Source organism: Streptomyces sp. NBC_01352 (assembly GCF_036237295.1).
GTDB lineage: Bacteria > Actinomycetota > Actinomycetes > Streptomycetales > Streptomycetaceae > Streptomyces > Streptomyces plumbiresistens.
This window is the reverse complement of the sequence record NZ_CP108354.1, coordinates 9,649,476-9,880,161: the sequence shown is the minus strand read 5'-3', so window position 1 is coordinate 9,880,161 and position 230,686 is coordinate 9,649,476. Positions and strand designations below refer to the sequence as shown.

The following is a 230,686-nucleotide window of genomic DNA, read 5'->3' as shown; positions in this document are numbered from 1 at the left end:
CCCTCCCTGAGTTTGTGCCGCAGGCCGCCGCGGTGCCCGTGGGCGACCGAGCACAGAAAGCCGGAAAGGGGCGGAGCCGATGAGCGACGAAGCGATCCGCATCACCCGCGGCCTGGGCGGCGAAGTCGAAGTCGATGGCCCGGTCGATGCCTTCGCCGCGAGCGTCCTGGCCCGTGCCGGATTCGACACCTATCCCACGCTGCGCGGCGTGTGGATCCGGTTGCCGTTCGACCTGGGCCGCACCTGGGAGAACGAGCACGCCGCCTGGGCTGCGGAGATGCTCACCGCAGCCCGCTACAGCGTCGACCTCGACCCTGACCTGTGCCCCACTCCGGCCGCAACCTCCGCACCGCCGACGCTGCGCCGCACGAAGACCGCCATGACCGCGCAGCCCTCGCCCACCGGCAACCCGCGGCAGCCACGGCGCTGACCCAGCGTCCCAAGACGAAAGCCCGCTGCCCTGACGCCCTCCGCCGAGATCACCCTGCACCTCGCCGCCTGCAACACGATCGTCGCGCTCCCCAGCGGGGAGCGTCACGTGGGCCACCACCGCCCTGGAACTGGCGGGATTCACCCGGCACCAGGACGAGGCCCACCGGCTGGGCCTCGACAACCACTCCCAAGCACGCGAGGCGCTCACCCAGCTCCACCAGACGGCCCGCGACTGCCAGACCAAGGTCATCACCAGTGAGCGTCCCTATCTCGGCAACATCGCTCACGTCGTCGCCGAGGGCCTTCCCGGCCAGTGGAGGTGGACATCGAGCACTACCCGGACGGCAACACCCCCACCCACCTGCTGGACTGGGTGTGGGAGGCCGGCCCCGTGCTGTCCCCCCGCTGGTGAAGTACCGCAACTCAGGTGCGGCGATCCTCCGCGACGGCAGCGGCACCGAACTCCTCCTGGCCGAACGCCCGTGGGACGGCCAGTACCTGGTCGCCACCATGTTTCCTTCCCCTGACCACCTCCACGTGATCGGCGCAGGGCAGGCCCTGGGCGCGGTGGTCCGCACCACCTCGGTCGCTTCGTCCCAGGGACCCTCCCGCCCCACCGTCTCCACCAGCACGCCGCCGAAACCGCCGACGGCTGCTGCCGCCACCGGGCGGACCCGCTGACCGTCCACCACTGCCGCCTTGCCGAGGCCACTGCCCGGGGTGCTAGCACCCCGCCCAGGTCACGCCGAACGCCCGGAACACACCGAACCACCCCTGATAGTAAGGAGATTCGCCCTCATATGGCCGTCCGAACGACGTGGAACATCGTCCACAGATGTGGACACGAAATCTCGCATGATCTTTCCAGCCGCCCCGCCGACCGGCGGGCCGGATTCGCCCGCTGGCTGGAGGGGCGCGACTGCACCGACTGCTGGAAGGCCACCCGCGACGAGGACGGCGCCGGCAAGGAAGAGTGGCTGGCCGCCAGGCGCGCGGAGGAACAGCAGGCCGCCACCGAGTGGGCCGAGAGGTTCGACATGCCGCCGCTCGAAGGACCCGAGAAGGCTCTCGCCTGGGGTGAGCGCTCCCGCCACCAGCTCGTCACGACTGCGTACAGCGCGCTGGTGACCGAAGGCAGCTGGGACGAGGCCGACTGGGCTGCCCTGGAGGACACGATCCGCACCGTCACCCGCGTTGGGTGGTGGATCGATCAGCGCGACGCCGAGGGCACTGACCTGCCCGAACTCCTGGATGCCGCCACCAGCGACGACACCGGAACCGAGAATCCGTTCCGGTAGACACGGCGTCTTATACCCGACGATCACCGGTTACCGAAACCGGGGATCGTCCGGATTCTTGTTCCTCCCACCGCCTCCCCTGCGCGTGATAGTGGAAGGAACCCCTGCTGTGCCCGATGCCGTTTTCCGCCATCTGCATGCCCCAGGTGACGTCGTCACCCCCGAACGGGACATCACCCACCAGCACTTCCGGCCCGGCGACCAGGTCGTCATCCTCAAGGGCACCTCCGGCAGCGAGCTGTGGGGAGACGCCTACAAGGTCGTCACGCCCTCGTGGCATACGCCGACCGACGAGGATGGGTGGCGGCTGTACGACCCGGCAGGCGGCGAGCGCACGTACCTCACCGCTCACCCGCGCTACCTCGTCCATCTCTCCAGCCGCTGCCCGGACTGCCTCATCTACCAGCAGGCGCTGCGCACTTACCTGGTCCCTCGCCTGGCCGGCGCCGACGGGGATGTCGACTGCGGCTGGTACTCGGTCGACCACCTCAATCAGGTGGTGCACGTCGCCGACGCCCGAGGCGGGCGATGACCCCCAGCCCCGAGCGCAACGCGGCCCTGGCCTGCGCGGCTTCGATCGCCATCGAGACGGTCGCCGGTACCCAGTGGCCAATGCGCCTGGCCGAGGCCCTGCGTGATCTGGACGCGATGTGGCAGGAGTCAGCAGCCCGGCCGCCTCGACCTGCTCGCCAACCTCATCCGCCCGGACGACACATGGACCATGCAGCCCCACCGGTTGCTTCCGCTCCTGGCAGCCGAGTGCCGACGTATCGAGGCCGAGCTGGACCTCCGTTCTCGCCTCCTCGGCCCTGATCCTGGGCAGACCGCCCGCTTCTCGGAGCGCTCCACCGCGGCGGGCAACGGCACTTCACCAGGTGCTGCCGACGCCACCACTCAACTCGCCGGACTGCTCCGCCAGCTCGCCGACGAGAACACCGGTCCGCTCGCGACCGTGCTGCGGCCTCGTTGAGCACGCAGCCCACCGTCTCGATCGCCTCCCGCACGCCTACGGCCCGGCCGCAGGACACCAACTGGAGCTGATCGCCCGCCGCTTGTACGGCGTCCAGCAGGACCTCGACGCGACCGCCGCCGCCCTGCCCCCTACCGCACGGCTGGTGCCCCTCTCGACCCGGATGACCGCCGCACCTCCCACGCCCGGCACCCGGCTGACCCACTGACCCGACAGAAAGAACAGCTTCTTGGCCTTTGCCGATCGCTTCCTGACCCTGGGGCGCGACGCGCACTCCGGAGAAGTCCTCGCCCGCGGCCGCGATCCGGAAGCCCACAGCCTCCTCCAACGCACCGGCTTTGTCCCCGTCGTCCACCTCCACGAGACCTATCACCGCCTGCCCATCGGTCTCGACATAGCCGAGGAGGAACGTCTCGCCACTCGCGCCGTGGCCCGGCTGCGCGCTGTGCGCTACCACGTCGACGCCGATGACGCCTTCGACACCGAGACGCGCGAGGCGCACTACCAGCCACTCGGCTCGCTGGTCGCCGACCTCGCCGAGCGGATCCGTGAAGCCACCACGAGCGGCGAGGTCGCCGACGCGCTGACCGAACTGACCGCCTCCCACGACGGAGTGCTCATCGCGCTGGGCGAAGTCCTCTCCGCGACCGCCGCCTTCTACCAGGGCCTGGGCCAGGCCCCGGATCCGCACACCGCGAAGCGGCTGCAGTACCTCGGCGAGCACCGGCTCGGTGTCATCCGGTCCGACCTCACCCACATGCGCAACGACCTCGCCGACCGGCACCAGAACCACCCCCAGCGCCGCGCGTGCACCGCCGACGTCGGGCCGGACGAACACGAAACCTCCGCCATCTGCGCCTGTCCTGCACCCCCGCCACGCCTGACCACCAGCCCCGCCGCCGCACCCACCGCAGCAGTCCCGGCAAACAGGCGGCGCTGACCCCCGCCCCCTATTCCCTTCGAGGAGACCATGCACGACCCCACCCCCGACACCCGTCTCGGCCCGTTCGCTGCCGTCCTCGCCGGCGAACTGCCCGGCGCCTGGACCAGCACGTACCACCCGGACCGCCGCGGCAACAACGACCACGACGCCCTCACCGACCACGTGTGGGACATGAACAACGTCGCCGACACCCTGGCCAAGCACACCGTGCACCACTGCGCCGTGCTGACCCGCGACGACGGCAGCCGACTGTTCGTCGCGGACCCGCTCGGGCACGGCGAGGGCTACCTGATCGCCGCTATGGCCCCCACCGACGCACCGGCCGAAGCGTTCCGTGGCGTCCGCGAGCCCGACGGAATCGCAGTGGACGCCGATCCGTTCAGCGCCGCCGAGGACATCCATTACGACCTGCTGCCCCGGTACGACAAGGCCCTCGCCCAGGTCCGCACCAACGCCGCCCGCCTCACGACGCCGCCGGCCGCCGAGCCGGAACACGTGGTGATGACCTGGTCCGGCGACGCCCTCATCGTCGACAAGCCCGACCGCGACGACATCGTCCAGGCCCTGACCGACTACGGCTTCGCCCTCGACGCGGAAAACGACGTCTTCGTCCTGTCCGGTGACGACTCCGCGCACCAGGCCGCGTCCGTACGAGCCGCCGGCCACCGCTTGTCCGAGCTGGGCGTCGGCGTCGTCCTACGTAATCCGCCCGCCCGGCCCGCCCTCGGCACCACCGCGGTAGCGCCTCCGAGCCCGCCGGTCACCTCTCCGCACCGGGGCCGGTGACTCTCGCACACGGGGACGAGCCGACGTTCCTCGTCCTGGATTACGTGACCATCACCCGGGACCCGAAGACCGCGCTGGTCGTTGCCATCGGGGGCGACCAGCGCGCGGCCGGCCTCCTGCAGACCGCCGGCGGCTTCCGTTCCGCCCCAGGCCCACGAGGCGACTACCACCGCCTGCCGCACGCCCTGCCCGTCGGGGAGCAGCGTCAGGGTGCCACCGCCGCAGCCCTTGCCCTGCTTCTGGCTGGGTACAGCGTCCATCTCGACCCCACGCTCAACACCCTGGCCACCCAGGGCAGCGACCGGCAAGCCGCCCACCGCCATCTCGAACAGCTCACCTCACTCGGCCGGGATGCCGACAATGACCGGCAGGTCGCGGCGGTCCTGACCGAGTCCGCGGCACCCGACGACGGCCTGCTACCCCGCCTTGCGCAGTCGCTGCTTGCGACCTGGGCTTCGTGGGGCCGGCGTCTCAAGAACACCGGCCGTGACCCGCAGGTGACGATGCAGCTGGGGGCCATCGTCAACAAACTGTCCACCCTCACCTGGCAGATCGAGCAGGTCCGCAACGACGTCGACCGGACCGGCCCCGCACCACAGCCCCACCACCGCCCAGTGTCCACAGCGCCCTCGCCACTGGCTGCGCCCGCCGTTCGACAGCGCTGACCCGATCCCAGAACAGGAGCATGCCGTACGTGGGAAACCGCGCCGACGACGAAGGCACCGACATCGAGATCTACATCAGACCGCTGACCGACACGGTCCACACCGACACCCCCACCGATGCGCCCGAGGAACTCCTGGCCCTGCTCGACAGCCTCGGCTTCGAACGCAAGACGGCGGCGACGGCCGGGCCCGTCTATGTCTGGCACGAGGTCCCCGACCGCCTCACCGAGGCTGCGAAGAAGAGGCTCGCCACCAGCGCGTTTCCTCGCTGCTCGTGGCCGGATACCTGGTCAACATCACCAACGCCGTCTGGGACGCCGCCGCCTATCAGGAGGCCGCAGAGGCAGTGCGCCGCCAGCCCGGCGCCGCAGCCGCGCCGCACACCGCGACCGCCTCCGTCGTCCGGGCCCACGGCAGTCCGGCGACACCTCGTCGGCGGTGAGCCACGCTCGAAGGGAGTCCCGCTCGTGAGCCTGGCGGACGAGCACGATGTCGACGTTGAGTTCTATCACCGCGACGGAACGATCTACGTCGATACCCGCACCAGCGCCCCGGAGCAGCTGCTCGTCCTGCTCGACGGCCTCGGGCTCGAACGCCACGGCGGCGAGGGCGAGATCTGGCATCAAGTCCCCGACCAGATGGACGAGATCGCCATGAAGGACATGGCCGATCGGGCTACGTGGCTGCTGGCCCGCCACGGCTTCCAGGTCTCCATTGATACGGGCCTCTTCGGCGGCACCGCCTACCGCGCCGCCCTCGCCGCATCCTCAGCACACCGGCCGGCACCCGCGCCCGCAGCGCCTGCCCCGAGCGCGTCGCGCCCTCGTCGTACGCGCTGACCACCCACCGCGCCGACCCCGCACGGGGGGCGGCCCAGCCCTCACCTGGAGTACCTGTCACCCGCGAAACCGACCGCATCCCACCGCCCATCGCAGCCGACCGCAAGCCGCGCCTGGTCACCGCCCTCTTCCGCCGCTACCTGCATGGCGTCGCCGCCGGCAGTCGCACACGGACCAACCTGCTGGCTGGCGGGCACCCCGAAGCGGCCCTCGACGAAGCCCGTCGCCGGGACATGTTCCCTCTCGTCGACAGCCACCAGATCCGCCAACACAACTAGCAGCCCGACCTGGCCCGTTCAGGAGGCCCATGACCAACCCCCCGCCGCCCCTCACCTCGGTACGGCTCGCTGACGACATCGCACGCCAGCTCAGCCAGCTCACGCAGCTCTTGGCCCAGTCGCCGCCGCACGAGGCCGCCCAGATTCTCGGCAAGGTCCTCGACTACGACGAGGGTCTGCTCGGACGAGTCACCGACCTGGTCGCCACCGGATCACGCTTCGCCCAGGACCACTCCCAGCGCGGCATCCTGCACCCCGAGGTGTGGCTGGCCCTGGGCCGCGCGGCCAACGAACTCGACAGCGTGGGCGAGGATCTCAACGAGCACACCGGCACGATCGAACAGCTCGCCACGCCCGCCACCCCGTCCACCAGCCCTGCTGCGCGGCCCGCCGGATCGGCGATGGTCGTCAGGCGGCACCGGTGAGACAGAACAAGCAGTGGTCCGGCTGGGGCGCCGCCGGTCAGCAGGCCCAGCAGCACTACCTCGTCGAGCCCCGCTATCTCGCCGGCGGCGGCGACCTGCGCCACGTCACCGAGTACCTGCGCGCCTCCGGGTGGAAGGACAAGTCCAAGAGCGGAGGCCCCCTCGTCTTCGACAGCCCGGACAAGTCCGTGCGCATCGGATACGACCCGTTCACTCAGCCCGGCGGCTGGACCATCAGCGGGAAGCAGACCGCGCACCAGGAGGCATGGCACGCCACCTTCGGCCGGCAGACGCCCGTCGAAATCGTCGCCGGTATTACCGACGCCCTGTTCAAGGAGCGCAAGGCGCACGCCCCCAACGTTTGGGAGCCCCTGCAGCAACAGGGCTGGGAGACCGAGCGAGGCCAGCACTTCACCGCCCGCAGCCCGGACGGCGATGCCTTCGTCCGCTTCCACCAGTCCGGCCCCGGCCAGGCACACTGGTGGGCCGGTGCTCGCAACGAACACGGCCGTGTGTGGGAGGCGATGTTCACGCCGACCACGCCGATGCATCTGGTGCAGGCATTCAGCACGGCGCTCGCGGACCCGAAGCCCGTGCTGCGGCTCCTCGGCCACGTTCCGCCCTCCCAGCGGATCCGCACCACCTCCGTGTCCGTCCTGCCGTCCCAGCTCAGCGCCTGGCAGCAGGCCCGGATCACCGCCGCCGGAGCGGCCACACGGGCCCGCAACTCCTTCGCCACCAACCGGGCCCCCACCTCTCCCGGCGCCCGCCCGTACACCGGGCAGTCGGGCTGGGCCCGGTGAGTCACAAACGCTTCTGCTCCCGCGTCAACGGTCCCACCATCACCAGGTCAACCGCACCCGGTGGCTGGACGAGGTCATGCCACGGCACATGACCGAGTACCTGCTCGCCGCCGGCTGGAGCAACCGCTCGGTGCCCGGGTATCCCCACGTCTTGTTGGAGATCCCCGACCAGCAACGCCGTCTCACCCTGGAGCTGCGTCTCGCCGGAGCAGCTTCAGCTGATGCACCGGCAGCGGCTCGATGATGCCCCGCGCACCATGCCGCCTCAGTCGTCCCCGGCCGGCCGATCCTCGTCCCCCGGGGCCGGCACATCGAAGGAAGCGCCGCCTGCCGGGCAACGACCCGGCCCGACCACCTCACCACCCGTTTCACGCAAGGACGTTGATGCCCAACCCCTCGCCCCCCAGCTCCGACCAGATCGCGCAGGCGACAGCAACCCTGACCCAGCTCAAGGACTATCTGCGCACCAACCCGCCAGTACCCGACGTACTGCCGCTACTTGCTCGCCTCCTCGACGAGGACACCGGCGTCCCCATCCTGCTCGGCGACGTCCTGCGCACCGCCACGCGCCTCGTCTCCCACCAGGCCACCATCCCCAAGACGGACGAGATCCGCCTGATCATCGACGGGCTCCGGGACGCCGCCCAGGAGGCCACGGACTGGCACACCCTGCACTGGGACATGCAGCGCCTGAGCGGCCACGCGTTCGCGCCCGCAGGTCCGCCGACGACGCCGTGACCCGCCCCTCCACCTTCAGCAAGGCCGACGACCCCTGGTCTCGTATCTGGTTCGACACCAGTCCCCGTCACCTCGCCGGGCCAGGCGACCCGCGCCATGTCACCCAGGCGCTGCGGGCCGGCGGCTGGAAGAACTACGCCGACCCTGACTATCCCCATATCGTCCTGGCCAGCCCCGACTTCCGGCACACGCTCGTGCTCGAGCCCGCTGCGGACACGTACTCCGCCTGGTGGCGGATCTCCTCACAGCGCTGGCACGCGTCTTTCGGCGGCAACACGCCCGCCGAGATCATCGCCGGGTTCACCGACGCCCTCCTGCTGCCCGCGCCGGTCGCGGAGCCGGACGTGTGGCCGACGCTGCAAGCAGCGGGCTGGACCTACGAGCGCGACGAGCGGGGCAATGAGAGCGCGCGTCATCCGGACGGCATCACCACCATGGAGCGGCGGGCAACGCTGACGAGCGACTACTTCAGCTGGAGCGCCGAAGTCGCGCTCCCCACCGGTCTCGGCGGCCACCAGCGGCTGTGGCACGCGTACTTCGACGACCGCACGCCCCGCCACCTGCTCGCCGCCTTCGCTACCGCCCTCACCGACCCCGCGCCCGTGCCGCGCGGCCACTACGACGTCCCGCTCTCCCACCTGGTCACCCAGGTGGAACGCGGCGCCCAGGGCGAGCAGCTGGCCGCCGCCCACGACGCGCGCCTGAAAGCCATCCGGGCCGCCGCCCGCAAGGCCCGCCGCAGCAGTGCGCCGACCACGCACCCCGCGCCGGCACCCCCCACCGAGACGGCTGCTGCTGCGGCCCGGGGCCGCTGAACCACGCGGCGCGGCCCCGGCCGCACCGCACCCCCATCAGAACCGCATGCCCAAAGGCCCCTCTTGACCATGTCACTCGAACCCGCGAGCCCGACGCATTGCCTCTATCTAAGCCAACTCGCCATCTACCTGCGGGAAAGCAGGCAGATCCTCGCCGCCTGGGACGCCTACTCCGACCAGCACTCCGACCCCGACACGCACCAGCCCTACGACGAGGACGCCTACGGCCTGCGCCAGCGCCAGCGCCAGCGCGACTCCGACACTTGGGTCTCCTTCGGCCGGGTATATGACCACGCCGACGAACTGGTGCACGTCGCCGAACAGCAGCTCGCCCAGCTGCCCGCCTCCGCCCTGACCCGGCGCTACGCCTGGCAGGTGCGAGAACTGCGCGACAGCACCAAGGGGCTGTACGCCGTCCACGACGACTGGCTCGCCGTGCGCCGCGCACTGCCCGCGAGTGCCCGGCCCGGGACCGAGGCGTTCGATGAACCGCTCGCCGAAAGCTACGCGGAAGCCTGGCACTACCTCGACCATTGGGCGATCCACGGCCAGGCGCTCTTCGCCATCAACGCGCTGGCGCAGAAGCGAGCGAAGGCATCCGCGCCAGCACTGGTCACGGCGCCGCCCGTGCCCAAGGCCGCCGCAGCGTCGTCTGCGGCCCGGCGGTGGTGCGTGTGAGCGACACCGTCGAGCAGGCGCTCATCACCCCGCGCTATCTCGCGGCCGGGGTGGATCACCGTGCCGCTGCATCGCGCCGCTGGCTGGAGCTACGGACACGACCCGCTGATGCCGCGCGTCCTGCTCGCCAGCCCGGACCAGCTCATCCAGCTGCGTCTGGACCCCGACCCGGACGATCCGGGCTGGTGGACCATTCGGCACGCGTGTACCGCGGATCACCCCGGCTGGACGGCCACCTTCGAAGCCCGCGCCCCCCGTGGAGATCATCGCCGCCTTCACCGACGCCCTGACCGATCCATCCGGCCCGCCCACCGCAGCGCCCGATCCCTGCGCCCCGCTGCGGGACGCCGGCTGGCACACGCCCCCCCACCTCGGCAGCCTCGTCTCACCCGACAACATCGTGCACGTCTGGCGGATCGGTGCCCCTGGCCGGGATCTGTGGAGCATCGAGACCGCGGTGATCCAGGACCCGACGATCTGGCGGGCCGTGTTCACCAACACCACCCCCTTGCATCTGATCGCCGCCGTGACGCAGTCGCTCGCCGACCGGACGCCCATCCTCCGCGATCCGAGCCGGATCCCGGGCTTGGCCCGCGACCGCATGACCGTGCACACCCATCACCTCCCCGCGCCGGACATCGCCTTCGCCCTGGAGCGACGCGTCAGCACCCTCGCCGCCCGGCACCGCCCATCGACCACTCCCCCACCCCCGCCACACGGCCCTTCGCCGCGCCACACCCGCTGACCGGACCCGCCCGCGCCGCGCTCCTCACCCACGTACCTGGAACAGCCCTTGCCTCAGCCCTCCTCCACCTCGTCCACCGACGGCTACGACATAGCCTTCCGCGTCCTGGGCGTCGTCCTCGCCATCGCCGTCCCCCTGTCGAACCTGGCGTGGCTGGGCGGCAACCTCACCTCCTGGGCCACCGACACCGGTCCCCATGCGCCCTATCAGCCAGTACAGGCCCTGCTCCATCCCGACCAGCTGTGGCCCCGCCTCGGCGACATGTCCCTGCTGCTGGGCACCCGCATCCTGCCCGGCGCCGTGCTACTCGCACTCGGGATCGCGGCCGCCGTGCTGTACAAGCGGCACAAGGACGGCAAAGGCGGACGCAGGAAGCGCGTCGCCGGGATGGCCAAGCAGCGGGACATCGAGCCGCTGCTGTCCAAGGCCATCACCGCCAAGGCAAGATCATTGCGCCCAAGTCTGAAGGACGCCAAGCGCCTCGAACCGGCCGACACCGGCATCCTGCTCGGCAATCTCCAGGGCACGAAGCACGAAGTGCGCATGGGATACGAGGACGTCGCCGTCGCGATCATGGCGCCGCGGTCCGGCAAGACCACGTCGCTGGCGATCCCCTCCATCCTCAACGCGCCCGGCCCGGTCCTGCTCACCTCCAACAAGGCCGCGGGCGACGCCTACACGGCCACGCTCGACGCGCGGGCTGCCGTCGGCCGGACCTGGTCGATGGACCCGCAGCAGATCGCCCACGCCGAACGGGCCATGTGGTGGAACCCCCTGTCCGACGCCAAGACCCTCGACGGCGCCGGCCGCCTCGCCGGCCACTTCCTCGCCGCCTCGGTGGACGCCTCCCAGCAGGGCGACTTCTGGTCCAAGGCGGGATCCAACATCCTCTCGCAGCTGTTCCTGGCCGCCGCGCTCGCCGAGCGGCCGATCACCGACGTGATGCAGTGGCTGGCCTTCCCCGCCGACCGGACCCCGCTGGACATCCTGCGCGACCACGGGTTCGCCGCCGTCGCCGCGCAGTTGAAGGGCACCGTGGAGGGCCCGCCGGAGACCCGCGACGGGATCTACGAGACCGCCCGCCAGTACGCCGCCGCCCTCCTCAACAGCGAGATCGCCGCATGGGTGACACCGCAGAAGGACGTGGCGGAGTTCAAGCCGAGAGAGTTCGTTACCTCGAAGGACACGCTCTATCTTCTGTCGAAGGACGGCGGTGGCGGCGCCTCTGCCCTCATCGCCGCATGCGCGGACTCAGTCATGCGGGCCGCGACCGCCCAGGCCGAACGCGCCGGCGGACGCCTCGACCCACCCATGCTGGCGATCCTCGACGAGGCCGCCAACGTCTGCAAGATCAGCGATTTGCCGGACCTGTACTCCCACCTCGGCAGCCGCGGGATCATCCCCATCACGATCCTGCAGAGCTACCGCCAGGGCCAGAAAGTCTGGGGCGACGCCGGCATGGACGCAATGTGGTCCGCCTCCACGATCAAGGTCATCGGGTCCGGAATCGACGACCCGGACTTCGCCGACAAGCTGTCCCGCCTGATCGGTGACCACGACGTCGAGACCACTTCCACCTCGACCTCCGGATCCGGTAAGTCCACGTCCGTCAGCATGCGACAGGAACGAATCCTGGCCGCCGACGCCATCCGCGCCCTGCCCAAGGGCACCGCGCTCGCGTTCGCCACCGGCATGCGCGCGGCCATGCTCGACCTGCGCCCTTGGTATCTCGAGCCCGGCGCCGGCGAACTCTCGGCCGCCTCCGCCCGCGCGTCCAAGGGCATCACCGAACGCGCCGTCGCCAAGGCCGCCCCGAAGCAGACCGCCTTCGGCACCGCCGCCTAGTCCACGCCCCGCCTCTCCCACTCAACTCGCCCACGGAGGCGCCCATTCACACCTACGAGCCCGCCGACCTGGACAACATGGAGCCGCACGAAGCCGTGGATGCCGTGCTCGCCGACCTCCGCGACCACCGCGACCACCGGATCACTGGTGATGGAAGTTGCCTGTTCGCCGCCACCCGGCACATCGGCCTGCTCTGCTTCGGGTTGGCTTCTTGAGGCGGATCATCCTCGACTTGTTCGCCGGTCCCGGCGGCTGGAGCCACGCGCTCACCGTCCTCGGCGCGCGGGATGTGGGCCTGGAGTGGGATGAGTGGGCCTGCAAAACCCGTGCCCGGGCAGGTCAGTTGACGATCCGGACCGATGTCGCCGTCTATCCGGCTTGGATCTTCTCCGGCCGGATCCTCGGGCTGATCGCCTCCCCTCCCTGTCAGGCATGGAGCATGGCGGGCAAGCGTCTCGGCCTGGTTGACCAGCCCCTCGTTCACCAGGCCGTCGCCGACCTTGCCGCCGGACGCGACGCCCGCGAGCAGTTGCTCGGCGCGTGCGCGGACCAGCGCTCCCTTCTCGCTGCCGAGCCCATGCGCTACCTGCACGCCCTCAACAGCGTCGGCGAGCCGGAGTGGGTGCTCATGGAGGAAGTCCCCGACGTCCTGCCCCTGTGGCGGCAGTACGCGGCGATCCTGCGGGGCTGGGGATTCTCCGTATGGACCGGCATCCTCAACGCCGCCGACTACGGCGTCCCTCAGACGAGGAAGCGGGCGATCCTGCTCGCCTCCCGCACGCGCACCGCCGAACCTCCGCCGCCCACCCACGCGCAGTTGGCCGAACCGGAGTCGCTGTTCGGGCCCGGCCGCGCCCGCTGGGTATCCATGGCCGAAGCCCTGGGCTGGGGCGCCACCGACCGTCCTGTGCCCACCGTGTGCGCCGGCGGCGGGCCGGGAGGCGGCCCCGAACCCTTCCCCTCCGGCTCACGCAAGACCCTGACCGACGCCCGCGACCGCGGCACCTGGACACCACACCCCGACGCCGAACTCGTCCTGGCCTCACGCAGGGAAGGCTCCGACTGGGCCTCCCGGCCCGGTGAGAACCGCACCGCAGATGCTCCGGCATCCACGTTCACCGCCGAGGCGCACCGCTGGTCGTGGTCACTGCGCAGCAACAACCAGACCAACGCCACCGTGCGCCGGGCCGACGAGCCCGCCGACACCCTGTTCTTCGGCCACCAGGTCAACGAGTGCACCTGGGTCGCCGACACCGCCTCCGGCCTTCCGGACGACGAGCAGCGAGCGGCGCCGACCCCGATCAAGATCACCGCCCGGGAAGCGGGCGTGTTGCAAAGCTTCCCCGCCGACTACCCGTGGCAGGGCAACAAGGGTCAGACCTTCTCGCAGATCGGCAACGCCGTCCCCCCGCGTCTGGCAGCCCACCTGCTCGCCCCGCACCTGAACAAGCCCTTCAACCCCGACGACTTCACTCTCGCCGCCTGATGCCCCACACCCCCGAACCCGACGAGGACGACGACCTCGACCGCACACCGGCGCCGAAGCCGGTCCACTACGCCGAGCAGGCCCTGCTCGGCGCTCTCCTCCTGGAACCTGCGCGTCTAGCCGACACCGAGCCGCTGATCGCTCACCACTTCGACAGCCACACCCACGCCGCCCTGTTCACCGCGATCCGCACACTCCCGCCGCCCAACCCGGCCGACCACGCCAAGGACGCCGCCTGGCTCAACGCAGTTCTGGACCATGCGCGTCCGCACGCTCCCGGCCTGAACGCCTCCTACCTTCACACCCTCATCCAGTTCTGCCCGCTGCCCAAGCACGCGGCGGCGTACGCCCGGATGATCCGCGCCGACAATGCCCGCAGAGTTCTGCGCGCCCACGCCGAGCGTCTCGCGTCCACCGCAACGGACCCTGGCGTGCCCCACCCGGCTGCCTCGACACTCGGCATGGCCGACGACATCGGCCGCGTCCTGGACGCCCTCGCCGCACAATTCGCCCCGCACCCCGGCTCCTTCCCCCGCACTCCACTCCCTGCGGATGTCCCACAGCCGGCGGGCGAGGAGGACCTCGACGAAGAACGCCTCCTCCTGGCGACCGCCACCGCCTACCCGGCGGAGGTGCAGCACATGCGGTGGCTGACCGAGGCGGACTTCCTGCTGCCGCTGCACGCCGTGCTCTGGCAGTCCATCACCTCGCTGGTCCACCGCGGCGACATGGTCGACCCCATCACCGTCCTCGGCGAGGCCCAGCACCGCGGCCTGCTCACCGGCACCCTGACACCCGAGGACCTGATGGCCCTGGTCTCCACGCCCGCCGGCTCCCCCGAGTACTGGGGCGAGAAGATCCTCCAACGCGCTCTCCTCGCCCGCGCCCAGACGGTCGCCGCACGGATCACCGCCTACACCGACGACCTGGCCAACACCCCCCACCAGCTCGTCACCGGCAGCCGCCGCGCCCTGGCCGACCTCAACTCCCTGCGTACCCGCTGGATGCGCGCCACAGCACCCTCGCCCGCTCCCGCCGAAAGCCAGCCGGCACGCCGCGGGCAACCACCCCACGCAACCGGCCCTCCGCCCCAGCCCGCACTACTCAGCCCGCGCGCCCACCGATGACCACGATCGGGCCCGGCCGTCCGCCGGCCAGGCCCGGACCCGAAACGAGACCGTCTTCCATGCCCGGCATTCCTCCCGACGCCACCGTCCGCCTCGACGCCCACGTCTTCCTCAATGTCCATCCCGCCCCACCGCCGTCGTCGCACGCTTGACCGACAGGCACAGCCGCACCGCCCAGGCCCTCCTGTCCGCCCGCGGCTTCGACTCTCTCGACGAGCGCACCATGGTCCTGGCCCGGATCGATCGCGAGGAGCCGAACTGGGCCGGGAAGGCCACCCACGCTCTGCACGCCGAAGGCATCACCGCAGAGATCAGGCCCGGCTTGCGGGAAGCCATCGACGAGGAATGGACATGGGTCAACCACCCCACGTCCGGCCTCAGTCGTGGCGAGATCCACGAGTGTTCCAACCAAGCGCAGAAGATCCCCGATGCCATCCGCGACGGTCGGCTGGTCCCGCATGCCCACGCCCACGCAGAGACCGGCTGGGACACCGTGGCCGTCGGCACCTGCCGTGACACCGGCAAGAGCGTCCACCTGCACGGCGAGAACCACTTGCGTCACGTCACCGGTGCCTTCGCCCCACCGGCCCAAGTCCTCATCGCCCACGCCCGCACCAGCCTCACCCCGCCCGACACGGCCCCGACCGACACCGGTGCGCCGTTGGTCGAGCAGGTAGCGACTACGCCGCCGACCCGGCGACCACGAAGCCGTCTTCAACATCTTCCTCAACCACAACGGCGACTGGGAGAAGTACCGGACTCGGTCGGACGAGACGACCCACGCCATCCACGAGTCCCAGATCCTGCGCATCGAGAGCGTCCACGAAACCCACGCCACCGAAACAGCGTGGACCGTAGCCGCCTACGAGACACCCGCGTCCGACCGCATGTGGGTCTCACCGCGACCGGCGCCACCCCCCGCCCAAATGTTGGAGGAACTGCTGAATCACATCGCCGAGGCGACGGCTGGGACGCGGCCATCGGCGCCCCGGTGGACGAGAAGATGGTCACCGCAGCCACACAGCCCCTCTCCGACGCCGGGTGGAAGCACAACGTGGACGGGCGATGGATCCGCTGGACGTCCCCCACCGGGGACGCGGACCTCCAGTTCGACGCCTTCACCACCCAGCACCCGAGCCAGAACCTGGCCACCTGGACCGCCTGGGCTGGCCCGCCCCGGACAGGCCCACGACCCTCAGCGGGTCCCCCCACACCCCGAGTTCGCTGCTGGCAGACCTTCTCTCAGACCCTCGCCCACCGGAACTCGCCGGCCGCAGACCGCGGACGCCGCACGTAGGACGAATCTCGTCGCCAGTCCGTCAGCCGCTCCGGCGGGAACGGCCGGCCCCGCTGCCAGCCGTTCCCGCTGATCAACGGCAAGCGGGACAACATAGCGCGGGATCGCCGGCTAGCCACACCGGCGATCCGGCGCAGCATTGATAGTCCACCGCCACGCCCTACTCGCACGTCGAAAGGCACCACTTCACGGCCACAGAGCAGCCAGACGTTCACGCCGCCGCGTAGCCGGCCCGGAACTGATCCTGCGCCCGCTCCACGTCTCGCGGCGTACGAAGCTGCACCTCCAGATCACCCGTCCCGTGGGGTGTCGTCTTGAGCGCCCAAGTGGTGGGGGTCCTTCTGACGGAACCCGATGACGACTTTGTGCCGTCGTCCAGCGCCGCGTCGAAGGACCACACCTCGTTGGGGTCGGGGTTACCGCCGTCGCAGCGGCCTTCCTCCCGCACTTCGACCTGGTGCGGGTTGGTCCCGAGTTTCTCGAAGTCCTCGGGCTGGTCCATGAGTCGTGCTCGTGTCTTCTTCCGTCTTTCCATTTCCGTTCGGTTGGCGGACAGCAGGCGCCGACCGCATCTTCGGTATCTCTGAAGTTCGCTGTGACGGGGGCGGGCCTGCAGGTCACCCGCTCGCCCTGGTGAAAGGGCGCGAGGTCGTGGACCGTGAGCCGCGTCAGCTGCTGGGCAACAACGGAGTTCTCCAGAGCGGTCAAGGCACTCGCAGGGAGACGACGCGTCGTCGAATGCCACCGCAAACCGATGACCTCCCGCGACGCCCATTTTGACATCTGGTTCAACGATACACTTATGAATGTGTCAAACGTCAGTGATCATTCACCACGATCGATACCCGAGGACCTGGTGCAGGCAGCGCTGCGCGCGTCGCGCGCCCGGGGCATCCCGGTCGCCGAAGTTCCCCTGATCGCCGTGGCAGAGGAGGCGCACATGTCACGTAGCACGTTGCTGCGCCACTTGGGGGGAACCCGCCACGCCCTGGATGAGGCAGTGCGTGCCGCTGGAGTGAACCCCGGAGGGCGAAAGCCGGTCCGCGAGCGCGCGGTGGAGGCTGCAGCCGACCTCATCAGCGAGCGCGGGCTCGCGTCGGTCACGCTGGAGCGGGTGGCGTACGGCGCCCTGTGCTCCGTGCCCAGCCTGTACGTGGCGTTCGGCGGTCGAGATGGGTTGCTGCAGGCCGTCTACGAGCGCTACAGCCTGGTCCTGGACGACGTCGAAGCCTTCCTCGCGGGTCCGCGCGAGGGCCTGCCTCAAACGGTTCGCAAGATCTACCGCCTGCTGATCGACACCCTCAACCGCGAGCCGCGGGTTCTGCCGGCCATGCTCGCCGATGTCCTGTCACGTCCCGACGACCCGGTTGTCCAATCGATCTATCAGCACGCCTTCGCCCGCATGATCAACGGCGTGGGGCAGTGGCTCACCAGCGAAATCGCCACTGGTCGCATCCGCGACCTTCCCCCGCTGCTCCTCGCCCAGCAGATGACCGGCCCCGTTCTCACTCACTTCCTCATGCGCCCTGCTGCCGCGAACCTGACCGACGCGGCCCTGCCCACATCCACGGAGGCCATCGAGGTCTTCACACAGAGCTTCCTGCACGCCGTAGCCCCGGTCCCCGGTCATGACGGGACCTGATGCTCACGTCGCATGGAGACAGGCTGTCGTACTGCCGCGAGCCTTGTCGGCGGGGCCCTCGGGCGCGTTTCGGGTCTCGCCGGGGCATGAAGTCGGCGGCATCGCGCCACCAGTTCCCCGCATCCCCCGCGTCCGGTAGCTCGCTCGGCGACCAGCCGGGACGGGTGCCCGAAGGGTCCGTCGTCACTCTGCACGCTGCACGATGCGGACGGTGCTGTCTGAATGTGGTGATGACTACCGGGCCGACGACCTGGGCTGTTGTCCCACAACGGCCGTCGATTCAGCGGCGTATGAGGCAGGGGTACGCCCAGCGCCAACGATTCGAGGAGACCGGATCGCCTGCGCACCCCGCCGGCAGCGGCTGCGCTGCTCGCCGGGACGTTTGGGTAGTCTCGATAGTTCTTGCCCCTGCGCCAGTGAGCAGGTGGGAGTTATCCGTTCAGCAGCGCGATGGTGACGTCTGCGCGCTGTCCAGCGGTGAGTTGCGCGCGGGAATGCCCAGGGACTGGGAAGCGGTCGCACCACCGCGACTCGTCGGTGTCGGCTCGCGGCTTCGGCACTCGATCCGGCCCAGGAGGCTGGCGTAGGGATGCCGTCCGCGATGGCCGAAGCCTCCTTCGACCTGAACGGTTCCTCTGCACAGCACTGGCTGCACCGGGCGTGCGCCGCGCCGGAGTCGTCCGACGCGTGGTCGTCCACGATGTACACCTGCCGACGGCAGCATGCCGCTGTCGGGTTGACGCAGCTCCTGGCTCGTACCTCGGACGCCGTCGTCGTACTGACCAGCAACCCCGTCCGGGTTCTTGCCGGTGTTCACCGGGGCTTCCGCGGCGCGCTGCCCCCGTCACGTCGAGCTGGCCCCGCTGCACCGCCGCGAGGGCTTCGCCCGTGCTCTCGCGGGCGGCCATCGGTCGCGCTCGGCGGCGAAATCGGCGATGGCCTGGGATGGTTTGTTCCGGTCACCCTCGTCGACAACCCGACTGAGGATTGCCGGTTCGTCGTGGAGGAGCCCTCCGCCCCATTTCTTCTGCCGTCGACGTGGAGGGACGGGGAAGACAGCATCCAGCGCCAACGACACCCCCGTACGGCCTCGGCGCCTCCCTCTGGGTAAGGAGTCCGGCATCGGCGCTGAGAATTCTTCCGACGACTCCCGAAAGCTCAGGGACGGCCGGTGACTGCGCACGTAGGTCGGCAGCGGCTGGGCTGGCACGCAAGACGGAGATCGGCATCGTCACCGTGACCACGGTGTGGATCGCCCGCGTGTACCACCTGTTCTGCACACATCCCCAACACCTGCCCACCGCTTCGCGTGCGAGCCGCTTCGACCCGGCCTTGAGCTCCAAGGCACAGCTGGCCGCCGCCCTCGGGGCGCGACTTGAAGCTTCCTCAATCAGCCTGCGTGGTCACCGCCGTCTCCGTCGGGCCGCGGTCCTGGGCCGCCCGGGGCGGGAAGGGCGACGGCGCGCAGGAAGGCTTCAGCGAAGGTGTCGCACACCTCCTCGATGGGCGGGGCCGGCAGGTCGGGGACCTGTTGCGTGGCCGGCCGGAGGAGGAGGTGCATGACCAGGGGGCTCGACATCTGCTGGATGAGCAGCAGTGGTGGCAGGTCGCGGATGCGGCCTGCCGCGATTTCGGCGGTGAGCCACTTTCCGACGCCCGCGAACAGGCGGGGGAAGATGTACTGGACGAGGGGCTGGAGTGACTCATCCTGCGGGCGCGCCAGGAGTTCGGCGAGGATGGCCGGCATGACGCGGGGTTCGCGGCTGACAGCCGCTGCCATGAGCGCGTAGATCTGCCGGACCGTGCTTTCCAGGTCCGCCGGCTGTGATGCCACGACCGCCTCGACGTCCACGATCGGGCTGTAGCGCAGGAAGATGGCCTGGAGCATCTCGTCCCGGCCGCCGAACGCGGCGTAGAGGCTATGGACCGAGCACTGGGCCGCGGCGGCGACGCGTTCCAGGGACAGAGACGCCAGTCCCTGGCTGCTGATCAGTGCCGCTCCGGCTTCGATGGCGCGTTCGCGCACGGGCTTCTGCCCGCCCGGGTCGACGCCGACAGCTCGTACCGCTTCATCGAGAGCCTGTCGGCCGCCGCCGAGGCGGCGCAGCAGCGTGCTGCGGGAGATGCCTGCTTCCCCCGCGATGGCCTGGAGTGGCACATCAGCGACGGCCGATTTGCGGGCCTGGGCCACGCGCAGCGCGGCCTGCACCAGCTCGGAAGGAACAGAGGAGAGACGCTCACCATTTGACACACCATTCAATCTACCCTGTAATCGTGTATCAAGCCAGTGAATCGGAGACTGCCACGGCCGTGACACAGCCGCATCCCCGGCACACCACCGTGGTCTAAGGGACGTGTCAGCAAACCCCGCCGCGTTCAAACGTCGGCATCCGAGCCCAGACCCACTCACCATACCTGCAAGGAATCACCTCATGACGCAATCCGCCGCACCACCCGACCACACCGGACAGGGCCGCAAGCTCGCGGTCGTCGTGGTGGGCCTGGCTGCCGTCGTCGTCGCCATGCTGTGCGCGTTCGCCCTCCCCTCGATCCACAGTGGCCCGCATAACGTCCCCATCGGCGTCACAGGTCCTCAGACTGCCACCGCGGCCGTGAGTAAGGCCCTGTCCGGCGAGGAATGGGACGTCACCACGTACGACGACGAGCAGGCCCTCAAAGCGGCGATAGAGGATCGCGACGTCATGGGCGGCATGGTCCTCGACTCGGGCCACATCACCGCGTACACCGCCACCGCCGGAGGGGCCCAGTCCACGGCCGCCCTGACCAACGCGGTCACCGCCCTCGCCAAGCAGCAACAGGCCGACGTCACCGTCACCGACCTCAGGCCATTCACCGCCGACGACCCGAGGGGCGCGGGCCTGTCCTCCGCCGCCCTCCCCATGATCTTCGGCGGCATGATCCCCGCCATGCTCCTCTCGCGCCTCTTCCCCGGCCACGCCGGACGGTGGCTGCGCCTGACAGGAACCATCGCCTTCGCTGCGGTGGCGGGCTTCGCCGTCGCGGCCCTGCTCCAGTACGGCACGGGATCGCTGAGCGGCAACTACTGGATCACCAGCCTCGGCCTGTCGCTGGGCATGGCGGCGCTTGCCCTCACCCTCCTGGGCCTGCAGTCCCTGATGGGAATGACCGGCTACGGTCTCGGCGCGGCCGTCATCATGCTGCTGGGCAACCCGCTCTCCGGCCTCGCCAGCGGACCGCACTGGCTGCCCAACGGCTGGGCCACTGTCGGCCAGCTCCTCCCACCCGGCGCCTCCGGCAGCCTCCTGCGCGCCAACGCGTTCTTCGACGGAACCGGCGCCGGCGGCCCCGCCCTCACCCTTGGCTGCTGGATCCTACTCGGCCTCGCCCTGATCCTGATCGCCGACCAGCGCGGCTCCCGCCAGAGCGCCACAGACCAGCCGGCCCCCCAAGCCCAGCTCGTCTGACAAAAGAACGAGGCACGAGGGCGGCGCCGCAGAGCGCCGCCCGAAGCCCTTCCCTGCAACCCCCACTGCATCGGACCGACGAGCAACCACGGCCACCACACCACGCAGATGTCCGCGGCTGCCGTCCCGCCTCCGGACGAAGGTCGCCGCACCGATGGCACACGTATGGCTCCACGGGCACGAGCCCGAAACCGTCGGAAGCGATGACCCCGCCCTGGTCCTTGTCCGCGCCGACACCCTCCTCGCCCTCAGCAGCACATCGCTCCGGGTCACAGGACGCCTCCATGCCTGCGCCGACATCGTCCTGGCGCAGGCACAGCCAGGCAGTCCCCTGCCCGGCGACTTCCACCTGGGTCTGGTGGCCCTCCTCGGCCGCGCCCGGCAGATGGCGTCCTGCACGGGCGACGACATCGTCCTCACCGTCACCCAGCGCGACGGCGTCCCCGAATGGACCCTGATGCGAGCGGAGGATCTGTGGTGACCCCGACATCAGCGCATCGGCCACCGGCTGTGACACGCCACAAGGCCGGGCTGCGCGAACGTAAGAAGGCCAAGACCAGGACAGTCATCCAGACCGAGGCCGTACGGCTGTTCACCGAACATGGCTACGCTCCCATCACGGTCGAGCACGTCGCCGCAGCCGCCGACGTCTCCCCCAGCACCGTGTTCCGCTACTTCCCCACCAAGGCCGACCTGGTCCTCGCATCCGACGGTGGTTCTCTGTCCGCCCTGGACGCCTTGCGACACCTGGCAGCGGCACCGGCAAGCGGCCGCACCGACGGCGGGCCCGGACGTCCGGCGGCGTCCGAATCCGGGCGGGACGCTCTGACAGCGCGCAGCCGCTGGCGACTGATCCTCACCGTGCCTGACCTCCGCACCGCTCTGCTCAGTACCTTTGAGGACGACGTCCAACACCTGGCCCACCGTTTGGCGCACCGCACCGGGCAGCAGGCCGACCCCTGCGTCCGCGCGGATGCCGGCGCCATGCTGGGCGCCCTGCTCGCCGTCGCCCTGAACTGGGCGGAAAGCGCCGACGCAGCTCCGACCCCGGTCCTGGACACAGCTCTCCAGCGCATCGCCCACGGAGTACCCTCCGCCGGACTCGGACTCTCGGCCCTGCTCGAGCTCGAAAGCACTGAGGCCCCCGCACCGCCGAGCATCTCGGAACCGCATCGCGGGGACGCCGGCAGAAGGAAGCCACTGTGACCGGAGCGACGAGAACGAAACCGATTGCGGACTGGCTTCGCGAACCGCTCGCCCACTGGGACCTCGACTCTCTGATCGAGCGCATCGCGGCCAGAGGCACGGAGGGGGCATTCCCGGGCCGCCGCGAAGACGCCCCCTTCGTCGAGCTGCTCCGGAGCAGTGTCTCCGAGAACCTGCGGCATCTGCGGCATTACATGCTCGGCACGGTCGACTTGGAGTCTCTGGAGCTCAGGGAACCGCTGCGGTTCGCGCGCAAGCAGGCCGAGATCGGCAGTTCGCAGAACGCACTGCAGCACTCCTACCGGCTGGGGATCCAGGCCGCGGTCGAGGACTGGGGCTCCGTCGTGGCCGAGGAGGGGACCGGCCGGGGACTGCCGACCGCCACCGTCGCCGCTGATCTGGTGGCGAGCGTCGCGCGTATGCTGGAGTATTCGGATGCCGTGCAGGGAATGGTCGCCGCCGAGTTCGCGGATCAGGAGGCCGAACTCCGCCGAACCGGGCAGCAGATACGTCGGCAGATCATCCTGGACCTGCTGAATCGGACGGATCCGGTAGACACCTCGGATCTTCTGTCCGTGCTCGGATACGACCTGACACACGTGCATCTGGCGATACAGATCAGCGACATCGCGCCTTCCGAGGCGACGCGCATCGCCCAAGATCTGAGGCACCTCTCCGGGGCCGGCGGACTGTTGCCGATGCCTATCGGGGTTGCGGAGACGGTGTTCTGGCTGGGCCGTCCACGCTCGTGGCCCCTAGCCTCGGTCGAAGTGATCCTCTCCGAAGGGTGGCTGCGGGAACTGACGATGTCAGTGACGCGCCCCGCGGCGGGCGTTCCGGGCCTGAAGCAGACCCACCGCGAACTCGCGGAAATGGCGAAGCTCCGCACCGTCGGCCCCATGATCGGTCGGGTGCTTCACTACCCGGACGTGCAGCTCGACGTGTTGCTGCTCCAGGCGCCTGAGGCCGCACGGCGCTTTGTCGAGGACGAACTGGGACCACTGGCCGAGGACTCCTCGTCGGCCGAGCGGCTCCGGCAGACCGTGGAAGCGTCGTACGCGTATGGAAGCCACGTGCAGACCGCTGTGGCCCTGGGAGTGCATGAGCACACCGTCCGCAACCGGCTGCGACGTGCCGAGGAACTCCTCGGCCACTCCTTGGCGGAGCGCCGGACGGAACTCCAGATCGCTCTGCGGTTGCGCGCGACGATGGGCCTGCCGTCGAAGGACAGCTCGGACACGACGGGCTTGGCCTCCGGGCTCTGACGAGGAACGCCGGTCGCGGCCTACGGCTTCGGCGCAACCGTGCTGCGACCGGCGAAGGCGGCCACCGCGTCCGCGAAGACGTCGGGTTGGTCGATACTGACGAAATGCCCGGCGCCCGGCACGACTTGGACCCGCCCGCGGATGCCCAGCGCCTCGGTCACGGCGGCGGAGTACGCCACAGTCGGACTTGCGTCGCCGAAGAGTGCGTCCACGGGCACAGTGGCTCCTTCGAGGGCGGCGCGGATGTCGTACCGCCGGATGGCCCACATGACGCCCATCATCGACCGTGCGCCGGCCTTGTTGCGGTCGATGTTCCACCGGTGGGCGACTCCCTCTGCGGCCGGTTGCACAAGCCGGGCCTGCACCTGGTCAGGCGTCATGGTGGGGACGGCGAAGAGCGTCTCCACGGTCGCCCAGTTCCGGGCGAACCACTGCTCCCCGCCGAACTGGAACTCCACGAGGAACGCGCCAGCCAGCTGCTCGCCTCGTCGTGCCGCGAGGGACGCGGCGATGAAACCGCCCACGGAGCAGCCCGCCACGAACGGTCGGTCAAGTCCCAGGTCATCGATCACCTCCGATGCGGCGTCTGCGTATCCGTCGATCGGTGTGTCCCACGGCACGGGATCGGAGTCGCCCTGCCCGGGCATGTCCCACGCGACGACGTGAAACCTTCTCGCCAGGTGCTCCATGGACGCCTCGAACTCTCGCCACGACAGCCCGTTGCTGTGCAGCAGCATCAGCGGTGGCCCGTCACCACCCCGTCGGACGTGCACTGTTCCCAGGGATGTCTCGACGAAGGGACTCGTGAACTCCGTGGCCGCGCGGGCTGCGGTGCTCTCCATGCTCATGGGCTCTCCACCTTCCGGGTGTGTGGATCACATATGGGTGACGGACGAACGCGGGCTCCGTCAGCGGTCGGGGGAGCGTCGTCGGAGGGTGGTGAATCGCTCGAGAGCGGCCCAGTCGTCGACGGCCTCGCGACTGACCACGTCCTCTGGGCGGGCGCCCTGGAGGATCCTCTTGATCGGGATCTCGATCTTCTTTCCCGTGCGCGTGTGCGGCAGGGAGTCGACCGGCACGACGTCGTCAGGCACGTGCCGGCGGGACAGCGTTGATCGGATCTCCTCCACCAGACGCGTGCGCAAGCCGTCGGTGAGCACCTCGCCGGGGCTCAGGACGACGAACAGGGGCATCCAGTACCCGCCGTCCGAGTCCTCGATCCCCAGAGTCATCGCCTCGACGATCTCTGGCAGCCGCTCCGCGGCATGGTTGATCTCCGCGCTGCCCAGCCGCACCCCACCGCGGTTGAGGGTCGCGTCCGACCTGCCGTGCACCGTCAGCGTGAGATCGTCGGACCAGAAGGTGACCCAGTCGCCGTGCCGCCAGACGCCGGGGTAGGCGGCGAAGTAACTCTCCCGGTATCGCTGATCGCCGGGATCGTCCCAGAACCGCAGCGGCATCGACGGTACCGGCCGGGTGATCACCAGCTCACCGACGGTGTCCCGGACGGGGCGGCCGTCCTCGGACCATGCGTCGAGTGCGACGCCCAGGACCGGTCCGGGGATTCGCCCCACCCGGACGGGGAGGGTCGGGGCGCCCCCGGCGAACGCGCCGACGACTTCCGTGCCACCGGTGACGGAGACGAGCGGCACGTGATCGCCGACGGCCTGCCGCGCCCAGTGGTAGACCGAGTCGGCCAGCGGCGCGCCGGTCGATCCGACGGTCTTCAGCGCTGCCAGGCCGTACGTGGCGCGCGGGGTCAGCCGCTGCTTCTCGCTGATCGCCAGATAACCGGCGCTCGCCCCGAACAGCGTCGCGCTCGTCTCCTCCGCGAGCTGCCACAGCCGGCCGGTCTCGGGATGGGTCGCGTCGCCGGCGTAGGTCACGAGGCAGGCCCCGAGCAGGAGCACCGAGACGTTGAGGTTCCACAGCATCCAGGTGGGCGTCGTATACCAGAACCACCGGTCGGACGGGCCGATGTCGAACTGGAGCCCGAGCTGGGCGAGGTGAGAGAGGAGCACCCCGCCGTGTCCGTGGACGATGCCTTTGGGCTTGCCCGTGGTGCCGGAGGTGAAAACCACCCACAGGGGATGGTCGAAGGCGACCTGCGCCGTGTCCAGCTCCGGGTCACCTGCTGTGGCATCGGCCCAGGAGACCGCGTCGGGGCCCCGGAACCGGGGCGTCGGCAGTCCTAGGGAGGGCACTGTCACGACGGCTCGCACCGTGGGGAGGAGCTCCGCCAGCGCCGAGACCTCCGCGCGCCGGTCGAACCGCTTGCCTCGGTGCTCGTAGCCGTCCACGGTGACCAGGACGGCCGGGTCGAGCTGCGCGAGGCGGTCGGCCGCTCCGCTCGCCGCGAAGTCCTGCCCGCACACGGCCCAGGTGGCACCGACCGCGGCGGCGGCCAGGAACGCCACGACAGCGTGCGGGGTGTTGGGCAGGTAGCCGACCACCCGGTCTCCCTCGCCGATGCCGAGGCCGCGCAACGTGCGGGCCAGGGCGGCGACCTGGCGGCGGAGTTCGGGCCAGGAGATCTCGCTGCGCTCACCGGACTCGGTGACATGGACCAGCGCCGGCCCATCGGCCTCCTGATGGCGAAGGACGTGGTCGGTGTAGTTGAGCCGGCTGCCCGGGAACCATCGTGCGCCGGGCATCCGCTCCTCTGCGAGGACTTGGTCGTAGGCTGCGGAGAAGCGGACGTCGTAGAAGTCCGCGACCGCCTGCCAGTATCCAGCAAGGTCACTGACCGACCATCTCCACAGGTCGTGATAGCCGGCGAGCCCGAGCCGGAGGCGATCGTTGACAGCCCGCCGGAATTTCTCGACCTGCGAGTTCCGGGCGAGGGCGGGGTCGGGTGACCAGACAAGTTCCGGCTCCGAGCCGGGGCCTGACCCTACGGCGGTGTGCTCGGTCACGCCGACGCCTCCTCGCGCTGGTGCACCGGGCACACACTGCCCCCGGCGAGCTCTCGCGCGCGGGCCTTCGCGAGCGCGGTGTACTCCAGGACCGCCGCGGCCGCGGCGTCCGCGTCGCGTCGCTGCAGCGCCTCAAGCAGCCGACGTTGTACGTCGATGAACCGGTGGGACGACTGCGCGGTCACCCCCTGCAGGCGCGCCATGATCTGCGCGAGGTGCAGGCGCTCGAACCCGGTGAGGAGCGCCGTGTTGTGGGCCAGTGCGATCACCGACCGGTGAAACTGGAAGTTCGCCTCCATGAACGCCTGCGTGTCGGTGAACATGTCGTCCACCATGAGTGCGGCCATGTCCTCGAACCGGTCGGACAGCCGGGCCAGTTCGTCGTCCCCGGCGCGGTCCAGGCCGGCCCGGATGACGCCCAGTTCGATGACCGAGCGCGCTTCGTACGCCTCCTCGGCCGCGCGGACGTCGAAGGCGGTGATGCCGTACCCCTCGCCCGGTAGCCATTCGACGATGCCCTCGGTGCTGAGCCGGGTCAGCGCGTAGAAGGCGGCAGACTCCTCGATGCCGATCTCCTTGGCGACAGCGCTGCCCTCGCGGAATCCCTGCACCCACCCGCCACTGAGGATGAGGGCGCGGACGGCGTCGTACGCCTTCTCGTCGTCGACGTGCTGGAACCGACCGAAGCCGCCCCGGTAGTAGGTCAGCGGCTGCCCGGCCAAGGCCCGGGCGCGGACAACGCGACCGATGACGATTCGGTGCGTGGCGACGTCGATGGTCTCGGCCACCTGGCACTCGATCTGGGCGTGCGCGTCCCGTAGCAGAGGAACTCTCTCCGGAGTGGTGACGACTGCCACGCCCCGGAACTTGTCGTCGCTGGGCACGGCGAACTGGCTCGCCATCGCTTCCTGTCCCGTTCCCAGGACGTTGATGCCGAACATCCCGGCCGTCAGGACGGCCTCCGCAGTGGGGGTGCTGCGGTTCAGGCACGCCAGCATGGTCGGCGGGTCGAGGGACAGGGACGTCACCGAACTCGCCGTCATGCCGTAGGACCGGCCGTCGACGCTGGTCGTGATCACGGTGACACCACTGGCGAGATGACCGGCGATGCGCCGGAACGAATCGCGGTCCGTGCCGTCGCAGTCGATCGTTGTTCTCGGCATACGAAGAGCTCCTTCCTGATCGGGGCGGTGCTCAGCCGACGACTTCGGCGGGCGCTGTGGGCACTGTCCTGTCCAACTCCGCGTTCACCGCGGGCAGTACCTCGTTCGCCATCAGTTCCATGGACCGCCGGCCCAGGCGTTCGTCGACCCAGTCCATGCCGGCGTAGACGATCTCCCCGAAGCCACCGAGGTCGTGGTCGAGGACGAGGAGCTGCTCCGTCACGGATTCGGGGGTGCCGGTGATGACGAGCGCGTCAAGCACGCTTTCGAGTGTGACCTCGCTGTCGGGCCGGTCCTGATCCGCCTTGAAGAGATTGAGCCGCCCAACCGTGCCCATCTTGCGCACCATCTTGTCGTAGTAGAGCCGGTAGGGGCTTTGCGGGTCGTCGCGCCCGTACGCGGCAGCCGTCGCCGCGTCGTCCGCGACGAAGATGGTGCGGGCCACCCGCCAGTCCGCCCGGTCGGCGGTCCTGCCCACGGACTCCGCGCCCTGGACGTAGTTCGGCCAGTGCGTGGCCACCCATTGCGGCAGCAGGAAGTTCGCCGAGAGCGGGTGGAAGTCGCGGGCGCCCATCGCCACGACACCCTTCGAGTAGGGCGCGACCACTGTGCCCACGATCTCCGGGCGGGGCTGTTGCAGCGGGCCGCGCACCGCTCCGAACCCGAGCTCCGGTGCGAGGGTCCGCCGGGTGGTGACGTGATAGCGGTTGCCCGGCGCACCGATGTCGTACGGCGGCTCTCCCTGCCACAGCTCGGTGATCACGTCGATCGCCTCGGCGAACATGGCGTTGCGGTCCTCGTCCAGGATGCCGAGCAGTTCCGCGTCCGAGGGCAGGGCGCCCGGGCTCACTCCCAGGATGAAACGCCCGCCGGCGAGGTGGTCGAACATGGCCGCGTTCGCGGCGATCAGCGCCGGGTGGCTGTGCGACAGGTTGCTCGTCCCCGTCGCGAGCCGGATCTGGGTCGTGTGGTGGATGAGCGTCGCCAGGTACAACATGGAGTTGGTGACGCTCTCCGAACGGTCCGTCAGGTGCTCGCCGATGAAGGCGTCATGGAATCCCAGGCGGTCCGCCAGGATGATCGCCTGCCGGTCCTCCTCAAGGGTCTCGCGCCAGTCCCGGTCCTGTGGGTGGAAGGGCATGGCGAAATAGCCGAGCCTCATGCGTTCTTCTCCTCGCGTTGCTACGGGCCGGACCGTTCGCCCACGTCCCCGGCGAACCGGCCGCCGGCTTGCGCGCGGTTCGCCGCGAGATGCCCGATGAGTGGTGGATGGAGCGGGCTGCCGAGTGGCGCCGGACAGCAGTCAGGGATCGTGTGGCTGTCGGCTTGTCTGCTCGATGGGCCAGCCACGATCGAGAGGGAGTCTCAGTCGCGGCTGGTGTCGGATCAACTGTGGTCTCTGGTCAAGCCGTTGCCGCTCGGACATGACCTGCTGTCGGCGCCTGGCCGTTTGGGACGAGGCCGGAACGAGTTCCCCCGGTCGCCGACCTGATCACCCATCCGAACTCTCAGGGACGGTGGGTGAGTGCCGGCAGCCCCGGGGTGTCGAAGAGCAGCTTGCCCTCTCCGGTGAGGTGTCCCAACTCGGAGCGGGTCCGGGACCACATCGGCTCCGGGAGGGTGGCGCGCACGGCGGCCTGTCGTTCCTCCCGCTCCCGCAGCATGCGTCGGATGAACTGGTCGGCGGCGATCTGGAGTTCGACGCCGTATGCCTCGGTCAGGTCGAAGCCGTGCGGGGCCTCGCCGACGATGTGGAGGTCGACCGTCACCCCGGCGTCACGCAGAGTCCGGTACATCGCGAAGCTGCCCTCGGCGGGGGTGTACCCGTCGTCGCCGCCGAGCCAGAACATCGTCGGCGGGTATCCGGGTCCCGCGTACGACAACGGGCTGGCCCGTCGCACGGTTTCCTCGTCCTCCCCGTCCTCGAACAGGAGGTAGGCGGGCATGCTGCCGTCGACGGCGGGCAGCGGATAGGTCATCCTCGGCTGATCGGGGTCCGTCAGGTAGAACTGGCAGACCGGATACGCCGTGACGACCGCGGCAACGCCGGTGGAGACACCGGGCGTTCCGCTCTCGCCCTCCCATTCGGGGTCGTCCTGTGTGCCGGCGCATATCAGGGAGAGATGGGCGCCCGCACTGTGTCCCTGGAGCACGATCTGGTCGGGGTCGATCCCGAACTCCTCGGCCTTGCTCCGGGTCCAGCGGATCGCGGCCTTGACGTCGTGCAGGCTCGCCGGCCACGGTGCCTCTTCGAGGAAGCGGTACTCGGGGGCGACGACCGTGTACCCGAGAGCGCTCATCCGCTCGCACATGTGGCGCAGCATCTGGCGGCTTCCCCGCCGCCAGGCACCGCCGTGGACCTGGATCACGGCGATGCCGATGTCGTTGTCGGGGTCAGGCCGGTAGACATCGGCCAGCAGATCGCGCCCGGCGTAGCCGTAGGGCACGTCCTCCTTGATGGGTGGCTGCATGGATCATCCTTGTGTTCAGAAGGGGGGCTAGTGGACGGCCGTGGTCACGCCTTATCGGTGACCGGTGTCAGGGTGTGCCGGAGCCGGCGCCGCTGAATCCGCCAGCCCTTGTCGGTGAGCCGGTACTCGTCGGCGAACGAGGCGAACCGCACGGGCGCCCGCTCGGAGCCGAAGATCTCGGCAATCAGGACGTGTCCACGACTCGTGGCGGACTGCTCGTCGAGGACGTCCACGATCACGTCCGAGGACATGTGGACCATTCCCCGGTCCGATGGGCCCGCGGCGAGGGCCGACCGCAGAGCGGCCGTCCCCCTGAACTCCTTGCCCGCGAAGTCGTACAGGCAGTCCTCGGTGAAGAGGGCGAGGATTCCGTCGTGGTCGCGTTCGTCGGCCCGGTGGTTGAACGCATGGACCAGGCGCAGGCAGGCCCGCTCGATCGCGGCGATCGCCGACTCCTCAAGGGGTACGTCCGGGGCGCTGGTCATGACGACTCCCCCTCGACCTCGATGGCCCCCGTGGGGCAGTTGGCGATCGCCTGACCGACCGCGGCTTCGTTCTGCGGGGTCAGCTTCGGGTCGATAAGCACGACCGCTCCGTCGTCGCCGAGGTCGAACACCTCTGGTGCGATCGCGAAGCACATGCCGTTGCCGCAGCATGCCTCCCGGTCCACTCGGATGGTTGCCACCACGGGGTCCTCCTCTGGTGTCTCTGCCGTCGTGCGGGGTGTGTCGGTGACGCCGTGTGAGGTGGTGATCCGTGCCGTCATGCGGCGTTCAGCCGGATCACGCAGCGCCGGACCCTCGAGGCGAACGGGCCGTAGGAGTTCCTCAGCGGCTCGGCGAGCTCGGCGTCCGGGAACGCCGCGGGGAACTGGGTGAGGAACTCCTGCATCTCCAGGCGGGCCAGATGTTGACCGAGGCAGGTGTGGGCACCCGAGCCGAAGTTGATCGGGCCAGGGCGCATCGTGCGGTCCGGCCGGAACTCCATGGGTTCCTCGAACACCCGCGGATCGAGGTTCGCCGACCGCACATGCAGGAAGACCGGCCGGCCTGCCGGGATGGTCAGGCCCTTGTACTCGAACGTCTCCACCGGAAAGCGCATGATCGAACTGACGATCGTGGCGTGACGCAGGGACTCCTCGGCGATCTGGGCCGGCGCGTAGGTGCCGGCCGCGGCCGCGGCCCACTGCCCCGGCTCCCCGAGCAGGGCGCCGAGAGCCCAAGTGAGCTGGTGGGCGGTGTTGTCGATGCTGGCCGCCAGGAGCATGCCGGCCTGGTCGAGGAGGTCCTGCTCGGTCAGCTTGCCGTCGCGATTCATCTCGATCAGATCCGACAGCACATCCTCCCCCGGCGTGCGCCGCCGCTCCGCCAGAAGCTCGCCGAGCAGGTCCATCAGCTCGTGGTAGGCCGCCACGTGTTCCGCCGTGCGGTCCGTCCCGCGCTCGATCAACGGCGTCAGCATGCTGTCGGCCAGCCTCGCCGCCGTCGGCCCGAGCTCCGGCGGAGCCGAGACAAGGTGGCAGAACATCTCCGCCGGGATGATCTCACCGAGTTCGTCCAGAACGTCGATGACCGGACGGTCGGCGACCCTGGCGATGGCACGCTCCACGATCGACCGGGCCGCCTCCCGGTGCCTCTCCGCCCGGCGGGGAGCGAAGAAGGCGGACAGCGGCAGCCGGGCCTGGACGTGCGGATCGCCGTCCAGCGTCAGGATCGAACGCTCGTGGTAATCATGCACGGGCCCCTCGGTGATCCCCATCTCGTGGACGCGGTTCATGATCCGGTGAGGCTGCTTCTGCAGGTTGCGGTCACGGAGCAGACGTGACACGTCCTCGTACCGGAACACCTCGAGTCCACGGTCGCTGGCGGCGATCCACGTCCGCTCCCGGAGCTCGTTCAGCAGCGGGGTCGGATCGCTCTCCTCGTTCGCGATCCAGTCCCACTCCATGCGCGGCAGTTCGTTCAGATCCAGCTCGGCGGTGGCTGATCCCACAACATCCTCCTTGATGCTCGTGCGGGTTCGTGGTCCGTGTGCCCGCGGGTCGGCGGGCCGGTATGGGGGGCGAGACGGCGCGGAGGCCGGGACGGCGATCACCGTTCCCATCGGATGACGGCGCTCCGCAGCTTCAGGGCGAGCCCGTACAGGACCAGGCCCACGACCGCCAGGATGACGACCACCGCGAACATCAGGTCCGCGTTCACGTTCACGGTCGCGCTCTGCAGCAGCGTGCCCATGCCGGGGATGCCGGCGAGGAGCTCGGTGAAGACCGCCGAGAGCAGCCCGAAGCTGATGGCGTTGGGGACGACGGCGAACGTCCAGATGACGACCATGGGCAGTCGCACGGTCCGCATGACCGCGGCCTTCTTGGCGCCGAGCAGTTTGGCGTTGTCCAGCATGGCCTGCTGGATGGTCAGCCCGCCCTCGTAGGCGTTGAAGAAGCCCAGGAAGAACACGGTCATCGCCACGGAGATCACCGAGGCCCCTCGCGACGGCCCGACCAGAATCACGATGACGGGGATCAGCGCGACCCGGGGGACGGAGTTGAGAATGACGATGAACGGCCGCAGGACGTCACTGAGCTTGGGGCTGTTGCTCAGTATCAGCCCGGCCAGCGCGCCGAGCACCAGACCGATCGTCGCGCCCACGATGGTCCCGAAGAGTGTGGTGTACAGATAGGACCACAACGACGCGCCCGGGACGTTCCCCGCGACGAGGTCCCAGACCGACTCCGCCACCCGTGACGGCGCACTGATGAAGAACGGGTCGAGCCACTTCACGTCCCCGGCGATGCCCGGGATCCGCGGCACGTACTCCCACGCCAGCAGGAACCCGGCGACACACGCCAGCTGGATCACGAGCCGGGTGACCGCCCACGACACCCTGATGCGGCGCCGATCCCGTGTCGTGACCTTCCCCGGAGCAGCGAGGGGCGCGTCGAGTTGCGTCGTCATGCTCCCACCTCCGTCTCGGCGGACTGCTGCCGGAAGTCGTGCCAGATCTGGCCGTACATCTCCAGGAACCGTGGATCGGAGCGGACGTCGAGCAGGTCGCGATCGGTGCCGAACGGCGTGCGGTACTCCTGGACGATCGTCGACGGTCCCTTGCTGAGCAGCAGGATCCGGTCCGACAGGCTGACCGCCTCCCCCAGATCGTGGGTGACCAGCACGGCGGTGATGCCGAACCTGCGGACCAGCTGGTAGACGTCCTGGTGGACGGAGATCCTCGTCGGCTCGTCGAGCGCCGAGAACGGCTCGTCGAGGAGCAGCAGGGCCGGCAGCGGCGCGACCGCCGTGAGCACCGCGACCCGCCGCCGCATTCCGCCGGACAGCTGCGAGGGGTACGAGTCGGCGAACCGCTCCAGACCCACCATCGCCAGCAGCTCCGTGATGCGCTGCCGACTCCGCGAGGCACGCTCGCCCTGGAACCGATGGAAGAGACGGACGTTCTCCGCGACCTTCAGCCAGGGCAGCAGGGTGTCCTCCTGGAACACCATCGTGCACGTGTGGCGCCCGGCCTCTGGCTCGGCACGGACCAGAGCACCACCCGAAGGGTCGCGCAGACCGGCCAGGATCCGGAGCAGAGTCGACTTCCCGCAACCGCTCGGTCCGACGATGCTCACGATCTCGCCCTGCTCTATGTCGGTCGTGAAGTCTCCGAGGGCCTGCAGGCCGTTCGGGTAGCGGTAGCTCAGCCGCGTCGCCGTCAGGGCACTGCCCAGCCCCTCAGGCCGTACCGCGTCCCCGGAGGCCTGTCCCAGAGTGTTCGTGACCACGTGGCTTCTCCTTCTACGACGGGGCGGGGCAAGGGCCCCGCCTGCGGGTGCGTCGGACACGCGGGTCAGCTCGCGTCGAGGTAGGACATGTCGACCGCAGCGGAGTAGGCGAGCTTGGGGTCGTCGGGCGAGAAGTCCGACAGCCCCCAGTGCTGCATGCTGGTCAGAGAGGTCCGCCAGCCTTCCTCGGTGATCCGGCCGGCGTTCGCACCGTACGGAGTCCGCGCCTTGAGGTCAGTCCAGCCGATCGCCAGGCTCTCGACCGGGTTCTGCGCGAAGTCCGGATCCTTCTTGACGATCTCGGCGAGCTCTTGCGGGGTTGAGCTGTGTACGACGGCTGACGCCTCCTTCAGCGCACGGACGTATCGGGTGACGGCCTCACTCTTGGCCGAGAGGTTCTTCTTCATCCCCAGCATCGCGCCGGAGGGATACGCAGTGCCCGGGACTGCGGCGGCGCGCTGCTTGGCTGTCATGGCGAGCGGGTCGATCAGCATGCCCGCGTTTCCCGCCTTCGACAGAGCCGCGGCCTGCTCGGGCAGGACCACAGCCGCGTCCGCGGCACCGCTGGCGACGGCGGCGGTCAGGCCCTGCAGGCTGTCCTGGGTGGCGTTCTCACACTCGAGGCCGTAGGCCTTGGACACGTCGAGGAGCCAGCCGTAGAGGATCGTTCCGGCGCCGGTGACGGCGATCCGGCAATCCGATCCCTTGGCTCGCAGTTCCTTGAGGGTCAGGCCTTTCTGCCCGACCAGCGAGGCAAACGTCAGGCCGTAGTCGCTGTTGTTGAACACCACCGACACGTCCTTGCCCTGCGTCGCCAGGGGAACCGCGAACAACGTGCCCCCGACCAGCATGTCGGCTTTTCCTGAAACCAGCAGGGCAGCGGCGTTGCTGACACCTCCGGAGACCTGCTCCACCGTCAGGCCGTTCTTCTCGAACAGGCCCTTCTGCTTCGCGACGTAGTAGAGGCCGTGCGCGACGCCGGGCGATCCCACGACCGTCTTGAGCGTCTGGGGCGCGGCGTTGTCACCGCTTCCGCTCCCGTCATTGGTGGACGAACCGCACCCTGCGGCGAACAGCGTCACAGCGAGACCGGCCGCGACAAGCGCGAGTCGGGGAGCGGTCCGCAGACGTGCCCGGCCTTCTCGGGTCCGTCGTGACCGAGCGGAGTCGGTGGCCTTCTCAGGTCTGCGGAGTGCAGCGGAACGTGGGCTGATCATGGCGAGTCGGCCTCCATCGGCAGTCGCTCGTCGTTGAGCGGAGGTGTCACCGTGGCATGGCCGCCCGTTCACCACCATGACGGGATACGGCATCTTTCGGACACACAAGTTCACGGCAACCGTTAATGAGTCCTGCCTTCGTCAGCGGCACACTGACGTATCCCGGCACTCGTGGTGGAGCCTCACCCGTTCCAGCGCCCGCAGGTCTTGCCGGCGGCCTCTGTCCGCCGCGGACGCATCCGGAAAAGACCGCCGCGGATCGGGCAGCAACGCGCACTCCGAAGAGCGCACGTGAGAGGAGCACCAGCTTGGGAACGTCACTCAAGGGCCGGACGATGGTCATGTCCGGCGGAAGTCGGGGCATCGGCCTCGCCATTCTCGTGGCCGCGGCCAAGGAGGGCGCCAACGCCGTCATCCTGGCCAAGACGGACGCTCCTGATCCACGGCTGCCGGGTACCGTGCACACGGCGGTCGCGGCGATCGAGCGGGCAGGCGGCTCCGCCGTAGCGGTGGTCGGGGACGTCCGGCGTGCAGAGGACGTCGAGCGGGCGGTATCGACCGCGGCCGAACGGTTCGGCGGCGTCGACGTCTGCGTCAACAACGCCAGTGCCATCTCTCTGCTGGGCACCGAGGAGCTGCCGGTCAAACAGTTCGACCTGATGCAGTCGATCAACAGCCGGGGCACATTTCTGCTGACGCGCGCCTGCCTGCCCTTCCTCAAAAAGTCCGACCACGGGCACATATTGAGCCTGTCGCCCCCGCTCAACCTGTCGCCGCGGTGGCTGGGCGCCCACCCGGCCTACACGCTGTCGAAGTACGGAATGACCCTGCTGACCCTCGGATTCGCCGCCGAGTACGCCCACGCCGGGATCGCCGCGAACTGCCTGTGGCCGCGGACGACCATCGCTACCGCTGCTGTGGTCAACGTGCTCGGCGGCGAGGCCCTGGCGTCCCAGTCCCGGAACCCCGAGATCATGGCCGACGCAGCCGTCGCGGTGTTGGCTCGCCCACCTCGGGAACGCACCGGCCAGACGCTGATCGACACCGATGTCCTCGCGGAAGCCGGCATCGCCGACCTCGCCCGCTACGGCGGCGGAGACGAACCCGAACTCGACATCTTCGTGGACCCGCCGCAGTGACCACCGCACCCGAGGACCTGTCCATGACCCAGATTCACCACCGCCCGCACGGTGAGTGCGACACCGCCCCCACCACCGTCACCCTGGCCGCGGGCGAGTTCGAGGCCGATGTCCGGGTCGAGGAGAAGAAGGTGGTCTCCGACGGCGTGGTGACCCTCACCCTGCGAGAGGCAGCCGGCCATCCGCTGCCACCCTGGGATCCGGGTGCCCACGTCGACTTGATCCTGAAGGACGCGCCGACCCGGCAGTACTCGCTGTGCGGCGACGTCACCGACCACCACACGTGGCGGCTCGGCATCCTTCACGATCCCGACGGCCGCGGCGGCTCCCGCTACGTTCACGACCATCTTCAGGTCGGCGACACCGTCCGGGTCCGGGGACCGCGGAACAACTTCCCGCTGGTCGAATCACCGCGCTACCTGTTCATCGCCGGGGGGATCGGCATCACCCCCGTCCTCCCCATGATCGCGGCCGCGGAGGCAGCGGGGGCGGAGTGGCAGCTTGTCTACGGTGGCCGCCGGCGTGCGTCCATGGCCTTCCTCGACGAACTCGCCCACTACGGCGACAAGGTCTCGGTCCACCCGCAGGACGAGGCAGGTCTGCTCGACCTCGACGCCCTGCTCGGCACGCCCCAGCCCGACACGAAGGTCTACTGCTGCGGCCCCGAGCCCCTTCTGCGGGCGGTCGAACAACGCTGCGTCGGCTGGCCGCCACGCTCCCTGCACACCGAGCGCTTCACTGCCAAGCCGCTCACCGCACCGGTCCGGACGGAAGCGTTCGAGGTGTACCTCGCGCAGAGCGAGCTGACCCTTCCCATCCCACCCGACCGCTCGATCCTCGACGTCGTCGAAGAGGCTGGGGTCGGGGTGCTCTCGGCCTGCGGTGAGGGCACCTGCGGCACCTGTGAGACACCCGTGCTGGAGGGCGAGCCCGACCACCGTGACTCAGTGCTCGACGAGGGCGATCGGCAGGCCAACGACTGCATGATGATCTGCGTCTCGCGTTCGCGCACACCCCGGCTGGTCCTCGATCTGTGAGCAACTCGGGGTGAACGCGCAGATGAGCGCTGGCCAACGGGGGAGGCGAGCCAGCCCGCGCAGTCCCGGCCAAGCGGACGGCACAACCGCCACATCAGGTGACATGACACGCACGGCGAGCGTCCAGCGTGCCGTCGCTGCCCCTACGGGCGGTCGGGTGGTGGTTGTCGACGATGCCGACCGGGCGAACGAGGGAGACCCGGTCGTCGCGCCGGGTTCGTCACGCCGGGACAGGTGGCGTTCTTCGTGCGGTACGAGAGGAATCGGGGGCGCTCCGCTGCCGAGCGCTCGCGCCGCCATTGTCCAACCGCCGCCCATGGTCGCCGAGAACTCAGAAATGACCGGGGAGACCCTCCAATCACCGCGCTGCGACTGCGGCGTGGCCGCCGAGGGCTCGAACTCGCCGGTCGTTTCGTGCTCGCGACCGCCCCGGCTGCGCACAGCGTCCGCTGTCCGCGCACCAAGCGCGATCGGACGGGCACCACCTCGCGCTTGGCCGGAAGCCCACTCCCCTTCCCCTGGCCCCCTTTCCACAACTGCCCTCTACCGACGACCGTCCGAACACGGGGCGGTGCAGGGCCGAACACAACGACCCAAGAAATACAGCCGGGCTGACGAACAGCCGGCAAGAAGAAGGAGCACCCGATGCACGTGACCGACGCCTATCGTGCCGCCCGGGACCAATTGTTGGCACTGCGCGAGGACCACGCGCGAGCCGTGGCGGAGTTCCGCTGGCCCGAGCTGAGTGAGCGCTTCAACTGGGCGGTGGACTGGTTCGACGCGATCGCCAGGGACAACGACCGTCCCGCGCTGGTCCTGGTCGAGGAGGACGGCTCCTCCACCGAGAGAACGTTCGCACAGATGTCACAGGACTCCGACCGCCTGGCGGCATGGCTGGCCGGCCAAGGCGTCGGCAAGGGCGATCCGGTGCTGCTGATGCTCGGCAACCAGGTCGAACTCTGGCAGTCGATGCTCGCGATCATGAAGCTCGGCGCGGTGATCCTGCCGACGACCAGCGCGGTCGGTGCCGCTGACCTTGCCGACCGGATCGCCCGCAGCGAAGCCCGGCATGTCATCTGCAACGCGGTGGACGCGGGCCGATTCGCCGGGGTGCCCGGAGACTACAGCCGCTTCAGTGTCGGGCAGGCGCCCGGCTGGGCGGACCTTCGTGCTGCGGCGGAGCTGGACCACGTGCCTGTCACGCACCCGGGAACGGCGCCGAGTGACCCGCTGCTGCTGTACTTCACCTCCGGCACGACGTCGCGTCCGAAGCTGGTGGAGCACACCCAGGCCTCGTACCCGGTGGGCCACCTGTCGACGCTGTACTTCCTCGGGCTGCGGCCCGGCGACGTCCACCTCAACATCTCCTCACCGGGGTGGGCGAAGCACGCCTGGTCGTGCTTCTTCGCGCCGTGGATCGCCGAGGCCACCGTCTTCGTCTACAACTACAAGCGTTTCGACGCCGCCGCGCTCCTGAGCCAGCTGCGCGAACGGAAGGTCAGCACGTTCTGTGCGCCGCCGACGGTCTGGCGCATGCTGATCAACGCTGATCTCGGGCAACGCCCGCCCGCACTGCGGGAGGCCATCGGGGCGGGCGAGCCGCTCAATCCGGAAGTCATCGGGCAGGTCCGCCGGGCGTGGGGGCTGACGATCCGCGACGGGTTCGGGCAGACCGAGACCACCGCGCAGGTCGGTAACACCCCCGGCTCCGAGGTACGGGCCGGCTCGATGGGCCGCCCGCTGCCGGGGGTGCCGGTGATCCTCGTGGACCCGGAGAGCGGCCGGCCGCTCGACGGCCCCGGCGAGGGCGAGATCTGCCTCGATCTGTCCCGGCGACCGCTGTCGCTGATGCGCGGCTACCAGGGGGACGCCGAGCGCACTGCCGAGGCGATGTCCGGCGGCTACTACCACACAGGCGACGTGGCGGTCGCTGACCTGGACGGATACATCACCTACGTCGGCCGGACCGACGACGTGTTCAAGGCCAGCGACTACAAGATCAGCCCGTTCGAGCTGGAGTCCGTGCTCATCGAACACCCGGCAGTCGCCGAGGCCGCGGTCGTCCCGGCGCCGGACCCGGTGAGGCTGGCAGTGCCCAAGGCCTACATCGCGCTCGCGCCCGGCCACGAGCCGACGAAGGACACCGCGCAATCGATCCTGCAGCACGCACGGAACAACCTCGCGCCGTATCAGCGGGTCCGGCGGATCGAGTTCTTCGAGCTTCCCAAGACCATCTCCGGGAAGATCCGCCGCGTCGAACTGCGCGCCCGTGAGAACGACCCGGCACGGACCGGCTCCGCCGGGGAGTGGCGCGACGACCAGTTCCCCGACCTCAAGAGCTGAACCAACAGCGTGGCGAGCGGCCTGCGGGATGCTCGCCACGCCGCACCCCAGGGTGGTCAAGAACAGAGAGTCGCTGGCGAACGGGCACCATCAAGGCGCGCTCGCCCCGCAGCTCGGCCGCGGTCGGCTCTCGTCGTTAAAAGGCCCGCGGGAGTCCGGTTACCGACCCTGGGCCGACGCTGTCGGTTGCCGCTAGTTTGGCAGGTGCACGGGTTCAAGGGCGTGGACGGAGACCACTGCACTCGCGGAACACGGGCAGGCACACCCGGTCGACGATTTCCGCCGCTTCATTGCCTGTGGTCCTGCCGAAGAGAACGCGGTCGCGCAACATGATGGCGGGGAGTGCGAGGACGTCCGCAGGGAGGGGATTGGGCCCGAGCTCGCCGCGCGCGCGGGCCGGAGCAATGATGTCGCGCTCCAGATCGGCGGTGGCCCCCTCGATGAGCGCGGCCAGAGCGTCCAGGAGCTCAGCGTCGGCTTCGCCGAGCAAGGCACGGTACGTCTCCTCGCCGACCTGGGCGGCGCGTGCCTGCGCGGCTTCCAGGCAGGCGATCAAGTCGGTGCGCAGGGTTCCGGTGCACGGTGCCGGCGCTGTGTCTGTGAAGTAGGCGCGCAGGGCGGCGAGGACGAGCGTGGCGCGGGTGCTGTAGCGCCGGTATACGACGGGCTTGCTCGTTCCGGCCCGGCGTGCCACCCCCTCGAAGGTGACCCGCGCATAGCCATGCTTCCGCAACTCGTCGAAGGCTGCATCGAGAACCGCCCGTTCGACGGCGGCTGCCGTGCGGCGCGGACGTCTCTCACCCAAGACTCCTCCTAGATACGTTGCGTTTCTTGGAGAGCGAGTTCGATTTTAGAAACTCATAGTATCTAAAAAAGGAGATTGTCATGTCCGACCTCGCCACTCCGTCATCCGTCAGCATGAACGAAGCCGCGCTCGCCCGCCTGGACGCGTCGATCCAGGCCGACATCGACGCCGGACGCCACTACGGCGCCGCGGTCCTGGTCGCCCGCGGCGGGAAGATCGTGCACCGTACGGCACTGGGCACGATCGCCCCCGACCGCGACGCCGACGTCGACGACCGCTATGTGCTGATGTCGATGTCCAAGTCCTACACCGCCGCGCTCGTCCTGGCCGCCATCGACCAGGGCCGGTTCACCCTGGACACCTACATCGCCGACCTCGTGCCCGGCTACGGCGCCGCGGGCAAGGCCCACGGCACCGTCCGCCAGCTCCTGTCCCACACGGCCGGCCTCCCCTTCGCCTTGGTGCCCCCGCCGCTGGGCCTGGACAAGGTCGGCGACCTGCCCGCCAAGGTCGCCGCGATCAACGCCATGCCGCTCGCCTACACCCCCGGCACCCGCTGCGTGTACACCTCCGGTGTCGGCTACGACCTGCTCGGCCAGATCCTCGTCAACACCGACCCCAAGGGCCGCGGCTTCGGCCAAATCGCCGAGGAGGACCTGTTCGCCCCCCTCGGCATGGACAGCACCAGCTTCGGCTCGCCCCTTGGACGAGAACGCGGAGATGCCCTGCGGCAACGCCTACTCCTCCATCGACGACGTCTTCCGCTTCACCGAGGTCCTGCGCGGCCGCGGCACCGCCCACGGACAGCGCGTCCTGTCCCCCGCGCTGTTCGACTACGCCCGCAAGAACCACACGGGCGACCTCCTCAACGATGCCGTGGTCTCCGAAACCGAGGCCCGCCACCTGGACTCCGTGCCCGCCAAGTACACCCTCCTCGGCGGCTACACCCGCGGCACCGGCCACCACCTCACCCCGATCGGGCAGACCGCCTCCCCCGACACCTTCGGGGCCGTCGGCGGCGCCTCCACCGGCTGGATCATCGACCCACAGCGGGACCTGACCGTCATCTTCCTCTCTGCGGGATTCATCGAGGGACTCGACCACATGATCCGCCTCCAGCGCATCAACGACCTCGCCCTGGCAGCCGTCGAGGACTGAGCTCCAGCCTGTCCTCTTTGGCCGACGTACCGGGAGCCGTCCTGTCCGGGAATCAGGTGCGCACGCTCATACACAGCGTGCTCCGACGGACCTTCTGGCAGGAGTCGGACGACCGCGGAGGCGGGCGTCCCCGCTCCCGCCACGACCGAATTCCATTCCCCCGATCAGCGCACTGAGCCGTCACTACCTTCGAGTCGCTGGTCAGGGTGCTGGTGTGACGTCTTCGGCGTTGTGCCCACCCTACTGGCGGGCGGCAGCCCAGCAGGATCATCTGCCAGCGGTTGACGTCGAGGTCAGCCCGAGGCCACGGTCTGCGGGTCCATCCGATCGCCCGTGCGGCGAGCGGTCGGCGCGGCGCTCGCCGATGAACCCGTTCCGCCTACTTCGCCGCACACCTCTTCGACGAAAAGCCCAGTGATGATCGTCTACCAGCCCACCCCCGCAGACCGTGCCCCGATGCCCGCCAATTACGCCACCGAGCCCCGCTATCTGGGCTACCGGGACGACGATGAGGCAAAGCCCCACGCCAAGTACTTCCAAGCCCAGACGCTCCCGATCCAGGACCACGTCCGCGAATCCCTCCTGTCCGGCATAGCCCCCACCGAACACGCCTACGACATACGTGACGCCGCCCGCATCATGTCCCGCCCCGGCCACCAGGCCAGGGAAACCGGCTGGACCCACCTCCCCGGCGGCACATGATCTCCTGTCTGACCCACATGCCCGACCTGACAGCCGACATGTGGGACTGGTGGTTCGGCTGGGCCAGGAACTCCGCCCGGTACAAGCTCTGGCACCCCGACGCCCACCAGTTCTGCACGGTCGGGGAAGATCGCAGCGCCGACCGTTCACTCACCCACCGCCAGCGGTACATCGACAACGTCGGCTACGTCGACGAGTACGTCGGGGGCGAGATCAGCCGACTGGCGGTCCGCTTCGTCAATCCCACACGCCTCGGCTTCGACGAACCCGCACCCGGCCGCACGGCCATCTGCGGCCGGGTCACCCTGAGCCAGTACCCTCTCGCGTTGGGCTGGCTGATCCACCAGATCTGACCCACCGCCCACGGCTGCGAAATGCGCAGCCGATTCTTCATCAACCAGCAGCGCTTGCTTGATCTGCCCGGCCGTTCAGTACCGGGCCGCGGCGCCGCGCTCATCACCACCAAGCCCGCCCGAGCACTCGGCAACACCCTCGCGCCTCGCCTCGCCTCGCCGGGCGGATGCTGGGACCCGATTTCGGCCGCGACCTGCTGCACCACTGCGCCGCAGAGATGAACCACCTCGCCTCCTTCCTCCCCGCCCTGCACGAAGAGTTCGCGGCAGCCACGACTCCCACCCGCTCATCCCGGTGGTGCGGCAACAGGTCACTTCATGACCGCACCCACCGGCCTACTTGTCGAGCACGACCGGGCGCTGGGTCTCGGCAAGCGAAAGCCGCGGCTGTCCTGGCTGCTGCCCTCGGACGCGACCGGCCGCCCGGTTCAACGGCAGGCGAGCAGTACGTCCGCGACGGCGTTGCCGAAATTCTGTCCGCCGCTCCAACCGACGAGGACACCGGCAACCTCGTCCCTCCAGCGGCAGGAGCACCGGCGCGTCGGCGGCAGTTGACCTCCTGCGATCAATCACCCCGCAGTCAATCCACGCTGACTCCGGCACTCGCCAATTACGCTGCCTACCCTTTGGACGGAGTGTCGTCCTCGATCAGCATGAGCTGCTTCATGATCGCCTGAGGGTTGCTGTCTCCCGCGACCTTCTGGAAGAAGGGCGTGTGGTCGAGCACAGCGTCGCGGAGAGGACGCAGCGGTCTCGGCATGTGATGGAAGAACTTGCCGAGCGCGAACGCGAACTGCACCTGACGTGCGGTGTGCGGCTTACGGGGGTCCTCGTACGACTGGAGCGCCGCCCGCACGGCGGCGAAGTCACGGAGGTCGACGCCGCGCAGAGCACGGCCGACGAAGTACCCGTCCTCGATGGACATACCCGCGCCGTAGGCCGCGTAGGGGGACGTCGGGTGGGCGGCGTCGCCGACGAGGGTGGCCCGGCCCTTCGACCACTGCTTGATCGGCACACGGTCCCGGAGGACCCAGCGCTGGACGTTCTGCGGCTCGGTCGCGGCGATGAGGTCGGGCAGTGGCGGGACGAACTCAGCGGCGAGCTCGGCCGCGGCGGCCTTCAGGTCCGCGGGGGCCGGTGCCAGAGGATCGGTGGCGGTCAGGGTCCACCACTGGTATCCGTCGCGACCCTTGTGACGAATCGCCGTCCAGCTGCCTTGCACCACCCGGCCGTGCCCGATCACCGCCAACCCTGGACGGGCACTCGCCGGGAGGGCGAAGGTGAATCCACCGAAGATGTGGAGCCGGTGCTCGCGCTTCGGGGAGTCACCCCACAGGGTTTTACGGACCAGGGAGTCGATCCCGTCGGCACCGATCAGGACGTCGTGCTCGGCGGTGGTGCCGTCCGCGAAGCGCAGGCGTACTGATCGTTGGTCCTGGTCGATGCTTTCGACCGCCTGATTGAACCGTAGGACATCCGGCGGCATCACCGCGAGAAGACGCTCGTAAAGCTCGGGTCTCAGCAGGCCGATGAACCCACCGCCGAACTCCTCAACGATCCGAGGGTCCAGCCGGACGTCGGCACGTTGCTGGCCCCGGCTGTTCTGAAAGACATTGCGTGTCGGGGCGCCGAGGTCGTACGTGTCCACGCCGAGCGCCTTGAGCGCCTTCATGGGAGGCGGCCACAGGTTGAGGATGTTCCCGGCCGGCCGGGCCTCGCGATAGCGCTCGTAGACCACGACCTCGTGGCCGGCCTGCGCGACGGCGAGTGCCGTCGCCATCCCGGCCGGGCCCGCACCGACGACGGCGACCCGTCCGCGGTTTGATACATGAGGAGAAGACGACATGCAGACCTCACTTCGAAACGATACGAAATCTCGCTACAGACGCATCAACTGCTCCCCCGCTGCAGCCACGCCGGAAAATCGGGTAACGGTCCGGGGAGCCTGGTACCGGGCCGGCAAGAAGTCCCCCGGCCGGTAAGCCAGCAGGTCACATCCGCGGACGGGACCTTCCACCCGGTCACCGCAGACTTCGGTGACCCACTGTCGTAGAGGCCAAGAAAGTCTCGGAGAACACGGCGAACGACATGGGGCAGGCGAGCGGTTCAGCGCCAATTTCGGTGATGTGGCCGCGGTGGTTACGCCCCAGACGGAAGTGACCTAAGCAACCCTCGTGCTGTCAGGAGGTCCTGTTGTCCTACGCCCGCCCGACCGAGCTACCCGACCAGGCAACTCTCCGACCATAACGGCCTCACGCCGTCAGCCTGAGCCCACGGCGTGAGGAGTGTGGCCGTGCAGGCTATGCGGCGAGGCTGTCGGCGAGTTCCTTCGCCCTGGCGGTGGCGTCCTCCAGGGCCTGGGCTCGGGACTTCTCGCCGACCGGGATCAGGTGTTCCATGCCGGGCATGTTCGCGGCCATCGTCAGGTCGGCGACGATGAAGTGGGGTTCTACCTCGAGCAGCCCGGTGAGGACGGACTCCAGGTAGTTCAGCACGTGCTCGTTCGGTGCCATCGGGGTGCCCGGTGCGTACGAGCCGCCGCGGCTGGAGACCACCGTGACGGGCGTGCCCTTGATCTTCGAGTTGTCAGCGCGCACCGTGCGGCCGAGGTAAATCACGTGGTCCAGCCATGCCTTCAGGCTGGAAGGAATGCTGAAGTTGTACATGGGAACACCGATCAGGACCGCATCGGCACTCTCCAACTCCTCGACGAGCTTCAGCCGCGCGGCGAAAGCGGCAGCCTGCCCGGGAGTGTGCGTAGCCGGGTCGGTCATGGCGGCCAGATAGGCGTCGGCAGTGATGTGCGGCACGGGGTGCGCGGCAAGGTCGCGGTAGATCACGGCGCCGGTGGGGTGCTGCGCCTCCCACGCCTTGCGGAAAACGTCCGTCACCGTGCGTGACGTAGACGCCTCAGCGGGGAATGCGGACGAGTCGATGTGCAGCAGCGTGGCCATGTTCATCTCCCGGAAAGCGTGGGGAATTGCGCTGAGGTTCGGTTGGCGAGAGCTGGGATTCCGAAGTCCCACTGGGGCCTCACCGCGGTCCGAGCCGGGTGGACACGACCGCCGCAGCATGTGCGTACGTGGTTCTTCGTACTCGTGCCTGCCCTTGCGGCCAACACTGCTGACGACGCTACTGTGACCAGGCCAGTAGGTACCCACAGGAAAGTATTGGCGAAAGGGGCTCGTGTGATGCACAACACAGCACAGGCCGGAACCAGCCTCTCCCCCGAGCACGCCTGCCCGATCGACCCGGTCGTGGACATGGTCTTCAGTCGCTGGACCACTCCGATCCTGTGGGCGCTCAACGAGTTCGGACTTCAGCGCTTCGTGGAACTGGAGCGCCGCATTCCCACAATCACTCCGAAGGTGCTGACTCAGCGACTGCGCCAACTGGAGCGTGATGGCCTGGTCATCCGCACCTACCACGCCGAAGTCCCGCCACGCGTCGAGTACGAGATCAGCCCACTCGGTCGCAGTCTGGAACCTGTCTTCGCAACCCTGCAGAACTGGGCCGACGCGAACATGCCCGAGGTCGAGCAGGCTCGCCTCCGCCACGATGCGACGCCCGTGAAGCCCCGCCGAACGGGCTCGTAAACTCGCGGGTCGCCGGAGGAGGTGCGCGCCGCAGCGGTTCGGTCCCGTATTCGGTGGCAGCAGAGCAGGTCCGACGCTCACTTTCCCGGAATGTGCGCAGTCTCCTCGCGTTCTTCGAGGTGCCCAGGTGCCGGGCGGTCGCCCTGATCGGCACCTACTCGGCCCGGTGCAGCCTGCGGACCTCGGCCCAGTCCGCCACGCGGATCAGAGCGTCGGCAGCGGGCGCGGTCCGGGCACGGCAAACGTCGTCCGGATCCGACAGGAGTTCAGGGCCGACTCGCCGGTTCCTCCTCGGCCAGCGTGAGCAGGCACTGACGGAACCAGCGGTGTCCGGGATCGCGGTCGGTCCGCTTCGTCCAGGCCATGATCTCGGTGATGGGCTGGAGCTGTGGGATGGGCGGCTCGAGCAGGCGGATCCCCGCGGCCTTTCCGATCTTGCGCGCGAGCCGTTCGTGGACCAGCGTGATCAGCCGGGTGCCACTCAACAGGAAGGGTGCCATGCCGAACCCGGCGGTGATCTCGACGTTGCGTGGCACGCCCAGGAAGTCGAGCTGCATCTCCGACAGACCCCGCAGATGTCCCGAGGAGGCGGCCAAGTACGGAAGGCTCGTGAACTGCTCCATGGTGATCTCGTCGCCCACCTCGGGATGATCCTTGTCGACGGCGACCAGATAGCGGTCATGGAACAGCACCCGGTGCGGGAACTGGCCGTGTTCCTCAAAGGCTTCCCGCGGCATCACCAGCAAGTCAGCCCGGTGCCCACGGAGTTGGTCGGCGAAGTCATCGCCGGTCGGGAAGATGTTCAGCCGGATACCGGGCGCCTCGACGGACAGTCGCGCGATGAGCGGCTGGAGAAACGTCATCGTCAGGTAGTCGTTGGCTATCACCGAGAACGTTCGCCGGGCCGTGGACGGGTCGAACGCCTCGCGCTGCGCGAGCACGATCTCGATTCCGGTGAGGAGCTCGCGCACCGGCCCCGCGAGTGACTCGGCCAGTGGCGTGGCGACGAGACCACGCCCCTCCCTGGTCAGGAGCGGGTCGTTGAAGAGCTTCCGCAGCCTGGACAGCGTCGACGACATGGCCGACTGCCCGATCGAGAGCCGGTCCGCCGCACGGGTCACGCTCCGCTCAGTCATGAGCATGTCGAAGGCGACGAGCAGATTGAGGTCGACGCGCCGGAGATCCATGACGCCATATTAATTGATTTCATCAATGCCGAGCATTGCGAGGAATTGTTTGTGCGTGGTGATTGGCGTCATTACCTTCCCATTAACGACGCGTGAACGCGCAGATCGTCACCGCTGTCGTCGCCACTCAATGAGGAGAGAACGTGACGAAGCCACTGATCACCCACCTGCGCCACGTGGCGATCGCGGCGCCCGACCTCGACCGCCAGCTGGCGTTCTACCGCGACCTGTGGGGCCTGACCCCCGTCGAGTCCGACACCGGTGCGCACTTCCTGGCCGCTGAGGGATCCCCCGAGCAGTACGTCGTGCGCCTGCGGAAGGACGACCAGAAGCGACTCGACCTGGTCTCGTTCGGGGCCGCTTCCGCGACGGACGTCGACACTCTCGCGGAGCAACTGGCCCAGCAGGGCGTCCGGATCGTCCACGAGCCGAGGAAACTCGACACCCCCGGCGGCGGCTACGGCTTCCGGTTCTTCGACGGCGACGGGCGCGTGGTCGAGGTCTCCTCGGACGTCGCCTCCCGGAACTTCCGGGCGATCGAGGCCCGGGAGTCGATTCCCGTCCGCCTCTCGCACTTCGTGGTCAACTCCGACCACCCCGAGGCGACCGTCGAGTGGTACGTCAAGCATCTCGGTTTCCGGCTCTCCGACACCCTGTGCCTCGGCGCCCGCGGGGACTTCATGTGGTTCCTGCGGTGCAACGACTGGCACCACTCCTTCGCCGTCGCCCGCGGTCCGCACGTCGCGGTCCACCACATCTCCTTCGAGATGCGCGGCATCGACGAGTTCATGCGCGGCACCGGCCGCATGCTGCGTGAGGGCGTCCAGCAGATCTGGGGTCCCGGCCGTCACAAGGCCGGCGACAACACCTACGCCTACTTCCTGGACCGGGTCGGCAACAACGTCGAGTACACCACCGAACTCGAGACCGTCGAGTGGGACCGGCACCACCCATCCGTTTACGACGTCACCAAGCCCGAGTTCATCGACCAGTGGGGCACCGCGAACCAGATGAACGAGTTCGTGGCCAAGCAGCAGTTCAACGACCCCGACCGCGGCGTGTTCGTCGCACCCCCGCTCTGACCATCTCGTGAACAGGAAGTCAACGATGACTCTCACGAACGAACCCCCGTCCTCGGCGCCCTTCTCGACCCCGCTGAACGTGCTGCTCGACCGCGTCGAGAAGGACATGCAGGAGGATCTCGTCCCTGCCGAGATCTTCCACAACGAGGACGTCTTCCGGGCCGAGATGGAGCGGATCTTCACCAACACCTGGGTCTTCGTCGCCCACGAGAGCGAGATTCCCAAGGCCGGTGACTTCGTCCAGCGCAAGATCGGACTCGACCCGGTCATCGTGACCCGCGACGGCAAGGGCGGCATCAACGTGCTGTCCAACTACTGCCGTCACCGCGGCACCCAGGTGTGCCAGACCGACGCGGGCAACTCGCGCTTCTTCACGTGTCCTTACCACGGCTGGACCTACGCCAACGACGGAAAGCTCGTCGGTACGCCGCTGATGAACCGCGCGTACGGCGAACCGCTCGACCCGAAGCTGTGGAGCCTCAAGCGCGCCCCGAGAGTCGAGAACCGCAAAGGCTTCATCTTCGCCTCGTTGTCCGAGGAGGTGCCTGAGCTGGAGGAGTGGCTCGGCGGCGGTGCCTGGATGCTCGACCTGATCACCCAGCTCCACCCCGACGGCATGCGCGTGGCGGGTCCGCCCGAGCGGTACACCGTCAACGGCGACTGGAAGACGGCCGGTGAGAACTTCGCCGGCGATGTCTACCACCTGCCGACCCTGCACTTCAGCATCCAGGAAGTCGACATGCTCCAAGGTGTCCAGGGCACCTGCGAGATCGCTCGGACCTACGAGTTCGAGAACGGGCACACCTTCATCGGCCACGCCTGGACCCAGGCGATCCACCCGGGCTTCACGCTGTGGGGCTACCCGGACGAGTACAAGTCGCAGTTCGACCTCAGTGGCCTGGACGAGACACAGCGCTTCGTGGTCGACCACGAACCTCCCACCGTGGGGACCATCTTCCCAAACCTCAGCTTCATCCGGATCTTCTCCCCGCTCCCGGACGGCCCGCCGGCCGTCATGACCAGCTTCCGCCAGTGGCAGCCCGTCGCCCCGGGCAAACTCGAGCTGTGGAACTGGCAGTTCGTGTGGAACTTCCAGGACGAGGAGTCCGCACAGCGCGACTTCGTCGCCGGCCAGTACTGCTTCGGGTCGGCCGGGCTCTACGAGCAGGACGACACCGTCGCCTGGGAGGGCATCCAGCGTGCGGCCGCCAGCCCGTGGATGCGTAAGGAAGCCCTGAAGTTCCACTACCAGCAGGGCAACAACTCACCGGTCGACGACGCTCCGGACCCGGACTGGAGGGGCCCCGGCGTCCACCGCACCACCGGCTACGGCGAGCACGCGCAGTTCAACTTCCTTCGCCAGTGGCTGCGCACGATGAAGGGCGAGACCACCACCGGCAACGGGACCACCGAAGGGACGCACTCATGACCGCAGCCACCGAAGCTCCGGACATCCTCGCGGTGGACCCAGCGACGTACACCCTGGTGGCGCAGTTCCTCGCGTACGAGGCGCGTCTGCTGGACGAGGGCCGCGAGGAGGAGTGGTTCGCACTGCTCGACGACGACCTTCTCTACACTGTGCCGTCGCGCCAGTCGACGCAACCGCGCAGTGACGAGGTCAACCGCGCCGCGTGGCGTATCCGCGACACCAAGGCCCACGTGCGGACGCGGCTGGACCGGCTGAACACCGGTCACGCCTACTCCGAGGTGCCCCCGTCCCGCACCATGCGGCTCGTCGGCAGCGTCGAGGTGAGGACGACCTCCGAGGTCGACGTCGTCGAGGCGTACAGCTCCCTGCTGCTCTACCGACAGCGCGGGATCGACGTCCACTTCGACCTGATCCCGTGCCGCCGCAACGACCGCGTCCGCCTCTCGGCCGCCGGTCCGCGGCTCCTCGCCCGCGAAGTGATCCTGACCGAGACCAGTCTCAAGACCGCTAACCTGGGGGTGCTGCTGTGACCACCGTGACCGTCGACCCCGGGCGTTGCACCGCCTATGGAATCTGCGTCGGCATCCACCCCGAAGTCTTCGCCGTTCCGCCCGGCAGCCCGGTCGCGGTCGTCACCAGCGACGTACTGTCCGAGGATGACCTGGAGGACGTCCAGGAGGCCGTCCGGTCCTGCCCGGCGCAGGCTCTGCACCTGGTCGAGGGCTGATCCGTGAGCCGAGCCAACGACGGCCTCGTGATCGTCGGCGCGTCGGCGGCGGGACTCTCCGCGGCCGACGGCCTGCGCGAGGGCGGGTACACCGGCCCCCTCACCGTGCTCGACGAGGAGGCCGAGCCAGGGTACGACCGGCCGATGCTCTCCAAGAGCCTGCTGGCCGCCAAGGAGCACGCCACGCCGACTCCACTGCGGACCCGCGAGCAACTGACCGCCAAGGGAATCGATCTTCTCGCCGGCCACGGAGCCATGGGCCTGGACATCGACCGCCGCCTCGTGGTGACCAGTTGGGGCGAAGCGATCGGATGGCAGCACGTCGTCGTCGCGAGCGGCGTCACTGCTCGCCCGATCGTGACGGCCGGCGGAACCGCCCTGCCGACCCTGCGCAGCCGTGCCGATCTGACCACCGCCAGGCAGCTCGCGACGAGCGGGCGTCCGGTGACGCTGATCGGAGGAGGGTTCATCGGCCTGGAGGTGGCCGCCGCGCTCCGCTCGCACGGCGTCGACGTGACCCTCCTGAGCGCGGCCGAACGCCCCCTTGCCCACCTCGTCGGAGACGAGGTCGCCGGCTGGCTGCACGGCCTGCACCTGACGAACGGGGTCCTTTTCGACCTCGGCACCGCCACGACCTCCGTCGAGGAGGCACCGCACGGCTACGACATCCATCTCACCGACGGGCGGATACGACAGGCCGTGAGCGTGCTCGCGGGAGTCGGAACGGAGCCAGCCACCGGCTGGCTGATCGGTTCGGGTGTCGAACTCGACCACGGTGTCGTCACCGACGCGGCCGGGCGGACGAACGTCCCGGGGGTGTGGGCCGCCGGTGACGTCGCCGGCCGCTGGGACCCGCTCCACGGCCGCCACCGGCGCTTCGAGCACTGGACCAACGCCATCGAGCAGGGCCGTCGGGTCGGCCTCAACATCGCTCGGGGTGAAGCCGTCGACCACGACTCCGTGCCCTATGTCTGGACCGAACAGTACGGCCTGACCCTCCACATGCTCGGCGAACGCCGACCCGACGACACCGACATCGTCGTCGAAGGGTCCATCGCCACCGGCGACTTCGTCGTCGCCCACGGCGCCGACGACGAGCTGCACGCCGCCACCGTCTGCGGCCGCGTCCGCGCCCTGCGGACGTATCGGAAGCTGCTGCGTGCTCGCGCGTCGCTCAACGACGCGCTGAACGCGGCGTCGTCCGCCTGATCTCCCTCTCGTCGACTCCCCCAGCAAGGAACCACCATGCAGATGCTCGACAACCATGTCGTCCTCATCACCGGCGGCGGCTCCGGCCTCGGCCTCGGGATCGCCCGCCACTTCATCGGCGAGGGCGCGCAGGTCGCCGTCATGGAGATCTCCGCGGACAAACTCATCGACCTCAAGGCCGAGTTCGGCGACGACGTGCTGCTCGTCCGGGGCGACGTCACCCGCACCGAGGACCTGGTCGCCTGCCGGCAGGCGGTGCTCGACCGCTTCGGCCGCATCGACGCCCTCGTCGGCGCCCACGGCATCTTCGACGGCAACATCCCGCTGCGCGACGTACCCCTCGACAAGGTCGAGTCGCTGTTCGACGAGGTGTTCCACGTCGACACCCTCGGCTACATCCTCGCCGCCAAGGTCTTCGTCGACGATCTGGAGAAGACAGCCGGCTCCATCGTGCTGACCTCCTCCACCGCTGCCTACGCGGCCGACGGCGGCGGGCTCTTCTACACCGCTGCCAAGGGCGCGGTGCGCAGCGTGGTCAACCAGCTCGCGTACGAGTTCGCACCGAGGGTCCGGGTCAACGGCGTCGCCCCGTCGGGCATCGCCAACAGCCAGCTCCGCGGGCCCCGTGCGCTCGGCTTGGAGAACAACAAGCAGTCCGACATACCCAAGGAGGATTTCGAGTTGCAGTTCCTCTCCCTCGCCCTCCTGCCCACCCTGCCGACCCCGGAGGACTACGCGCCGATCTACGCCTACCTCGCCTCACGCAGCAACACCACCATGACCGGCCAGACCATCGTCGCCGACCAGGGCCTGTTCAACCGCGCCGTGATCAGCAACGGTGCCGCCGACCGCGTCGGGAAGTGACCATGTTCCGTTACTTCCCCACCAACTACGTCTGGAGCCTGTCGGTCAGCATCGCCATGAACTGCGGTGGCCAGATCGGCGAGGTCGAGCAGATCTGCGCCCCGCTGGTCGACGCGGCCAAGGACGGCGACGACGCCGGCACCGAGAAGTTCTTCCAGTCGTGGTGCGATTTCGCCGACGGACTTGTCCAAAGTGCCGAGCAGGATCTCGCCGAGGGGCATCCGCTGTCGGCCGGTGCGCGCTACGCCCGCGCCTCGGTCTACTACCTGGTCGCCGAGCGCATGCAGAGCCGTCACTACGCGCCCCGCGAGGTGGCCTACCGCAAGTCCGTGGAGGCGTTCCGGCTCGCGATCGAACACGGCAGAGAACGCGCCGAGTTCGTCGAGGTCCCCTACGAGGGCACCTCGTACCCCGCGCTGTTCCTCCCCGCCGACGGCGAGCCCCCGGCGGGGGGCTATCCGGTGATGGTCTTCTGCAACGGCCTGGACTCGATGAAGGAGATGCTGTTCCGGCTGGGCCTCCCGCGGGAACTGGCGCGTCGCGGCATCGCGACGCTCTGCGTCGACCAGCCGGGCACCGGCGCCTCGCTCCGTGAGCGCGGACTGACGGCGGTCCACGACAGCGAGCGCTGGGCGAGCGCCGCGGTCGACTACCTGGAGACCCGACCGGATGTCGACGGCACGCGCATCGGCATGAGCGGTGTCTCGCTCGGCGGTTACTACGCCCCCCGCGCGGCCGCGTTCGAAGAGCGCTTCAAGCTCTGCGCGGTCTGGGGAGCCAACCACAACTGGGGTGAACTGCAGAAGCGCCGGCTTCAGCGGGAGGGCGAAAACCCCGTGCCGCACTACTGGGACCACGTCCAGTGGGTGTTCGGCAAGGACAGCCTCGAGGACTTCATGGCCTTCGCACCGCGGATGACGCTGGAGGGCGTGGTCGAGCGGATCGCCGTCCCCTTCCTCGTCACCCATGGCGAGGACGACCGGCAGATCCCGATGGAGTTCGCCGTGCCCGAGTACGAGAACGCCGTCAACAGTCCTGACCGCCACTTCAAGGTGTTCAGCCGCGCCGGGGGCGGTGCGTCGCACGCCGGCGCCGACAACGAGTCCGTTCCCTCGCACTACATCGCCGACTGGGTCGCCGACCGACTCTGAAAGGGAGCCATGACCACTCCATCCCCCGCCACCGGCTGGGAGATCGGCACCGACGTCGGTGGCACGTTCACCGACCTGTGGCTCCGGTCCCCGGACGGCGAGTCCTGGGTGTGCAAGTCCCCGACGACGTCCGACGTGGTGACGGGCGTGATCAACGCCGTGCACCTGGCTGCCGAGACCGTAGGCCTCGACACCGGCGAGCTGTGCTCCCTGGTGACCCGGTTCGGGCACGGCACCACCGTCGGCCTGAACGCGCTGCTGACCGGACGCACGGCGAAAACCGGGCTCATCACGACCGCCGGCTTCGGCGACGTCCTGGAGATAGGAAGACTGCGCCGCGGAACAGCCGGCCTGCAGGGCCTGGATCTGGGCGACTACCATCTGCGCGGCCAGGTCCCGCCGTTGGTGCCCCGCACCCAGGTCGTCGAGATCGCCGAACGCATCGACTCGGACGGTGTCGTACGCACGCCGCTAGACGAGAGCAGCGTGCTCGACGCGATCGGCAGGCTGCGGGACATCGGTGCGGAGGCTGTCGCCGTCTGCCTGCTGTGGGCGACCGAGAATCCGGCCCACGAACTCGCCGTCGCCCGGCTCGTCGAGCAGAAGCTGCCCGGTGTCTTCCTCTCCCTCTCCCACGAGATCGCGCCCTCGGTGGGTGAGTACGCCCGCGCCTCGACCACGGTGGCGAACGCGGCACTCGGGCCGGTCCAGGGGCATTACCTCACCCTCCTGGAGGAGCGGCTGGCCGCCCTCGGCATGACCGCGCCCATCATGATGACGACGAGCGCCGGAGGCGTGGTCCCGGCGCGGACGGTCACCGAGCGGCCCGTGTCGAACCTGCTCTCCGGTCCGGCGTCCTGCGTCGTGGCGGGCCAGAAACTCGGGGCGGAACTCGGCACCCCGCACGTCCTGACCATGGATGTCGGTGGCACCAGCTTCGACGTCGGCGTCATCGCGGGCGGCGTCGCGCTGATGAGCGACGAGGTCACCTTCGGCGGCGCCGACATGCGCGTGCCGAGCATTGACATCGCCTCGATCGGCGCCGGCGGCGGCTCGATCGCGTCGGTCGAAGGCGGCGTCCTCAACGTCGGACCACGCAGCGCCGGTGCCGAGCCCGGCCCGGTCTGCTACGGCAAGGGCGGCACCGAGCCGACGACCACCGACGCCGATCTTGTCCTCGGGGTACTCGACCCGGAGCAGTTCGGCAGCGGAGGCATCGTCCTCGACCGCGAAGCCGCGCAGCGGGCCATCGCGGACCGGGTCGGCACGCCCCTCGGGTTGAGCACCGTCGAAGCGGCTCGGGCGATCCGTGTCGTCTTCGACAACGCAATGGCCGACCTGCTGCGCGCCGTCACCATCGAACGCGGCCACGACCCTCGGGAGTTCACCCTGGTCGCCGGAGGCGGATCGGGACCGTCTCACGCGTGGGCCCTGTGCCGAGAGGCGGGCCTGGCCGGTTTCATCGTGCCACCGACTGCGACGGCCCAGTCGGCCTACGGCGCCGGCACCTCTGACCTCAGGACCACGGCCTCCCGCACCTGCTACCGGCGCGTGCTCGCCGAGGTCGGCCCGACCGCCCAGGACGCGCAGGCCATCGCCGACGCACTCAGTGACACCCGTGCGCGCGCACTCGCGGCCCTTCCCGACCCCGACCGCGGCACGGTCGCCCACACGGCCTCCATCCGCTACTTCGGCCAGGCCCACCACGTCGACGTCACCGTGGCCGGCCCGCCCGACAACGATGCCGTCGACGAGCTCCTGCTCGGCTTCGAGAAGGAGTACGAGCAGCTGTGGGGCAAGGGATCCGGCTTCCGGGAAGCCGGATTCGAGATTCTTTCGGTCCGCTCGGTGGCGGCACTGCCCGCAGCCGGGACGCCGGGCAACGGCACGGGCGAGCCCTTCACCCGGCTCGGGACACGTCCGGTCGTGTTCGACGACGCCGGCCGGCCCGACGAGACCGCCGTGTACGCCGTCCGCCGGCCGGCGCCCGGTCAGGAGATCACCGGTCCCGCGCTCGTCCAGCTCCCCGGGTGCGTCGTGGTGGTTCCCCCGGGCGGGGTCGCCACCACCGACGCACTCGGCCTCATCCACGTGAAGGTGAACTGACATGACCGCCGCAATCGACGTCGCCCCCGTCTCGTTGGACGGCGCCGACACGGACCCGGTGATCCGCCAGGTCGTACGCAGCCGCCTCGTCGCCATCACCGACCAGATGCGGCTCGCGCTGCAGTCGGTCAGCGGCAGCCCGACGGTGACCGAGGCGAGCGACTTCTTCACCGGCATCTACCTGCCGGACGGCGAGTTCGTCACGATGGGGCATCAGGTGACCTTCGAGGCGCCCCCCGTGGGATCGCTGATCCGGCATCTGCTGGGCAACGGCACCAGGCTCAAGGACGGCGACCGGATCATCGGCAACGACCCGTTCATCGGCGCACTGCACCAGAACGACGTTCAGATGTGCGCACCACTGATCGTGGACGGCGAACTTCTCGGGTGGGCAGGCGTGATGGCGCACGAGACCGATGTCGGCGGCATGGACTTCGCCTCGTGGTCGCCCAAGGCCACCGAGGTGTGGCAGGAGGGTCTGCGCATCCCGGCCGTCAAGTTGGTGGACGGCGGTGAACTGCGGGAGGACGTACTCGCGATGATCCTCACCGCGTCGCGCCTTCCAGACCAGCTGGGCCTCGACATCCGGGCCTTCATCGCCACCCTGAACGTCGCAGGCGAGCGGCTCACCGAACTCTCCCACCGGTACGGCAAGTCCACCGTGCTCTCGGTGATGCACACGATGGTCGACGATGCCGAGACACTTCTGCGCGCGCGCCTGCGCGAACTGCCGGACGGAGTCGTGCACACACGCGACTTCCTCGAGCACGACGGCAAGCAGAACCTCCTCTTCACCATCGACTGTGTGCTGACCAAGCGCGGCGAGAGTCTGCACTTCGACTTCTCCGGTTCGTCGCCCCAGGCCAACGGCTTCGTGAACTCCTCACGCGCCGGCCTGGTCGGCGGCGTCGCGGGTGCGGTGATTCCTACCCTGGGCTTCGGCATCCCGTGGAACGAAGGGCTGTTGCGGCCGGTGGAGATCTCGGCGCCGGACGGGTTGGTGTGCACCGCAGTACCACCGGCACCGGTCGGTTCCGCCACCGTCGAGGCCGTCTGGACGGTCAGCAACGTCGTCTCCGCGGCACTGAACCGGTTGCTGCTCGCCTCGCCGAAGTACGCACACCGTGCCCAGGCCGTCAGCAGCGGCACGATGGCGACGTTCAACCTCTCCGGCCGCGATCGGCACGGAAAGGTGTTCGGCCTCCACCTGATGGACCCGCTGGCCGGGGGCTTCGGCGCCTTCGCCGACCACGACGGGCAGAACGCCGCCGGACCGATCAACGCCCCGTGTCCCTCGATCGCCGACGTGGAGGTCAACGAACAGAAGACCCCGCTCTTCTACCACTACCGGCGGATCGCCCACGGTACCGGTGGTGCCGGTCGCCGCCGTGGCGGTCTTGGGGCCGAGGTCGGCCTCACCGTTTCCGTGCCGGAGGCCGAGGCGCTGGTGATGACGCATGGCGCCGAGGTGCCGAACTCCGTCGGCCTCGGCGGTGGCCTGCCCGGCGCCATGATCAGCCAGCGCTTCCGGGCGGGCGCGGGACAGCCCCGGGACCTCGGGCCAAAGCCCGGCTCCTTCCCGATCACCCCGGCGGACCTGTTCGAGGTGACCTGGCAGGGCGGCGGCGGCATCGGCGACCCACTCGACCGCGACCCCGCCGACGTCCTGGGCGACATCCGCTACGGCCTGGTCACACAGGAGGAGGCCCGGGCGACCTACGGCGTGGTGCTCTCGGAAAACGGCGGGTCTGTCGACACGGCCGCCACCTCCGCCGCTCGCCGGGAACAGCGCGCTGCCCGGCTAGGCATCGAGCCGGCTGCCGTCGCGGACCCGGTGACGGTCACCGAGGCGGTTCCCAACGACGCGGTACGGCTGGGCGACCGGCTCCTCCTCGTCCGCGACGCGGCCACCGGACAGTTCCAGGTGCGCACCCCCGAGGGCGTCGTGCTCTCCTCCGGCTCCACCCGGTGGCGGGAAGGAGCCCATAGGTTCAACCTGACGCTGCCACCGTCCGTCGGCACGACCCTCCACACTGATCTGACCGTCACCGGCTGGGCCTGTCCGAGGACCGGTGCTCTGCTCGCGGTCGACGTGCACCTGCTTGACCAGGAGCCGTTCCACGATGTCGAACTCGACCTCGCCTTTCTCGAACATGTCGGCACAACGGCGGGAGACACCCGATGAGCCGCAAGATCATCCTGACCATCGCCCCGACCGGCGGCATGGCCACCAAGGAGCAGAGTCCGCACCTGCCCGTCACCCCGCAGGAGATCGCCGACGACGTGGCCCGCTGCTGGGAGGCCGGCGCCAGTGTCGTGGCCGTCCACGCCCGCCGCGAGGACGGTCTGGCCACCTGCGATCCCGAGGTCTACTCCGAGATCAACTCGCTGATCCGGGCCCGCACCGACATCGTCATCAACAACTCCACCGGCGGCGGCATCCACGGCGACATGCCGGTTCAACTCAACGACGAGCTCTGGGAATTGGACTGGCACCAACGGATCAAGGGCATCGAGGGCGTGGGCTGCGAGATGGCCACCCTCGACTCACACACGATCACGGTCAGCACCGCCGAACGGGAGTACCTCGTCACCACGACGCCGAAGCGCACCCGCTGGCTGCTGGAGGAGATGACCAAGCGCAGCATCAAGCCGGAATGGGAGGTCTTCAACCTCGGGCACATCCTGTCCGACTTCACCACCCTGACCGCAACGGGCCTGGATTCGCAGCCGTACTACTGCAACATCGTGCTCGGCGGCCACCGAGGCTTCCAGGGCGCCCTGCCGTACACCCCCAAGATCCTCCAGCTGCTCGTGGAGCACCTTCCCGAGGGAACGGTGTGGGGGGTATCGGGCATCGGGCCGACGCAGCTTCCGGCGACGACCCACGGTCTGCTCCTCGGTGGACACATGCGGGTCGGCCTCGAGGACAACCTCTACTACTCGCGCGGCCGACTCGCGACCAACCTGGAGCTCGCCGAGCGCGCAGTGCGCATCATCCACGAACTCGGCTACGAGATCGCCACGCCTGGCGAGGCGCGCGAGATGCTCGGCCTCAAGCAGCTCGACGAGGTGCCGGCGTGAGCGTCCACAGCACGTCCGGCGTCGTCGCCTGGTCCGACACCGACGCCTCCGGCCGGTTCCACCACACCGCCGGGTACCGGTGAGCGGAGAACACCGAGCACGCGTTCTACCGTTCGGTGCTTCCGGACATCGACATCGGCAGGCTCCCCCGTCGTTCGACGGCTGCCTCGATCCGCTCCTGGGATCACGCATGCGCAGGGGCGGCCTCATGATCTCGGAACTGAAGGGCGGGGCTTTGGCTCGTACCGGCGCCGGGATACCGGAGGGCGCTGAAGGATTCGGCCGCGGATCGGCCGACAGCACGGAACGGGCCCGGCACCCGGCATCCCCTCCACCGTGGCAATTCCGTGTCGGTCAGGTTTCGTTGCAGGATGTGGACAGGTCCCTCCCGGACGGGATAGCGGCTGCGGTGGTGCGGTTCTAGTTTCGCCGGATCACCCACACGTTCCGGAGGGAGACATGAGCGCGAAAGACAGACGGCCCCTGTCGGTCCTCGTGGTCGGCGGCGGCATCGGAGGGCTGGCCGCCGCCATCGCGCTGGCCGGACGAGGTGACGAGGTCGAGGTCGCCGAGTTGCAGCCCGACTGGTCGGTCGCGGGATGGGGGCTGCTCCTGACCGGTCCAGCGCTGCGCGCCCTGGACGCCGTCAGGCTCACCGATGCATGTGCGGCCGAGGGGTACGCGCTGCCCTGCGAAGTCATGAACTGTGACTCCTCGGCCGAGCTCAAGACCACGCTCAAGGTGCCGTCCGTGCTCGAAGAGGGGCGTCCCGTGCAGGTCGGGCTCCGCCGGCCCGTCCTGCTCCGCATCCTGAGGGACAAGGCTGAGGTGCGTGGTGTGCGGCTGCGGATCGGCCTCACCGTCGACACCCTGGTGCAGGACCTGCAGGGGGTCACAGCGCACCTCAGTGACGGTGCGGAGCGGCGCTTCGATCTCGTGATCGGGGCCGACGGCATCCGTTCCGCCGTCCGGGGTCTGCTGGAACGGTCCGGGAAGCCCGAGTACACCGGTCAGATGGTGTGGCGGGCGCTCGTCCCGCGGCTGGACTGGGTTACTACGGCCCACACCTTCACCGGGTCGAAACACGGCTCCGGTGTGATCCCCATCAGTGACACCACGGCCTACGTGTTCCTCACCGAGAACACCACCGAGCCCGTGATGTACCCCCAGAGTGAACTGGCGGGCCGCGTGCGGGAGTTGATGGCGGACCTCTCCGGACGGGCGGCCGAACTGCGCGACACCGTCACCGATCCGCAGAACGTGGTGCGCCGCCGGGTGGAGACCTGTCTCGTCGACGGAGACTGGCACGCCCACCGAGTGGTCCTGATCGGAGACGCCGCCCACGCGCCGTCGCCTCAGATGACCAGCGGCGCGGCCCTGGCCATCGAAGACGGCGTCGCCCTCGCCGAGAAGCTGGACCGGAACGCCACCGTCGACGAAGCGCTCAGAGCCTTCAGCGACCGGCGCGTCGAGCGCGGCCGGCAGCTTGCGAACATATCCGTAAAAATCGCTGAACTGTCCGTTGCGGGGCGTCTCCTGGACTCGGTCCAGCTCCAGCGCGACGGCCATGCAGCCATGGCTAGGAGGCCGTGACCGTGAGTGCCGACCTGATCCGTACGCTCCCCGACGCGCAGCAATGGCTGCGTGAGGGCCTTGATCTCAAGCGCCACCCGCTCCACGAGATCGACGCCGTCACTGCCGCACGCGCCATCGACACGCTGCCGGGAACCGATCCGGACAAGTGGGGTCCCCACTGGACCGGGTTCGCCGCGGAGTTCGCCGAACGGGCGGAGGTCCTGGAGAAGGACGGTGAGACGGCCGCCGCCCGCGAGGCGTGGTGGCAGGCGTACCTGTTCGCCTTCCTGGGCCGCTACCCGGTTCCGAACCACCCCGCGAAGCTGGCCGCCTACGACCTGGCGCGCGGCTACTTCGCCCGCGCCACCTCCCTGGACGAGACGCGGGTCGAACGGGTCACGGTGCCGTTCGCCGGGCGCGAGGGCGAAGGCGGCAGCGTCACCTTCCATGTGGCCCGCCCGCGCGGCGTCGAGCGCCCGCCGGTGGTCCTGATGTGGGCCGGTATCGACACCTGGAAGGAGGAGACCTACAAGACCGGCGGAATGCTGCGCGAGGCGGGGTTCGCCACCGTCCATATGGACATGCCCGGCGTAGGGCAGTCTCCGGTTCTCGCCGGCACGGACGCCGAACGTCAGTGGGATCCAGTCTTCGAGTGGCTCGCGGACAGCGATCTGGACGCCTCCCGGTGTGCCGTACTCGGTCTGTCCTTCGGCGGGTACTGGGCGATGAAGCTCGCGCACACCCATCGCGAGCGCCTGGCCGCCGCGGTCAACTGGGGTGGCGGGGTGCACATCACCTTCCAGCCCGAGTGGCAGGAGAAGTCCCGCAACGCCTCCTCGTACCTGATGGACCTGATGGCCGCCCGCGCCCGCATCTTCGGAGGCAGCACCTTCGAGGACTACATAGCCCGCTGCCCCGAGCTGTCGCTGCTCGACCAGGGCGTCCTGGACCGCCCCTCTGCACCTCTGCTACTCGTCAACGGCGTCGACGACCTGCAGAACAGCTCCGAGGACACCCACCTCAGCCTGCGTTACGGCGATCCGAAGGCCGCGCGCCTGTTCCCCGGCGGGCACATGGGCACCGGCCCCGTCCTGCCGACCATCGTGAACTGGCTCACCACCCGACTGACCGAGGGAGCATCCCGATGAGCACGAAGCACCTGATCACTCACCTGCGGCACATCGACATCGCAATGCCCGACTACGACAAGCAGCACGAGTTCTACACCGGCCACTGGGGGCTCACCGAGACACACTCCGACGGCAACGTGGCCTTTCTTGCCGCCGAAGGTTCCCCGGAGCAGTACATCGTGCGGCTGCGCCGGGACGCGCAGAAGCGGATGGACCTGGTCGCCTTCGGCGCGGCCACTCCCGCGAACGTCGACACCCTCACCGAGCGTCTGATCGCCCTCAACGTCAAGCTGGCCCACGAACCACGTGCCCTCGACACTCCTGGCGGCGGCTACGGCGTGCGGTTCTTCGACAACGACGGACGCGTCGTCGAGGTCTCCGCCAACGTGACTCCCCGCAAACACCGCAGGATCGAGGAGCGTGAGTCCATCCCGGTGCGCCTGTCGCACGTCGTGGTGAACTCGCCCTCGCCGGAGCAGACCGTCGAGTGGTACGTCAAGCACCTCGACTTCCGGCTCTCCGACACCCTGACCCTCGGGGAACGCAGCTTCATGTGGTTCCTGCGCTGCAACAACCAGCACCACAGCTTCGCGATCGCCCGCGGCCCCCATGTCGCACTTCACCACGCCTCGTTCGAGATGCGAGGCATCGACGAGTACATGCGCGGCACCGGGCGGATGCTGCGTGCGAACGTCGAGAAGATCTGGGGGCCCGGCCGCCACTACGCCGGCGACAACACCTACAGCTACTTCCTCGACCCGGTCGGCAACACCGTGGAGTACACCACCGAACTCGAAGTGATCGACGAGGACACCTGGCACCCCCACATCTACAACGGCCTGGAAGACCCGCACATCATCGACCAGTGGGGAACCGCCAACGCGATGAACGAGTTCGTCGCGGCGAAGTCCTTCAACGACGTGGACCCCGGCCTGTTCGTCGCACCGCCTGTGTGACCCCGTGCTCCGAGGCCTACGGCTTCTGTGCCGACCGACGCAGAACCGCCGCCCTCCGCCTGTCGGCAGACCGAGTGGCACCTCTTACTCGACCGCTATCTCAAGAGCAGGAGACGGCACGGACGGATGAGCCGACCGTACAGGCGACCGTGCGCAGCATCCACGACAGTGTCACGCGTTTGGTCACCTCCGAGGCGTGGCCCTTGCCAAACACCGCGGAGTACCGCCTCCACCGACCAGACGTCGCTGTCCCCGGAACCGCCGCAGACCTCCACTGAACGCCCCTACCCGGCGAAGGAGGGCCAGGTCGTTTTCAGTACCGGCTCCTTGACCGAAGCCCTGACCTTCGCCGGTCCCGTCGCCCTCAAGCTCCGGCTGGCAAGCTCCACAGCCGACGCCGACGTGTCGCGACACTCCAGGCCTTCCGCCCCGACGGAGTGAACCGCTGACTCCCGACGAGCCCTATGACCTCGTTGTGGAAATCTGGCCACAGCGAGGCACCCATCACCTGGACCTTCATCACCCTCATGGTCCGCCGCCTCACCCTCCCTCCCCGGCCACCACGCATGTCACCACACCCGTCGAACCGGTGAAACGGTCAGCAAGCCCAAGGGCATACGCATCCGAACACAGCCACACAGCACCATCCGCCTCGACCCCGCCGCCTTGTCCTGGAGGCCGAGCCGGCACCGTGGTGCCGCCTCGGCCGACCAACCGAGGCCGGTCGTGGTTGCCGTCGCCAAAGGCCACGGTGCATGCCGTCAGGACGACCGGTGCTGCTCGGTGATCGCCGCGGCGATGGCCTCGGCGGGGGTGGTGGTCGGGCGGCCGAGGAGGCGGCGGAGATCGCCGGTGTCGGCGAACAGTTCGCCCCGGGCCAGGCCGAGGTCGGAGTCGGCGAGCACATGGGCGAGGGGTTCCGGCACCCCCGCCCCGGCCAGGAGCCGGGTGTACTCGTCGGCGGGCAGGTTGTTGTAGACGACGGCCTGGCCGGTGGCCTCGGATACCTGCGCCGCCAGCTCGGCGAGGGTGAACGCCTCGTCGCCGCCGAGTTCGTAGACGGCTCCGAGGTGCCCGTCGGTGCTCAGGACGGCCGCGGCGGCCTCGGCGTAGTCGGCGATCGTCGCGGCGCTGACCCGGCCCTGTGCGGCGGCACCGGCGATGCTTCCGTGCTGCTGGTACACGGCCAGCTGGGACGTGTAGTTCTCCAGGTACCAGCCGTTGCGCAGGATCGTGAACGCCAGGCCGCTGTCCCGCAGGTACCTTTCGGTCTCCCGGTGCGCCTCGGCGAGGATCATCCGCGCAGACTCAGCGTTGGCGGTGCTGGTGTACACGACGTGGGACACGCCCGCCGCCCGGGCGGCGTCGATGGCGCGGCGATGGTTGTCGATGCGCTCGCTGGGCGTCGTGGTGGAGACGAGCAGCAGCTTCTGTGTGCCGTCGAAGGCCGCCGCAAGGCTGTCGGCGTCGGAGAAGTCGGCGCGGCGTAGGGTGACACCGCGGTCGGCGAGGTCCTTGATCTTGTCGAGGTCGCGGCCGGTGGCGACGATCTGCGCCGCGGGCACACCCCGGCGCAGCAGGGTTTCGACGGCGTGGCGGCCGAGGCGGCCAGTGGCTCCGGTCACGGTGATGGACACGAGGGGTCTCCTTCGGGCTTGGTGGATCTGTCCACCAGTAGACCTATCCGTACTCTCTCTTGGGAAGTAGCCACTTTTTAGTAAGCTACTTCCCATGAAGGAAGCCTGGGATCCGTACGAGCGGGGATGTCCGTCGCGCGAGCTGCTCAACCGCATCGGCGACAAGTGGACGGTGCTGGTGCTGGGGGAACTGGCCGACGGCCGGGCCCGGCGCTTCTCGGCACTGCGCGCCCGGCTGTCCGGGGTGAGCGAGAAGATGCTCACTCAGACGCTGCGCCATCTTGAGCGCGACGGCCTGGTGACACGCACCCTCTACGCCACGGTGCCGCCCCGGGTCGAGTACCAGCTCACCGCCCTCGGCCAGACCTTGAGCGAACCCCTCAGCGCGCTACGGAAGTGGTCCGTCGACCACATGGTCGAAGTCGAGGCCGCACGTACCGCCTACGACGCGCCCTCGGCGAACGCCGGCACAGCCGACTGACGGCCGTACCGGATCAGCCAGCCGATCACAGCACCCGCACACACGGAACGCATCTCGGCGGGCCACCGGAGTGACATGACTTCACGCTGACATTGATCATGCACAAGCGGGCGCAGTGGCTCCGGCCGACCGGGCACCTCCAAGCCGTGGCCTCCGCTTTCAGGGCGGTCGCCCGGATGGAAGACTGCCTGGCGAACTGGCGCGTCGGCCCCAGCCGTGGGAAGCCGTCGGGCGTGGAAGGATCGGGCGCCGCACCGGTGTCGTCATCGTGCAGCCAGCCGGCGAAGGCCCGCCCACCGCTATCCGGGGGTGGTCGCCCGCCATGCCCTCCGCGCGCACGACGACGTGCTCGAGGCGGCCCCACTCCAAGCTGTGACGAAGGTCGACAGGGCCGAGCCGCGGGGCGGCCGGGATAGCGAAGGTCCCGCAGTGTCATCGCGGCCCGAAGCGTCTTCCACAGCTCGACCTGGATGCCCAGCACGAACAGAACGCGGTCATCGGCTGCACGCCCCGTTCCAGAGCTGATGGGCGACCTGATCGGAGGGGCGTGACAACCACGAAGCTCCACGCGGTCTCGCCACCGATGTCCTCGACGATGCGCAGCGCCGTGCGGTCATTGCCGCGGCGATGGCGTCGAACCAGTTCAGGGCCCCGTTGAAGCGCAGTAAGCAGGGCCACGAGAAGGCTTCGTACGCCCTGGTGCAGGCCCTGGCGGCACTGAAGGGGGACGTGTCGTGCCCTGCGGAAGATCTCCGTCGCCGTCATCTCTTCGTGCCGGGCATCGCCATCCTGGATTGCCCGGAGGAGGCGGCCTCCTCCCCCGCCGAGGCCGCGCCGGTCCGTTCGGCCACTTCTGTCAGCGCGGTTTCCCATGGCAGTCGCTAGGGAGCCCGCCACACCGTGGGGACGTCACCGGGCTGTCGGGGCCGGTCGGCTCAGACGTCCAGATCCACCGCCTTGGCGGTGAGGTGCGTGATCAGCCCCTCCGCATTGACGGTAGCGTGCTCGATTCCGCTCCTCGCCACCAGCTGACCGTCGGGTGTACGTCCCGCTGCGAGGAAGTGGACTTCGAGCCTTCCGTCGTCAAGCAGCGTGGTGTTCCAGAAATGCCTGCCGTCGCCCGCGCTCTCGTAGAAGCGCCGGTAGAAATCCTTGATGGCGGCCAGGCCGGCCACCGGTTCGAAGTCTTCGAGCTGCACGACGACGTCCGGAGCGAAGACCGATCCAAGCTCCTCAAGTACGGCGGGCTCATGTACCGCACGATCGATGAGCGCGATGTAGCGGTCCACCACCGTCTCCATTGGCTGGCTCATCAGATTGCCTCCGTAATTTCTTGGTACCGCCGGATGGGCCCCGGCTGTCCATCCCTCTTGGTTTCTTGACTGGTTCTGATCTGAGCGATCGCTGCCTGGCGTCGGCCACGCGGCAACCGCAGGGCTTCGGCAAGTCATCCGGACCGTCAGATCCAGCTGCTCGAGGTCCCTTTCGGGTCGAGTACGGACGTGATCACCCCATTGGCGTCGACGGTCTCGTGCTCGATTCCGCCAAGGCGTCGGTCGACGCCACGCCGCACCAGGTCGCGGCGGCACCCGAGCGTGCCGCCACCGAGACCGCCCCGGGCGCACTGCATGTCACCGCGCACCCGGAATTGCGGCAGCTTCCCGGGTCGGTCACCCCCGCCGGGCCACTCTGTTCCCGCAGCCCCGTAACAGCCTGCTCCGCCGAGGGCCGCCGGCTCGCGCACTGGCGGTCAGGGTGCGGCGATGTCGATGGACTTCTCCTTGAACTTGCCGGCGAGCAGGGACAGCATCGCTCGCTTGCTGACCGGATTGCTGGTCAGCCTCTGCATGACACTGCGCATGGCGATGTCCCGGCGGGTCTGGGGGACGAACATCGCCCGGCCTTGTGTGCGGCCGGTCTTCTGCTGGATGGCCATGAAGGGCCGCAGCCGCTCTTCCCATTCGCGCAGCGCCCGTGAGGGGCTGTCGGGGTTGCGCTGCAGGCTGGTGCCGAGCAGGTCCGCACCCGCCAGGCCGCTGGAGGCGCCCATGCCGGAGTAGAGGGTCGGGCACCAAGCGGAGTCCCCGACGAGGACGACACGGTCGGTGTGCCAGGTGGGCATCTCGACCTGGTGGACGGAGTCGAAGAGGTAGTCGTCGGCCCGTTCGAACTGCGTCAGGAGGTTTTCCAGCACGGGGCCGGTGGGTTCGGGGCCGAAGGCCCGGCGCAGCGACTCGATGGGCGGGCGGCGGAACTCGGCGTCCTCGTCGTCGGTGCGGTAGCTGAACAGCACGCCCGGCTGGTGGCGGGCGAAGGGGAAGACCCAGACGGAGCGTCGCAGTTCCGCCAGGATGAGGCCGTCCTCGGGCCGGAAGCCGGGCACGGGCTCCTTGAGGATCGCGGCGCCGATGATGCTGTGGAGGGGCCGCAGGTACTGCGTGTCCGACCCGAAGGCCAGGCGGCGGACGGTGGAGCGCAGGCCGTCGGCGCCCACCACGAGGTCGAAGCGTTCCGTGGTCTCGGTGATGTCCTCGCCGGTGGTGGTGCGCAACGTGACGTCCACCCCGTCGGGGTGCTCGTCGAGGGCGGTGGGGGTGGTGCCGTAGCGGATCTCGGTCCTGGGTGCGGCCGTGTCGTAGAGGGCGGCCTCGATGTCGCCGCGGAGTATGAGGCGGGCACCCCCGGGCAGGTCGCTGTATCCAATGCCGGGCCGGCGGCGGCCTGCCCGGTTGATGGAATAGTTCTTGCTGGTGGGGTCACTGCGGTCGCCGATGGCGTCGAGGACGCCCAGGCGCTCCGCGCTCGCGCGACCGGTTCCGAAGAACGCGATGAAGTATCCGGCGGAACGACGGCTGGACGCCCGTTCGACGAGCAGGGGCTCCCAGCCGATCTCGTGCAGACGCATGGCCGTGGCCAGTCCTGCGATACCTGTGCCCACGATCAGAGCGCGCGGTTTGCTCATATCGATCCTTGTTTCCTTCGTCCGGGGGTGGCGCTCAGAGATCTCTCCGGGCACGACGACGGGAACTGGAGAATGCATCTCCGGTTACTGGTCCACCGTAGCACCAAAGCGGAGAAGGATTCTCCAGATGATGGGTACAGTGGGTCCATGAGCCGCTCCACCGCCCCCACCCCACCCCCTGAGCCGACCTCGGCCCGTCCCCTGCGGGCCGACGCGGAACGCAACCGGCGGCGCCTCATCGCCGCAGCCCAGGAGGTCTTCGCCGAGCGAGGGCTCGAGGTCACGCTCGACGACATCGCCCGTCACGCGGGCGTCGGCGTGGGCACCGCCTACCGCCGCTTCGCCAACCGCGAGGAACTCATCGAAGCCGTCTTCGAGGACGCGGTGCAGCGCATCGCCGCACGGGCCGAGGCGGCCCTCGCCCATGAAGACCCCTGGGACGGATTCGTCCAGTTCTTCCTGATCACCGCGCAGGACTTCGCCGCGGACCGCGGACTGAGGGAGGTCCTCCTGGAGGGCGCCCGCGGAAAGAACCACGCTGTCGCACGGGTACGCCTCGCCCCCACGGTCACCGCCGTCATGGTGCGCGCCCAGCAGGCCGGCCGGCTCCGCGACGACATCGAACCCACCGACTTCCCCCTCATCCAGCTCATGCTCGGAGCCGTCACCGAGCACAGCCGAACCGTCGCCCCCGAGTTGTGGAGGCGCTACCAGGTCCTCCTCCTGGACGGCCTGCGCCACGACCGCGACCGCCCGAGTCCCCTGCCCCACCGCGCGCTCGACGAGGACGAGTTCGAACAGACCATGACGTGACGTCATCCGGTGACGCGGATCGACCAGACAGACCGGCCATGTCGCCGCAGCGGCCGGAACGAGTGGCCGCTCGACACCCGCGGTCACACACCGACGCTCTCATCGAAGCCGGACACGACTCGGATCACCAAGAAGCAGCGTCGACGGCCCGCACTGAAGCAGGACCGGAACGAGCCGAGTAGATCTCGCTGTCAGCAGGCAGCTGGGGGCTTCGTCCAAGGCGGCGCCGGCCGCCGCAGGCCCAGAAGAAGCGGCTGTGGCCGGCGAAGTATCCATACTCGGCCCATCCGGCCAGGTCGGAGCGTTTGACGGCCTAGCGTGAGCGGCCGCACTCCAGTGGCGTGACAGAACCATTCAGCCTCGGAGGTGAGCCGGGCATGGCCTGCACCACGGCGAGCGTGACCGGTTCGGCATCGCTCTGCTGCCGCCCGACCCCACGGCCGGTCGTCAGGGTGCGAGATCCGGAGTAGATCCCACGAAGCGGCACGACAAGGGATTCTGGGGTGTTAACACGAGCCCGTCGAGGCAGGGCTCCGGTCACACACCCGGCATGGGATGCGGTGCTGCCTGAACGCCTGCGCGCCCGGGTTCTGCGGAGTTCTGCGTGAGCGGCAGGTCCTGCTCCGTCCAGATGCACTTGCCGTCGTCGAGATAGCGGGCGCCCCAGCGCCGGGAAAGAGCGGCGACGAGTTGCAGGCCGCGTCCTCCCTCGTCGGTGAAGCTCGCGTGACGGATACGGGGAGTGGTCAGGCTCCCGTCGTAGACCTCACAGGTCAGGGAGCGGCTGCGCAGCAGACGGAGGCGGATGGGCCCCTTGGCATGCCGGACGATGTTGCCGACCAGCTCGCTCACCAGCAGCTCGGTGGTGAGCACGAGATCATCGAGCCCCCACGCGTCTAGCTGAGCGCGAACATACTCCCGGGCCTGCCCGGCGGCCCGGGGATCGTTCGGGAGAGCGCAGGAGGCGACATCGCGGGCAGCGGCGCACCGGGTACGGACGATGAGCAGGCCGGCGTCATCAGTCGTCTGCTCGTGGTCGGGCAGCAGAGCCGACACGACCCTGTCGCACAACTCATCCAGCCGTCGGATGTCCTCGTCCTCATCGGTGGCCTTGAAGCAGGCGGTGTCCACCACGGCCCGGGAGAGGACCCCCCGCAGTTGAGCCAGTCCCTGGTCGACGTCCCGGGTTGCGGACTCGACGAGCCCGTCTGTGAACAGGACGAGAAGGCAGTCATCGGGCAGATGCAGTTGGTGAGTCTCGAAGGGCGGCGTGGCGGCGCCCAGTGGCGGGTCGGGGGCCACATCGGGACTGTGGACGGTGCCATCGGGGTGGACGACGAGCGGCGGCGGGTGACCTGCCAGGGAGTACGAGCAGGTGCGCGCCACAGGGTCGAAGACGGCGCACAGGCACGTGGCGTAGAAATCCTCGCCGAGGTCGGAGACCAGGTCGTTGAGGCGGCTGAACAGCTCGTCGGGCGGCATCTCCAGGTCGGCGAGCGTGCGTACGGCAGTGCGCAGTCGGCCCATGGTGGCCGCCTCGGTAATGCCGTGCCCCATGACGTCGCCGATCACCATGGCGACCCGGTCGGCCGACAGCGGAATCACGTCGTACCAGTCACCGCCCACCTCTTCACCGCGGCCCGCGGGCAGGTACCGGGCGGCGGCGCTGGCAGCGGGCAGGCGTGGCAGCGTCCTGGGAAGCAGGCCACGTTGCAATTCCTGGGCTCGGGCGTGCTCCACGTCGTACAGGCGGGCCCGCTCCAGCGACTGACCGACCAGACCGCTCAGCGCCGTGAGCAGGGCGCGCTCATCGTCGGTGAAGGGACGGGGCTCACTGAAGGACACCACACACATACCGATGGCGCGTCCGGATGCCAGCATGGGCAGAAACGCCCACGCTTCCTTCGGTGACGCCTCGTTCACATTGGTCAGCGTCGGATACCGCGCCGACAGCTCCGCTCTCGATCGGATGAACCCGGGAGCACGGGTGCGCATCACGTCCACGGCCGCCATATTGGCGGCGGGCGGGATCCCGTCGACTAGGTCGAGGAACTCCTGCGAATATCCGACAGCGCCGACGACCCGCAGGCGGCCGCCTTCCAGCAGCTGAAACACCACGCCGTCGGCGCCGAAGGGAGGCATGACGAACTCGGCGACGGCCTCCACGACGTCACGGGAAGTGACAGCCTCGGCGAGCGCGGCGGTCAGCTCACCCATGCGCACCGACCGCTTGATCGCGCCGACCGGGTCCGGACCGGCCGACCGACCGGGGCCGCCGCCCAGGCGGGCGCCGGCCCACGCCGCCAACGCGCGGAGCAGGGAGCGTTGCGCCTCATCCGGCTCGCCGGGCCCTGGCATGAGCACGGACAGCACACCGACCGGTCCATCGGCGCCGGGCAGGGGTACTGCGACCGTACCGCCCGCGCCGGTCCCCAGGCTGTCTCCGGCAACGCACACGAAACCACCACGGCGTAGGGCGTGCGCGGGCGCCACGTCCTGCTCGTCGGACAGATACACCCACTCACCCGCGCCTGCCCGGGCAAGCCCACTGGCCGCGACCAGGCGCAGCCGACCTGCGGCACGGTCGTGTCTGTGCACCAGGGCGCCCGAGCCACCCAAGCACGTCGTCGCCTGCCGGAGCACGAGTGCCAGCGTCTCCGTGCCCCACGCTCCCTCCCCCCAAGCGTCTTCGCCCGGGGTCGTCAGGGAACCGAACGGCAGCCGCTCAGGCCGCTCCGCGCCGCTCGAGTGCCCAGCCTTCTCAGCCGTCACCGCGCCTCCCGCTCACCCGCGCGCAGCGGAGGCGGTGGTGGAATCTCCCTCATGAAATTCGCACATATCATCAGATTAGACGCAAGGCCGTCACTGCAGCAGGCCTCGACCCTTGCCGGGGAGAGACAGCGGGAGCGGATCGCGTGCTGCCTCGCGTCACCGGTGAGACGCCCACCAGAACGGTGTGTGCGATAGAACGGCGTGTGCGAACAGCAGGGCCGCCAGCCGCGACTGTGACGGCTCCCCCGGTCCAGCCGACAACCGCGTCCTCTCCGGTACTAGGTCGACGACTGACCCGACACCCAATGAGAGGTCGGCCACAGAACCCACCTGAGGCGTTTACCCCCGGATACTGTTCAGCAGGCATAAATGCGGTTTCGTCCACTTAAAAGCTCCGAGCACCGGACACCGGAGGGGTCATCCATAACCCCCTCCGTGTCGGTTGCGGCATAGGGGCACAGGATCGGGTTACGGCGACGGATCAGCCCCACCCCCACCGCCCGCAACGAAGCGTGCAGCAACCACAGTCAGGCGCTCTCGATGTTCCGAGGCGATTGGGAGCCGTTGGAAGGCGAAAAGGTACGTGACCACCCAAATATCGGACGTGGGGAATCTGCCCGCTTCCCTGAGCACGTTTGTGGGCAGGCGCCGGGACATCGCCGAAGTGCGCCGCCGGCTGGGGACGACGCGGCTGCTGACGCTCACCGGTGCGGGCGGGGTGGGAAAGACACGGCTGGCGCTGGAGGTGGCCGCGTCGGTGGCGGACTTCGTGGACGGGGTGTGGCTCGTGGATCTGGCGGCGGTGCGGGACCCGTCGTCGGTGGCGAACGCCACGGCGACCGCGCTGGGAGTGCCGAACCTGGGCACCAGGCCAGTCATCGATCAGCTCGCCGCCTTTCTCGCCCACCGCGGTCCGCTGATCGTTCTGGACAACTGCGAGCACCTCGTCGACGCCTGCGCCGAGCTGGCCCAGGCGCTGCTGTCGGCCACCTCCGGGCTGCGCATGGTGACGACGAGCCGCCGGGCACTGGGGCTCTTCGGCGAGCAGGTCTTCGCCGTCCCTCCGCTGGCGCCGGACGACGCGGTGGAGTTGCTGCGGGACCGGGCCATCGCCGTGCGCCCGGAGTTTCAGGTCACCGACGGCAACCGCCGCCAGGTCTTGCGGTTGTGCGACGACCTGGACCGGTTGCCCCTGGCCATCGAACTGACCGCGTCCCGGCTGCGGACCCTCACCGTCGACGAGGCGGTGAACCGGCTGGAGGACCGCTTCGGGCTGCTCACGAGCGGCAACCGGCTCGCCCGGCCGCACCAGCGGACGCTACGCGCACTGATCGACTGGAGCCACGAGCTGTGCACCCCCGCCGAGCGGCTGCTGTGGAACAGGCTGTCGGTCTTCGTCGGCGACTTCGGCCTGGACGCGGCCGAGGGTGTGTGCGCGGGTGACGGCATCGGCCGGGACGAGGTACTCGATCTCCTCGACCGGCTGGTCGTGCAGTCCGTCGTCCTGCCCACCGAGCGCGAGGGGCTGCCCCGCTACCGACTACTGGAGACCATCCGCCAGTACGGGCGTGAACGGCTCGCCGAGTGCGGCGAGGAGGAGTGGATGCTGCGACGGCACCACGATTTCTATCTGGCCCTCGCCGAGCGCATCGCCGACGACGGGTACGGCCCCGGCCATCGGCAGACCCTGACGCGGCTGCGTGCCGAGTACGCCAATCTGCGCGCGGCGCTGGACCATGAAGACGGCCCGCAGACCTCCCTGACACCGGCCACCCCGCCGCGCTTCCACTACGGCGAGGGCGGCCGCCCCGGTGAGGAACGCCGCCGACCGGAGGCGCCGCTCGCCAGCGCGACCGAACCCACGCCGGGCCGGGCCACGGGGCTGTGGGTCGCCGCCTGGGTGGCGGTGCTGCAGGGCGAGCACACCATTGCGTACCGGTGGCTGGACGAGGCCGCGAAGCTGGGCGAGCTGCTGGGTGACAAAGTGGTGGGCGCCCGGGATCGGAGCCTGCGTGGCATGTTGGCCTTGTTCGGCGGTCGGCCGGCGGAGGCCGTGTCCCTGCTGGAGGAAGCGGCGGCCGCCCTCTTGGAGATTGGCGAGAAGTTCGAGTCGGCCTTCGCGCTGACTCAGATGGCTCTCGCTCAGTCCCATCTCGGGGATCCGCGCTCCACCGAAACCTGCAGGCAGGCGGTCGCCCTCGCCGAGGCGCATGGCGAGCGGTCGCTCCTCGCGCACGCGCGGTGGACGCTCGGCTACGACGCCTGGAGGCGCGGCGAGCTGACAGAGGCCACGGTCATGATCCGGGCCGCGCTGGAGAACGAGTGGGGCTTCGACGACTGCGCCAGGGTGGCGCTGATGCTGGAGCATCTCGCCTGGGTCACCGCCGCGGGCAGCGACCACCGGCAGGCGGGGCGGCTGCTGAGTGCGGCGCGCGCCCTGTGGCGGGACGCCGACACCTCCATCGCGACGTTCGGTCCGCACATGGCGGAGCAGCACACCCAGTGTGAGGAAGAGATCGTACGAGCCCTGGGTCCGGCGGGGTACGAGAAGGTTCTCGCGGAAGGCGGCGACCATCACGGCCCCGCAGAGGCCATCGCCTACGCCCTGCGCACCCCATCCGAATCCGAGCCGACCGCCACCGACCCCGCGCCGAGCCCGCTGACCCCCCGGGAGCAGAAAGTGGCCGCGCTGGTGGCCCAGGGCATGAGCAACCGGCAGATCGCCTCCGCGCTCGGACGCTCCCCACGCACGATCGACGGCCACGTCGAGAACATCCTGGCCAAGCTCGGCTTCGGCTCCCGCGCCCGGATCGCGTCCTGGTGGACAGCGAACCAGGCACCCAGCCTCTAGCCTCGCCGTTTCGGTTGGGCTGATGCGACGTAGTTGATCGTCAGCTGTCAGGTGGGCGAGGTGTTTCCGCTGTTTTGGCATGGTGGAGTCCGGCGCGGTGGTCGGGTTCTCCCAGGTCCTTCGGGTTGTGGGCGGGCAGGGGGTCGTCGGTCAGCCGGCGGGACGGGGCAGTGCGGCGAGGCGGTGGAAGGCTGTGGCGAGTTCGTGTCTCCAGGGCCAGGGGGTTTCGGCGGTCCGGGAGCCGCGTACCTGCCGCGGCGGCAGGCCGTCGAGTGCGGGATCCCGACCCACCCCGTAGGACCCCCGTAAAACTACCCATGGCGCCGGTCCGGCCCCACGCCGATGCTTTGCGGGGCACTGCATTCACGGTGCCGACGCAATCAATGGCCGCTAATAACAACAAGGGGCTCTTGTGACGACCACAATGCAGGGTCAGCACCGCAAAAGACCGAGATTCACCTTCGCCTTCATCGCCGCCTTGACGGTCGTCGGCCTACTGGCCGGCATCCTGGGCGACCTGGTCAGCGCCCCCAGCGCCACCGCCGCCGGCACAACGCCAACGTTCAGACTGGACGGTGACGTCACCCGCGAAAACTACGAAGCGTTCATTCTCCAGATGGGCGCCAATGTGAACTATACGTCCCAGGACGTAAACAACGAAGTCCAAGGCACGGCACTCACGGTCAATCACACCAACCCGGACGACGCCGGGTACACCGAGGCCGCAATCGTCACTAACGAGGGCCACACGGTGCGCCTCCGGTTTCGGACGAACGACATGTACTTCGTGGGCTGGTTCGACCGCAACAACCGCTACGTCTACGTCGGTCCCAGAGCTGAGGCGCGGGTCCCGGCGGTAGGCACCACCCATCAGCTGACCAGCTCGTCGAGCTACGGCTCCCTTGAGAGCATGGGGAACGTAAACCGCTACACCATGTACTACGGCAGAATCCCCACGCAAAATCACGCATTGAGCCTGTGGAACTCCAACGATAACCAGCGCATGGCCGCGGCGGCTGTGTACTTCGCCCAGTTCATCTCCGAGGCCACCCGTTTCCGCAGCATCGCCGACCAACTCGCGTGGAACGCGTTCGGCGGCAACGACGGCGAATCGTGGTACACGCAGATCCAAATCAGCCCTCGCCTCATCGACGAGCAGACCAATTGGGGCCAGCTGAGCCAGCGTTTCGCAGATGTGCAGATCGAAGGAAACGTCGACACCACAGAGACCCCCTTGACCGCCTGGATCCTCAATTCGCGGGACGAAATAGTCCAGCAAACGCTTCAATTCGCATACCAGTACGCGTCAGTATTGTTCGTCGCCAACGGATACTACGGATACGAAAAAGGCAACCCCAGGAGAAGACTCGCGGATCGCACGTTCATTGTCGCGCCCGATGGCACCGGCGACTACGAGACCGTGCAGGCCGCGATCGACGCTGTTCCCGAGGACGGGGTCCAGCACACCATCGAGATTGACCCGGGCACCTACCACGAGGTGATCACGGTCCCGGCGGGCAAGCGCCACCTGTCCATCAAGGGTATGGGCGCCGACGCTCAGAAAGTCCTCATCCACAACACCAGGGCTCACGGGATGCTCAAGCCCGACGGCACAAAGTGGGGCACCGAGGGCAGTGCCGTGGCCACCTTCAAGGCGCCCGACATGACCGTCTCGAATCTCTCGATTACCAACACGTTCGACCCCGCGGCCCACCCGGAGATCAGCCCGTACGAGACCCAGGCCGTCGCGGTGGCCGCCAAGGGCGACCGGCAGGTGTACAGCAACGTCCGGATCATCAGCCGTCAGGACACCCTGCTCGTCAAGGCGTCCACACCATGGGCACAGGCCCGGCAGTACTTCGTCAACTGCTTCATCAGGGGCACGGTGGACTTCATCTTCGGTAACGCCACCGCGGTGATCGACCGGTCCGACATTCAGATGGTCACCTGGCCCGGCGGCACGATGTTGGCGCCGAACACCGACTACCGGAAGAAGTACGGGATCCTCGTCACCGACAGCAAGGTGCTTTCCACCGGCGCGCCAATGAACTCGATGTACCTCGGCCGGCCGTGGCACAACACGGGGGAGGCCGAGCCCCAGGCGGTGGTCCGTAACACCGTGGTGTACCCCCACATCAATGCCACCCAGCCCTGGACCAACATGGTCCCCGAGTACCCCTGGCAGTGGGCCCGGTTCAAGGAGTACAAGAACTCCGGCCTCGGAGCCGGCACCGGCGCGAACGCGCCGAAGCTGACCGACGCCGAGGCCGCCGACTACACCGCCCAGAAGTACCTGGCCGGCGACGACGGCTGGAACCCGGTCTTGTGACCGCAGCCGACGTGACGGGCACGCTGCCCACCGGCAGCGACCCCGCCTCCGCGGCGAGGTGAGCCACGGCGGGGCCGGGACGGCACGACCGTCCCGGCCCCGCCGCCGGGTTCGAAGATGTGCGGAGCACGTCCTCCGGGATGCCATGTCCGGTATTCGCCACGGCCACAACAACGTTGTCCCCGACCTACTGGGTCCTGACGGTGATGGCCGGCCGGTGCCGGTGCGGACCCTGAGGTCCTACGGGGTGGGTGCCTGGTTCTCCGCCCACCAGATCGCGAGTTGGGTACGGGAGCCGAAGCCGAGCTTGGCCAGGATGTTCTCGATGTGGCCGTCGACCGTGCGCGGCGACCGCGCGAGCGCGGAAGCGATCTGCCGGTTGGTCATGCCCTGGGCCACCAGCGCGGCCACCTCCCGTTCCCGGCGGGTCAGCGGGCTCGGGGCGGCTGGTTCGGCGCCGGTTCCCAGGGCGAACGTGATGGCCTGGGCGGGGCCGTCGACCGCACTGCCGTCCGCGAACGCCTTCTCGTACGAGGCCCGGCCCAGGGCCCGGACGATCTCTTCCTCGCAGCGTAAGCGTGGCCCTCGGCCACCGGCGGAATTGCGGAGAGGGAGGTGCCGATGTCCCGCAACAGGGCATTCGCGGCGCCCAACTGCCGTGCCGCCCGCTCGTGGTCGCCGCAGGAGGCGGTCATCCAGGCGAAGTGTTCCAGCATCACCACGGCCCCGATGTAGTCGGTGAAGCCCCGCTCGATTTCGAGCGCGGTGCGGGTCAGTTCCAAGGCCGCCGCCGGCTCACCGCGTGCGTGGGCGGCAACGCCCAGCGACAACAGCGCGTGCGCGCGGCCCCACCGGTCACCGTGTGCCTCGGCGGTGGCGAGCGCGTGCCTGGCGGTCTCGGCCGCGCGCGGATTCCCCAGGCCGGTCTGGAGAATGGTCAGCTGGAACAGCGTGAAAACGGCTTCGGATCCCGTGCCCAGCGCCGTGTGGGCGGCCACCCGCGTCCTCGAACAGGGACATGGCCTCCTCCATCTGCCCCCGGAACAGCGCCAGCATGCCGCGGAGGCTCAGGATGCGCGCGCACGACCGGCTCCGGCTCACCCAGCTCGTCGGCCTCGCCCAGCCGCTGGTCGGCCGCCGAGCGGTCGCCCTGGAGCAGCGCCACCCAGGCGGCGGCCAGCAGAGCGCCGGTCCGGGCCGGGGTGGGTTCGGGCGCGGCCGCGAGCACCCGGTCGAGCCGACGGCGTCCCTCGCCGAGGAATCCGCCGACGCACCCGTGGAAACGCAGCGCCGCGGCCAGGGCCAGCGTGGCCTGCGGGTCACCGCCGCAGTCCAGGACCGCCAGCAGGTTGGTGTGTTCGGCGCGCATCCTGGCCAGGGCCTTTTCCTGGCCGGGACCGTACCCGATCGGTTGACAGGCACACATCGCACAGGCGCCGGCCCCGCTCTCGCGGCGAGGTGAACCACGGCGGGGCCGGGACAGCACGACTGTCTCGGCCCCGCCACTGCGTCCTCGGCAAGCTTCTGTGGGCGCGGCCGGTCGCTGATGTCATCGTTACGCGTCGACGTACTGCCAGGACCGCGCCGCCACCGGCAGCGAGCAGGAAGCCGGCGTCGCCGACCAGCCACGGAGTCTCGTCGGAGCCGGTGCGGGCGAGCACACCCTCGGGCGCGGGCGCCGCCGCCAGTCCCGTCGTGGGCGAGTGGTCCCAGGGGTGATGCCGATGAGCGGCTTCTGCCAGTGCTGGGCGCCGCAGCGGCTGGTGTAGGCCGATGCCACGGCGATGACCGCGAATCCCCGTGGCATCGGCCATCGAAGGCAATCGGGCGGTGGAGCTTCCCGGTGGGCATACCGGGATCAGCTGCCGGAAGTGTTTCCTCCGGCCTGCCTCTCACGGGCCGGCTGAAAACCGGCGCCACGGCCGCGACCCGCGACTGGACACAGACCACCCATACTCACTACCGCTCACCAGGATCCCCTTGAACACACTCCAGCGGCAGCAGCTCCCAACCCCTGCGGGCGACCCGCCGGAGGTCCGGTCGGGCCGCCCTGGTGTGGGGCCTGGTATGGGGGCGGGGGCGGAATCAGCTGCCGCGCGTGAACTGCTGGTTGGTGCCGGTTCCGCAGGTGTACTGCACGAGCTTGGCGCCGTTGGCTGTGGAGGCGCCGCTGACGTCGAGGCACTTGCCGCTCAGTCGGGAGACAAGGTTGAGGTAGCCGCCGCCGGCGTCCTGCAGTTGCCACTGCTGGTTGGTGCCGGTGGAGCACGGCCACTGGATGATCGGGTTGCCGTTGGCGGTGGAGTTGTTGGCCACGTCGATGCACTTGCCACTGTGCTTGGCCATGAGCTGGACGTATCCGCCGCCCATGTCCTTGAACCAGAACGCCTGGTTCATGCCGCCGTTGCAGGTGTACTGGGTGAACTGGACGTTGTCGTCCACCGACGAGCTGGGCATGTCGACGCACTTGCCGCTGTGACGTGCGGTGAGGGTCTCCCACGGGCCGCCCACACCGTCGACCTTCCCGGTCGCGGTGTCGACGGTGACCTGCGGGTACCAGTCCAAGGTCATGGTGGTGTCGGTGGGGAACTCCAGCGGCAGCCAGACGTACTTCGAGGCGTTGACGTTCTGGCCGAACGAGTTGCCCCAGCGGTCGCCCATGTAGAGGTACTCGGTGCCGGAGGTGCCCTGGACGGGCAGGACGTACGTGGTCTGGGAGCCGTACGCGGTGGAGTTACCGACGTTCTGCAGCCCGCTCCAGGTGCCGGTGATGCTGGTGGCGGTGGCGTACTTCTGCTGGTTGGGGTTCCAGCCGGTGGCGCCGGAGGTGAGCAGGAAGTAGACGCCGTTGCGCTTGAACATCGCGGGGGCCTCGCGCGACTGGCCCGCCCACAGCACCTGCACGCGGCTCTCGATCGTGAGGTAGTCGGGGCTCAGGCGGTAGACATGCAGGTCCCGGTTCTCGTTGGCGGCGGAGATCATGTAGCCGGTGCCGTCGTCGTCGACGTAGGCGGTGATGTCGCGGGACATGTAACCGAGTGGCCGGAAGCTGCTCTGGTAGTCGTAGTCGCCGTCGACGGTGTCGGAGACGGCGACGGCGGCACGGGCCTGCGTGTAGTCGGTGCCCAGTTCCTTGTGCATCCACATGACGAACTTGCCGGTGGCCGCGTTGTAGATGACCTTGGGCCGCTCGATGTTGGCGGACGCCAGCTCCGGGTCGGATGCCTGGGTCAGGACGTGCCGCCTGAACTCCCAGGTCTTCATGTCTGTCGAGCGGTACGCGGACACGTACCGGAAGGTGTTGTCCTCGTTGCGGTTCTCACCGAACAGGTAGTAGTAGGACCCGACCTTGATCACGCCGCCGCCGTGGGCGTGCATGACGGCGCCGGTGGTGTCGGTGAACTGGGTTCCGTTGGGAATGGTGACGGTCGCCGCGTGGGCGGTACCGGTCAGGAGAGCCTGTGGCAGCAGAGCCGCCAGAACGACGAGAACAAGGAGCCAGGCGCGGCGCATGGGTGTTACCTCCGCTTTGAGCTGCCCGGTTGCACCGCCGAAAAACAACAAGCTGAACCACAACCGAGCGAAAGTTGGCTGAATCCAACGCTGTCGCACATCAGACGGCTGATGACAGTTGTGTGTCAATGGTGTTGACACGACGGATTCATGTAGCGCCCGAACTGGTTCACGGTCCTGCCGCCCCCGCCCAGCGGAGGGCACGCGCGGCAGCGCCACGGTCGGCAGGTCTTCACGGCCCCCAACCAGGTTCCGGGGCAGCGTTCTCTGCACAACCTAGCCAATACATCCCATGTGCGAGAAGGGCTCGAACTCCCCACGCCCGGACCCAACAACCCAGATGTCTCTGAGCAGCAGGCAGTACACAACAAATCGAGGTTTTTTCGTCCTGGCTCTGGACACAACTCCACCGTTCCCCGTTAATTCATCCCATGTCCTCGCTGACTGTCACAGCAGGGACATGAGATGGAAACGAGGAACGGTGGGGGTTGCGCCCCAACGAGTCGACAGGCGCTCACGAGTGCGGCACCGAGCGTCCCCATGTGCGCGGCAGGCCACTGACCCAGCCCCGCCTTCGCTGCCCTCACGGACACCGAGACGACAGCCCCCTTCCGCACATCGCCGGTCGACCCCTCCCGCACCAGAACCAGCGACCCCGCCGTCAAGCCCAGTCGCGCCAGCCACCAGACAACGGAGTTTGGATATATGGACCTGCCAGAATCCTCCTTGAACCGTCGCCGCTTCCTCACCGCCGCCGCCCTGGCCGCCGGCGCCACGGCCCTGCCCGGTCTCATGTTCGCCAGATCGGCCGCAGCGGCCGTCCCGCCCCAGGTCACCCTCCCTGACCGCGGCATATGGGACAACGCCACCGCCTCGACATGGACCCACGGTTTCCTGAGCGGCAACGGCGAGTACGGCGCCACGTACTACGGGGCACCGACCCTGGAAAAGATGATCGTCAACCACCACCGGTTCGTGCTGCCGAACGGCACCCGGGATGTCATGCCGCCCGATCTCACGGGGCAGCTCGAATCAGCCCGGGACAAGGCACTGGCCGGTGACTACTCCGGGGCGGCCTCGACATTCGCCAACGGCTGGAGCCTGCGGTGGACACAGACCTTCCACCCCGGCTACGAGCTGCAGTTGAGTACGCCGGGCATGACGACGGTCAACGACTTCGCCCGCATCACGGACTTCCGCACCGGTGAAGTCACCCACACCTGGACCGACGCCTACGGCACCTGGAAGCGCCACGTCTTCGTCTCCCGCGCCGACCAGGTCATCGTCCACGAACTGCTGCCCGCCACCGGCCGCACCATCGACACCACCCTCAGCGTCAACACCGCCCTCGACGGCGTCCCGACCAGCGTCTCCTTCTCCACCACCGCCACGGTCTCGGGCGGCAACGGCTACCTGAACCTGCGCGGCACCTACCCCTCCGGAAAGGGCGCGTACGGCTACGAGGGCGTCACCCGGGTCGTCGTCTCCGGCACCAACGCCTCGGTCACCGCCAGCGGGCAGACACTCGTCGTCGCCAAGGCCACCAAGGTGCTGCTGCTGACCAAGCTCGGCCGGTACGAGACCTCCACCGGCTGGAACTCCCAGCCGCTGCAGACCGCCCTCGCCGGCCTGACCACCGACTACGCCACCCTTCTGGGCCGCCACACCGCACTGCACCAGGAGATGTACGACCGCTCCAGCATCGACCTGAACGTCCCCACCGCCGACCGCCAACTGTCCACCACTGAGTTGATCGCCCGTCAGAACGGCGCCACCTCCGCCCTCGACCTGGCACTGCTGGAGCGGATGTACGACTCCGGCCGCTACTTCTTCGTCAGCTCCAGCGGCGTCCTGCCACCGCGTCTGACCGGCATCTGGACCGGCACCTGGTCCGGCAGCTGGGCGGACGACTTCACCACCGACGCCAACATCAACCTTCAGGTCGCCGGCGGCAACATCCTCGACCTCGGCGACGCCATGCAGGGCTACTTCGACTTGGTCCTCGGCCAGTTGGCGGACTGGCGCACGAACGCCACCAAGTTCTACGGCGCCCGCGGCTTCCTGGCCCCCTCGCGCACCGACGGCGAGTACGGCCACATGCTGCACTTCAACAGCACCGACTTCCCCGGCGAGGCCTGGACCGGCGGCGCCGACTGGATGCTCTACCCCTTGCTGGAGCACTACGAGATCACCGGCGACGCCGATTTCCTGCAGAACAAGCTCGGTCCGGCGCTGATGGAACTCGCCCTGTTCTACGAGGACTTCCTCACCAGGACGGACTCGAACGGCAAGGCCGTCTTCGTCCCCTCCTACTCCATGGAGAACACGCCGGCCAGCACCGGCCAGGCCTTCTCCATCAACGCCACCGGCGACATCATGGCCGGCAGGCACGCCCTGCAGGCCGCCATCGACGCAGCCGACAAGCTCGGCCTCGAGCAGGGCAGCGGCCAGGGCGTGCAACGCTGGACCGCCCTGCTGGGCAAGCTGCCCGACTACACCGTCAACGGCAGCGGCGCGCTGGCCGAATGGTCGTGGCCGGGCCTGACCGACCGCTACAGCCACCGCCACGTCCAGCACCTGTACGGCGCCTGGCCGCTGCACGAGATCAACCCCGAGGACGAGCCCGACCTCGTCCGCTACGGCAGCAAGGCCCTGGACCTGCGCGGCGACCAGAACTACTCGGCCCACGGCAGCCTGCACCGCGCTCTTGCCCGCGCCCGGCTCAAGGACGCCCCCGGCGTCTACAGCAACCTGCTGAAGATCCTGGGCAAGAACATGACGTTCCGGTCGCTGATGACCTCGCACAACCCGAACCTGGACATCTACAACGCCGACGCCGCCAACACGATCCCCGCCGTGCTCGCCGAAGCGCTCGTCTACACCCGTCCCGGAGTCCTGGAGATCCTCCCCGCCCTGCCGGACCAGCTCGCGAAGGGCACCATCAAGGGCGTCCGCGGCCGGGGCCGTGTCACCGTCAAGTCCCTGGTCTGGGACACCGCGGCCCGTACCGCCACCGCCACCGTCGTCTCGGACACCAACCAGAACATCACCTTCATCTGCCGGCGCGGCATCACGTCCATCAGCACCAGCGCCACCGTCACCACTTCCGCACTCGGCAACCACGCCCGAGTCGTGTCGCTGACCGCCGGAACGAGCACCACGATCACCATCGGCCTGCTGACCGGCCCCTTCAAGCTGGTCAACCGAAAGAGCGGCAAGGTCCTGGACGTTTCCGGCGCCTCCACCGCCAACGGCGGCGCGGTCGTCCAGTACACCTCGTCGGGCGCGGCCAACCAGCAGTGGAAGCTGCTGCCCGACCACGACGGCTCCTTCCGCCTGTCCAACGTCAACAGCGGCAAGGTGCTCGACAACCCCGGTGGCTCCACCAGTGCCGGCACGGCCCTCGACCAGTGGTCGGACACCAACAGCAACAACCAGTGGTGGAAGCTCGTCCCAGCGGCCACGAGCGGCTACTACCGCCTCGTGAACGTCAAGAGCGGCTTGTGTGCGGACGTGGAGAACGGATCCACCGCCGACGGCGCCAAGGTCATCCAGTGGTCCTCCAACGGCGGAGCCAACCAGGAATGGCAACCCGTCGAGGTCTGACGACCGCAGGCATGTGAAGCGGCAGCCGACGCGCCGCGACCACCACGCCGAGGGCACCCGCGTGCAGGTGACGCGGGCGCCCTCGGCGTACTCAAGATGCGCCGGTCCCGCCACGATCACACTCCGCCGGGCGGGCCGCGCGAAGAGTCCACACACAAGCGTTGTCGCACTACAGATCCGCATCATTAATGGGATGAATCTTGGTTCGCACCAGCACGCAGGCGACCCAGATCCCCTCAATGAACCCCAGATGTACGGGGAATTTCTCCCGCAACCTAGACAGCGCCCTCGCTGACATCTATAAACATCCCATCTCTCTAATCGCGATGACACAGGGGTGTCACGCATTCGAAACCTCTCCCGCTACGGGACCAGCGCGAGGAAACACCGATGAGACTCAGAACCATCCTCAGCTCCACCGCCGCCGTCTGTGCGATGGCGCTGCTCAGCGCCTGCGGCAGCGGATCCGACGCCGCGGCCACGTCGAGCGGCGAGCCGCTGATCGGCGTCGACTACCCGCGTTCCGACACCGACTTCTGGAACTCGTACATCAAGTACACGCCGGAGTACGCCAAGGAGCTCGGCCTTTCACTCAAGACCACCAACTCGCAGAACGACGTCGCCAAGCTCACCTCGAACGCGCAGACCTTCATCAGCCAGGGCGTCAAGGGCCTCGCGATGGCCCCGCAGGACACCGCCGCCATCGCGCCGACCCTGGATCAGCTGGAGGCGAAGAAGATCCCGGTCGTCACCGTGGACACCCGCCCCGACACGGGCAAGGTCTTCATGGTCGTTCGCGCCGACAACCGCGCCTATGGCGAGAAAGCCTGCCAGTACCTGGGCACCAAGCTCGGCGGCAAGGGAAAGGTCGTCATGCTGCAGGGCGACCTCTCCTCCATCAACGGCCGTGACCGCACCGAGGCGTTCAACGACTGCATGAAGAAGAACTACCCGGACATCAAGGTGTTCGGGGAAGCCACCAACTGGGACGGCGCCGTAGCCGCGCAGAAGCTCCAGACCCGTCTGACCCAGCACCCGGACATCAAGGGCGTCTACATGCAGTCCAGCTTCGCCCTCTCCGGGACGCTCCAGGTCCTCAAGCAGAAGGGCCTGTTGGTCGACCCCAAGGACAAGAAGCACGTGTTCATCGTGTCCAACGACGGCATCCCCGAGGAGCTGAAGGACATCGCCGCCGGCCAGATCGACGCGACGGTCTCCCAGCCGGCCGACCTCTACTCCAAGTACGCCCTGTACTACCTGAAGGCCGCGATCGACGGGAAGACGTTCAAGCCCGGCAAGACCGACCACGACAGCACGATCATCCAGGTGCGGGACGGCCTGCTCGAGGACCAGCTCTCCGCCCCGCTGGTCACCGCGGACGGCGGCACCTACGGCGGCGTGACCAGCCTCAAGAGCGACGACCAGTCCCTGTGGGGCAACAACCTCGGCTGACATCCCTGTCCCGAACACAACGGCTATCGAGTACAAGGCGGTTGAGATGAGCGACGGGGAGCGAACAGTCACCCCCGCGCCCGCCACGGCGAACGACGGACGGGTCCCGGCGGGCCCGCCCGTCGTCGAGGCGACGGGCATTGTCAAACGATTCGGTCCGACGGTGGCCCTGAACGGCGCCCGGATCACCATCCAGCCCGGCGAGACCCACGCGCTCGTCGGCCGCAACGGGGCGGGGAAGTCGACCCTCGTCTCCGTTCTGACCGGGCTGCAGGCCCCGGACGAGGGAACGGTGACCTTCGGCGGTGAACCGGCCCCACAGCTCGGCGACCGCGACGGGTGGCGGCAGCGTGTGGCCTGCGTGTATCAGAAGTCGACGATCATCCCCGAGCTGACCGTCGCGGAGAACGTCTTCCTGAACCGGCACGACCACGGCCGCGGCCGGCTCATCAGCTGGCAGGGCACCCGCGACCGCGCCCGGGAACTTCTCGCGGCGTGGTCCGTGGACGTCAACCCGCAGACCCCGGCCGGTGATCTGAGCGTCGAGCAGAGGCAGTTCGTCGAGATCGCCCGCGCGTTGTCCTTCGGGGCGCGGTTCATCATCCTCGACGAGCCGACCGCGCAGCTCGACGGGGCCGCGATCAACCGGCTCTTCGACCGCATCCGTGACCTGCAACGCCAGGGCGTGACCTTCCTGTTCATCAGTCACCATCTCCAGGAGGTCTACGAGATCTGCGACATGGTGACGGTGTTCCGCGACGCCCGGCACATCCTGACCGCACCGGTCGCCCAGCTGCCGCGCGCCGAACTCGTCGCCGCGATGACCGGCGAGGCGGCGGCCGATCAGCGCGCGGAAAGGATGAGTAGCCTCGACGCCGACGCCCCGGCCGCGCTGCACGTGGAAGGCTTGAGCAGCGAGACCTACGCGGACGTCACCTTCCAGGTGGGCGCCGGAGAGATCGTCGGGCTGGCGGGGGCCGCGGGCAGCGGCCGTACCGAGGTCGCCGAGACCGTGGTGGGCCTCAGGGCCGCCGAGGCCGGCGAGGTGGAGATCGCCGGGCGTATGCCCCGGCCGGGCAGTGTGCCCGCCGCGCTCGCCGCAGGTGCCGGCTTCGTGCCACAGGACCGGCACCACCAGGGCTTCGTGCCCGACATGTCGATCGCGGACAACGCCACGTTGTCCGTACCGCATCGGCTCCGCTCGAAGGGGTTCCTCAGCCGCGGCCAACGGGACCGGCTCGCCGGGAGCATGATCGACTATCTGGCGATCAAGACACCGGGGCCCGACCTGCCCGTCTCCGCCCTCTCCGGCGGCAACCAGCAGAAGGTCGTCATGGCTCGCGCCCTCGCCGACGACCCCCGGCTGCTGGTCCTGATCAACCCGACCGCGGGCGTGGACGTGCGCTCCAAGGAGTTCCTCCTCGGCAAGGTCGAGGAGACCGCGGGCACCGGCACCGGAGTGCTCATCGCCTCCGACGAACTCGACGACCTGCGTATGTGCGACCGGGTCCTGGTGATGTTCCAGGGCCGTGTGACCTCGGAGATCGCCCGCGGCTGGCACGACCACGACCTCGTGGCCGCGATGGAAGGAGTGGACCTCAATGCCTGAAACCGTCCTCGCGGACACGCCCGCACCCAAGACCACGGAGCCCGAGTCACGGCGCAAGGTGCTGTTGGGCGGCCGGATACCTCTGGCCCGGCTGCGTGACCTCGCGCTCGTCCCCGCGATCGTGGTCATCGCGATCGTCGGTCAGATCGTCAATCCGGTGTTCCTGCAGGCGGACAACCTCATGAACGTCCTGCAGACCATGTCCGAGATGGCTCTGCTGGTCCTGGCCCAGACGATGGTCCTGATCGTCAAGAAGATGGACCTGTCCATGGAGTCCACCATGGGCCTCGCCCCCGGTGTCGCGGCCTGGCTGGTGGTGCCGACCGGCGCGGGACACGGTCTCGGGCTGCTGCCCGGTGCCTGGTCGATCCCGGTCACGCTCGCCGTGGGCGCCCTCATCGGCGTGATCAACTCGCTGCTGATCATCCGCTTCGGCCTCCACGGCTTCATCGTCACGCTCGGCATGCTGATCGTGCTGCGCGGTATCCTCACCGGCATTTCCGGCGGCCAGACGTTCTTCCAGCTGCCGGAGTCCATGCTCTACTTCGGCACCGCCCAGTGGTTCGGGATGCCTGCCTCCATCTGGATCTGTCTCACCCTGTTCGCCGTCGCCATCGTCGTTCTCGGCTGGACCAGCTTCGGCCGCTCGCTGTACGCCATCGGCGGCAACGTCGACGCTTCGAAGGCCGCCGGCATCCGCACCGACCGGGTGCTGTGGATCGTCATCGTCACCGGCAGCGTGCTCGCAGCCCTCGCCGGACTGCTGCTCTCCGGACGCCTGGCCTCCGTCGCCTCGGCGCAGGGCGACGGCTACATCTTCACCGTGTTCGCCGCGGCCGTGATCGGCGGGATCAGCCTCAACGGCGGCAAGGGCACCATGTTCGGGGCGTTCTGCGGCATCCTGCTGCTCTTCATGATCCAGAACGTGCTCACCCTGGCCGGTGTCCCCGCCCAGTGGATCGGCGCCCTCAACGGCCTGATCATCCTGGTCGCCCTCGCCATCTCCCGCATCACGGGCGGCAAGGCCCAGGAGTGACCCGCGCGGCCCTCGCCGCCGGATCCCCCACTACCGCCTCACCCTTCCGTCGCAGCGGGGCCGTGCGCCCCGCCTGCCCCTCAGGAGTTGCCGCCATGTCCTCCACCGTGCCCGCATCCGCCCGCATCACCGCCCTGGACGTCCTCGACGTACGGTTCCCGACATCCGAGCACCTGGACGGGTCGGACGCGATGAACCCCGAACCCGACTACTCGGCCGCCTACGTCGTCCTGCGCACCGACGCCACCGACGGGCTGGAGGGCCACGCCCTGGCCTTCACCACCGGACGCGGCAACGACGTGCAGGCCGCCGCCATCGCGGCCCTGGCTCCGCACGTGGTCGGCCTGTCCGTCGAGGAGGTCTGCTCCGACCTGGGCGCCTTCTCCCGCTCCCTTGTCCACGACCCCCAACTGCGTTGGCTGGGACCGGAGAAGGGCGCCATCCACATGGCCACCGGCGCGGTCGTCAACGCCGCCTGGGACCTTGCCGCCAAGCGCGCGGGCAAGCCGGTCTGGCGCTTCCTCGGCGAGATGTCACCGGAGGATCTCGTCGCGCAGGTCGACTTCCGCTGGCTCAGCGACGCCCTCACCCCCGAAGAGGCGCTGGACATCCTGCGCCGCGCCGAACCCGGCCGCGCGCACCGCATCGGCCGGCTGCTCGACCAGGGCTATCCCGCCTACACCACCACCCCCGGCTGGCTCGGCTACTCCGACGAGAAACTGTCCCGCCTCGCCCGCGAGGCCGTCGCCGACGGCTTCACCCAGATCAAGCTGAAGGTCGGCGCGGACCTGGCGGACGACGTACGACGGATGCGCACCGCCCGCGAGACGGTCGGCGACTCCATCCGCATCGCCGTCGACGCCAACCAGCGCTGGGACGTCCAGCCCGCCATCGACTGGATGCGCGCATTGGCCCCCTACGACCCGTACTGGATCGAGGAGCCCACCTCCCCGGACGACATCCTCGGTCATGCGGCCGTACGCGAGGCGCTCAGGCCCATCAAGGTCGCCACCGGGGAGCACATCGCCAACCGGGTCGTCTTCAAGCAGCTGCTCCAGGCCGGCGCGGTGGACATCGTCCAGATCGACTCCGCACGCGTCGGCGGCGTCAACGAGAACATCGCGATCCTGCTGCTCGCCGCCAAGTTCGGCGTCCCCGTCTGCCCGCACGCCGGTGGCGTCGGTCTGTGCGAGATGGTCCAGCACCTGTCGATGTTCGACTACGTGGCCGTCTCCGGCACGACCGAGGATCGCGTCATCGAGTACGTCGACCACCTGCACGAGCACTTCGTCGACCCGGTGCGCATCGCCGACGGCAACTACCTCGCGCCCACCCGGCCCGGACTGAGCGCGCAGATGCACCAGGACTCCCTCAAGGAGTACACCTACCCCGACGGTCCGGTCTGGTCCGCGCGTGTCTGAGATGCCGGAACTCGTCGACTCCCACCACCACCTGTGGGATCTCGACCACCGCCCTCAGCCCTGGCTGGACGAGCCCGGCCACGAGGCCATCCGCCGCGGCTTCGGTCCAGGCGACCTCCGAGCGGACGCGACCCGGCCGATCGCCGGGCGGCGTCTGGCGAGCACCGTGGTCGTCCAGTGCGTCACCTCCGTGGCGGAGACACGCGAACTCCTCGCCCTGGCCGACGACGACCCGCTGATCGGCGCCGTCGTCGGCTGGACGGACCTCACCTCCCCCGCGATCGGCGACGTACTCGACGAACTGCGCGCCGGGCCTGGAGGCCGCTGCCTACGGGCCGTGCGCCATCTCGTCCAGGGCGAGTCGGACCCCGACTGGCTGCAACGCCCTTCGGTGGAGCGAGGGTTGACGGCAGTGGGCGAACGCGGACTCGCCTACGACGTGCTGATCCGCAGTCACCAGTTCCCCCAGGCCATCAGCCTGGCCGAGCGCCTACCCGAGCTGCCACTTGTCCTGGACCACGCGGGCAAACCGCCGATCGTCCGCCACAACCTGGCCGACTGGGAACGCCGGGTGCGTCGGCTGGCCGCACACCAGCAGGTGCGGTGCAAGGTGTCGGGTCTGGTCACCGAGGCCGACCACGAGAAGTGGACCATCGAGGACATCCGCCCGGTATGGGAGGTCCTGCTGTCGTCCTTCGGCCCCGAGCGGCTGATGTTCGGCTCGGACTGGCCGGTCTGCCACCTCGCGGGCGGCTGGAACCACTGGGCCGCCGCCGTCGAGGAACTCCTCGGTGACTGTTCGGCCGACGAGACCGAGGCGATCCTCACCGGCACCGCCACAGGCTTCTACCGCCTGAAATGGGATGCCGCGCAGGAGGGGACACCGTGCTCCTGACCGAACTCCTGCACCCCGGCATCCGCGAACCCCTCGCCGGAGCGGACCACGGTGCCCGCGTCCTGCTCGCCGACGGCCACTACCCGGCCAGTACGGCGAGCGGACGAGAACCGTGCACCTCAACCTCGCCCCGGGGCTCCTCGACGTCACCTCCGTCCTTGACGTGCTGCTGCGGTCGCTGCCCGTGGAGGCGGCCCACGTGATGGTGCCGCCCGAGGTCGAACCGGAGCCGCCGGCCATCGGCGAGTACCGCTCGATGCCGACGCCCGTCCCCGTCGACACGCTCGGCCACCACCAGTTCCACGACGCGGCCCGCTCCCCCGATCCGGCCCTCGCCGTCGTCACCGCCTACATCCGTACCTACGCCAACCTGCTGCTGACCAGCGGCGTCCGCGCTGAAGGGACCCTGACCCCGCAATGACACTCGCAGTCCGTTACACAGCCGCCCGAACCCTGGACACGGCACCCGCCGAGTCCTCCTCCCCCGGCCCCGGCGAGGTCGAACTGGCCCCCGCCTACGTCGGTATCTGCGGCACCGACCTGCACATCTTCCACGGCGACATGGACGCCCGGGTCACCACACCCGCCGTCCTCGGACATGAGATGTCCGGCCACGTCATACGCGTCGGCCCCGACGTCGAAGGTTGGCGGCCCGGCGACGCGGTCACCGTGATGCCGCTGCGCTGGGACGACACCTGCCCGGCCTGCCGATCCGGCCACCAGCACATCTGCCAGCACCTCGACTTCATCGGCATCGACTCCCCGGGCGCGATGCAGCAGCGCTGGACCGTGCCCGCGTCCACCCTCGTCCGGCTGCCCGAATCTCTCCCCTTGGACCGGGCCGCGCTCGTCGAACCCACCGCGGTCGCCGTGCACGACGTCGGCCGGGCCGGCGTGCGCGACGGCGAGAGGGTCGTCGTGGTCGGCGGCGGACCCGTCGGCGTACTCATCGCACTGGTCGCGCGGGCCGCGGGAGCCGACGTCCGGGTGGTCGAACTCAGCGCTCATCGGCGTCTGCTCGCCGAGAAGCTGGGGCTGGCCACCTGGGACCCGGCCGCCGTCGACGTGCCCGAGCTCGTCCGGGAGTGGACCGGCGACGCCGGCGCGGACGTCGCGTTCGAGGTCTCCGGCGCGGCGGGCGGCGTCGACACCGCCGTCGAGGTGCTCGGCGTGCGCGGCCGGCTGTGCCTCGTGGCCATCCACCCCCGCCCGCGCGAGATCAACCTGCACCGCTTCTTCTGGCGTGAACTCACCCTCGTGGGCGCCCGGCTGTACGACCGCTCCGACTTCGAGAAAGCGGTGGCGCTGGTGGCCGACGGCACTGTCCCCGCCGAACGGCTGATCAGCAAGGTCGTGCCGCTCACCGAGGCACCGGCGGCCTTCGAGGCCCTGGAGGCGGGCGGCGACGTGATGAAGATCCTCGTGGACTGCACCGACGAAGCGCCTGGAGCCGCCGTATGAACGCCTTCGACCTGACGGGCAAGCTCGCTGTCGTCACCGGGGCCCGGCGCGGCATCGGCCGGGCCATGGCCCGCGCGCTCGCCGAGGCCGGTGCGGACGTCATCGGCGTCAGCGCCTCACTGGAGGAGTCCGGCAGCGCCGTGGAGAAGGACGTCACTGCCGTCGGCCGCACCTTCGAGGCGATCCGCGCCGACTTCGCCGACGCCGGCGCCGTCCGCGCCCTGGGCGCCGACCTCGCCGGGCGCGAACGGCAGGTGGACATCCTGGTCAACAACGCGGGCACCATCCGCCGCGCCCCGGCCGCCGAACACACGGACGCCGACTGGGAGTTGGTCCTCCAGGTGAACCTCAACGCGCAGTTCGCGCTGAGCCGGGCGGTCGGCGGGGCGATGGTAAACCGCGGACAGGGGAAGATCATCTTCACGGCGTCGCTGCTCAGCTTCCAGGGCGGCATCACCGTCCCCGGCTACACCGCCGCCAAGCACGGCATCACCGGGCTGACCAAAGCCCTGGCCAACGAATGGGCCCCGCACGGCGTCAACGTCAACGCCATCGCCCCCGGCTACATCGCCACCGACAACACCCAGGCCCTGCGGGACGACCCGGCACGCAGCAGCGCGATCCTGGGGCGTATCCCGGCCGGCCGCTGGGGCACCGCCGACGACCTCGCGGGCGCCACCGTCTTCCTCGCCTCGGACGCCGCCGCCTACGTCCACGGCACCGTCCTGCCCGTCGACGGCGGATGGCTCGGCCGATGAGCGGCACCGACCTGGCTTCCGTCCTGTCCGGCGCGCGGATCATGCCGGTGCTGACCGTCCCGTCCGCCGCGATCGCCGGCCCGCTCGCCGACGCGCTCGCGACGGGCGGCGCCCGGTGCGCCGAGGTCACCTTCCGCACCACCGACGCCGAGCAGGCGCTCAAGGCGATGGCCGCACACGGCGGGCTGACGGTCGGCGCCGGCACTGTCCTCACCCCTGAACAGGCGGACCGGGCCGTGGCGGCCGGGGCCCGCTTCATCGTCTCCCCCGGTTACGACGCCGACGTCGTCGCCCGCTGCCGCGCCCTGGACGTACCCGTCGTCCCGGGGATCGCCACCGCCACCGAACTCATGCGGGCCCTGCGCGCCGGGCTCGACACGGTCAAGCTCTTTCCCGCCGAGCCGCTGGGCGGGACGGCGGCACTGCGCGCCCTGGCGGCGCCCTTCCCTCAGGCACGGTTCGTGCCCACGGGCGGGATCGGCCCCGAAGAGATGCCGGGCTATCTCGCCCACCCGGCGGTCCTCGCCGTCGGCGGCAGCTGGATGGCGACCGCCGGCCATCTGGAACGCGGTGACTACGACGGGATACGCCGGCTGACGGCCGAGGCCGTGGAGAGGATCGCGAGGTGACCGCGCACGCCCCTGAGGTGATCGCCCTGGGCGAGGTGATGCTGCGCTTCGACCCGGGCGAGGGACGCATCAGCACCGCCCGCTCCTTCCAGGTGTGGGAGGGCGGCGGCGAGTACAACGTCGTACGGGGCCTGCGCCGTTGCTTCGGCCTGCGTACGGCCGTCGTGACCGCCCTGGTGGACAACGCGGTGGGGCGGCTGGCCGAGGATCTGATCCTCCAGGGCGGAGTCGACACCTCGCTGATCCGCTGGGTGCCCGGCGACGGCATCGGCCGCAGGGTCCGTAACGGACTCAACTTCGTCGAACGCGGCTTCGGCGTCCGTGGCGCGTTCGGCGCCAGCGACCGCGCGAACACCGCCGTGTCCCAACTGCGCAAGGGGGACGTCGACTGGAACGCGGTGTTCTCGTCGGGCCCGCGCTGGTTCCACACCGGAGGCATCTTCGCCGGCCTGTCGGACACCACGGCGGACGTGGCCGAGGAGGCGATGGACGCGGCCCGACGCCACGGCGTCGTGGTGTCGTACGACCCCAACTACCGGCCGAGCCTGTGGGCCGACCGGGGCGGTGCGGCGCGGGCCCGCGAGACCGATCTGCGGCTCGCCCGGCTCGCCGACGTGGTGGTGGGCGCCCTGGGCCTGGCAGGCGGGTACCCCGGTGCGACACGCGTCGCCGCCGACGAGGTGCCGGACGCCTTCGCCGAGGTCGCCGACCGCCTGCCGGAGGCCAGGATTCTGGCGACGACCCTGCGCGACGTTCCCTCGGCCGGGATCAACGACTGGTCGTCGGCCGGATGGTCACCGACGACCGGCTACGTCACCGGCCCCGACATGCCCGCCCTGCACGTCCTGGACCGTGTCGGCTCCGGCGACGCCTTCGCGGCCGGGCTGATCCACGGGCTGCTGGCGTCGGCGCCCGAGCCGGCGGATGTTCTGGCGACATTCACCGGGCCGGAGCACGATCCACGGCGGGCGCCGGAGCACGCGCCCGCCGGCGACACGGCGCACAGGCCTTTCGCCGGCACCGCGGCAGACAGCGATGACCCGCTGCCGTGCATGCGTCTCACGCGCGCCCTCGCCTACGGAACGGCTCACGGCGCCCTCGCCATGACCACGCCCGGCGATGTCTCCATGGCCTCGCTCAGCGAGGTGGAGGCACTCATGGCCGGCGGTTCGACCGCCGTCAGACGCTGACCCGGGACCCGCTGCCCGGCCACCCATCGCCCCCGAGGAGCACGTCTTGCGAAACCGGAAGATCACGAACACCTCCGTCGAGGTCACCGAGCTCGGCTTCGGGGCCTCCGTCATCGGCAACCTGTACCGGGTCACCCCGGTCGACGAGGCGGCGGCCGCGGTCGAGGCCGCCTGGGACGCGGGTGTCCGCTACTTCGACACCGCCCCCCACTACGGGCTCGGCCTCTCCGAACGACGTCTGGGGGCCGCCCTGCGCGACCGTCCCCGCGAGGAGTACGTCGTCTCTTCCAAGGTCGGCCGGCTGCTCGTGCCCAACGAGCAGCCGCGGGGTGTCGACAGTGAGGGGTTCGTCGTCCGGGACGATCTGCGCCGGCAGTGGGACTTCAGCCGGGACGGGGTCCTGCGCTCCATCGAGGACAGCCTGGAGCGCACCGGCCTCGACCGCCTCGACATCGTCTACCTGCACGACCCGGACGACCACTGGCGGCAGGCCGCCGAGGAAGCCATGCCCGTCCTGGCGGAGCTGCGTGATCAGGGGGTGATCGGCGCGATCGGTGCCGGGATGAACCAGTCGGCCATGCTCGCCCGCTTCTTGCGCGAGACCGCCGCCGACGTGGTCATGCTCGCCGGGCGCTACACCCTCCTCGACCAGTCGGCCTTGGACGATGTCCTGCCCGCCGCAGCGGAGCACGGCAAGAGCGTGGTGGCCGTCGGCGTGTTCAACTCCGGCCTGCTTGCCCGCGAGCGGCCCGCCGCAGGCATGAAGTACGACTACGAGGACGCCCCGCCGGACCTGGTCGCGCGGGCGCTGGCGATCGCCGAGGTCTGCGAGCGTCACGGTACGACTCTGCCGGCCGCGGCGATCGCGTTCCCGTTCAGCCATCCCAGCGTCATCAACGTCACCCTGGGCGTACGGGGTCCGGAACAGGCCAGGCGCAACGCGGAGCTGCACGGTCGGCATGTCCCTGAGGGTTTGTGGGACGATCTGCGCCTGCTAGGTCTGATCAGGCCGGACGTACCCGCGATGAGCCACGCGGAGGACACTGACGGAGAGAGAAGGAGTTCGCGTTGTCTCTGACCGACAAGGCCATAGAACAGATCCGTGAGCTCATCCGCACCGGCGCGCTGCCGCCTGGCTCGAAGCTGCCGCCGGAACCGGAGCTTGCGGCGCAGCTGGGCCTGTCCCGCAACCTGGCCCGTGAGGCGGTCAAGGTACTGTCCGTCGCCCGCGTCCTGGAGGTCCGTCGCGGTGACGGAACGTATGTCACCAGTCTCCAGCCGAGCCTGCTCCTGGAGGGCCTCGGTGGCGCGGTCGAGATGCTGCAGAGCGACTCGGGGGCGCTGCTGGACCTGATGGAGGTACGCCGGCTCCTCGAGCCGGTCGCCACCGCGCTGGCGGCCACCCGGATCTCCGACGACCAGCTGGCCGAGGTGAAGCGGCACCTGGACGCCATGCGTGAGGCTCGTGAGGACGTCGAACAGCTGAACGCACACGACGCGGCCTTCCACCGCGTCGTCGTCTCGGCCACCGGCAACGAGACCCTCCTCACCCTGCTCGAGGGGGTATCCGGCCGCACACTCCGCGCCCGCATCTGGCGCGGGATGGTCGACACCCGGGCCTCGGAGAGGACGCTTGCGGAACATGAGGCCATCTTCGAGGCGCTGTCCACCCGTGACGCTTCGCTGAGTCAGGCCGCCGCCCTGCTGCATGTGAGCCACACCGAGCAGTGGCTGCGCACGCACCTGGAAACTGCGACCCTTCTGCCGAACTCGCCGGCGACGGGTCGGAAGGCCCCCTGACCGCCGCGGGACTGCGGTGTCATGCAGCGGTGGGGAGCACGCAGCCTACGGTGGTCCTACCAGTCGAATCACTTCTGCCTTGTGCAGGCTGTTCAGTCAATGGCGCATGCCCGCCGTCACTCTCGCCTTCGTTCGGTGTGGCTTACGATATCTGCAACCGGCGCTCAGGTAACAAGCTGCCCGGACGACGGTGCCCCCCGTCGTCCTCGTTCCTCGCACGACGCACCGTCGGCCGCTGCTGTCAGTTCTCCAGGCGCAGCGCCGACACCGGGCAGGACTTCACCGCGGAGTCCACGAGTTGGCGGTCCTGTTCACGCGGGTGGTCGTCGAGCAGGAGTACCTGGCCGTCGTCACCGACTTCGAAATACCGGTCGGCCATGGCCTCGCACATGCCGAGGCCCTCGCATCTGTGCAGGTCGGCGAGAATGCGCATGTCAGGCCGCCTTGGAGGTCAGAGGGATGAAGTCGGCCTTCTCGCGCACTCCGCAGTCCGGGCAGGTCCAGTCGTCCGGGATCTGCGACCACGGGGTGCCGGCGGCGAAGCCCTCCAGCTCGTTGCCCTCGGCGACGACATACGTGTGACCGCAGCCCGGGCAGCGGGCGGCCTCGACGCTGTCCGCCAAGGTGCGGGCCGGGCGGTCGACGCCGTCCACAGTGGCGGGTGCGCCCGATGGCGTGGGGTACTTGGCGAGCAGTCTTCCGAGCTTGCCGGGCTGGACGTTGGCGCGGCGGATGTCGCCCTCGAAGTGGGCGACCACCAGCGGGTCCATGAGGCGCCGGAACAGCGGCGGGAACAGAGCGACGATCATCATGCCCGTGTAGCCGGTCGGCAGGACGGGACTCTCGTCGAAATCGCGCAGGGTCTGGAAGCGCCGGGTGGGGTTGGCGTGGTGGTCGCTGTGGCGCTGCAGGTGGTACAGCAGGACGTTGGTGGCGATGTTGTTGGAGTTCCACGAGTGGGCCGGCGTGACCCGCTCGTAGCGCTGCCTGCTGCCGTGCTGGACCTTCTGCCGCAGCATCCCGTAGTGCTCCATGTAGTTGACGATCTCGAGAAGGGAGAAGCCGAACACGGCCTGGATCGCCAGGTAGGGCAGAACGCCCGCGCCGAGCCACGCGATCACCGCGCCCCAGAGGACTACGGTCATGAGCCAGGCGTTGATGACGTCGTTGCCGAGATGGAACGGGTGTGTGTCTCGGCGCTTGTAACGCTTGCGCTCGACCTGCCAGGCGCTGCGCAGTGAACCGGCCACGGTGCGCGGCCAGAAGCGGTAGAAGCTCTCTCCCATCCGGCTGGACGCCGGGTCCTCGGGCGTGGCGACGCGGACGTGGTGACCGCGGTTGTGCTCGATGTAGAAGTGGCCGTAGGCGCACTGGGCGAGCGCGATCTTGCCGAGCCATCGTTCCAGGTCGTCCCGTTTGTGTCCGAGTTCGTGCGCGGTGTTGATGGCTACGCCGGCCACGGTGCCGAGCGTGAACGCCATGCCGATCCGGCCCTGGACCGAGACGCCGCCGGTCGCGGTGATCCACATGCCGTAGACGAAGCCGCTGTACTGCAGGGGCAGGTACAGGTACGTCACCCAGCGGTAGTAGCGGTCCTCTTCGAGCGCGTCGATGACGGCGTCGGGCGGGTTGGTCGGGTCGTTGCCGGCGACGAGGTCGACGAGCGGAACGACGGCGAGCAGTACGACGGGCCCGAGCCAGAGGAACAGGTCGGTTCCGGTGAGTGCGCGGAGCGAGCCGGCGAGGAAGGGCAGCGACGGGACGACCAGGCCCAGCGGCCATAGGTAGCGCTTCCGGTCGCGCCACACATCCTTCCCGTCGATCGGGGTGGGGAGTGGGAAGGTCTTCACGGCGCCTCCTTGAGAAAGGGACAACGAAGGGTGAGGGGCAAGCCAGCACACTCAGCCGCGTATGGCGGAGAGGAAGATGCCCGGCAGCGCGGCCGCGTCGGCCGGGCGGTGGTGACGGGCCGTCATGCGATTTCCTCCACACGTGTGTGCACGCCCGCGAACTCGAGTGCCGTCGCCCATGGCGCGCTGCGCGCGATCATGGCCCGGTACTTCATGATCTTCCTGGGCTGGTTGAGTGTCAGCGCCCCGACGAAGCGGTCCCCGGCCCGGTAGAGAGCCGACCAGGAGTCGACATCCCGGTCGCCCACGACACGGACCCCATCCGCCTCGGCGACGCCCACCATCTGGATGCGTGAGCCGTACCAGTCCGACCAGAAGTACGGCACGGTGGACACGGCGGTCGCCGCGCCCGGGTCGACCGCGTGGCGTCCCGCAGCGGTTCCGAGTTCGGCGGCCGCCGCCCGGTTCTCCAGCCGCATCGCGGTGCCGAACAGCGGGTTGTGCCAGCGGGCCACGTCGCCGGCGGCGTAGACGCCGGGTGCCGCACGCAGTGTCCCGTCGCACAGGACGCCGTCGGCCACGGCGAGCCCCGCATCCGACAGCCAGCCGGTGGCCGGCCTGGCGCCGATGCCGACGAGCACCAGGTCCGCCGTCAGCACTGAACCGTCCGTCAGCTCGACCCGCTTGCCGCCCGGTTCTTCGCGCACGGCTCGGACCGTCACACCGCAGCGGAGGTCAACGCCGGCACGGCGGTGCAGTGCGGCCAGTGCCGGGGCGATCACCGGTCCGGCGGCGCGTACGAGCGGCACTTCGGCCGCCTCGACGATCGTCACGGCCGCGCCTCGCGCTCGCAGGGCGGTGGCGACCTCCGCGCCGATGAAGCCGCCTCCGACCAGCACGGTGCGGGCGCCGGCGGCAACGTGGCGCCGGACCGCGTACGCGTCGTCGAGGGTCCGCAAGGTGTAAACGCCCGCCATACCCTCCGTACCCGCGAGTGGGATGGGTGCGCATCCGGTGGCGATGACCAGTGCGTCGTACTGCATGGGACGGTCGCCGACCATCACCTCGCGGTCCTTGAGGCAGAGGCCGCTCGCCGGTTCACCGAGCCGTACGTCGACGCCCAGATCCGGGAGCGCGTGTGAGCCTGCGAGCGTGGGCACCGCGGGGTTTTCGTCCTGGAGGAACGCCTTCGACAAGGGCGGTCGGTCGTACGGCAGGTGGCGCTCGGCGCCGATCAGGGTGATCGGCCCCGAGTAGCCGGCGGCGCGGGCGCCCTCCACCGCCCGCAGCCCCGCCAGTGACGCCCCGACGACCAGCAGTCCGGCCTCCCTCATGGGGTCGGACCTCCCTTCCGGGCAGGGGCAGCCCGCCGCAGGGCCGCCGGCGCATGCGCCGGAACCGCTGCTCGACGGGGGGCGATCGCCTCGATGCGTCGGTACGGAGCACCCAGCGGGGGCCGCGGGTCCGGCTCTCCCCTGTTCGGCCACAGCGACATCGCACGCTCGGCCTGCGCGGTGATCGTCAATGACGGATTGACGCCGAGGTTGGCGGAGATCGCGGACCCGTCGACGATGTGGAGTCCGTCGTAGCCCCAGACCCTGTGGTACGGATCGATGACGCCGTGGGCCGGGTCGTCGGAGATCGTGCAGCCGCCGATGAAATGCGCCGTCATGGGGATGTCGAAGATCTCGCCGGTGGTGCCGCCGGCGATTCCGTCGATCTTCGCCGCGACCCGCCGGACGGCGTCGTTGCCCGCGGGAATCCAGGTCGGGTTCGGCTCGCCGTGTCCCGGGCCGGACGTGAGCTTGAAGCGGCCGGTGCGGGTCCGCCGGCCGGAGACGGTGATGGAGTTGTCCAGTGTCTGCATCACCAGCAGGATGATGGTCCGCTCCGACCAGCTCCGCGGGGAGAACCATGTCAGGTTCCGCGGGTGCCGCAGCATCGTCCCCAGCCAGGTGAGCCAGCGCGGCGCCCGGCCTTCGCCGTCGGTCAGCGCGTTCTGCAGCAGGGACATCGCGTTGCTGCCCTTGCCGTAGCGGACCGGCTCGATGTGCGTGTGCTCGTCCGGGTGGATCGACGAGGTGATGGCCACGCCCTTGGTGAAGTCGACGTCCTTGCGGAAGGACTTGGCGCCGAGGATCGACTCGGAGTTGGTGCGCGTCAGCCGTCCGAGACTCGGCGAGAGGTCCGGCAGCGAACCGGTGGCCCGGGCCCGATGCAGCAGCCGCTGGGTGTTATACGTGCCGGCGCTGACGATCACCTCACGGGCCCGCCAGCGGCGCACGTTCGTGCCGCGCCGCCGGGAGCGGCCGGTGCGGGCCGTTCGGACCTCCCAGCCTCCTGCGGGCGAGGGCCGTAGGTCGGTGACGGTGGTCATCGGCACGACCCGGGCGCCCAGCTTCTCCGCGAGGTACAGGTAGGTGCGGTCCAGGGTGTTCTTGGCGCCGACGCGGCAACCCGTCATGCAGGACCCGCACTCGGTGCAGGTGCGCCGGGCCGGGCCCGCACCCCCGAAATACGGGTCCGGGACGAGAGTGCCCGGTGCCGTCCCGGGCTCTCCGAAGAGGACGCCGACCGGGGTGAGCCGGAAGGACCGACCGGCGCCCATGTCCTGCGCGACCTCACGCAGTACGGTGTCGGCGGCGGTCAGGGTCGGATTCGACGTGACGCCGAGCATGCGGCGCGCCTGGTCGTAGTGGGGCGCCAACTCGTCCTGCCAGTCGGTGATGTGCGCCCAGTGGCGGTCCTCGAAGAACGGCCGCGGCGGCTCGTACAGGGTGTTGGCGTAGTTCAGGGAGCCGCCGCCCACGCCCGCGCCGCCCAGGATGACGACGTCACGCAGCAGGTGGATGCGCTGGATGCCGTAGCAGCCCAGTCGCGGGGCCCAGAGGAAGTTGCGGACGTCCCACGACGTCCGGGGAAGCGTCTCCTGCGTGCGGCGCGGGCCCGCCTCCAGGACGGTGACGCGGTAGCCCTTCTCCGACAGCCGGAGCGCGCTCACGGATCCGCCGAAGCCGGATCCGATGACGAGGACGTCGGCGTCGTACCCGTCCTCGTACTCGGCGGCCTGCGGTGTCGATGCGGGGTCGGACATGCGGTCCTCCGGGGAGAGTCGTGACGACCGCAAGTGTTCGTCCCGGGCCCCGGAGGGTCATTGGTCTGGAAACCGGATGTGCCGGTGCGCGACTGTCACGCGGCACAACGCCGCCGTTCTCCCGGTCAGACGCGCGGCGTCACGACGGGGCGCAGGACGGTGCTGCCGAGCAGCAGGCACGCCAGCAGGGCGACCTCCACGTCGATCCGGCCCTCGGCGAGCGGCCGGCCACGCGCTTCCTCCGCCTTGCGGATCCGGTACTGGATGGTGTTCTTGTGCAGATGCAGTGCGGCCGCGGCGGTGTTGAGGCTGTGCCCGCTGGACAGGTAGGCCCACAGCGTCTCGCGCATCCGGGCGCAGTGCTCGTCGTCGTCGGCGAGGCCGCCGAGCACCAACTGGACCCAGGCGCGCAGTTCCCCCACCTCCGCCCCCACCAGGGCGAGCGGGCCGAGCTGGGACCACGCCAGGAGAGGGCGCGCGTGCGCGGGATCCGCGGCCAGGGCGATGGTCTGGGCCTGACGAGCCTGGCGATGGCTGAGGCGGAACCCGTCGAGCCCTGTCCCTGGTTCGCCCACGGTTGTGCGTACGCCACCAGGCGCTTCGCCCATGGCGTCGGCAACGGACACCGGATCGACGGCCGAGCACGGCATCCAGGTCCACAGCGTCGAGTCGTCCGGAGCGACGGACAGAGCAGGCCGTGAACCCGTGTCCAGGGCGGACGCCAGCCGGCCCAGGTGACGCTCCAGCACGCCCAGGCGGTCCGACTCGCCGGTCTCACGGCCGCACCACACCACCACGCCCACCATGGGGAGGGCGGACGGGAATCCGGTCACCGCCTCCAGTTCCCCGGGATCGGAGTTTCTGCCGTCGAGCAGCGCCTGGACCCTCGCGAGCCTCACGGCGTTGCGGTGCCGCATCCAGGTGTCCCGCTCCATCAGGTATGCGGTCACCGCTTGCTCGGACACTCGGTCGATGAACGAGAAGGCGAAAGATGACAGCGCCATCGCGGCGTCGGCGACCTCGCTCGCGGCGACGTCCTGGGCCGCGATGCGGGCGATGATCCGCTGCTGGAAGGCCGCCTGCCCGAGCCGGTAGCCCCGCAGCATGGTGGTGATCGGGACACCCTGCTGCGCGAGCCGACGAGCGAACTCCAGAGCGACCGGAGGCGCCGTGAACTCCTCGGTCTCACGGTGGGTGCTCAGCGCACGCAAGGCCGTTACCACGTTGTCCAGCACCGTGCTTCGAAAGACCTCCGCTGTGCGCGGGTCCTGAACAAGTTCCGGGAGCGGCGCCGTGATCGCCAGAATCACGGACTCGGCCAGGCCGTCGACGTCCTGAAGCACGGAGGAGGCTGCGCGCTGAAGCGTGGCCGTCGTCACGAAGGGCCCGGCGCTCGTCGTACTGGGCCGCGGTGCCCCCGGGGCAGTGCGGGTCTCGCCCCCGACGGTCACAGCTTCGGGCACACGTGATTCGGGCACAGCAGGGCACCTCACGCATTGAATTGACACTTCATTAAACGATACATGTATCAACGCGCCAAAGGTCAATGCCCTCTCCTCGCGATCGAAACTACTGCGCGCGTCAAACGGCCCCGGGGGGCCCGGTTCTTCGACATGCCGGTCGCCGCGACCGCAAAATGCTCCTCTCTGCAGCGCCGTGCTCCGCCCATTGATGGCTCGCGTCAGTCACGCCGACAGCGAGAGAGCACAACAAACACCCTGTTTCGGGAAGCCCAGCGACTCCAACCTGCCGCCACCGCGCTGGCACCTGGTTCTCCGACAACCAGCCGGCCCGGGTGAAGCGGCGACTTCGAGTGATCATTTCCCATGTGCCGCGAATGCATCTGTTGCACGGCTCCCGCCATGCCACGCCCGTCCGTAGACAAGGTTCTGGGAACTTTCTGGGAAGAGGGCCGGTACCTCGGTGGTGCGCGCTCCGTGACCTGCACCGCTCTCCCGCCGGCTCACAGAAAGCTCCCAGAACCTCTCGGGAACGTCGTACCCGGCACCGCCACTGTGTGCGGGTCCCCCCCAGCACGCGGCGCCGCGCTCTCCCCCCGTTCGGCGCCGCGTGCTTCCCGCCAGCGAAGCGGAGTGTTTCCTCCATGGCAGCCACCACGCCCCTCTCCCCGTCCAAGACCGGTGCCGGTACGAGTCCGCGTTCCCCACAGCGCACCGCGCCGGTGCGGCTGATCGGTCCCTGGCAGAACGCTCTGGAAGGGGCGGCTGCCGCGCTGTGCGCGGTGGCCGCGATGGCGACCGTGTCCGCTCTGGCGCTGCTCCTGCTCGACGCGAAGTCCTTCGGATCGCTGTGGTCGTTGACGATGGCCCTGACAGCCATGGCCGTGGGTGCGTCAGTGAGCGCGGGTTCGGATGTCTCCACGGATACCGGGTCGATGGGCGGGCTGGCCTCCCTGTTCGGCGGCGGTGGGCTGGGTCCGTCGATGAGCGGTGCGGCCGATGCCGTGCCGCTCGGAGTCACGCTGGTCGGCGCCGTCGTCCTGTGGATCACGTTCTCCCGGCGGCTGCGTCAGGGGCAGCAGCGGCGGTTCACCGGCGGTGACCTGGCCGCGCGGGCGGCCGGAGCGGGAGCCGCGGCGCTGGTCACCCTCATGATCGTGGCCGGCCTGGCACAGGGATCGGCCACCATGCCCGCGTCGGCGATGACGGGGATGGGAGGAGGAACCGACGGGGACGAGTCTGCCGGCGGCTTCGGCGGGACCGGCGGTCTGGGCGGTCTCATGGGCGGTGGCGGTACGGGGACCGAGTCGGCAATGACGTATGACGTGAGCGCGGGATCGGCGGGCCTCGGCGCGGTGTTGTGGGTGGCCGTCGCACTCGGCACGGGATGCCTGATCAGCCGCCGGGTGCGGCTGCCGCTGGGCGGTGCGCTCGACGGTCTGCGCACCGCCTGGGGCCCGAGCCTCTCGGTCGTCGTCCGCACGACCCTCGTCCTGGCGGCCGTACCGCTGGTGGCCCTTGCGGTCGTCGGGACGGTGGTCGGTGGCCGGGCGGGTTCGGCGGCGGGTGCCGCCCTGCTGCTCGTCCCGAACGCCCTGGCCGTGTTCCTGAGCCTCGGTGTCGGTTCCTCGTGGACGGCCGAAGTGCACCCGGTGCAGAGCGACGACAGCGGCAACCCGCTCGCCGCTCTCATGGGCGGCATGGGTGGCACGGGTGACATGGGCGGCACCGAGCAGCCCGACCGTACCGAACATCTGAGGTCCCTGTCGGCGGGCGGATGGCCGCTGTGGCTCGCAGCCCTCGCGGTGACCGGTCTGATCCTGCTCGCCTGCGCCTACCGGGCCGCCCGGGCCACGCCCCCCGGCCACAAGCTCCCGATGCTCCCCTACCGGGGGCCACTGGCCGGGCACCTCGGCATGGCCGAACGGTTCGGTGTCGTCACGGCCGTCGTCCTGGGCGTGGCGGCCTGGCTGGCGGGGGCCTCCGGGCACTTCGGCGTCAGCATGTTCGGCAGCCAGATGGGAGGAATGCAGGCCGGGCTGAGTGGCAGCGTGCTGCGGACGGTTGGATTCGGGCTGCTCGTCGGGGGTCTCGCCGGATTCGCAGGGAGCCTGCTGGCCGCGGTGCGGGTTCACCGCCTAACGCGGTGATCGCGGGCTTTACGCGATGAGAACAGCCTTCTTACGTATCCTGCCTGAGCCGGCTGCCGCGCGCCGTGCGTCTTGTGCCATGCCCCCGCTGTCTGGCCATCTGCCGGTGTCCGGCGGGGCCGGGAGCGTGTTCCCGGTTGCCTGGAGGCTTCCTTGACACCTGTTGAGCGCTCCGCCGTGCCTGGCCCCGGCATCGAGAGCGATCCCGTCACGGCGGCCGCCACGGGCGTGAACCTGCTTGTCGTGGATGACGAGCCCACCGTGCGGGAACTGCTGTGCGCAGCCCTACGACACGCCGGTTTCACCGTCGCCGCGGCCGGGACGGGCCAGGAGGCCCTGGACCGTGCGCGGCAGGTCTCGCCGGATCTGGTCCTGCTGGACGTGATGCTTCCTGACCTGGACGGCTTCGAGGTGATCAGGCGACTGCGCGAGCAGCACCGGCCCGCGTGGGCGCCCCGCAGCGGGCACATCCCGGTCGTGTTCCTCACCGCCCGCGACGCCACTCAGGACAAGATCGAGGGCCTGGTCCTGGGTGGAGACGACTACGTGACCAAGCCGTTCGACCTCCAGGAGCTGATCGCGCGCATCCGCGCCGTGCTGCGCCGCACAAGCGGCGACCCGACCGCACTGTTGCGCGTGGCCGACCTGGAACTCGACCCTGACGGCGTCCAGACGACCCGGGCGGGCGAGCCGATACGCCTGTCACCCACGGAGTTCCGGCTGCTGCGCTACCTGATGACCAACGCCGGGTGCACGGTCTCGAAGCCGCAGATCCTCCAGCGGGTGTGGGACTACGACTTCAACGGCGACACCGGCATCGTCGACACCTACATCAGCTATCTGCGTCGCAAGATCGACAACGGTGGCCCGAAGCTCATCCACACGGTGCACGGCGTGGGCTACGTGCTGCGCGGACCGAAGTCATGACCCCGCCCCGCCGGGTCCGTGCGCTCTGGGCGCGCGCGTCCCTGCGCAGCCGGGTGCTGCTGTTGGCCGTCGCCCTGCTGGCGGCCGGGTTTTCCGCCTTCGCCCTGGTCACCGGGAACGCCCTTCGCGGCTACATGGAGGACCGCCTCGACTCCCAACTCCGTGCCACGGCCCAGGTGTTCACCGTGCTCCCACCGACGGTGGCGGAGAACGGGGCCGGGCGGAAGCCGCCGCCGGCCCTCGCCGACTTCAGCACGGACGTCCTCGGCAACCCCGTCATCACCTATGTGGCCAAGGACGGCACCGTCGAGAGGAGCATCGACTCCCTCGCAGGGGCGAACCGGACGAGCAACGCGCGTGGCCCGGCGCTGCCCCGGCTCGACACGGCCGCGGTGGCCGCGCGCGAGGGACGTCCGTTCACAGTCGGCAGCACGAAGGGCGACGCGCGCTGGCGCGTGCTCGCCGTGCCCAGGGCGGCGGGTGCCGAACTTCCCGGAGCCACGGCGACGACGTCGGCCGGCTCCGGCAGTGTGGTCGTGGCGACGTCGTCGGACCAGGTGGACGCCACGGTGGGCCGCATGTGGGAGAACTACCGAACCACCGGCCTCATCCTGCTCGCCGTCCTGGCCGTGGCGGGCTGGTTCGCGGTCCGCTCCGGGCTGCGTCCGCTGTCCCGGGTCGAGCAGACCGCCGCCGAGATCGCGGGCGGCGACCTCTCTCGCCGGGTGCCCGAACTGGCCGGTCCGAAGACGGAGTTGGGCCGTCTGGCCGCCGCACTGAACGGCATGCTCGGGCAGCTGGAGACCGCATTCGCCGCCCGCGCCGAGTCCGAGACGCGGATGAGCCGGTTCGTCGCCGACGCCAGCCATGAGTTGCGCACCCCGCTCGCCGGCATCAAGGGCCTGACCGACCTGCACCGCATGGGTGCCCTGCCCGACCGCGAGGACATCGACGCCACGATGGCCCGCATCGCCCGCGAGTCCCAACGTCTGACCCGGCTCGTCGAGGACATGCTCCAGCTGGCCCGCCTCGACGAACACGTGCTGAAGACCACGGGACAGCCCACGATCCGTCGTGCGCTGGGCTCCCCGCCAGGTCTCGACCTCGCCCCGGCCGACCTGCGCACTCTCGCCTCCGACGCCCTCCACGACGTACGGGCCCTGGATCCGGCCAGGCCCGTCACCCTCACCGGCCCGGCCGGTGACGGGCAGCCCTCCTCCGCACCGGCTCTCGCCGACGAGGCCCGGCTGCGCCAGGTCGTCTACAACCTGGTCGGCAACGCCGTCACCCACACACCGGCCGGCACACCCATCCGCATCGGCGTGGGCACGGTCGGCGGCCAGGCCGTCCTGGAGGTCTCCGACCGGGGACCGGGTCTCACCTCGGACCAGAGCAGCCGTGTCTTCGAGCGCTTCTACCGCGTCGACACCTCTCGCACCCGTGCCACCGGCGGCACCGGTCTGGGCCTGTCCATCGTCCAGTCCCTGGTCACCGCCCATGGCGGACGCGTCGAGCTCGACTCGGCCCCCGGCCTGGGCGCCACCTTCCGCATCCTGCTTCCTCCGCTGATCGATCAGCCGGCGCCCACGGGCCCGCCGGAACCGGCGGTTCGCCACCAGAGTCGTGGGTGACCTCGCGGACCGGCCTCACGGGCGGGTGAGCCGAAGCGGCCCGCCGGGCATCCGGCGGGCCGCTCAGGAGCCGTAGGGCCGGTACGCCCCGGGGGACGATCGACCTTCCAGGTAGTCGCGCGCGGCCGCCCCTTCGCCCATTACCTTCGTTGTAGAGCCTGGCTGGGCCGAGCAACGGCGCGCCGCAAGAAGGGCGCCGCGAACACTCTCGCCGCGCTGAAATCGATCCGCGCCGCACGGCCCGACGGCGCCCCGGTCTACGTGATCATGGACAACCTGTCCGCCCACAAGGGCGCCGACATCCGGAGCTGGGCGAAGAAGCACAAGGTCGAGTTGTGCTTCACCCCGACCTACGCCTCGTGGGCAAACCCGATCGAGGCACACTTTGGACCGCTGAGGCAGTTCACCATCGCCAACTCGAACCACCACAACCACACCGTGCAGACCCGCGCCCCGCACGCCTACCTGACGCTATGAGGGCCGGGCCCCCTTCCGTGCTCAGCCCGGTGGATTCTGGTTCCGGGTGTTCATACGAGCTCGGGAAGGAGGCCCGGGATGTCTGTCTACGTCGGGATCGACGTACATCGCAAGAGGTCGCAGATCGCCGTCGCCGACCAAGGCGGCGCAATCGGTGTGAACAGGAACGTGCCCAACGGGCGGATGTCGGTACTGGGGGTGATCGGGGATCTTCCGGCGGGTACCCCGGTGGCGTTTGAGGCGGCCTTCGGCTGGGGCTGGCTGGTGGAACTGCTCCAGGAGCACGGCTTCGAGCCGCACCTGGTCCATCCGCTGCAGTGCAAGGCCATCGCCTCGGCCCGGCTGAAGAACGACAAGGTCGACGCGGCCACCCTGGCCCACCTGCTGCGGGCCGACCTGCTGCCCGAGGCATGGATCGCCCCGCCGCCGGTCCGACAACAGCGGGCCATACTGCGACACCGGACCCAACTGGTCCGGCTGCGGACCCTGTTGCGCAACCGAATCCACGCCGTACTGGCCGATCACGGCTGTGACCGGGGAACCAGCCGCAGCTGCTGGAGCGGCCCCGGACGGGTGTGGCTGGACCAGCTCCCGCTGCCGGCAGCCTCCCGCACGGTGGTCACCGATCTGCTGGAGCTGATCGATGCCGTGCAGGTCCCCATCGACCGGCTCGACGCCGAGCTGACGGCCGCGGCCAGGGCCGACCCGCGGGTGAAGGTCCTGACGACCCTGCCGGGAGTGGGACCGCTCACCGCCCTGTTCCTCCTGGCCGAGATCGGCGACATCCACCGGTTCCCCTCCGCCCGCAACCTTGCTTCCTGGGCCGGACTCACCCCCACCGTCCGCGGCTCGGACCGCACCGTCCGCTACGGCCACATCTCCAAACAGGGCGATCCATGGGTGCGCTGGATCCTCAGCGAAGCGGCCCAGACCGCCAAACGATCCCCGCAGTTCGCCGCCTGCTACCAGCAGATCGCCCACCGCCGCGGCAAAAAGATCGCCACGATCGCGATCGCCCGCAAACTCCTCACCCGCGCCTGGCATCTGCTCGTCCAGTACGACGCCTGCCAGCCGGACACCCGTCCGGTCCGGGAGGCAGCCGAAAGCCGATGACACCACCACACTTCCTCCCCGAGAGGTTGCCGACCCCGGGTGCGCTCGCGTCAACGCATGAGCCGGCCCCGCCGCGCTCGACTACCTGAATGAGCAGCCCGGACCCCGGACCAGGGTCATGGCGCCGGCCCGGCAGCGGTGCACGGAGCCGAATGGGTGCGTGTGAGACCTTCTCCGCCCGACCTACCTCCGGGGACCACCGACAACCCCCGGCCGAAGAGACACAGCCTTTTCCCCGCCCAGCACCAGCCGTGAGCACACTGGGCCAGGCAGTTGTCTGTCCTTGACAAGCCCGGCCCTCATGGGTGCGCTGGCGCAACGCCAACGCCCGCCACCCCGACGTGCTCGCCGCCCAGCGCAAGGAACGCGCCCGCATCCGAAGCGAGAGAGGCATCCGCTGGGGAGGCCGACCTCTTCCAGCAGCAGCTTGATCAGACAGGAACTTCAAATATGACTTCGAGGCCGTCTTCCTCGTCCCATTGCTCTCCGACCTCCACAAAGCCAAACCCCGAAATCGTGGCCAGGGATGCGGCGTTGTCAGGACTGATCGTCACCCGCACGGTCCCGACTCGGGCTTCGGCAACGGCCCGATGCACCAACGCGGTCAGCATCGCCCTGGCGTAGCCCTGACGACGGTAGACGGGGACCACCGAGTAACCGAGCTCCACCATCCCCGCCTCATCCGGCGGCCCATGGAACCCGGCATACCCCACGACGGCACCTTCCGGCTCGGCCACCACAATCTCAGTGAGCCACCCCGTGTAACCCGGGTCCGAGGTCAGCTGATTGACCCGATACTGCCACACCCACTTTGCCGTGTCGGTGACGAAGTACTCGGTGAGAGCGACACCTGCTTCGGCACTCGCGCGAGCCAGGTCGTCCTTCAGCAAGGCCCTCATGGTCGTGCTCGACAACTCAACAAATCGCACGGACTTCGGGCTCGTGGGTGCCGGGGTCCGGCGCTCGACTTTGTCTGTCACAGCTCGAATCGTCGTGGAGAGTCCAGGACGTGTCCAACTGTTTCCACAGTGGCTGATGCATGCCCCGACCAGATCGCGCCCCATCCACTCGTCCCTACCTGCGCCCCGGTGAACCTTCCCGGTCAGAGCACTAGGGCGGCGCCCGCTGAACGCCGCCCTAGCCAGAGAAGGCGCCGCTCGACGACTTCGCCCGGGCAGGCCGCACCTACCACCCCAACTTGACCAGGTCGCCGTCGAGGAAGACCTGCACCATGGTCGAGCGGTCTGCGGCCGATCAGTTTCCGGGTACGGAGCAGTGGGTGCGGCCGGCCTTGATGCGGGTCTCCGGGCCGACGGTGGCCGTCGACCAGCGGGCCAGGGTGAACAGGGTGGGTGGCAGCGGCAGCAGGGAGGAAGCCTCGACCGCACTGAACACTGCCCTCGGGACGGCCCCGCCCAGCGAACGGCACTGCCAGCGCCCGACGACCTGCTCAGCGCAGGTGACGGCCTCGGTCTGCATGTGCTCGACCGAATGAACTCCTGGTCATGCGGCGGCGAGGTCCTCATTGCGGATGCGCATCTGCTTGCTCTTCGCCACGAGCCGGCTCAGCATCGGGCTGCCGAGGAGCACCCGCCGGAGGCGCATGGACACCGCGCGACGGCGCTGTTCGGCTCGGGTGCTGGGGGTGAAGGTGATCCGGTTACTGACGCCGGTCTTTTGGTAGGCCCCGATGTAGGGGCGCAGCTTGGCCTCCCAGGCTGTCAATGCCGCCTCCAGGTCGCCGGGGTGGCGCTGCAGCATGATGCCGAGGAGGTCGGCCCCGGCGATACCGCTGGTGGCGCCCATGCCGGAGTAGAGGGAGGGGCACCAGGCCGCGTCGCCGACCAGGACGACCCGCCCGTGGTGCCAGCGCTCCAGGCGGGCCTGTTCGACGGAGTCGAACAGGTACTCCTTGCTGGATTCCAGCACCTGCACGGCGGCCTCCATCATCGCCCCGAGCGGTTCGGTGCCGTAGACCTCGCGGATGCGCTGAGCGGCCGGCTTGGTGAACTCGGCGTCGACGTCGTCGGTGCGGTAGGAGAACAGCACGGTGGAGGGGCGGTCGGAGAAGGGGAAGACCCAGAACGAGCGGCCCGGTTCGGCCAGGATCGCGCCCTCGCTGCGGGGGAGACCGGGCAGATCGTCGGGCAGTGCGAATGCCGCGATCATGTAGTTGAGACGGTGCAGGTACTTCTCCGGTGGGCCGAAGGCCAGCTTGCGCACGGTGGAGCGGAGCCCGTCGGCGCCGACGACCAGGTCGAAGCGTTCGCTGCGGGTCGTTTCGTCTGCGGTGTTGCGCAGGGTCACCGTCACGCCGTCGGCGTCCTGCTCGATCTGCTCGGGCACGGTGGCATAGCGGACCTCGACCTCGGTGGGCAGTGCGTCGAAGGCCGCTCGTTCGACGTCGCCGCGCATCATCATCCACGGGCCGTCGGGGATGTCGCCGAAGCCGACGCCCGGCTGGCGATGACCGGCACGGTCGACCTCGTAGATCACGCTCGGGTTCGGAATGCGGTTGTGCAGACCTTTCAGGATGCCGAGCCGCTCGGCCGCGAACCGGCCGGAACCGAACATCCCAATGAAGTAGCCACCTCCGCGCCGGGTGGCCGCCTTCTCGATGACGACCGGGTTCCAGCCGGCCTTGTGCAGGGCGATCGCGGTGGATATGCCGCTGATGCCGAGCCCGACGATCAAGGCCCGAGGTGGAGATGTCTGTGGAGTGGTCATGGCGAACAGGTACGTCCCATCTGGTCTTCGGCGCATCCCGGGGGGACCTTGCCAAAATGTGAAGCAACACTACATGTAAAGTTGTGTCATGTGTCAACTCGTGGCGATGGACGAGGGGCCGTGATGTGGCGGATGTCTGCCGCGGCATTCCCGTCGGCGTGATACAGGCGCAGCATCCAGGCGGTGTTGCCGCCGTTGCGCTGCAGCAAAGTGCCGAGCAGGTCTGTGCCGACCAGGGCAGTGGAGGCGCCCATGCCGGAGTACAGCGTCAGGCACCAGGCGGAATCGCCGAGCAGGACGACGCGGCCGGTGTACCAGGTCTCCATCTCCACTTGGTGGACAAAGTCGAAGAGGTAGTCGTCCCCCTGCTCGAACTGCCCGAGGAAGTGCTCCAGAACGGGCCCGGTCGGTTCGGGGCCGAAGGCGCACCTTGTGCCGGCCTCCGCGTTCGGCCCACTGCCGGCCGGGATGGGGCTGCAGGTTGAGCGGCCCGAACTCGTCCATGCGGAAGACGACTTCGGGCTCGCCGACCCCCTGTCGATCGCATGTCTTGGGGGGGGACCGGATGCGGAGGCATCGACAGACCGCTGATTAGCGCCTCTGTGTGTCAAGCGACTGCTGCGAGTTGGTGTCGGGCAGCCGCACGAGCGCCGCCGCCCGGGGGGCGATGATCGTAGTCCTCGAGTTCGAGCTCGACATGCCATCCGACTGCGGTGTGCGTCAGGACGATCACCTCCGGGACCACTGCTTCCAGAGTGTTCCTCCGCGTCCGCCGCCGCACGGTTCGGGTCAGATGTCTTACGTCAGAAGTCCGTTTATGCCGTTGATCGCGATGGTCAGGCCGAGGACGGTCACGACGGCTGCGGAGAGGACCGGCAGCCAGTGGACCATCGGGCTGTGGCCCGGACGCCGGAACCGCTCCAGCCTGGTACGGGCACTGACCAGAATCAGCCCCAGCCCGACCAGCACGCCGGCCAGACCCACGCTGAAGGCGACGATCATGGCCAGGCCCAGGGCCGTGCGGTTGAGGCCGATGGCCAGCAGGAGCACGCTGAGTGCTTCCGGGCACGGGATGATCCCGCCCGAGACGCCCATGGCAGCGAGGCCGCGGAAGGTCGAGGGCATCGCCGGCGGCGTCGGTGATACTTCCTCGGGCGCCGGGGCGACGAGCGTCACCCCTGGTTCATGCTGGTGGTGATGCTGCTCGCCGGGCCCGTGACGGTGATGGTGATGCCCGTGCTCGTGCCCGTGTCCATGGTCGTGGCCGGGGTTGTCGCGGTGGCGCCACCGGCGCAGCAGCAGGCGTGCGCCGAGGACGAGCACGACGGCCCCGGCGCCGATCTCCAGGGTCGGGACGAGGACCTCGGGGACGACGAACTGCCCCGCGAAGAGGACCGCCGTACCGAGCGCGATCACGGAGGCCGTGTGCGTGACGGTGATGACCGCGCCCAGGACGACCGCCTGCCTGGGCGTACTGTTCGCGCCGACCAGGTAGGAGGCGAGCAGGGCCTTGCCATGGCCCGGTGTCAGAGCGTGGAAGGCGCCGAGCAGGGCGCAGGTGCCGATCAGCAGGAGCAGCGCCCAGGGCGACGACAGCGGGTCGCGCAACGCGTCCAGCATCGCGCCGCTCCCGTCCTCCGGGGCCGCCGCTTTCTCCTCACCGGTGCTTCCGGCCGCCGAGGCACCCGCCCCACCGAACGTGAGCGTCATGGTCCGCCCGTCGTCGGCGCGCTCGAAGCCGCTGGGGCGTACAGGGTCGGCGGACGCGACCAGCACATTCGCCTGGACTCTCGTACGGGCGTCCGGGTCGAAGTCGTTGGTGAACTCCACCTCCCCGCTTCCGGACGGCAGTTCGGCCGTCAGAACGACGGTCACGGAACCGCCCGCCGCAGCGATCAGCTCGTACGGGGGGTACTCGCTCCCGGTGACCGTCAGCTCGACGGCCCGGCCGTCCACGCGCAGCCCGAGGGCCGAGGTCACGCGGTCCACGTGGGCGGCCGTTTCGCGGGCGCCGAACTCCTGGTCGCCGTCGGTGTCGACGGACTCGGCGAAGGCCGGTGCCACCAGCACACCTGGTGTGAGGGCGAGTTCGACGTCGAGCCGGGATGTGGTGGGCGTCAGGTACACCTGCTGCACCACCTCGTCGTTCGGGTGCGCCTCGGCGGGTATGGCGGCGAGGCCCGACCCGGCGACGGCCAGCGTCACGGCTGCCGTCCACCGGGCCAGGCGGCGTGTGAGGGCCACCGGCTAGTCCTCGGCGCCGTAGTCGTTTCCGTTCTCCCGGTACATGGAGTGGATGTGGTCGGTGCCGCGGGTGGTGCCGGGCCCGGCTTTCGCGTGGGCGAACTCGATGGTGTAGGACGGGCTCTGCACCCGGTAGTAGATCAGAGCGTCGCTCTCGGTGGAGCCGGACCAGGCGAAGTAGGTGTCCTTCAGGTTCTTCCGCGCGTCTATCAGCTTGGTCCTGGCCTGCTCGTCGTTGAGTGTGGTGAGCCATTCATCGACCAGGTCGAGCAGCAGTTTCTGCTGCTTGGCGGACATGGCAGAGGCCTTGAGCCCCTCGGGCTCCAGGGTCTTGCCGTCCTGCCCCGGGCCCAGAATCATCTCCTCGACGGGGGTGTCCAGCTCGGCCGTGTCGAACTGCACGTCGGTCAGCGACTGGGCGACCGCGAACGCCTTCCCGGTCTCGCCCTTCATCGGCTCGACCTCCTGGCCGTCCTTGTCGTAGAACGCCGGCTGGGCGCCCCAGTGGGTCGGGCCCAGCGTCATTTTGCCCGCGGTCATCGTGACGTTGACGGCCAGGTGGTGGCCGCCGTACTGGATCGTCCACTGCCCGGTCTCGGACGGTTCGCCGAGGATCCGGATCCAGTAGTGGTCGGCGCCGTAGTCGTAGGGCAGCTCGGCCTGCTCCGCGTAGACGCCGTCCCCGTACGTGATCTGGTTGACCTGCGCATAGCCCTCGTCGCTGAGCGCCGCCGCGAGGATCTTCAGGACCGCGTCCTGCTGCTCGGCGTCCAGGGTGTCCATCCGCAGTCCGGCGCGCTCGAAGAGCCCGTCGGGAAAGTTGTGCCAGTGCGCCAGGTTGGCCGCGGTTCGCTCGCCCTGCACGGAGGTCTTCTGCGAGTCGTCCAGGGTGGCCAGGAACTCCTCGGTGGCAGTGAGGACCTGCGCGGCCGCTCTGCCGCCCGTGCGGTCGGCGTGGGACAACGCGGTGACGGAGTTCGAGTTCATCGAAGCCGACGATCCGGATGCACCGGACCCGCAGGCGGTGACGAGCAGGAGGACGGCGGCGGCTCCCACCGCGAGACGGTGGTCGCGCGCAGCGGATCGGCGCCGGACGGAATCAAGGTGACGTGAGGGCACGGGTGGTTCTCCAATGGTGCGGGAGTTGGTGGGGGGCGCGGAGGAGTTTCAGAATGGCGGCGGGGGCGGCTGAAGCCGCACAAAACCGCGCGGAGCGGGCCGAGTTGTATGCCCACTGACGTTATGCCGCGATCATGGTGAGCGCTGTTTGGAACGTCAAGGGAACATGGGGCGGAATTCGGTCCGGAGAAGGGCCCCGGAATAGGCACATGTCAGAACATGGGGCCGCGTTTTCCCTGGTGATGGTCGACGAAACTCTAAACATATTCACAGGGTGGTGAGAGGTAGCGGCGGTCGAAGACCTGCCATTCGTCGTGGAGTTCGGCCGGCATCGCGGCGGCGAGTCGGTCGAGGGCGGCGGAGTTGGGGAAGACCTGCACGACGTCGGTGCGGCGCTTGATCTCGCGGTTGATCCGCTCCAGCGTTATCTCGAGTTCGCTCGTTAATGAAGTTCGTGACCTGCGGGTTCGTGTCTCGGACGGTGTCCACGACCATGTCGAGGGTGGCCCGGATTGAGGTGTCAGCATGGTCCGATCGTTCTCGTTTCGCGATGTTCCGTGTGTCGCCGGGCTCGTTGATCGCCGAGCGCCAGGGCAAGTTGATGGCGAAGGCGCTTGTTCTCCTTGGCGAGTTGCCGATTCCGCTGGTTGGCCGATCTGATGGCGTCCCGCGTGGTGGTGTAACCGATCACCGTGCGGGTGTGCGCGGGCGGATGCCTGGGGCGTGCACCCAGTGACGGTCTCCGCTCCCTGCGCATGAGGCAGGCCACCGTGCAAATCTCCCTGGTGAACGGCCAGTTCAACCCTGGAGGTGCCCGATGGCCTTGTCCCAGTCTGGCCTACAACGCCTGCTGGAGTCACTACGCACGGCGGACTGGATCGAGCTCGTCCGCAACGTCGCCGAGCGCATGCCGCAAGAGCTGATCGAGGCCGAGCTCAGCGGCCGGATCGGCGCGCAGTGGAACGAGGGGGACGAGTCTGGAGCCTCCAGCGAACTGCACCCGTCGGAGGCGACCGTCCGCCAGCGCCGGTAGCACACTCCCGGAGTGCCCGGTCGTCCCACGAGCCCGGCCACCGCCGCGCGCGGCCGCCCCTTCGCCCCCCCGTGCCCCCACCCCCTGCCCGGACGCACACCCCGACCGCGAAGTCGGCCGCCCGCCGAGGGCGTGATCCAGGGCCCTGACCGTGAAAGAGGGCCGACGACCGTCGCCCCCTCAGCACCGTCCTGCGTCAGCCAAGATCAGGAAGATGTACCGGCGGCCGCCGTGCGGACCTCGCCCAGGAGGTCGTACATCGTCTGGCCGGGGCACTCCGTCTGCAGCCAGTCGCGGTGACCGCTGATCGCGTTCACGTCCTTCGTCACGCCGTTGACCGGATTGACGAAGGTGACCTGCGCCTGCGGGTCCAACCCCTTGTAGCGGGCGATCATCTTGACCAGGCGGATCAGCGAGTCCTTGGCCGCGTCCGTCGGCGGCTGACTGGTCAGGTCGCCGAGGAGGGCGATGCCGAGGTTGCCGGAGTTGAAGCCCGCGGTGTGGAAGGCGGTGACGAGGTTGCCGTCCTTGTCGAAGGCCGGGATGCCGTCGTCGCCGGAGTAACGGCCCTCGTAGATGGTGCCCGCCTCGTCGATGAGAAAGTGGTAGCCGATGTCGCCCCAGTCGAGGGTGACCGCGTGGTACTCGTAAATGCCGCGCACGGTCGACGCCGGGTCGGGGTCGTCGTTCAGGGTGACCGTGTGATGGACGGTGATTGTCTGCAATGCGTAGTACTTCTCGGGGGAGTTGACCTTCCCGTCCTTGTACCGCTTCGACTCGTCGGCACCCCACGCCGGCCGTGACAGGTACCGCACGCCGCGCATGCGGGTCGGCTCGGTCGGCACCTGGAAGGTCTTTCCGGCCCCACCGCTGGTGTCGATCGCCAGCGAGCGCACATCGCCCGCGCTCGTCCCGTCCGGCGCCTTCAGCTCGTACGTGGTGGCGTCCCCCGCCGCCACCAACGCCGTGCCGCCGCCTTCGACGGTCGCGCAACCGCCGGTCAGATCCCGCCACGTGCCGGGCGAGGCGGCGCCGTCCGCGAACTTGATCCCGGCGCCGTCCGCCGCGCCGGTCCAGCGCACACCGACGTACGAGATGGCGAACGCGGCACTCGCTTCGGCGGTGCCGGTGGCTGCTTCGGTCCGGGTGGCCGGGAACTTCTGGGGCTCGGTGCCCGGGGTGCCGGACGCGTTGTCGGACGTGCCGGAGCCGGAGTCCGAGTCGGTGGCCGCGAAGACCATTGGGGTCAGAGCGCCACCAACGGCGACCGCGCCCGCGGCGCCGATCACGCCGCGCCGTGAGAGGGGCTGCTTCCTGCGGTGGGAGGGTGTGGGAGTCATTGACACGGAGATGCCTTCCAGATGGCTGTTACTCGGGTCACTCGGGGGAGACCACGCAGCGCGCACTCCGCGATCTGCGACGGCGAGTGCTTGAAGATGAAAGAACCTTACGGACCACTTCGGCCCCACCAGCACCGAGCCAATGAACGGTGGCTTGCCTGTGGATGCCGGACAAATAGGTCCCGGCGTGCCCCTGGGCGGGTTTGGTACCCGAATCAGCGGACGGCCTCGGCGCCCGGCACCAGCCGGGTTCCGCTTTCGTTGGGTATATGTCCTGGTGGCGGGGTAGTTGGTGGTGCTCGGCGAGCTCGGCACCCACCCTCGCCCGCCCGGCCGGCCGGCCCACGCGGATGCGCCAGCCAGCCACCGGTAGAACCGGTAGAAATCGGAACGCGAGACCAGGAGTATCCGGCATGCCCGCCAAACCCGGAGAGTTCACGGTGGCCGGTAGAGCCACCCGACCTGGACCTCACATGTGCACCACCGGTGCGGCATCGGGGTCGGCGACCGGTACGCCACGCCGGTAGAGAACACCGCTGGTGATCAGACCGACGGCGAAGAAGGCAGCCGACCACCAGTAGGCGGTGGAATAGGACTCGAGACTGGCCTGAGCGAGAACGGCCGGGTCCTTGGGGTTCTTGCCGACCAGGTAGTCGGTGGCGGCACTGGCGGCGAGGGTGTTCAGCAGGGCGGTGCCTAGGGAGCCGCCGATCTGCTGCATGGTGTTGACGGTGGCGGAGGCGACGCCGGCGTCCTCGGCGCCCACACCTGCGGTGGCCAGGCTCATGGACGGGGCCATCACCAGGCCGATGCCGAGGCCTGTGAGGACCAGCGGGGGCAGGATGTGCGTGAGGTAGCTGCTGTTCAGGTCGAGGGCGGTCAGCCAGACCAGTGCCCCGGCGGCGAGGCCCATGCCCAGCGACACGACCGGCCTGGGACCGAGGCGGGGGATGAACTTGCTGGTGGCGAGGATGGCAGCGGTCATGAGCCCGGCGACCATGGGCAGGAAGGCCAGTCCCGTCTTGACAGGTGTGTAGCCAAGGCTCAGTTGCAGGTAGTAGGTGAGGAAGAGGAAGACACCGAACATGCCGGCGCCGGAGATCAACAGGGCGATGAAGGAGGCTCCCCGGTTGCGGTCGAGCAGGATACGCAGGGGCAGCAGGGGGTGGGGCGAGCGGGTCTGCCACCAGGTGAACGCGACGAGCAGGACCGCACTGGCCAGCAGGAGGCCCCAGGTGGCCGGGGAGCTCCAGCCGTGGCTCTCGGCGTTGGAGAAGCCGTAGACCACGCAGAACAGGCCGCTGGTGACCAGGACAGCGCCGGGGATGTCGATCTTGACGTTCTTGTCACGCGTGGTGCGCTGGAGCAGCAGTGCACCGCCGGTCACGGCGACGACGGCGAAGGCGAGGTTGACGTAGAGGGTCCAGCGCCAGTCGAGGTATTCGGTCAGCACTCCGCCGAGGAGCAGTCCGATGGCGCCGCCGGAGCCGGCGATGGCCCCGTAGATGCCGAAGGCCTTGGCGCGTTCCTTGGGGTCGGTGAAGGTCGTGTTCAGCAGGGACAGCGCGGCCGGGGCGAGCAGGGCACCGAACATGCCCTGTCCCGCACGGGCGGCGATGAGCATCTCGAAGCTTCCCGCGGCACCGCCGAGGGCGGAGGCACCGGCGAAGCCGACCAGGCCGACCAGGAAGGTCATCTTGCGGCCGAAGAGGTCGGCGATGCGGCCGCCGAGCAGGAGCAGACTGCCGAAGGCGAGCGCGTAGGCGGTGACGACCCACTGCCGGTCTCCGTTGGAGAAGCCCAGGTCCTGCTGCGCGGAGGGCATCGCGATGTTCACGATCGTGGCGTCCAGCACGACCATCAGCTGGGCCACCCCGATGACGGCGAGGATCCACCAGCGATGACTGGGTGATTTCTGGCCTGACGGAAGGGAGGTGGTTATTTCGGCAGGGGCGTTGGGCATGGCGAAACTCCAGAAACGTGGGACAGGAGGGCGGAACGGGCTCCGATAGATCAGCTCTTCACGCGGTCCGGTCGCCCGGCACAGCCGGTGAGCCAGCGCCGCTCGGTGTGTTCGACGCGCCTGGGTTGTTTGTCGACCCGTGGGGTCAGCCACTGCAGACAGCAGCTGCGGTGTCCGCCCACCAGGAGAGCGTCTGACATCTGTCAGATTAACTGTATTCTGACAACTGTCAAGTAGCCCTTCGCCCTGGGATGGCCTTGGCCAGTGCGGAATGGAAGCCTTCGCGGAGCTGGGGTACGACCGTGCTTCCGGGCGCGAGCCGACCCGTCGTCTGGGCGTCAGCCACAACTTCATCAACGACCGGTACGGGTCCAAGGCGGCGTTCTGGCGTGCGGTGATGGACGCTGCCCTGGGGGCGCTCTGGGCGGGTCTGCCGCAGGTGGATCCCTCGGTCGACGATGCCGAGCGTCTTTGGCTGACGATCACCGGCTCCTACCGGTCCGCCGTGGTTCGCGTCCGGTGAGGGTGCCGAGGCCGATCTCCCGCTGGAGGGAGCGAGCGATGCGTTATTCACGGACGGCATCGATGAGTGCGCGTGTCAGCCTGGGGGTGATCAGGGCACCTGCGGCTGCCACCACGCGGACAGCCGCCGTCAGGTCGTCCGGGGACGCGTCGTCGCGCCTGCCCCGGTCGCTGGCGCCCAGTGAGCGGGAGGGCTCCCTCCTCGCATGCTCGCACCCGTGCCACCGGCGGCACCGTACGACGACCAGGTCGGGCTCGGCGGTCAGGAGCACGCACAAGGCGGGGCGCTGCACGAACTGGTCGTTTGACGATGAGTACGGAGACCATGCCTGTCTTCTCCATGCTGGGTAAGGGGGCATGCCGACGTCATCGACGAGACGAGCGCCGGGAGCCGGCCAGCTTCGGGGCGCTCCCGGCTATGACCTGGCCCTGACCAGCCCGGCGTCGTACGCCATGATCACGGCCTGGATCCGGTCGCGCGCCCCGATCTTGGTCAGAACGTGGCTGACGTGCTTCTTCACAGTGGACTCGCTGAGGACGAGCCGCTCGGCGACCTCCGTGTTCGTCCAGCCCTGACCGATGGCGACCAGGACCTCGCGTTCGCGTTCGCTGAGGGTTTGCAGTCGGGGGTCCTCTGGGGCGGAAGTGCCAGCTGGAGCGAGCACCTGGTGGGCGTAGGCGTCCAGCAGACGCCGGGTGAGGCGGGGGGCCACGACGGCGTCACCGGTCGCGACCGCGTGGATGCCCGCGACGAGCTCCTCCGGGCGGGCGTCCTTGAGCAGGAAGCCGCTGGCTCCCGCCCGCAGGCCTTCATACGCGTATTCGTCCAGGTCGAAGGTGGTCACGATGAGCACTCGGGTACGGCCGCCGGCGGCGATGATCCGACGGGTTGCCTCGATGCCGTCCATGCCTGGCATGCGGATGTCCATAAGCACGATGTCCGGTCGGAGTTCGGCGACCATGCGGACGGCCTCGGCACCGTGCTCCGCCTCACCGACCGAGGTCAGGCCCGGGGTGCCCTCGATGAGCATGCGGACACCCATGCGCTGGAGAGGCTGGTCGTCGGCGATGAGAATGGTGGTCATGGCAGGTGTTCTCCTGGTGCCGACGGGGCGGGTGCGGCAGGTACGTCGAGCACGACCTCCACGGTCCAGCCGTGTCCCGTCCCGCGTGGGCCGATGGTGGCGGAGCCGCTGTACATGGCGGCCCGCTGACGGATGCCGACCAGGCCGTGGCCGGGGTCGTCGAGCTGGGTTCCCCGCTTCGCTCGCGGCGGCGCCCCCGGCGGCACCCCGGTGTCGGCGACCCGTATCCGCACCTTGCCCGAGTCGGCGGCCACGGTGACTTCGGCGGTGGAGTCCCTGCCCGCGTGCTTGAGCGTGTTGGTCAGGGCTTCCTGGACGATGCGATAGACGCTGAGCTGTACGCCGCTGCCCAGTGGGTCGAGGTCGCCGACGGTTCGGTAGGTCACCGTCAGTCCCGCTGCGCGCACTCGAGCCAGCAGGGGATCCAGATCACGGATCCCCGGCTGCGGGCTGAGCATCGTCACATCGTCCTGCTCCTCACGCAGGACGCCCAGCACCCGGCGCAGCTCGCTCATGGCCTGGCGGCCGGTGTCGCCGAGGATGCGCAGGGCTTGGGCGGACTGCTCGTTGTTGTTGGCGGCGAGGGTCGCGGCGCCGTCCGCGACGCTGACCATGACGGAGAGATTGTGGCCGACGATGTCGTGCATCTCGCGGGCTACCCGGGAGCGCTCGGCGGCGGCGGTGAGCCGGACACGTTGTTCTTGTTCGATCTCCAGACGCCTGGCACGGTCCTCCAGCGCCGCCAGATACATCTGGCGGATACGGAGCGTCAGGCCTACGGCAGTGGCCGCCGTGATCGGCGCCATCAGGTAGAAGACACCGAGTAGCGGATCGTCGACATACGCCGGGACACTGACGGCCACCATCACACTGGTGGCAGCCATCACGAAGGCCCAGCCCAGCACCCGCAACGACCCTTGGCGTGCCAGGGTGTACAGGGCGACGAGGAGGCCCATGTCGGCCCGCAGCCACAGGCCCAGCGACAACTGGGCCAGGAACACCGAAGCGATCACGAAGAAGGTGAGGGCCGGAGCCCTGCGCCGCCACCACAGGGGAATGGCGAGTGCGGCGGTGAAGGCGAGCGGGACGGCGGACGGCAGCTGGTCACGGGAGTCCGCTTCCCTGAGGGGAGAGTCACCGCTGTCCCAGATCAGGTCGGGGATGCTGACGCACACGACGATCAGCACCACCGCGGTGTCGAGCAGCCACGGATGCCGGCGGTCCAGCCGCTTCCGGTCCTGATGGCCGCGCCACATACGCCCCAGGACGGGGTGCGTCCAGGCGGCGTCGAACCCAGGGGGCGGCGGCAGCGCCGCCCCCTGGTCGGTGTCCGCGGCGGCTGCCGCGCGTTCCGCGCTCATCGACACCATTGTCTTCGTGCCCCGGTCAGACGTCGGTCCGGACCAGCCGGACGGCAGCCCCCACGAGGGTCAGTGCCACCCAGCCGGCGAAGACCGCGATCCCGGCCCCGGGCGAGAGGGCGTCCGAGGACTGGTGCAGGGCGTAGACGGCCGACCCTGCGTTGCTGGGGAAGTAGGGGCTGACCGTGTCGTACCAGGAGTCGGGCAGCAGCGAGGCCAGACCGGGCAGGATCAGCAGGACGCCGACCAGGGCCGCGATGGCCCCGGCGGAGGAGCGCAGCAGCATGCCCAGGGCCACACCGAAGACGGCCACCAAGGCGAGGTAGCCGCCGGCGCCGGCCAGGCTGCGCAGCACACCGTCGTCACTCAGCGAGAGCGCGATTTTCTCGCCGTCCAGGCCCGGTGTGCCCAGCAGGAACGCGGCCAGCGCGCCGAGGGCGGTGAGGAACAGGGCGATGGGTCCGATCACGGCGGCCTTGGACCACAGAACGGGCAGCCGTCGCGGAACCGCGGCGAGGGTGGAACGGATCATGCCCGTGGTGTACTCGCCCGCGGACAGCAGCACCCCGAGCACGCCGATGGCCAGGGACGCAAAGGTAACTCCCGTCAGCGCCAGACTGATGGCGTCGCTGTCGCCGCCGTTGCCGGGTCCGGGCGGCCCGCTGGTGTCGACGGCGTCGGGACTGTAGGTGTAGCTGGCGACCGCCCCGAAGAGGATCAGAAGGAACACGGCGACGCCCAGGGTGATCCAGCTCGAGCGCAGCGACCAGAACTTGGCCCACTCCGAACGCAGTACCCGGACGCCGGTCACCTTGTAGGTCGTCCCGGAGGTGGCGGGCGTCGTGGGATCGGGCGCCGCGGACAGGTTGGAGCGCTTGCCGGGGCGCTGGATGCGGCGGAGTGCGGTGGTGGGCATCAGGCGGCCTTTCGTTCGGTGCCGGCCGGAGCACTCTGGTACTCGACGACATCGCGGGTGAGGTCCATGAACGCCACCTCCAGGGAGACGGCCTGCGGGGTGAGCTCGTACAGCGCCAACCCGTGCTGGGCGGCGATCGCCCCGATCTCACGGGCGTCACGTCCGGTGACCAGCAGTTCCTCCTCGGTGGAGGAGGAAGTGATCGTGACGTCCGGGCCGGCCAGCAGCGAGCGCAGCCTCATGGCTTCGGTGGTGCAGACCTTCACGCCGGAGCCGCCGGCCTCTCGCGTGAAGTCGTCGACCGTGGTGTCGGCGAGCAGCCGGCCACGCCCGATGATGACCAGGTGGTCGGCGATCAGCGCGGTCTCGCTCATCAGGTGCGAGGAGAGCATCACCGCCCGGCCCTCGTCGGCCAGCCCACGCAGGAGGTTGCGCACCCACAGCACGCCCTCGGGGTCGAGGCCGTTGACCGGTTCGTCGAGCATGACGATCGCCGGGTCGCCGAGGAGGGCCGCGGCGATGCCGAGCCGCTGGCCCATGCCGAGGGAGAAGGCGCCCACGCGCTTGCCGGCCACGCTGGTCAGCCCGGCCAGCTCGATGACCTCGTCCACCCGGCGGCGCGAAATACCGTGGGTGTACGCGAGCGCCATCAGGTGGTTGAACGCGGTACGCCCCGGGTGGACGGACTTGGCCTCCAGCAGGGTGCCGATCTCGTGCAAGGGTGCGGCGTGCCTGGAGTACGACTTGCCATTGACGGTGACCGACCCCTTCGTGGGGGAGTCAAGGCCGACAGTCATGCGCATGGTCGTGGACTTGCCCGCGCCGTTGGGGCCGAGGAAGCCGGTCACCTCACCGGGCTTGACGGTGAAGGTCAGGCTGTCGACGACCGTCTTGTCGCCGTAGCGCTTCGTCAGCTCACGCGCTTCGATCATGGGAGTTGGGCCTTTCCTGCCGTGAACTCGGCCGCGGATGCGACGCGGTGTCTGCGTTCGAAGTTAGGCGTGGCGCAGGTCTGAACTATGGGCCCGGAGAGGAATCTTCAGCGTCCCAGTGGTACCGCGGTACCACTGGGACGGGCTCCGCGTACGACTGTGGTTGTGGCCGACACCCATGGCCTGATCGTCTGCTTCGGGCCCGTCGGCAATGCCACCCATCCGGATCGCACCCGGGCGGCTCGGTCGTGCATGAGTCGGTGTGGGCGTTGAACGGGTTGCGCCGGATGGCCAGTGGACGCGCAGCCATGCTCGCGCCTCAGGGAGCGTGCGGACGGGTCGGTGATCAGGTCAGCGCTCATGAGGGATCACCGGCAGCACAAGGTGCGAGGGGTAGGCCGTGTTGTGGTGAATGTGGTGCAGCGTGGTCTTCGAACTGCACACGTGGTACGGCACGTATTCGGCATTGGTCGCCCCGGCCACCCCCGTCGGGGTGTCCATGCTGGTGATCTCCAGGCAGATCCGGTGGCCGCGGCGGAACTCGTTGGCGGTCGCCAGGATTTCGATGTCGTACTCGACGATCTCGCCCGGCACGACCGGCTGCCGCGCGGCGCGCGTCAGCTTGTGGAACGGCTTCCACGGCGTGGACCGCTCCTCGTCCAGCGCCCGGTTGGACGCCTTCAACCAGCCCCGGCTCAGTTCCCGCTTGGGCAGGTCGTCGTCGATGTCCCGCTCGCCCTCCCGCACGGTGCGCACCGACGGGTCCGGACCTACGTCCGAGAGGCTGACGATCCAGTTGGTGTCCTCCTGGTCGATGGAGGCGAACAGCTTGAGCACCGCCGGGCCCGCGATGGTCAGGTCCTCCGTCAGCGGCTCGGACAGGAACCGCAGGGAACTCACCTGCCTTGTGTGGGTGAGCGGCATCTGCACGAACGAGTCCGGCGGGACGGTGTCGTCCGCCGAGGACGGCGTGAACGGCTGGGTACGCAGCCGCTCCCAGCTGCTGAGATAGAACTTCGTCCACTGCGTCTCGGGAAGCGGCCAGTCCGTGCCGGTGCGCCACTCCCCCGCGCCGGCCACCCAGTACCGGACCGGCGGCTCGTCGAGCACCTTGGTGTCGATGCCCTTGAGCCAATGGTCGTACCAGCGCAGGATCTCGCCGTGCAGCCCGTGGAAGGGCCGCTCCAGATGGGCCGGGCCGACGAACAGCAGCTTCTTGGGCGCCTGGTCCAGGTGCTTCCAGTACGTCTGCGCACCCTGAAGGTGCGTCTTGTACGTGTACCCGTACCAGCCGGAACCGGTGTAGACCGGGATGTCGATGCCGGCGATCTCCCGCTCGCTGCGCTCGACGGTGCCTTCGGGCTCGAAGGGGTCGATGAGGACGTCGAAGTAGGCGGGCTGGTGCTGGCCCTTCATGGTCAGCACGTTGTACAGGTGTGCGTGGACCTTGAAGTCGTTGTTGTTCATCGCCTCCTGCCAGAGCTTCTCCCGCTCCGGGCTCAGTTCGCCGGGGGCGCCCTTGTCCTGGTGGAAGATGCCGAAGTGGGAGACCAGGTAGCGGAAGAGGTGGATGACGCCGCCCGGGTACTCCTCGCGGAAGCCGCCGAGGGTGCCGTAGGCGCCGCGCGGGTCGAACGGGAAGATGGCCTTCAGGTGCGGAGGCCGCTGGCGGGCGACGTACATCTGCTCGGCGCCGAATCCGGAGATGCCGACCATGCCGACCTGGCCGTCGCACCAGGGCTGGGACGCGATCCACGCGATCAGGTCGTAGGAGTCCCACTCGCGGGAGCCGCCGCCCTGGGACTTGCCGATGCCGCGCGGTGAGCCGATGACGTGGATGTAGCCGCGCGAGACCAGGAACTTGGTGTCGCCCGCCTCCTGCGGTCCCGACCACAGCGGCGACCAGGACGGCTGCGGCGGGATCGCCTCGGTGACGGAGGGCCCTTGGATGTCCTTGTTGTAGATGGCGAACGCGAGCAGTGCAGGCAGCCGCTCGTCGGTGCGCGGGCGGTAGATGTCCACGCACAGTTCCAAGCCATCCCGCATGGGCACCCGGACGTCGAGTTCGGCAATCATGTCGTCGTACTGCGGCGGGCGGTCGTAACCGCCGTACGGCGTCTCGGAGGAGGCCTGCAGCGGTACGGTGCGGGTTTCACGTGGTTCGGTCATGGAGGGTCCTTGGTCGGCGTCGGTTCAGAAAGGAGCGGTCCGGCGAGGGCATCGGATCAGGCGGGCTCTGCAAGTGCCCGGTGGCACTGCTGCTGCAGCTGGTGGGCCTCGGTGTGGTGGCCGTCGCGCACGAGTTCGGAGACTCTGACCGATATTCCGACCACGAGGCGGGAGCGCTCCAGTCGACGTCGGCCGAACGCCTTCAGCGCCGTCTCGGTGTCGTCGCCGCGATGGAGCTCCTCGGCCAGGATGACGGCGTCCTCGATGGCCAGGGCGGCTCCGCTGACCAGTTGCGGCGAGGGGGCGTGGACGGCGTCGCCGATCAGGACGGTGCGGCCCCGGTGCCAGGGGCCGTCGACGAGACAGGTCTGCACAGGACGGCGCACCACCGCCTCCGGGTCGGTGACGGCCTCCCGCACCGCCACCACCCGGCCGGTGAAGTCGGCCATCAATTCCCGCATGCGGTCCGCGAGTTGCTTGTCCGGCAGCGGGTCCGGGGGCACGCCGTCCTCGGTGAGGAAGGCGTAGGCCTGCGTCTGCGAGATCGGGATGAGACCGCCGGTGTACACAGGGCCGGCGAAGGTGTACAGCGCGGTCGCCCACGCGGGACGCGGCACGATCGCCCGCCACACCATCTGGCCGGTGTACTCCAACTCGTACGGGACGCCCAGCAGGTCACGCGTGCGGGAACGGATCCCGTCGGCGCCGACGACCACGTCGACGCTGCGCCGTGAGCCGTCGGAGAGCAGGACGTCGACGGTGTCGCCGCTCTCATCGAGCCGGTCGGCGGTGACGCCGGTGCGTAGCACCACGCCCTGAGCCACCGCTTCCTCGCGCAGGATCCGGTGCAGCACGGCCCGGCTGAGGCCGGCCTGCGCGGGCCGCTCCGGGCCGAGCAGACGGGGCATGTCTATCGTGGTCATGGTCTCGCCGGCGGAGTCGCAGTTGGTGACGTTGCTGATGCCGAACCCGTGGTCCGCGCAAACGTCCGCGAGGCCGAGGGAGTCCAGGGCGCGCAGTGCGGGTCCGGTGAGACTCAGTCCCCAGCCTGCCACCGACCAGTCGGTGTTCAGCTCTGCCACCTCGACGTCGTCTCCCCGGCGGCTGAGCGCGATGGCCGCGGCCAACCCTGCGATACCGCCTCCGACGATCAGGATGCGGTGGGTCCCGTCCTGCGCGTTCATTCAAACCTCCGATGTCAGATGGGGGTGCGGAAAGGAAACTAGGAGTCGGCCCGGCGCTCGCCTATCCGCTTCCCGAGAGCCCCATCCGCTTCGCGCGACGACTTCGGCGGCTGCCCTCCGAGAAGTCAGGGAGCCGGGGCCTGGGCGACGAAAGGACCGACTCCGGCGGCAGGAGGCCGCCCGCCATGTCCCGAGGGCTGGGCGACAGGCTCATGAAGGAAGGCGAGCACCGCTTGACGGAAGTCGTCCGGAAACACGGCGGGCCGATGAGGAGGCTCGGTCAGAGGTGCCTGTCCGGCCACCGCGGGCCCTGTCCGGATCCGGCGATCGCGTGGACCGGATACCGGCCGCGAGATACGGATGGTCCGCCGCACCGGACGTTCCTAGGGTGAGCCACCAACCGGAGACTGCGCGTAGCAGCGGGCCCGGCCCCGAACCAGTCGCCATTAGCCCAGGAGGGTCCATGGCTGAGTACAGCCCCTTTTCACCGGGAGTCGCACCCGCGGAGGGAACGACAAAGGTGCGTCGCCTGGTGACCGGCGTGGACGCCGAGGGAAAATCGACGATCCTGCTGGACGAGGTCTGTCCGCACGTCAACGTCGGTCATGGCGTACCCACGTACGTGTCAACGGACCTCTGGCGTACCGAGCAGAGCCCGGTCGACAACGCCGCACCGTTCCGCGACCCACTGGACACGGAGCAGCCCTTGTCGGTCGGCCCCACACCCAACGGCACCGTGTTCCGCGTACTGGAGCTGCCACCCGATGGAGACTGGCGCTTCGACGAGGACGGTAAGGAGACCACACCGCTCGCCTTCCACACGACGCGGTCCATCGACTACGCGATCGTGCTGCGCGGTGAGATCTGGGCCGTACTGGACACCACGGAAGTCAGGATGACCGCGGGCGACGTGCTGATACAGCGCGGTACGGCTCATGCCTGGTCCAACAGGTCCGACGAGTCATGCCTTCTCGCCTTCGTGCTGATCGGCGGCACCCTGCCGTGACGGGCCCGGGACGGCCGGGACCACAAACCCCACCAGAAGAAGCCAGCCACGCATCGACCGGTACTCGGCCCCGCACGGCGGTCGAGTACCGGACCAAGGAGCACCCATGACACCACCGCCTCCCCAACGACGCCGGCGCGGACAAGCGCCGCCGCGCCGCGCCCGCGTACAGCGCGTGGAGCAGCTGACACCCCGCATGGTCCGCGTCGTGTTCGGGGGTGACGGCCTGACCGGATTCAGCGCGGGCGGCTTCGCCGACCACTACGTCAAGCTGCTGTTCCCCGCGACCGACGCGGGGTATCCCGAGCCCTTCGATCCGCAGCGTGCGCGGGAGGAGCTCCCGCGCGACCAGTGGCCGCGGGTGCGGACGTACACCGTCCGGCACTGGGATCCCGACGCGTGCGAGCTGAGTGTGGACTTCGTCGTGCACGGCGAGAGTGGTCTCGCCGGACCATGGGCAGCCCGTGCGACGGCAGGTGACGAGATGTACATCGCGGGCCCCGGGGGAGGTTACGCGCCTGATCCCACCGCCGACTGGCATCTGCTGGCCGGTGACGAGAGTGCGCTGCCCGCCATCGCCGTGGCCCTGGAGCGGCTGCCGAGCGACGCCTCGGCCGAGGTGTTTCTTGAGGTGGCCGGGCCCGAGGAGGAGGTGGATCTGATCTGCCCGAAGGGTGCTGTGGTCCGTTGGCTCCACCGCGGTGACGCTCGTGTCGGCGAGAAGCTGGTGTCCGCGGTGAGAGCCCTGGACTTCCCAGCGGGCCGCCCCCACGTCTTCGTCCACGGCGAGGCAGGTTTCGTCAAGGAACTGCGCGGGCTGCTGAGAGGGGAGCGGGCGGTGCCGCGGGAGGCGCTGTCCATCTCCGGTTACTGGCGTGCGGGCCATGACGAGGACGGATGGCAGGTGGCCAAACGGGAATGGAACCGTGAGGTGGAGGAGGAGCAGGAAGCGGGCGTCGTCGACGGCACTTGACGTAACAACGGGGCGACGGGGCCGGACGAAGTGGACGCACGGCTTGTCAATGTCCACGAGGGGTTGTCGGCGGATCCGTATACCACTGGGCCGAGGCCGACGGCGAGGCTGCGGCTGCCGGTCTCGATCCGCTCGGTCGACCACCTGGTCACAGCACGGGAACCGACACCGGGATCTCCGACTTCCGAAGTGTCGGACCGGCCGACGACGCCCCCAGCTCGCGCCGCGGAGGACTGCTGGGTCGGCGTGGCGCTGGTGGCAGCAGCGCAGACCGCAGCGCATGCCCTTCGCGCCAGTGACACAACAGCCTGAGCGTGGTCACCGCCGGCGCACACGAACGAGAGAGCGGCTGGCCCCGTCAGCGCGGAGTCGGTGCCCCACAACCCCTACCTGAACAAGCGAGGATGACCACCACCGTCGAACCCGGCCTCAGCGCCGGCGACGCCCTCGTCAAGCAGGAGTTACTTCTCCGCGCCCGCGTCGTGCACAGCGGCCACGTCATCCGAGCGCACATCGTGCTTCGACGACGTTCACACGGGTTCGCCGGGATGGTCGTAAGGGCGCTCTCCTTCGCGATGTGCTTGACGTGCGTGATGACCTGGCGTATGTACCGATGCGGGGAAGCGGCTGACAACGCCCAGGCCACGTCTTCTCGGGGTGGCAGCCGACCCAACTACCTCGGTCGCTGTCACCTGCCGCACTGGTGCCATGGCATCGTCCTGCCGCCACGCCGGTGGCGTGCGCATTGGCCCCCGGCCGGTCAGGCGGGGTTGCGCCCGATGAAGAACTCGCGGAACGGGTCCATGCTGGGCTGGAGTCCCGCGTCGACGAGTCCCTTGCGCAGGGCGGCCATCTGAGGGTCGTGGATGCGCTGGGCGGGCGCTCGAAGCGGGCCACCGTTGTAGCCCTGTAGCCACCCCTGGAACTTCCACGCTTGGCGGTTGAGGAGGTTGCCGCCGTGCATGGTCGGCGCCAGGGCGGCAATCGTCTTGCGAGCCGGGTGGAGTTGCCAGTAGATGTCGGCGGCCTCGTCGTGCTTGCCGTCGCGCAGGAGGCCGAACACGCGAGGGATCGTGGGGCCGTAGTACTCGTGGTAGCTGGTGGCCGAGAACTGGATGGGCATGATCTGTGACAGCGGGATCAGCTCACCTTCCATGGGCATGGAGATGACGACCTCGTCACCGAAGTGGCGCTGGCACTCGATGACGCTCTGCACGTTCGGGTAGCCGCCCTCGGCCTTGATCGCGGCGATGTTGGGGCAGTCGTCGATGAGCCTGCGGATGAGCCGTACCGGGATGTCGGACGGGTGGATCCGGGTGCTGAAGCCCCACAGCCCGATGGGGAAGAGCATGACGGCCAGGTCGGTCGCGTCGCAGAAGGCCTTGGTGTAGTCGTAGATCTCCTGCTCGGTCTCGGGGTAGAAGTTCGGCGGGTAGGACAGCAGCACCAGTTCGGCGCCCGCCTGCTCGGCACCCCGCACGGCTTCGATGTTCTGTTCGAGGGTGCTGAAGCTCGCGTGGTGGACGACGATCATCCGGTCGCCCGCCTCGTCCTTGATGACGCGGAGGAAGTCGAGGTACTCGGGCAGGGCGATGGTGACCTCGGAAACACCGAGCGTGCCGACGAACCCGTGCTCGATCGCGAGACGGGTGTCGTGCCGGATCCCCTTCTCGTTGATGGACTTGAGGTCGCCGGTGAAGGAGGGGATCGTGCAGTTGACGGTCCCCACCAGGTTCTCGCGGGCCCATTCGCGGGCCTCGTTGCGCTGGTATCGAGCCATGGTGGTCATTCCTTGGGGGGGTCGGTTGTGGGTGAGTTGGCCGTGGGTGAGTTGAGCGTGGACGGGATCAGCTCGCTCCTGCGCCTTCCCAGGCGAGGTATTTGGGTTCGAGGTACTCGGAGATGCCGTAGACCGAGCCCTCGCGGCCGAGGCCGGACTGTTTGACGCCGCCGAAGGGCGCGACCTCGTTGGAGATCAGGCCGGTGTTGATGCCGACCATGCCTGCCTCCAGGGCCGCGCCGACCCGCCAGATGCGCTCGGCGTCACGCGCGTACAGGTATGCGGCCAGGCCGAACTCGGTGTCGTTGGCCAGTTCGACGGCCTCGGTCTCGTCGGTGAACCGCTGAAGGGGTGTCACCGGCCCGAAGGTCTCTTCTCGCGTGATGGCCATCTCCGCGGTGATGCCCGCCAGAACTGTGGGCTGGTAGAAGAGGCCGCCGCGCGGATGGCGTGCCCCGCCGCACAGGACGGTGGCTCCCCTGGTGCGTGCGTCGGCCACATGGTGGTCCACCTTGGCGACCGCGTCCTCGTCGATCAGCGGGCCTTGCTGCACTCCCTCGTCGAAGCCGTCGCCGACGGCCAGGCGCGAGACGCGTTCGGTGAGTCGCGCGGCGAAGGCCTCGTAGATGCCGTCTTGGACGTAGACGCGGTTGGCGCTGATGCACGCCTGCCCCGTGTTGCGGTACTTGGTGGCTATCAGGCCCTCCACCGCGGCGTCCACGTCGGCGTCGTCGAACACCAGGAACGGGGCGTTGCCGCCCAGTTCCATCGAGGTCTTCTTCACCGTGGCGGCCGACTGGGCCAGGAGCAGGCGGCCGACCTCGGTGGAGCCGGTGAACGTCACCTTGCGCACCAGTGGGTTGCCGGTGAGTTCGGGGCCGATCTCCCGCGGGTCGCCGACGACCACGTTCAGCACGCCCGCCGGAACACCGGCGCGCTCGGCCAGTTCGGCGAGTGCGAGCGCTGTGAGCGGGGTCTGCTCTGCGGGCTTGAGGACCATGGTGCAGCCCGCTGCCAGCGCGGGTCCGGCCTTGCGGGTGATCATCGCGGCCGGGAAATTCCACGGTGTGATCGCCGCGCACACCCCTACGGGCTCCTGCAGGACGATGATCCGGCGGGAGCGCTCCGGTGCGGCCATGACATCGCCGCGGACCCGCTTGGCCTCCTCGGCGAACCACTCCAGGAACGAGGCGGCATAGGCGACCTCACCCAAGGCCTCGGCAAAGGGCTTGCCCTCCTCCAGGACGATGAGCCTGGCCAGGTCCTCGGAGTGCTCCGTCACCAGCTCGAACCACCCCCGCACCACCCTTGCGCGCTCCTTGCCGGCCAGCGCCCGCCAGCCGGGCAGTGCCCGGTGCGCCGCTTCGATCGCCGATGCGGTCTGGGCACGGCTCAGCTTCGGCAGCTTGGCGAGTTCCTCGCCGGTCGAAGGGTTGCGTACGGTGAACGCGCCGCTGTCGCCGGTACCGATCCATGTGCCGTCGATGTATGCGGCGGTTCGAAACAGCGCAGCATCGGTGAGTTCGCTGTGCATGAGTGTCTCCCGGGAGTTACTTGGTCCGCGGCGGGATGAGGGCCGGCATTGGGGTGCCGATCTGCGCTTCGGCAGCCCGGCGGAAACACATGGCGGCGACGGCGAGGTCCTGGAGGGCCGTGCCGACCGACTTGTAGAGCACGACCGCGTCCGGGGACGGGCGAGCGGACACCCGGCCGGCCACCACATCGGCGAGTGAGGTGATCTTGCCGTCGAGAACGACGCCTTCCTCCTTGGCGGCGATCATGTCGCCGGTGTCGTGGGTGACCTCGTCGATGTGGTCGGTGACGATCAGGTCGGCGCGGGCGATCGCGTCGGCGTCCAGCTCCCTTTGCTCGGGCAGGGTGGAGCCGATGGACACGACCGTCATCCCCGGTTCGAGCCACTCGCCGCGCAGGGTGGGTTGCTCGTCGTGCGAGCGCGCCGCACACACCACCAGATCCGCGCCGGCGACCGCCTTGGGAGCGCTGTCCGCCGCCGTCATCGGAAGGCCGAGGTCGGCGAGGTTCTCGAGGAACCGCGCGCGGCTGTCCGGGCTCGGGCTGAACACCGTGACCGTCGCCAGTTGGCGCACCGCCGCCAGCGCGCGCACATGGTGCTGCGCTTCGAACCCCGATCCGATCACCGCGACGCGCAACGGCCCGGCGGGCGCTATCAGGTCGGCCGCCAGCGCCGAGGTCGCCGCCGTGCGGAATCCGGTGACTGAGGTGCCGTCGAGCAGTGCCAGCAGTTCGGAGGTCGCCACGTCGAACAACGGGATCAGGATTGTGCCCTGTCCGCGGCGATAGGCCGCGACGATCATCTTGCCGCCGATCACCCCGCTCGAGGGCAGGACCCCGGTCATGGTCCGCAGCCACACGCCGTCGCCACGCGCCATGGCACGCGGCGGAAAGGCCGCCTCGTCGGCGGGTTCGGTGTAGGCGGCGCGCAGTGTGCCGACCGCCTCCGACCAGTCGAAGACCGCTCTGACGTCGGCATCGGTGAGGATCGTGGTCACGCGTGCTCCCTGCTGTCGATGGTCCCGCGGGTGAGTCGCGGAACTCGTAAATATGCTGGACATTGAACATTGGATATTCTGTACTGGCAAGGGGTGCTCGCTGCTCACTCGAGACTGCGACGGCTAAATTGGCGCCGGGGACCTCCGCGTCTCCTCCCGGCTCGGAAGAAGAGAGAGGCCATGGCCAGCATCCAGCGGCGCGCTGCCGACCTGGTGTTCGACAACCTTCACGAACGCATCGTCTCCGGTGCGCTGGCGCCGGGAGACAGGGTCGATCCGACCGAGATCGCCGAGGAACTCGGCGTGAGCCGGACTCCGGTGCGCGAGGCCATCCTCCGTCTGGACAGCGAAGGTCTCGTCAACCGGCTGCCGTACCGCGGGGTCGTGGTCACGGGGATCGATCTCCGCGTCGCCGAGGAGATCGCCGCCCTGCGCATCCACATGGAGACCCTGGCCACCAGGCTTGCCGTCCCTAGGCTGCGTGACAGTGACCTGGTCACGATGCGGGAAGCCAACGAACGATTGAGCGAGGCGGTCAGGGGCGAGCATCCGCAGCGGTCCTTCAACGAGCTCAACCGGCGCTTCCACATGACGCTGTACGAGCGTGCCGACTCGACGGTGCTGCTACGCACCATCGAGAACCTCTCGAGCCAGGCCGAACGCATTCGCATGCACTTCGATCTGACACACTCCCCGGCCCACCAGCACCACGAAGTCATCCTCGACGCGTGCGAACGGCGGGACCCCGACGCGGCGGCGGCCGCCACCCGCGACCACATCCTCGCCATCCACTGTCTGCTGAAACCCGACGGCTACCGCATCGAGCCCGGGTCCCCCCTTGCCGTGGTGCTCGCGACCGCGGGACTCAAACTGCCGGACGGCTCGCCTGCACTCGCTGAAGCCGGAACCGATGCCGACAGGTGAGCCATCACACACCTGTCGTCTCAGCAGAAGCGGGAGGCCGCGCCGACGTCCGACCACCCGATGCCTCCCGAGCACTACGCCATGCCCCGTGGCAGGTCGGTGGTCGAAGCACCCACGCGTTGTCCGCTCGCATCGTGCCGCCGGTCTTGCGGACAGTTTTCGCAGGCATTAACAATGAGCACCTCGGCTGACCAGGTCGGAACCCGGTCCGTCGCTGGAGGTCCATATGCCGACTTCAAGCCTGCTGCGGCGGTACACGCTCGCGCACAGCCGCAATCACGCGGATCTACTGAACGCCATCAGCCTCACCTACCGCGTCGGCGAGCTGCGCCCACTCGAAGCGCCGAGGCCCGGCACGATGTACGAGTTCCGGGCGATCTCTGCGCCGCAGTTCACCGTAGGGCTCATCTCGTCCGACGTCGGAGTACGCACCGACCGCTTCGACGGGTCGTACTACGTGAACCTGGCGGTTTCCGGCGAGGTGCGTACGCAGCGCGGAGACGAGCGCATGGTGAACACCGTACGGAACGCGGCGGTGTTCAACCCTGGCGACCGTCAGCTGCTCGCCCCCGGCCCCGACGGCGTCGAGTCGGTTGGTATACGCCTGAGCCACGAACTGGTGGAGGACGAACTCACGGCGCTGCTCGGCCATCCGGCCGACGGACCGCTCCGCTTCGACTTCGCCCTCGACTTCACCCAGCCACACGCCCACGGGATCCGCATGGTCGTGGAGGCCATGTTGCAGCAGTGGAGCAGCGACGACGACATCTTCCGGCACCCTGCCGTACAGCACGTCCAGGTGCGCTCGTTTGTCGCCGGTCTCCTGCTGTCCCACCGGCACAACTTCTCCGACGGGCTGGAAACAGGTCACACACCGCTACGGCCCCGACCGCTGCGACGGGCACTGGACTTCGTCGAGGCCAACCTGGGCCAGCACATCACCCTGGCGGACATCGCAGCAGCCGCCGGATGCAGCGCCAGAACGGTCACCGAGGCCTTCCGCGAGCATCTGGGGGTCACGCCGATGACGCATCTGCGTCATCGGCGTCTGGAGAGGGTGCGGGCCGAACTCCTCGGCGGGACCGATTCCGTCAGCGCGATCGCGACCCGGTGGGGCTTCTTCCATCTGGGCAGGTTCGCGCTCAGCTACAGCCGGCGCTTCGGAGAATTGCCGTCCGACACACTGCGCCGGCGCTGAAGGGACGGGGGCCACTCACCGACGAGACATCGAAGCCGGGTACGTGACCTGCAAAGCCCCGTCCTCGGCTACCCGTTGCCGCGTGGTCTCGGAGATCAGTGGCTCGCTGGGATTCCCCCCGTGCCGGCGGCGCTGATGACGGCGCGGTTGAGGACTCCCTGGTCGGCGAGGACGGTCTGGCCGGTCATGATGGCGTTGTGGCGGGAAGCAAGGTAGGCGTAGAGGGGGCCGTACTCCTCGGGAGTGGGCAGGCCCATGAGTGCTGTTGCCTGGAATCCTTCGCTGAAGGTCTCCTTGGGGATGTCGGACTGCTTGGAGTTCTCCATGCCCAGGGCGGCGGGGCCGCGCAGTTGGCTGTTGGCGATGCCGGAGGGGGCGACGGCGTTGACCCGGATGTGGGGGGCCAGTTCGAAGCCGAGCTGGTTGGTCAGGGACCGGACGGCGCCCTTGCTGGCGGTGTAGAACAAGCCGCCTCCGTCGGCGGCGTAGGCGGCGGTGGAACAGGTGAGCACGATGGCGCCGCGTTCCTCCCTCAGCAGGTCGGCGAACACGCGGGCGGTGAGGATGTAGCCCTTGACGTTGATCGAGAAGACCTCGTCGAAGAGGGCGTCGATCCGGTCGACGGGGGTCTCGGTGAGGGGGACCATGCCGTCGAAGATGCCCTGGGCGCCGATCAGCGCGGTCAGGCGGCCGAAGCGGTCGATGATCGCGGCGCGGCATGCCTGGAGGTCCTCGACGCTGCGGACGTCGCCCTGGCAGACGAGAACTCGGTCGCCGAACTCCTCTTTGAGCGCGAGGCCCTTGGTCGGGTCGTATTCGAGGATGGCGAGTTCGGCGCCCTCGCTGAGGCAGTGGCGGGCGACTCCGAGACCGAGGCCGGATCCGCCGCCGGTGACGAGCACCACGTGTCCTTCGAGCATCTGCATGATGGTTTGTTCCTTTTGTTCGTATGGGCCGGGTGGGGTCCGGTTCGGTCAGCTCACGTCGGCCGCATGGCCGACTCGTGCCAGTGAACGGGCGTCGGCCCATGTGCCGCTCTGCTCGAGCAGTTTTCGGTAGGTCCTCAGCGAGCGGGCCCGGCCGCGGGCGAGGGCGCCGGAGAAGACCTGGTCCTTGCCGAACAGGACCAGGAAGTCGTCGTCGAGAGAGCCTTCGGCGAGGACCGTCGCGTCGCCGGGGCGCCGGCGTCCGTAGCTCTGGAAGCGGTGGCCGTACTGGTCGGTCCAGAAGTAGGGGACGGCGGTGTAGGGGGCCGTGTGGCCGCGGGCGATGTTCAGGCCGACGTGCCGGCCCTGCTCGATGGCGTGGGTCCAGTGCTCCACCCGCACACGCCGGCCGTACAGCGGATGGTCGAAGGTGGCGACGTCGCCGGCGGCCCAGACATCGGGTACGCCGGTCCGGCCGGCTGCGTCGCACACGACGCCGCCTTTCAGGTCCACGCCGGAGCCGGCCAGCCAGCTCACGTCCGGTTCCGCGCCGATCCCGGCCAGGACGAATGCCGTACGGTGCTCACTGCCGTCGGACAGCACCAGTCGGTAGGAACCCGGGCCACCGTGCACCGACTCCACTGTGGCGGGCATCCGCAAGGTGACGCCGTGGGCCAGGTGCAGGTCGCGGAGGGTGGCGGCGATTTCGGGGCCGACGACCGTGTCGAGCGGGAGTGGGGTGGCACTCAACACCGTCGCCTGGACCCCGCGGATGGCGAGCGCGGCGGCGACCTCCAGACCGATGAAACCGGCACCGATGACGGTGAGCTCGCCATGGAGTTCGGCTGCCTGGCGGATGGCGTGCAGGTCCTGCGGTGTGCGCAGCGTCGGCAGCACCTCCCCGCCTGTCGTGCGGATCCGACGTGGGCGGCGGCCGCAGGCCAGGACGACCGCGTCGAAGGGAAGGGCCTCCGCGTAGGTGGTGATGACGTAACGTCTGTCGATGTCCAGGCCGGACGCGGCATGCCCGAGGAGCAACTCGATCCGGGCGGCGGCCAGTCGCTCGGGCGACCGCAGCGCCAGCGGCTCGGGTTTCCCCTCCGCGGCCAGCAGCGACTTCGACAGGGTCGGCCGGTCATACGGTGGATGCCGTTCCGCGCCCAGGACGGTGATCGTTCCGTCGAAGCCGCCCTCGCGCAGGCCGTCCGCAGCCGACAGGCCGGCGGCCGAGGCACCCACGATGACGACATGCTCGAGGCGGCCGGTCATGGCTGCTCGCCGATCGAGAGGGCCTGAGCGGGACAGTTACGGACCGCTTCCTCGAGGTCGGCGCGCTCCTCCGCGTCGGCGGCGTCCCGCAGCAGTACGGCCGTCGGGCTGCCCGGGCGTATGTCGAACACCTCCGGCAGCACGCTCACACACACCCCGTAGGCCTTGCAGCGCATGGTGTCGAGGTGAACGGTCAGTTTCGCGCTCAAAGGAAGACCCCCAGGTTCGGTGTCTCCAGGCTTGTCTCGGTCGGCACGATCTCCCTGGCCAGTAGCCGCACTCCCCCGGGAGCCAGCCGCAGCAGGTCGGTGCGCCGGACCGGGATGAGAGTGAAGTACGGGTCGATGCCCCTTTGCCGGTAGACCAGTACGGCGCTGTACACACGCAGCACGTCCGGCCGGTCAGTGGCTTCGATCTCGATGCTGCCGACCAGGCGGAGGGTGCGTGACGGCGGGATCTCGGAGTAGGCGATGCCGGTGTTGAGCCGGTCGATCCTGGTACGCACGTGCGCCTTGGTGTCGCGCAGTCTCCACGCGGTGCGGTCCACCTCGTTCGCGCGGGGCTCGGTGGCCTGCCGGATGGGCAGTTCGTAGAGGAGGTCGTCGTCGAGGAGTTCGTACCACTCCTCCTCACGGCCCTCGTCCAGCAGCCGCGCCTCATGCGCGAGGAACTGGGTCACAACGGCCCGCTGTTCGGCCTCGGCCGCAACGGGCGCGGCCGGCTGAACGGCTTCTGCGGTCATGGCGCGTCAGCTCCCTTGAGTCGTGGTCGTCGTGGTGCCCCGCATCACGTTCAGCCAGTGGCGGTAGAACGCGAGCTGGTTGTGCTCGCCGTAGCCGGTGTCGCGCTTGATGCCCGGACCCGTCCACGCCGGGTCGGGCGACTGGTCCACCGCGCTGTTGTTGCCCTGCTGGAAGTGGAACCGCATGCCCGCCTGCCGCATCCACGGGCTGGCGGCCGCCCGCGGAATGCCCTCCCAGGCCACCGTGTCGTCCTGCTCGAAGATCCCCGCCGAACCGAACGAGAACTGGCCCGTCACATACGCCTCGCGGGCCTCCTCCTCCGACATGAAGTCCCACACGAACTGCCAGCTCCACAACTCGATCTCACCCGGCCCCAGCGGCTGCCACTGACGGAAACTCGTCATCATCGACATCGGCCCGCCCGGTACCGCCGGCGTCAGAGTCCGGATGAAACTGAGATTCGGGAAGATCGTCCCGACCGTCGGCGGCTCATGAGTGACCACGTGCAACTGCGCCTCGTCCAGACCGGAGAGGTCGAAGTGCTCCGCGATCTCCGGCGGGTATCCCCACAGCACGAACCCGGGATGGATCGCCTTGGTCCAGGCGTGCCCCAGAAAGTTGTGGCCGCCTTCGAACTCGTAGGCACGCCCGAACTCGCAGCCGAACTCCAGGCCCTGGGACACGTGGATCTGCTGGGTGCTCCAGTGCAGGTGGTCAACGTGGTAGCCGTCGCCGGAGAAGTTCTCCGCGGCCGTCTTCCAGTTCGCCTTGACCTTGTACCGATCCGGCGGCCCGGCCACCCGTATGCCGTCCGGGTGCAGACCGGCGATCAGATCCAGCATCCAGCCCGCCCCGCCCAGGTACTCATCCAGCGACGGCCCCTCCGCCGCCAGCGAGGCGAAGACGAAGCCCTGGCGGGTGGCCACCCGTGGGGCGCGCAGCAGCCCCCACGTCTTCGGATCCGGCCGCTCTCCGTAGGCGTCGTGCAGGTGCGGTGTGCCCACCAGGTCACCGTCGTTGCTGTAGGTCCAGCCGTGATACGGGCACTTGAAGAACCGCGAATTCCCGCTGTCCGTCTGACACACCTGCGTGCCGCGATGTCGGCAGTAATTCGACAGCACATTGATGCCGCCCTTGCCGTCCCGCGTCACGATCACCGGATCGACACCGATCCGCCGCTGCACGAAATCACCGGCCTTGGGGATCTCACTCTCATGCGCAACGAACACCCAGCACTTACTGAAGATCTGCTCCAGCTCCGCCCGGAAGACCGCCTCGTCGTTGAAGATCTCAACGGGCAGCAGATCATCCTTCAGCGACGCCTCTACACGATCCAGCAGCCGATCAACACCGGTGTCTGAGAGGGGAATTGTCATAAACGGCTCCCTTGCCTCGATCGCTCTGCAGACGGCTGCAGCAACTACCGTGACCCTCGCGCTCAGTGCCCTGGAGACGGGCTGTGGGAGGGGCATGGGAGGGGACGGTAGAAGTGCACGAGCGCTGGAACTATCCAGTCCGGGAGAAACATGTCCGGATCGAGCTTCCGCCTGCGTGCCACCTGCCGCAGGCCGTTCGTTCTCGCCGTGCAACGGGGTACCGGGGGCGTCGAACGACCCGACGCAGCGGATCAAGCATCATGCGTTCCGCTCCCGTGGCGGTCCGCGGAGACGGCAGCCCACGAAGCGCCGACCTCCGAGGCGCGAGTCGCGTGGAATGCCCGCTCAGGCGGAATCACCGAGCCGGACCTGCGGATTTCGGCGCCTTGATCCCCTACGTCCCACCCAGCGGGACGCCATTTTGCAGAGCCGCTGTCTGGATGTGTCATACGGCGGTGGACAGCGAACACTGGCTGACAGCCTGGCACCTCGGCCCCGTGGGCGGCGCCGCCCTAGCCCAGCGGCTTGGGCAGCCACAGCCCGACAGTCTCGTCGCCCGCGCCTACCACCCCGAGTCGCACCCATCAGTCCTTGTGATCACTTCCGTCTACGGCGTGCCGCTGTCCTCGGCCACCCGGGGAGGGAAGGGCAACGGCGCGAAGGACGTCGGCGAAGGTGTTGCACACCTCTTCGACGGGCGGGGAACGGCAGGTCGGGGACCTGCTACGTAGCGGCCGGAGCAGGAGGTGGATGAGCAGGGGGCTCGTCTTCTGCTGGATGAGCAGCAGCGGTGGCAGGTCCCGGATGCGGCCTGCCGCGATTTCAGCGGTGAGCCACTTTCCGACGCCCGCGAACAGGCGGGGAAAAACGTACTGGATGAGAGGCTGGAGGGACTCGTCCTGCGGGCGCGCCAGGAGTTCGGCGGCGGTGCGACTCCGGCTGATCCACGACCGCGGCCTCAGCTGTGAGGGTCTCCGACACCAGCAGCGCCTCCCCACCCCCCACCTGCGGCGTGGCCGCGTCTTCGACGAGGGCGGACGCGGGCTGCTGCTCGTCACCCAGTGCGCCCAGTGCGCCCAGAGGTGGGGTACACGCTACGCCCACACAGGCACGACCATCCGGGCCGAACAAGCGCTCGCTGAGAGCCCACACCGCGCCTGACCGCGCCCTCCCATCGCAGCGCCAAAGCTGGCCGCAAGGAGCGGCGTCGAGCACACCTTTTCGCAGATCTTCCCCCGGGCAACAGACTCCGTACCGGTGCCGCTCCCCCTCCGATGCCTTTCGCCGTGCCGAGGCCAAGCACGCCGCGGCAGCCGCGGCCCGCCCGGCCACCACGGGATACCGTCCCCCTACCGGGCGGCGGTCTTCGGCGGATCAGCCCGGTGCTGGACCTGGCGAGCAACGACTTCCTCTGCCTGGTCCGCCCGGTACAGGCCACGTTGCGCGGCCGTGTCACGGGCGATAGGACTTGATCAGCTCGCGGCGCATTATCTTGCCCGTCGACGTGCTCGGCAGTTCGTCGACGAAGCGGACCAGACGCGGCCGCTTGTAGGCGGCCAGCCTACGGCCCGAGAACGCGATGAGCTCCTCCTCCGTGGCGGACGCGCCGGGAACCAGGACGACATAGGCGCAGGCCAACTCGCCCTTCTGCTCGTCAGGCACCGGGCCCGCCGCCACCAGGGCGACGGCCGGGTGCTCGGCCAGCACCCGCTCGATCTCGGCCGGGTAAATGTTGTAGCCGCCGGTGATGATCATGTCCTTGCGGCGGTCGACGATGAACACGTAGCCGGCCACGTCCATCGTGGCGATGTCGCCGGTGTGCAGCCAGCCGTCGGGCTCGATCGTCTCCGCCGTGGCCTCGGCATTGTTGTGGTAGCCCAGCATGACGATCGGACCGCGCACCATCAGCTCGCCTGGCTCCCCCACGGGAGCCGTCTGCGACGGATCGGACAGATCCGCGATCCGGAGCTCCACGCCGGGCAGGGAAACCCCGATCGAGCCGGGCACCTTCGGCGCGTGCACCGCGTGCGTGCTGCCCAGGCCCGCGACCTCGGTCATCCCCCACAACTCGATCAACGGAGTGCCACTGTGCTCCTCCCATCGGCGGATCGTCGACAGCGGGATCGTCTGGCCGCCGACCGTGCAGCGCGTCAGCGACGACAGGTCCGCCTCGCCCAGCGACGGCTCGGCCAGCAGCATCGCGTACATGGCGGGCACACCCTCGAACATTGTCGCCCGGTGTTCACCGATGAGCCGCAGCGCGGCCGCCGGATCGAACCGCTCCATCAGCACGACCGTGCCGCCCGCCAGGAACGTGCCGTTGATGACCACGTTGCCGTACACGTGCGGCGCCGGCAGGGCGCTCACGACCACGTCACGCTCGCTACGGCCGTGCATCGTCGCCGTCAACGCACAGTTCAGCAACACCGCCCGGTGCGATTGCACCGCGCCCTTGGGGTGCCCGGTGGTCCCCGAGGTGTAGCCGATGGTGCACGCCGCATCCGGGTCGGTTTCGACCGCCGACGGCTCGCCCGAGTCGCCGAGCAGCTCGTCGAAGGCGCTCGCACCCTCCACCGCCTCACCGAAGGCGACGACCATGCGCAGCTCCGGCAGGCCTGCGCTCACCTCGACCACCTTCGCCGCCTGCTCGGCCGACGTGAACACCGCGCCCGCCCCGCAGTCCCGGAGCACGAACGCCAGCTCCTCCGCGGTCAGCATCACGTTCACCGGGTTCACCACCGCGCCCGCCCGCAGCGCACCGTGGTAGGCGACGATCCACTCCCATCGGTTCTGCGAGTACAACGACACCGGCTGGCCCGGCCGGACGCCGCGTGAGGCCAGCGCCACGGCGACCCGGTCGGCGGCCGCGTCGAGCTCCCCGTACGTCAACGACCGCGTCGCCGTCACCAGGGCGGTCTTGTCCGCCCATCGCGCCGCCGACTGTCTGACGATGTCTCCTGGACCCTTCACATGAACTCCTTTGTCCCAGCTGCGGCCCAACGCCCACCACGCGCCCCCGCATCGCGGCACACCCGAACGGGTGGGGCGTGTGCCGGGCGGCCGTCCCGGCCGCGAACCGCGCGGCCGCCCGAAGACGCGGTGTCAGACGGCGTCGGGCGCCTTGTTGAGCGTGATCGTCTGCCAGTTGGTGTACTCCATCAGGCCGTGCAGCGAGTTCTCACAGCCGATACCGGACTGCTTGTGCCCGCCGAAGGCCTGCGCGGGCGAGTACTGGTGCACCGCGTTGAGCCACACCGTGCCCGCGTCGATCCGCCTCCCGATCCGTTCGACCCTGGGCAGATCACGGCCCCACACGCTGGCGCCCAGACCCCACTCGGTGTCGTTGGCCCGCGCGATCACGTCCTCCTCGTCACTCCAGCGGACAAGAGGAAGGATCGGGCCGAACGGCTCCTCCCGCACCAGGCGTGAGTCCTCGGGTGGGTTGTCCACGATGGTCACTGGCACGAACCAGCCCGGCTGCGACTCGTCGATCTCCCCGCCCAGAGCGAAGGTGTAGCCGTTGGCCTTGCAGTCGTCGAAGTACTCCTTGACCTTGTCGAACTGCGGCTTGTTCTGGATCGGGCCGAGGCCGGTGTCGGGGTCCGTCCCATCGCCGACCTTCACGGTGCGCGCGTAGGCCACCAACTCGTCGCGGACCGCGTCGTAGATGTCGTCGTGGATGTAAAGGCGTTTGGCGGCGTTGCAGAACTGCGCGTTGTTCTGGAACGCCGCCCAGAACAACTGCGGCGCGACCTTCTTCGGATCCACGTCGGGCAGCACGATTGCCGGGTCGTTGCCGCCGAGTTCCAGCGTGAGCCGCTTGAGGTTCCCCGCTGCCGAGCGCATGACCGCCTTGCCGGTCTCGGTGCTGCCGGTGAAGGCGATCTTGTCGATACCAGGGTGCGAGGTGATCCATTCGCCCAGCTCGTCGTCGCCGGACAGGACGCTGAACACGCCGGGCGGCAGCACCTCCTGGGCCAGCTCGCCGAGCTTGAGCGTGCACAGGGGCGTGAACGGCGAGGGTTTGACGACGATCGTGTTGCCGGACACCAGTGCGGGCGCGATCTTCCACACCGCCAGGAGGATCGGGAAGTTCCACGGAGTGATACCGCCGACCACACCGAGCGGCGTGTAACGCGTCACCACCCAGCGGGTGTCGGTGTCCTCGATGACCTCATCGGGCAGGGACTGCTTGGCAATCTCCCGCAACCAGATGACCGAGCCGAGGACTTCCCACTCGGCGCCTGCGCGGGGCTTGCCCTGTTCCCGGGTGAGCAGCTCCATGAACTCCTCGGCGTGCGCCTCGAGCCGGTCGGCCAGCGCGGTCACCGCAGCCTGCCGCTCTGCGAGTGGCGTGGCAGCCCAGGCCGGGAACGCCGCGCGCGCCGCCGCGACCGCCCGGTCCACGGTGGCCCGGTCGGTGACCGGGACCTGCGCGATCGTCTCGCCGGTGGCCGGGTTGATCGCACCGGCCGTCGCCGCTGTCGTCTCGGGCTTGCCGTCGACGGTCAGCACGTAGTCGCTGTCGAAACGCACCGAAACCTCCTACGCCGTTGTGGTGGGCTCTGAACCCCATGGTGGAGCGTCGCGACGGTGCGTAACTGTGCACTTTCGGAACAGTGGCGTCAGTCGAGGCCGAGGTCACGCAGCTTGCGGTAGAGGGTGGTGCGGCTGATGCCCAGCCGTTCCGCGGCGTGGGCCTTGTTACCGCCGCACCGGTCCAGCACGGAGGTGATCGCGTCGAACTCGGCCTGTTCCAGCACCGACAGCACCCGCCCGGTGCGCCGGAACCGCGCCGACAGGTCGGCGTCCGTGATCAGCCCGCCCGTCGCACGCTCGGCGAGGCCAGCCAGGGTCGCGGCCAGCTCGGCTAGGTTGCCCGGCCATGGCTGGCGGGCAAGCACCTCCAGTGCGGCGGGCGTGATGCGCGCCCGGCGGCCGAGGAGCGACCGGGCGAGGGCGGGAATCTCCGAACGCCGCATCCGCAGCGGGGTAGTCTCCCACCGGACTGTGCACCGGGCAGCGAGCCCGTGCTGCTCGCCGCACAACTCGGTGTCCGGGCCGCTGATCATCGCCACCCAGGCCGGTGAGCGGTCCACCGCGCGGGCGAGCGAGACGGCGGCGCGGTCGTCGAGCAGGTGCACCCCGTCGAGAACCACGAGGCCGGGCACGTCCAGCAGCTCGCCGACATCAGCGGCCGCGACCTCGGTGACCGGCCCGTCCCCGGCGAGAGCGCGGGCAGTCCAGCTCCGCCCGCTGCCGGGCTCGCCATGGATCAGCAGCCGGGCTCGCCGTCGTCGGTGCCGCGCCAGCGCCCCGGCCACCGGATCCGTGACGCGCGGCACGACTTTGCGCGGGTGATCCGCGTCGTGGACCTCGAACAGGATCGCCCGCTCGGTTCCCGGGAGCACGGTGTACCAGGCTTCGAGCACACGTCCGGCGCGCGTAGGCAGTGCACACCGGCCCTCCGCGCCGGACAGCCCGTAGCTCAGTTCACGGACCTCGGACGGGTCGACCAGATCTCCCGCCGCGCGGTTGGCCAGCGTGACTCCGTCCCCGACCACCAGCACCGGATTGGTCGTACGCGCCGTCCGCGCCCGGTACGCGGCGAGCATCCGCTGATCACGGCGCCTGGTGCCGTCCAGCAGCCGCTGCTCGATCTCCCGGGCGGCCTGAACCAGGAACGGCTGGAGGAGATCAGTCGCGTCCTCGGCATAGCCGGTCACGTCGAGCACCCCGGCCAGCCGCCCGGTGATCGGATACACGATCGGCATTCCGTAACAGCAGAACCGTTTGAGCGGCTCCAGGAAATGCTCCTCGCCGGTGACGGTGATGCCGCGCCGGATCTCGAAGGCGGTGGCCAGCGCATTCGTCCCGGTGACGTCCTCGGTGTAGCGGAAACCAGGCGCAGCGAGGACCTCGTCCAGGGCACCGGCGAGCCTCAGCTCACCGAAGCGGCGGTCGATGATGCACCCTTCACCATCGGCGAGCAGCACGCTGAACCGGGTGTCGCGCAGCTGCACAGCCAACTCGTCGAGGACGGGTGCGGCGGCTGCCATGATCCGACTGTCGCGCTCGACCTCGCGCATCGGCGGTTCCACCAGCGCGGAACCAGGCTCCAGCCCGCTGAGCGACGCGCGGCGCCAGCCCTCCGAGATTTCCGGGCGCAAAGGCAGATCCGGCATTGGGGCCCTCCACGTCGAGTCCCTCCACGGTGCGCGTTCCACCGCGGCGGCGATACACGCTAACGGGTGTGCGCCACGTCGGCAGGCGATGGGGGTCGCCGGCGTACCCGGAGGGCACGACCACTGCCATGACCAGTATCGCCGCGCTGACCAGGCAGGTCCATGAGGTGCACTCGCTCGGCTTCGGTAGGCAGCAGGCCTGGGCAACGCGTACGGGTCGTGCTGACTGCTGAAGCGCAAGGCCATGAAGTTACTGCTGATCGCGGGCCACCCTGCGGCGGTTCGACGACCGCGGGGCGCTTCACGGCATGGGGCTGAGGCGCCAGCCGGGCCCGCACGTCCGGGTCGTCGAATTCCGCGCGAATAGGCCAAGGTCCGCATCCTGCGGATAGTGGGACGGACCGTCCGCTCCTACTGTCACGGCACTTCATCCGCAGGGAGCGAGGAGCCGCCGTATGTCCGCACCACGTCCTTCCACCTCCTCGGGGGCACCGCCCGCCGGAACGCCCCAGGCGACCGTCCTGCTGGTCGGCGCCTGCGCCTCGGTACTGGGCACGCTCCTGATCGCCCCGGTGCTGCCGGACATCGAGGATGCCTTCTCCGGCACGTCCGGTATCGAAACTCTCGTGCCCCTGGCCATGACGGTGCCGGCACTGGGGGTCGCACTGCTGAGTCCGGTGGCCGGCAGGCTGATCGACAAGTTCGGCCGGACCCGGCTGCTTTACTGGTCGATGCTGGCCTACGGCATCCTCGGCGTCGCGCCCGTGTGGCTGGACTCGATCGCCGCCATCCTGGTCAGCCGGGCCCTGCTGGGGGTCGTCGAAGCCGCCGTCCTGACCTGCTGCATCACCCTGCTCGGCGACTACTTCGACGGCCCCGTCCGGGACCGTTACATGTCCTGGCACGCCACGATCAGCGCGTTCGCGGCGGTGGTGTTCCTGGCCATCGGCGGTGCACTCGGTTCGGCCGGCTGGCGCACACCTTTCTGGGTCTACGCGGCCACGCTGCCCCTGCTGGTCGTGATGTTCCGCCTGCTCCACGAGCCGCGTCCGGAGCTGCAGGCGAAGAGCGAGGCCCCCGCGGAGCGGATGCCGCCGATGCCCTGGCGGCAGCTGGCCCCCGTTCTGCTGCTCACTCTGTTCGGAGCGGCACTGGTCTTCTTCGCACTGCAGGTCCAGCTGAGCTTCGTCCTGGACGACATCGGAAGCGGCACCGGGGCCATCGGTGCCTCGGCCGCCATCGCCAACGTCGGCGTCATGCTCAGTTCCATGGTGTTCATACGGTACGCGCGGCGGGGCGCCGCAGGCACCCTGCTGGTGGCGGGGTTCGGCCTCGGCGCACTCGGCCTGTTCTTGATGAGCGTCGGCTCGAACTGGGCCGCTGTCACAGCCGGTGCCCTGGTCGCAGGGCTCGGCAGTGGACTGATCCTCCCTGCACTGCTCATCGGCGCCACCGCGCGACTCAGCTTCGCGCAACGAGGCAGGGGCACGGCCGCCTGGACGTCCGCCTTCTATCTCGGCCAGTTCGTCTCCCCCTTGCTCGTGGCCGCGTTCGAGGCCGCGAGCGGCGACCTGCCGTCCGCGCTCCGTATCTGTGCCGTCGGCGGACTGCTCGGCGCGTTCGGGGCCCTGGCTCTCGTACGACGCAGACCGCTGCCCGTGAACTCGACGGTGGCGCCGGACGAGGGCGGTACCCACCATGTTGTCGAGCCCCGATCGGACCCGGCGAGCGCCTGACCCCTCGGTCCCCCATGCCGCGCTCAGGACGTCCTGGGGACAGGATCGATGACGGACCAGTCACCCAGCCGCTCCGCGCCGAGGATGTGGTCCAGGACCGCTGCCGCCGCGCCCGCGACACCGAAGTGCCCCTGCGGATCGGAACGTTCGATCCGCAGGGCACGGGTGGTCAACGGGGTGCTCTCGGCGTAGACGGTGCGGCGGACGGCTGGGAGGACGACGTCCGCCGCCGTCATCACGTCTCCGGCGAGCAGGACCAGTTCGGGGTTGAGCACGTTCACCACCATCGCCACCGTCCGCCCGAGATGTTCGGCGGCCGCCTCAAGGGCTCGTACGCACGCGGCGTCGCCGCTCAGCGCCGCGCTCATCAGATCCCGCGCGGTCAGCCGGCCGCCGGACCGGTCCGCTGCCCGCCGCAGCGCCGGGGACCGGCCGTCCTGGGCGAGGGCGACGGCCGTACGGCCGAGGGCCCGGGCGTCGGCGACGGCAGCAAGGCAGGACTGCTTGCCGCACCGGCAGGTGATCGCGGCGGACGTACCGACGGGCACCGGGATGTGGGCGATGTCCCCCGAGCCGCCCAGGTGCCCCCGGTGCAACCGCCCACCGCTGAAGATGCCGGAGCCGATGCCGTCGCCGATCTTGACCAGGACGAAGTCGTCCACACCTCGGGCCGCGCCGAGGCGGTGTTCGCCGAGGGCCATCATGTTGGCCTCGTTGTCCACCCGGACGTCTACGCCGTAGCGCCGGCCCAGCCGTTCGCCCAGGGGGTAGTCGTCCCAGTCCGGCAGCCCCGCGGGTGAGACCGGGCGCGCCGTGTCGAACCGCACCGGGCCAGGAAACCCGACGCCGATACCGGCCAACGGCTGGGCCGCCACCCACTCCTCCGACAGCAGTCGGTCGATCTCCTCCTCGATCCTGCCCAGCGTCGCGTCGGGTCCTTCGGTGATGTCCCAGTACACGAAACGGTCCGTCAGAGGCCGGGCGTTGAGGTCGGCGAGGGCGACGCCGAAGCCGGTCGCCGACAGGTCGACCGCCGCGACGCACGCGGCACGCGCGTTGAGCTCCAGTCGGACGGGAGCACGCCCTCCGGTCGAGCGCGCGGTACCGGCCTCGACAACGAGTCCGAGCGACGTCAGCTCGGCCACCCGTTCAGCGATGTTGGAGCGGCTGAGCCCGGTCAGGTCGGCCAGCTCCCCGCGCGTAGACGCGGTCCCGGAACGGATGTAATCGAGAAGTCGTGCGGTCAGGCTCCGCGAGGCGGCGAGGGAACCTTCGGTCAACGCGGGCACGTTCGCACTTTACACCGTTGACTTCTGATGTTAATCGGCATAACTTCCCTGAAAGTAATAGCGCGGGAGACTCAATGTCGAGCATCCATATCGAACGCACGCTTGCGCGGTTCACACGGGTCCGGTCGACCGATCCCGATAATTTCCTGGCCGCCGTCAACGACGTGTACGGCTCGGCCGAGGTCGTGGCCGCCGGCAGACCACGCCACGGGCAGGTCTACGAGGTCCGGGGCATCAGCGGCAAAGGCTTCGCGATCGGCTACGTGTCCTCGGGGCTTGACGTCCGCATCGTTCCTGACCACGTCACCGGTCCCTATTACCTCAACTTCGCCACCAGCGGGGCGTTGACGTCGCAGGCCGGACGGGACGAAGCCGTCAACGACCAGGGCACCGCCATCGTCATGCCGGCCGGAGACCCGCAGTGGCTCCACCCGCACGCGGCAGGCACGGAGTGCATCGGCATCCGGATCGACCAGGAACTCGTCGAATCCGAACTCACCGCCCTGCTCGGCCGGGAGCCCGCCGATCCGGTGCGGTTCGCCTTCGGACTGGATCTCACCAGCGTCTCCGGACGAGGGGTGGCCGCTCTCGTCCGCATGCTGCTGACGGAAGCGGACCGGCCCCCGGGCGGCCTCTTCGACCAGCCCGCGGTGCGGCTGCACTATGTCCGCACCCTGGTCACGGCTCTGCTCACCACCCATCCCCACAGCTACACCGATTCTTTGCGTCGCCCCGCCGGCCGGGCGCAGCACCCCCGCGTGCTGCGGCACGCGCTGGAGTACATCGAGGCCCACCTCGCCGACCCCATGACCATCGGGGACATAGCCGCCGCGGCCGGGTGCAGTGCGCGCACCCTGCACGACTACTTTCAGGACGGCCTGCACACGAGCCCCATGGGCTATGTACGGGACCTGCGTCTGCGCCGCGCCCACCGGGAGCTGCGGAACACCGGCCAGCCGGTGACCGAGGTGGCGTACGCGGCGGGCTTCACCCACCTCGGGCGGTTCTCCGCCGCCTATCGCAAGCGGTTCGGTGTCCTGCCGTCGGAGACCGCGAGGGGAAGCTGACGCGAAGCGGCAGCGGGCTCGCTCGGCCCGCACCCGGTGGCGCAGCGTCTCCTGACTGATGCCGACGTCCTTCCCAACACCCTCCAAAGAGCGGGTCGGGCCGGACCCAACCCGCCTCCCCGGCCCCTACCGGAGCCGAACGCAGAGGTGACCACCAACCCGGCAGCAGGTCCTCGTCCCCTCCCCTCGGGCAATGCCGTGGAGGAAGACACGCGCGCGACTTCCAGCGCCCTGCTGGGCCCGGTACCCGGGTGGCTCGCAACCGAGCTGCAGCAGAGCGAGCGCGCCGAAGCAGCCGGCTCCCCGACTGCTCCGGTCGTCGAGTGCGCGAAGGAGCCCGTCGTCCGAGCGACTTGCCCTGCCCCACGGGGGAGGGGTCAACGTGGCATCACAGGGTGCGCCACCCGCCGTCGAGCCGGCCGCACGATTGCCGGTCAGCGTGACGCGAGTGGTCGCGCGCACCGTGTCAAACCCCGACCCCACCCAACCCGGTCAGTCAGTCAGTCAGCGTGGATCTCGTCGGCGATCCGGTGCAGTTGCCTGCGCAGCCAGACGTGTGCCGGATCGTCGTCATGGCGTCTTGTCCACACCATCGTTTCCGCGAGCGGCTGCAGCGGCACCGGCGGCTCCAGCAGGCGGAGCCCCGCCGCCTGTGCGATCCGACGGCCCAGGATTTCGGGGACAAGCGTGACGAGCCGGGTGCCTTGCAGCAGGAGGGGGGCCGCGGAAATGCCGGTAATGGCTTCCAAGTTCCGAGGGATGCCGAGGAGGTCCAACTGCGTCTCGGGTAGGGATGGTTGACAATCGAAGTGGGTAGCGATGTACGGCAGCGTGCTGAACTGCTCGACCGAGACCGTGTCGCCGATCTCCGGGTTGGCGGCGTCGACCGCGAGCACATAGCGGTCGGTGTAGAGGGGCTCCAGGCAGAAGTCGCCGGCGTCGGGTAAGACCGCCCTCGGCCCGATCAGCAGATCGGTCTGGCCGCGGACAAGGTGATCGACGGCGTCGGTGCCCGCCGGCTGCACGCGCAGCCTGATCTGTGGCGCCTTGGTGGTCAAGTAGGCGAGGAGCGGGTGCAGGACGGCCACGGCGGTGTAGTCGCTCGCGGTAACGGCGAAGGTCCGTTCGTCGAGGGCCGGGTCGAAGACCTGCCGGCTCGACAGCATCGACTGGATCCGGTCCAGTGTCTCGCGTACGGGCCCGGCCAATGCCTCGGCGGCTGGGGTGGCGACCATCTTCCGGCCCTCGCGGATGAGGACCGGGTCGTTCAGCAGCTTGCGGAGCCTGATCAGCGTGGCACTCATCGCCGACTGGCCCACCGACAGGCGGGCCGCGGCCGCGGTCACGCTCCGTTCGGCCATGAGCGCGTCGAACGCCATGAGGAGGTTGAGATCCACACGGTTGAGGTCCACGGGTGATGACCGAGTATGCATGTGCCTCTGCCTCCTGGCTCGCTCCGCCCCACCCGGCCCGGCCGACGACACTCCTTCACCCGCGGGCTCGGGTATTGATGACAGCAATGGTTATACATCCAGAACGATTGTTTGTATTGAACTATCGCCTCTCCTAGCGTCGCTTTCGAAGAGGCTGGCCGAGGGACGTTCCGCTTCTCGACGCCGAGCCGCAGGACACGCAGAGAGGCGGGTCACCATGGACTCCAACTTCACGCACGTCATCCCCATCGGGGCGGCAACGACAGAGACAGCAATGGATGTCGCCGCCGACAAGCGGTCCGTCCGATGATTCTCCTGCTCGACGACGCCGCCGTACGCGCCGGCTTCGACTGGAACCAGGCCGTCTCGGCCCTGCGCGATGCCTACGCGGGAGCTGTCGACACGGCCCGCTACCCCGCCCGGGGCATGGCCCGCGGCGACCACGGCTGGTTGCGCACCCTCAGTGGCGCGCCCGCGGACGACGGCCTGATGGGTGCCAAACAGATCGCCGTGAACTTTCACGACGCCAAGGGTGCCTTTCTCATCTCCCTGTTCGACCAGCGCACCTCTCGGCTCGTGGCACTGCTCGACGGACACGCGGTCACGGGCTACCGGACCGCGGCCAGTTCGGCGCTGGCCGCGGACCTGCTGTCCCTCCCCGGGCCGCTGAACGTGGCGGTGATCGGCTCCGGGTTCGAGGCGAGGAACCACGTACGGGCCGTCGCCGCCGTCCGGGAGCTGAAGTCCGTACGGGTGTACAGCCCCCGCCAGGAAAGCCGTACCAGCTTCGCGGCCGACCTGGCCGACCTCCCCGCCGCGGTGTCCGCGGTCGACAGCGCGGAATCGGCCGTGGCCGAGGCGACGCTTGTCATCTGCGCGGCCCGGTCCCGTGACGAAAGCCCCACCCTGCTCGGGGAGTGGCTGCGGCCGGGGATGACCGTGGTGTCCATCGGGTCCACGCTCCCGGAGCAGCGCGAGGTGGACACCACCGTGATCGCGCGATCCGACGTGATCATCGGCGACGTGGTGGACGAGGTCCGCGACGACACCGGGGACCTGATCGCCGCCCGGGCCGCGGGCGTCGACGTGGTCGGGATCGGGTCACTGGCCGACCTCGTCGCGGGCCGCCATTCCGGCCGCACTGCCCCCGAGCAGATCGCCCTGTACAAGTCGGTCGGCTCCGCAGTCCAGGACCTGGCGGTCGCCGCCATGTGCGTCCGCAACGCCGAGCGGCTCGGACTCGGCACACAGGTGGCGGACTTCGTCGTCCCCATGGGGAAGTGAGGAACCGCCGTGAGCAATGCGACGATCGCCGGTCAAGGACTGCTGACCGACCCGGAGTTGCTGCGTGCAGGCGCATACGTCGACGGGTCCTGGATCGACAAGGGCGATGCCGGCCGGTTCGCCGTCCAGAATCCCTCGACCGGGGAGATCGTCGCCGAACTCCCCGCTCTGAGCGCGGCCCAGACCGCCGATGCCGTGACTGCGGCACACCTGGCGCTGCCCGGCTGGGGCGCCGCCTCCGCCACACAGCGTGCGCGCGTCCTGCGACGCTGGTTCGACCTCGTCACCGAGCACACCGAGGACCTGGCACGGCTGATCGTGCTGGAGGAGGGCAAACCCCTTGCCGAGGCGCGCGGTGAGATCGCCTACGCCGCCTCCTTCCTCGAGTGGTTCGCCGAGGAGGCCAAGCGGATCCGGGGTGACGTCTTCCCCGCCCCCGAGGCGTCCCGCCGGGTCCTGGTGCTCAAGGAGCCGGTCGGGGTGTGCGTGGCCATCACTCCGTGGAACTTCCCCGCGGCGATGATCACCCGCAAGGCCGCGCCGGCGCTGGCCGCGGGCTGCACGATGGTCGTCAAGCCCGCCGAGCAGACCCCGCTCACGGCGCTGGCGCTGGCCGTGCTGGCCGAGCGGGCGGGCGTTCCGGCCGGCGTGTTCAACGTGGTGATCGGCGCCCCGCGCGAGATCGGCCCCGAGCTGACCGGCAACCCTCTGGTGCGCAAGGTGAGTTTCACCGGCTCCACCGAGGTGGGCCGACTGCTCCTGACACAGTCCGCGGCGACGGTGAAGAAGACCTCCATGGAACTGGGCGGCAACGCCCCGGTCCTCGTCTTCGACGACGCCGACCTGGACGTGGCGGCGGCCGGTGTGCTCTTCGCCAAATACCGCAACACCGGCCAGGCCTGCATCAGCGCCAACCGGGTGTACGTGCAGGCCGGCATTTACGACCGATTCGCCGAGGAACTCGTGTGCAGAGCACGGGCGTTGTCCGTCGGCGACGGCTTCGAGGCCGGTGTGAAACAGGGACCGCTGATCGATGAAGCCGCGGTGGCGAAGGTGGAGGAGCACCTCGCCGACGCCATGGCCGACGGGGCCCGGGTCCTGTGCGGAGGGTCCCGTCATCAGCGCGGTGGGCTGTTCTTCCAGCCCACGGTGCTCGCGGACGCCGCGCCCGGCATGCTCATCGCCCGCGAGGAGACCTTCGGGCCCGTCCTTCCTCTCATCCGTTTCACCGACTAGGAGGAGGCGGTCCGGATGGCGAACGACACCGAATACGGCCTGGCCTCCTATCTGTTCACCCGGGACGCCGAACGGACCTGGCGGGTCGCCGCCGCCCTGGAAGCCGGGATGGTCGGCATCAACACCGGCCTGATCTCCACCGAGGTGGCCCCCTTCGGCGGGGTCAAGCAGTCCGGACTGGGACGCGAGGGCTCCGTCTACGGCATCGAGGAGTACCTGGAGCTGAAGTACCTGGCCTGGGAAGGCGCCGGCCCTCGCTGAACGAGCCGCTCTCCACCCGCACCGCACGACAACCAAAGAGACAACTCTCCACCCGCACCGCACGACACACCAAAGAGACAAGGGACACGAGCATGCCTGCATTCACGCGCGACGAAGCACGCGACTGGGCCCGCGAGAAACTGGTCGGGGCCGTCAACTGCACCATCCCGTCCTTCACGAATGACCTGCGCACCATCAACGAGAAGGCCATCCGCCACGACGTCCGGCTCGCCCGGACCCACGGATTCATCGGCACCCTCGGGGTCAGCGAGATCAGCATCACCCTCCCCGAATACCTGGACTTCCTGCGCATCGCCCGCGACGAGGCAGGCAGCGACTTCGTCGTCGTCCACCACGGCAGCTGGAGCAACCTGGAGCAGAACTTGGAGGCGGTACGCGGCGCGGAGGAGGCCGGCGCGGACATGGTGCTGTTGTCCTACCCGCCGAACTTCTACCCCGAGTCCGAGCAGGACATCTACGACTACACCAAGGCCGTCTGCGACGCGACGGACCTGGCGGTCATCCTGTTCCCGATGGTCCTGTGGGGCTTCAGCCCCCGCATCCACCCCTCCGACATCCCCGCACGGCTGATCCGCCGGCTGATCGACGACTGCCCCAACATCGCCGTCATCAAGGCCGAAGGCGGCTTCCCCAGCATTCAGAGCGTCATCGAATGCCACCGGCTGTTCGGCGACGAGGTGGTCATCTCCATGCCGATGGAAGGCGACCTCATCCCGCTGTCCCAGATCATGCCCATCCAGCTGTCCGCCACCAGCAACCACGAGTACTACGGGCCGCTGATTCCGCGGGTCATGCACCTGCTGCGGGACGGCAAGTACGACGAAGCCACCGAGATCTTCTGGAAGACGCACCCCGCCCGCAAGGCGCAGAGCGCCGTGGCGCCGGCGCTGCACGGCGGTGCCCTCATCAACCGGCAGGCATGGAAGTTCCAGGGCTGGCTGCAGGGCTACAACGGCGGCCCGCTCCGGGTGCCCGCCCAGCGCATCCACGACCCCCAGATGAACGCCCTGCGCAAGGGCCTCATCGATGCCGGGCTCGAGCCGCGCATGGACCCGTTCCGGGAGTTCTTCATCGGCCGGAACCCGTCCTGACAACCGAAGCGCCGAAAGAGGACCGAGGATTAGAGGAGGAAGCACCATGACCCAGCGACTGATCACCCATCTGCGCCACATCGACCTCGCCGTGCCCGACGCCGCCAAGCAGCTCGCCTTCTACACCGGCGTATGGGGCCTGACGACCCAGCACACCGACTCGGGCGTCACCTACCTGGCCGCCGAGGGCAGCCCCGAGCAGTACGTCGTCCGGATCCGCGAGTCGGACGACAAGCGCATCGACGTGATCGCCTTCGGCGCCCAGAGCCCCGCCGACGTCGACACCCTCGCCGCCCAACTCGCCAGTGCGGGCGTCCGGCTGGTCAGCGAGCCCGGCCCCCTGCAGACCCCCGGCGGCGGCTACGGCTTCCGGTTCTTCGACAACGAGGGCCGCACCGTCGAGACCAGCTCCGGCGTCGCCACCCGTCGGCACCGGGCGATCGAGGAGCGCGAGTCCATCCCGGTCCGCCTCTCACACGTCGTGATCAACTCCGCCGACCCCGAAGGCACCGTCGCCTTCTACGAACAGCACCTGGGCTTCGCACTGTCGGACACCCTGACACACCCCGCGATGGGCCCGATCATGTACTTCATGCGGGTCAACAGCTGGCACCACAGCCTGGCCATCGCCCGCAGCCCACACCCCGCGCTGAACCACGTCAGCTTCGAAATGCGCGGCATCGACGAGTACCTGCGCGGCACCGGACGCCTCCTGCGCGCCGGCGTCGAGAAGATCTGGGGACCCGGCCGCCACCTGGCCGGCGACAACTCCTTCAGCTACTTCCTCGACCCGTCCGGCAACGTCATGGAATACACCACGGCTCTCGAGGTCATCGACGAGGACGTCTGGCACCCCCGGCTGTGCGACGTCACCCAGCCCGACGTCATCGACCAATGGGGCACAGCGGACGCGATGAACGAGTTCATCACCGTCAAGATGTTCAACGACGCGGACAAGGGCCTCTTCGTGCCCCCGCCGGTCTGAACGAACAGGTCGAGGGCTCCGTCCATCCACCACCTCCCCCGGGGAACACCTCGTGAACGTGCTGCTGTGGATCGTTCAGTCTCTGCTCGCGGTCGTTTTCGTGGCGCTCGGCACCATGAAGTTCGTGCGCACCAGAGCCCAACTCGCCTCTGTATTCGCCTGGGTCGAGCAGTTCTCCGATGCGACCGTCAAGGCGATCGGGCTACTGGAGATCATGGTCGGCCTCGGCCTGATCATTCCCGCTGTTGTGAACATCGCCCCCGTTCTCGTCCCGCTGGCTGCTGTCGGTGGGGCCCTGCTGGCGATCGGAGGATCCGTCGTCCACCTGCGGCGCTCGGAGACGCTGCCGGCCGCCATCAACCTTGTTTACATCGCTCTGCTCGCGCTCATCGTGTGGGGCCGATTCGGCCCATACCAGTTCTGACCGACAACCGAGGAAGAGCGGCTGGCCGCCGGTATCCATTGAGCGTCGTGGCACCGAAGTCCGTCACGTCGAGGGGCATGCGCTCGAAACTCCAGAAGCTCACCGCGCGCGGCCTCCTGACCGAGCCCTCACCAGGCCCGTTCATCCTCGCGAGCCAGAAATCCTCATCACACTCGCTGGACACCCGTCACAATCCGAGGGAGACCCCGTATTGAAGTGGACCAATCGCATCTCGCTGGGCATAGGCGGCGCCATGGTCGCGGCAGCCCTGCTCAGCACGGCAGTTCTGCCGGGCGCTCAGCCAGCACAACCGTCCGCGGCCGCCGCGTCGCAGCCGGTCAACAGCGGAATCCCGGCGCAGGTGAACCCGGGGGCAGATCTCGCCGCCAAAACCGACACGTCGGGCGACTCGATCTACGTCACCAACTGGGTCAAGGGGGGCGGCCACAACTACGGGATCCTGGTGCACGTGGTGAAATTGCCCGGCGGCTCGTCGCAGTTGTTTGTCTCCGTGTCCGACGAGAAAACTGGCTGGTACAAGAAGTACGAGGCCACCAGCGACAAGCTCACCTGGAGCAGCGAGAAGCTTGACATCAGGGCACCGGGCATGACCTGGACCGGCGACGAGCAGCACATGTCCATAAACGTCACAACGCCGTGGGGCGCGGTCGGCCTGCAGCTCACGAACAATGGACCGGCCCTCAACTACGGCAGTAACGGCGTCATCCAGCTATTCGGTGTCACGAACTACGAGTACGCGCTCCCGAACCTGACAGCCACCGGCACTCTCACAGTCGACGGCAAGACGACCAAGACCGCCGGCAAAGCGTGGCTGGACCGACAGTGGGGCCCAGTCTCGTTCACCCCAACCGCGCATGAGACCTGGATGAACCTCAACCTTTCCAACGGCGACAAGGTCGCGGTCTGGAACGACCTGAACAGCACGGCCGAGAACTCCTGGGCCACTGTGCAGCACCCGGACGGCTCCTACGAGGTGGTCGAGGTGACGCCCCTCGCCGGCAAGGCGTCCAACTTCTGGACGAGCACCGAGTCCGGCAACACCTACCCCACCCGCTGGGTCGTCGACATCCCCTCGTCCGACGCCCGGCTCGTGGTGAAACAAACCGGCGCCGAAAACCAGGAGGTTACCGCCAAAAGGGCGAACGGGCGGGTGGAAGCCACCGGAACTGTCGCCGGGGTCTATGAGGGCCAGAAGGTCACTGGATACACCTTCATCGAGCAAGCCGGTGACTTCACGTCCTGACTTGACCCTTGACGTCCGGCGTCGAATGGTGCGTCGAACTTGATCGCTCAGTCCGGTAACTGCCGTACGCGGAAGCGGCCTTCGTCTGAACATGTGCTCCGACCAACGAACACACACGTTCAGCGCGAAGGCCGTGAGCATGTGTCTGCCGCCTCGCGATGCCCGGCAGGAGGCGTTGGCGGAACTGCCGTGCTTCCGGGGCGAGTTCTACTCCTGTCTCGCCGCCCGTTCGGACGCGCTGTTCGAGCTGGCCGATGCCGTGTTGTGCGGTGACGGTCCGGTGAGGTCGCCGGCCGAGCTGTCGCTGGTCGGCGAACACCGCCGCGGTCATGGCGCGCTCTACGCCGCTATCGCCCGTGGTCGAGTCGATACCGGCCGGCTGCGGCGGGCCCTGGCCGCGGTGCCACTGCCGCGGGCTGCCCACGGCCGGCTTGTCCTGGCCATCGACATCACGTGCTGGCTGCGGCCCCGGCGCCCACACGTCACCGCAGCGGATCCTGTGCCATACCTGCGGCCGGGGCAGGGACCAGCACATCCCGGTCCTCATGCCGGCCCTGCTCGATCATCTGTGCCTCGAGTCGGGCCGCAGCTCATGGACCGCGCCCCTGGACGCACTCCGCCTGGCACGGGGGCCGACTCCGCCACCGTCACCGCCCGGCAGCTGCGCGATCTGCTGGAGCGATTGATCGCGGCAGGGCGGTGGCAGGCCGGCGACCCGGACATCCTCGTCGCTGCGGATGTCGGATACGACGCTCCTCGCCTGGCATTCCTCCTGGGCGACCTGCCCGCGCAGGTCCTGGCCACGTGCTCGACGACGGCTGGTGGCGGTGCTGCCGTTCGGCCTGGAGGGTTTACCACCGGCGTACCGCAGGGATCACAACGCGTCACCCCCGTCAACAATCCGAGGAGATCACCTAGAGGGCGTCTGAAAAGCCTGTCGGCGGGCTGGTCTTGCGAGGCGGCGCACGAGGAGCATGGCCATGGTGAGGTAGATGGCGCTCTCCGAGCAGACGCGCAGGTACTCGTAGTCCTTTGACAGGCGGCGGCACCGTCCCAGCCAGGCAAAGATCCGCTCTACCACCCAACGTCGCGGGACCACGGCGAAGAGAGGCACTGCTGTAGGCGGTTCTCCCACCCGGGCCCAGGTCGAGCGGAATCCTCCGTCGCGGCGCTGCACGACCTCCACGGTGATGCCGGTGGCTGCCCGGGCCCAGGCATGGAAGTCGGCACCGCGGTAACCCTGGTCCGCCCATATATGCCGCAGCCGCGGGAAGGCATCGGCAGCCCGGGAGAACAGCACCACGGCGCCGTCGCGGTCGCCGACGCTGGCTGGGCTCACACAGGCCACCAGGACGGTGCCGCGGGTGTCGACGAGCAGGTGCCGCTTGATGCCGCTGACCTTCTTGCCGCCGTCGTAGCCGTGCAGGCCACCACGCTCACTGGCCCGCACGCTCTGGCTGTCCACGATGGCCGCACTGGGAGTGGGAGCCCGGCCCAGCTGCACCCGCTCGCGTTCCCGCAGCGCCGTCAACATCCGCTCCCACACGCCCTCTTGCTGCCACCGCCGCCAGTAGTGATAGACCGTCTGCCACGGCGGCAGGTCATGCGGCAAAAGTCTCCAGGCGCAGCCAGCCCGCAGCCAGTACACCAGCGAGTTGAGGATCTCCCGCCGTGTGTGTTTCGCCGGCCGTCCACCCGGCCTGACCCCCGGAACCAGCGGACAGAGGATCTCCCACTCCGCATCGGACAGATCCGTCGAGTAACGGGTACGCAGCCCGCACACCCCCAGCCCTCGAGAATGCGCACCGCCCCGCGACCAGGCAACTTGCCCGCTGACAGGCTTTTCAGACGCCCTCTAGCTGCGTGGACTGATGCTGGACGGCCGCCGCAAGTCCCTTCAGGCCATGGCCTCGCGATTACCGGACGGCAACGAGCAGAACCTGCAGCAGTTCGTACACCAGTCGACGTGGGATCCGGTGCCGATGCAGCGTCGGATCGTCGAACGCGTGCTGCCGTTGATCGAGCCTGCGGCGTGGGTGAGACGATGTGTCGGTGCCCAAGGACGGCCGGATGTCGGCCGGGGTGGCTCCGCAGCACTGCGGAGCCCTGGGAAAACGGGCCAACTGCCAGGTCGTGGTCAGCGTCCACAACGCGACCGACACCGCGTCCTGCCCGCTGCAATGGCAGCATTTCCTGCCCCGGGAGTGGGCCTCGGACACCGACCGCCCGGCCCTCGCCCGCATCCCGGCGGACATCGCACAACGTGAGACGTGGCGCCTGGCCCTGGACATGCTCGACGTACTCGCCGACTGGGACATGACACCTCCGGTCGTAGTGACCGACGCCGCCTACAGCACCAACGCACAGCTGCGAACCGCACTGTCCGAGCGCGGAATTGCCTACATCCTGGCCGTCCGCTCGGATGTAAGCGCCCACCCCTACGAGACGAAGCCCGTCCGGCCCGCAACGGGGCCATCGGCTGCTGCCCCGGCCCCGTTACCGTCAGACCGCACCGTCGGTGGCAGCCCTGGCCGCAGGCCCCAGTCAGGAGGCATTCACCCCACTCACCTGGCGGCACGGCTCAAGACGGGAGTTATGCTGCCGCTTCGCGGCCGGACGTGTGCGCCCGGTCGGCAAAGCAGTCGAGCGCCCCATCAAAGCCGCCGCATCGGCCGAACAGGGCTGGTGGGACGGGGTCCTGCCCAACTGCTGGCTGCCGGCCGAATGGCCCGCCGACGCCGAGAGACCGACCGATTACTGGCTGTCCAACCTGCTGGCGGACACCCCGACCGCCGCCCTGGTCCGTCAGACCAAGGTCCGATGGCGCATCGAACACGACTACCGCGAGCTCAAGCACGGCCTGGGACTTGACCACTTCGAAGGCCCATCCTGGCCTGGCTGGCACCACCACGTCACCCACGTGACCGCCGCCCACGCCCTCCTCACCGAACAGCGCCTGGCCCCAAATGTGCCCGGACCTGTCTCACCCTCTACCAAGCCCTCGACGCCCTTCAGGGCGTCCTGAGGTGCTGGACATGCGGATCCAGGAACTCCTGCGCTGCCGGGTGAGTGAGAAGCCCGCCGATGAGAGGACTCGTCCCTGGTGGTCATTGACACCCCTGTCCGTACGCGCGGCCGCGGGTGTCCCGGAGACCAGGACAGGACTGGACGCGAGGCGGCGACCCGACTGGCCGCCGTCTCCCCCGCTGTGGCAACCGTTCACCCGTGCAGGACCCGCTTCATGATCTTTCCCATGTCGTTGCGGGGCATGGCCGCGATGACCCGTACGACGCGGGGGCGCTTGTGCGGGGCGAGCCGCTCAGCAACGTGAGCGGCCAACTCCTCAGTTGAGGGCGGCGCCTGGGCGTCGGTCGGCACGATCCAGGCGACGACGCGCTGGCCGAGGTCCACGTCCAGCTCACCGGTCACCGCGGCTTCCCGTACGGCCGGATGTTCCAGGAGCGCGTTCTCGATCTCCCCCGCGCCGATCTTGTAACCGCCGCTCTTGATCAGGTCTGTAGCCCGGCGGCCGACGATCCGGATCGATCCGTCGTTGTCGTGGACCGCCATGTCTCCGGTGCGGAACCAGCCCTCGGCGGTGAATGCCTCCGCGGTGGCGTCCGGTCGGTTGAGGTACTCCGTGAAGAGGTTGGGACCGCGGACCTGGATCTCGCCGACATGGTCCGGGCCGTCGCCGACGAGTGCGGTGCCGGCGTCGTCGACCAGACGCACCTCCACACCCGGCAGATGATGTCCGACGGTTCCGGGTGCCGACGGGGCGTCCGGGTGCACGCTGGTGCTCATCAACGTCTCGGTCATGCCATACCGCTCGATGACGCGACGGCCTGTGACGGCGGTGATGCGCTCGTGGTCGTGCAGAGGGAGGGCCGCGGATCCGGAGACGAGAAGGCGCGCCCCGGTGAGGGCCTTCGCCAGCTGCGGATCGGCCGGGAGCACCTCCGCGATGCGGTGGTACATGGTCGGTACGCCGAACAGCATGGTGGCGCCGGAGGACAGTTCGTCGGCCACACCCTCAGTGGTGAAACGTCCCAGGTGGCGCACGGTGCCACCGCGCCGCAGAGGTCCGAGCACGCCCAGGACGAGACCGTGCACATGGAACAGCGGCAGGCCGTGGACCAGAACATCGTCGGCGGTCCACTGCCAGACCTCGGCCAGGCCGTCCAGCGTGGCGGCCACTGCGCGGCGCGGCAGGACGGCACCCTTGGGGGGCCCGGTCGTCCCGGAGGTGTACACGATCAGAGCCGCTGCCTCGTCATCCTCCGGCTCGGTGACGGCGGCTGCGGGAGCGCCCCCGAGCGCGATGTCGATACGACTCAAGTCCTTCAACACCCCAGGCAGTTCGACGGAGGGGGCGGCCAGGAGGTACGTGGGCGCGCTGTCGGCCAGAATGTGGCCGAGTTCCTTCTCTCCCGACTTGGGGTTGAGCGGGACGGCTGGCACTCCGGCCAGCAGCGCGGCCACCACCCCGACCACGGTCTGCGGCGAGGAGGTGGCCCAGACCGCGACCCGCCGTGCACCGGCGATCCGGCAGGACAAGTCGGTTGCCGCAGCGGCGAGTTCGCCGTACGTAAGACCACTGGAGCCGAATCGGACCGCCATGCGGTCGGGAAACCGGCACAGGGCCGGGAAGAGGCGGGCCATGGGACTCCTTCATGCCGTGCGGGACAGCCGCGGCGGGGCGTCGCCGGCGAAGGCCGCCGTGAGAACGCGGTCGAGGTCGTCACGGTCCACGGGACGGGGGTTGGCGTAGGGGACGGCAAGCGCCTGCTCGATCACGGTGACCAACCCTGCGCGGTCGGCACCGAGTTCACGCAGGGACGCTGGAACCCCCAGTCTCCGGTTCAACCGCCACACACAGGCCGCCGGATCGTCGTCGCCCAGGGCTTGGGCCATCAACTCGCGAGCCTCGGGCGCGGCGGCCAGATTGAAGGCAAGAGTATGAGGAAGCAACACGGCGTGCGTGGACGCATGGGGAAGATCCAGCGCGCCGCCCAGCACATGACACAGCTTGTGGTGCAAGGACATGGTCGTCAGGCCCAGACAGGTGCCGCCCAACCACGCGCCGTACAGAGCGCTCGACCGTGCACCCGGATCCCCGGCGCGTTCCATGATGCGGGGCAGCGCGGCGGCCATCGCCCGTACCCCGTCGCCTGCCATCAGGTCGGTCAGCGGTGAGCGGTCCGGAGCGTAGAGCGCCTCCGCCGCATGCGCGATCGCATTGACGCCACTGGTGACGGACACCCCGGCCGGCAGGGACATCGTCAGGTCGGGATCGTAGACGACGGCCCTGGGGCGTACCCGCTCCGAGCGGCCGGTGGTCTTCTCGCCGGCCTCCGTGATGCCCCACACCGCGGTCATCTCCGAACCGGAATAGGTGGTGGGTACGGCCACGTACGGCAGACCGGCTTCAAGGGCCAGGGCCTTGGCGAGGCCGACGGCCGAGCCGCCCCCGACGGCGACGCACGCCTCGGCCCCCAGGGACACGGCCGTCTTCCCAGCGGCCTCGACGGTGTGCCGGGGCACGTGCATACGAGCCTGGTCGAAGACGCCGACCGTCGCCTCGGGCAGCTCGGCGGCCAGCCGGCGGGCCAGTTCCCGGCCGCTGGCCGAACAGAGCAACAGTGCCGAGCCGAGCCCCGCCGCCCTCAGTTCGTCGCGCAGAGAGGCGAGGCGTCCCGAACCGAAGACCACCCGGGTCGGCAGTGCGGGCACCGCGAAGGGCCTCATCCGCGGCCCCCGCCCCGGGAGGGCTCCAACACCAGCTCCACGTGGGCGTGGACATAGGGGTTGGGCAGCCCGTGCTCGGCGGCCTTACCGGGGTCGTCCAGGCGGTGGAAGTCCGTGATCAGGCTGCTTTTGACGGCGAACACGGCGTCCGAGTCCAGGTAAGGGCTCTCAGCCACGAAGATATGGGTGGTGACGGGGATGTGGCCGTTCGCGGTGGCGATGAAGTGGATGTGGGCCGGCCGGTAGGGGTGCCGGTTGGTGGCCAGCAGCAGTCGACCCACGGGCCCGTCGGTGGGGATCGGGTAGTACGAGGGGACGACGGTGGTGAACGAGAAACTGCCCTCGCCGTCCGCAGTGAACAGACCCCGGCCGTTTCCCGGCGGCAGCACGTCGGGCCGCTGGACGTCGTAGTAGCCGTCCTCGTCAGCCTGCCAGACGTCGACACCCGCACCCGGCAGAGGCGTGCCGTCGACGGAGACGATCCGTCCGGTGACAAGACAGGGTTCGGTCTTGCCCACCTCGTCGATGCTGTCGCCGAGTTCCCGCTCGGGGGAGTCGGTCATGTGGAAGGGGCCGAGGACGGTGGCCTCCGTGGCCACGGATGACTTTCGGTGGTTGATGTTCTCCACCAGGGAGGAGATCCCGAGGACGTCGGACAGCAGCACGAACTCCTGGCGGGTGTCGTCGCACTTCTGCCCGGTGGCCGTGAGGAAGTCCACGGCCACCTCCCATTCCTCCAGCGTGGGTTCCATCTCGCGCACGGCCGCGTGCAGATGCCTGACCAGGATGGACAGGCACGCGCGCAGCCTCGGGTCGGGCGTGTCGCGGAAGCTGGCGACGGCCGCCTCGGTGACGGTGGTCTCGTCGAGATCGGCGGACGCGGACGGTGCGGTGCCGTGCATCGCAGGAATTCCCCTCTCGATGGGTGCGGTCGTCCCTCTGCCATGAAGAGGGCTCGGCGAGGTGGCACCGCGCGCGTTCAGGCAACACTCCATCAGCAGTTGACGTGGTTCGAGGACCGTAGAACCCCAGCGGAAAGGGCGACTATCCGGATCCTGTCAGGGCTGTCCGCTTCCCGCACCGGACCTCCGAGCGCCGCAGTGCCTACGTCCGCGCCAGTCAAAGAGGTGCCTCAGGTCTTCGACGTACGCGGCGCGCCTCCTACGCCGGTCCCCGCCCTGCCGAGAAACGCCGCACGACTCCACCGCCTGTGCGGCCTCCGAGGCGGTGCTTCTGCCGGGCCGGCGTCGACTCGATCAAAGGCCAGTTGGTCCACGATCGCCTTCGGTCTTCTACTGCCCATGAGCTCTTGCAGGAGGAGCATGTGATCGAACACCCAGTCGCGAGGCTGCAGCGGCTTGCGCGTGCGGTGACATAGCCGGTCTTGCGGTAGGCCGACTCAAGCTGCCGGGCGGTGTGTTCCCAACAGGCACTCGACGATCGATGGTCGCGCACCGGACGGAAACGACGTCACTGCGCGGCAGGGCCGAGATCAGTGAACGACTGACCCTCACCGCTGCCTGACGCCGCGCTCTCTCGAGCTGCGTCCAGCTCAGGGGCGACCCCTCGAACCTGAAGCGAGCAGCCCGTTGACCACGAGCGTCGCCAGTGATTCCGCCGTGGCCGTGAGCTGTTCCGGCGACGCGGCCTCGGACCGCCCCAGGCGTCGCGCCAGCGGCACCTCCACCATTCCTGAGATGGGAGGGATGATCGCGAAGAACAGCACGTCCATCGGGACGGCCGCCATGCGTCCGGAAGCCACGAGACGGTCGATGCAGGACCTCATAGGCTGCAGGACCGGGGCGATGTAGTTGTCGTACAGGTAGTCCAGCCGGTCGGTGTCCAGAGTGAACTCGTTGACGAAGATCCGTCCGATCAGTGGCGCGTCCGCCGCGGTCCGATAGAAGCCGGTGATGATCTGCCGAAGCCGCTCGGCGTCGTCCAGCGAGGGATCCACCTGCGGCATGCGCTCCAGTTGTGCCCCCAGCGCGTGGTCCACCACCGCACGCCAGAACGCCGCCTTGGACCCGTACCGGTCGTTGATAAAGTTGTGACTGACGCCCAGCCGGCGGGCCAGCTCGCGCGCGGAGGCATGGTCGTACCCCAGCTCCGCGAAGGCCTCGAGCCCTCGCAGCAGGATGCTCTCGGTCTCGGGCACCTCGGGGGTGCCCGCCCCGGGGCGCCCTGGCGGACGAACTGGCTCGGCTCGTGCTCCCACTACTGCCTCCACTGCTGCTCATTCGTTCCTGCGTGCCGTGCGGTGCGCAGATGTCTTCGTCGGTGAGTCGTCGCGCTCTGTACGGAAGAACCGCCCTCCCCCTCGTGGCGAGCCGGGCCGGCGACCGGCTTGGGAGCCCAGCTTACCTGACACCCGTCAGATTCACTCCAGAAGGCCGCGACCGTTTGCGACTGCGCCAACGAAGGCGCGAACGTGCGCTCCGCCCCGCACGCCCCCCGGCCCGTCGGGATCCGCTGCGCACCCGGCGCCGGACGGGCAGCGGCGCCGCCAAGCGCGATGGCACTACGACAGCTGCCCACGAATGGGAGACCACGGGGACACGGGTGCGAGAACCCAGCATCCTCGGAGTCGCATCGTGGGCAGCGACGGAGGAGGCGGTTGGGGTTGGGTGAGGCGGTTGGGTTCGGCGATTCAGCCGATCTTGGTCATGGTCCATGGCGGATACCGACCAGGCGCCTCCGAGACCTTCGCGCAGGCAGGCCAGGGCATCGGCGACGTCGGGTGCGGTCAGGTCGGTCCACGACGACACCTGCGACCAGATCGCTTCGCGTGGCCAGGGCCAAGAACTCAGGAGTCTCCTCCGACACGGTGATCGTCTATACCAGCACGGCCGCGGTGACCCCGGCGGCGCGGGCCTCCGGTTCCAGGTCGTCGAGGGTGAAACTGCGGCGCAGCGGGGCGAGTTCGGGACCGATGATCCAGTCCTGGTCGCGAACGGACAGGTCCCACAGATGGCTCCCTCGCCTACGGCCCCACATGACGTACGAAACCGTTTCGTTTTCTGAGCTTTCCGGGTACTGTCTGAACGCGTGCAGGCACCGTACGCATGCGGTTCGGAGTGAAGAGGTGACGGCATGGCTGAAGCCGCAGCGTCGCGCCGTCGTCGGATCACCCCCGAGCGCACGGCCGAGCTATACGAGGCCGTCCTCGACCTGCTCCGCGAAGTCGGCTATGGCTCGCTGACCATGGACTCTGTTGCCGTGCGCACCCGGACCAGCAAGGCGACGCTCTACCGCCATTGGGGCGGCAAGCCTGAACTGGTCGTCGCGGCGGTGCGTCACAACTCGCCGGGCAGCAGCATCGGTGTCGACACCGGATCGCTGTGCGGCGACTTGCACGCCTTACTACTGCGCGACGACGAGCACACCATGGAACAAACTTCCTCGCTCATGCGCAGTCTCACTACGGCGATGCACCAGAACCCGGAGCTCAGGCGCGCGTTCGTGGAAGGGCTCCTCGAACCGAAGATGGGAGAGTTCCGCCGGGTACTGCAGCGCGCTGTCGACCGAGGCCAGGCGCGCGCGGACAACCCCGCACTGGACCACGTGGGTCCCATGCTGATCGGCGCGTTCATCACCCCCGGCCTGATCGACGGCCGACCGCCGACTCGGGCCTTCCTCCGTGCGTACCTCGACGCCGTGGTCCTTCCAGTCCTCCACGACAGTGCCCATTCCTCCAAGTCCCCAGCAATAGCTCAATCACCCGACACAACACAGCCGCCCGACCGGTCGCCCTGCCTTGAACAACTCACGACCGACCGCAAGTAGGTTGTGGCGTTCAAAAACGCCCCTCGCGGCACGCAAAGCAGGGTCCCAGCCACGGAGCTGAACGACTCCACCGAGGACTTCCTGGATCAGACGGAGGAGACCCCGCCACTCCGAGCTGATCGTCGAGGTCGGAAGTGAAGCATTCCGAACAACGCCCGAGCGGGGTAGATCATCAGCATCGCCGCCGCCGCACTCATCCTCGTCATCACCCTGGGCTCGCTGTTCGAGGCCGCACCACCACTGCTGCCCCACCCCCTCTGGGGCGTCAGCCCGGCAGGCAGCGCGGCTCTCAGCGACACACTCGAGTTCAGCCACGCCGAGGGCCTGCTCCGATCAGGCGATGACGAATGCATGAAACTCACCGGTCCGCCGCCCTGGTCACCGGCGGCGCCAGCGGTCTCGGCCACGCCACTGTCACCACGCTGCTGCACGCCGGCGCCCATGTGGTCATCGCCGACCTGCCGGCCTCACCAGGGGCCGCCGTCGCGAAGGAGTTCGTGGACATCGACCCCCGTGTCCGCTTCGTCCCCTGCGACGTTACCGTGCAGGCCGCGGTGGACGCGGCGAGCGAACCGGGCCCACTGCGCACCGCGGTCAGCTGCGCGGGCGTCGCGACGCCGGGCCGCATGCTCTCCGCACCGGACCACTGACCCTGGACGCCCTCGCACGGGTGGGCGGTGTCAACCTTGTCGGCATCTTCAACGTGTTCCGGCTCGCCGCCCAGCGCATCGCCGAGTCCGAGCCAGTGGAGTGCGAGCGCGGTGTCCTCGTCGCACCTCTTCGGTCGCCGCCTACGACGGCCAGATCGGCCAGGCCGCCTACGCCGCGACCAAGGGCGGGGTGGCCGCCCTCACCTCCCCGCCGCCCGAGAACTCGCCCAGCACCCATCCGCGTGGTCTCATCGCCCCCGGCCTGTTCGACACCCCGCATCGCGTAGCGGCACCGCCGCGCGGACGGTCAGAACCGTGACGGCAATCGCAGTCTCAGGCGGCCGCAGTGCCGTCCCGGAGTCGGCGAAGTGACCTACTGCCCCCGCATGTTGATCCGAATCCTCACGGCCTTTGCGTCTCCACGACTGTACGAATGGCCTGGCGGATTCACGCGTCCAACGTCCCGTCTTGTGCAAGGCCGGAGAAGTGTCACGCAGAGCGCGGGTGATCGCACAGAATGAGCTGAATACCCGTTTCGTGGAGTGTGTGTCGGCCACCAGCCTGGACATCCAACGGCCACCCACCTGGGCATCTCAATGACCGTTGGCACTCACCTATGCTCCGGCGCTGGTTGTACGCCCACGGGACCGACAACTACGCACGCAGGTGCTTGCCCAGGAACGCCGCGGTGCGCTCGCGGAGTCGGCTCTATCTCGATATGCGACGGGCACCTGGTCGCTCGGGAACGGCGCCAGTCCGTCCAGCCGCTCGGCGAGGAAGCGCCGCCGCCACTGGCGGACACCCCTCGTTTCAGTTCAGCAGAGCCTGCGGGGTGGCGCAGGCATGAACCTTCCCGTTCCCGGCATTTCAGGGAACCGAAAGCGGCCGCCGACGCGAGGGGGGAGCGTGCATCGGCGGCCGCGGCATGCGGGGCTCAGGCGCGTGGGTCAGAACCCGTCGTGCGTCAGAACGCGGGGACCGCGGAGGGCCGGGCCTTGTTGATGTTGCTCTTGAGGTTGCCGGTCAGCGGGAAGTTGGCCTTGCCCCACTTGGAGTTCCACAGGGCGTTGCGCGGTGCGTCGGCCATTCTCTCCATAGTGACCAGGGACGGGCGATCCCAGATCCCGCTCGGCCAGGCCTCAGGGGTCTCCCCCCACTTGGCGAACCGAAAGGCGTGGGTGCTCGCGCCGTCCTTGTGGTAGACGATCTTGACGCGGTTGCCGTCCATCGGCACCTCGTTGATCGGGTGCGTGCTGTAGCCGCCGTGCCGGGAGGCGGAGACGTAGCGGGGCCTCTCCTCGCCCCTCTTCTGGAACACGACGACGGACTCCCAGTCGTGGCGGTGCCCGAAGGCATCGGTGCCGGCCAGGGTCTGATCCTTCTCGAAGTAGAGCGCGTAGACGTACGCGCACCAGTCGTTCGTGCACATGGACTGTGAGTAGGTGTTGGCCTTGCCGAGGTGGTTGGTCCGGCAGCCGCCGGTGATCGACCCACTGTTGTTGAGGCCGCCGTTAAGCTTTCCGCTCGCGTCGACGGCCGCCGCGGGCAGGCAGCCGTTGCCGTCGTAGTCGAAGTTCGGCATGTACTTGGCCTGGAAGGTACTCGCGTTCCACGGCAGCGGGTTCAGGATGGCGGCGTGGGCGCTGCCTGTCAGGCCGACGGTCAGGGCGGTGACGCTGCCGGCGACGAGGGCGATCCTGCCGAGGCGGGACTTCGTTTTGCTCTTCACTGCCTGGGACATGGGGGTGTCCTCCGGTTGCTCGGTGCACGAGGGGCGCCGCGCCGAGAGCCGGCGCGGCGGGACCGAATCTGACAACCGAAGGGTTGTTAGGCACGCCCTTTCGTCAGGACAAACAACTTCGCGTCGAGCGGTGTGTTGTCCGGGGTCACGTTCACATGGGCATCGTCAACTTCACAGGTTGCGTTGGTTCACGGCGATCGTGGAGAAAACGTACGTTGAACGCCCCTGAACTTCGTTTTCATGTGGTTCGAAAGTAGGTGGGCCCCGTGGGGCGTCCCGAGCGGCTGCTGGATCCCGAGGCAGGACCCGTACAGCGCCTCGCCCACGAACTGCGCGAGCTGCGCAGGGCTGCGGGCAGTCCCTCGTACCGCGCCATGGTGAAGACGGCCGGCTTCTCCGTGACCACGCTGGCGCAGGCGGCTGGCGGGGAACGGTTGCCGTCGCTCGCCGTGCTCCAGGGATACGTCCGGGCCTGCGGGGCCGATCCCGGAGAGTGGGAGCCCCGGTGGAAGGAGGCTCAAGAGGAGGTCGCCGGGACGCCGGTCCGTGACCAGGGGGACGAGAGCCCGCCGTACCGGGGCCTGGCCCGCTTCGAGCCGGACGACCGCTCGATGTTCTTCGGCCGGGACCGGCTGGTGGAGGACTTGCACCGGCTGGTGTGCGAGCACCGGTTCGCGGTGGTGTTCGGCGCGTCCGGCAGCGGCAAGTCCTCGCTGCTGCGGGCTGGGCTGATCCCGCGCCTGCGAGAGGAGATCGCGAGCCAGGGGTGCCCTGCGGTGCTACGGGTGTTGACTCCAGGGGCGAGACCGGCTGAAACGTACGGGCATCTGCTCGCCCCGGCCGAGGGGGAACCGGACAGCTGGGTGGTCGTCGACCAGTTCGAAGAGGTCTTCACTCTCTGTCGGGACAAGGACGAGCGGACCCGCTTCCTCGATCTGCTGCTGGCGGCACGTGGTGCGGACTCACGGCTGCGCGTGCTGATCGCCGTCCGCGCCGACTTCTACGCCCGGTGCGCCGAACACCGCGAGCTGGCCGACGCACTGCGCGGTGCCGCCCTGCTGGTCGGCCCGATGACTGGGGACGAACTGCGGGCGGCGATCGTCCGACCGGCGCAGGCCGTCGGGCTCCTGGTGGAACGCGAGCTGACCGCGCGCATCGTGGACGAGGTCCTCGACCAGCCCGGCGGACTGCCGATGCTCTCGCACGCCCTACTGGAGACCTGGCGGCGCCGCAAGGGCCGAATTCTGACCCAGGCCGCGTACGAGGCCGCCGGCGGGGTGCGCGGTGCGATCGCGGCGAGCGCCGAAGAGGCATACGGGCAGTTGTCGCCGGCTCAGGCGCGCACTGCCCGGCAGTTGCTGATGCGGCTGGTCGAGCCGGGCCAGGGCACCCCCGACACCCGGCGCCCGCTGAGCCGGGGTGAACTGGAGGAGTGGGCGGACCCGTGGGTTCCGTTGGTAGTGGAGCAGCTGTCCGGTGCCCGGCTGCTCACCGCCGGGGAGGAGGCCCTCCATCTCGCCCACGAGGCCCTCATCACTTGCTGGCCCCGACTGCACGGCTGGATCGAGAAGGACCGCGAACGGCTGCGCCACCACCGGCGCCTGACCGAGGCCGCCCGGGTCTGGCAGGAGCACGACCACGATCCAGGCGCGCTGTACCGGGGCAGTCGGCTGGTGCGGGCGCGGGAGATGTTCCCGGACTACGCACTCGATCCGGCACTGACCGCGGCGGAACGGTCCTTCCTCGTCGCCGCCTTCGAGGCCCGCTCGGCGGAAGGGCGGGCGGCGAGCCGGTCCCGACGCCGGGCGCGGGCACTGGTGAGCGCTTTGTCGGCCGTCCTGGCCACGGCCCTGGCAGTCGGTTTCGAGGCGTTGCACCAGCACCAGGACAACCGGCAACAGCGCACGGAAAGTACCGCCCGCCGACTCGCCGCTGTCGCCGACGGCCTGCGCAGCACCGACCCCCGCGCCGCCCTCCTGCTCGGCGTCGCCGCCTGGCGCATCGCCCCGCTGCCGGAGACCCGCCGCGCCCTGCTCGGCTCTCTCGCCCAGCCAGAACCGGACGCATTCGCCGACCCCGCGCCCGGCGACCGTCCCCGACGCTTCCTCATCGACTCCGGCCGCGGGCTGCTCAGCGTCGTCGGCGGCACGTGGCGGACCTGGGACGTGGCCACGCATCGCCGTACGGGATCGGGACAGCTGCCGGAGGGCGAGGCCCTCGCGTCCGGCCCGGACGGCCGAGTGCTCGCCCTCGCCGCGAACGGCGACGACGACGACGACGGCGTGCGGCTCTGGGACACGTCTGCCGGACAGTGGGTCGGGGGGCGACCTGGGACCGAGGCCGGGGCTGAGGTGTACGACATCGGCATGGGTGCGAGCGGGCGTAGCTATGTGCGAGGCGGCGGCACGGACGAGAACGGGGTGCAGGTGCGGTCGGTTGCGGACGACCGGCTGCTGTTCCGGACACCGGAGGCGGACCGGGCGAACGTGGTGCCGAGCGCGGACGACGGGCTTGTGGCGGTCTGCCCGCACGGTAAGGCCCCGCAGATATGGGACACGGCCGGGCACCGCATGCTGCCCGGCGCGTGGGAGAGGGCCGACGGCCTCTGCGAGGAAGAGCACACGAAAGTGGTGTTCGGTGGGTCCGCAGGCTCGTTCGGGGTCGTCTCACCGACCGCGGTGCACGTCTGGGACGTCCGTTCGGGACGCCGACTCGCCGTGGTCGACGACCCCGGAGTGGAGTACGCCTCCTTCAGCAAGGACGGCACCTTCCTGGCGACCGCGGGCCCCGACGAGATCCGGGTCTGGCGGCTGTCCGACCCGACCAGCCCTGTACTGCGCCACCCCTTGAACAACCAGCACCTCTACGGCGGCCTCGCCTGGGACCCCGGCCCGCCCGTCCTGCGGTACCTCGAAGGCGGCACCGTCCACACCCTCGACCTCACCACGACGGTCACCGCGGCATGGCGGGACACCCCCCTGGACGGCGTCCTGCTCAGCCCCGACGGCAGTACCTTCGCCACCGCCGAACGACAGGCGGGCGGCGCGCGCTATGCCTTCGAACTGCGCGCCACCGACGACGGTCACCTCATCCGCTCCCTCCCCTCCCCGCCACCGCCCGTCTCCCGGGACCCCGCCCTGCCGGTCGTACCGCAGGACACCCTGCCCCTGATGGCGTTCAGCCCCGACAGTGAGGCATTCGTCTACGGCATCTCGGCGCCGGGCCGGGAGGCGGCGCCCCAGCGGATCACGGTCTGGGACCTGAATCGTGGACGTGCGCGCGCCGCACCGGACCTTGCGACGACGGAGTCCGGCGCGGCGGTCGTCTCCCTAGCCCTCGCCCCCGGCGGCCATACCCTCCTCACCACCCGCACACCGGCTGTCGGCGAGCTGAGCAATGAGGTGTGGGACACCGATAGCCAGCGCAGGAAGCGCACGTTCCGCGACTCCGAACTGGCCAGCGTCCACACGGAGGCCCGGGCCGACGGCCGGCTGGTCGTCGGCGACAACCGCATCGTCCGCGTCCCCTCCGGGAAGCTCACCGAACGGGACCTCGTCCAGGGCGAACAGATCAGTGCCCTCGCGTTCAGCCCCGACGGCCGGACCCTGGCAGCGGCCGACCCGACCGGCCGCGTGGCCCTGTGGGACGGGGATGTGCGCCACCGCGCGGGCGTCCTGCGGAACGTCTTCCCGGCGCCGCTGGGCAAAACGCCGGAGGCTGTCGGCGCCCTGGCCTTCAGCCCCGACGGCCACACCCTGGCGGTCGGCGGCGACGCGGGCACCATCCAGCTCTGGGACACAGAAACCCAGCAACCTCTCGGCGGCCCGTTGCCCACCCCCGGCGAGGGCATCGAGACCTTGGCCTTCTCCGCCGACAACGCCACGCTGTACGCCGGAGGCGTGCACACACCCCTCCAGCGGTACACCGTGGGCGCCGCCCAGGCGGTCACCCAGGTCTGCGCGCGGGCGAAGGGGACGAACCTGACGCGGGCGCAGTGGCGGGCTTATGTCCCAGGGGCGGAGTATCGGAGAGTGTGCGGCTGACACGCGCAACAGGGCCAGCGGCTTTCTACCGCCTGCCACGCCCTACGGGCTCGAAGGGAAGCAGCTCACGGTCACGGCACTACAGCTGTCGCCGGCTCCGGTAAGAGCGGGCTGGGTGTCGTGCCTGCAAACGCAAGCGCGCTGACGGTGATCGCTCGCGATCACCGAACATGCACAGGCAACCAATCCCTTCACCTCAGATCTGATCCTCGTGTTCCCAGGTCTCAGCTCCATGCAGAACCAGGCGACGGTTGCTGTCCGATCAGCCCCAGATGGCCGAGTTCAACGCAGCGTAGTCAGCACCAAGTCAGCACGGGAGAGGTGAAGACGGGTGACGACGTGCGTCTTTAGTCAGCACCGAACCAGCACGGGAGTCGGCACGCCGTCGTCAAATCATCCCGAATGGCGCAACTCAGACACTGCCCGATCGGCCGCCGATCAGGCCCTCGAAACGGCCCATGAACCACCGGCATGGGGGTGACACGCACACACCGGCCGCGAACTATGTAGTCCCACCACATGTGCCCGTGACCTGCGCGTTCCTACGGTGTTCGGACACCCACCCGTCCCCACCGCACACGAGGAAGTGGCGCACATGGCCTCCGGAACCACCGCTCCCCCACCCCCCGCCAGCCTCAAGCGCATCGTCGCCGCCAGCCTCATCGGCACCACCATCGAGTGGTACGACTTCTTCCTCTACGGTTCCGCCGCCGCCCTTGTCTTCAACAAGCTGTTCTTTCCCGGCTCCGATCCCCTCGTGGGCACGCTCCTCTCCTTCCTGACCTACGCCGTCGGATTCGCCGCACGTCCGCTGGGCGCGCTCGTGTTCGGGCACTACGGCGACCGGCTCGGGCGCAAGAAGCTGCTGGTGCTGAGCCTGTTGCTGATGGGCGGGGCGACCTTCGCGATCGGCCTGCTGCCCACCCACGCGACGATCGGAACGGCCGCTCCGGTGCTGCTGACCGTGCTGCGTCTGGTGCAGGGCTTCGCGCTGGGCGGCGAGTGGGGCGGGGCGGTGCTGCTGGTGTCCGAGCACGGGGACGCGCGCCGACGCGGCTTCTGGGCGTCGTGGCCACAGACCGGGGCGCCCGCGGGGCAGCTCCTCGCGACCGGGGTGCTGTCCCTGCTGACCGCCGTACTGTCGGACGCCGCGTTCGGCAGCTGGGGCTGGCGGATTCCGTTCCTGCTCTCCGGTGTGCTGGTCATCGTCGGTTTGTGGATTCGTCTGTCTGTCGATGAATCGCCGGTCTTCAAGCAGGCGTTGGCACAGGCCGAGGCCCGCAAGGCGGCACGCCCCGGTGACGTCGAGAAGCTGCCGCTCGTCGCCGTGCTGCGCCACCACTGGCGGGACGTCCTGGTGGCGATGGGCGCGCGCATGGCGGAGAACATCAGCTACTACGTGATCACCGCGTTCATCCTCGTCTACGCCACCACCTCGGCCGGCGTCTCCAAGCAGACCGCGCTCAACTCGGTACTCATCGCCTCGGCCGTGCACTTCGCCGTCATCCCGGGCTGGGGCGCGCTGTCGGACCGGATCGGCCGCCGTCCCGTGTATCTGCTGGGCGCGGTCGGCGTCGGGCTGTGGATGTTCCCGTTCTTCGCGCTCATCGACACCGGCGGCTTCGGCAACATGATCCTCGCGGTGACCGTGGGCCTGGTGCTGCACGGCGCGATGTACGCGCCCCAGGCCGCCTTCTTCTCCGAGATGTTCGCGACCCGGATGCGCTACTCCGGCGCCTCCATCGGCGCCCAGTTCGCCTCGGTCGCGGCAGGTGCCCCCGCACCGCTGATCGCCACGGCCCTGCTGTCCGACTACGGGAGTTCCACACCCATCGCGCTGTACGTCATCGGCGCGGCCGTCCTGACGGTCATCGCCGTGGGAGTGGCCAAGGAGACCCGCCACCGGGACCTGGCCGAGGTCGATCCCCCGGCCGACGCGGAGCCCGCATCGGCCCGGACCGCGGACGCCCGTACGGTCTGACCCCCTCCGGAACCGGCCCCCGTACGTCCGTGCGTACGGGGGTCAGTGGTGTGCGGGGGGGGGTGAGTGGTGTGCCGGGGGGTAAGTGGTGTGCGGGGGGGTCAGTGGTGTGCGGGTTCCGACAACAGGTGCAGCCGCAGGGCGAGTTGGATCTCCAGGGTACGCGCGGGGCTCTGCCAGTCGTCGCCGAGGAGACGGCCGACGCGTTCCAGGCGCTGGGCGACCGTGTTCACGTGGACGTGCAGCTCGTCCTTCGTGCGTGCCGGGCTCATCCCGCAGGCGAAGTACGCGTCGAGAGTGCGCACCAGGTCGGTGCCGCGCCGTTCGTCGTAGGCGACGACCTGGCCGATGGTGCGGTCGACGAAGCCGGCGATGTCCCGGTCGCCGGCGAGCAGCAGCCCCAGGAAGCCGAAGTCCTCCGCGGCGGCGCCGTCGCCGGAGCGGCCGAGCAGCCGCAGGGCGTCGAGGCAGCGCCGTCCCTCCGCGTAGGCGGCGGCCACGGCGTCCGGGTGGGCGGCGAGGTCCTCGACCGGGGCGGAGGCGCCGACCGTGACCGCCTCGTGCACGGCGGTGCCGAGGTGACGGGCGGTGCGGCGGGCCAGCTCCGTCGCGGTGTCCCCGGGTTCCAGGGGCAGCAGCAGAACGGTGCCGCCGTCGCGGGCGGCCGCCAGTCCGTGCCGGGTGGCGGCGAGGTGGGACGCCGCTGACCACAGGCGTCTGCGGGCGGCCGCTTCCTGGTCGGCGTCGGCCGCGGCGCCGACCAGGCGGGCGGCGAGTACGACGTGGCCGGCGTCGAGGTCGGCGTGCAGCCGGGACGCGCGCTCGCGCAGCAGGCGCGGGTCACGGTCGCGGGCGTCGAGCAGGTCGTCCAACAGCTCACCGCGCACGCGTTGTTCCGCTTCCGCGGCGGAGCGCCGGGCGAGCAGCAGCAGCGAGGTCACCATGGCGGCGCGCTCCAGGGTGCGCTGGTCGACGGGGTCGAGCCCCGGGTGTCCGCGCAGCACGAGCGCGCCGAGGAGTTCACCGCCGGCGGCGACGGCGGCGATCCAGTCGTCCGCGTGCCGCACCGCGTGTCCCTCGGCCCGTGACACCTCCAGGGCCTCGGCGGGTGCGGTGGCGGCCTCGGTGAACTCGACCGTGCCGTCGAGGACTTCGGAGACCGCGGCGGCCACGTCGTGGACCCCGCCGCCGCGCAGCACGAGTTCGGCGAGCCGGTCGTGGACGTCGGAGGCACGCTCGATGACGCCGCTTCGGTCCTGGATGATCTCGTTGGCCCGCTCCAGGTCGGCGAGGGCCGAGCGGGTCTCGGTGAGGAGGTTCGCGGTGTCGATGGCGGCCGCGGCCAGCGCGGCGAAGGAGCCGAGCAGCGCGATCTGCTCCCGTTCGAAGACCCGGGCTCGCCGGTCCGCCGCGAAGAGGACCCCGATGACGTGGTGCCCCAGCATCAGGGGCACGCCGAGGATGGCGACCAGGCCCTCGTCCCGTACGCCCGCGTCGATGGCGTGGGTGTGCTGGAAACGGTCGTCCTCGAAGTAGTCGTCGGTGACGTACGGCCGGGCCGTCTGCGCGACCAGGCCGCCGAGGCCCTCCCCCATCCCGAGCCGCAACTGCTGGAAGCGGGCCGCGACCGAGCCCTCGGTGACCCGCATGTAGGTGTCGCCCCGCACCGGGTCGTTCAGGCTGAGGTAGGCGACGTCGGTGCCGAGCAGCGACCGGGCGCGTTGCACGATCGCCTGCAGCACCGCGTCCAGGTCGCGCAGCCCGGCCAGGTCGTGGGCGGTCGCGAAGAGCGCGGACAGCTCGGCCTCTCGCCGACGCCGCCCCTCCAGCTCCGAGCGCACCCTCAGCGCGAGCAGCTTGGCCTGCTCCAGCGCGCGGATCCACTCGGCCGGCCGCCCCTCGGCACGGGCGTGCAGCACCGGCTGCTCATAGCTGTCGGCGGACGCGCCGCGGGCGAGCAGCTCGAGGAACGGCGCCTCGGCGTCGGATGCGGACGCTGCCGCGGCGGCGCCGGAACGCTCGGCGGACTGCACGTGATCGCGGGACATGCTCACAGGATTCACCATCACCCGACCGGCCCGTCAGCCCTGTGGAAAACTTCGCGGGCGGCCGACGCCACCCCCGTCAGTGCGCGGTCCAGCCGCCGTCGAGGACGAGCGAGGTGCCGGTCACGAAGGACGCCTGCGGGCCGCACAGGTAGGCCACGGCCTCCGCGACCTCCTCGGGCTCGATCAGCCGTTTGACGGCACTGTCCTGCAGCAGCACCTCGGCGAGCACGCGTTCTGCGGGGATGCCGTGCGCTCGGGACTGGTCGGCGAGCTGCTGCTCGACCAGTGGGGTGCGCACATAGGCGGGGTTCACACAGTTGGAGGTGACGCCATGGGGTGCGCCTTCGAGGGCGGCCGTCTTGGACAGCCCCTCCAGGCCGTGTTTGGCGGCCACATAGGCCGACTTGTAGGCCGAGGCGCGCAGACCGTGGACGGAGGACACGTTGACGATACGGCCCCACCCCTGCCCGTACATGTGCGGCAGCGCGCCTCGGATCAGCCGGAACGGCGCCTCCAGCATCACGGTGAGCACCGTGTGGAAGACGTCGGGCGGGAACTCCTCGATGGGCCGCACGAGTTGCAGCCCGGCGTTGTTGACGAGAACGTCGGTCCCCGCGGCCGCGAGTTCGGCGGCGTCCAGGTCGGTGAGGTCGAGGACATGCGGTTCGAGGGTGCCCGCCAGGCCCCGGGCCTGCTCGGCGAGTGTCTCGAGACCTGCCGCGTCCCGGTCGACCGCCCGCACCTTGGCGCCGGCGGCCGCGAGCCGCAGCGCACAGGCGCGGCCGATACCGCCGGCGGCACCGGTGACGAGGGCGGTGCGGCCGCCGAGGTCGAGCAGGGAGGCGGGAGCGCCGTGGGGGCCCGGGTGGGCACTGCTAGCGGTCATGTCCCGACCGTAGGCAGCAACCGGGCCCCGCCCCATGTGGTCACCACCCACACTTCACTCGGAACTCGTGGGGTCGAACCATGTGGGTGCGTCCGACAGTGCCTGTTTGATCCGCTGGTGTGCGAAGTCGCTCAGCTCCGGCAGGGCGTCCACCGCGAACCACCCCACTTCCAGCGACTCGTCGTCGTTCACCCGAGCCTCACCGCCGAGGGCCCGGCAGCGGAACGAGATGTCCATGTACTGGCAGATGTCGCCGTTCTCGTACGTGACGGGCTTCAGCGACTGGACGACGATCACCCGCTCCACCTCGCAGCGCACCCCCGTCTCCTCCTCGACCTCGCGCACCGCGCAGGCGGCGGGCTGCTCCCCCGGCTCCGGGATGCCGCCGATCAGTGCCCATTTGCGGGTGTCGGTACGACGGTTGAGCAGCACTCTGCCCTCGTCGTCGAAGACGACGGCGCTGACGCCGGGCAGCCACAGCAACTCGTGGCCGATGGAAGCCCGGAGCGTACGGATGAAGTCAGGAGTAGCCATGGCCCCGACCCTAACGGGCGGGTTCCGTTACTCCGGCGTTCTTGACCGGGCGTCCGACGGGCGTACGGCTACACGCCACCGGCGCGTCGCCCGCGCACTCCGGCACCGATCGCCCAGCCGAGTCCGCCGGCCGCGATCAGGACCAGGGCGATCTCGGGCAGGATCCCCAGCTGCGTGGCGGGGGTCTGCGAGGACCGCAGCGGCACCTTCTGGACCAGCGAGTCGGCGACGAACATGCCGGTCTTCTGCGTGATCCTCCCGTCCGGCATGATGATCGCGCTGACACCGCTGGTCACCGGAACGGTGACGGTCCGGCTGTGTTCGACGGCACGGACCCGGGACATGGCGAGCTGCTGGTAGGTCATCTCGCTGCGGTCGAAGGTCGCGTTGTTGCTGGGCACGGAGATCATCTGCGCGCCGTCGGTGACCTCGGAGCGCACGGCCCAGTCGAAGGCGGCCTCGTAGCAGGTGACCAGGCCGACCTTGGCGCCGTCCATGTCGAAGACGCCCGGCTTGCTGCCCCGGCTGAAGTCCTGGCTGACCATGGAGGTCCAGTTGTCGTTGATCGCGCCGATGAGCGAGCGCAGCGGGAGGTACTCGCCGAAGGGCTGGATCTGCCGCTTGTCGTAGGTGTCGACGGGGCCCTTGACCGGGTCCCACAGGATCTGCTCGTTGTACAGCTTGCCGTCCCGCTCGACGACACCGCCGACGGAGATCGGCACACCGATCGCCTTGACCGCCTCGTCGATGACTGCGCGCGCGTCGGCGTTGGCGAACGGATCGATGTCGGAGGAGTTCTCCGGCCACAGGACGAAGTCGGGCTTGGCGACCTTGCCCGCCTTGACCTCGGCGGCCAGCCGTTCGGTCTCACGCGCGTGGTAGTCGAGCACGGCCCGCCGCTGGGCGTTGAACTCCAGTCCGGCGCGGGGCACGTTGCCCTGGATGACCGCGACGGTCACGGTGCCGTCCTCGGCCTTGTCGCTCACCAGCGGCCGGGCGGCCACCGCGCCCACCACGGGTACGGCCACGCTCAGCAGGGCGACGGCCGCCGCCGACCGCCGGACCACGCGCGTGCGCCGCCCTTCGACGGCCAGGCGTACGACCTCGTAGAGGCCGAAGCCGCACAGGACGACGGCGAAGCCGAGCACCGGGGTGCCGCCCACCGCGGCGAGCGGCAGGAACACGCCGTCCGCCTGGCCGAACGCGACCTTGCCCCAGGGGAAGCCGTTGAAGGGCACACGCGCGCGTGCCGCCTCGCCGGCGATCCAGATCGCGGCCGCCCAGACCGGCGCGCCCGGGAGTTTGGAGACCGCGGCGACGCCCGCACCGACCAGCGCGACGAAGATCGCCTCGATCACGACCAGCGCGATCCAGGGCCCAGGGCCGACCTCCACGCCGGTCCACACCAGAAGCGGCAGCAGGAAGCCCAGGCCGAAGAGGTAGCCGAGACCGAGGCCCGCCTTCCAGCCACGGCCGCGCAGCACCCAGCCGAAGACGGCGAAGGCGGGCAGGGCCAGCCACCACAGGGTGCGCGGCGGGAAACTGACGTAGAGCAGCACTCCGGAGAGCGCGGCTGCGGCGGCCGGGGCGAGACGACGCAGGAGCCGCGCCCCGCGTGCTGCGGGCGCGGTCGGGGGCTGCACCTGGTCCGACTCGTCCACGGAAGTTGCGGTGACGGTCACCTGGGGAGTGTACGGCGGGTGACCTCGGCACCGACAGCACGGTCCGTCCGGTCACAGAGGATGCATTCCCGCACATCGGACGCATCGTTCCTGTGCAACTCGGTCCAACTCGTCCACAAACCGCTCATCAGCCGTTACGGTGTGCCGGAGTCTTTGTCGTACGGGCCGGTAACGCCCGTGACGGCCAGGACCGTCACAGGTCGGGGGGCGACCGGGTTCGGGGGGCGGGGTGGGTTCCACGGGGATGACGGCTGTGGCCGGTCCGGATGAGGACGGCGACAGACGAAACGTTTCTGACGCGATGGGGGTCGTGGTGCTGGGGGCCTGCGCCGTCTGGTCGCTGGTCACGGCGGCCGCGCACGACGGCCGTCCCGAGGGCGTCCTGCTCGCGGTCCTGGCCGTGGCGGCCGGTTACGCCGCGGGGCGGATCTGCGGATCGCTCCTGCCGGTCGCGGCGCCCTGCGCCGGGGCACTGGCCGGGCTCGGCCTCACAGTGGGCCGGCCGCACCTCTCCGCCGGTCCGGAGATCGTGGCGCCGCTGGGCCAGGAGGGCGCCACCGCCGCTCTGCTGACCCTGGCCGCCGGCGCCGCGTGCTGCGCCGCCTGGTCCGCCACAGCGCCCGCCCTCCGGCTCGCCCTGCGGGCCCTGGCCGCCGGGACCGCGGTGACCGCGGCCGCTCTCGGTTCGGTCGCCGGGTTCCTCGCCTGCACCGCGGTGCTGCTGTGCTCGCTCGCCGCGGGCCGGATGCGCCGCCGCGGCCTCGGCCTCGCGGGACTGGCCCTGTCCGCGGCTCTTGTGACGGGGCTGACCTGGGCGGTCGCCGGGAACGCGATGCCGGACGGGCTCGAGGTGTCCCTGGAGGGACAGCTGACCCAGCACCGGCTCGGGCTGTGGCACGACGCACTGCACATGGCACGCCAGGAGGCGGGGCTGGGCGTCGGCCCGGGACGGTTCGGGGAGCTCAGCACGACGGCGACCCAGACACTGCTGTCCGACGGCAAGCCCCACTCGGCGCCGCTCCAGCAGGCGGCCGAACAGGGAATCGTCGGCGTGGCCCTGCTGGCGACGGTCTTCTGCTGGGTGCTCTACGCGCTGTGGCGGACCCGGCGGCCGACACCGGTCGCGCTGACAGCGGGCGCGGCCCTGACGGCGTTGGCGGCGATCGCTTGTGTCGGCAACGCGCTGAGCTTCACCACGGTGTCGGCGGGAGCGGGGCTGCTGGCCGGACTGGCCACGGCACGCCCCTTCGCGCAGGAGCCGCCGGGGCACGAGAAGGACGTACGTCCACGTGGTGACCGGCTGACCTCGTGAGCCTCGGCGGCGTCAGCGGTCTGCTCGACCGGACGGCCTCACGGCCTGACGCCGGCGGTGCCCGACCTCAGCCGGTCACGGATGACTCGTACGGCCGCCTCCGCGTCGTCCACGGTGACGGTGAACGTGTGGCCGTCCCACAGCTGCAGGACCACGCCCTCGCCGCGCCGTACGACGACCGCAGTGCCCTTCTCGGGACGCCAGCGGTAGCCCCAGCCGCCCCAGTGCCGCGGGGTGACGAGCGGTTCGAACTCGGCGCCCGCGACGTGTGCCAGAGGGATGCGGCGGCGCGGCACGCCCATGTGGCCGCAGCGCACCTCCAGGGACTCCTTGTCGACCTTGAGGGCGACGTGCACGAACGCGAGGGTGCCGAAGAGGACCAGCAGTCCTGCCGCGATGCAGCCGACGACGGACATGACGAGCGGCGCGATGCCGGATGTCCACGCCGAGTCGACGGCCAGCTCGATTCCGAGCGCCAGGCAGGCGGCGCCGGCGAGCGCCAGCAGCCACTGGATCCGGTTGGAGGCCCGTCCGGTCCAGACGTCGGGGTGCGGAGTGTTCTCGCCGTGGGGGTGGTCCCTCATGCGTACGAGACTACTCAGAATTCGCTGCGCGGGTAGCGCGTCGCGGAGAGTGACTGCTCCGGGTGGGGCAACGGACGCCGGACGTCCGCTTTTGTCCGCCCCGGCGTACGCGCCGCATACGGAGGACGTCTGCGTGGTTACCGCGCGGGGCTGACCGTCGCGAGGAGCCGGCCCTCCTCGTAGGCCAGCGCGGGCTCGGGCAGACTCCCCTCGCGTCCGCTCAGCAGCACCGTCAGGGTTCCGTCGGCCACCGCCCGGGGGGCGGGCTGCTCGCCGAGCCGGCGCAGCGCCTGAGCGGCGACCGCCCCCGCGGAGCCGTGCAGGACGAGCGGCGGGAAGCCGGGGCGCTGCACCGCGGCGCGGATGCGCTCGGAGACCAGCTCGTAATGGGTGCAGCCCAGGACGACGGTCGTTACCTCGTCCGGGGTCAGGGCCGCGGCCGCGGCGACGGCGGCCTCGATGGCCGCCTCGTCGGCGTGCTCGACGGCCTCGGCGAGACCGTGACAGGGCACCTCGGTGACCGCCACGCCGTCGGCGAAGTCCTCGATGAGGCCGCGCTGGTAGGGGCTGCCCGTCGTGGCGGGCGTCGCCCAGATCGCGAAGGGGCCGCCGCCGGCCGCGGCCGGCTTGATCGCGGGGACCGTGCCGATGACCGGGATACCGGGTTCGAGGCGGGCGCGCAGGGTCGGCAGCGCGTGCACGGTGGCGGTGTTGCAGCCGATGATCAGGGCGTCGGGCCGGTGCGCGGCGGCGGCCTCGGCGACGGCCACGGCGCGCCGGGTGAGGTCCTGAGGGGTCCGGGGACCCCAGGGCATGCCGTCGGGGTCCAAAGAGAGGACGAGATCTGCGTCGGGTCGCAGACGCCGTACCGCGGCGGTGGCCGCCAGCAGCCCGATCCCGGAGTCCATGAGCGCGATCTTCACCCCGCCACGATAGACGATGGGCCCTTACGGGCCGGGCGCGTGGGGCAGACTGCGCCCGTGAGCGCCATCGTGTGGACTGCCGCCGGATCACTCGCCGCCTGGCTGTGGCTGCTGCTCTGCCAGGGCTTCTTCTGGCGCACGGACGTCAGACTTCCGCCCAGGACCGACCCCGAGGCCTGGCCGCCGGTCTGTGTCGTGGTACCGGCGCGCGACGAGGCCGAGGTGCTGCCGGCGAGTCTGCCGTCGCTGCTCCTCCAGGACTATCCGGGGCGGGCGGAAATCTTCCTCGTGGACGACGGCAGTTCGGACGGCACCGGGGAGCTGGCGCACGAACTGGCACGGCGCCACGGAGGACTGCCGCTGACCGTGACCTCGCCCGGCGAGCCGCCCGCGGGCTGGACCGGCAAACTCTGGGCGGTGCGCCACGGCATCGGCCTGGCACGCGCGCGTGCCCCCGAGTACCTGCTGCTGACGGACGCCGACATCGCCCACGCCCCGGACAGCCTTCGGCAGTTGGTCGCGGCGGCGCGCACCGGGGGCTTCGACCTCGTCTCCCAGATGGCCCGGCTGCGGGTGGCGAGCCTGTGGGAACGCCTTGTGGTGCCGGCCTTCGTCTACTTCTTCGCGCAGTTGTACCCGTTCCGCCGGATCGGCGTCCGGGGAGCACGGACGGCGGCCGCGGCGGGCGGCTGTGTGCTGCTGCGCACCGAGGCGGCCGAACGGGCGCGGATCCCGGACGCCATCTGCCAGGCCGTCATCGACGACGTGGCGCTCGCGCGGGCCGTCAAGGGCGACGGCGGACACATCTGGCTGGGCCTGGCGGAACGGGTGGACAGTGTGCGCCCCTATCCGCGGCTGCACGACCTGTGGCGCATGGTGTCGCGCAGCGCGTACGCGCAGTTGCGGCACAACCCTCTGCTGCTGACCGGAACGGTGGCCGGGCTGGTGCTGGTGTATCTCGTGCCGCCCGTGGCCCTGGTCGCGGGTCTGGCGACGGGACGTACGGCGGCCGTGGTCCTCGGTGGTCTCGCGTGGCTGGTGATGACGGGGACGTACGTCCCGATGCTCCGCTACTACGGTCAGCCGCTGTGGCTCGCTCCCCTGCTGCCGTTCACCGCGTTCCTCTACCTCCTCATGACGGTCGACTCGGCCGTGCAGCACTACAGGGGACGCGGTGCGGCATGGAAGGGCCGTACCTACGCGCGGCCGGACGCCGTGGTGGGCGACGAGACCTGAGCGGTCACTTCCTGCCCGGCGTCCAGTTCATGCCCCACCCATACGCGTGGTCGACGGTCCTTTGGGGGCTCACCCCGCGTTCGGGCACCAGGTAGCGGGCCTCGCGCTGGACGACCAGGTCGCTGCCGGTGTTGGTGATCAGGGCGAGCGCGCACACCGTCGACGGGACGGTGCACTCGTCGAGGGAGAAGTCGATCGCGGCGCCGTGCTGCGGCTGGAGGGTGACGGTGGCCTTCAGCTCGGCGAAGGAGCGCGCTCCCTCGTAGATGGTGACGAAGACGAGGATGCGGCGGAAGGCCCGCTGGTGGTCGAGGTTGACGGTGAGGTTCTCGCCGCTCGCGACGGCGCCGGTGCGGTCGTCGCCGTCGAGATGGATGTACGGGGGTTGGTGCAGGGCGCCGAAGGCGTTGCCGAGCGACTGCACGACTCCCTTGCTGCCGTCGGCGAGTTCGTACAGGGCGCACAGGTCGAGGTCGAGGTCGGCGTGCATCGCGACCGCCCGGCCCAGTTTGCTGCCCCAGCCCGAGAACTGCTTGCGCGTCTCCCAGTTGAGGTTCACCCGCAGGGCGCCCGAAGTGCCGCCCTGTTTGGTGAGCGACACGGAGGGGGCGGCCTTGGTCAGAGTCACCTTGGTGAGACGGACCGGGGACGCCGCGGGAGGGGGCGGCGGCGCGGCGGCGGGGGCCGTGACGGGTGCGGCCTGCTGCGGTTCGTCGACGGTGATCCCGAAGTCCCTGGCGAGGCCTTCCAGGCCGCTGCCGTAGCCCTGTCCCACGGCCCGGAATTTCCAGGCGCCCTGACGACGGTAGAACTCACCGAGAACGAAAGCGGTTTCTACTGTGGCGCCCTCACTGTCGAAACGCGCGACCACGGTGGATCGAGCCTCCTCACGGACCTCGATATAGAGGTCCGGCACCGCCGCGAACGTGCCGCCGTGCGCCGAGGCGGCGAGGACGACGGTCTCGATCGCGGGCTCCACGCGCGCGAGGTCGACGAGGAGAGTGTCGGTCACCCGGCCGCCCTCGTCCCGTTTGCCCTCGTGGCGGACGGCGCCGGAGGCGTGCACCGGCTGGTTGTAGAAGACGAAGTCGGCGTCGGAACGGACCTTCCCGCCGACCAGCAGCAGCGCCGAGGCATCCACGTCGGGGACACCAGCACCCGAACGCCACCCCAATTCGACGCGCAGTGCGGTCGACGGCACCGGAACATTCGACCCTTTCGGCATTGACATGTCCGCCCCCATCGCGTGTCACCGCGCCGGGTACGCCCCGGCACTCGCCTCGTGCTGCCTACCCGGCCAACCTATTCCCCGAGCCGGCGAACTCCCATGAACAGCGCAGGAAGACCGGTGATCAACCGCCGGTAACCCCCCGGGAACTCGGCCTTTACATGAGAATCACCCTGTCCGCCGTCCCTTTTTGCCAAGTTCGCTCGCATTGGGGATCCCGCGTCACTGCCGACACGGAAAACAACCCTCTTATCGGTCTCCCCAACCAGCACATCGTGGGCTTAACTTATGTGCCATGACCTCCCCCCGCTCCACTTATGGCGGCGGCTACTACTCCGCCTCCTTCCCGGACACTCCGATCTACGACAGGCTCGTGGCCGAGCGGGGGACCCCGCAGATCGCTCCGATCCGGGTCCCCGCCGAGTACGACACGCCGCGCAGCTATCTGCCCGCGCTGCCGTCGGCACTCCCCGCCCTTCCGGCGGGTCCGTCCCAGCCCTCCTACGGCTATCCACAGGCACAGCAGCCCGCACCGCTCCAGCAGGCGCCCGCGGCGTACATCCCGCAGCAGGCCGCCGCGCCACGCGGCTATCCCGGTCCGCAGGCGCAGCAACCGCGCCAGCCGGGCCCCGGGATGGGCACCGGCTACGAGGCGATGCGCCCCGCGGCTCCCCGGCCCGCACCGGCTCCCTACCAGGACCCGTACAACAACCAGCACAACCAGCAGTACCGCGGCTACTAAATCCTTCTCGGGCTGTCGGTGCCGACTGGCACGATGGCCCCATGGGGAGCGCACAGCTGCAGTCGATTCATGTTCATCCGGTCAAGGCGTTCCGGGGCCAGGCGCCCCGGGAGGCCGTCGTGGAGCCCTGGGGGCTGGCCGGTGACCGACGCTGGGTACTGGTCGACGACGGGGGAAAGGTCGTCACGCAACGCGAGCAACCGCGCCTCGCGTTGGCCGCCGCCGAGCTGCTGCCCGGCGGCGGCGTTCGTCTGTCCGCGCCCGGCATGGACACGTTGACGGTGCCCGTGCCGCGGCCGGACGTCAGCGTGCCGGTGAACGTCTTCCGGGACAAGGTCGAAGCGGTGCCGGCCGAGAGCGACGCCGCGCATGCCTGGTGCAGCGAGTACCTCGGCGCCGAGTTGCGCCTGATCCACATGGCCGACCCCGCCACCTGCCGACCCGTCGACCCGGAGTTCGCCCTGCCGGGCGAGACCGTGTCGTTCGCCGACGGCTATCCGCTGCTGCTCACCTCGGCGGCCTCTCTCGACGCCCTCAACTCCCTGATCGCCCAGGGTGACCACGCGGCCGAGGGCCCGCTGCCCATGAACCGCTTCCGGCCCAACGTCGTCGTGTCGGGCACCGCCGCCTGGGCCGAGGACCACTGGTCGCGCCTCTCCATCGGCGACGTCGTCTTCCGGGTCGCCAAGATGTCCGGGCGGTGCGTCGTGACCACGACCGACCAGAGCACCGCCGACCGCGGCCGGGAACCCCTGCGCACCCTCGGCCGGCACCGGCGCCTCGGCGGCAAGCTCGTCTTCGGGCAGAACCTGGTGCCGCTCTCCCCCGGCACGATCCGGGTCGGCGATCCGGTGACCGTTCTCGAGTAGAGCGCACCGAGCGGAGCGGATCGGGAGGAGCGGATCGGGCGGGAAGCCGGATCACGGGAACCCGGCCCGGGGGGCCGGGCGTTGGGTTCGTGAGAAGTTCATGAGAGGACCCGGCCACAGGTGATTTCGCTCTCTCTTTGACCGGGCCCGCGCGTGAACGGCTCCGCCGGGGGTTATCACGGAGCGGGAAGGGGGTGCGGGACGGTGCGAGCGATCAGTGGAATCTGGCGCTGGCGGCGCAACCCGTTGCGCCGTGCGACCGATCTGGCCGAGGCCTGGGTGGCCCTCGTGGCCGTGCTGCTGATCCTGGTCGTCGGACCCGTCATCGGCGCGCTCGTCGGCGGCGTCGCCGAGGACGCGCTGCAGCGGTCCGTGCGCGAGCAGCGCGAGTCGCGCCACCTGGTGACAGCCACCGTGGTCCGCAAGCTGGACCGCTCTCCTCTGGACGCCGACCCGGAGACCTCCTCGGGCCGGGATCTGCGCAGCCGGGTGGAGGCCGACTGGACCGCCCCGGACGGCACCGCGCACCACGGCACGGTCGTGGCCGCCCTCGAAAGACCGCACCGCGGCGACCACTTCACCCTGTGGACGGACGAGCACGGCCGCCTGGTCGCCCGCCCGCTCGACTCCGCCACCGCGACCACCCATGCCGTCCTCGCCGGCTTCGGCGCGGCCCTGCTCACCGCGGTCCTCGTCGAGGCGGGCAGAAGGCTCGCACTGTGGCGCATGGTCCGTCGCCGGTACGCCCGTTGGGACCAGGCCTGGGAGCGTGCGGGCCCGGACTGGGGCAGGACCGGCACCGGCAGCTGACAGCCTTCCGGCTCTGGTCAACCCACCGCCTGCGCGCACGCTACGGTGGACCGGCCGAACGCATTCGGCATCAACCCGCGTACCACGAGGTGGGGGCACAGCAACGCCATGGCACAGGGCACGGTCCAGGTGACGCACACCGGCACATCGCGCTGGCGGCGCCGCACAGGTGAGTACGCGTCGCTCGCCGCCGCCCTGGAGGCCGCGGCCGAGGGCGACGTCCTCACCGTCGCCCCCGGGACCTACCGGGAGAACCTCGTCGTCCAGCGGGCGGTGACCCTGCGCGGCCCCGAGGGTTCCCCGGGCTCGGTGCGCATCGCGCCCCTGGACGGGGTGCCGTTGACCGTGCGGGCCTCGGCCGTGGTCCAGGACCTGCACGTGGAGGGCCAGGACGTGGCCGCGCCCGCCCTGCTCGTCGAGGAGGGCACCCCGGAGCTCACGGACATCCGGATCGTGACGCGGTCCGCGGCCGGTATCGAGGTGCGCGGCGGTGCGCGGCCGACCGTGCGGCGCTGCACCGTGGACAACCCGGCCGGCATCGGCATCGCCGTGCTCGACGGCGGGGGCGGGGTGTTCGAGGAGTGCGAGGTCGTCGCGGCGGGCCAGGCCGGCGTCGCGGTGCGCGGCGGCGGGCACCCGCGGCTGGACCGCTGCCGAGTGCACCACGCCTCGGGCGTCGGCCTGTCGGTGACGGGTGAGAACTCCGCGCTGGAAGCGGTGGGTTGTGAGGTCTACGAGGTCCGGGGCAGCGGCGTCCAGGTCACCGGCCGGGCCACCGCGCACCTCACGAACTGCGATGTGCACCGCACCACGGCGGACGGCGTCACCCTCGACACGGACGCGGTGCTGACCCTGGCCGACTGCCGTATCCACGACATCCCGGAGAACGCGGTCGACCTGCGCTCCCGTTCGGTGCTGACCCTGACCCGCACGACGGTGCGTCAGTTCGGGCGCAACGGCCTGTCGGTGTGGGACCCGGGCACCCGCGTGGACGCCAACCAGTGCGAGATCTTCGACAGCACGGGCGACTACCCGGCCGTCTGGGTCAGCGACGGCGCCACCGTCGTCCTCGACTCCTGCCGGGTGCACGACGTGCCGGACGCCCTGTTCGTCCTCGACCGCGGTTCGCGCGCGGACGTCGTCGACAGCGATCTGTCCCAGGTGCGCAACACCGCCGTGTCGGTGAGCGACGGCGCCACCGCTCAGCTCGACGACTGCCGCATCCGGGACGCGGCGACGGGCGCCTGGTTCCGCGACCACGGCAGCGGCGGCACGCTCAACAACTGCACGGTGTCCGGCACCCAGACCGGCGTGATCGTCACCAAGGGCGCCGACCCGACGATAGAGCGCTGCACGGTCGACTCCCCCGCAGAAGCCGGCTTCTACGTCTCGGCGGGCGGCCGGGGCAGCTTCCTGAACTGCCGGGTCACGGGCAGCGGAGGCTACGGCTTCCATGTGATCGACGGCTGTCGTACGACGCTGAAGAAGTGCCGTACCGAGCGGTGCGCGCGCGGCGGATACGAGTTCGCGGACGTCGGCCCGGACGCGGGGTCCGGCGCGGGCCCCGTGGTCGAGGACTGCACGAGCGACGAGAGCGGCGGTCCGAGCCGACCGTCCGCGGCTCAGACCGCCGTACAGACGGCGTCCGAGTCCCCCGGCCTGCTGGGCACGATCCCCGGGCAGCGCACCACCGAGCAGGAACCCCTGGTCACCGGCGCACAGCCGGAGAAGCCGGCGCGGACCTCGAAGGCCGTGCTCGGTGAACTGGACGCGCTGGTGGGCCTGGACAGCGTCAAGCGCGAGGTCCGGGCGCTCACGGACATGATCGAGGTGGGCCGGCGCCGGCAGGAGGCGGGGCTGAAGGCGGCGTCGGTGAAACGCCACCTCGTCTTCACGGGCTCCCCGGGCACCGGCAAGACGACGGTCGCGCGTCTCTACGGCGAGATCCTCGCTTCCCTCGGCGTGCTGGAGAAGGGCCACCTGGTCGAGGTGTCCCGCGTCGACCTGGTCGGCGAGCACATCGGTTCCACGGCGATCCGCACGCAGGAGTCCTTCGACAAGGCGCGCGGCGGCGTGCTGTTCATCGACGAGGCGTACGCGCTGTCGCCGGAGGACTCGGGCCGGGACTTCGGCAAGGAGGCCATCGACACGCTGGTCAAGCTGATGGAGGACCACCGGGACGCCGTCGTGGTGATCGTCGCGGGTTACACGGCCGAGATGGAGCGGTTCCTTTCGATCAACCCCGGTGTGGCGTCCCGCTTCTCACGGACCATCACCTTCAGCGACTACAACCCCGAGGAGCTGCTGCGGATCGTCGAGCAGCAGGCCGAGGAGCACGAGTACCGGCTCGCGCCGGGCGCCTCGGAGGCCCTGCTGACGTACTTCACGACGCTCCCCAAGGGACCGGCCTTCGGCAACGGCCGTACCGCCCGCCAGACCTTCGAGGCGATGGTCGAGCGGCACGCGAGCCGGGTCGCCCAGGTCGCCGACCCGAGCACGGACGACCTGACGCTGCTCTACGCGGAGGACCTGCCCGAGTCGTCCTGAGGCCGCTGCGCCGGTACGCCGGGGTGCAGCCGGGCCAGCAGCCGTGCCCGTTCCTCCGCGAACGCCGGGTCGGCCTGGTAGTCGGAGTGGCCGAGGATCGGCGCGGGCAATGGGTGTTCGTCGGTCCGGCCGTAGGCGAGCGGGTCCTTGAGCGGCTCGCGGTCCACCTCAGGGCCGCAGTCGCCGGTGAGGCCGACCGGCCCGCCGATCGGGTCGGTGGGCCGGTGCAGGTTGCGCCAGCAGTCGACGTCGTGGTGCAGGGCGCTGAGCGCGGCCGGGCCGAAGTGGGCGGGGAACCAGCGGCCGTAGAGGCGCTCCAGCGGAGAGCCGTACGTCAGCAGGCCGACGCGTTTGCGGACGGACGGCGTCAGCTGCCAGGCGGCCGCGGCGGCGAGCACGCTGCCCTGTGAGTGTCCGGAGATGACGAGTCGTCCTGCGGTGGCCCGGGTCCAGGTCTCCATGCGCCAGGTCAGGTCGGGCACCGCGCGTTCGGCGTAGCAGGGCGGTGCGAAGGGGTGGGCGGCGCGCGGCCAGAAGGTTCCGACGTCCCAGAGGATGCCGATGGTGCGCCGTGCGGAGGGGTCCTTGTAGGCGCGTCGGCCCCAGGTGACGAACAGTATGAAGCCGAGTCCGATCAGCCAGGAGCCCAGCGCCTGCGCGGTCTCTGCGGCGCCCTCGACGAAGGAGTGCGTCCGCTGTGCGGCCTCGGCGGGTGCCTTGTCGGAGGTCATGGCGCCGACGAGGGCGGCGGCGCCGAGGAGGAGGGTCGTGGTGGAGGTGACCGCGACGAGCAGGGGCGCCCGGTCGGTGAGCGTGGCCGCCGCGCGGGCGCGGGCGATGCGGCGGGTGCGGGTGGTGTCGTTGTGCCGGCCCGGGTAGTCCTGTTCCACCGTGGCCATTGCGGCGCGGCGCAGCAGCCAGGTCCGCCAGGCCAGCCAGCCGCCCAGCACCAGCAGGACGACGAGAAGCGGCGGGATCACGGACGCCTGCCAGGTCAGCAGCACCGGAGGGCCGGGGATGTTCGTGCCGGTGCCGTCCAGCCAGTCGGCGACGCGCTGGGAGACTCCGCCGGACATGACCCCGCCCAGTGCGCAGGCCAGCATCGCGACGGCGGGCCCGGCCAGGCCGCGCATCGCGGCGCGCGGGTCGGGATGGGTGCGGTACAGGACATGGGCGACCGCGCCGAGGGCGATGACGAGCAGTCCCTGGACCAGCGCGATGCCGCCGAAGGTCGCGTCGCCCGGCAGGCGGCCGGCCGATTCCCATCCGGGGCGCTCCCACCCGGCGTAGACGGCGGCGAGGACCAGCAGGACGAGGGCGGCGAGCGGCAGCCGTCGTACGAGACGGGCGTCGAGCTCCCGGTCGAGGCGGCGTTCGCTGCGGCCCCGGCGGCAGACCACCCACACCACGCCCACCGCGGCGGCGACCAGCGCCGCTTCCAGGAGCCGGCCCAGGGCGTCGAGGAGCGCGGGACCGCCGGGCCGGTGGTCGAACCGGGCGGCCGAGGTGCCGACCGCCGCGGCCACGGTGAGCAGTGCGGCGGCGGTGTGGGCGGCGCGCAGCCGGGCCACCAGGCGGCGTCCGTACCAGAAGCCGGGCCGGCCCAGCGCGGTGCGGCCGGTCTCCTCGTCGGGCTCGGGCGAGCGGGACAACGGCTCCTGGGACTCGTACGCGCTCCAGGTGCGGTGGGACAGGTACCACAGCAGCCAGGTGAGCGCGGCCGGGACCAGGGCGGCGAGGGCGAGGCGGCGGCCGGGCCTGCTCCACCAGCCGCCGTCCGAGACGGTGGGCGACAGGAAGCCGAGCCAGGAGTGCCGCTCCGCACACGCGGACGTGCCCGCGCACTGCCAGGCCGCGAGGTCGAGGGCGACCTCACAGACGGCGGCGACGAGCAGGACGGTCAGGGTCAGTCCCGTGAGCCGCACCAGCAGCCCGTACAGGCGCACCGTCCGGGTACGGCCGCGCGCGGTCGGACGCATCCAGTGGGCGAGGTTGACGACCATGAACGGCAGCAGCAACAGCCACAGGGCCCGGGTGCCGTTGCCGGAGGTGAGATTGCACCAGACGTACGCTTCGGGCACCGGACGGCCCCGGTGTTCGTCCGGTGCCGATTCGGCGTCGACGTCGTCGGCGCGCCGGAAGACGGCCGCCGTGTCGTCGCCGGTGATCCGGACCGTGAGCGGATCGTCGAGCATCTCCTCGGGTGTGGTGCCGCCGACTCCGTGGACCAGGAGTTCCAGGGCGGTTCCGGATTCCTCGGGCCGCGTGGTGGAGCCGTCGGCTCCGGCGGTCGAGACATGTCTCTGCGCACGTTCCACTGTTTCGCACTTCCCCCGTGACGCGCCGTCGGCATCTGTCCGTGCGGGCACAAGGATCGCCGTTCGGCGCGTGGTGTACACCTCTCGTCACGGAATCTCCCCGATCCGTGTGACAGCCGTGGGCCCGGATGTCACCCCGGTGACATGCGTGCGTCGGGACGGTCAGTGGCGCCACCGGCCCCGGCCCATGCAAGGATGGGACGTCCGCACACCAGGGGAGGGCAAAATGTCCTTGTCACAAGGGGTGCGCAGGGCGTGTCGGACGGGTTGAGGCGAAAGGACCGGAGCGTACGTGAGCGAGAATCAGAACCTCCTCGCGGAGCAGCGACGTGCCCTGATCCTGGACGAGGTCCGGCGCCGCGGTGGCGTCCGCGTCAACGAGCTGACGCGCAAGCTCGGCGTGTCGGACATGACCGTACGGCGTGACCTCGACGCGCTGGCCCGGCAGGGCGTGCTGGAGAAGGTGCACGGCGGCGCGGTCCCGGTGGTCGAGGCGAGCACGCACGAGCCGGGCTTCGAGGCGAAGTCGGGTCTGGAGCTGACCGCCAAGGAGGACATCGCGCGGGCCGCGGCGGAGCTGGTCGTGCCGGGCAGCGCGATCGCGCTGTCGGGCGGCACGACGACCTTCGCGCTGGCGCACCGGCTGGTCGACGTGCCGGACCTGACCGTCGTCACCAACTCGGTTCGGGTGGCCGACGTGTTCCACGTGGCGCAGCGCACCTCGGGTCCCCGGCAGGGTGCGGCCACGGTCGTGCTGACCGGCGGGGTGCGCACCCCGTCCGACTCGCTGGTGGGGCCGGTGGCGGACCAGGCGATCGCGGCGCTCCACTTCGATCTGCTGTTCCTCGGTGTGCACGGCATATCGCTCGAGGCCGGCCTGTCCACGCCGAACCTCGCGGAGGCCGAGACCAACCGTCGCCTGGTGCAGTCGGCGCGGCGGGTCGTGGTGGTCGCCGACCACACCAAGTGGGGGACGGTGGGCCTGAGTTCGTTCGCCGCGCTGGAGCAGGTCGACACGCTGGTGACGGACGCCGGGCTGCCGGGCGAGGCGCGCGCGGAGATCTCGGAGCATCTGCGGCGGCTGGTGGTGGCGGGCGAGCCCGACGAGGGTGCAGACGGCTGACTGGCCGTCAGCTAAGGTGACGCTGCCCGGTCAACGCCCGCTTCCCGCGAGAGGGTTCGCCCCATGGCCCGTCAACTGCGCCCGGTGGGGATCGAGTTCGTCGAGACCGCCCCCGTACGACTGGTCTTCGCACGGGAGATCTCCGCATCCCCCGCTGCCGTCTTCCGCGCACTCGCCGAGGACGTGCCCGGCTGGGCCGACTGGTTCGGGGCGGTCACGCTCGCGCGGTCCGTACAGGAGGGCGCCCGGCGCGAGGTCCGGCTCAAGGGCGGGACGCGTTTCCTGGAGACGGTCCTCGTCGCCAAGGAGGCCGAGGTGTACGCCTACCGCGTCGACGAGACCAATGCTCCCGGCCCCCGCGCACTGGTCGAGGAGTGGCGGCTGACCCCGGCGGGCACCGGCACCCGCGTGCAGTGGACCTTCGCCGCGGACGGGCCGGCGGTGTTTCGGCTGGCCCTGACGTTCGCGCGCTCGGGCCTCGGACGGGCCTTCCGGGACGCCGTCACCTCGCTCGACCGGCGACTGGCGGCGCGCTAGGCCTGTCGTCACATTCCCGTCGTCCGCCCTGGATTCTGACCGGCAGGTCACTACAACGAGGTAGAGCGGGCGATCGTAGCGCTGCTCGATTGACTCTCGGGCGACCCGGTCTGGGCGTCGAGGACATCGACGCCGCGCATGCGCGTGCGCTGGCCGCCGGCGCCGTGGAGATCGAAGCACCGGTCGACAGGCCGTGGAAGCCACGGTCGTCCACCGTGCAGGATCCCGGCGGTAAGCACATCGACCTGTACCAGGGGTGAGTCCAAGCCCGGCGCAGGTGTGTGCGTGGATGGCGTCGCGGGGCAGGCGGGAAGGTGACGACGGAACCTAGCGCCAGATGCCCGACTCCAGCAGCGAGGCGATCGCCGCCGTGTAGGGCGCGATGTCCAGGCCTTGTTCGGCGAGCCAGGCGTCCGAGTAGTACTTGTCGAGGTAGCGGTCCCCGTGGTCGCACAGCAGGGTCACCACGCTTCCCTGCCGGCCCTCCGCGACCATCTCGGCGACGATCTTCAGAGCGCTCCACAGTCCGGTGCCCGTCGAGCCGCCCGCCTTGCGGCCGATGGCCTGCTCCAGGGCGCGTACGGCGGCGACGCTGGCGGCGTCCGGGACCTTCATCATCCGGTCGATCGCGCCGGGCACGAAGCTGGGTTCCATGCGGGGCCGGCCGATGCCCTCGATGCGGGAGCCGCAGTCGCACGTGACGTCCGGATCGCCGGTGGTCCAGCCCTCGAAGAAGCACGAGTTCTCCGGATCGGCGACACAGATGCGGGTGTCGTGCTGCATGTAGTGCACGTAGCGCGCGATGGTCGCGGAGGTGCCTCCGGTGCCGGCTGTGGCGACGATCCACGCGGGCTCCGGGAACCGCTCCAACTCCAGCTGGCGGAAGATGGACTCGGCGATGTTGTTGTTGCCGCGCCAGTCCGTGGCCCGTTCGGCGTACGTGAACTGGTCCATGTAGTGGCCGCCGGTCTCCACCGCGAGGCGGGCGGCTTCCTCGTACATCTTCCGGGAGTCGTCCACGAAGTGGCACTGCCCGCCGTGGAGCTGGATCAGGCGGATCTTCTCGGCGCTCGTCGTGCGCGGCATGACGGCGATGAAGGGCACGCCGATCAGTTTCGCGAAGTACGCCTCGGAGACGGCCGTCGAACCGCTGGACGCCTCGATCACCGGGCGGCCGGGCCGGATCCAGCCATTGCAGAGGGCGTAGAGGAAGAGCGAACGGGCGAGCCGGTGCTTGAGACTGCCGGTCGGGTGGGTCGACTCGTCCTTCAGGTACAGGTCGATGCCCCACTTCTCGGGCAGCGGGAAGCGCAGCAGATGCGTGTCGGCCGAGCGGTTGGCATCGGCCTGGACCTTGCGGACCGCTTCTTTCAGCCAGCCGCGGTAGGCCGCGTCCGTGTGGTCCACGTCGAGGGTTTCGCCGGTCCGGGTTTTCTGCGGGGTACTCACGGCGGGGCTCCTTAGGCTGCGCGCCGACGGCGCGTCGCGCGGCCGCCACACCGATCATAGACATCTTCCGCACGCTTCTCACCTGCATAAACACACCTTTGAGCGCCTCAAAGGCACCCCTGGGGCAGGGCGGCGCACAGGGGTGGGGGCGCATTCGCGCGAGTGCTCCGAGCGCTCTCGGCGAGCAGGCCGTGCGTACTGGTGCTCGACGTCGGTGGCAGGCAGACTGCCGGACGGGACGAAGGTCCGCACGGGGGCGCACACTGGATCACGACACGAGCAGGACGACGGCCCGCAGGGGAGCGCGGGCCGGCACCCACACGCACAAGGGGGCGGGACGGGATGGCGGAGCCGGAGTTCACGGCCACGGGCGTGCGGATCGGGAAGCGGCTGCGCTCGCTCACCCGGGCCGGACAGGTCCGGATCAGCGGCGGCCGACTGGAGCTGCTCACCAGCTACGGCAGCGAGATCGACAGTGCGCCGGTACAGGCCGTACGCGCCTCCAAACCCTGGTTCGCCCCCGAGGACCGGGCGCTGGCCGACCTCAACGGCAACCGCTACCTGCTGACCCTGGGCGAGCACGACCCCGCCCCGGGCGAGCCCGGCCCGCCCGCGGCACGCCGGTTCATCGAAGCCGTACGGCGGGCTGCAGGGCGTAACGACTGAAGCACCGCGAGTTGCGGGACCGCGCCCCCTGGGTCACGCTGGTCTCACATCACTCTCGGTTTACCGGCGATAACGCTGCGAACCAGCCGCCGGCCACGACAGCAGGCGGCCGTGTCACGCGGGCACTCTGCTGGATCGATCCGAACCCAGTGTTCTTCCGGACCTCTATGTCGGGGAGTCGCAGCCGTGATCAGTCACCCAAGCAGGCACTGCGCGGTAGAGCTCCAAGCCCTGCCGTCGCGGATCGGCCAGGTCCGCAGAATCGTATCGGCGCAGTTGCGCTACTGGCATCTGGACCCCCTGATAGACCGGGCCGCGCTCGGTGTGACGGAGCTGTTGACCAACGTCCACCTGCATGCCCGGCCCGACAAGACGTGCACCGTGGAGATCGAGCTGCTGCTCGACCGTCTGATGGTCTCGGTGCGCGACCACGACCCGCGTCTGCCGGTCGTGGAGGACGCCGAGGCGTTCGCGACGACCGGGCGAGGACTCGCGATGGTCGCCGCGGTCAGCGAGAGCTGGGGCGCGCGGCCGGACGGCGAGTCCGGCAAGGTCGTGTGGTTCACGCTGCCGACGCCCTCGTCCGCGCGGCCGGCTGCCGCGCGCCCGCAGCGGCGCAAGGTGGCGGACAAGCCCGCACACCGGTTCGTCGAGGTCGCGCACACCGTCGACCTGCGCAGGCCCGAACACGCTCCCGCCCGGTCCGCCGTTGCAGGCTGACCGGGCGGTGACTGGTTGGATGGGTCGTTCGCCTTCGAGGGCGCCTCAGCCGGTGTCGAGACGGCGAACGTGCTCGGCCGGAGGTCACTCGGTGGCGATCGCCCGCAGCACGTCCAGGCGTGCCGCGCGCCGGGCCGGGCGCAGGCCCGCGAGGGCGCCCGCCGCGAGGCCCACCAGCGCCACCACCGCGAGTTGCAGGGGCGGCATCGCGAAGGCGAAGGCGCTGTCGCTCGCCCCGTCCGAGGCCTTGACCAGCACCCAGCCGAGGAAGGCGCCGAGGGCCAGCCCGCCGACCGTGCCGAAGGCGGCGACCAGGACCGACTCCCAGCGGACCATGGCCCGCAGCTGGGACCGGGTCTGGCCGACGGCCCGCAGCAGGCCCAGTTCACGGGTGCGCTCGTGGATCGCCAGCGTCAGGGTGTTGGCGATGCCGAGGAGCGCGATGAGCACCGCGAGGGCGAGCAGGGCGTAGACGAGGGTGAGCATCATGTCGATGCCGCCGGCCGAGGACTGTGCGTACTCGTCCCGGGTCTGCACCTCGGGGTTGCCGTACCGCGCGGCGACCTTCTCCACCGCTGTCTCGCCGGTCTCCGTGCTCACGCCGTCCTTGAAGGAGACGGCGACGAGCGTGTCGGAGTCCTGGGTGCGGTGCGGGGCCCAGGCGGCGCGGGTGATGACGTACTCGCCGGCGAGTTCCGACTGGCCGTAGACCGCGCGGACGGTGAAGGTCCGTGTCGTGCCGTCGGTGAAGGCGAGGCGTGTTGTGTCGCCGGTGGTGAGGCCCTGCTTGTCGGCCTCGTTCTCGGTGATGGCGATGCCGTCGGTGCCGAGGTCGCGCAGGGAGCCGTCGACTTTGCCGAGGTCGAAGGTGCGCTCCAGGGCGAGCGGGTCGGTGACGGTCAGTGCCCGTCCCCTGCCGTCGACTTCGGCGACGCCACGGCCGAGTCCGACGGCCGTGTCCACCTCGGGCAGTTCCTGGACCGCTCCGGCGAGCCGAGGGCTGAGGCCGCTGCCGCCCGCGCCGAACGACGGTGTGCTGACGGCGACGTCGCCCGCGAAGGACCGGGACACGGTCTGGTCCATGGTCGCCTTCAGCGAGGCGCCGAACACGGTGAACAGCGAGACCACGGCCACCCCGATCATCAGTGCGCTGGCGGTGGCGGCCGTCCGCCGGGGGCTGCGCAGGGCGTTGCGCCGGGCGAGGCCGCCGGTGACACCGCGCAGCCGGTCGAGCGGGCCGCCGAGGACGCGTACGGCCGTCGTCGAGGCGACCGGGCCGAGCACCACGAAGGAGGCCAGGGCCAGGACGGCGCCGCTTCCCGCCAGCCAGAGGGACGGCGACACCAGGACACCGGTGAGGGTCACGGCGACCGCGAGGGCGGCGAGGCCCATGCCGGTGACGGCGCGGATCCGGGAGGCGCCGGTGGTGTCGACGGCCGTCTCGCGCAGGGCGGCCAGGGGTGCGGTGCGGCCGGCGCGTACGGCGGGCAGCAGCGCGGAGCCCAGGCAGACCACGACGCCGACCGCGAGCGGCAGGGCCATCGACACGGCGCTGATCACCAAGTCGCCCTCGGGGAACGGGAATCCGATCGCCGGGAACAGGGCCTGCAGTCCGGCGGCGACACCGATGCCGCCCGCCAGGCCCGCCGCCGACGCGAACACGGCCACGACACTCGCCTCGACCAGCGTCGACGCGGTGACCTGTCGGCGTGAGGCGCCCAGGGCGCGCAACAGGGCGTTCTCGCGGGCGCGTTGGGCGACGACGATCGCGAAGGTGTTGTGGATGGAGAAGGTCGCGACCAGCAGGGCGACGCCGGAGAACACGAGGAGGAAGGTAGTGAAGAGGGTCAGGAACTGGCTGGAGATCATGTCGGTGTTCTCCTCGGCCGACTCCTGGCCGGTGATGGCCTCGACTCCCTGGGGCAGGACGGGAGTCAGCCGGTCGACGAGCTCCCGCTGGCTCACCCCGGGTCCGGCCCGCACCTGGATGCTCGACGCCTCGCCCGGCCGGGCCGTGAGGTACTTCTCGGCGTCGGCCCGGGTCATGCCGGTGAAGGTCACCTGGGCCATGCCGTCCTCGCCGCCGAAGGTCGCGAGGCCGACAATCGTCACCTTGACGGGGTCGGGGGTGCGCAGGGTGGTCGTGTCGCCGATCCTCAGGTCGCCCTTCTCGGCGGTGCCGCGGTTGACGACGACCTCGCCGGACCGCTCCGGGGCGCGGCCCTCGGCGAGTCGGTAGGAGTTGAGCTTCTCGTCGGCGATCCAGTTGCCGGCGAGGGTGGGCGGGCCCTGGCCGCCGATGGGCTTGCCGTTCGCGCCCACGAGCTGGCCGGCGCCCTGGATGTTCGGGGCGGCGGCCGCGACGCCCGGGACCCGCTCGACGGCGTTCACCAGGTCCGTGTCGACCGGTTGCCGCACTCCCTCGCTCTCCCCCGGCGTGGTGATGGCGTCGGCGCTGCGCACGACGGCGTCGGTGCCGCTGGTCGCGTTGCCGAACATGGTGTCGAAGCCGGCGCGCAGCGTGTCGCCCATGACGAGGGTCCCGGCGAGGAAGGCGACGCCGAGGAACACCGCGAGGAACGTTCCCGCGAAGCGCCGCCGGTGGGCGCGCAGGGAGGACACGCTCAGACGTACGGAGGCGTTCATGAGGGCACCTCGAGGGCTTTCATCCGGTCCAGGACCTTGTCGGCGGTCGGCGATTCCATCCGGTCGACCAGGCGTCCGTCCGCGAGGAAGACGACCTCGTCGGCGTGGGCGGCGGCCACCGGGTCGTGGGTGACCATGACGACCGTGCGGGCCGTCCGGCGCACGGCGCGGCCGAGCAGCCCCAGGACCTCCCCGCCGGAGCGGGAGTCGAGGTTGCCGGTCGGCTCGTCGGCGAAGACGACGTCCGGCCGGCCGGCGAAGGCCCGTGCCACGGCGACGCGTTGCTGCTGGCCGCCGGACAGCTCGGAGGGCCGGTGGTGGAGGCGGTCGCGCAGGCCGACGACGTCGATCAGCGCGTCGATCCACTCCTGGTCGCCCTTGGTGCCCGCGAGGTCGAGCGGCAGCCTGATGTTCTCCGCGACGGTCAGCGTCGGCACCAGGTTGAAGGCCTGGAACACGAAGCCCACACGGTCGCGGCGCAGAAGGGTGAGGCGGCGGTCGTCGAGCGAGCCCAGTTCGGTGTCGCCGATGTGGGCGGCGCCCGAGGTGAGGGTGTCGAGGCCGGCCGCGCAGTGCATCAGCGTGGACTTGCCGGAGCCCGAGGGCCCCATGATCGCGGTGAAGCGGCCGGCCGGGAAGTCGACGCTCACCCCGTCCAGGGCCCTCACGGCGGTGTCGCCGCCGCCGTACACCTTCACGGCGTCGACGACCCGGGCGGCCGGCAGTGTGCCGGTGGCGGTGGTCGTGGTGGTCATGCCGCACCGCCCTTGCCGGTACGGCCGAACTGCTCGTCCAGGACGGACAGCCGGCGCCAGTACTCGTCCTCGTCGATCTCGCCGGAGGCGAAGCGGTGGCCGAGCACGGTGATGGGCGAGTTGTCGTCGACGGTCAAGGTGTCCTTGGCGGTCGGGCGCCGCCAGGGCCCGCCGCGTCCGCGCCACACGGTGCGGCGCAGCAGGGTGATGCCGCCGACCGCGACGGCCGCCCAGATGAGGGGGAAGAGCAGGATCCAGGGGCCGGGGCCGCCGTCGCCGAAGTGCGCCAGGGTCTGCATGTCGATTCATCTCCTCGGTGGGATTTCCGTGATGCCTCGACAGTGGCTCCGGAGAGGGGTCCGGGTCGTCGTACGGCCAGCGGCAGTGCGTGTACCTCGCGGGGAGTACACGGGTGGGTCGATGCTGCTCCCGAGGACCTCGACTTCTGTAACTACTAGTATGTACAGTGCCGGTATGAGCACCTCGGAGCGACTGATCGACGCGACCCGTGAGCTGCTGTGGGAGCGCGGCTATGTGGGCACCAGCCCCAAGGCCATCCTGGAGCGCGCGGATGCCGGACAGGGCAGCATGTACCACCACTTCAAGGGGAAGCCGGACCTCGCCCTGGCCGCGATCCGGCGGACGGCCGAGGAGTTGCTGGCTACCGCCGAGGGAGTACTCGACGGTCCCGGGACGCCGTACGAGCGGATCGAGGCGTATCTGCGGCGCGAGCGCGACGTGCTGCGCGGCTGCCCGGTCGGGCGGCTGACGATGGACCCGGACATCATCGCCAGCGACGAACTGCGCGCACCGGTCGACGAGACGCTCGACCGGATCCGTGAGCGGATCGCCGCAATCGTCGAAGAGGGCAAGGAACAGGGCCAGTTCGCACCGTCGCTGGACGGCGAGGAGATCGCGGCGGCCGTCCTCGCGACCGTGCAGGGCGGCTATGTCCTGGCCCGCGCCTCCGGTTCGCCCGGCGCGTTCGACGCGGGCGTCCGTGGGTTGTTGTCGCTGCTCGCGCCCGACCGGCCGGCCTGAGGAGGCACCGATGCACGCCATGCAGTACGAACTCACGCTGCCCGCCGACTACGACATGGACATCATCCGCGACCGGGTCGCCCGCAAGGGGCATCTGCTCGACGACTGGGACGGCCTCGGCCTCAAGGCGTATCTGATGCGCGAGCGGGGCATCGACGGATCGCCGGTCAACCAGTACGCGCCGTTCTACCTGTGGGACACGCCGGAGAGCATGAACACGTTCCTCTGGGGAGGCGCCTTCCAGGGGATCGCCGACGACTTCGGGCGGCCCTCGGTCCGGCAGTGGGCGGGGCTGGCGTACGAGGAGGGCGGCGCGGTCGGCCACCCCGCGCGGGTGGCGGTGCGGCGGCGGCAACGGGTGCCGGACGGGGTGCGGTTGGGGGAGGCCATGGAAGACGCGGTGCGGGAAACGCAAAGGTCAGCGGCGCGGGACGGTGCGGTGCTGGCGGCGGCCGCCGTGGACACGAGCCGCTGGGAGCTGGTCCACTTCTCGCTCTGGGGGCACGAGGCGCCGAAGGCCGAGGGTGACGTGTTCCAGGTGCTGCATCTGTCGTCGCCGGGGCGGGACCGGCTGCCGCGGGGGCGGCGATGGTGAGCGCGGTGCGTACGGTGCTCGGGGACGTACACCCCGCCGACCTGGGCGTCTGCGACGCGCACGACCATCTGTTCTTCCGCAGTCCCCGGCTGCCGGGTCAGGAGCTCCAGCACGTGTCCGCCACTCGCGCCGAGTTGGCGGCGTTTTTCGCGCAGGGTGGCGGCAGCGTGGTGCAGTGGACGCCGTACGGGCTGGGGCGGCGGGCCGCCGATCTGCCGCCGCTGTCCCGGGAGACGGGCGTTGTCGTCGTGGCCGCGACCGGGCTGCACCAGGCCGTCCACTACGACGAGGAGATGCTCGGCCGGTTACGCGGTCGGCTCGCCGAGGTCTTCGTCGCCGAACTGACCGTGGGCATCGGCACATCGGGGGTACGGGCGGGGCTGATCAAGGTGGCGGGTGGTTTCCACGGCCTCGACGGGCACGCCCGCTGGACGATGAGAGCGGCGGCCGAGGCCCACCATGCGACGGGAGCGCCCATCGCCGTCCATCTGGAGCTCGGCACCGGCTCCCTCGACGTACTGGACCTGCTGTGCGGCGAGTTGGAGGTGCCGCCGCACCGGGTGATCCTGGGGCACCTCAACCGCTCCCCCGACGGCGTGGTGCACCTCCAGGCCGCCGAGACGGGGTGCTATCTCGCCTTCGACGGGCCCTCTCGCGCCCACCACGCCACGGACTGGCGGATGCCCGGCGCCGTCCGGGCGCTCGCCGACGCCGGACACGGCGACCGGCTGCTGCTCGGCGGCGACACCACGACCGCCGAGGCGCGCTCGGTCGACGGCGGCCCGGGGATGCCGTATCTGCTGCGGCGGGTGCGGCCTCGGCTCGAAGCCGAGCTGGGCGGGGAGACGGTGGAGCGGATCCTCGTACGGAACCCGAGCCGGGCCTTCGCGGTGGAGTGGCGCTGACCTTGGAGGCGGTCGGTGGCCCGATCGTGTTGGCCTTTGGCCCACCGGCGGGCTTTCGGGCGGGCCCGGCGCCCCGAGGATGGGAGCAACGGGTCACCGGGCCCGGAGGCGACAAGGAGGGCGAGGACATGGCACTGGAGATGCGCGAGCGCTGTGAACGCTGCGAGACGGCGACGCTGCCGCCGGACGGGCCGGCCCGGATCTGCTCGTACGAGTGCACCTTCTGTGTGCCGTGCAGCGAGGCCATGCGGGACGTGTGTCCCAACTGCGGCGGGGAGCTGGTTCTCAGACCGCGCAGGAGCCCGGGGAGCTGAGTGTGTGCCACCGCTTTCGCCCCGCGCGGCTTCTAGACCACCGCGATGTCCACCGACGGCCGGAGCTTCGCCGCAGCCGCCAGGGCCTCGTGGACGGGGTGGGCGTCGAAGGCCGCCACCAGGGACGCGTCTGCCGGGCCCTCGGCCGCGGGGTAGGCGATCTGCTCGTACGCGGCCTGGAAGCGCGGGCCCCAGCGGCGGGCGCCGAGGCGGGCGGTGCGGGAGCAGTTGTCGACCATGTGGGCCACGTCCCGGGCGTGCATGTAGGGCAGCAGCGAGTCGACGGCCTCGATGACGGACTCGTTGACGATCTCCGACCACGGGTGCCCGCGCTCGGCGAACTCGTCGACCTGGGCCAGCATGGTGGCGACGAAGACACCGGCGGTGAAGGGGTCGACCGGCAGCTCGCGTCCGGCGCGCCGGGCACGCACCCGGTCGCCGGCCGACCACATCGGCGAACCGCCGATCTCGGTCATCGGGCGGGCCCCGAGCCGCCGTTCGGCCAGGATGACGCTGCGCAGCTCGGTGCCGTCGGCGACCTCGTCGTAGATCTCGGCGACGATCTCGCGGGCGGGTGGGTAGGTCGCCGTGTACGCGCGGTCGAAGACGTCCCGGCCGGCCGCGTCGAGGCTCTCGCGCACCGCGCGCAGTCCGGCGTGCGAGATGATGCGGGCGATCGGTCCGGTGACGTTCTCGCAGGACCTCTCGTACGCGGTCACCTCGTCGTCTCCGGCCAGGCGGTGGCGGCCGTACAGGCTCTCGACGATGCCGTGGACGGCGCCGAGCAGGATGGCCCGCTCCCCCACGATGTCGGAGAGGTACTCGCTGTCGAGCGTGGTGCGGAAGGTGTACGGCGAGCCCAGCGCCACCGACCAGCCGAGCGCGAGGTCCACGGCCCGGCCGTCGGGGTCGGCGTGCACGGCGAAACTGCTGTTGATCCCGGCGCCGTTGACCTCGGCGCCCTGCTGGTACAGGCGGCGCACGGAGTCGCCCATGCCCTTGGGGCAGACGGCGATCACCGGATGTCCGGGCGGGAAGTCGCCGCCGGTCTCCCGCAGATGGCCGAGCAGGAATCCGTGCGAGAGACCGATCGCGGCGCCCGGTTCGAGGACCGCGAAGATCTCCTCGTGGTGCGCGGCGAGGGCGGCGTCCGCGATCAACAGGATCACCAGGTCGCTGTCGGCGGCGACGGCGAGCCAGTCGCCGAGCGTGCCGTCCTCCTCCGTGAAGCCGTGGGCACGGGCGTCGGCGGCCGAGCGGGAGCCGGGGCGAAGACCCACGGTCACCCGGATGTCCGTGCCGGCGAGGGAGTCGCGCAGGTTGAGCGCCTGGGCGCGACCCTGCGGGCCCCAGCCGAGGACGCCGATGCGGCCAACGCCTTCGAAGGCCTGCGGCAGGAGGGAAAGCAGGTGTCGGCCGCCGCGCAGGATCGTCTCGGTGGCGCCGGGCACGTCCATCGTTTCGAGGGCGAAGACACGGGAGGTGTACGTGGTCGAGGTCATGGTCGAGTTGTAGGCTCCGCCCGAGCGTTGCGGCAAGCGCAACCTTTGCAGCGCCGTGTTGCGTGAAGTGAAAGAGCGAGGTCCGGACAGTGCGGGAGGACCACCGGGAGCTGCGACTCTTCCTGCATCTGGCGCAGACCCTGAACTTCGGCCGGACGAGCCTGGACTGCCATGTCAGTCCGGCGACGCTGACCCGGACCGTGCAGCGGCTCGAGGCGGATCTCGGGCACCGGCTGTTCGACCGAGGCCCGCGCGGGGTGTCACTGACCGTGGAGGGGCACCGCTTCCGCGCATACGCCGTCCAGGCGCTGGAGTTGTGGCGTGCCTACCGCGAGGAGCACCCCGACCCGGCCGAACTGACCGGCCGGCTGGCCGTGTTCGCGACGGTCACCGCCTGCCAGGCGCTGCTGCCCGACCTGTTGGCCCCGTTCCGCGCCGCCCATCCGCAGGTACGGCTGGACCTGCGCACCGGTGACGCGGCGGCGGCGCTGGCCCGGCTGGACGAGGGCGAGGTCGACGTGGCCGTCGCGGGGATCCCGGCCAGGCTGCCGGAACCCCTGGTCAGCCGCACGGTCGCGGTCACCGAGCTGGTCATGGTCACCGCACGCGACCGCCCCGACCCCGGTCTCGACGGTCCGTTCGTCCTCCCCCACCGGGGGCTGGTCCGCGAGGCCGCCGACCGCTGGTTCCGGATGCGCGGCACGGCACCCGAGGTGGTCTGCGAACCGGACGGTCACGAAGGGCTGTTGACGCTCGTCGCGCTGGGCTGCGGCACGGGCGTGGTCCCCCGTCTCGTACTGGAGCACAGCGCGGTGCGCGACCGGCTCGCCGTGCTTCCCGTGGAGCCGTTGCCGGAGCCGTTCCCGATCGGGTTGTGCGTACGGCGGGCCGATCTGCGCCGGCCACTGGTGGCGGCGCTGTGGAGCCTCACCGTGCCGGAAGGCTAGGCCCTGCCGAGGTCGAGGCGTCCGATGCGGGCCACGTTCTCCCGGTCCTCGGTGTCCGTGCCGGCCTCCGCGGCGAACCAGGCGTCGAGGATCTCCTTGAGCAGCGGCTCGGACGTCAGCCGCAGGCTGAGGGCGAGGACATTGGCGTCGTTCCAGCGGCGTGCACCGTCCGCCGTGTAGGCGTCCGTGCACAGGGCGGCCCGTACGCCCGGCACCTTGTTCGCAGCGATCGAGGCGCCCGTGCCGGTCCAGCAGCACACGACCGCCTGGTCTGCGGTTCCGGCGGCGACCTCACGCGCGGCGGCCTCCGAGCAGACGGCCCACTGGGGGTCGTCGCCGGGGCTCAGCGCGCCGTACGGCACGACCTCGTGGCCGCGGGCGCGCAGCTCGGCGACGAGGCCGCGCGCCACGGGTTCGTCCATGTCCGAGGAGACGGAGATCCGCATGTCACGAGCCTACCCGGGGCGTGTCCGAAGACGCCTTGCGCGGGTGCGTGGGCGTCACTGGGCCAGCGCGCCCAGCGGATCGTCCAGCACCGGCTGCCAGGCCAGCTCGGCCGCGCCGACCAGGCTGTTGTGGTCGAGGGTGCACGCCAGGATGGGGACGCCGCCGCTCTGCCCCCACAGGCTGCGGTCGGCGACGACCGCGCGCAGTCGGCCCGGGTCGGCGTCCAGCAGGGTGCGGTGCAGACCGCCGAGGATGATCCGGTCCGGGTTGAGGATGTTCACCAGGCCGGCCAGGCCGAGGCCGAGGCGGTCGATCAGGGCCTCGGTGGCGGTGCGGACGGACGGGTCGTCGTAGTGGTTGCGGACCAGGTCGTTGGCCTGCTGGAGGAGGGACACCTCCGGGCCCGGGTCGCGGCCCGCCGCGGTGAGGAAGGCGAGCGGGTCGGCCTCGACGTCGAGACAGCCGCGGCTGCCGCAGTGGCAGGGGCGGCCCTCCGGGTTGACCGTGAGGTGGCCGACTTCGAGCGCCAGCCCGGAACTCCCGGTGTGCAGACGCCCGTCGAGGACCAGCGCGCCGCCCACGCCCCGGTGGCCGGTGGCCACGCACAGCAGGTCCCGGGCGCCGCGGCCCGCGCCGTGCCGGTGCTCGGCGAGCGCGGCGAGGTTGACGTCGTTGCCCGCGAAGGCCGGTCCGGTGATCCCGGCCGCGCGCACGCACTCCGCGAAGATACGGCGGACCGGGGCGCCCACCGGCCACGCCAGGTGCAGCGGGTTCAGGGCGAGTCCGTCCGGCTCGGCGACCGCCGACGGCACGGCCAGCCCGGCGCCCACGCACCGCCGTCCGGTCGTGCGCAGCAGTTCGGCGCCGGCCTCCACGACCGACACGAGGACCTTCGCGGGATCTTCCTCGACGGTCTCGCAGCCGGGCGCGGTGGCGACGATCCGGCCGCCCAGACCGACCAGCGCCGCCCGGAACCCGTCGGCGTGCACCTGCGCGGCCAGCACGACGGGGCCGTCCTCGGCGACCGCGAGCCGGTGCGAGGGCCGCCCCTGCGAACCGGCCGCCGCGCCGGGCCGGGCGTCGACCCGGATCAGCCCGAGCGCCTCCAGTTCGGCGGCGACCGCGCCGGCGGTGGCCCGCGTCACGCCGAGCTCGGCGGTCAGCACGGCGCGGGTCGGCGCGCGTCCGGTGTGCACGAGCTCCAACGCGGGCCCGAGCGCACCGCGCCCCCGGTCCAACCGCGCCCTCGAGGGGGTCCCTTCCCCCGCCGTCCGGGGGTCCGCCTTGCCGCTCATGAGGGCGAGTCTCCCATGATCCGCAGACTCCGCGGCCTACAGACCACTGGCCCGAAGCGTGATGTTCAACCGCCCGACCAGACCCAACTCCGGCGGTGCCGTACCCGCCTGGACCCGGGGCACCCCGTGGTAAGCGAGCCGGGACGGCCCGCCGAACACGAACAGGTCGCCGCTGCGCAGCTCGACGTCCGTGTACGGCCGGGTCCGGGTCTCGGGATTGCCGAAGCGGAAGACGCAGGTGTCGCCGAGGCTCAGGGACACCACCGGTGCGTCCGACTTCTCGTCGCTGTCGCGGTGCATGCCCATGCGGGCGTCGCCGTCGTAGAAGTTGATCAGTGCGATGTCGTACGCATCCGATGCGGCGCCCAGGGCCTGACTCGCGGCGCGCCGGCCCAGCTCGCCCAACCAGCCCGGGAACGGCTTCACCGGTGCGCCGTCGCCGTCGACGACCGTGCGGGCGTAGGCGTACGGGTACCAGTGCCAGCCCAGACACACCTGGCGGGCGGTCATCGTGCCGCCGCCGGGGGTGCGGACCGTCCTGAGGCCGGCCGGCGGGCGGGCCCACTCCCGGCACGCCTCGACCAGGTCGCGCTGCCGGGCCGTGTCCAGCCAGTCCGGCACGTGCACCGCGCCCGGCGCGACCTGAGTACGGGTCCTCGGGAACAGCTCGGTGTCCATGGTTCCATCCTGCCCGACAGCGCTGAGCTGCGGCTCGGCTAGCCTGGACGCACGATGAACGACCGTATGACGACTCCCTGGGGCGAGCTCGCGCTGTCCCGCTTCCCCGAGGACCCGCGTGAGAGGCTGCGCGCCTGGGACGCCTGCGACGAGTACCTCCTCCGGTATCTCGCGGACCAGGACGTCCCGCTGTCCGGCACGGTCGTGGTGGTCGGGGACCGCTGGGGCGCGCTGGTCACGGCGCTCGCGGCGCACCGGCCGGCGCAGATCACCGACTCGTACCTGACCCAGGAGGCGACCCGGGCGAACCTGGCGCGGGCCGGCGTCGAGACCGGTGCCGTGCGGCTGCTCACCACGCAGGACCCGCCGCCCGGTCGCGTCGACGTGCTGCTGGTGCGGGTGCCGAAGAGCCTGGCGCTGCTGGAGGACCAGTTGCTGAGGCTGGCGCCCTCGGTGCACGAGGGCACGGTCGTCGTCGGCACCGGCATGGTGAAGGAGATCCACACCTCGACGTTGCAGTTGTTCGAGCGGATCCTCGGTCCGACCCGCACCTCGCTCGCGGAGAAGAAGGCCCGGCTGATCTTCTGCACGCCCGAGCCGTCGCAGGAACGGGCCGCCAATCCGTGGCCGTACAGCTATGAGCTCCCCGACGGCATCGGCCTTGTCTCGGGCCGTACGGTCGTCAACCACGCCGGCGTCTTCTGCGCGGACCGTCTCGACATCGGCACCCGGTTCCTCCTGGAGCATCTGCCGGACAGCCGCGCCGGGCGGCGAGTGGTGGACCTGGGGTGCGGGAACGGGGTCGTCGGTACGGCGATGGCGCTGGCCGATCCCGGGGCGGAGGTGCTGTTCGTGGACGAGTCGTTCCAGGCGGTGGCCTCGGCGGAGGCCACGTTCAAGGCGAACGGCGTGCCGGGGCATGCCGAGTTCCGCGTCGGGGACGGGCTGGCCGGAGTGCCGGCCGACAGCGTGGACCTGGTGCTGAACAATCCGCCGTTCCACTCGCACCAGGCGACCACGGACACCACGGCCTGGCGGATGTTCACCGGGGCGCGGCGCGCGCTTCGGCCGGGCGGCGAGCTGTGGGTGATCGGCAACCGTCATCTCGGATACCACCTGAAGCTGCGGCGGTTGTTCGGCAACAGCCAACTGGTCGCCAGCGGCCCGAAGTTCGTGGTGCTCAAGGCGGTCAAGAGGTAGCGGTCGGTCCTGTGAGAGCCCGGATGATCCCCGTCACGGCCCGCACCATCGCCTCCCGTCCCACGCTCAGGTACGTCCGTGAGTCGACCGCCTCGGGGTGGGCGGCCAGGAACTCGCGGATCGCGTCGGTCATCGCGATGTTGAGCGCAGTGCCGACGTTGATCTTGGTGATGCCGCCCGCGACGGCCTTGGCCAGCTCGCCGTCCGGTACTCCGGACGAGCCGTGCAGCACGAGCGGGACGTCCAGGGTGTCGGCGAGGTGTTTGAGGAGGGTGTGGTCGAGGGCGGCGGTGCGGGTGGTCATGGCGTGGGAGCTGCCGATGGCCACCGCGAGGGCGTCGACGCCGGACTCCGCGACGAAGGCCCGGGCCTCCCCGGGGTCGGTGCGGGCCCCGGGCGCGTGGGCGTCCAGCGGCGACTCGCCGTTCTTGCCGCCGATCCGTCCCAACTCCGCCTCGACCCAGAGCCCTTGGGCGTGTGCCCAGTCGGCGGCGGCTCTGGTCGCGGCGAGGTTCTCGTCGTACGGAAGTCGGGCCGCGTCGTACATGACGGAGCTGAATCCGGCGTCGGGTGCCTGGCGGAGGAGGTCGTCGCTCTGTACGTGGTCCAGGTGCAGCCCCACGGGTACGGCGGCTCGTTCGGCGGCGGCGACGGCGGCGCGGGCCAGCGGAAGCAGTCGTCCGTAGCGGAACTTGACGGCGTTCTCGCTGACCTGGAGGACGACGGGTGCACCCACCGACTCCGCACCGGCGAGGACCGCCTCGACATGTTCCAGCGTGATGATGTTGAAGGCGGCGACGGCGGAGTGCGTGGCGGCGGCGCGGGTGACGAGCTCGCCGGTGGTGACGAGGGGCACGGACTGTCTCCTGTCTCGGCGCGTCAGGGGGCGAGGATCACTGAGCGGGTGAGGTGGCGGGGCCGGTCGGGGTCCAGGCCGCGGGCCGCGGCGACGGCTACGGCGAGCCGCTGGACGCGGACCAGCTCGGCGAGCGGGTCGAGGCCGCCGGCGACCCACAACGCGCCTGTGTCGCGGACCTGTTCGGGCAGGCCGTCCGGTGCCTCGCCGAGCATCCAGGTGGCGGTGCCGTGGGTGGTGATGCTGATGGGGCCGTGCCGGTACTCCATCGCCGGGTAGGCCTCGGTCCAGGCGAGACAGGCCTCGCGCATCTTCAGTCCGGCCTCGTTGGCCAGCCCGACCGTCCAGCCGCGGCCGAGGAAGGTGAACTGGGCGCAGTCCACGAGGCCTTGGGGCAGCGGGGAGACGAGCGCGGTGCGGGCGTCGGCGACGACGGCGTCGGTGTGCAGGCCGAGGTGCGCGCGGAGCAGGGTGAGCGCGGTGGTGGCGAACCGGGTCTGCACGACCGAGCGTTCGTCCGCGAAGTCCAGGACGACGAGGTCGTCGGCGGCCTCCATGACGGGGGTGCCGGGGTCCGCGGTGATGGCCGTCGTGCGCGTGCGTCCCCGCAGCTCACCCAGCAGCTCCAGCACCTCGGTGGTGGTGCCGGAGCGGGTGAGGGCGACGACCCGGTCGTACGAGCGGCCGTACGGGAACTCGGAGGCGGCGAAGGCGTCCGTCTCGCCCTGTCCCGACCCCTCGCGCAGCGCCGCCACCGCCTGCGCCATGAAATGCGAGGTGCCGCAACCGACGATCGCGACCCGCTCCCCCGGCGCCGGCAGCGCCCCGGCGTGCTCCGGGGCCATTACAGCCGCGCGCGTCCAGCACTCGGGCTGGCTGGCCAGCTCGTCCTCTACATGGGTCATGCCGCTCCCCTTCGTGGCTTTGCTTGTTTGTGCAAGATATAGCTAAGTTTCGAGCACAATCAAGCATTCTGGCAGAAGGGTGGGTGCGCTAGGGTCGCCTGGAGATCGAGGAACGGAGGGCGCGGATGTCACGCGACGCCCGTTGGAAGGCGCTGCTGGAACTGCTGGTCGAGCGCGGCCGGTTGGACGTCGAGGAGGCGGCCGCCGAACTTTCGGTCTCGTCCGCGACCATCCGGCGCGACTTCGACCAGCTGGCCGAGCAGCAGATGCTGGTCCGCACGCGCGGCGGCGCGGTCGTGCACGGGGTGTCGTACGAGCTGCCGCTGCGCTACAAGACGGCCCGCCACGCCTCGGAGAAACAGCGCATCGGAAAGGCCGTGGCGGGCCTCGTCACCCCCGGCGAGGCCGTGGGACTCACCGGTGGGACGACCACGACCGAGGTGGCGCGGGCGCTGGCCGTGCGCGGCGACCTGTCGTCCGGGTCGCCCGCGCTGACCGTGGTCACGAACGCGCTCAACATCGCCAACGAGCTGGCCGTGCGCCCCCAGTTCAAGATCGTGCTGACCGGCGGGGTCGCGCGCCCGCAGTCCTACGAACTCGTCGGACCGCTCGCCGACGGAGTGCTGAGCCAGATCACGATCGACGTGGCGGTCCTCGGTGTCGTCGCCTTCGACGTCACACACGGCACCTCCGCGCACGACGAGGCGGAGGCGGCGATCAACCGGCTGCTCTGCGAGCGCGCCGAACGCGTGATCGTCGCCGCGGACTCCAGCAAACTGGGGCAGCGCGCCTTCGCCCGGATCTGCGCGACGGCGTCCGTGGACACGCTGGTCACGGACACGGCGGCCGGGCCGGACACCGTACGGCAGTTCGAGGAGGCGGGGCTGCGGGTCGTCGCGGTCTAGCCCTCACGGCGGCCAGGGCGGACAGGGCGGTCAGGGCGGTCAGGGCGGTCAGGGCGGTCAGGCGACCCTGCGGTCATGGAAAGCCCCGTCGGTCGCGAAGGCCAGCTCGGCGAAGCGTTCGCCGATGTGGCGGTGGGTGGCGGCGTCGGGGTGGAGGTTGTCGGGCAGCGGGAGCTCGGCGGAGTCCGCCTCGCCGTAGAGGTCGCGGCCGTCGAGGTAGTACAGGTTCGGGTCCTCCGCCGCGCGCTGCGCCACGATCCGGGCCAGCTCGTCCCGTATGACGCCCAGGGTCAGCTTTCCGACCGCACGCTCGGCCGGATCGCCCATGGCCAGGAACCGCAGCCGCCCCTCGGTGAGGCCCGTGAAGTCCGGGGCGCTGGGCCCGGGCGTGTCCTCGTGGATGGGACACAGGATGGGCGAGACGACGAGCAGCGGGGTGGTGGGGTGCCCTTCGCGGACGGTGTCGAGGAAGCCGTGGACGGCGGGGCCGAAGGCGCGCAGGCGCATCAGGTCGGCGTTGACCAGGTTGATGCCGATCTTCACGCTGACCAGGTCGGCGGGGGTGTCGCGCAGGGCGCGGGCGGTGAACGGATCCAGCAGGGCGCTGCCGGCCAGCCCCAGGTTGATCAGTTCCACCCCGCCGAGGGACGCGGCGAGCGCCGGCCAGATGGCGGTGGGACTCGCGGCGTCGGAGCCGTGGCTGATCGAGCTGCCGTGGTGCAGCCACACCCTGCGGCCCGGGTCCGGGGCGGGCTCGACGGGGGCGTCGGTGCGCAGGGCGATCAGTTCGGTGGTCTCGTTGTGCGGCAGCCAGAGCTCGACGTCCTTGGCGCCGTCGGGCAGACCGGTGAAGCGGAGGGTGCCGGGCGGGCCCGGCCGGTGCTCGGCGGTCCCGGCGGCCATGTCGATGATCATGACGTTGCCGCCCGTGACGCTCGCCCGGCCGGCCGGGCAGCCGTCGACGACCAGGTCGTACACGCCGTCCGGGCGGGGCGGGGCGCCCACGTAGCTGCGCTTGGTGGGCAGCGTGTCCAGCTCGATGACGGTGCCCCTGGTGCGGAAGACCAGCCGTACGCCGGAGGGCTGTGCCTCCGCCGTGGCCAGTTGGGGGTCGGCACACTGGGCGCGGGCCCGGGCGGGCAGCCGGTGCGGCAGCACGCCGTGCTCGGTACGCTCCACGTCGAGCGCGCCGCGCAGCAGCTCCGCGGTCACGGGTGTGGTGGTCCAGTTGTCCTGGGTGTGCATTGATCTCAACCTGTCGATCATCGGGTGGGAGGCTGCGCCGCGGGCCAGTTCCGCAGCAGGGCGTCGAGGGCGTCCAGGATCCGCGACCAGCTCTCCTGCGAGTCGGGGGCGCTGTGGCTGAACCCGCCCGCCAGCTCCAGGCTGACGTAACCGTGGAAGACACTGCCCAGCAGCCGCACCGCGTGCGTCTGGTCGGGCTCGGTGAGGTCGTAGCCGCGCAGGATCGCCCGTGTCATCCCGGCGTGTCTGCCGCCCGCGCTCGCGGCCGCCTCCTCCGGAGTGAGCCGCCACTGGGCGGCGGAGTACCGGCCGGGATGTTCCCGTGCGTAGTCGCGGTACACGTTCGCCAAGGCGGTCAGGGCGTCCTTGCCGGCCCGGCCGGCCAGCGCGGCGGCGCCCCGGTCGGCCAGCTCCTTCAAGGCGAGCAGGGCGATCCCGCTCTTGAGGTCGTCAGAGTTCTTCACGTGCGAGTAGAGGCTCGCGACCTTGACGTCGAACCGCCTGGCGAGCTCCGAGACGGTCACCTGATCGAAGCCGACCTCGTCGGCCAGCTCGGCCCCCGCCCGGACCAGACGTTCCCTGGTCAGCCCTACCCGTGCCATAACCTGCTCCTCGCTTACCTGAATCCATTGTGCACTTGCCTAATAGCTTTAGGCAAATTCGCATGTCCCTCTCCCCCCGCCGCCCCGCCCGCTCCCCCTAAGCTGAGGCTGAGTTGATCGTGTGTCGGGCCCGGGAGGCTGCGATGGATGCAACAGAGCACGTGTCCGGGGCCGCGCGCTATCTGCCGATCGCCGAACACGGTCTGATCGGCGATCTGCGCAGCGTGGCCCTGGTGGGGACCGACGGCACGATCGACTGGTACTGCTGCCCCTCCTTCGACGCCCCGAGCGTCTTCGCCTCGATCCTGGACGCGGAGAAGGGCGGCTGCTTCGAGCTGGCGGCGAGCGTGCCGGCCCGCACCAAGCAGTTCTACTTCCCCGACACCAACGTCCTGATCACCCGGTTCTACACCGAGGACGGCGTCGGCGAGGTGCAGGACTTCATGCCGGTCGACGGCAGCTCGGTGGAGATCGAACGGCACCGGTTGATCCGGCGGGTGGTGTGCGTGCGCGGCTCCATCCCGTTCCGCACGCGCGTGGCGCCTCGCTTCGACTACGGCGCCCAGCCGCACACGGTCCGCATGGTCGGCGACGTCGCGGTCTTCGAGTCCGCCGAGCTGTCACTGGGGCTGACCGCGACGGTGCCGCTGGAGGTCGAGGGCCTGGACGCGCGGGCCGACTTCAAGCTCGCCGAGGGCGAGTCGGCGGTGTTCGCGCTGGACCAGGTGGGCGGCGAGGTGGCTCCCCGCCGATGCGCGCGGACGGAGGCGGAGGAGCAGTTCACGACCACGGTGGCGTACTGGCGGAACTGGCTGTCCGCGTCCAAGTACCGTGGCCGCTGGCGGGAGATGGTGCACCGCTCGGCCCTCACCCTCAAGCTGCTGACCTACGCCCCGACCGGCGCGATCGTGGCCGCCCCCACGACGAGCCTGCCCGAGGAGCTCGGCGGCGAGCGCAACTGGGACTACCGGTACGTGTGGGTGCGCGACGCCGCCTTCTGCGTGTACGCGTTGCTGCGGCTGGGCTTCACCGGCGAGGCCGAGGCGTTCATGAACTTCGTGACCCGGCACATCAGTCCCGGCGACGGCAAACCCTCGGGCCCCCTGCAGATCATGTACGGCATCGACGGCCGCACCGAGCTGCCCGAGCGGGAACTCGACCACCTGGAGGGACACCAGGGCTCCGCGCCGGTACGGGTCGGCAACGGCGCGGCCGAGCAGCTCCAACTCGACATCTACGGTGCGCTGATCGACTCGATCTACCTCTACGACAAGTGGGCCAAGCCGATCTCCAGCGACCAGTGGGACGACGTGTCCGCGCTGGTGGACTGGGTGTGCGAGCACTGGGACCAGCCCGACGAGGGCATCTGGGAGACCCGCGGCGGCCGCAAGAACTTCCTCTACTCGCGACTGATGTGCTGGGTGGCGATCGAACGGGCGATCCGCATGGCCAACCGGCGCGGTCTGCCCGCCGATCTGAACCGCTGGCGGGAGATCCGCGACACGATCTACCGGCGGATCATGAAGCGCGGCTGGTCCGAGGCCCGCCAGGCCTTCGTGCAGACCGAGGACGGCGACGTCCTCGACGCGGCCGTCCTGATGATGCCGTTGACGAAGTTCATCGCCCCGACCGACCCCAAGTGGCTGTCCACCCTGGACGCGCTCACCCACGACCTGGTGTCCGACTCACTGGTCTACCGCTACGACCCGCAGGCGAGCCCCGACGGACTGCACGGCGACGAGGGCACGTTCTCCATCTGCTCGTTCTGGTACGTCGAGGCCATGGTCCACGCCGGGCGGATCGACGAGGCCCGGCTGGCCTTCGAGAAGATGCTCACCTACGCCAACCATCTGGGCCTGTACGCCGAGGAGATCAGCCACACGGGCGAGCAACAGGGCAACTTCCCGCAGGCGTTCACCCATCTCGCCCTGATCAGCGCGGCGTTCAACCTCGACCGTGCCCTCGGCTGACCGCCGAGGGCACGCGGGGCGGGCGTCAGGACGACAGACCCTGCCAGAAGTCGAGGTTGTGCTCCGCACGGAAGTCCCGGGTGGCCTTGGAACAGGCCGCCGGGGGCTCGGAGCCCGCCGGCGCGGTGTCACAGGCGACCAGTGACATCAGCTCCTGTGTCTTCGCGCTGTACTTGGGCCAGGCGGGGGTGCGGGGGCCGTTCGGGTCCGCGTCGGCGGCGAACCGGCCCCAGTAGGTGATCATCTGCCGGGACAGCTCCAGCTGGTCGTCGTCGTACGGCAAGGTCTGGCCCAGGTAGTCCCAGAGGTAGCCGAGGTCGTCGACATGGATGGCGCCGCCGAAGGGGAAGTTGCGCGCGGACTCGCTCTTCTGCTGGATCAGGAAGATGGACGTGAAGTGCGGGGTGTCGCTCTCGGCGAACTCGTAGGCGTACGTGGGGACCCACTTCGACAGCGTGGCCATCAGCTGCTGCCGGGTGGAGGACGTCGAGTCGTTCTGGGCGGCGGTGAACGCCTCGCCGGGGGTGTCATAGGCGCTGAGCGGGTATTCGGCGAGCACCTTGTCGGCGTTCGCACCATAGGCGGAGCGGACGGCTGTCTCATACCCGGCGGCCGTCATCGGCGTACCGAGGTAGTCGTAGTTCTGGAAGGTGAACAGGCCGCGCTCGCTGTTGGTCTGACCCAGCATCACCGGGACACGGTTGAACCTCCCCGTCTGGACGGCGGTGCCCGGGTTGACGGGGAAGGCGGAGCCGCCGACGGACGGGGAGACGCCCGCCTTCTTCTGGGCGGCCAGCAGGTCGGCGGCGGGCTTGGCGCGCAGGCAGGCGACCACCTCGGAGGCGGCGTCGCAGCCGACGGCCTTGACGAACGCCTCGCTCTGCGCCTGACCGGAGGCCGCGGACTGCAGGTTGCAGCCGCCGCTCATGATGCCCGCCCGGGCGAACAGCCCCTTGGCGGTGGGCGAGGCGAGGTGGTCGCAGACCGAACCGGCACCGGCCGACTGCCCGGCGATGGTCACGTTCCTCGGATCACCGCCGAAGCGGGCGATGTTGCCGTGCACCCAGCGCAGAGCCGCCTGCTGGTCGAGGAGCCCGTAGTTGCCGGGACCGTCCTTGCTCTCGGCCCGCAACTGGGGCAGGTTCAGCGTGCCGAGCACGCCGACGCGGTAGTTGACGGTGACGACGACCGCGCCCGTCTGCTCGACGAACCTGCGCGGATCGGTGTCCTGGCCCGCACCGCCGGTGAAGCCGCCGCCGTGGATCCACACCAGCACGGGGGCGTTCGCCCTGGCACGGTCGGGGACGTAGACGTTGAGGGCGAGGCAGTCCTCCGAGGTGATGGTCTTCTCGTAGCCGGGGTCCCAACCGCTGTTCTGCGCACAGCGGTCGGAGAAGGAGGTGGCGTCGCGCACGCCGGACCACCGGGCGGCCGGCTGCGGCGGCTTCCACCGGCCCGCACCGGAGGCGTCGGCCGCGTACGGGATGCCGAGCCACTCGTCGTAGCCGGTCCGGTGGGCGCCTTTCACCTTGCCGTTCGTGGTCTGTACGAGGGTGGAGACAGGGTGGGCCGACTGCGTGGGCGCGTCGTCGGACTGGGCGGCCTGGGCGACGACGGGGGTGATCCCGAGGCCGAGGAGACTCACGGTGGCGAGGGTGGCGCGGACTCTGCCGCGCAGGGCGGTGATCGCTCTCATTGCTCCCTGCTCTCTGCGTGCGGGCGTACTGAGGGACGGTGGCGGGGGTGCGGCGTCAGGCGAGCCAGAAGTCGCAGTGGTGGTCGGCCGCGAACGTGGTGACGACCTTGCTGGCTCCTGCGGTGCGCAGCTGCAGCACCTTCTGCTCGGGGCCGTACGTGGGCCAGGCCGGGGCGCCCTTGACGTTCGGATCGCCGTGGTGCGCGAAGGCGCCCCAGTACCGCGTCATCTGGTCCGAGAGCCGCTCCTGCCGTGCGGTGAGGGGCTTCTCGCCGAGGGTGAAGTCGAAGAGGTAGGCGAGTTCGGCGCTGTGGGCGTTGGACATGTCCTCGCCGGGGACCGCGAATCCGTAGAGGGTCGGCGAGGTCGGGTCGTTGAACTCGTAGCGGTAGACGGGGGTCTTGGCCGCCATCACCTGGGCGGTCTGCTGCATGGAGCAGGCCCGCTGGGCGTCGGTCTGGACCTGGGTGATGGCGTCGTAGGGGCTCTTGAAGCGGCTCAGGGGATAGAGCTCCAGGACGCGTTCGGCACGGTCTCCGTACGTCCTGCGGACCAGGTCCTCGTAGCCCTGCGCGGTGATGCCGGCGAGTGCGGCGGACAGCAGCCGGTTCTCGGAGCGGGTGGTGCCCGTCATGACCGGCACTGCGTTCCAACTACCGTCCTCGAACGCCTGCTTGAAGGACTTCGGCAGCAGGGAGCCGCCCACCTTGGAGCTTCCGCGATAGTCGGCCTGGTGGGCGATGAGTGTGCCGGGCCAGGCCTTTCGCAGGCAGGTGACGACAGCCTCCGAGGCCGCGTCGGCGCAGCCCACCGCCTGGGCGAATCCGACGCCGCTCTGTTCCCCGGCCGACAGCGTGGTGCGGTCGCTCAGACACGTGGCACTCTGCACGATCGCCTGGTCGAACAGGCCGCGGGCCGACGGCATGGCCATCAGGTCGCAGACGGCCGAGCCGCCGGCCGACTGGCCGTAGATCGTGACTTTGCCCGGGTCGCCGCCGAAGCGGGCGATGTTGTCCTGTACCCATTCCAGCGACGCCAGTTGGTCCATGCGTCCGTAGTTGCCGGAACCGCCGGGTGTGACGGCGCTGAGGGCCGGGTGGGCGAGGAAACCGAGGGCGCCCAGGCGGTAGTTGACGGAGATGACGATGGTGTCGGTCTTCGCGGCCATGGTGCTGCCGCCGTAGATGACACCGGTGCCCTGGGTGTGGCCGCCGCCGTGGAACCACACCATGACGGGCAGCTTCGCGGTGGTGGCCGTCCGGGCCGGGCGGTACACGTCCAGATACAGGCAGTCCTCGCTGACGGCCTGTTCCTCCCGTACACCGGTGGGCTCGAACTGCAGACAGGCGGGCGACTGACGGTCGGCCTCCCGGACGTCCTTCCAGGACGCCGGCGCGGCGGGCGGTGCGAACCTCAACTCCCTTACCGGCGGCGCCGCGTAGGGCAGACCGAGGAACCGGTCGGCACCCGCCTCGGTGCTGCCGCGGACGGGTCCGCTCTCGGTCCGCACGACCGAGGTGCTCTGCTCCTTGGAAGGGTGTCCGGTGGAATCCGCCGCCACGTGTCCGGCGCCGAGCGCCAGGGCGGGAACGACGGCCGCCGTCACCAGGGCGCCCGAAAGTTGTCTGAAGGTACGTCTCATCAACTCGTCGCCTCTCATGAGAGGACCGCACAGGTGAACGGCCGGTCCGCAGCGCCTGCGAACGTAACCGCGCGGCAACACTGTGAGCAAGATGCGCGACGAGATTGTTTACAATGCTTAGAACGATTTAGCCCGGCTGCCGGTGAACGCGGCAGCCGGGCCCGTCCAGGTGTCAGTGCCCATGACCGCCTGAGGACTCGTGTACGTCCGTCGGCTCGTCGTCCGCGGCTGTCGCCGGCGCCGCCGCTCCCGCCCGGACGGTGAACGCCGCGGTGCGCACCTTGCCGTCGTGCTTGAAGTCGAGGAAGAGCCGGTAGGTGCCGCTGCTCGGCGCCGTGGCCGTGAAGGAGACGGCCGGGCCGGGCTCGGTCGTGCCGTCGCCGGGTTCGCCGTTGGGGTGGACGTGGAGGTAGGCGAGGTCGCCGGAGCGCAGGGCGACCAGATGGCCGTACGCGCCGAGGTAGGGCTGCAGGTCGGTGACCGACTTGCCGTTGCGGGAGACCTTCAGGGTCAGCTCGCCTGCCGTGCCCGGGCGCAGGGCGCCGTTCAGCGCGACCTCGTAGCCGTCGATCCGGGCGGTGGTGTTCGGCGCCGGCACGGGCTGCGGCTCGTAGGGGCCCGAGGCCGCGAGATCCGCGCCGAGGGTGAGGTTCTCGGCGTTCTTCTTCTCCGGGGTGAAGTCGGCGAAGACGCGGTAGCCGCCCGCACGGGGCAGGTCGACGGGGATGCTCCAGGTGCCGTCGGCGGCGCGGGCGGGGTGCAGATGGCGGTAGGTGCCCAGGTCGCGCGAGGCCACGATGAGGTGGAGTTCCTTGTCGTGTTCCCGCCGGTAGGAGGTGACCGCGCGGCCGTCGTCGTCCCGGATGACGAAGCGCAGGTCGACGGGGCGTCCGGCGGCGACCCGGGGGGTTTCGAGGTCGAGGGTGTAGCCCTTCTCGGAGATCTGCAGCCCGCCCGCCGGTTCCGATTCATGACCCGCCCGGCCGCCCCCTCCGCCTGGAGACGGTGACGCCTCGCTGTGGCTTTCGTGGCGCGCAGGCGTGCTGTCCTCGACGACCGGGTCGAGACCCTTGCCCACGCCGTACGCGGTGCCGAAGGTCGCGGCCAGCGCGGCGGCGAACGTGGTGATCTTCAGTCCAGCGTGCATGGTCGACTCCTGGGAGACAGGGGCCCCGGGCTTCGGTGCGAGGCCTCGCGATACAGCTCACCATACCCCTGGGGGGTACCAAGTCAAGCGTTCTGAGGACTTGCTCTCAATACGGGGTGGGGGTATACAGAACACGAGACGCACGATACCCCCTCCCCGTATCTGAGTCGACCACGGATCCACTGATCCACTGATCCGCTGCGGGGACGACCCCAGGAGCAACGATGACCACCACCACGACCGGCCCCACCGCCGAGACGGAACTCGTCATCGGCGGCATGACCTGCGCCTCGTGCGCGGCGCGCATCGAGAAGAAGCTCAACCGGATGGACGGCGTCACGGCCACCGTCAACTACGCCACCGAGAAGGCCAGGGTCAGCCACAACGGTGAGGTCTCCGTGCAGGACCTGATAGCCACCGTCGAGAAGACCGGATACACGGCGCAGGAACCCGAACCGCCCGAACCGCAGCCCGACGACACGGCGGCGGCGGAGGACGAACTCCGGCCGCTGCGCGAGCGGTTGGTCACCGCCGTGGTGCTGGCCGTGCCCGTCGTCGCGATGGCCATGATCCCGGCCCTGCAGTTCGAGTACTGGCAGTGGCTGTCGCTGACACTGGCGGCGCCTGTGGTGACGTACGCCGGGTGGCCCTTCCACAAGGCCGCGTTCACCAACGCCCGGCACGGCGCGGCGACGATGGACACGCTGATCTCGGTCGGCACGGCGGCCGCGTTCGGCTGGTCGCTGTGGGCGCTGTTCTTCGGGACCGCGGGCACACCCGGCATGACCCACCCGTTCGAGCTGACCATCGCCCGCGGCGACGGATCGGGGAACCTGTACCTGGAGGCCGCCGCCGGTGTCACCGCCTTCATCCTGGCCGGGCGGTACTTCGAGGCCCGCTCCAAGCGCAAGGCCGGCGCGGCGCTGCGGGCGCTGCTGGAGCTGGGCGCGAAGGACGTCACCGTCCTGAACGGCGAGCGGGAGGAGCGCATCCCCGTCGGCGACCTGAAGGTCGGCATGCGCTTCCTGGTCCGTCCCGGCGAGAAGATCGCCACCGACGGCACCGTCGTCGAGGGTTCCTCCGCCGTGGACGCCTCCATGCTGACCGGCGAGTCCGTGCCCGTGGAGGTGGGCGTCGGCGACCCGGTCACCGGCGCGACGGTCAACGCGGGCGGCCGGCTCGTCGTCGAGGCGACCCGGGTCGGCGCCGACACCCAGCTGGCCCGGATGGCGAAGCTCGTGGAGGACGCGCAGAACGGCAAGGCCGCGGCGCAGCGGCTCGCCGACCGGATCTCCGGGGTGTTCGTGCCGATCGTGATCGCGCTCGCGCTGGGCACGCTCGGGTTCTGGCTCGGCAACGGCTCCGGCGCCACGGCGGCGTTCACCGCGGCCGTCGCCGTACTGATCATCGCCTGCCCGTGCGCCCTGGGGCTGGCCACGCCGACCGCGCTGCTGGTCGGCACCGGACGCGGCGCCCAACTCGGCATCCTCATCAAGGGCCCCGAGGTCCTGGAGTCCACCCGCAAGGTCGACACCGTGGTCCTGGACAAGACGGGCACCGTCACCACCGGCCGGATGGCGCTGACGGCCGTACACACGGCGGAGGGCACCGAGGAGACCGACGTCCTGCGGCTGGCGGGGGCCTTGGAGCACGCCTCCGAGCACCCGATCGCCCGTGCCGTCGCCGAGGGCGCGCTGGAGAAGCTGGGGTCGCTGCCGGCGCCCGAGGACTTCGCGAACGTGCCCGGTCTCGGGGTGCAGGGCATCGTCGACGGTCACGCGGTCCTCGTCGGCCGCGCACGGCTGCTCGCCGACTGGGCCATGGAACTGCCCGAGGAGCTGGGGCGGGCCAAGGAGGAGGCCGAGGCGGCCGGGCGTACGGCCGTCGTGGTCGCCTGGGACGGAGAGGCGCGGGCGGTCCTGGAGGTCGCGGACGCGGTGAAGGAGACCAGCGCCGAGGCGATCACGCGGCTGCGCGCCCTCGGTCTGACCCCGATCCTGCTGACCGGCGACAACCGGGTCGTGGCCGAGTCCGTCGCCCGTGAGGTCGGCATCGCGCCCGAGCACGTCGTCGCCGAGGTGCTGCCCGAGGACAAGGTCGAGGTCGTCGAGCGGCTTCAGCGGGAGGGCCGTTCGGTCGCGATGGTCGGTGACGGTGTCAACGACGCGGCCGCTCTCGCCCAGGCCGACCTGGGGCTGGCGATGGGCACCGGCACGGACGCCGCGATCGAGGCGGGCGACCTGACCCTCGTACGGGGTGACCTGCGCGCCGCGGCCGACGCCATCCGGCTCGCCCGCCGCACCCTCGGCACGATCCGCACCAACCTGTTCTGGGCCTTCGCGTACAACGTGGCCGCCCTGCCGCTCGCCGCGGCCGGTCTGCTCAACCCGATGCTGGCCGGGGCCGCCATGGCCTTCTCGTCGGTGTTCGTGGTCGGCAACTCGCTGCGGCTGCGCGGCTTCCGGGCAGCGGTCTGACACGTCCGGTCGGGGGCGGCCTCGGCGCCCCCGACCGGACGTGTCACCTCAGCCGAAGGCCTTCACGGCCTGGTAGTACGTCCACGCCGTGCTGTTGCAGGCGGTCTTCGTGCCGCCGCCGTAGCCGGCGCACACCCGCTTGAGGTCCTCGTAGAACGCGCTGTCGAGGCGGGTCTTGTTGGCGTTGAAGGCGCCCGCGGCCTTGTAGTTGCGGTAGCCGAAGTCGTGCCGGGCGCAGGACATCTGGAAGGGGAAGCCGAACGGGTTGTCCGGCGAGGAGGAGCAGTAGTCGGTGCTCCAGTCGAACGCGTACGCGCCCCAGGCGGACTGGTTCGCGCGGGCGGCGGCCCAGGAGTTGTAGCTCGACGCGCTGGTCTGGGTCCAGCTCGCAAGGACCTGGGGCTTGTCGGCGGGAGCGGCGTCGGCGGCCGCGGCGGTGCCGACGACGGTGACGAGGGCCAGAGTTGAGGCGCCAAGTGCGGTGGCGAGTCTGCGGTGCATTCCACACCTCCATGAGACTGCGGCCCGCCCGTCGGGCCGCAGGTTCATGACAAGATGATTGACACCGCAAGTGCCCTTTCACACTCCAAGTCCCCTAATGGAGCATTAACTCTTGGAAATTGCAGCGAATCGGACGTCGACGGCGGTGGGGGCAGCGGCCCAGCTCCTGGTCGTACGGGCCGGTCATCTCTGTGTGCGACGCGCTGCAGCCTCTAACGAAGAGGGGAACGGAAGTTCTTGGGTCGAATGGGTGACCTTTGCGGAGGCTGCTCGTTGACTGCCGTGACGGGGATCTTCAAACCGAGGCGGGGGTGAACGGGTGAGCGTGCTAGGGAAGTTGGGGGCGCCGTTCGTGGTGCCGGGCCCGGCCGGGGTGGCGATCCGGGACCGGCTGCGGGTGAGCGAGTCGGACGCGGCGGTCCTCGCCGAGGTCGGGATGGTCCTGGGGTCGCTGGCCGCGGCGGATCTCGCGGAGCGCTCCCGGAAGGGGCTGGCGCATGATGCGGCCTCGTGGGCGGTGCGCAAGCGGGAGCTGACGGGGAGGTCGTCGGCGCGGTGGGCGGGCAGTATCACCAAGGCCACGCATGACCAGTGGGCGCTGGCCCGGCGCGGCCAGGCCGCCCATCTGGCCTGGCTGCGCGGGCAGATCGCCTCCATCGAGGCGCGGCTGGCCCGGCCGCTGGGTGCCAAGGCGGACAAGCGGGCAGGGCTGGCACGCGGCTATGCCTCGCGGAGTGAGTGGCATGCCAAGTCCCGCCGCCTGCACACCCTCAAGGACCGGCTGGCGGTGGTGGAGGCGGACCGGGCGGCGGGCCGGGTGCGAGTGGTGCGCGGCGGCCAACGCCTCGCGAACACCCGTCACCACCTTGAGGCGGCTGGGCTGAGCGAGCAGGCGTGGCGGGAGCGGTGGCGGGCGGAGCGGATGTTCATGGCGGCTGACGGGGAATCCGGCAAGCGGTTCGGCAACGAGACGATCCGCGTCACCGACACCGGTCGGCTCTCGGTCAAGCTCCCGGCCCCGCTGGCCCATCTGGCCAACGCCCCGCACGGCCGCTACGTCCTCGACGCGGCCGTACGGTTCCAGCACCGGGGCGCGGAGTGGCTGGACCGGATCGCCGCGAATCGGGCGGTGGCCTACCGCATCCACCACGACACCGTGCGCGGCCGCTGGTATGTCACTGCCTCCTGGCAGCGCGCCGCTGCCCCCGTGCTGCCGCTGCAGGCGGCGCTGGCCCGGGGGTGGTGGGGGTGGACATGAACGACGACCACCTCGCCGCCTGGCAGTTGGATGGGCACGGCAACCCGGTCGCCGAACCGCAGCGCTACTTCTACGACCTGACCGGCACCGCCGAGCACCGGGACGCACAGCTCCGGCACGCGCTGACCCGGCTGCTGCATCACGCCCGGCGCTGCGGGGCCGCCGCGATCGCCATCGAGAACCTCGACTTCGCCGACGGGAAGAACCGGGAGAAGCACGGCCGCAACAAGCGCTTCCGGCGGCTGCTGTCCCGTTTCCCCACCGCGAAGCTCAGGGCCCGGCTGGTGTCGATGGCCGCCGAGCAAAGCGTGGCGATCGTCGCGGTCGACCCGGCCTACACCTCCCGCTGGGGTGCCCAGCACTGGCAGAAACCGCTGACCACCCCGCAACGCAAGACGTCCAGGCACGATGCGGCGAGCATCGCGGTCGGGCGACGCGCCCTCGGACACCCGATCAGGCGACGGACGGCACCGCCCCACCCCGACCAGAGCGATCGTGGTGGGCATCGGACCGCCCAGGCCCGACCGGACACCCGCAGGCGTGAGGAAACCCGCCCCCACCTTCCCGGACCGCGCACCGGATGCGCGCCGCCCGGCCGTGGAGCGAAAGCGGGCGACCAGGATGCCCAACACCGTTCGGGGCACCCGGCTGAGCAAGAGTCCTGGCGACAGGACTCACTCCCACTCAGTCCTTAGGAACGGTTCTGCGCATCGGCCGCCGCACTGGCACTCTGTGCGGTGGCCAAGATGGGGCAAACCCATTGTCCTGTGTCCGGGCATGCCGAGGTCACCTCTTCCTTCCTCGGACTTGCGTTGACGCCCCCCCTCGGCCCCCGTGGTACTCCGGCTACTCGCCCCGGTGCGGCAGCGTCGTCCCCGGCAGGTTGTACTCGTCCCGCCGGCCGCACATCCCGAAGCCGCCGAGCCGGGTCGGTGCCGCCTCGTACGCCGTCGCCTCCCCGAGGTACGCCGGCTCGCCGTCCGCCAGCGCGTCCAGCTGCGCGCCGGTGCGTTCGGCGGTGGCCAGCGCACCGGCCCGCCACAGCTCGCGCCAGGCGGGAACCTTGGCGCGCACCAACCGGGCCGCGGCGCGCTGGAACTCGACGTACGGGCCGTTGTCCCCGGCGACGAGCGCCTCGCGCAGAGCGAGGTAGCCCTCGACGGCGAGGTCCCGGCGGCGCCGGGCTGCCGCCGCCGTCTCCTCACCCGTGCCGGGCGGGAGGGTCGCCGCCGCCGCGTACTTCCCGGCGTCGGCGAGCACCTCGGGCGGGAACGTGAAGACGGCGTCCCCGGCCTCCGGCAGACCGCTGTTCTGCATCAGCACGGTGATCCGAAGATCGCCGCCCTGCACCATCCGGTGCACGGTGCCCGGCGTGAACCACGCGACCGAGCCCGGCTCCAGGGGAATGTCCCGGTAGCCGTCGGGGCTCAGCGTCTGCACCGCGCCCCGTCCGCCGGTGACGACGTACGCCTCCGTGCACACCAGGTGCAGATGCGGGCTGCCGCCGCACACACCGTCGGCGGCCTCCCAGTCGTAGGCGCTCAGGTGGGACAGGCCGACGGCGCCGGGAAGAGGGTGCGGGAGAGTCGGTTTGGGCTCGCTCACCACGGCAGGCTCTCCAGGTACGTGCCTACGCGGTCACCGTCCCAGGCGCCGTCGGCGACGATCACCCGGTAGCGATACGCGAAGGACTCCCCCGGCGGCAGTTCGAACTCCTCGAAGAACGCCCAGGAGAACGCGACCGTCGGGAACGGCTCGGAGCGCACGAACCAGTGCGACTCGTGGACGGCCGTCTCCGCGTCGAGGTTCTCCGGCGCGTGGGCGAAGACGAGCGTGGAGTGCCCGTCGGCCTCGTCGTGCTCGGTGCTGAAGGCGAGCCACGGGCTCTGGCTGCCCATCAGCTTGTCCGCGTCGGCGTCGGTGTCCGGGCCGAAGACGGTGCCGCCGGTGAAGTCGCGCGGCCCGCGCCACTGCAGGCCCGTGTAACCGGCCATCTCTCGCCCGGCGGTGGTCGGGGAGCCGAAGGCCAGGGGCCGGTCACGGACGTTGGTGAGCCGGATCGACCAGTCCAGCGCCCAGGCGCCGGCCTCCTGGTCGACCGAGTGGACGGCCAGGCCGCGCTCCTCGCGCGCCCACTCCGCACCGCCGTTCTCCACCCAGGTGAGTTCCTCGGTGAAGGCGAGCCGCTCGTCCTCGACGGTGAAGGCGGGGAAGCCGTCGTGCCGCATCGAGCCGACCCGCTCGGGCAGGGGGAGGTAACCCTGGCCGTGGACGTAGCAGTTGCCGCCCCAGAAGTTCTGGCCGGACAGATGGCTCGCGGTCATCTGCAGGCCCTTGTGCCAGCGGTGGTCGTTCGGCCGGTAGCCGGTGACCGTGCGTCCGGCGAGGGTGCGGACCGGGTGGGCATACGGCTTGCGGGACTCGAAGGCGTCGGGGTCGGGACGGTAGACGTACCGGAGGATCTCCGTGCCGTCCGCCGCCTCGACCGCGATGTGCTCGCCGTGGACGTGGCTGACGCGGATGCTCATGCGCGCTCCTTGGGGGCCCAGTGGGGGTGGTCGCCGTGCATGGCCGGATAGAACGGGTCGCCGGGTGCGATCTCGCCCGCGTGCACCGGGTCGCCGGTGAACGCGGCCTTGTAGAGGGCGGCGGCGAATTCGAGGGTCGCGCGCGCTTCGGTGCCGCTGTTGGGCGGTCTGACACCGTTGTCGTACGCGTCGAGGAGCGCACCGAGCTGCGCCGTGTGGGAGCTGGGCACGTCCGAGGCGGGGGTGCGCCAGGCCTCGGCGCGCTCGGCGGCCACGTGCGGGGCCGGGGTGTAGGTCCAGTCGTCGTTGCGGTGCCCGTACAGGTGGGTGAGCTCGACCGTCGCGTCCGCGCAGTCGATGCGAATGCGGCTGACCTCGTCCGGGGAGAGCACGCTGTTGACGACGGTGGCGAGGGCGCCGTTCTCGAACCGGACCAGGGCCGTGGACACGTCCTCGCTCTCGGTGTCGTGGACCAGCCGCGCCGCCATGGCCCGGATCTCCGTCCACGGGCCGAGCAGGTGCAGCAGCAGGTCGTACTGATGGATGCCGTGCCCCATGGTCGGCCCGCCGCCCTCCGTGGCCCACTTGCCGCGCCACGGCACGGCGTAGTAGGCGGCGTCGCGGTGCCAGGTGGTCTGGCAGTGCGCGACCCGCGGGGCGCCCAGCTCGCCGCTCGCGATCAGTTCGCGGGCGTGCACCGCGCCGGAGCCGTAGCGGTGCTGGAAGACCACGGAGGCGTACGCGCCCGAGGCCTCCTCGGCCGCCGCGATCTCGTCGTACTCGGCGAGCGACAGGGTCAGCGGCTTCTCGCACAGCACCCAGGCGCCCGCCTTCAGCGCGGCCACCGTCTGCTCCCGGTGCAGGGACGGCGGCGTGCCGATGAGCACCAGGTCGGGGCGTACGGCGTCCAGCATCGCGTCCATCGACGTGTGTCCGGCGACCTCACCGCCCGCGAGTGCCCGGAACTGGTCGAGCCGGTCCTGGTCCACGTCGACGGCGGCGACCAGTTCCACCCGGTCGGCGTGGGCTCTGAGGGCGGGCAGGTGGCTGCCGCTGACGATGGCACCAGTACCGACCACGGCGACGCGGCGACGGGCTGGGAGCGGGGGCATGCAGTTCTCCTGGTACGGCCGGCGGACGCGCAGAAAGCGCTTGCTCCGAGCGAGCCTAGGTGCCGAGGAATGTCCGGACAACCCCCCTGCAGTGATGTTGGAAGGCCTCTGTTGCCGTCGGCTCCGGCGACCGCGGCGGATCCGCGGCGGTGTAGCGGCCTACACCTCGGTTTCGGGAGCGCACTCTCTCGTAGCCCCGGGCCGATGACGGGATCGTTGATCTCACCAGGGCCGACGCCCCGACCGGGCACCCGAGGGGCGCGAGCCTGCTGCGCGGCCGCGGACAGCGGCAGCACGCCTGACGCGATTTCAGGTGGCGCACCTGACCGTGGTGCCGCTGGACACCGAGCGGGAAGAAGGAACCCGCCGCGCACGGCACCGGGCGGGCGCCCGTCGTGCGGTCCTGCTCCGCCCATGAGGACACCGAGGGCTCCTCCGTGGCGGGGCGCTTCGACTCCGTGCTGGGTGGTGCGCGGCCGGGGGGGCCTTCACCACCGCCGTGCGGACCGTCCTCGACTCCGCCCGCCGCGTGCAGCCGCTGCGTCCGCCCGCCGGACGCGCCGGGACCGGGGGGAGACCTGCCGCCGCTCCACCGCCGCGCAGAACGACGACTCCACGCCGAGCCGTGTGAAGGACTGCGCCTACACCGGCGTGATCCGGCCCGCCCTGCCCGAGCACGACGTAATGCGGCTGCGCGGCTGCATCGAGGACGCGAGCGCCAACCGCACCGGCGCCGCCGTGCCGGGCGCGGGCAGGCGCGCTCCCGGAACTGAGCCATGCCGACGTGGAAGAGCGGTCGGTTCAGGGTCCGTGGGTGACACGGATCTTGGACTGGCCGTGCGGGAGTTCCTCCCAGTCGTCCATGAAGCGGGCCCGCAGCCCGTGCTGTTCGGCCAGGGCCACGAGCGTCTCGGTGCGGTAGTAGAAGTCCTCCCGGAGG

General features: G+C 69.9%; 199 protein-coding genes and 15 pseudogenes (2 of these 214 only partly in view). 117 read left to right on the top strand and 97 right to left on the bottom strand.

The window, feature by feature from the left end; translation table 11 throughout:
• From OG252_RS45270 to OG252_RS45160, 23 genes and pseudogenes are all read left to right on the top strand, one after another.
• Nucleotides 1-83, top strand: partial view of a hypothetical protein gene (locus OG252_RS45270; RefSeq protein WP_329343677.1) — the final stretch only. Its footprint begins 319 nt before the window's first position; only the last 83 of its 402 coding nucleotides appear in the window; its start codon lies beyond the left edge, outside the window; its stop codon occupies nt 81-83.
• Nucleotides 80-430, top strand: coding sequence for a hypothetical protein (locus OG252_RS45265; RefSeq protein WP_329343675.1), 351 nt, complete (start codon nt 80-82; stop codon nt 428-430). Before OG252_RS45270 ends, OG252_RS45265 begins: the two co-directional genes overlap by 4 nt.
• Nucleotides 431-840: 410 nt before the next feature.
• Nucleotides 841-1,113: a hypothetical protein gene (locus OG252_RS45260; protein WP_329343673.1), complete on the top strand. Its 273-nt coding sequence runs from the start codon at nt 841-843 to the stop codon at nt 1,111-1,113.
• 119 nt (nt 1,114-1,232) lie between these two features.
• On the top strand, nt 1,233-1,730 hold the full coding sequence (locus OG252_RS45255) for a hypothetical protein (protein ID WP_329343671.1): 498 nt from the start codon (nt 1,233-1,235) through the stop codon (nt 1,728-1,730).
• A gap of 109 nt (nt 1,731-1,839) precedes the next feature.
• The gene (locus OG252_RS45250; protein WP_329343669.1) at nt 1,840-2,262 is read left to right on the top strand and encodes a hypothetical protein; all 423 of its coding nucleotides are present in this window, start codon (nt 1,840-1,842) and stop codon (nt 2,260-2,262) included.
• A 102-nt stretch (nt 2,263-2,364) separates the two neighbouring features.
• Nucleotides 2,365-2,700, top strand: a complete 336-nt coding sequence (locus OG252_RS45245; protein WP_329343667.1) for a hypothetical protein — start codon at nt 2,365-2,367, stop codon at nt 2,698-2,700.
• An 82-nt stretch (nt 2,701-2,782) separates the two neighbouring features.
• The gene (locus OG252_RS45240; protein ID WP_329343665.1) at nt 2,783-2,908 is read left to right on the top strand and encodes a hypothetical protein; all 126 of its coding nucleotides are present in this window, start codon (nt 2,783-2,785) and stop codon (nt 2,906-2,908) included.
• Between the two features lie 21 nt (nt 2,909-2,929).
• Nucleotides 2,930-3,640: a hypothetical protein gene (locus OG252_RS45235; protein ID WP_329343663.1), complete on the top strand. Its 711-nt coding sequence runs from the start codon at nt 2,930-2,932 to the stop codon at nt 3,638-3,640.
• Between the two features lie 30 nt (nt 3,641-3,670).
• Nucleotides 3,671-4,429 carry a hypothetical protein gene (locus OG252_RS45230; protein WP_329343661.1) on the top strand — a complete coding sequence of 253 codons (759 nt, stop codon included), beginning with the start codon at nt 3,671-3,673 and terminating at the stop codon, nt 4,427-4,429.
• The gene (locus tag OG252_RS45225; RefSeq protein WP_329343660.1) at nt 4,426-5,094 is read left to right on the top strand and encodes a hypothetical protein; all 669 of its coding nucleotides are present in this window, start codon (nt 4,426-4,428) and stop codon (nt 5,092-5,094) included. The genes OG252_RS45230 and OG252_RS45225 overlap by 4 nt, the downstream gene beginning before the upstream one ends.
• A gap of 29 nt (nt 5,095-5,123) precedes the next feature.
• Nucleotides 5,124-5,933 carry a hypothetical protein gene (locus OG252_RS45220; RefSeq protein WP_329343658.1) on the top strand — a complete coding sequence of 270 codons (810 nt, stop codon included), beginning with the start codon at nt 5,124-5,126 and terminating at the stop codon, nt 5,931-5,933.
• Between the two features lie 307 nt (nt 5,934-6,240).
• Complete coding sequence (locus OG252_RS45215) at nt 6,241-6,636, top strand: hypothetical protein (RefSeq protein WP_329343656.1); 396 nt, start codon at nt 6,241-6,243, stop codon at nt 6,634-6,636.
• A complete protein-coding gene (locus OG252_RS45210; protein ID WP_329343654.1) occupies nt 6,633-7,439 on the top strand; it encodes a DUF317 domain-containing protein in 807 nt (268 codons plus the stop codon). The genes OG252_RS45215 and OG252_RS45210 overlap by 4 nt, the downstream gene beginning before the upstream one ends.
• An 88-nt stretch (nt 7,440-7,527) precedes the next feature.
• Nucleotides 7,528-7,683: a hypothetical protein gene (locus OG252_RS45205; protein ID WP_329343653.1), complete on the top strand. Its 156-nt coding sequence runs from the start codon at nt 7,528-7,530 to the stop codon at nt 7,681-7,683.
• A 140-nt stretch (nt 7,684-7,823) separates the two neighbouring features.
• Entirely contained in the window at nt 7,824-8,177 is a 354-nt protein-coding gene (locus tag OG252_RS45200) for a hypothetical protein (RefSeq protein ID WP_329343651.1), read from the top strand.
• On the top strand, nt 8,174-8,992 hold the full coding sequence (locus OG252_RS45195; RefSeq protein ID WP_329343649.1) for a DUF317 domain-containing protein: 819 nt from the start codon (nt 8,174-8,176) through the stop codon (nt 8,990-8,992). The genes OG252_RS45200 and OG252_RS45195 overlap by 4 nt, the downstream gene beginning before the upstream one ends.
• Before the next feature lie 69 nt (nt 8,993-9,061).
• Nucleotides 9,062-9,670 (top strand): hypothetical protein, encoded by a 609-nt coding sequence (locus OG252_RS45190; RefSeq protein ID WP_329343647.1) that lies wholly within the window; start codon nt 9,062-9,064, stop codon nt 9,668-9,670.
• A gap of 108 nt (nt 9,671-9,778) precedes the next feature.
• Nucleotides 9,779-9,868, top strand: a pseudogene (locus OG252_RS45185) (DUF317 domain-containing protein); the annotation flags it as partial.
• Nucleotides 9,869-9,926: 58 nt separating this feature from the next.
• On the top strand, nt 9,927-10,415 hold the full coding sequence (locus OG252_RS45180; protein ID WP_329343645.1) for a DUF317 domain-containing protein: 489 nt from the start codon (nt 9,927-9,929) through the stop codon (nt 10,413-10,415).
• Between the two features lie 48 nt (nt 10,416-10,463).
• Complete coding sequence (locus OG252_RS45175) at nt 10,464-12,260, top strand: type IV secretory system conjugative DNA transfer family protein (RefSeq protein ID WP_329343642.1); 1,797 nt, start codon at nt 10,464-10,466, stop codon at nt 12,258-12,260.
• Between the two features lie 77 nt (nt 12,261-12,337).
• On the top strand, nt 12,338-12,475 hold the full coding sequence (locus tag OG252_RS45170) for a hypothetical protein (RefSeq protein ID WP_329343640.1): 138 nt from the start codon (nt 12,338-12,340) through the stop codon (nt 12,473-12,475).
• Between the two features lie 5 nt (nt 12,476-12,480).
• Nucleotides 12,481-13,746 carry a DNA cytosine methyltransferase gene (locus tag OG252_RS45165; protein ID WP_329345364.1) on the top strand — a complete coding sequence of 422 codons (1,266 nt, stop codon included), beginning with the start codon at nt 12,481-12,483 and terminating at the stop codon, nt 13,744-13,746.
• Nucleotides 13,746-14,873 (top strand): DnaB-like helicase N-terminal domain-containing protein, encoded by a 1,128-nt coding sequence (locus OG252_RS45160; RefSeq protein ID WP_329343638.1) that lies wholly within the window; start codon nt 13,746-13,748, stop codon nt 14,871-14,873. The genes OG252_RS45165 and OG252_RS45160 overlap by 1 nt, the downstream gene beginning before the upstream one ends.
• Here the strand turns inward: OG252_RS45160 and OG252_RS45155 are convergent.
• Nucleotides 14,851-15,480, bottom strand: a complete 630-nt coding sequence (locus OG252_RS45155; RefSeq protein WP_329343636.1) for a hypothetical protein — start codon at nt 15,478-15,480, stop codon at nt 14,851-14,853. The genes OG252_RS45160 and OG252_RS45155 overlap by 23 nt on opposite strands.
• Nucleotides 15,481-16,381: 901 nt before the next feature.
• Nucleotides 16,382-16,474 (bottom strand): annotated as a pseudogene (locus OG252_RS45150) (transporter); the annotation flags it as partial.
• A gap of 450 nt (nt 16,475-16,924) precedes the next feature.
• Between OG252_RS45150 and OG252_RS45145 the strand changes: the two are divergent.
• Complete coding sequence (locus OG252_RS45145) at nt 16,925-17,812, top strand: TetR/AcrR family transcriptional regulator (protein WP_329343634.1); 888 nt, start codon at nt 16,925-16,927, stop codon at nt 17,810-17,812.
• A gap of 1,390 nt (nt 17,813-19,202) precedes the next feature.
• On the opposite strand, the gene OG252_RS45140 is transcribed toward OG252_RS45145, so the two are convergent.
• The gene (locus OG252_RS45140) at nt 19,203-20,063 is read right to left on the bottom strand and encodes a TetR/AcrR family transcriptional regulator (RefSeq protein WP_329343632.1); all 861 of its coding nucleotides are present in this window, start codon (nt 20,061-20,063) and stop codon (nt 19,203-19,205) included.
• Between the two features lie 181 nt (nt 20,064-20,244).
• Between OG252_RS45140 and OG252_RS45135 the strand changes: the two genes are divergently transcribed.
• The 4 genes from OG252_RS45135 (at nt 20,245) to OG252_RS45120 (ending at nt 23,729) form a co-directional block, all read left to right on the top strand.
• Entirely contained in the window at nt 20,245-21,258 is a 1,014-nt protein-coding gene (locus OG252_RS45135; RefSeq protein ID WP_329343630.1) for a hypothetical protein, read from the top strand.
• Between the two features lie 154 nt (nt 21,259-21,412).
• On the top strand, nt 21,413-21,739 hold the full coding sequence (locus OG252_RS45130) for a hypothetical protein (protein ID WP_329343628.1): 327 nt from the start codon (nt 21,413-21,415) through the stop codon (nt 21,737-21,739).
• Nucleotides 21,740-21,768: 29 nt separating this feature from the next.
• A complete protein-coding gene (locus OG252_RS45125) occupies nt 21,769-22,464 on the top strand; it encodes a TetR/AcrR family transcriptional regulator (protein WP_329343626.1) in 696 nt (231 codons plus the stop codon).
• Nucleotides 22,461-23,729 (top strand): PucR family transcriptional regulator, encoded by a 1,269-nt coding sequence (locus tag OG252_RS45120; protein ID WP_329343624.1) that lies wholly within the window; start codon nt 22,461-22,463, stop codon nt 23,727-23,729. The genes OG252_RS45125 and OG252_RS45120 overlap by 4 nt, the downstream gene beginning before the upstream one ends.
• 20 nt (nt 23,730-23,749) lie before the next feature.
• Here the strand turns inward: OG252_RS45120 and OG252_RS45115 are convergent, their stop codons facing one another.
• The 11 genes from OG252_RS45115 to OG252_RS45065 all read right to left on the bottom strand — a co-directional run bounded on the left by OG252_RS45115 (nt 23,750) and on the right by OG252_RS45065 (nt 35,132).
• Entirely contained in the window at nt 23,750-24,577 is an 828-nt protein-coding gene (locus OG252_RS45115; RefSeq protein WP_329343622.1) for an alpha/beta fold hydrolase, read from the bottom strand.
• A 60-nt stretch (nt 24,578-24,637) separates the two neighbouring features.
• Complete coding sequence (locus tag OG252_RS45110; RefSeq protein WP_329343620.1) at nt 24,638-26,644, bottom strand: acetoacetate--CoA ligase; 2,007 nt, start codon at nt 26,642-26,644, stop codon at nt 24,638-24,640.
• Nucleotides 26,641-27,807: a flavin reductase gene (locus OG252_RS45105; protein WP_329343618.1), complete on the bottom strand. Its 1,167-nt coding sequence runs from the start codon at nt 27,805-27,807 to the stop codon at nt 26,641-26,643. The genes OG252_RS45110 and OG252_RS45105 overlap by 4 nt, the downstream gene beginning before the upstream one ends.
• Before the next feature lie 31 nt (nt 27,808-27,838).
• Nucleotides 27,839-28,969, bottom strand: coding sequence for an LLM class flavin-dependent oxidoreductase (locus OG252_RS45100; protein ID WP_329343616.1), 1,131 nt, complete (start codon nt 28,967-28,969; stop codon nt 27,839-27,841).
• A 346-nt stretch (nt 28,970-29,315) separates the two neighbouring features.
• On the bottom strand, nt 29,316-30,278 hold the full coding sequence (locus OG252_RS45095; protein ID WP_329343614.1) for an alpha/beta hydrolase: 963 nt from the start codon (nt 30,276-30,278) through the stop codon (nt 29,316-29,318).
• Nucleotides 30,279-30,322: 44 nt separating this feature from the next.
• Complete coding sequence (locus OG252_RS45090; protein WP_329343612.1) at nt 30,323-30,763, bottom strand: nuclear transport factor 2 family protein; 441 nt, start codon at nt 30,761-30,763, stop codon at nt 30,323-30,325.
• A complete protein-coding gene (locus tag OG252_RS45085; protein ID WP_329343610.1) occupies nt 30,760-30,963 on the bottom strand; it encodes a ferredoxin in 204 nt (67 codons plus the stop codon). Before OG252_RS45085 ends, OG252_RS45090 begins: the two co-directional genes overlap by 4 nt.
• Nucleotides 30,964-31,040: 77 nt before the next feature.
• Complete coding sequence (locus OG252_RS45080; RefSeq protein ID WP_329343609.1) at nt 31,041-32,270, bottom strand: cytochrome P450; 1,230 nt, start codon at nt 32,268-32,270, stop codon at nt 31,041-31,043.
• Between the two features lie 98 nt (nt 32,271-32,368).
• Nucleotides 32,369-33,229 (bottom strand): ABC transporter permease, encoded by an 861-nt coding sequence (locus OG252_RS45075; RefSeq protein WP_329343607.1) that lies wholly within the window; start codon nt 33,227-33,229, stop codon nt 32,369-32,371.
• On the bottom strand, nt 33,226-34,050 hold the full coding sequence (locus OG252_RS45070) for an ABC transporter ATP-binding protein (RefSeq protein WP_329343604.1): 825 nt from the start codon (nt 34,048-34,050) through the stop codon (nt 33,226-33,228). The genes OG252_RS45075 and OG252_RS45070 overlap by 4 nt, the downstream gene beginning before the upstream one ends.
• A 65-nt stretch (nt 34,051-34,115) precedes the next feature.
• Nucleotides 34,116-35,132 carry an ABC transporter substrate-binding protein gene (locus OG252_RS45065; protein ID WP_329343602.1) on the bottom strand — a complete coding sequence of 339 codons (1,017 nt, stop codon included), beginning with the start codon at nt 35,130-35,132 and terminating at the stop codon, nt 34,116-34,118.
• Between the two features lie 443 nt (nt 35,133-35,575).
• On the opposite strand from OG252_RS45065, the gene OG252_RS45060 reads away from it, so the two are divergent.
• The 3 genes from OG252_RS45060 to OG252_RS45050 all read left to right on the top strand — a co-directional run bounded on the left by OG252_RS45060 (nt 35,576) and on the right by OG252_RS45050 (nt 39,786).
• Nucleotides 35,576-36,406: an SDR family oxidoreductase gene (locus OG252_RS45060; RefSeq protein WP_329343600.1), complete on the top strand. Its 831-nt coding sequence runs from the start codon at nt 35,576-35,578 to the stop codon at nt 36,404-36,406.
• Between the two features lie 23 nt (nt 36,407-36,429).
• Complete coding sequence (locus tag OG252_RS45055; protein ID WP_329343598.1) at nt 36,430-37,443, top strand: PDR/VanB family oxidoreductase; 1,014 nt, start codon at nt 36,430-36,432, stop codon at nt 37,441-37,443.
• A 645-nt stretch (nt 37,444-38,088) separates the two neighbouring features.
• The gene (locus OG252_RS45050; RefSeq protein ID WP_329343596.1) at nt 38,089-39,786 is read left to right on the top strand and encodes an AMP-binding protein; all 1,698 of its coding nucleotides are present in this window, start codon (nt 38,089-38,091) and stop codon (nt 39,784-39,786) included.
• A 214-nt stretch (nt 39,787-40,000) separates the two neighbouring features.
• Here the strand turns inward: OG252_RS45050 and OG252_RS45045 are convergent, their stop codons facing one another.
• Nucleotides 40,001-40,591, bottom strand: a complete 591-nt coding sequence (locus OG252_RS45045; RefSeq protein WP_329343594.1) for a TetR/AcrR family transcriptional regulator — start codon at nt 40,589-40,591, stop codon at nt 40,001-40,003.
• 80 nt (nt 40,592-40,671) lie between these two features.
• Between OG252_RS45045 and OG252_RS52475 the strand changes: the two are divergent.
• The 4 genes and pseudogenes from OG252_RS52475 to OG252_RS45020 all read left to right on the top strand — a co-directional run bounded on the left by OG252_RS52475 (nt 40,672) and on the right by OG252_RS45020 (nt 43,359).
• Nucleotides 40,672-41,749, top strand: a pseudogene (locus OG252_RS52475) (serine hydrolase domain-containing protein).
• A gap of 456 nt (nt 41,750-42,205) precedes the next feature.
• A complete protein-coding gene (locus OG252_RS45030; RefSeq protein ID WP_329343588.1) occupies nt 42,206-42,451 on the top strand; it encodes a hypothetical protein in 246 nt (81 codons plus the stop codon).
• Between the two features lie 17 nt (nt 42,452-42,468).
• A complete protein-coding gene (locus tag OG252_RS45025) occupies nt 42,469-42,804 on the top strand; it encodes a DAPG hydrolase family protein (protein ID WP_329343586.1) in 336 nt (111 codons plus the stop codon).
• Between the two features lie 318 nt (nt 42,805-43,122).
• Nucleotides 43,123-43,359 (top strand): hypothetical protein, encoded by a 237-nt coding sequence (locus OG252_RS45020; protein WP_329343584.1) that lies wholly within the window; start codon nt 43,123-43,125, stop codon nt 43,357-43,359.
• Nucleotides 43,360-43,423: 64 nt separating this feature from the next.
• On the opposite strand, the gene OG252_RS45015 is transcribed toward OG252_RS45020, so the two are convergent.
• Nucleotides 43,424-44,650, bottom strand: a complete 1,227-nt coding sequence (locus tag OG252_RS45015; protein WP_329343582.1) for an FAD-dependent oxidoreductase — start codon at nt 44,648-44,650, stop codon at nt 43,424-43,426.
• A 454-nt stretch (nt 44,651-45,104) separates the two neighbouring features.
• A complete protein-coding gene (locus tag OG252_RS45010) occupies nt 45,105-45,758 on the bottom strand; it encodes an FMN-dependent NADH-azoreductase (RefSeq protein WP_329343580.1) in 654 nt (217 codons plus the stop codon).
• 237 nt (nt 45,759-45,995) lie between these two features.
• On the opposite strand from OG252_RS45010, the gene OG252_RS45005 reads away from it, so the two are divergent.
• Nucleotides 45,996-46,400, top strand: a complete 405-nt coding sequence (locus tag OG252_RS45005; RefSeq protein ID WP_329343578.1) for a winged helix-turn-helix transcriptional regulator — start codon at nt 45,996-45,998, stop codon at nt 46,398-46,400.
• Nucleotides 46,401-46,666: 266 nt separating this feature from the next.
• Here OG252_RS45005 and OG252_RS45000 read toward each other — a convergent pair whose 3' ends face one another.
• The gene (locus OG252_RS45000; protein ID WP_329343576.1) at nt 46,667-47,587 is read right to left on the bottom strand and encodes a LysR family transcriptional regulator; all 921 of its coding nucleotides are present in this window, start codon (nt 47,585-47,587) and stop codon (nt 46,667-46,669) included.
• A 143-nt stretch (nt 47,588-47,730) separates the two neighbouring features.
• Between OG252_RS45000 and OG252_RS44995 the strand changes: the two genes are divergently transcribed.
• The 14 genes from OG252_RS44995 to OG252_RS52470 all read left to right on the top strand — a co-directional run bounded on the left by OG252_RS44995 (nt 47,731) and on the right by OG252_RS52470 (nt 63,341).
• On the top strand, nt 47,731-48,669 hold the full coding sequence (locus OG252_RS44995; protein ID WP_329343574.1) for a VOC family protein: 939 nt from the start codon (nt 47,731-47,733) through the stop codon (nt 48,667-48,669).
• Nucleotides 48,670-48,694: 25 nt separating this feature from the next.
• Nucleotides 48,695-50,098, top strand: coding sequence for an aromatic ring-hydroxylating oxygenase subunit alpha (locus tag OG252_RS44990; RefSeq protein WP_329343572.1), 1,404 nt, complete (start codon nt 48,695-48,697; stop codon nt 50,096-50,098).
• Nucleotides 50,095-50,628 (top strand): aromatic-ring-hydroxylating dioxygenase subunit beta, encoded by a 534-nt coding sequence (locus OG252_RS44985; protein WP_329343570.1) that lies wholly within the window; start codon nt 50,095-50,097, stop codon nt 50,626-50,628. The genes OG252_RS44990 and OG252_RS44985 overlap by 4 nt, the downstream gene beginning before the upstream one ends.
• Nucleotides 50,625-50,825, top strand: coding sequence for a ferredoxin (locus tag OG252_RS44980; protein WP_329343568.1), 201 nt, complete (start codon nt 50,625-50,627; stop codon nt 50,823-50,825). The genes OG252_RS44985 and OG252_RS44980 overlap by 4 nt, the downstream gene beginning before the upstream one ends.
• A gap of 3 nt (nt 50,826-50,828) precedes the next feature.
• Nucleotides 50,829-52,034: an NAD(P)/FAD-dependent oxidoreductase gene (locus OG252_RS44975; protein WP_329343566.1), complete on the top strand. Its 1,206-nt coding sequence runs from the start codon at nt 50,829-50,831 to the stop codon at nt 52,032-52,034.
• Between the two features lie 36 nt (nt 52,035-52,070).
• Nucleotides 52,071-52,898, top strand: coding sequence for an SDR family oxidoreductase (locus OG252_RS44970; protein ID WP_329343564.1), 828 nt, complete (start codon nt 52,071-52,073; stop codon nt 52,896-52,898).
• Between the two features lie 2 nt (nt 52,899-52,900).
• Nucleotides 52,901-54,049 carry an alpha/beta hydrolase family protein gene (locus OG252_RS44965; RefSeq protein ID WP_329343562.1) on the top strand — a complete coding sequence of 383 codons (1,149 nt, stop codon included), beginning with the start codon at nt 52,901-52,903 and terminating at the stop codon, nt 54,047-54,049.
• A gap of 9 nt (nt 54,050-54,058) precedes the next feature.
• The gene (locus OG252_RS44960) at nt 54,059-56,155 is read left to right on the top strand and encodes a hydantoinase/oxoprolinase family protein (RefSeq protein ID WP_329343560.1); all 2,097 of its coding nucleotides are present in this window, start codon (nt 54,059-54,061) and stop codon (nt 56,153-56,155) included.
• Between the two features lies 1 nt (nt 56,156).
• Nucleotides 56,157-58,340, top strand: coding sequence for a hydantoinase B/oxoprolinase family protein (locus OG252_RS44955; RefSeq protein ID WP_329343558.1), 2,184 nt, complete (start codon nt 56,157-56,159; stop codon nt 58,338-58,340).
• On the top strand, nt 58,337-59,239 hold the full coding sequence (locus OG252_RS44950) for a 3-keto-5-aminohexanoate cleavage protein (protein ID WP_329343556.1): 903 nt from the start codon (nt 58,337-58,339) through the stop codon (nt 59,237-59,239). The genes OG252_RS44955 and OG252_RS44950 overlap by 4 nt, the downstream gene beginning before the upstream one ends.
• Before the next feature lie 459 nt (nt 59,240-59,698).
• Nucleotides 59,699-60,832 (top strand): FAD-dependent monooxygenase, encoded by a 1,134-nt coding sequence (locus OG252_RS44945; protein WP_329343554.1) that lies wholly within the window; start codon nt 59,699-59,701, stop codon nt 60,830-60,832.
• Between the two features lie 2 nt (nt 60,833-60,834).
• Entirely contained in the window at nt 60,835-61,962 is a 1,128-nt protein-coding gene (locus OG252_RS44940) for an alpha/beta hydrolase family protein (RefSeq protein WP_329343552.1), read from the top strand.
• Nucleotides 61,959-62,900: a VOC family protein gene (locus OG252_RS44935; protein WP_329343550.1), complete on the top strand. Its 942-nt coding sequence runs from the start codon at nt 61,959-61,961 to the stop codon at nt 62,898-62,900. Before OG252_RS44940 ends, OG252_RS44935 begins: the two co-directional genes overlap by 4 nt.
• Before the next feature lie 126 nt (nt 62,901-63,026).
• Nucleotides 63,027-63,341, top strand: coding sequence for a CocE/NonD family hydrolase C-terminal non-catalytic domain-containing protein (locus OG252_RS52470; RefSeq protein WP_443068516.1), 315 nt, complete (start codon nt 63,027-63,029; stop codon nt 63,339-63,341).
• A gap of 320 nt (nt 63,342-63,661) precedes the next feature.
• Here OG252_RS52470 and OG252_RS44930 read toward each other — a convergent pair whose 3' ends face one another.
• Nucleotides 63,662-64,537 carry an SDR family oxidoreductase gene (locus tag OG252_RS44930; protein ID WP_329343549.1) on the bottom strand — a complete coding sequence of 292 codons (876 nt, stop codon included), beginning with the start codon at nt 64,535-64,537 and terminating at the stop codon, nt 63,662-63,664.
• Between the two features lie 94 nt (nt 64,538-64,631).
• Here OG252_RS44930 and OG252_RS44925 point away from each other — a divergent pair, with 94 nt between their 5' ends.
• Both OG252_RS44925 and OG252_RS44920 read left to right on the top strand, forming a co-directional pair.
• Complete coding sequence (locus OG252_RS44925; protein ID WP_329343547.1) at nt 64,632-65,018, top strand: winged helix-turn-helix transcriptional regulator; 387 nt, start codon at nt 64,632-64,634, stop codon at nt 65,016-65,018.
• 627 nt (nt 65,019-65,645) lie between these two features.
• Nucleotides 65,646-65,903, top strand: coding sequence for a hypothetical protein (locus tag OG252_RS44920; protein WP_329343545.1), 258 nt, complete (start codon nt 65,646-65,648; stop codon nt 65,901-65,903).
• 50 nt (nt 65,904-65,953) lie between these two features.
• Here the strand turns inward: OG252_RS44920 and OG252_RS44915 are convergent, their stop codons facing one another.
• Both OG252_RS44915 and OG252_RS44910 read right to left on the bottom strand, forming a co-directional pair.
• Complete coding sequence (locus OG252_RS44915; protein WP_329343543.1) at nt 65,954-66,331, bottom strand: nuclear transport factor 2 family protein; 378 nt, start codon at nt 66,329-66,331, stop codon at nt 65,954-65,956.
• Between the two features lie 437 nt (nt 66,332-66,768).
• Complete coding sequence (locus OG252_RS44910) at nt 66,769-67,980, bottom strand: FAD-dependent monooxygenase (protein WP_329343541.1); 1,212 nt, start codon at nt 67,978-67,980, stop codon at nt 66,769-66,771.
• Between the two features lie 147 nt (nt 67,981-68,127).
• Here OG252_RS44910 and OG252_RS44905 point away from each other — a divergent pair, with 147 nt between their 5' ends.
• Nucleotides 68,128-68,793 (top strand): TetR/AcrR family transcriptional regulator, encoded by a 666-nt coding sequence (locus OG252_RS44905; RefSeq protein WP_329343540.1) that lies wholly within the window; start codon nt 68,128-68,130, stop codon nt 68,791-68,793.
• Between the two features lie 241 nt (nt 68,794-69,034).
• Here OG252_RS44905 and OG252_RS52465 read toward each other — a convergent pair.
• Both OG252_RS52465 and OG252_RS44900 read right to left on the bottom strand, forming a co-directional pair.
• Nucleotides 69,035-69,136, bottom strand: a pseudogene (locus tag OG252_RS52465) (IS982 family transposase); the annotation flags it as partial.
• Nucleotides 69,137-69,330: 194 nt separating this feature from the next.
• Nucleotides 69,331-71,391: a SpoIIE family protein phosphatase gene (locus OG252_RS44900; RefSeq protein WP_329343537.1), complete on the bottom strand. Its 2,061-nt coding sequence runs from the start codon at nt 71,389-71,391 to the stop codon at nt 69,331-69,333.
• Between the two features lie 757 nt (nt 71,392-72,148).
• On the opposite strand from OG252_RS44900, the gene OG252_RS44895 reads away from it, so the two are divergent.
• Together OG252_RS44895 and OG252_RS44890 are read left to right on the top strand one after the other, a co-directional pair.
• On the top strand, nt 72,149-74,416 hold the full coding sequence (locus tag OG252_RS44895) for an ATP-binding protein (RefSeq protein WP_329343535.1): 2,268 nt from the start codon (nt 72,149-72,151) through the stop codon (nt 74,414-74,416).
• Nucleotides 74,417-74,828: 412 nt separating this feature from the next.
• Nucleotides 74,829-76,745: a pectinesterase family protein gene (locus tag OG252_RS44890; RefSeq protein WP_329343533.1), complete on the top strand. Its 1,917-nt coding sequence runs from the start codon at nt 74,829-74,831 to the stop codon at nt 76,743-76,745.
• 240 nt (nt 76,746-76,985) lie between these two features.
• Here OG252_RS44890 and OG252_RS44885 read toward each other — a convergent pair whose 3' ends face one another.
• The 5 genes and pseudogenes from OG252_RS44885 to OG252_RS44865 form a co-directional block, all read right to left on the bottom strand.
• Complete coding sequence (locus OG252_RS44885) at nt 76,986-77,156, bottom strand: response regulator transcription factor (RefSeq protein WP_329343531.1); 171 nt, start codon at nt 77,154-77,156, stop codon at nt 76,986-76,988.
• 17 nt (nt 77,157-77,173) lie between these two features.
• Entirely contained in the window at nt 77,174-77,743 is a 570-nt protein-coding gene (locus tag OG252_RS44880) for a hypothetical protein (protein ID WP_329343529.1), read from the bottom strand.
• Nucleotides 77,683-78,114, bottom strand: a complete 432-nt coding sequence (locus tag OG252_RS44875) for a hypothetical protein (protein WP_329343527.1) — start codon at nt 78,112-78,114, stop codon at nt 77,683-77,685. Before OG252_RS44875 ends, OG252_RS44880 begins: the two co-directional genes overlap by 61 nt.
• 202 nt (nt 78,115-78,316) lie before the next feature.
• Nucleotides 78,317-78,559, bottom strand: a pseudogene (locus OG252_RS44870) (hypothetical protein); the annotation flags it as partial.
• Nucleotides 78,560-78,830: 271 nt separating this feature from the next.
• Entirely contained in the window at nt 78,831-80,258 is a 1,428-nt protein-coding gene (locus tag OG252_RS44865) for an RICIN domain-containing protein (protein ID WP_329343525.1), read from the bottom strand.
• Between the two features lie 705 nt (nt 80,259-80,963).
• Between OG252_RS44865 and OG252_RS44860 the strand changes: the two genes are divergently transcribed.
• The 13 genes from OG252_RS44860 to OG252_RS44800 all read left to right on the top strand — a co-directional run bounded on the left by OG252_RS44860 (nt 80,964) and on the right by OG252_RS44800 (nt 96,115).
• Nucleotides 80,964-83,864 carry a glycosyl hydrolase family 95 catalytic domain-containing protein gene (locus tag OG252_RS44860; protein ID WP_329343523.1) on the top strand — a complete coding sequence of 967 codons (2,901 nt, stop codon included), beginning with the start codon at nt 80,964-80,966 and terminating at the stop codon, nt 83,862-83,864.
• 390 nt (nt 83,865-84,254) lie between these two features.
• Nucleotides 84,255-85,316, top strand: coding sequence for a sugar ABC transporter substrate-binding protein (locus OG252_RS44855; RefSeq protein ID WP_329343521.1), 1,062 nt, complete (start codon nt 84,255-84,257; stop codon nt 85,314-85,316).
• A gap of 46 nt (nt 85,317-85,362) precedes the next feature.
• Nucleotides 85,363-86,925, top strand: a complete 1,563-nt coding sequence (locus OG252_RS44850; RefSeq protein ID WP_329343519.1) for a sugar ABC transporter ATP-binding protein — start codon at nt 85,363-85,365, stop codon at nt 86,923-86,925.
• Nucleotides 86,918-87,961, top strand: coding sequence for an ABC transporter permease (locus OG252_RS44845; RefSeq protein ID WP_329343517.1), 1,044 nt, complete (start codon nt 86,918-86,920; stop codon nt 87,959-87,961). Before OG252_RS44850 ends, OG252_RS44845 begins: the two co-directional genes overlap by 8 nt.
• Nucleotides 87,962-88,056: 95 nt before the next feature.
• Entirely contained in the window at nt 88,057-89,382 is a 1,326-nt protein-coding gene (locus OG252_RS44840) for an L-fuconate dehydratase (RefSeq protein WP_329343515.1), read from the top strand.
• Between the two features lies 1 nt (nt 89,383).
• Nucleotides 89,384-90,277 carry an amidohydrolase family protein gene (locus tag OG252_RS44835; RefSeq protein WP_443068515.1) on the top strand — a complete coding sequence of 298 codons (894 nt, stop codon included), beginning with the start codon at nt 89,384-89,386 and terminating at the stop codon, nt 90,275-90,277.
• 112 nt (nt 90,278-90,389) lie between these two features.
• Entirely contained in the window at nt 90,390-90,698 is a 309-nt protein-coding gene (locus OG252_RS44830) for an RbsD/FucU domain-containing protein (protein ID WP_329343511.1), read from the top strand.
• Nucleotides 90,695-91,738, top strand: coding sequence for a zinc-dependent alcohol dehydrogenase (locus tag OG252_RS44825; protein WP_329343509.1), 1,044 nt, complete (start codon nt 90,695-90,697; stop codon nt 91,736-91,738). Before OG252_RS44830 ends, OG252_RS44825 begins: the two co-directional genes overlap by 4 nt.
• Nucleotides 91,735-92,496 carry an SDR family oxidoreductase gene (locus OG252_RS44820; protein ID WP_329343507.1) on the top strand — a complete coding sequence of 254 codons (762 nt, stop codon included), beginning with the start codon at nt 91,735-91,737 and terminating at the stop codon, nt 92,494-92,496. The genes OG252_RS44825 and OG252_RS44820 overlap by 4 nt, the downstream gene beginning before the upstream one ends.
• Entirely contained in the window at nt 92,493-93,125 is a 633-nt protein-coding gene (locus tag OG252_RS44815; protein WP_329343505.1) for a bifunctional 4-hydroxy-2-oxoglutarate aldolase/2-dehydro-3-deoxy-phosphogluconate aldolase, read from the top strand. The genes OG252_RS44820 and OG252_RS44815 overlap by 4 nt, the downstream gene beginning before the upstream one ends.
• The gene (locus tag OG252_RS44810; RefSeq protein WP_329343503.1) at nt 93,122-94,315 is read left to right on the top strand and encodes a sugar kinase; all 1,194 of its coding nucleotides are present in this window, start codon (nt 93,122-93,124) and stop codon (nt 94,313-94,315) included. Before OG252_RS44815 ends, OG252_RS44810 begins: the two co-directional genes overlap by 4 nt.
• Nucleotides 94,316-94,361: 46 nt before the next feature.
• On the top strand, nt 94,362-95,393 hold the full coding sequence (locus OG252_RS44805; protein WP_329343501.1) for an aldo/keto reductase: 1,032 nt from the start codon (nt 94,362-94,364) through the stop codon (nt 95,391-95,393).
• A complete protein-coding gene (locus OG252_RS44800) occupies nt 95,384-96,115 on the top strand; it encodes a FadR/GntR family transcriptional regulator (protein WP_329343499.1) in 732 nt (243 codons plus the stop codon). Before OG252_RS44805 ends, OG252_RS44800 begins: the two co-directional genes overlap by 10 nt.
• A 241-nt stretch (nt 96,116-96,356) precedes the next feature.
• Here the strand turns inward: OG252_RS44800 and OG252_RS44795 are convergent, their stop codons facing one another.
• The 5 genes from OG252_RS44795 to OG252_RS44775 all read right to left on the bottom strand — a co-directional run bounded on the left by OG252_RS44795 (nt 96,357) and on the right by OG252_RS44775 (nt 102,537).
• Nucleotides 96,357-96,548: a ferredoxin gene (locus OG252_RS44795; RefSeq protein ID WP_329343497.1), complete on the bottom strand. Its 192-nt coding sequence runs from the start codon at nt 96,546-96,548 to the stop codon at nt 96,357-96,359.
• A gap of 1 nt (nt 96,549) precedes the next feature.
• Entirely contained in the window at nt 96,550-97,965 is a 1,416-nt protein-coding gene (locus OG252_RS44790) for a fatty acid desaturase (protein ID WP_329343495.1), read from the bottom strand.
• A 122-nt stretch (nt 97,966-98,087) separates the two neighbouring features.
• The gene (locus OG252_RS44785) at nt 98,088-99,299 is read right to left on the bottom strand and encodes an NAD(P)/FAD-dependent oxidoreductase (protein ID WP_329343493.1); all 1,212 of its coding nucleotides are present in this window, start codon (nt 99,297-99,299) and stop codon (nt 98,088-98,090) included.
• Nucleotides 99,296-101,059, bottom strand: a complete 1,764-nt coding sequence (locus OG252_RS44780; protein ID WP_329343491.1) for a GMC family oxidoreductase — start codon at nt 101,057-101,059, stop codon at nt 99,296-99,298. Before OG252_RS44780 ends, OG252_RS44785 begins: the two co-directional genes overlap by 4 nt.
• A 125-nt stretch (nt 101,060-101,184) precedes the next feature.
• Complete coding sequence (locus OG252_RS44775; protein ID WP_329343489.1) at nt 101,185-102,537, bottom strand: PucR family transcriptional regulator; 1,353 nt, start codon at nt 102,535-102,537, stop codon at nt 101,185-101,187.
• Nucleotides 102,538-103,163: 626 nt separating this feature from the next.
• On the opposite strand from OG252_RS44775, the gene OG252_RS44770 reads away from it, so the two are divergent.
• The 6 genes and pseudogenes from OG252_RS44770 to OG252_RS44745 all read left to right on the top strand — a co-directional run.
• Nucleotides 103,164-104,669: a streptophobe family protein gene (locus tag OG252_RS44770; RefSeq protein WP_329343487.1), complete on the top strand. Its 1,506-nt coding sequence runs from the start codon at nt 103,164-103,166 to the stop codon at nt 104,667-104,669.
• A 192-nt stretch (nt 104,670-104,861) separates the two neighbouring features.
• On the top strand, nt 104,862-105,596 hold the full coding sequence (locus OG252_RS44765) for a response regulator transcription factor (RefSeq protein WP_329345362.1): 735 nt from the start codon (nt 104,862-104,864) through the stop codon (nt 105,594-105,596).
• Nucleotides 105,593-107,227: a sensor histidine kinase gene (locus tag OG252_RS44760; RefSeq protein WP_329343485.1), complete on the top strand. Its 1,635-nt coding sequence runs from the start codon at nt 105,593-105,595 to the stop codon at nt 107,225-107,227. The genes OG252_RS44765 and OG252_RS44760 overlap by 4 nt, the downstream gene beginning before the upstream one ends.
• Nucleotides 107,228-107,407: 180 nt before the next feature.
• Nucleotides 107,408-107,695, top strand: a pseudogene (locus OG252_RS44755) (transposase); the annotation flags it as partial.
• An 87-nt stretch (nt 107,696-107,782) separates the two neighbouring features.
• Nucleotides 107,783-108,817, top strand: coding sequence for an IS110 family transposase (locus tag OG252_RS44750; RefSeq protein ID WP_329343484.1), 1,035 nt, complete (start codon nt 107,783-107,785; stop codon nt 108,815-108,817).
• 305 nt (nt 108,818-109,122) lie between these two features.
• Nucleotides 109,123-109,248 (top strand): annotated as a pseudogene (locus tag OG252_RS44745) (IS630 family transposase); the annotation flags it as partial.
• Here OG252_RS44745 and OG252_RS44740 read toward each other — a convergent pair.
• The 8 genes and pseudogenes from OG252_RS44740 to OG252_RS44705 form a co-directional block, all read right to left on the bottom strand.
• On the bottom strand, nt 109,249-109,716 hold the full coding sequence (locus OG252_RS44740) for a GNAT family N-acetyltransferase (RefSeq protein WP_067444711.1): 468 nt from the start codon (nt 109,714-109,716) through the stop codon (nt 109,249-109,251).
• Between the two features lie 355 nt (nt 109,717-110,071).
• The gene (locus OG252_RS44735; RefSeq protein WP_329343482.1) at nt 110,072-110,296 is read right to left on the bottom strand and encodes a hypothetical protein; all 225 of its coding nucleotides are present in this window, start codon (nt 110,294-110,296) and stop codon (nt 110,072-110,074) included.
• Between the two features lie 24 nt (nt 110,297-110,320).
• Nucleotides 110,321-111,544 carry an FAD-dependent monooxygenase gene (locus OG252_RS44730; protein ID WP_329343480.1) on the bottom strand — a complete coding sequence of 408 codons (1,224 nt, stop codon included), beginning with the start codon at nt 111,542-111,544 and terminating at the stop codon, nt 110,321-110,323.
• Nucleotides 111,545-111,630: 86 nt separating this feature from the next.
• Nucleotides 111,631-111,870 carry a hypothetical protein gene (locus OG252_RS44725; RefSeq protein ID WP_329343478.1) on the bottom strand — a complete coding sequence of 80 codons (240 nt, stop codon included), beginning with the start codon at nt 111,868-111,870 and terminating at the stop codon, nt 111,631-111,633.
• A gap of 67 nt (nt 111,871-111,937) precedes the next feature.
• Nucleotides 111,938-112,072, bottom strand: a pseudogene (locus tag OG252_RS44720) (IS630 family transposase); the annotation flags it as partial.
• 270 nt (nt 112,073-112,342) lie between these two features.
• Nucleotides 112,343-113,788 (bottom strand): nickel/cobalt transporter, encoded by a 1,446-nt coding sequence (locus tag OG252_RS44715; protein ID WP_329343476.1) that lies wholly within the window; start codon nt 113,786-113,788, stop codon nt 112,343-112,345.
• Between the two features lie 3 nt (nt 113,789-113,791).
• Nucleotides 113,792-114,775, bottom strand: coding sequence for a DUF3500 domain-containing protein (locus OG252_RS44710; RefSeq protein ID WP_329343474.1), 984 nt, complete (start codon nt 114,773-114,775; stop codon nt 113,792-113,794).
• A 389-nt stretch (nt 114,776-115,164) separates the two neighbouring features.
• Nucleotides 115,165-115,329: pseudogene (locus OG252_RS44705) on the bottom strand (transposase); the annotation flags it as partial.
• Nucleotides 115,330-115,730: 401 nt separating this feature from the next.
• On the opposite strand from OG252_RS44705, the gene OG252_RS44700 reads away from it, so the two are divergent.
• Nucleotides 115,731-115,940 carry a hypothetical protein gene (locus OG252_RS44700; RefSeq protein ID WP_329343472.1) on the top strand — a complete coding sequence of 70 codons (210 nt, stop codon included), beginning with the start codon at nt 115,731-115,733 and terminating at the stop codon, nt 115,938-115,940.
• Nucleotides 115,941-116,146: 206 nt separating this feature from the next.
• Here OG252_RS44700 and OG252_RS44695 read toward each other — a convergent pair whose 3' ends face one another.
• Both OG252_RS44695 and OG252_RS44690 read right to left on the bottom strand, forming a co-directional pair.
• Nucleotides 116,147-117,280 carry a peptidoglycan recognition protein family protein gene (locus OG252_RS44695; RefSeq protein ID WP_329343470.1) on the bottom strand — a complete coding sequence of 378 codons (1,134 nt, stop codon included), beginning with the start codon at nt 117,278-117,280 and terminating at the stop codon, nt 116,147-116,149.
• A 469-nt stretch (nt 117,281-117,749) separates the two neighbouring features.
• On the bottom strand, nt 117,750-119,243 hold the full coding sequence (locus OG252_RS44690; RefSeq protein WP_329343468.1) for an MFS transporter: 1,494 nt from the start codon (nt 119,241-119,243) through the stop codon (nt 117,750-117,752).
• Between the two features lie 271 nt (nt 119,244-119,514).
• Between OG252_RS44690 and OG252_RS44685 the strand changes: the two are divergent.
• A pseudogene (locus OG252_RS44685) lies at nt 119,515-119,748 on the top strand (TetR/AcrR family transcriptional regulator); the annotation flags it as partial.
• A 433-nt stretch (nt 119,749-120,181) separates the two neighbouring features.
• Here OG252_RS44685 and OG252_RS44680 read toward each other — a convergent pair.
• From OG252_RS44680 to OG252_RS44655, 6 genes are all read right to left on the bottom strand, one after another.
• The gene (locus tag OG252_RS44680; protein ID WP_329343464.1) at nt 120,182-120,850 is read right to left on the bottom strand and encodes a response regulator transcription factor; all 669 of its coding nucleotides are present in this window, start codon (nt 120,848-120,850) and stop codon (nt 120,182-120,184) included.
• Complete coding sequence (locus OG252_RS44675; protein WP_329343462.1) at nt 120,847-122,211, bottom strand: sensor histidine kinase; 1,365 nt, start codon at nt 122,209-122,211, stop codon at nt 120,847-120,849. The genes OG252_RS44680 and OG252_RS44675 overlap by 4 nt, the downstream gene beginning before the upstream one ends.
• 25 nt (nt 122,212-122,236) lie before the next feature.
• A complete protein-coding gene (locus OG252_RS44670) occupies nt 122,237-123,127 on the bottom strand; it encodes an ABC transporter permease (RefSeq protein ID WP_329343460.1) in 891 nt (296 codons plus the stop codon).
• On the bottom strand, nt 123,127-124,059 hold the full coding sequence (locus OG252_RS44665) for an ABC transporter ATP-binding protein (RefSeq protein WP_329343458.1): 933 nt from the start codon (nt 124,057-124,059) through the stop codon (nt 123,127-123,129). Before OG252_RS44665 ends, OG252_RS44670 begins: the two co-directional genes overlap by 1 nt.
• 351 nt (nt 124,060-124,410) lie before the next feature.
• Nucleotides 124,411-126,228, bottom strand: coding sequence for a CocE/NonD family hydrolase (locus tag OG252_RS44660; RefSeq protein ID WP_329343456.1), 1,818 nt, complete (start codon nt 126,226-126,228; stop codon nt 124,411-124,413).
• A gap of 56 nt (nt 126,229-126,284) precedes the next feature.
• Nucleotides 126,285-127,412, bottom strand: a complete 1,128-nt coding sequence (locus tag OG252_RS44655; RefSeq protein ID WP_329343454.1) for an FAD-dependent monooxygenase — start codon at nt 127,410-127,412, stop codon at nt 126,285-126,287.
• Between the two features lie 463 nt (nt 127,413-127,875).
• On the opposite strand from OG252_RS44655, the gene OG252_RS44650 reads away from it, so the two are divergent.
• Both OG252_RS44650 and OG252_RS44645 read left to right on the top strand, forming a co-directional pair.
• A complete protein-coding gene (locus tag OG252_RS44650) occupies nt 127,876-128,418 on the top strand; it encodes a cupin domain-containing protein (protein ID WP_329343452.1) in 543 nt (180 codons plus the stop codon).
• Between the two features lie 106 nt (nt 128,419-128,524).
• Nucleotides 128,525-129,391 carry a siderophore-interacting protein gene (locus OG252_RS44645; RefSeq protein WP_329343450.1) on the top strand — a complete coding sequence of 289 codons (867 nt, stop codon included), beginning with the start codon at nt 128,525-128,527 and terminating at the stop codon, nt 129,389-129,391.
• Nucleotides 129,392-130,151: 760 nt separating this feature from the next.
• On the opposite strand, the gene OG252_RS44640 is transcribed toward OG252_RS44645, so the two are convergent.
• The 3 genes from OG252_RS44640 to OG252_RS44630 all read right to left on the bottom strand — a co-directional run bounded on the left by OG252_RS44640 (nt 130,152) and on the right by OG252_RS44630 (nt 133,702).
• A complete protein-coding gene (locus OG252_RS44640) occupies nt 130,152-131,171 on the bottom strand; it encodes a dihydrodipicolinate synthase family protein (protein WP_329343449.1) in 1,020 nt (339 codons plus the stop codon).
• A gap of 67 nt (nt 131,172-131,238) precedes the next feature.
• On the bottom strand, nt 131,239-132,705 hold the full coding sequence (locus tag OG252_RS44635; RefSeq protein ID WP_329343447.1) for an NAD-dependent succinate-semialdehyde dehydrogenase: 1,467 nt from the start codon (nt 132,703-132,705) through the stop codon (nt 131,239-131,241).
• A 16-nt stretch (nt 132,706-132,721) separates the two neighbouring features.
• Nucleotides 132,722-133,702 (bottom strand): ornithine cyclodeaminase family protein, encoded by a 981-nt coding sequence (locus OG252_RS44630; protein ID WP_329343445.1) that lies wholly within the window; start codon nt 133,700-133,702, stop codon nt 132,722-132,724.
• A gap of 180 nt (nt 133,703-133,882) precedes the next feature.
• Between OG252_RS44630 and OG252_RS44625 the strand changes: the two genes are divergently transcribed.
• Nucleotides 133,883-134,626, top strand: coding sequence for a GntR family transcriptional regulator (locus OG252_RS44625; protein WP_329343443.1), 744 nt, complete (start codon nt 133,883-133,885; stop codon nt 134,624-134,626).
• Nucleotides 134,627-134,852: 226 nt separating this feature from the next.
• The gene (locus OG252_RS44620) at nt 134,853-135,824 is read left to right on the top strand and encodes a helix-turn-helix transcriptional regulator (protein WP_329343441.1); all 972 of its coding nucleotides are present in this window, start codon (nt 134,853-134,855) and stop codon (nt 135,822-135,824) included.
• Nucleotides 135,825-135,919: 95 nt separating this feature from the next.
• Here OG252_RS44620 and OG252_RS44615 read toward each other — a convergent pair whose 3' ends face one another.
• The 8 genes from OG252_RS44615 to OG252_RS44580 all read right to left on the bottom strand — a co-directional run bounded on the left by OG252_RS44615 (nt 135,920) and on the right by OG252_RS44580 (nt 146,323).
• A complete protein-coding gene (locus OG252_RS44615) occupies nt 135,920-136,750 on the bottom strand; it encodes an SDR family NAD(P)-dependent oxidoreductase (protein ID WP_329343439.1) in 831 nt (276 codons plus the stop codon).
• A 48-nt stretch (nt 136,751-136,798) separates the two neighbouring features.
• On the bottom strand, nt 136,799-138,019 hold the full coding sequence (locus OG252_RS44610; RefSeq protein ID WP_329343437.1) for an NAD(P)/FAD-dependent oxidoreductase: 1,221 nt from the start codon (nt 138,017-138,019) through the stop codon (nt 136,799-136,801).
• Nucleotides 138,016-138,228, bottom strand: a complete 213-nt coding sequence (locus tag OG252_RS44605) for a ferredoxin (RefSeq protein ID WP_329343435.1) — start codon at nt 138,226-138,228, stop codon at nt 138,016-138,018. Before OG252_RS44605 ends, OG252_RS44610 begins: the two co-directional genes overlap by 4 nt.
• Complete coding sequence (locus tag OG252_RS44600; protein ID WP_329343433.1) at nt 138,225-138,761, bottom strand: aromatic-ring-hydroxylating dioxygenase subunit beta; 537 nt, start codon at nt 138,759-138,761, stop codon at nt 138,225-138,227. Before OG252_RS44600 ends, OG252_RS44605 begins: the two co-directional genes overlap by 4 nt.
• 6 nt (nt 138,762-138,767) lie before the next feature.
• Nucleotides 138,768-140,234 carry an aromatic ring-hydroxylating oxygenase subunit alpha gene (locus OG252_RS44595; protein WP_329343431.1) on the bottom strand — a complete coding sequence of 489 codons (1,467 nt, stop codon included), beginning with the start codon at nt 140,232-140,234 and terminating at the stop codon, nt 138,768-138,770.
• Nucleotides 140,235-141,590: 1,356 nt separating this feature from the next.
• Nucleotides 141,591-143,108, bottom strand: coding sequence for a class I adenylate-forming enzyme family protein (locus OG252_RS44590; RefSeq protein ID WP_329343429.1), 1,518 nt, complete (start codon nt 143,106-143,108; stop codon nt 141,591-141,593).
• Between the two features lie 132 nt (nt 143,109-143,240).
• Entirely contained in the window at nt 143,241-144,674 is a 1,434-nt protein-coding gene (locus OG252_RS44585) for an aldehyde dehydrogenase family protein (protein ID WP_329343427.1), read from the bottom strand.
• 89 nt (nt 144,675-144,763) lie between these two features.
• Nucleotides 144,764-146,323, bottom strand: a complete 1,560-nt coding sequence (locus OG252_RS44580) for a sigma-54-dependent Fis family transcriptional regulator (protein WP_329343425.1) — start codon at nt 146,321-146,323, stop codon at nt 144,764-144,766.
• Between the two features lie 455 nt (nt 146,324-146,778).
• Here OG252_RS44580 and OG252_RS44575 point away from each other — a divergent pair, with 455 nt between their 5' ends.
• Nucleotides 146,779-148,059 (top strand): MFS transporter, encoded by a 1,281-nt coding sequence (locus OG252_RS44575; RefSeq protein ID WP_329343423.1) that lies wholly within the window; start codon nt 146,779-146,781, stop codon nt 148,057-148,059.
• Nucleotides 148,060-148,082: 23 nt separating this feature from the next.
• Here the strand turns inward: OG252_RS44575 and OG252_RS44570 are convergent, their stop codons facing one another.
• Nucleotides 148,083-149,348, bottom strand: a complete 1,266-nt coding sequence (locus OG252_RS44570; RefSeq protein ID WP_329343421.1) for an ROK family transcriptional regulator — start codon at nt 149,346-149,348, stop codon at nt 148,083-148,085.
• Between the two features lie 74 nt (nt 149,349-149,422).
• Between OG252_RS44570 and OG252_RS44565 the strand changes: the two genes are divergently transcribed.
• Nucleotides 149,423-150,415: a helix-turn-helix transcriptional regulator gene (locus OG252_RS44565; protein WP_329343419.1), complete on the top strand. Its 993-nt coding sequence runs from the start codon at nt 149,423-149,425 to the stop codon at nt 150,413-150,415.
• A gap of 500 nt (nt 150,416-150,915) precedes the next feature.
• Here OG252_RS44565 and OG252_RS44560 read toward each other — a convergent pair whose 3' ends face one another.
• Nucleotides 150,916-151,794 (bottom strand): LysR family transcriptional regulator, encoded by an 879-nt coding sequence (locus OG252_RS44560; protein WP_329343417.1) that lies wholly within the window; start codon nt 151,792-151,794, stop codon nt 150,916-150,918.
• Between the two features lie 360 nt (nt 151,795-152,154).
• Here OG252_RS44560 and OG252_RS44555 point away from each other — a divergent pair, with 360 nt between their 5' ends.
• The 7 genes and pseudogenes from OG252_RS44555 to OG252_RS44525 all read left to right on the top strand — a co-directional run.
• Nucleotides 152,155-153,132 (top strand): ornithine cyclodeaminase family protein, encoded by a 978-nt coding sequence (locus OG252_RS44555; RefSeq protein ID WP_329343415.1) that lies wholly within the window; start codon nt 152,155-152,157, stop codon nt 153,130-153,132.
• 9 nt (nt 153,133-153,141) lie between these two features.
• Nucleotides 153,142-154,629, top strand: a pseudogene (locus tag OG252_RS44550) (NAD-dependent succinate-semialdehyde dehydrogenase).
• Between the two features lie 92 nt (nt 154,630-154,721).
• On the top strand, nt 154,722-155,741 hold the full coding sequence (locus tag OG252_RS44545; RefSeq protein WP_329343413.1) for a dihydrodipicolinate synthase family protein: 1,020 nt from the start codon (nt 154,722-154,724) through the stop codon (nt 155,739-155,741).
• 46 nt (nt 155,742-155,787) lie between these two features.
• Nucleotides 155,788-156,726 carry a VOC family protein gene (locus OG252_RS44540; RefSeq protein ID WP_329343411.1) on the top strand — a complete coding sequence of 313 codons (939 nt, stop codon included), beginning with the start codon at nt 155,788-155,790 and terminating at the stop codon, nt 156,724-156,726.
• A 52-nt stretch (nt 156,727-156,778) separates the two neighbouring features.
• Nucleotides 156,779-157,150 (top strand): DoxX family protein, encoded by a 372-nt coding sequence (locus OG252_RS44535; protein WP_329343409.1) that lies wholly within the window; start codon nt 156,779-156,781, stop codon nt 157,148-157,150.
• Nucleotides 157,151-157,361: 211 nt separating this feature from the next.
• A complete protein-coding gene (locus OG252_RS44530) occupies nt 157,362-158,414 on the top strand; it encodes a lipocalin-like domain-containing protein (protein WP_329343407.1) in 1,053 nt (350 codons plus the stop codon).
• Nucleotides 158,415-158,505: 91 nt separating this feature from the next.
• A pseudogene (locus OG252_RS44525) lies at nt 158,506-159,159 on the top strand (transposase); the annotation flags it as partial.
• Between the two features lie 165 nt (nt 159,160-159,324).
• On the opposite strand, the gene OG252_RS44520 reads toward OG252_RS44525, so the two are convergent.
• Nucleotides 159,325-160,203 (bottom strand): IS5 family transposase, encoded by an 879-nt coding sequence (locus tag OG252_RS44520; protein WP_329345360.1) that lies wholly within the window; start codon nt 160,201-160,203, stop codon nt 159,325-159,327.
• Between the two features lie 70 nt (nt 160,204-160,273).
• Between OG252_RS44520 and OG252_RS44515 the strand changes: the two are divergent.
• Nucleotides 160,274-161,439, top strand: a pseudogene (locus OG252_RS44515) (IS701 family transposase); the annotation flags it as partial.
• Between the two features lie 194 nt (nt 161,440-161,633).
• Here the strand turns inward: OG252_RS44515 and OG252_RS44510 are convergent.
• The 5 genes and pseudogenes from OG252_RS44510 to OG252_RS44490 all read right to left on the bottom strand — a co-directional run.
• The gene (locus tag OG252_RS44510) at nt 161,634-163,076 is read right to left on the bottom strand and encodes an acyl-CoA synthetase (RefSeq protein ID WP_329343405.1); all 1,443 of its coding nucleotides are present in this window, start codon (nt 163,074-163,076) and stop codon (nt 161,634-161,636) included.
• A 9-nt stretch (nt 163,077-163,085) separates the two neighbouring features.
• Nucleotides 163,086-164,162, bottom strand: coding sequence for a maleylacetate reductase (locus OG252_RS44505; RefSeq protein WP_329343403.1), 1,077 nt, complete (start codon nt 164,160-164,162; stop codon nt 163,086-163,088).
• On the bottom strand, nt 164,159-165,064 hold the full coding sequence (locus tag OG252_RS44500; RefSeq protein ID WP_329343401.1) for a dioxygenase family protein: 906 nt from the start codon (nt 165,062-165,064) through the stop codon (nt 164,159-164,161). Before OG252_RS44500 ends, OG252_RS44505 begins: the two co-directional genes overlap by 4 nt.
• A 650-nt stretch (nt 165,065-165,714) precedes the next feature.
• Nucleotides 165,715-166,320 carry a TetR/AcrR family transcriptional regulator gene (locus tag OG252_RS44495; protein ID WP_329343399.1) on the bottom strand — a complete coding sequence of 202 codons (606 nt, stop codon included), beginning with the start codon at nt 166,318-166,320 and terminating at the stop codon, nt 165,715-165,717.
• Between the two features lie 535 nt (nt 166,321-166,855).
• A pseudogene (locus OG252_RS44490) lies at nt 166,856-167,159 on the bottom strand (amidohydrolase family protein); the annotation flags it as partial.
• Nucleotides 167,160-167,255: 96 nt separating this feature from the next.
• Here OG252_RS44490 and OG252_RS44485 point away from each other — a divergent pair.
• From OG252_RS44485 to OG252_RS44475, 3 genes and pseudogenes are all read left to right on the top strand, one after another.
• A pseudogene (locus OG252_RS44485) lies at nt 167,256-167,837 on the top strand (TetR/AcrR family transcriptional regulator); the annotation flags it as partial.
• Nucleotides 167,838-168,295: 458 nt separating this feature from the next.
• Nucleotides 168,296-168,598, top strand: coding sequence for an SDR family NAD(P)-dependent oxidoreductase (locus tag OG252_RS44480; protein WP_329343397.1), 303 nt, complete (start codon nt 168,296-168,298; stop codon nt 168,596-168,598).
• Nucleotides 168,599-168,698: 100 nt separating this feature from the next.
• Nucleotides 168,699-168,917, top strand: a complete 219-nt coding sequence (locus tag OG252_RS44475; RefSeq protein ID WP_329343395.1) for a hypothetical protein — start codon at nt 168,699-168,701, stop codon at nt 168,915-168,917.
• Nucleotides 168,918-169,562: 645 nt separating this feature from the next.
• On the opposite strand, the gene OG252_RS44470 is transcribed toward OG252_RS44475, so the two are convergent.
• On the bottom strand, nt 169,563-170,339 hold the full coding sequence (locus OG252_RS44470) for an NPP1 family protein (RefSeq protein ID WP_329343393.1): 777 nt from the start codon (nt 170,337-170,339) through the stop codon (nt 169,563-169,565).
• 266 nt (nt 170,340-170,605) lie between these two features.
• Between OG252_RS44470 and OG252_RS44465 the strand changes: the two genes are divergently transcribed.
• The gene (locus tag OG252_RS44465; protein ID WP_329343390.1) at nt 170,606-174,382 is read left to right on the top strand and encodes an nSTAND1 domain-containing NTPase; all 3,777 of its coding nucleotides are present in this window, start codon (nt 170,606-170,608) and stop codon (nt 174,380-174,382) included.
• 595 nt (nt 174,383-174,977) lie between these two features.
• Nucleotides 174,978-176,363: an MFS transporter gene (locus tag OG252_RS44460; RefSeq protein ID WP_329343388.1), complete on the top strand. Its 1,386-nt coding sequence runs from the start codon at nt 174,978-174,980 to the stop codon at nt 176,361-176,363.
• Between the two features lie 101 nt (nt 176,364-176,464).
• Here the strand turns inward: OG252_RS44460 and OG252_RS44455 are convergent, their stop codons facing one another.
• The 4 genes from OG252_RS44455 to lnt all read right to left on the bottom strand — a co-directional run bounded on the left by OG252_RS44455 (nt 176,465) and on the right by lnt (nt 181,513).
• Nucleotides 176,465-178,411 (bottom strand): helix-turn-helix domain-containing protein, encoded by a 1,947-nt coding sequence (locus tag OG252_RS44455; protein ID WP_329343387.1) that lies wholly within the window; start codon nt 178,409-178,411, stop codon nt 176,465-176,467.
• Nucleotides 178,412-178,487: 76 nt separating this feature from the next.
• The gene (locus OG252_RS44450) at nt 178,488-179,297 is read right to left on the bottom strand and encodes a 3-hydroxybutyrate dehydrogenase (RefSeq protein WP_329343385.1); all 810 of its coding nucleotides are present in this window, start codon (nt 179,295-179,297) and stop codon (nt 178,488-178,490) included.
• Nucleotides 179,298-179,351: 54 nt separating this feature from the next.
• On the bottom strand, nt 179,352-179,831 hold the full coding sequence (locus OG252_RS44445) for an NUDIX hydrolase (RefSeq protein WP_329343383.1): 480 nt from the start codon (nt 179,829-179,831) through the stop codon (nt 179,352-179,354).
• Nucleotides 179,832-179,899: 68 nt separating this feature from the next.
• Nucleotides 179,900-181,513: an apolipoprotein N-acyltransferase gene (gene lnt, locus OG252_RS44440; RefSeq protein WP_266444938.1), complete on the bottom strand. Its 1,614-nt coding sequence runs from the start codon at nt 181,511-181,513 to the stop codon at nt 179,900-179,902.
• A 301-nt stretch (nt 181,514-181,814) separates the two neighbouring features.
• Between lnt and OG252_RS44435 the strand changes: the two genes are divergently transcribed.
• Entirely contained in the window at nt 181,815-182,825 is a 1,011-nt protein-coding gene (locus OG252_RS44435; protein WP_266444935.1) for an O-antigen ligase family protein, read from the top strand.
• Between the two features lie 38 nt (nt 182,826-182,863).
• Here the strand turns inward: OG252_RS44435 and OG252_RS44430 are convergent, their stop codons facing one another.
• Together OG252_RS44430 and OG252_RS44425 are read right to left on the bottom strand one after the other, a co-directional pair.
• A complete protein-coding gene (locus OG252_RS44430) occupies nt 182,864-183,409 on the bottom strand; it encodes a hypothetical protein (protein WP_266444933.1) in 546 nt (181 codons plus the stop codon).
• Nucleotides 183,410-183,546: 137 nt separating this feature from the next.
• A complete protein-coding gene (locus OG252_RS44425; RefSeq protein WP_266444931.1) occupies nt 183,547-184,332 on the bottom strand; it encodes a glutamate racemase in 786 nt (261 codons plus the stop codon).
• Between the two features lie 69 nt (nt 184,333-184,401).
• On the opposite strand from OG252_RS44425, the gene OG252_RS44420 reads away from it, so the two are divergent.
• Entirely contained in the window at nt 184,402-185,568 is a 1,167-nt protein-coding gene (locus tag OG252_RS44420) for a glycosyltransferase (protein ID WP_443068514.1), read from the top strand.
• A 4-nt stretch (nt 185,569-185,572) separates the two neighbouring features.
• On the opposite strand, the gene OG252_RS44415 is transcribed toward OG252_RS44420, so the two are convergent.
• On the bottom strand, nt 185,573-186,793 hold the full coding sequence (locus OG252_RS44415; RefSeq protein ID WP_329345358.1) for a TerD family protein: 1,221 nt from the start codon (nt 186,791-186,793) through the stop codon (nt 185,573-185,575).
• Between the two features lie 298 nt (nt 186,794-187,091).
• Here OG252_RS44415 and OG252_RS44410 point away from each other — a divergent pair, with 298 nt between their 5' ends.
• The 4 genes from OG252_RS44410 to OG252_RS44395 all read left to right on the top strand — a co-directional run bounded on the left by OG252_RS44410 (nt 187,092) and on the right by OG252_RS44395 (nt 191,764).
• The gene (locus OG252_RS44410) at nt 187,092-187,538 is read left to right on the top strand and encodes a DUF6643 family protein (protein ID WP_329343377.1); all 447 of its coding nucleotides are present in this window, start codon (nt 187,092-187,094) and stop codon (nt 187,536-187,538) included.
• 41 nt (nt 187,539-187,579) lie between these two features.
• Nucleotides 187,580-188,407: an MOSC domain-containing protein gene (locus tag OG252_RS44405; protein WP_266444917.1), complete on the top strand. Its 828-nt coding sequence runs from the start codon at nt 187,580-187,582 to the stop codon at nt 188,405-188,407.
• A 204-nt stretch (nt 188,408-188,611) separates the two neighbouring features.
• A complete protein-coding gene (locus tag OG252_RS44400) occupies nt 188,612-189,217 on the top strand; it encodes an Rv1733c family protein (protein ID WP_266444914.1) in 606 nt (201 codons plus the stop codon).
• Between the two features lie 108 nt (nt 189,218-189,325).
• On the top strand, nt 189,326-191,764 hold the full coding sequence (locus OG252_RS44395) for a right-handed parallel beta-helix repeat-containing protein (protein WP_266444911.1): 2,439 nt from the start codon (nt 189,326-189,328) through the stop codon (nt 191,762-191,764).
• Here the strand turns inward: OG252_RS44395 and OG252_RS44390 are convergent.
• Nucleotides 191,734-194,082: a hypothetical protein gene (locus OG252_RS44390; protein ID WP_329343372.1), complete on the bottom strand. Its 2,349-nt coding sequence runs from the start codon at nt 194,080-194,082 to the stop codon at nt 191,734-191,736. The genes OG252_RS44395 and OG252_RS44390 overlap by 31 nt on opposite strands.
• 292 nt (nt 194,083-194,374) lie before the next feature.
• Here OG252_RS44390 and OG252_RS44385 point away from each other — a divergent pair, with 292 nt between their 5' ends.
• The 3 genes from OG252_RS44385 to OG252_RS44375 all read left to right on the top strand — a co-directional run bounded on the left by OG252_RS44385 (nt 194,375) and on the right by OG252_RS44375 (nt 196,002).
• On the top strand, nt 194,375-195,205 hold the full coding sequence (locus tag OG252_RS44385; RefSeq protein ID WP_329343370.1) for a DeoR/GlpR family DNA-binding transcription regulator: 831 nt from the start codon (nt 194,375-194,377) through the stop codon (nt 195,203-195,205).
• A 63-nt stretch (nt 195,206-195,268) separates the two neighbouring features.
• Nucleotides 195,269-195,742 (top strand): SRPBCC family protein, encoded by a 474-nt coding sequence (locus OG252_RS44380; protein ID WP_266444902.1) that lies wholly within the window; start codon nt 195,269-195,271, stop codon nt 195,740-195,742.
• A gap of 89 nt (nt 195,743-195,831) precedes the next feature.
• The gene (locus OG252_RS44375) at nt 195,832-196,002 is read left to right on the top strand and encodes a VOC family protein (RefSeq protein WP_329343368.1); all 171 of its coding nucleotides are present in this window, start codon (nt 195,832-195,834) and stop codon (nt 196,000-196,002) included.
• Nucleotides 196,003-196,069: 67 nt separating this feature from the next.
• Here OG252_RS44375 and OG252_RS44370 read toward each other — a convergent pair whose 3' ends face one another.
• The gene (locus tag OG252_RS44370; RefSeq protein WP_329343365.1) at nt 196,070-197,191 is read right to left on the bottom strand and encodes a PLP-dependent cysteine synthase family protein; all 1,122 of its coding nucleotides are present in this window, start codon (nt 197,189-197,191) and stop codon (nt 196,070-196,072) included.
• Between the two features lie 342 nt (nt 197,192-197,533).
• Here OG252_RS44370 and OG252_RS44365 point away from each other — a divergent pair, with 342 nt between their 5' ends.
• Both OG252_RS44365 and OG252_RS44360 read left to right on the top strand, forming a co-directional pair.
• Complete coding sequence (locus OG252_RS44365; protein ID WP_266444896.1) at nt 197,534-197,857, top strand: hypothetical protein; 324 nt, start codon at nt 197,534-197,536, stop codon at nt 197,855-197,857.
• Between the two features lie 186 nt (nt 197,858-198,043).
• Nucleotides 198,044-198,577 (top strand): ATP-binding protein, encoded by a 534-nt coding sequence (locus tag OG252_RS44360; protein WP_266444893.1) that lies wholly within the window; start codon nt 198,044-198,046, stop codon nt 198,575-198,577.
• An 84-nt stretch (nt 198,578-198,661) separates the two neighbouring features.
• Here OG252_RS44360 and OG252_RS44355 read toward each other — a convergent pair whose 3' ends face one another.
• The 3 genes from OG252_RS44355 to OG252_RS44345 are packed head-to-tail and all read right to left on the bottom strand — an operon-like array spanning nt 198,662 to nt 202,277.
• The gene (locus OG252_RS44355) at nt 198,662-201,223 is read right to left on the bottom strand and encodes an ABC transporter permease (RefSeq protein WP_329343363.1); all 2,562 of its coding nucleotides are present in this window, start codon (nt 201,221-201,223) and stop codon (nt 198,662-198,664) included.
• A complete protein-coding gene (locus OG252_RS44350; protein WP_266444888.1) occupies nt 201,220-201,978 on the bottom strand; it encodes an ABC transporter ATP-binding protein in 759 nt (252 codons plus the stop codon). Before OG252_RS44350 ends, OG252_RS44355 begins: the two co-directional genes overlap by 4 nt.
• Complete coding sequence (locus OG252_RS44345) at nt 201,975-202,277, bottom strand: SHOCT domain-containing protein (protein ID WP_266444885.1); 303 nt, start codon at nt 202,275-202,277, stop codon at nt 201,975-201,977. The genes OG252_RS44350 and OG252_RS44345 overlap by 4 nt, the downstream gene beginning before the upstream one ends.
• A 175-nt stretch (nt 202,278-202,452) precedes the next feature.
• Here OG252_RS44345 and OG252_RS44340 point away from each other — a divergent pair, with 175 nt between their 5' ends.
• The 4 genes from OG252_RS44340 to OG252_RS44325 all read left to right on the top strand — a co-directional run bounded on the left by OG252_RS44340 (nt 202,453) and on the right by OG252_RS44325 (nt 204,833).
• Nucleotides 202,453-203,019 (top strand): TetR/AcrR family transcriptional regulator, encoded by a 567-nt coding sequence (locus OG252_RS44340; protein WP_266444882.1) that lies wholly within the window; start codon nt 202,453-202,455, stop codon nt 203,017-203,019.
• Nucleotides 203,020-203,029: 10 nt separating this feature from the next.
• Entirely contained in the window at nt 203,030-203,614 is a 585-nt protein-coding gene (locus OG252_RS44335; protein WP_329343360.1) for a DUF4865 family protein, read from the top strand.
• The gene (locus tag OG252_RS44330; protein WP_329343358.1) at nt 203,608-204,519 is read left to right on the top strand and encodes a phosphotriesterase family protein; all 912 of its coding nucleotides are present in this window, start codon (nt 203,608-203,610) and stop codon (nt 204,517-204,519) included. The genes OG252_RS44335 and OG252_RS44330 overlap by 7 nt, the downstream gene beginning before the upstream one ends.
• A 128-nt stretch (nt 204,520-204,647) precedes the next feature.
• Entirely contained in the window at nt 204,648-204,833 is a 186-nt protein-coding gene (locus OG252_RS44325) for a DUF1272 domain-containing protein (RefSeq protein WP_266444871.1), read from the top strand.
• 32 nt (nt 204,834-204,865) lie between these two features.
• Here OG252_RS44325 and OG252_RS44320 read toward each other — a convergent pair whose 3' ends face one another.
• The gene (locus OG252_RS44320) at nt 204,866-206,335 is read right to left on the bottom strand and encodes a ketol-acid reductoisomerase (RefSeq protein ID WP_329343356.1); all 1,470 of its coding nucleotides are present in this window, start codon (nt 206,333-206,335) and stop codon (nt 204,866-204,868) included.
• 89 nt (nt 206,336-206,424) lie between these two features.
• Here OG252_RS44320 and ilvY point away from each other — a divergent pair, with 89 nt between their 5' ends.
• Nucleotides 206,425-207,282, top strand: coding sequence for an HTH-type transcriptional activator IlvY (ilvY, locus tag OG252_RS44315; RefSeq protein WP_266444867.1), 858 nt, complete (start codon nt 206,425-206,427; stop codon nt 207,280-207,282).
• On the opposite strand, the gene OG252_RS44310 is transcribed toward ilvY, so the two are convergent.
• The 3 genes from OG252_RS44310 to OG252_RS44300 are packed head-to-tail and all read right to left on the bottom strand — an operon-like array spanning nt 207,279 to nt 209,702.
• Nucleotides 207,279-207,728 carry an RpiB/LacA/LacB family sugar-phosphate isomerase gene (locus tag OG252_RS44310; protein WP_266444865.1) on the bottom strand — a complete coding sequence of 150 codons (450 nt, stop codon included), beginning with the start codon at nt 207,726-207,728 and terminating at the stop codon, nt 207,279-207,281. The two genes, ilvY and OG252_RS44310, sit on opposite strands and share 4 nt — an antisense overlap.
• A 54-nt stretch (nt 207,729-207,782) precedes the next feature.
• Nucleotides 207,783-209,024, bottom strand: a complete 1,242-nt coding sequence (locus OG252_RS44305; RefSeq protein ID WP_329343353.1) for an ROK family protein — start codon at nt 209,022-209,024, stop codon at nt 207,783-207,785.
• A gap of 36 nt (nt 209,025-209,060) precedes the next feature.
• Complete coding sequence (locus OG252_RS44300; protein WP_329343351.1) at nt 209,061-209,702, bottom strand: alpha-ketoglutarate-dependent dioxygenase AlkB family protein; 642 nt, start codon at nt 209,700-209,702, stop codon at nt 209,061-209,063.
• Nucleotides 209,703-209,768: 66 nt separating this feature from the next.
• On the opposite strand from OG252_RS44300, the gene OG252_RS44295 reads away from it, so the two are divergent.
• Nucleotides 209,769-210,902, top strand: coding sequence for a methyltransferase (locus OG252_RS44295; RefSeq protein ID WP_329343349.1), 1,134 nt, complete (start codon nt 209,769-209,771; stop codon nt 210,900-210,902).
• Here OG252_RS44295 and OG252_RS44290 read toward each other — a convergent pair.
• On the bottom strand, nt 210,892-211,758 hold the full coding sequence (locus OG252_RS44290; RefSeq protein WP_329343348.1) for a class II fructose-bisphosphate aldolase: 867 nt from the start codon (nt 211,756-211,758) through the stop codon (nt 210,892-210,894). The two genes, OG252_RS44295 and OG252_RS44290, sit on opposite strands and share 11 nt — an antisense overlap.
• A 23-nt stretch (nt 211,759-211,781) precedes the next feature.
• Nucleotides 211,782-212,663, bottom strand: a complete 882-nt coding sequence (locus OG252_RS44285) for an SIS domain-containing protein (RefSeq protein ID WP_266444855.1) — start codon at nt 212,661-212,663, stop codon at nt 211,782-211,784.
• A gap of 125 nt (nt 212,664-212,788) precedes the next feature.
• Between OG252_RS44285 and OG252_RS44280 the strand changes: the two genes are divergently transcribed.
• On the top strand, nt 212,789-213,568 hold the full coding sequence (locus OG252_RS44280) for a DeoR/GlpR family DNA-binding transcription regulator (RefSeq protein ID WP_329343346.1): 780 nt from the start codon (nt 212,789-212,791) through the stop codon (nt 213,566-213,568).
• Nucleotides 213,569-213,625: 57 nt separating this feature from the next.
• On the opposite strand, the gene OG252_RS44275 is transcribed toward OG252_RS44280, so the two are convergent.
• Nucleotides 213,626-214,813 carry a GDSL-type esterase/lipase family protein gene (locus OG252_RS44275; protein ID WP_329343344.1) on the bottom strand — a complete coding sequence of 396 codons (1,188 nt, stop codon included), beginning with the start codon at nt 214,811-214,813 and terminating at the stop codon, nt 213,626-213,628.
• A 17-nt stretch (nt 214,814-214,830) separates the two neighbouring features.
• Nucleotides 214,831-215,415, bottom strand: a complete 585-nt coding sequence (locus tag OG252_RS44270) for a TetR/AcrR family transcriptional regulator (protein ID WP_266444848.1) — start codon at nt 215,413-215,415, stop codon at nt 214,831-214,833.
• A 143-nt stretch (nt 215,416-215,558) separates the two neighbouring features.
• Here OG252_RS44270 and OG252_RS44265 point away from each other — a divergent pair, with 143 nt between their 5' ends.
• On the top strand, nt 215,559-217,385 hold the full coding sequence (locus OG252_RS44265) for a glycoside hydrolase family 15 protein (protein WP_266444846.1): 1,827 nt from the start codon (nt 215,559-215,561) through the stop codon (nt 217,383-217,385).
• A gap of 25 nt (nt 217,386-217,410) precedes the next feature.
• Here OG252_RS44265 and OG252_RS44260 read toward each other — a convergent pair whose 3' ends face one another.
• From OG252_RS44260 to OG252_RS44250, 3 genes are all read right to left on the bottom strand, one after another.
• Nucleotides 217,411-219,081 carry a carboxylesterase/lipase family protein gene (locus OG252_RS44260; protein WP_266444844.1) on the bottom strand — a complete coding sequence of 557 codons (1,671 nt, stop codon included), beginning with the start codon at nt 219,079-219,081 and terminating at the stop codon, nt 217,411-217,413.
• A gap of 55 nt (nt 219,082-219,136) precedes the next feature.
• Nucleotides 219,137-220,723 (bottom strand): carboxylesterase/lipase family protein, encoded by a 1,587-nt coding sequence (locus OG252_RS44255; RefSeq protein ID WP_329343340.1) that lies wholly within the window; start codon nt 220,721-220,723, stop codon nt 219,137-219,139.
• A 172-nt stretch (nt 220,724-220,895) separates the two neighbouring features.
• On the bottom strand, nt 220,896-221,870 hold the full coding sequence (locus tag OG252_RS44250) for a hypothetical protein (protein WP_329343338.1): 975 nt from the start codon (nt 221,868-221,870) through the stop codon (nt 220,896-220,898).
• A gap of 224 nt (nt 221,871-222,094) precedes the next feature.
• Here OG252_RS44250 and OG252_RS44245 point away from each other — a divergent pair, with 224 nt between their 5' ends.
• Nucleotides 222,095-224,347 (top strand): heavy metal translocating P-type ATPase, encoded by a 2,253-nt coding sequence (locus OG252_RS44245; protein ID WP_329343336.1) that lies wholly within the window; start codon nt 222,095-222,097, stop codon nt 224,345-224,347.
• A gap of 48 nt (nt 224,348-224,395) precedes the next feature.
• Here the strand turns inward: OG252_RS44245 and OG252_RS44240 are convergent, their stop codons facing one another.
• Nucleotides 224,396-224,848 (bottom strand): phospholipase, encoded by a 453-nt coding sequence (locus tag OG252_RS44240; RefSeq protein ID WP_329343334.1) that lies wholly within the window; start codon nt 224,846-224,848, stop codon nt 224,396-224,398.
• Between the two features lie 319 nt (nt 224,849-225,167).
• Between OG252_RS44240 and OG252_RS52460 the strand changes: the two genes are divergently transcribed.
• Together OG252_RS52460 and OG252_RS52455 are read left to right on the top strand one after the other, a co-directional pair.
• A complete protein-coding gene (locus OG252_RS52460) occupies nt 225,168-226,106 on the top strand; it encodes a hypothetical protein (RefSeq protein ID WP_443068459.1) in 939 nt (312 codons plus the stop codon).
• A complete protein-coding gene (locus OG252_RS52455) occupies nt 226,103-226,801 on the top strand; it encodes a hypothetical protein (protein ID WP_443068458.1) in 699 nt (232 codons plus the stop codon). The genes OG252_RS52460 and OG252_RS52455 overlap by 4 nt, the downstream gene beginning before the upstream one ends.
• Nucleotides 226,802-226,952: 151 nt before the next feature.
• On the opposite strand, the gene OG252_RS44230 is transcribed toward OG252_RS52455, so the two are convergent.
• The 4 genes from OG252_RS44230 to OG252_RS44215 all read right to left on the bottom strand — a co-directional run.
• Nucleotides 226,953-227,714: a cupin gene (locus OG252_RS44230; protein ID WP_329343332.1), complete on the bottom strand. Its 762-nt coding sequence runs from the start codon at nt 227,712-227,714 to the stop codon at nt 226,953-226,955.
• Nucleotides 227,708-228,634 carry a PmoA family protein gene (locus tag OG252_RS44225; protein WP_329343330.1) on the bottom strand — a complete coding sequence of 309 codons (927 nt, stop codon included), beginning with the start codon at nt 228,632-228,634 and terminating at the stop codon, nt 227,708-227,710. Before OG252_RS44225 ends, OG252_RS44230 begins: the two co-directional genes overlap by 7 nt.
• The gene (locus tag OG252_RS44220) at nt 228,631-229,746 is read right to left on the bottom strand and encodes a Gfo/Idh/MocA family protein (RefSeq protein WP_329343328.1); all 1,116 of its coding nucleotides are present in this window, start codon (nt 229,744-229,746) and stop codon (nt 228,631-228,633) included. Before OG252_RS44220 ends, OG252_RS44225 begins: the two co-directional genes overlap by 4 nt.
• Before the next feature lie 801 nt (nt 229,747-230,547).
• Nucleotides 230,548-230,686: the final stretch of a class I SAM-dependent methyltransferase gene (locus OG252_RS44215; RefSeq protein WP_329343326.1), read on the bottom strand. It continues 638 nt past the right edge of the window; only the last 139 of its 777 coding nucleotides appear in the window; its start codon lies beyond the right edge, outside the window; it ends in the stop codon at nt 230,548-230,550.

What these genes read in the sequence shown, in the direction of transcription:
- OG252_RS44710 (WP_329343474.1), bottom strand. Translation starts at nt 114,775, where the DNA reads ATGAACTCGAACTCCGTCACCGCGTTGTCCCACGCCGACCGCACGGGC.
- OG252_RS44500 (WP_329343401.1), bottom strand. Translation starts at nt 165,064, where the DNA reads ATGCACGGCACCGCACCGTCCGCGTCCGCCGATCTCGACGAGACCACC.
- OG252_RS44970 (WP_329343564.1), top strand. Translation starts at nt 52,071, where the DNA reads ATGCAGATGCTCGACAACCATGTCGTCCTCATCACCGGCGGCGGCTCC.
- OG252_RS44835 (WP_443068515.1), top strand. Translation starts at nt 89,384, where the DNA reads ATGCCGGAACTCGTCGACTCCCACCACCACCTGTGGGATCTCGACCAC.
- OG252_RS52470 (WP_443068516.1), top strand. Translation starts at nt 63,027, where the DNA reads ATGAGCCGACCGTACAGGCGACCGTGCGCAGCATCCACGACAGTGTCA.
- OG252_RS44865 (WP_329343525.1), bottom strand. Translation starts at nt 80,258, where the DNA reads ATGCGCCGCGCCTGGCTCCTTGTTCTCGTCGTTCTGGCGGCTCTGCTG.
- OG252_RS44670 (WP_329343460.1), bottom strand. Translation starts at nt 123,127, where the DNA reads ATGCCCACCACCGCACTCCGCCGCATCCAGCGCCCCGGCAAGCGCTCC.
- OG252_RS45010 (WP_329343580.1), bottom strand. Translation starts at nt 45,758, where the DNA reads ATGGCCACGCTGCTGCACATCGACTCGTCCGCATTCCCCGCTGAGGCG.
- OG252_RS44610 (WP_329343437.1), bottom strand. Translation starts at nt 138,019, where the DNA reads ATGACCGGCCGCCTCGAGCATGTCGTCATCGTGGGTGCCTCGGCCGCC.
- OG252_RS45105 (WP_329343618.1), bottom strand. Translation starts at nt 27,807, where the DNA reads ATGCCGAGAACAACGATCGACTGCGACGGCACGGACCGCGATTCGTTC.
- OG252_RS44645 (WP_329343450.1), top strand. Translation starts at nt 128,525, where the DNA reads ATGACACCACCGCCTCCCCAACGACGCCGGCGCGGACAAGCGCCGCCG.
- OG252_RS44680 (WP_329343464.1), bottom strand. Translation starts at nt 120,850, where the DNA reads ATGACCACCATTCTCATCGCCGACGACCAGCCTCTCCAGCGCATGGGT.
- OG252_RS45075 (WP_329343607.1), bottom strand. Translation starts at nt 33,229, where the DNA reads ATGACGACGCAACTCGACGCGCCCCTCGCTGCTCCGGGGAAGGTCACG.
- OG252_RS44305 (WP_329343353.1), bottom strand. Translation starts at nt 209,024, where the DNA reads ATGAGCGGCAAGGCGGACCCCCGGACGGCGGGGGAAGGGACCCCCTCG.
- OG252_RS44825 (WP_329343509.1), top strand. Translation starts at nt 90,695, where the DNA reads ATGACACTCGCAGTCCGTTACACAGCCGCCCGAACCCTGGACACGGCA.
- OG252_RS45255 (WP_329343671.1), top strand. Translation starts at nt 1,233, where the DNA reads ATGGCCGTCCGAACGACGTGGAACATCGTCCACAGATGTGGACACGAA.
- OG252_RS45095 (WP_329343614.1), bottom strand. Translation starts at nt 30,278, where the DNA reads ATGCAGCCACCCATCAAGGAGGACGTGCCCTACGGCTACGCCGGGCGC.
- OG252_RS44450 (WP_329343385.1), bottom strand. Translation starts at nt 179,297, where the DNA reads ATGACCGCTAGCAGTGCCCACCCGGGCCCCCACGGCGCTCCCGCCTCC.
- OG252_RS44320 (WP_329343356.1), bottom strand. Translation starts at nt 206,335, where the DNA reads ATGACCTCGACCACGTACACCTCCCGTGTCTTCGCCCTCGAAACGATG.
- OG252_RS44690 (WP_329343468.1), bottom strand. Translation starts at nt 119,243, where the DNA reads ATGCCCAACGCCCCTGCCGAAATAACCACCTCCCTTCCGTCAGGCCAG.
- OG252_RS44840 (WP_329343515.1), top strand. Translation starts at nt 88,057, where the DNA reads ATGTCCTCCACCGTGCCCGCATCCGCCCGCATCACCGCCCTGGACGTC.
- OG252_RS44345 (WP_266444885.1), bottom strand. Translation starts at nt 202,277, where the DNA reads ATGCAGACCCTGGCGCACTTCGGCGACGGCGGCCCCGGCCCCTGGATC.
- OG252_RS45200 (WP_329343651.1), top strand. Translation starts at nt 7,824, where the DNA reads ATGCCCAACCCCTCGCCCCCCAGCTCCGACCAGATCGCGCAGGCGACA.
- OG252_RS44270 (WP_266444848.1), bottom strand. Translation starts at nt 215,415, where the DNA reads ATGGCACGGGTAGGGCTGACCAGGGAACGTCTGGTCCGGGCGGGGGCC.
- OG252_RS44985 (WP_329343570.1), top strand. Translation starts at nt 50,095, where the DNA reads ATGACCGCAGCCACCGAAGCTCCGGACATCCTCGCGGTGGACCCAGCG.
- OG252_RS44580 (WP_329343425.1), bottom strand. Translation starts at nt 146,323, where the DNA reads ATGCCGGATCTGCCTTTGCGCCCGGAAATCTCGGAGGGCTGGCGCCGC.
- OG252_RS44815 (WP_329343505.1), top strand. Translation starts at nt 92,493, where the DNA reads ATGAGCGGCACCGACCTGGCTTCCGTCCTGTCCGGCGCGCGGATCATG.
- OG252_RS44845 (WP_329343517.1), top strand. Translation starts at nt 86,918, where the DNA reads ATGCCTGAAACCGTCCTCGCGGACACGCCCGCACCCAAGACCACGGAG.
- OG252_RS44300 (WP_329343351.1), bottom strand. Translation starts at nt 209,702, where the DNA reads ATGGACACCGAGCTGTTCCCGAGGACCCGTACTCAGGTCGCGCCGGGC.
- OG252_RS44990 (WP_329343572.1), top strand. Translation starts at nt 48,695, where the DNA reads ATGACTCTCACGAACGAACCCCCGTCCTCGGCGCCCTTCTCGACCCCG.
- OG252_RS45265 (WP_329343675.1), top strand. Translation starts at nt 80, where the DNA reads ATGAGCGACGAAGCGATCCGCATCACCCGCGGCCTGGGCGGCGAAGTC.
- OG252_RS44850 (WP_329343519.1), top strand. Translation starts at nt 85,363, where the DNA reads ATGAGCGACGGGGAGCGAACAGTCACCCCCGCGCCCGCCACGGCGAAC.
- OG252_RS44575 (WP_329343423.1), top strand. Translation starts at nt 146,779, where the DNA reads ATGTCCGCACCACGTCCTTCCACCTCCTCGGGGGCACCGCCCGCCGGA.
- OG252_RS45000 (WP_329343576.1), bottom strand. Translation starts at nt 47,587, where the DNA reads ATGGATCTCCGGCGCGTCGACCTCAATCTGCTCGTCGCCTTCGACATG.
- OG252_RS44470 (WP_329343393.1), bottom strand. Translation starts at nt 170,339, where the DNA reads ATGTCCCAGGCAGTGAAGAGCAAAACGAAGTCCCGCCTCGGCAGGATC.
- OG252_RS44395 (WP_266444911.1), top strand. Translation starts at nt 189,326, where the DNA reads ATGGCACAGGGCACGGTCCAGGTGACGCACACCGGCACATCGCGCTGG.
- OG252_RS44455 (WP_329343387.1), bottom strand. Translation starts at nt 178,411, where the DNA reads ATGTCCCGCGATCACGTGCAGTCCGCCGAGCGTTCCGGCGCCGCCGCG.
- OG252_RS44540 (WP_329343411.1), top strand. Translation starts at nt 155,788, where the DNA reads ATGACCCAGCGACTGATCACCCATCTGCGCCACATCGACCTCGCCGTG.
- OG252_RS44365 (WP_266444896.1), top strand. Translation starts at nt 197,534, where the DNA reads ATGGCGGAGCCGGAGTTCACGGCCACGGGCGTGCGGATCGGGAAGCGG.
- OG252_RS44510 (WP_329343405.1), bottom strand. Translation starts at nt 163,076, where the DNA reads ATGGCCCGCCTCTTCCCGGCCCTGTGCCGGTTTCCCGACCGCATGGCG.
- OG252_RS44695 (WP_329343470.1), bottom strand. Translation starts at nt 117,280, where the DNA reads ATGACTCCCACACCCTCCCACCGCAGGAAGCAGCCCCTCTCACGGCGC.
- OG252_RS44625 (WP_329343443.1), top strand. Translation starts at nt 133,883, where the DNA reads ATGGCCAGCATCCAGCGGCGCGCTGCCGACCTGGTGTTCGACAACCTT.
- OG252_RS44310 (WP_266444865.1), bottom strand. Translation starts at nt 207,728, where the DNA reads ATGCGGATCTCCGTCTCCTCGGACATGGACGAACCCGTGGCGCGCGGC.
- OG252_RS44595 (WP_329343431.1), bottom strand. Translation starts at nt 140,234, where the DNA reads ATGCCCCTCCCACAGCCCGTCTCCAGGGCACTGAGCGCGAGGGTCACG.
- OG252_RS45145 (WP_329343634.1), top strand. Translation starts at nt 16,925, where the DNA reads ATGACCTCCCGCGACGCCCATTTTGACATCTGGTTCAACGATACACTT.
- OG252_RS44415 (WP_329345358.1), bottom strand. Translation starts at nt 186,793, where the DNA reads ATGCCGAAAGGGTCGAATGTTCCGGTGCCGTCGACCGCACTGCGCGTC.
- OG252_RS45135 (WP_329343630.1), top strand. Translation starts at nt 20,245, where the DNA reads ATGACGCAATCCGCCGCACCACCCGACCACACCGGACAGGGCCGCAAG.
- OG252_RS44780 (WP_329343491.1), bottom strand. Translation starts at nt 101,059, where the DNA reads ATGTCCGACCCCGCATCGACACCGCAGGCCGCCGAGTACGAGGACGGG.
- OG252_RS44820 (WP_329343507.1), top strand. Translation starts at nt 91,735, where the DNA reads ATGAACGCCTTCGACCTGACGGGCAAGCTCGCTGTCGTCACCGGGGCC.
- OG252_RS44615 (WP_329343439.1), bottom strand. Translation starts at nt 136,750, where the DNA reads ATGCAGATGCTCGAAGGACACGTGGTGCTCGTCACCGGCGGCGGATCC.
- OG252_RS45130 (WP_329343628.1), top strand. Translation starts at nt 21,413, where the DNA reads ATGGCACACGTATGGCTCCACGGGCACGAGCCCGAAACCGTCGGAAGC.
- OG252_RS44600 (WP_329343433.1), bottom strand. Translation starts at nt 138,761, where the DNA reads ATGACCGCAGAAGCCGTTCAGCCGGCCGCGCCCGTTGCGGCCGAGGCC.
- OG252_RS44855 (WP_329343521.1), top strand. Translation starts at nt 84,255, where the DNA reads ATGAGACTCAGAACCATCCTCAGCTCCACCGCCGCCGTCTGTGCGATG.
- OG252_RS44640 (WP_329343449.1), bottom strand. Translation starts at nt 131,171, where the DNA reads ATGGCTCGATACCAGCGCAACGAGGCCCGCGAATGGGCCCGCGAGAAC.
- OG252_RS45015 (WP_329343582.1), bottom strand. Translation starts at nt 44,650, where the DNA reads ATGTCGTCTTCTCCTCATGTATCAAACCGCGGACGGGTCGCCGTCGTC.
- OG252_RS44740 (WP_067444711.1), bottom strand. Translation starts at nt 109,716, where the DNA reads ATGAGGGCCTTGCTGAAGGACGACCTGGCTCGCGCGAGTGCCGAAGCA.
- OG252_RS45090 (WP_329343612.1), bottom strand. Translation starts at nt 30,763, where the DNA reads ATGACCAGCGCCCCGGACGTACCCCTTGAGGAGTCGGCGATCGCCGCG.
- OG252_RS44275 (WP_329343344.1), bottom strand. Translation starts at nt 214,813, where the DNA reads ATGCACACCCAGGACAACTGGACCACCACACCCGTGACCGCGGAGCTG.
- OG252_RS44445 (WP_329343383.1), bottom strand. Translation starts at nt 179,831, where the DNA reads ATGGCTACTCCTGACTTCATCCGTACGCTCCGGGCTTCCATCGGCCAC.
- OG252_RS44675 (WP_329343462.1), bottom strand. Translation starts at nt 122,211, where the DNA reads ATGAGCGCGGAACGCGCGGCAGCCGCCGCGGACACCGACCAGGGGGCG.
- OG252_RS44245 (WP_329343336.1), top strand. Translation starts at nt 222,095, where the DNA reads ATGACCACCACCACGACCGGCCCCACCGCCGAGACGGAACTCGTCATC.
- OG252_RS44785 (WP_329343493.1), bottom strand. Translation starts at nt 99,299, where the DNA reads ATGAGGGAGGCCGGACTGCTGGTCGTCGGGGCGTCACTGGCGGGGCTG.
- OG252_RS44965 (WP_329343562.1), top strand. Translation starts at nt 52,901, where the DNA reads ATGTTCCGTTACTTCCCCACCAACTACGTCTGGAGCCTGTCGGTCAGC.
- OG252_RS44960 (WP_329343560.1), top strand. Translation starts at nt 54,059, where the DNA reads ATGACCACTCCATCCCCCGCCACCGGCTGGGAGATCGGCACCGACGTC.
- OG252_RS44945 (WP_329343554.1), top strand. Translation starts at nt 59,699, where the DNA reads ATGAGCGCGAAAGACAGACGGCCCCTGTCGGTCCTCGTGGTCGGCGGC.
- OG252_RS44325 (WP_266444871.1), top strand. Translation starts at nt 204,648, where the DNA reads ATGGCACTGGAGATGCGCGAGCGCTGTGAACGCTGCGAGACGGCGACG.
- OG252_RS44255 (WP_329343340.1), bottom strand. Translation starts at nt 220,723, where the DNA reads ATGAGACGTACCTTCAGACAACTTTCGGGCGCCCTGGTGACGGCGGCC.
- OG252_RS45160 (WP_329343638.1), top strand. Translation starts at nt 13,746, where the DNA reads ATGCCCCACACCCCCGAACCCGACGAGGACGACGACCTCGACCGCACA.
- OG252_RS44505 (WP_329343403.1), bottom strand. Translation starts at nt 164,162, where the DNA reads ATGAGGCCCTTCGCGGTGCCCGCACTGCCGACCCGGGTGGTCTTCGGT.
- OG252_RS44295 (WP_329343349.1), top strand. Translation starts at nt 209,769, where the DNA reads ATGACGACTCCCTGGGGCGAGCTCGCGCTGTCCCGCTTCCCCGAGGAC.
- OG252_RS44910 (WP_329343541.1), bottom strand. Translation starts at nt 67,980, where the DNA reads ATGAGCAAACCGCGCGCTCTGATCGTGGGCACAGGTATCGCAGGACTG.
- OG252_RS52455 (WP_443068458.1), top strand. Translation starts at nt 226,103, where the DNA reads ATGAACGACGACCACCTCGCCGCCTGGCAGTTGGATGGGCACGGCAAC.
- OG252_RS44240 (WP_329343334.1), bottom strand. Translation starts at nt 224,848, where the DNA reads ATGCACCGCAGACTCGCCACCGCACTTGGCGCCTCAACTCTGGCCCTC.
- OG252_RS44220 (WP_329343328.1), bottom strand. Translation starts at nt 229,746, where the DNA reads ATGCCCCCGCTCCCAGCCCGTCGCCGCGTCGCCGTGGTCGGTACTGGT.
- OG252_RS45205 (WP_329343653.1), top strand. Translation starts at nt 7,528, where the DNA reads ATGACCGAGTACCTGCTCGCCGCCGGCTGGAGCAACCGCTCGGTGCCC.
- OG252_RS44875 (WP_329343527.1), bottom strand. Translation starts at nt 78,114, where the DNA reads ATGCGCGCCGAACACACCAACCTGCTGGCGGTCCTGGACTGCGGCGGT.
- OG252_RS44265 (WP_266444846.1), top strand. Translation starts at nt 215,559, where the DNA reads ATGGATGCAACAGAGCACGTGTCCGGGGCCGCGCGCTATCTGCCGATC.
- OG252_RS44260 (WP_266444844.1), bottom strand. Translation starts at nt 219,081, where the DNA reads ATGAGAGCGATCACCGCCCTGCGCGGCAGAGTCCGCGCCACCCTCGCC.
- OG252_RS44955 (WP_329343558.1), top strand. Translation starts at nt 56,157, where the DNA reads ATGACCGCCGCAATCGACGTCGCCCCCGTCTCGTTGGACGGCGCCGAC.
- OG252_RS44410 (WP_329343377.1), top strand. Translation starts at nt 187,092, where the DNA reads ATGACCTCCCCCCGCTCCACTTATGGCGGCGGCTACTACTCCGCCTCC.
- OG252_RS45115 (WP_329343622.1), bottom strand. Translation starts at nt 24,577, where the DNA reads ATGAGCATGGAGAGCACCGCAGCCCGCGCGGCCACGGAGTTCACGAGT.
- OG252_RS44860 (WP_329343523.1), top strand. Translation starts at nt 80,964, where the DNA reads ATGGACCTGCCAGAATCCTCCTTGAACCGTCGCCGCTTCCTCACCGCC.
- OG252_RS44935 (WP_329343550.1), top strand. Translation starts at nt 61,959, where the DNA reads ATGAGCACGAAGCACCTGATCACTCACCTGCGGCACATCGACATCGCA.
- OG252_RS44660 (WP_329343456.1), bottom strand. Translation starts at nt 126,228, where the DNA reads ATGACCGAACCACGTGAAACCCGCACCGTACCGCTGCAGGCCTCCTCC.
- OG252_RS44340 (WP_266444882.1), top strand. Translation starts at nt 202,453, where the DNA reads ATGAGCACCTCGGAGCGACTGATCGACGCGACCCGTGAGCTGCTGTGG.
- OG252_RS44250 (WP_329343338.1), bottom strand. Translation starts at nt 221,870, where the DNA reads ATGCACGCTGGACTGAAGATCACCACGTTCGCCGCCGCGCTGGCCGCG.
- OG252_RS44565 (WP_329343419.1), top strand. Translation starts at nt 149,423, where the DNA reads ATGTCGAGCATCCATATCGAACGCACGCTTGCGCGGTTCACACGGGTC.
- OG252_RS44905 (WP_329343540.1), top strand. Translation starts at nt 68,128, where the DNA reads ATGAGCCGCTCCACCGCCCCCACCCCACCCCCTGAGCCGACCTCGGCC.
- OG252_RS44560 (WP_329343417.1), bottom strand. Translation starts at nt 151,794, where the DNA reads ATGGCGTTCGACGCGCTCATGGCCGAACGGAGCGTGACCGCGGCCGCG.
- OG252_RS44925 (WP_329343547.1), top strand. Translation starts at nt 64,632, where the DNA reads ATGAAGGAAGCCTGGGATCCGTACGAGCGGGGATGTCCGTCGCGCGAG.
- OG252_RS45025 (WP_329343586.1), top strand. Translation starts at nt 42,469, where the DNA reads ATGCCCGACCTGACAGCCGACATGTGGGACTGGTGGTTCGGCTGGGCC.
- OG252_RS44650 (WP_329343452.1), top strand. Translation starts at nt 127,876, where the DNA reads ATGGCTGAGTACAGCCCCTTTTCACCGGGAGTCGCACCCGCGGAGGGA.
- OG252_RS44545 (WP_329343413.1), top strand. Translation starts at nt 154,722, where the DNA reads ATGCCTGCATTCACGCGCGACGAAGCACGCGACTGGGCCCGCGAGAAA.
- OG252_RS44635 (WP_329343447.1), bottom strand. Translation starts at nt 132,705, where the DNA reads ATGCACAGCGAACTCACCGATGCTGCGCTGTTTCGAACCGCCGCATAC.
- OG252_RS44430 (WP_266444933.1), bottom strand. Translation starts at nt 183,409, where the DNA reads ATGAGGGACCACCCCCACGGCGAGAACACTCCGCACCCCGACGTCTGG.
- OG252_RS44620 (WP_329343441.1), top strand. Translation starts at nt 134,853, where the DNA reads ATGCCGACTTCAAGCCTGCTGCGGCGGTACACGCTCGCGCACAGCCGC.
- OG252_RS44435 (WP_266444935.1), top strand. Translation starts at nt 181,815, where the DNA reads ATGGGGGTCGTGGTGCTGGGGGCCTGCGCCGTCTGGTCGCTGGTCACG.
- OG252_RS44750 (WP_329343484.1), top strand. Translation starts at nt 107,783, where the DNA reads ATGTCTGTCTACGTCGGGATCGACGTACATCGCAAGAGGTCGCAGATC.
- OG252_RS45050 (WP_329343596.1), top strand. Translation starts at nt 38,089, where the DNA reads ATGCACGTGACCGACGCCTATCGTGCCGCCCGGGACCAATTGTTGGCA.
- OG252_RS44795 (WP_329343497.1), bottom strand. Translation starts at nt 96,548, where the DNA reads ATGCGCATTCTCGCCGACCTGCACAGATGCGAGGGCCTCGGCATGTGC.
- OG252_RS44480 (WP_329343397.1), top strand. Translation starts at nt 168,296, where the DNA reads ATGCATGAAACTCACCGGTCCGCCGCCCTGGTCACCGGCGGCGCCAGC.
- OG252_RS44725 (WP_329343478.1), bottom strand. Translation starts at nt 111,870, where the DNA reads ATGGAGACCTGGTACACCGGCCGCGTCGTCCTGCTCGGCGATTCCGCC.
- OG252_RS44350 (WP_266444888.1), bottom strand. Translation starts at nt 201,978, where the DNA reads ATGACCACCACGACCACCGCCACCGGCACACTGCCGGCCGCCCGGGTC.
- OG252_RS44920 (WP_329343545.1), top strand. Translation starts at nt 65,646, where the DNA reads ATGGCGTCGAACCAGTTCAGGGCCCCGTTGAAGCGCAGTAAGCAGGGC.
- OG252_RS44460 (WP_329343388.1), top strand. Translation starts at nt 174,978, where the DNA reads ATGGCCTCCGGAACCACCGCTCCCCCACCCCCCGCCAGCCTCAAGCGC.
- OG252_RS44770 (WP_329343487.1), top strand. Translation starts at nt 103,164, where the DNA reads ATGGCAGCCACCACGCCCCTCTCCCCGTCCAAGACCGGTGCCGGTACG.
- OG252_RS45230 (WP_329343661.1), top strand. Translation starts at nt 3,671, where the DNA reads ATGCACGACCCCACCCCCGACACCCGTCTCGGCCCGTTCGCTGCCGTC.
- OG252_RS45215 (WP_329343656.1), top strand. Translation starts at nt 6,241, where the DNA reads ATGACCAACCCCCCGCCGCCCCTCACCTCGGTACGGCTCGCTGACGAC.
- OG252_RS45170 (WP_329343640.1), top strand. Translation starts at nt 12,338, where the DNA reads ATGGAGCCGCACGAAGCCGTGGATGCCGTGCTCGCCGACCTCCGCGAC.
- OG252_RS44950 (WP_329343556.1), top strand. Translation starts at nt 58,337, where the DNA reads ATGAGCCGCAAGATCATCCTGACCATCGCCCCGACCGGCGGCATGGCC.
- OG252_RS45190 (WP_329343647.1), top strand. Translation starts at nt 9,062, where the DNA reads ATGTCACTCGAACCCGCGAGCCCGACGCATTGCCTCTATCTAAGCCAA.
- OG252_RS44330 (WP_329343358.1), top strand. Translation starts at nt 203,608, where the DNA reads ATGGTGAGCGCGGTGCGTACGGTGCTCGGGGACGTACACCCCGCCGAC.
- OG252_RS45100 (WP_329343616.1), bottom strand. Translation starts at nt 28,969, where the DNA reads ATGAGGCTCGGCTATTTCGCCATGCCCTTCCACCCACAGGACCGGGAC.
- OG252_RS44735 (WP_329343482.1), bottom strand. Translation starts at nt 110,296, where the DNA reads ATGCAGACCGAGGCCGTCACCTGCGCTGAGCAGGTCGTCGGGCGCTGG.
- OG252_RS44225 (WP_329343330.1), bottom strand. Translation starts at nt 228,634, where the DNA reads ATGAGCATCCGCGTCAGCCACGTCCACGGCGAGCACATCGCGGTCGAG.
- OG252_RS45055 (WP_329343598.1), top strand. Translation starts at nt 36,430, where the DNA reads ATGACCCAGATTCACCACCGCCCGCACGGTGAGTGCGACACCGCCCCC.
- OG252_RS44555 (WP_329343415.1), top strand. Translation starts at nt 152,155, where the DNA reads ATGATTCTCCTGCTCGACGACGCCGCCGTACGCGCCGGCTTCGACTGG.
- OG252_RS44405 (WP_266444917.1), top strand. Translation starts at nt 187,580, where the DNA reads ATGGGGAGCGCACAGCTGCAGTCGATTCATGTTCATCCGGTCAAGGCG.
- OG252_RS44760 (WP_329343485.1), top strand. Translation starts at nt 105,593, where the DNA reads ATGACCCCGCCCCGCCGGGTCCGTGCGCTCTGGGCGCGCGCGTCCCTG.
- OG252_RS44355 (WP_329343363.1), bottom strand. Translation starts at nt 201,223, where the DNA reads ATGAACGCCTCCGTACGTCTGAGCGTGTCCTCCCTGCGCGCCCACCGG.
- OG252_RS44380 (WP_266444902.1), top strand. Translation starts at nt 195,269, where the DNA reads ATGGCCCGTCAACTGCGCCCGGTGGGGATCGAGTTCGTCGAGACCGCC.
- OG252_RS44655 (WP_329343454.1), bottom strand. Translation starts at nt 127,412, where the DNA reads ATGAACGCGCAGGACGGGACCCACCGCATCCTGATCGTCGGAGGCGGT.
- OG252_RS45020 (WP_329343584.1), top strand. Translation starts at nt 43,123, where the DNA reads ATGACCGCACCCACCGGCCTACTTGTCGAGCACGACCGGGCGCTGGGT.
- OG252_RS45030 (WP_329343588.1), top strand. Translation starts at nt 42,206, where the DNA reads ATGCCCGCCAATTACGCCACCGAGCCCCGCTATCTGGGCTACCGGGAC.
- OG252_RS44280 (WP_329343346.1), top strand. Translation starts at nt 212,789, where the DNA reads ATGTCACGCGACGCCCGTTGGAAGGCGCTGCTGGAACTGCTGGTCGAG.
- OG252_RS44335 (WP_329343360.1), top strand. Translation starts at nt 203,030, where the DNA reads ATGCACGCCATGCAGTACGAACTCACGCTGCCCGCCGACTACGACATG.
- OG252_RS44915 (WP_329343543.1), bottom strand. Translation starts at nt 66,331, where the DNA reads ATGAGCCAGCCAATGGAGACGGTGGTGGACCGCTACATCGCGCTCATC.
- OG252_RS45005 (WP_329343578.1), top strand. Translation starts at nt 45,996, where the DNA reads ATGCACAACACAGCACAGGCCGGAACCAGCCTCTCCCCCGAGCACGCC.
- OG252_RS44285 (WP_266444855.1), bottom strand. Translation starts at nt 212,663, where the DNA reads ATGACCCATGTAGAGGACGAGCTGGCCAGCCAGCCCGAGTGCTGGACG.
- OG252_RS44730 (WP_329343480.1), bottom strand. Translation starts at nt 111,544, where the DNA reads ATGACCACTCCACAGACATCTCCACCTCGGGCCTTGATCGTCGGGCTC.
- OG252_RS44665 (WP_329343458.1), bottom strand. Translation starts at nt 124,059, where the DNA reads ATGATCGAAGCGCGTGAGCTGACGAAGCGCTACGGCGACAAGACGGTC.